The following is a 230,686-nucleotide window of genomic DNA, read 5'->3' on the forward strand; positions in this document are numbered from 1 at the left end:
CTATAAGTCATCCCTGCGCTAGCTTTTGCAATTAAAGCTTCATTGGCTTTTAAAACGATATCATAAATCTCGCGCTCTTGATCCGTTACCTGACCGACATGAATAGTTCTTGTCATATCACTCACATAATGGTTGTAATAGCAACCGAAATCCATGGTTAAACTGTCTCCGTTCTCTATTACTTTATGGCTGGCACGTCCATGAGGCATGGCAGAACGCTCTCCAGAAGCTACGATACTTTCGAAAGAAAGTCCTGATGCTCCATAGTGTCGCATCCTAAAATCTAAGAAATTCGCCACTTCTATTTCGGTGGTTTGTCCAGCTTTAATAAAGTCAAGGACGTCTATAAAAGCTTTATCTGTGATGCGACAAGCTTCAGCAATAGTCTCAATTTCACTATCATCCTTAATAAGACGTAAGGTTTCTACAAAACCTGATTGGGGAAGTAAGTCTATTTTGGGAAGCTGATTTTGGAGAGCTTGATAGAATGAAAAAGTTACTTCTTCTTCGAATCCCAAAGAATTGATGTGGTCAGTTTCTAAGAAATATGCCACAATCTTGAGAGGCTCACGACTTTCAATGATGTCGAAACCTTCCACGCTAGCCTTTGCCATTAAAGCATAGCGAGAATCTGTGATAAAGACACGACGGCTAGCTGTAATCAAAACTGTTGCAGCGGTACCAGAAAAACCTGTCAAATAGTAAATATTGGTTAAATGAGTAATTAAAAGAGCTTCTATCCCCTTTTCTTTCATCAACTGTTGACACTTACGAACACGTTGCTCTAAAAAACCTATCATAATGAGCTCCTTTTGCTTTGAAAAAACTACTTTAAGTTTACCATGATTCAAAGGGATTTGAAAGATAAAAAGGAGCTCCTAAGAGCTCCTGTCTGAACTTATCTTATTAGTGAACGGATTGTCATTAGAATTCTGTAAACAGGTCACTTCATTTGAATAGACAAAACTTCCTCTTTTCAGTCTAGTAAACGCTTGTGGTTACTGTCTCTGATTTGCGGTATTGCTGAGATGATATTATTATAGTTTTGCTTTCAAATATCGTCCAGTATAACTTGAATCTACTTGGGCAATTTCCTCTGGTGTCCCAGTGGCAATGATTTGACCTCCACCAACGCCACCTTCCGGTCCTAAGTCAATAATATGGTCCGCGGATTTAATCACATCGAGATTGTGTTCTATCACTAAAACCGTGTTGCCATCATCCACAAAGCGTTCTAAGACAGTCAAAAGTCTTGCAATATCATCGGTATGAAGTCCTGTTGTTGGCTCATCAAGAATATACAGGCTCTTACCTGTTGAGCGCTTGTGTAATTCACTCGCAAGCTTCATGCGTTGCGCTTCACCACCTGATAAAGTTGTTGCTGGTTGCCCCAAAGTCACATAACCTAGGCCGACATCTTTGATGGTTTGGATTTTTCGTGCTATTTTGGGAATAGCAGCAAAAAATTCTAAGGCATCATCAACTGTCATATCTAGCACTTGAGCAATATTTTTCTCCTTGTAGTGAACCTCTAGTGTTTCAGAATTGTAGCGTCTTCCATGACAAACTTCGCAGGGAACATAGACGTCAGGTAAGAAGTGCATCTCAATTTTGATAATCCCATCGCCAGAACAAGCTTCACAGCGCCCACCTTTTACATTAAAAGAAAAACGACCTTTTTTATAGCCTCGAATTTTGGCTTCATTGGTTTGCGCAAATAAATCGCGGATATCATCAAACACACCAGTGTAAGTTGCGGGATTTGAACGTGGGGTTCGTCCAATCGGGCTTTGGTCAATATCTATCAAGCGATCTACATGTTCAATACCTTCAAAAGATTTGTATTTTCCTGGTTTGTCTGAATTTCGGTTTAATTTTTGAGCAACTACTTTTTTCAAGATACTGTTTACCAGTGTTGATTTTCCAGAACCTGAAACACCTGTTACTGCTATAAATTTTCCTAGTGGAAAACGAACGTCAATGTTTTGAAGGTTATTTTCACTAGCACCTTTTATTTCTAAGAAGCGTCCATTTCCTTGTCGTCTTTTCGTTGGAACTGGAATACTTTTTTTCCCAGATAAATAGAGGCCTGTAATCGATTTTTTATTTTTAGCGACTTGTTTAGGTGTTCCAGAAGCTATAATTCGACCACCAAATTCTCCAGCCCCTGGCCCAACATCAATCAGCCAGTCAGCCTGCATCATGGTATCTTCATCATGTTCTACGACAATCAAAGTATTTCCTAAATCACGCATTTTCTTCAGACTCTCAATTAAACGATCATTATCTCTTTGGTGTAAACCAATGGAAGGTTCGTCCAATATATATAAAACACCAGACAGGTTAGAGCCAATTTGTGTCGCCAAGCGAATCCTCTGACTTTCACCACCTGATAATGTGCCTGCAGAACGTGATAGGGTTAAATAATTTAAACCAACATTATTTAAGAAGGTCAAACGATCATGAATTTCTTTTACGATAGGTTTGGCAATCGTTTCTTCATTTTCAGTCAAGACCAGACTTTCAAGCATGGCTAAATGATCTGAAATGGATAATTCGGAAATCTCCCCAATATGTGGTCCCTTTTCACCACCAACATGAACACACAAGGCTTTATCATTGAGGCGATAGCCATGACAAGTCGTACACGTCAAGGCATTCATATAACCTCTCATGACATTCCTAGTATACTCGCTGTTTGTTTCATGGTAGCGTCTGTTAATATTGGTGACCACTCCTTCAAAGCTTATATCAATATTTCGTTCACCACCAAAATCATTAACATAATGAAAATGAAACTCACGGTCTCCTGAACCATATAAAACCAGCTCTTTGTCTTTATCACTTAAATCTTGATAAGGAGTATCTAAATCCACACCAAAAGCTGTCATGGCCTGTTCCAACATCGTCGGATAATAATTCGAAGAAATGGGATTCCATGGTGCTATGGCTCCTTCCCTTAGAGTTTTACTTGGATCGGGAATAACCAAATCCATATCGACTTCTAGCTTAATCCCTAAACCATCACAGGTTTCGCAAGATCCAAATGGTGCATTGAAGGAGAAAAGACGAGGTTCTAATTCTGGCACTGTAAAACCGCAGATTGGGCAGGAATAATGTTCGGAGAATTGTAGCTCATTGCCGTCCATTGTGTCAATAATCAGATAGCCGTCACCAAGTCTCAGCGCAGCTTCAATCGAATCAAAAAGACGACTTCGAATACCTTCCTTATTCACAAGTCTGTCGATAACCACTTCGATATCATGCATTTTACTTTTAGAAAGTTCTGGAACTTCCGTGATATCATAAATCTCACCATCCACTCTAACGCGTACATAGCCATCTTTTTGAATTTTTTCAAATACGGATTTGTGTTGACCTTTTTTTCGGCGTACAATTGGCGATAAAATTTGCATGCGCGTTCGCTCTGGCAAAGCGATAACCTGCTCAACGATTTGTTCCACTGACGATGCTGTAATGGCTCCATGACCATTAATACAATAAGGTGTTCCAACACGAGCATACAAGAGACGCAAGTAGTCGTTGATTTCTGTTACAGTACCTACTGTCGAGCGAGGATTTTTACTAGTGGTTTTTTGATCAATGGAAATCGCTGGACTTAGGCCATCAATAGAATCCACATCAGGTTTTTCCATATTTCCTAAAAATTGGCGAGCATAAGCCGACAGACTCTCCACATAACGTCTTTGACCTTCTGCATAGATGGTATCAAAGGCTAAGCTAGATTTTCCTGATCCTGACAATCCAGTGACAACCACTAATTTATCACGCGGAATCTCCACATCAATATTTTTTAAATTATGAGCTCTCGCCCCGTGTATAATAATTTTATCTTGCATATAATTTGTGACTAAGCACTCCTTCGTTAAACTTTCCTTTATTATATCAAAATTTTCTAGTATAATTGATTTTTTAACTTGGCACAATTGCCTATATAATAAGGTTTATGAGTGTTCAGAAAAGTCTATTTTTCGTTTTAGCTTCCATTTTGGCTTGCTAAATTGCATTAATTGCCGTTTCGAAGTATGTGACGGCTTTTTTTGCGCTTTCTTTTGACAAGTGAGAATAGGTATCCATAGTCATAGCTAAAGTAGAATGGCCAAGACGGTTTTGTAATTCTTTATATTGGATACCTGAATTTAATAACAAGCTTGCATGGGTATGTCTGAATGCATGGAAACCAGTAACATCAACACCAGCCATTTGATAATGTTTATTCACCCTTTGGCGCAATGCTGAATGATCAGGATATAAATCAATAAAGTTTGAAAAGATTAGTTTTTCACTTCTTCCAAGTTTCCAAGCCTCTTGGGTTTGTCTCTTTTTGTATTCTTTCATCATGGCCACTGTGTTTTTATCAATATCAATAATTCTGTTACCTGATTTTGATTTAGTACTGTTTATCTTTCGGTAACTATTGACTGTTTTTGTTACTGAAATATATGAATTACTAAAATCAATATCTGACCACTCTAAAGCCAACGCCTCACCTATTCGGCAACCAGTGGCTAATAAGAACTTGTATAGGGTAATATCATAAAGATTTTTATAGATCCTAACATCTAAACCGTCAAGATATGTTAGAAACTTTTTCAACTCTTTATTATCAAGATAATTCAACTTTTTATCTTTTGATATTTTTCTAGGCAGAACAACATCACGCGCAGGGTTATTCAAAATTACCTGATTAATCACTCCATATTGAAGTATTCTCCTATTCATGGAATGGAGTATCCCAAAATTTGCGAAAGCATTCTTTTTATTATTATTGTCCCTATCGGCATAATCATTAAAGACTTGCTGAATGATAGGGGTTGTCAGTTTATCAAGCTTGTAATCTCCAAAATGTTTGAGTAGATGATTATCAAGCCTGCTCCTAGTGGCGATAAAATGATTGAGTTTAGATTTCTATTCTATTATTGTTTTAGGATTGATATTTTCTTTTTTTGTTATTTTCTTTTTTGAACGGATTGCTTCACTTTAAACTTCAAGTTATTAAATCGAGTATTTGTATGAATTTTATATATTTGCCAAGTTCTTTTTTCAAAGTGTCTAGAAAAGAAGCTTACTGCTTCTCTTAATGGATGTTGTCGCCACGTAACTACTAAAAGCCTGCTTCTTCCTTTTTTTCTATACCAATGCTATAATTTTTCTTATTTGGATTGAATGGGAATACGATAAATCTATTAGGTGTTTCTACTTCTAAAAAGTAATCATGTCTATACACAAGGAATTCAGAAAGAGCAAAATAATAACTAGTAGTTGAGTACGGTTCTAGAGTGATTGGTAATGTTTTTGTTTCAGCATCCATTTTTGTGAAAAACCTATGGTCTCTATCAATGACATTTCTCTTTTCATTTATAAGTTCGCCCACATTTGAAGAATAACTTTGAGACTCTTCTAGTGTCGCTGTTAAGTTTTCAATTGTTAACGGCAAAGAAGATTCGTTTACAAAAGTTAATTCTACATACATTACCTTTTCTTCAGTGTCAAAAATTGCTTGGGAATTATTTAATCCTAATCTGTACAGTTCTCGATAATGTTTAGAAATGAAAATGTACACGGAAATTGCCAAAGATACTATTGCAATCGCAAGTGATAGGTTATCTTTATCCATTTTTTAACTCAATATTTTTATTTTAATTATAGAACAAGGGAGTAAATTAAAAACAGTACCATTTAAGGTGCTGTTTTATTTATCTTTCACATTCTTAACCCAATAATCAAAGTTAGACTTCAAGCCATTTTTAGTTGTTCCATCTGGAGCAGTTTGACGTATCCAATTTAAAAATTGAAGAGCCTCATCGCCTTTAAGAATCAATGTATTATCTACTTTGTACCCATTAGAGGTCTGAAAAACCATACCAGTTTCTGTTCTTCCCTCACTTGTAATTGCAGAGTCAGGTTGAATATAAAAACCATCTCTTATAATTGATCCGTTGCTATCTGTTATTGGTTTATTAATATAATCTCTCAGGTGGACATAAACAGTTGTGTATTGAGGTTTTTGATTAGTTTGTGCTTGCGATTGTTCAGCTGTTATTTGGCTATCGGATTTATTTTCTGATGTTGGCGATGATGGTTCGTTGGAAATGGATGACATCTGCTTTCTCACATATTGTTCATCGTAACCTTTGTTATTAGTCCATGATAATTTAGATAAATTTTCTTTTTTATCATTAGCAAGTCCTAATTCACGTTGATCAAATTCAGTCATTTGTATATCAACCTTTTGTTTTAAAATTTCTATTGACTTTCCATTTTTCCCAATTTGCATGACTTGTTCTTTACCTTTTTCATCAGGTAGTGTCCATTCATAATACGCTATTTTACCACTGATATAAATAGTAAATGAACTCCTGTAATTAAGTGTGAACGTGTTTGCTTTAACAAGCAGAACAGGTTTTCCTGATTGTAAATAATAGATAGCACCTGCATGCGATCCGTCACCAACAATTAACTCATCGACTCCATCTTTATTTATGTCTTTAAAAACATATTTTTCTATGGTTTTATCTTTTTCTATTTCTTGAATCAAACTATCATATGATTTTCTACTATTCTTACTTGTTTGTGCTACATTATTATCTTTTTTAACGATTTTTCGGGTATTTCTCTTATCTCCATTAGAACATCCAACTAACATTAGTCCGATTGTTAATATAATAAATGGCTTAATTTTCATAATAATACTCCTTTAATGTCATTTTACCATTAAAACATTTATCAGAGTTCAATTATCAAATTTTTTCTATACTAATTACATTTTTGCAATAAAAAAGCCACCGCCTAGCAGTGACAAAATACGACAACAGAATAACAACTATAAAACTCAAAAAAAGTAAATTACAAGAAATGGATATCAACTTTAGTGATAATTTACTCATATTAAAAGTTGAAACGTGCTTAGAATGGCAATGTCAGGATCACAAAAATATTGCGGGTCAGTCCATTTGGGAAATCGGTCGCAGGTTAAATCACGTTAAAGAAAATGATTTGGCGCATGGTCAGTTTGAAAAATGGGTAGAGAACTTGGGAATGGCTACTAGTGAAGCTAGAAAATTCATGACTGTAGCAAAACGACTTCCAAATCGTTCAACGTTGAACGATTTAGGAACATCTGCTTTATACCTCATCGCAACTCTACCAGAAGAAGAAAAGCAAACCCAGCTTGAAAAAGTAGAGCAAGGCGACAATCCAACAGTAAGAGACTTACAAGACCTCAAACGTAAGTTAAAGGATTCAGAGGACGAATTGGTTAGATACATAGTTTAATCAAAAAATAGTATTGGCAAAAATACACTTTAAAAGTTTGATATTTTAAAAAAAGTATTAAAAAGTTGAAAAATATTATATAATGTAAATGTTTACGAATTATTTATGAAAAGGAATTTAGGATGAAAAAGAAATTTTTAACCGTTTTATTATTTATGGCTGTCTTAACTCTTGTTGGATGTTCCAAGTCCTCAAATACGAAAAAAGAGACAAAATACTATGATCAAGATTTTATCACTGCTTTACAAGACGGTATGATCGCAAGATGGGATTATATCGCTAAAAAAGATAAAGATAAAAAACACGTAGATAGCGGTAGTGATTATCAAAAATTTGTAAATTTAGAATTAAAAACTATTTCAAAATATGAGAATTTGAAATTCAAAGATTCTAAGTTGAAAGAATATGCAATTTCATATATCAATGAGATGAATAACGGTTTGAAAGTAGCAAAAACGTTTGGCTCAGAATCTTTTGATCAAAAATGGTATGAACATCAAAATCGAAGAAAAGAGTTAATTGTTGAAATTAATAGAATTCAAAAACTAAAAGTTCCTGAAAAACACCAACACTGGATTGATGAACTTTTAGCTGGTGGTAAAGAAGTTAAACAAAATAATAAAAATGAACAAGTTGTAAAAGATTTTGTTAATAAAATTGAGTTTGCTCGTAATGAGGAAAAATCTGATGAACATACTTCATATTATGAAGTAACAGTAGAAAATACAACTGGATTAACTATTAAAGAGTTAGGTATAGAGGTTAAATTACTTGATGCAAATGGTGTAGTTGTTGGTACTGAATATATAAATGCTCCAAATTGGGCAAAAAATGAGAAACGTCTACTAGGATTCATGGCTTTTAAAGATTTTGAAAAAACTGAATATGTTGTTTTATATCAAGAAACAGAATAAAAAATAGCAGGCATTTAATGCTTGCTTTTTCCGTGGTTAATCATAGGTATTGTATTTTAAAACGTGCTTAGAATGGCAATGTCAGCACTCTTCATAATCTCATTAGTGGTAAAATCGTGATACCAGTAAAATTATAGACATTGTCTTCTAACTTAAAGTTAAATCTGATATTTCTCAAAATATTACAGTTGCTGGCATTTAAAATAAAATAATTCTTACCACTTGATCTCATACAGTGCAAAATATCGTCTTTTAAAAAGACGGGTGGTTCTACCATTGTAGAATACTTTAAAAACATTTCCTCGTATTGTCGATAGTTTTTAGAATAATAATCAAAATCAGCTGCTGACTTTTCTTTATATCCGTATTTCATAAGCACATTATACAAAATTAGGGTATACTAGTAATGTTATAACTTTACACATTGAGCACGGGGTATACCTACCCCACCGACCCATTTTTAAGTACTTCCCGATGTATTATACATTTTTTCTCACGTTAGGATTTAGAACTCTTTTTAGTATTTTACTTTATTATGAAAAGTGGTAAAATACACTTAGGTAAGGTTCTTACCAAAACCTATTTACAATATCGACTTAACAATTTCGATTAGTAGTTTAATTATTTCTAGTAGCGCAATTACTATTGATAATTTTACTAATCTATCTTGTTGAGTCTTTTTTTGGAGATAACAATATGAGTAAATTAATCATTGTAGCTATCCTAGCCATTATAATAGCTATGTACGCTGGCGATAGAAAAAAATAAAAGTTTTATAATTGACAACGTTTTCAAACAGGATTATAATTACTTCAAAATTATAAAAAGAAACGAGATTATACATTATGGTTTTAGGAAAAAATGGTTATAATTACACAATCGAATTTAAGAATACTGATCAAGTAATTGACTTGAAAAGTAATTCAAATATAATGGAACACGTTGAAGTTTTAAAACACCTAAATGATAATATGTATTATGTTCTTTCTCAAAAGAATGATAAAAATTTAAAAGAGCTACTTATGGCAGAATTTAACCTCCAAGCAAACCAAGTAATAGTTGTTGTGCCAAGAGGTGTTATGGGTCTGGGTGGATTTATGTAACTAACTAATTGAGATAAAAAATAAGCGCCCCTAAAGGTGCCTATTTCTTTATAATATAAAAATTAACTGGTATTTATTGATAACGTTTTCAAATAAGAATATAATCATCTCAATTTATTAAGAAGGCTTGGTAAGAACATGGATATATTTATAAGATTATTAGGACTACTACTTATTATTTTTGTAATTTGGCTTATTTTTTATTTATTAAATAGAACAAATAGAAAAGCGATTGAGATAACGGGACAAAATTATTTAATAACTGTAAACTCGGCAAAAAATATTGATTTAGAAAATAATAAAAAAATACGTCAAGTAGTCCGTATCATTTCCCATAATAAAGATAATTCTACATATTCAATTCAATCAAAAAAAGACGCTAAATTCCTAAAAGATCTAATAAAATCAGAATTTGATTTAACAAAACAGGAAATTGAAGTTAAAAGAGTAACTTCAAAAGTATTATTTGGAGCTCCTCTAATTTAAAGGAAGTAATAGATTAAATAGTAAAATATTTAAATTCAATCGATCATTAGTACTTTAAAAGACACCATAATAGGTGCCTTTTTTCTTGCTTGTGGGACTCATTTTTTAAAATATATTAAATTTCAGCTTCCATTTTGGCTTGCTTTGGCTTACTATCTAAACCAATATTTAGAAAAGCTAATATTTTGAAAAGCCTATACTTAAGCATTAATAGCATTTATAGCTATTAAACGTTTTTATCTCGCAATAACAAAATTTTCTAATATTCAGTTGACCCAAATCCAGGCTTTTATAGTATAATAAGATAGTGTTTAGTTAAAATTGGGATAGTACGTGTTACAAGTTGTTTTCACAAATTTTCACGTTTTTCATCTCCGTTTGCACTCATTTAAAACAATCAATATCATGTAAAAGGAGGGCTTGTCATGAAACAAATGTTTCTTTCATCAGCAATAGAATTTAAAGAAATTGAAACATTCGAGCCAGGGGCTTGGATAAAATTGGTAAACCCTTCCCAAGAAGAATCTCTTGAAATTGCTGAACAATTTAACATTGATATTGAAGACTTAAGAGCACCACTCGATATCGAAGAAACATCACGTATTGCTGTTGAAGATGACTATACCTTAATCATTGTCGACGTTCCAACTTATGAAGAGCGTAACAATAAAAGTTATTATATAACGGTTCCACTTGGCATTATCGTTACCGAGCAAGCTGTGATTACAACCTGCTTACACGAACTCACTCTCTTTGATAACTTCCATAACAAAAGGGTGAAAAACTTCTATACCTTCATGAAAACTCGCTTTGTTTTTCAAATTCTTTATAGAAATGCAGAGCTCTTTTTAACAGCCCTCCGTACCATCGATCGTCAGAGTGATCGTTTGGAGGCCAGGCTAGAAGCGGCAACACGTAATGAAGAATTAATTGACATGATGGAGCTTGAAAAATCCATTGTCTATTTAAAAGCTTCGCTTAAATTTAATGAACGAATCGTCAAAAAATTGTCTAGCAGCACTAGCTCCTTGAAAAAGTATATTGAAGATGAAGATCTTTTAGAAGACACTCTCATCGAAACCCAACAGGCTATCGAAATGGCAGGAATCTATGAAAAAATCTTGAACGCCATGACCGAAACAACTGCTTCTATCATTAATAACAACCAGAATACGATTATGAAAACTCTGGCTTTAATGACCATGACTTTGGATATCCCAACAGTTATTTTTTCTGCCTACGGGATGAACTTCCAAAACAACTGGATGCCATTTAATGATTTAGAACATGGCTTTTTCCTAATCGTTCTCATTGCTGCACTAGGTTCTTCTGGTGTCATTATCTACTTCTTAAGGAAGAAGTGGTTTTAATTGTTCAAGCACTATTGCAATTTCATCGCTAATAGTGCTACGGGAGTCGCTATAACAACTCCCTAGAACACTCACTAGCTCAGAAGAAAAGAAATATCGTCTTTTCTTCTGAGCGTCGTTACTTGAAAAACTCTTTTCTAAACTGTCGTGATGGAGTCTAACTGTCTTTTCTTATCTGTCGTAATAAGATTTGGGGGTCGTGATTTGTAGTCGATGTGACTCTCTGACATTTTCAGATATAAAGAAATCATATTGTTCATTACTTATTTATTGGAATAAAAAGTTATAAAATAAAATTAACTAAGGAGATATAATGGATTTTCAAAATCTTACTAAAAAAAATCAAGAATTTATTCATATTGCAACTAATCGTCTGATTCAAGATGGTAAATCAGATCAAGAAATTAAAGACATTTTAGAAGAAACCGTACCAACTATTTTAGAAAAACAAGCTAAGGGCATTCCTGCTCGTTCATTTCTAGGTGCACCAACTGCATGGGCAGCTTCTTTTTCTGAAAAAGCTGTTGCTAAAAACTCTTCTACTAACAAAGTAGAAGAACCCAAGAACACCAACCCTTGGTTAATGTGGTTAGATACCTCATTACTTTTTATTGGGATTGTAGCTTTATTAAATGGCATCATGACTTTCTTTAATACCAACGCTACTGTTACTGGTTTAATGTCCTTATTGGCTCTTGGTTTTGGAGGTGGAGCATCTATGTATGCCACCTACTATTTCATCTATCGCCATATGGGTAAACCAAAAAGTGAAAGACCAGGCTGGTTTAAAATTATTGGAGCACTATCACTTGCTATGCTAGTTTGGGTGACACTTTATTACGCAACAGCCTTTTTACCAAAAGCTTTGAATCCACAATTACCACCAATCGTACTCATTCTTATTGGTGGCGCAGCTATTGCCCTTCGCTATTACTTACAAAAGAAATACAATGTTCAAAATGCAATGTCAGCGCAATAATAACAAATACCCTTGGAAAGATTTCCAAAGGTATTTTATTTTTTGAACACAAACTAAAGATTGTATTAGGCGCCTAGCTCACTCTTTCATTTTCTAGATCACGAAAAAAAGACCCACCGGGTCTTATCCACTCTTCCTTATTTTTAGGAGTAGAGAAAAAACAGCCCGCCGCCCTCTGCTTGTGTTGTCTCAATTTCAAGAACACACGAAAAAGAGGTCCAGTGGAGCTTGGCTCGCTCTTCAGTTTTAAGGCTCATGAAAAAAAGACCCAGTGGGTCTTTGTGTTTCTCTGATTTTTTGAACACAAACTAAAAAGCGCCACTGGCGCTTTTTACTAATCTTCGTTTACGTAAGGCATAAGTGCCATAACGCGAGCACGTTTGATTGCTGTTGTTACTTTACGTTGGTTTTTAGCTGATGTTCCTGTTACACGACGAGGTAAAATTTTACCACGTTCTGAAACGAAACGGCTTAAAAGTTCAGTATCTTTGTAATCAACATATTCAATTTTATTAGCTGCGATGAAGTCAACTTTTTTACGGCGTTTGAATCCGCCACGACGTTGTTGAGCCATGTTTAATCTCCTTTATAGTATTCAATTCCTTTAGTCCAGTTACCAATCTATTCTTAGAAAGGTAAATCGTCATCTGAAATATCCATAGGATTGGCATTGCCAAATGGACTTTCTTCACGACCAAAATGAGGTGTTTGTTGAGAAGGTGCAGAATAACTATTGCTTGAAGCATCATTGCCAAAGCCAGTATTACTATAAGAGTTCGAAGAACCACCTTCACGTGTAGCACGGCTTTCCAACATTTGGAAATTTTCCGCAACCACTTCAGTTACATAAACCCGTTGACCTTGCTGATTTTCGTAATTACGAGTCTGAATGCGACCTGTAATACCGATTAAAGCACCTTTTTTCGCCCAGTTTGCTAAATTTTCAGCAGGTTGGCGCCAGATAACACAGTTAATAAAATCTGCTTCACGCTCACCATTTTGGCTTTTAAAAGTGCGATTAACAGCAAGTGTAAAAGTAGCAACAGCCACTTGACTTGGTGTGTAACGAAGTTCTGCATCTTTGGTCATGCGACCAACTAGTACTACATTATTAATCATAAACTACCTTCTTTTTGATCTTACGCGTCAAGTTTTACAATCATGTGACGAAGAATGTCACCGTTGATTTTTGCAAGACGATCAAACTCATTAAGAGCTACTGCATCTTCAGATTCAACGTTTACGATATGGTAAAGTCCTTCACGGAAATCATTGATTTCGTATGCAAGACGACGTTTTTCCCAATCTTTTGATTCAACGATTGTTGCACCGTTGTCAGTCAAGATAGAGTCAAAGCGTGATACCAAAGCGTTTTTCGCTTCTTCTTCAATGTTTGGACGAATGATATAAAGAATTTCGTATTTAGCCATTGATATTTTCCTCCTTTTGGTCTAATGACCTACATGCCTCCATGTAGGTAAGTGAGGTATGCTCACAGATTACTAGTATACAGGAAAATTATCTAAAAATCAAGAAAAAATTCTTTTACTAACCATTTCTATCCTAAACATTTTTTGGGGTCTTTAAACATCATGACCACTCTCAAGAGATATTTCTCCATATTTTTTGATTGCCTATGCTACAATAATAACATGATAAATTTAGAAGACTATGGCATCAATATGTGGGACCAAACCACTATCGAGGATTTTCGTCGTACCCTCTTAAACTGGTACGATCATGAAAAACGCGACCTTCCTTGGCGTCGAACCAAGAACCCTTATCACATCTGGGTTTCTGAAATTATGCTACAACAAACCCAAGTTCAGACTGTTATCCCTTATTACCAACGTTTTCTGGAATGGTTCCCTACTGTTGCGGAATTGGCTGACGCTGACGAAGAACGTCTGCTCAAAGCATGGGAAGGACTTGGTTACTACTCCCGCGTACGAAATATGCAAAAGGCTGCGCAACAAATCATGACAGATTTTGATGGGAAATTCCCATCAACCTATGAAGGCATATCAGAATTAAAAGGAATTGGCCCTTATACCGCTGGTGCCATCTCAAGTATTGCATTTAACCTTGCCCAACCTGCCGTTGATGGAAATGTTATGAGAGTTATGGCAAGACTGTTTGAAGTGAATTATGATATCGGTGATCCTAAAAACCGTAAGATTTTTCAAGCCATAATGGAAATATTAATCGACCCAGAAAGACCTGGTGACTTCAACCAAGCACTGATGGACTTAGGAACAGATATTGAATCTGCCAAAAATCCACGTCCAGAAGAGTCACCGATTCGCTTTTTCAACGCTGCTTATTTGCACGGAACCTATGACAGATATCCCATCAAAGAGCCTAAGAAAAAACCACGTCCTGTCCAAATACAAGCTTTTGTTATTTTGAATAATGACGGTGCTTTTCTTTTGGAAAAAAATACTAAAGGACGCTTACTTGGTGGCTTTTGGTCATTCCCAATCATAGAAACCAATTTTATCAGCCAGCAACTAGACCTCTTTGAAGAAAACAATCCTCTTATGGAAAGAATCTCTCAGACCAGTCTTTTTGAAGAAAGCTATGGATTAAAGCCAAAATGGACTGAAGGGATCTTTCCAATGGTCAAACATACCTTTAGCCATCAAAAGTGGACACTTAGTTTGACAGAAGGGCATGTAAAGGAAAACAAACTCCCCCAAGACAAAGAATTAGCTTGGGTCAAGCTTGAAGATATGGTTCATTACCCAATGGCTACGCCACAGAAAAAAATGTTAACAAACTATCTTAAAACAAAAAATGAGCTCCGATAAGAGCTCATTTTTTATGCTAATTCTGCAATAATCGCTTTAATTTGATCTTTGGTGTGAACACCTGCTACTTGTTTCACCACTTGTCCATCTTTTTTAAATAAAAGTGTTGGAATTGACATAATACCAAATTGTTGTGCTGTATTTGGGTTTTCATCCACATCTAGCTTGACAATTTTCAACTCGTCTTCATCTAACTCTTGAGACAATTGTTCTAAAATTGGAGCTTGCATCAAACATGGACCACACCAAGTTGCCCAAAAATCAATTAAGACAAGGCCTTCTTTTGTTTCTGCTTCAAATGTTGCATCTGTAACGACTTGTGTCATCTTTTTTCTCCGTTTCTACTCATTTGATATGTCTATTTTAGGAGAATTTTGATGAGAAAGCAAGAATCTGCTACCGAATTCAAAAAACCCTATGCGGTATCCAATTGTCATTTATCCCAAGGTTGCTATCGTACAACCTGAACCACCTGCGTTTTGAGGAGCATAAGCGAAACTCTTAACATGTTTATGACGGCGAAGATACTTGGTAACAGCTTCTCTAATGACACCTGTTCCAATACCATGGATGATATCAACCTGGCTCATATTATTAACCAATGCTTGGTCTATAAAGGCATCTAGTTCTTGCATGGCTTCTTCATAACGTTTCCCACGAAGATCTAAACGTGCCCGAGGACCATTTTGATTGGCTTTTTTAACCATGTTAATACTTTGTTTTTTAGGTTTTTGTGCTTCCGCTTCCACTTTAACGAGTTGGAATTCATCCTCTTTTAAAGTCATCTTAATCAGTCCAACTTGAGCTTCCCACTTATTCCCTTTCACTTGACCAATTAAGGTTCCGCGTTGACCATATGCAGAAACAATAATATCATCACCTATCCTAGGCTCTCTTAATTTCTTAGCTTTTTTCAGAACTTTATTCTTAGATAAATCTCTTTGAGGAACCAGTGACTTCAGTTTTGATTTTGCTTCAATAATTTCATGTGGTTTAAGCTCTGCTTTTTCATGGAGCTTACTCAAAATCTCTTCACTTTCGGTTAAGGCTAACTCAACAATAGCTTGCGCTTCTTGACTAGCTTTCTCAATTTCCTTGTCTTTCGCCAGAGAGAATTCATTATAGAGTTTCTTGACAGCACGATTGAATTTTATATTTTCCTGCTCAACTTCTCTGATATGATCAAGGCGTCGCCGGCTAGAAAGCGTCTGTCGTTCTAACTCTTCTATAATACGATTGACGTCACTATCGGTATCTGTCATCTGCTCTGCTTCTTTCACAATCGTTTCAGCTAAACCAAGTCGACGAGCAATTTCAAAGGCGTTAGATCGACCAGGAACACCTTGCATAAAGCGATAAGTGGGTTTTAGGCTTTGACTATCAAATTCCATGCTAGCATTTTCGACATAGTCACTTTCAATACCATAGGCTTTGAGCTCTGGATAATGAGTTGTTGCCATGGTTTTGATATTGGTTAAGCGTAATTGCTCTAAGATTGCCATAGCAAGACTGGCACCTTCTTGTGGATCTGTTCCTGCACCCAGTTCATCAAAAAGGACTAAACTGTTACGATTTGATTCCTCTAAAATGTCAACGATATGTGTCATATGACTTGAGAAGGTTGATAGACTTTGTTCGATGGATTGCTCATCGCCTATGTCGGCATAAATGGCATCAAAAACAGCTATTTTTGAGCCTTCATCTGCTAATATTGGGAGACCTGACTGACCCATTAATTGTGCTAATCCCAGTGTTTTAAGCATTATGGTCTTACCACCTGTATTAGGGCCCGTAATCACAATCACGGCTAAATCATCTGCAAAATGCAAATCATTGGCCACAGGATTTTTTAACAAGGGGTGTCTAACATTTAATAGCTGGATATTTTTATCCTTGCTAATTTTAGGGATGGTTGCTTTGTTATTAACAAGATAATGATACTTTGCTCTAACAAAATCTAGATGTCCCAAAAGCCATGCATTATTTGCTAACGCACGACTATGAGGACGTAACAGCTGTGACAACTCTTTGAGTATCCTTGCAATTTCATGCCTTTCATCTGCTAGTAATTGCGTCATTTCTTCATTGACTTGCACTAAGGCACGAGGTTCAATGTAAACGGTATTTCCAGATGCTGAGATATCATGGACAACCCCTGAAACTCTGTGACGAAAAGTATTCTTAACAGGTAGGACACTCTTACCATTACGACTAGCAATCAATGATTCAGACAAATAATCTGCATTTTTCTTTAGGATGTCTTGTAGCAATTGGCGACTATAACGTTCATTTTCTGCTATTTGACGTCTAAGGCGATCCAATTCTGGACTGGCAAAATTTTCAATAAAGGCTGCATCATTAACAGCCTGTAAACTTCCTTGTAATTGTGGAAAGACTTCTATTTTTTCAAATATTCGTTTTAAAACCTGAAGGTCCACATTTTCTAAATCTTGGTAAAAGCGACTGATTTCCCCAGAAACTAAGAGCAGTTTTTTGATATCTAACAACTCTTGGATATTCAAGTCTGCTTCTAGTTCCAAGCGACGCATACTCTCGGAGACATCGCGAAGATTCCCTATTGAAAAATGATGATTTTCCACAAAAATGGTTGCCATTTCAGCAATTTCTTTAAAGTAATCTGAAATCTTGTCATAGTGGTTGCTTGGTTCAAGAAGACGTAATTCCTGGATTCCTTGCGCTGTCTGCAGATAGGGTTGGAATTGTTCTTTAACTTTTTGAAATTCTAATTGTTCTAAAATTTTTTGATTCATAAAGACTATTATACCTTAAATTTTCTTATTAATGCTAAAGGAAAAGACCTGATTGTCATAATCTGGTCTTAAATGATTTTATGAATCCAAAGATCACGAATCAATGTGGTCATTGGTGGGCAATGGTCAACTAAAGCTTTCAAGATGAAATGGCTAGATAGTTGATCTTGAATGGTTGGAATTGGCACAGTAGCTAAGATGCTCGTTATCATGCTTAGAAACATCAGAGCTACACTAACTGCTAAAAATCCACTCACGATATGATAGGGAAAATCATCAAAATGATTTAAAGGCATAAAATGTAGAAAAATCCCTATCAGGCGAACAAGCAGATAGAAAATGGCAAATAGACCAAAAAAAGCAATACCCGCATAAAAAACCTTATTGAGATCAAAGATATTGACCTCTTTAAAAAAAGCGGTTTGAACACCCTCTGCAGGATTGGAGTATGGAATCCAAAGTGAGATTTTAGAGGATAAGGTTTGATAATAATTTTTAGCAAGCCAAAAAGACAGGATTGCTCCAAAAACATAAAAAGTCTGCAGAATAATCCCTCTGTGATAACCAATATAGAATTGCCATAGGAGAATCATAAGAATAGCTAAGGAAATCATGCCTATTCTCCGTTATAATCAGCTTGATTCGTTTTTTCTTGAATCCCTACGACAGTTTTCTTTCTTAGGTCACTGATTTCTTTTTCTAACTTTTCAAACTCAATTTCACGGTTTAATTGTGTTGATAAGGCGTTAATGGCCATTAATATAGCAACTGTTTCATTATCCGCTTCAGGCAATCTTGATTTGATGGCATTGTATTTCTCTTTTGCAACATGCTCAACTTCTTCCATAAAAAGATTGTCTTTATCTGTCGTTAACGTTAACGTTTTTTCACCAAAGGTAAATTTATAGCGATTGTTACTTTTCATTGGTTCACCTCTTTCTAGCATTATACCTTAATTTAAAGCTTTCGTAAAATAACAACTTTTTCTCCTATAGAGTCAAGTTGGTTCCCCAAAAAAATCGCTTTTATGTTAAAATGAATTCTATGGAAACCATTGTAGTTAAAATCGAGGAAGGCCAACAAAATGCCTTGCAAAACAAGCTAAAACCTTATCAAATCAGTCAAAACAACCCACATGTAGCCTTTGCTGCAAGGTATAAAGCAGTTACCTGTCTCCTTTACCGTTCTGGAAAATGGGTTTTACAAGGTAATCTAGCAAGTCAAATCGCACAAGAGTTAGGATTTCAAACTGAAGAGAAAACAGATAAAATCAAACTTGGACAAAACTACCCATTAATTGGCAGTGATGAGGTCGGCAATGGTTCCTATTTTGGTGGCCTTGCGGTTGTTGCTAGTTTTGTTAAACCTGAAGATCATAATTACCTCAAACAACTAGGTGTCGATGATTCAAAAAGTTTGACTGATCATAAAATTCGTCAAATTGCTCCCTTGTTAGAGGAAAAAATTCCTCATAAATCCCTACTCCTAACTCCACAAAAGTATAATACCTTAGTGGGAAAAGGCAAAGCCTATAATGCTGTTTCCGTAAAAGTAGCCCTTCATAACCAAGCTATTTTTCTCTTATTACAGCAAAAAGTGATACCTGAAAGAATTATCATCGACGCTTTTACTAGTCACTCCAATTATCTTAAACACTTAAAAACTGAAAAAAATCAGTTTACAGAAGCAATCACTTTAATAGAAAAGGCAGAAAGTCAGTTTCTTGCTGTTGCTGTCAGTTCCATCATCGCAAGAAACCTGTTTCTAGAAAATTTAGATAACTTGAGCAATGAATTAGGTTATCAATTACCAAGTGGTGCTGGGTCAAAATCTGATCAAGTAGCCAGTCAGTTACTTGAAGCCTATGGTATGAAGGCTCTAGAATATAGCGCAAAAATACACTTCGCAAATACTCAAAAAGCAATCGCATTAGCAAAAAGAAAAGATTAGAGGACAAGATATAAATGAAACATTTCTTCAAAGAATGGGGCCTATTCACCCTTGTTATTTTAATTTTTGGTATTTCCAGATTATTTTTCTGGCAACCCGTCAAAGTAGATGGTCATTCCATGGACCCAACCTTGGCTCATGGAGAACGACTCATTGTGTTAAATCACACAAAAATTGACCGTTTTGATATTGTTGTTGCAAAAGAAGAAGAAAATGGTCAAACAAAAGAAATTGTCAAAAGGGTTGTTGGAATGCCAGGCGATGAAATCAGCTATAAAAATGACAAACTCTTTGTTAACGGCAAAGAAGTTAAAGAAAAATACCTCAGTCAATATATTTCTGCCTTTAAAAAAGATAAACTCAAAAAAACCTATGCCTACAATAGCCTATTCCAAGAATTAGCCCAAAATGCTAATGCCTTTACAACAAATACAGATGGACAAACCGATTTTACCGTCAAAATTCCTGAAGGAGAATATTATCTTTTAGGTGACGACCGAATCGTCTCACGAGACAGTCGTGAAGTTGGTAACTTTAAAAAATCAGATTTTATTGGTGAGGTCAAGTTACGTTATTGGCCAATGACAAAATTAAACCAATTTCAATAAGACCTAAACCTGCCACTGGCAGGTTTTAAACTATCATCTAAGAAAGGGCCTCAGGATGGAGCACTATTTCACTGGAACAATCGACCGCATTATCTACGAGAACGCCAGTAATTTTTTTAAAATCCTTCTCTTATCTATTGAAGATACGGACAGTGACATTGATGATTTTGAAATTATTATCACTGGTACAATGGCTGATGTTTTTGAAGGAGAAGATTACACGTTTTGGGGCGAATTAACTCAACACCCTAAATACGGCCAACAAGTAAAATTAACCAGATACCAAAAAGCAAAACCGACGTCGTCTGGCCTAATTAAGTACTTTTCCAGTGACCATTTTAAAGGGATTGGAAAAAAGACAGCAGAAAAAATTGTCACTTTATACGGAGACAACACCATTGATAAAATTCTAGAAGACCCTAGTCAATTAGAGACCATAACAGGATTTTCGAAGGCCAATAGAGAAGCCTTTCTGGCAACATTAAAGCTAAATTACGGAACGGAACAGATTATTTCATCCCTTGTTGAACTTGGCATTTCAAATCGTCTTGCCTTCTTAATCTATGATTGCTACAAGGAAGAAGCCTTAGAAACTGTCAAAACCAACCCCTATCAACTTGTAGAAGACATTCAAGGAATTGGCTTTAAAATGGCTGATACACTTGCCTATGAAATTGGAATCAAAAGTGATGCTCCCGAACGCTTCCGTGCAGCACTCTTACATTCACTTTTAGAAAAATCCATCAGTCAAGGAGATACTTATATAGAAGCGCGTGATCTCCTAGAATATGCCATTAATCTCTTAGAAGATTCGAGACCAATTGAATGTCAACCCGCCCAAGTGGCTGAACAATTAAGTCAATTGATTGCTGATTCAAAAATTTATCATATTGGAACAAAACTCTTTGATGCCACCCTTTACGCATCTGAAGCAGGCATTCATAAGCATATTTCGCGTCTTTTAGAAACCCCATTATCGCAGCCTCATTCAGAGGAATCCATTGATGAAGAAATCCAGTCAATAGAAGCTTCTTTCAATATGACTTATGATAGGATTCAAAAAGAAGCCATAAAACTAGCACTTTCCAGTAAAGTTTTTATCTTAACAGGAGGACCCGGTACTGGAAAAACAACTGTGATTAGAGGTATTCTCGAGGCCTATTCCTCCTTAAACAAGATTGATCTTGAAAAAAAAGATCTTCCAATCCTCTTAGCTGCGCCAACTGGCAGAGCAGCTAGACGAATGAATGAGTTGACTGGTTTACCTAGCGCCACCATTCACCGACATTTGGGCCTAAACGGGGATAACGATTACCAAGCAATGGATGATTATTTAGACTGTGATTTAATCATTATCGATGAATTTTCCATGGTTGATACTTGGCTTGCCAACCAACTCCTAAGCTCTTTACCATCAAGCACACAAGTTATCATTGTGGGCGACAGTGACCAACTTCCCTCTGTCGGACCAGGACAAGTACTAGCCGATTTGCTAAAAGTTCCAAGCATTCCAAAAATTGCCCTTCAAAAGATTTTTAGGCAATCCGAAGATTCTACCATTGTCGATTTAGCCAATCAAATGAGACTGGGACATTTGCCAAGGGACTTTAAAGAAAAAAAAGCCGATCGCTCATTTTTTGAAGCTTACGCCCAACATATTCCAACAATGGTGACAAAAATAGTAACTTCTGCTATAAATAGCGGAATTCCAAAAGAAGAAATTCAAATTTTGGCACCCATGTACAAAGGCCAAGCCGGAATTAACCATTTAAATCAATTAATGCAAGATCTCCTTAACCCACTTGGTGATGGACAAGAGTTTCTCTTTAACGATTTACATTTAAGGAGGGGAGATAAGATTCTCCACTTGGTCAATGATGCCCAATTAAATGTTTTTAATGGCGATATTGGATATATTAGCGACTTGATTCCAGCAAAATACACTGAATCAAAACAAGATGAAATTATCATGGACTTTGATGGAACTGAAGTTACTTACCCAAGAAATGAATGGCTGAAAATCACCCTTGCTTATGCCATGAGTATCCATAAATCACAAGGAAGTGAATTTCAAGTGGTTATTTTACCAATCACGCATCAAGGGGGACGGCTGTTACAACGCAATCTTATCTATACAGCTGTCACGCGCTCCAAGAGCAAACTTATCCTACTTGGAGAATATTCAGCCTTTCATTATGCTATCCAAAAAGAAGGAGATAAGCGTCAAACTTATTTGGTGCAACGCTTTACTGATAGCTCACTAACAGAAACTCTAGATAATGACTCAGGTGACGACCACCTTCAAAATGCTCAGCTTTCGCCTCAAAAAATTACGAATGACGTCCAATACCTACCAATCAAGGACTCAGATCCTCAAGAAGAAGAGTCCTATCGCTTGACCCTCGAAAATATGTTAAGCATTGATCCTATGATTGGTCTCAAAGAAGAGGACATTCTCATCTTTTTTAATAAAAATTAACTTGATACTATAAAGTCATTAAAAGATATGTTATAATAACCTTGTATTAGTCGTTGAATACAAATTTTTTGGAGGTTCTTATGATTTCATACGAGAAAGTGCGTCAATCACTCAAAACATTAAATATTGTCATCATTGTCCTAAACTCACTCTTAGCGGTCTTTTCTATTTTTGGCATCGTCTCAATTTTACTTGTCATGAACAATGAGAAAGCTGTCGCTGCTATGGGATCTGAAGCTGCTGCCATTTTAGAGCAATCAATGACTCCTTTTTCACTTTTTGTGTCAGCAGTTGCAATAGCTTTAACAATTGCGATTATTGTGTTTACTGTGATTAATCAATCTAAATTAAAACAAAATCAAGAATTATCTTATCTGCCTTATTTCCTAGGCTTCGGAATTGTCGCATTAAATGTCATCACTCAATTGTTAACAGCACCATCACTTCTTGCCATTCTCATTCAGGTAGCCTTTTTAGCCCTCTATTTCTTTGCTTTTAAAAAAGCTAAAAGCTTAAATGAAAAAGAACAAAATATAATAGAAGAATAAAAAAAACGTCCAATGGACGTTTTTTTAGATATCAAGTGAAATATGATTCTCTTTTTCCTCTAAACTGGTTACTGTCACCCCTAGAAGACGAATTCCTGTTTGCTTTTCTTCCAGTCGGTCATAAAGGTCACAGGCTGCTTGGGAGATTGTCTCATAATCTCGTGTTAAATAATCCAGACCAACTCTTTTTGTTATGGTAGTAAAATCTGCATATCTCACTTTAATGATGACAATTTTTCCCAGACGATCATTTTTGGCCATCGTTTCTGACACCCTCTTGGCCTGTTTTGACAGTTCTGCTTTGACATCCGACTCCCCGAAAAGGAGCTTTGCGTAAGTGCGCTCACTACCAATTGATTTTCGAATGCGATTAGGCTTTACGGGTGAATTACTGATGCCTCTGGCCTTTCGGTAAAGGTCAAAACCAAATCGTCCAAAATGATCAATTAAGGTTATTTCTGGTATTTCGAGCAAATCCTTACCTGTATAAACACCTAATTCATGTAATTTTTCAACCGATTTTGTCCCAACACCATGAAATTTCTCGATAGGAAGTTCTGCTAAAAAATCTTCTACTTGATCGGGTAAGATTAAGGTCAAACCATGAGGTTTCTGAAAGTCGCTAGCAAGTTTAGCTAAAAATTTATTGTAGGAGACACCTGCTGAACAGGTAAGATGGACTTCTTGCCAAATGTCATGTTGAATCATTTTGGCTATTTTTACTGCAGATTTAATGCCTAATTTATTTTCTGTAACGTCTAGGTAGGCCTCATCAATCGACATAGGTTCAACTAAATCTGTATAACGCTTGAAAATTTCTCTAATTTCCAATCCAACTTCTTTGTACTTCTCATAATTGCCTGAAATAAAAACAGCTTGCGGGCACCTTTCGTATGCCTCTTTAGAACTCATAGCAGAATGGATGCCGAATTTCCTAGCTTCGTAATTACAGGTTGATACGACTCCACGTCCTCCTGTTTCTCTTGGGTCCTTTGCTATGACGACTGCCTTCCCTTTTAAATTAGGATTGTCACGCATTTCCACTGCAGCAAAAAAAGCATCCATATCAATATGAATAATTTTTCGTGATAAATCATTGATCAGTGGAAAAATAAGCATAAAAACCTCCTTAACTATTATACCTTTTTTAAGTGGCAATGGTATTTTTGAATCTTTCTAATACAGTTTGTGACTGTTTTATCAAACTGTATTATAAAAGAAAATCTTTTTTGTCAAGAAATTTGCTTGGGAAACCGTTTACTTTGTGTTACACTTAACTTGTAAATGTAACAGATGCTCTGTTATTAGAATTTTAAGGAGAAGATTATGGCAACTGTAAAAACTAACACAGATGTTTTCGAAAAAGCTTGGGAAGGCTTTAAGGGAACTGATTGGAAAGAAAAAGCAAGCGTTTCTCGTTTCGTTCAAGCTAACTACACACCATATGATGGTGATGAGTCTTTCTTGGCAGGAGCAACAGAACGTTCATTGAAAATCAAAAAAATCATTGAAGAAACAAAAGCTGGTTATGAAGCTACTCGTTTCCCATTTGATACGCGTCCTTCTTCAATTGCAGATATCCCTGCAGGATACATTGACAAAGAAAACGAACTTATTTATGGTATCCAAAACGATGAATTGTTCAAGTTGAATTTCATGCCTAAAGGTGGTATCCGTATGGCAGAAACAACTCTAAAAGAAAATGGTTATGAACCAGATCCTGCTGTACATGAAATCTTTACCAAATATGTAACAACTGTTAACGATGGTATTTTCCGTGCTTACACATCAAACATCCGTCGTGCTCGCCACGCTCATACTGTAACTGGTCTTCCAGATGCTTATTCTCGTGGACGTATCATCGGTGTTTATGCTCGTCTTGCTCTTTACGGTGCAGACTACTTAATGCAAGAAAAAGTTAACGACTGGAATGCTATCACAGAAATTGATGAAGAATCAATTCGTCTTCGCGAAGAAATCAACCTCCAATACCAAGCTCTAGGCGAAGTTGCAAAACTTGGTGATCTTTACGGTCTTGACGTTCGTCGTCCAGCAGAAAACGTTAAAGAAGCTATCCAATGGGTAAACATCGCATTCATGGCTGTATGTCGTGTTATCAACGGGGCAGCTACATCACTTGGACGTGTGCCAATCGTTCTTGACATTTATGCTGAACGTGACCTTGCACGTGGTACTTTCACAGAATCTGAAATTCAAGAATTTGTTGATGACTTCGTACTTAAATTACGTACAGTAAAATTCGGTCGTACAAAAGCTTACGATGCGCTTTACTCTGGTGACCCAACATTTATCACTACTTCAATGGCAGGTATGGGTAACGATGGACGTCACCGTGTTACAAAAATGGATTACCGTTTCTTAAACACCCTTGATACAATTGGTAACTCTCCAGAACCTAACTTGACTGTTCTTTGGACTGACCAATTACCTTACGCTTTCCGTCGCTATTGTATGAAAATGAGTCACAAACACTCTTCAATCCAATATGAAGGTGTGACAACAATGGCTAAAGAAGGTTATGGCGAAATGTCATGTATCTCATGTTGTGTATCTCCACTTGATCCTGAAAATGAAGAACAACGTCACAACATTCAATACTTTGGCGCTCGTGTAAACGTCCTTAAAGCACTTCTTACTGGTCTTAACGGTGGATATGATGATGTTCATAGAGACTATAAAGTCTTCAACGTTGTTGAACCAATTACTTCTGAAATCCTTGATTATGATGAAGTTATGGCAAACTTCGAAAAATCTCTAGACTGGTTGACAGACACATATGTAGATGCTCTAAACATCATTCACTACATGACTGATAAATACAACTATGAAGCCGTTCAAATGGCATTCTTACCTAGCCACCAACGCGCTAACATGGGATTCGGTATCTGTGGTTTTGCTAATACAGTTGATACACTTTCTGCTATCAAATATGCTACTGTTAAAACTATCCGCGATGAAAATGGCTACATCTATGACTATGAAGTAACAGGTGACTTCCCTCGTTACGGTGAAGATGATGACCGTGTAGACGATATTGCTAAATGGTTGATGGAAGCTTATCACACTCGTCTTGCAAGCCATAAACTTTATAAGAATGCTGAAGCTTCTGTTTCACTTCTGACTATCACTTCAAACGTAGCTTACTCAAAACAAACTGGTAACTCACCTGTTCACCGTGGTGTTTACTTAAACGAAGATGGTACTGTTAACACAAGCAAAGTTGAGTTCTTCTCACCAGGTGCTAACCCATCAAACAAAGCTAAAGGTGGTTGGTTACAAAACCTTAATTCACTTGCAAAACTTGAATTCTCACACGCTAACGATGGTATCTCATTAACAACTCAAGTATCTCCTCGTGCACTTGGTAAAACATTTGACGAACAAGTTGATAACTTGGTTACAGTTCTTGATGGGTACTTCGAAAACGGTGGACAACACGTTAACTTGAACGTTATGGACCTTAACGATGTCTACGACAAAATCATGTCTGGTGAAGATGTTATTGTCCGTATTTCTGGTTACTGTGTCAACACTAAATACCTCACTCCTGAACAAAAACAAGAATTAACACAACGTGTCTTCCACGAAGTTCTTTCAATGGATGATGCTGCTGAAGCTATATCAGGAAAATAATCACAAAAAAGAAGGTTGTCTATTGACAATACTTCTTTTTTGTATAAAATAGTTTTATGATTATCAAACAGACTCGTAACACCCTATCCAAAACTTATATAGATGCCGTCAAAATCCGTCATAAAGTATTTGTTAAAGAACAGGGTGTTCCAACAACACTTGAAATTGATAAAAATGAAGCCCTTTGCCTACACTTCACGGTTTATCATGATAAAGGCAAGGCCTGCGCTACTTGTCGCTTGCTTCCAAATAAAAGCTACAAAATCGCGACCTTGCAAAGAATGGCTGTGCTGAAAGATTATCGAGGAGACCAAATCGGTCAAACCTTGATGACCTATATCTTAGACTACGCAAGCATCCAAGGCTTTGAAAAAATTGAATTACATGCTCAACTTTCTGCCGTTGACTTCTATAGTAAATTAGGTTTTCAAACCATTGGTGACCACTTCATGGAAGCTGGTATTGAGCACGTTACCATGGAGAAAGTCTTGATGCAGCCCTAATAAAAGACAGAATCAATAGATAAAAAACCTTTAGTCAAAGACTAAAGGTTTTTTGCCATTTCAACTTGAATACAGTCCATCAATCGATCCCTATCCTTTATCCATTGATCACGCTCATCTTTTTCAAAAGTGCGATTGGTCATAAAAATAACAGCTTCTTTGTTTTCATTGAACATAATGAATGGACCTGTGTAGCCTGTATGATCTAGCCAACCATCCTTTAAACGCCAGGCTAAGGATCTAGAGGCATTGTTGTGACTATAATCCCGAAATAGTTCCTTGGACATTTCCCAATTCAGATAAAAGTCCATAAATAACTGCAAATCTTCCAGTGTCGAAAAAAGCCCCGCTGAGCCTGTATCTTCTTTTAATACCTGGGCTTTAGGATCATGGACAATGCCATCTCGATGATTTTTAAGAGTCGGAACAGCTTCTTTTCTTGGCCCAAAACTGGTCTGGGACATTCCCAGGGGTTTGAAAATCTTTTCTGAAAAGATCTGATTCAGAGTTTTTCCAAACATTTCCTCTAGCATAAAGCCTAAAATGATGAAGTTAACATCAGAATAACGGAAATTCCTATTATCTTCCAGGCTTAACTCTAGCATAGCCGCCTTCAATTGGGAAGCATCTAGTTGATTCCTATTTGGGATATATGGATTTAAACCACTAGTATGGGTTAAAAGCTGACGCACTGTCGTTTCTGAGTTCCCAAAAGCTGGGTAATAGGACTGCACACTGCGATCAAGGTCCAAGGCTCCGCTTTTATACAAATCAATACATAAAGTCCCAACTCCAACCACTTTAGAAACACTGGCTAAATCATAAACCAGGCCTTTTTGGATGGGCTCTTTTCCGTCAATGGTTCCAAAATAATAGTCTTGCCACTGCCCATCTTGATAAAGAGCTAAACTTGCTCCATGATATACTCCTGAGGTGATTTGCTCTTCTATTAATTGAGAAATAACCGTTATCATTTCATAAACCAAATTTCAATCAGACTTGGATCGGAAAGAACTAATACTGTTTCTTTTGTGTCAAGATAGATGGATAACCCTTTGGCCTCCAATTGTGATTTAAGCTTAGCCAAATCAAAATCCTTAGGGACTCCCACTTCTAGAATTTCCAAGTCCCATGCAATGTGTGGTTCGAGAGCTAAATCAGGTCCTTGCATTTGAACAAAGTCAAGCTCGATTGGAAACTCCCCTTCAAAGATTTTTAGGTAAAAATCTCGGGAGTTTTCTTGGTCCAATACGTTTAAAACAATCTTTTCAAATGTGAAGTCTGACAACCCCTTGAAAGCATCATCTTTCGTTAAGGAAGGTAGATCCGTTAGCTCAAGATGACTCACATCCTCTTCAGCATGTAGTAAAAAATGATCTCCTTCTGGAGAAATTGTTTCAAAGGCATAACCGTTTTGCCCAATATAAACTTTATCCGCTTTGGCACCATGGGCTAGCAATTGTTCAATGTCTTTTGGTTGACTTGTTTTGATAATAATTTGATTGACTTTTTTAGGACCTTCCACAGCACGCGTTCTTACTGATGGTGATTCTTCAATAACAAAACGATTTTCTTTCTTTCCATATGATGAAAAAATGGCAATGGCATTTTCTTCCGATACCAGTCTAAATCCTAAATTCTTTTGATAAAAATCAATATTTAACTGACGGTTGTTGACACGCAACACCGGAGTTTTAAAAACTGCATTTTCTAATAAAGTCATCTTTTCCTCCTAATCCTATGTTATTATAGACGAAAAAATGCGTTTTTACAAGGAATTATGCGCTCTCAATAAAGTCATTGACCGAGACTCTTTTTTCTTGTAAACTATTAGCTATGAATGATATTTTAGTATTACGTCTTATTCAAGTATTGTTAATCCTAGCAATACTTTTCCTTTTTTTCACACTCTTTTTTTATCTGCGTAAAGAAAAGATTAATCCTTTTAAACGATTTCTAACAGGATTTTGGATTGGTCTTATTACAGATGCTCTAGATACACTAGGCATTGGTTCTTTTGCTACAACAACAACGCTCTTTAAAGTGACCAAGCTCGTAAATGATGATAGTAAATTACCCGGTACAATGACTGTGGCACATGCCATTCCAGTCCTAATTCAATCGCTTTGTTTTATTTTTGTGGTTAAAGTTGAAGTATTGACACTTGTCTCAATGGCTGCTGCAGCATTTTTGGGAGCATACTTTGGGACTAAAATTACTAAAAACTGGCATACACCAACGGTTCAAGCTATTTTAGGGACACTTCTAATCCTTGCTTCTTTTATCATGGTTTTTCGCATGTGGACCAATCCAGGGGCTGATATCATTCATTCCCAGCATGGTCTCCACGGCATTTGGTTAATCATAGGTATCGCCTTTAATTTTACGATTGGCGTTCTTATGACCATGGGACTTGGAAATTACGCTCCTGAATTAATTTTCTTTTCATTAATGGGATTAAGTCCTGCTGTTGCCATGCCTGTCATGATGTTAGATGCTGCCATGATTATGACTGCTTCAAGCAAGCCCTTTATCCAGAACAAACGGGTTTCTTGGGAAGGATTCGCAGGCCTTGTTACTGGCGGTGTCGTCGGTGTTTTAACAGCTGTTCTCTTTTTAACGCGTCTTAATATTGATAGTCTCAAAAAATTAGTCGTTGTCATCGTCATTTTTATCGGTCTGATGCTAATCAGATCAGCATTAAAACCATCCATTGGATTAACCATAAATAAAAAAGAGGCTTAAGCCTCTTTTTGTTATTATTTAATGTATAAGAATTTGAATGCAGCTACTGCAAGAATAGCAGCTGCGATTGGTGCTACTACAGGAACCCAAGCATACCACCATTTTGAATCAGATTTTGCTTCACCTAAAACTGATTTAGGTAAGAAATGGTGAACGATACGAGGTCCAAGGTCACGTGCTGGGTTCAATCCAGGTCCTGTTGGTCCTCCTAAAGAAGCAACAAGAGTCATAACTAAGAAACCAATACCAACGTGAGCAACTGATAGACTTCCTGAAATGTATGGAGAAACTTGGTCTTGAGCCATTGTTTTATCATAACCAGCTGCAACCAATTTTCCAACTAATTCTGCACCAAAATAATTTTTGGTTAATGCAAGTGCACCAAAGAAAAGAACGAATGACCCAACAAACTCATTAGCAAAACCATTAATGAGTGAAGCTTTTTGGCTTTCTTTAGTTCCATCATCAAGTGCTGAAATAGTTGAAAAAGAACCTAGAATTGGATTTGGATTTTCAGTTTTCTTAAAGTAAGGACTATAAACACCTACAACAACTAATTGACCAAACATTGCTCCAAGAACTTGTGCCACAATGTAAGGAAGTACATGTGCCCAAGGGAATAAACCTGAAACAGCTAGTCCTAGTGTAAAGGCAGGGTTAATATGGTTTCCTGAAACATTACCAAACATAAGCGCTGGCATCATAACCCCAAAACCATAACCTAAAGCAATAATAACCCAACCAGAGTTATTTCCTTTAGTTCCTTTTAAGTCAACGTTTGCTACGGCACCATTACCAAGAATGATTAATAATGCTGTTGCAATAAATTCTGTGATATACTTCACAGTCCATGTAACATCCATGTTTTTTGAGTTCCTCCAATTTTTAATATTTTAGACAAGTACCATTTTATCAAGTATAATAGACAATGTAAAGCAAGTTCAGAGAATAAAAACGTTTACTTATATGAATCAAGGGAGGTCAAATGCGCTATAATCAATTTTCCTACATCAAAACGGATGGACAGGTTGCCAAAAAAGAATTAGAAAATCTTGGTTTCCATTTCCCAATATCCAATAAGCCAAAAGAAATTTTTAGGAGTTTTTTAAACACTTATTTCTTCCAAAGTTCTGATAAAGATTATCAAATAGCATCTTTTATTGCAGATTTTGAAACTGATCTTCTTTCTTTTTTTAATGCTGACAAACCATTAACTAAAGAAATCTTTGATATGGTATCTTTACAACTCTTAGGTTTTATTCCAGGTTTCGATTTTGAAAACCTCAAGGAATTTACTAGCCAAATAGCTTTTCCGGTTCCATTTAATGAAAATGATTTTTTTGCTAGCATTCATCACCTACTAGGAACTCGTCATAAGAATGGAATGCTCTTAATTGATGACTTGATTAGTAAAGGTTTTTTAGGTCCTGATAATACCTATCATTTTTTTAATGGCAAAACGCTAGCAACTTTTGATACCAGTCAACTGATTAAAGAGGTTGTCTATGTTGAAGCACCAATTGATTCCGATAATGACGGTAAGAGTGATCTGATTAAAGTCATGATTTTGCGACCTAGAAGTCAGAAGCAAATACCAACAGTCATGACAGCCAGTCCTTATCATCAAGGGATTAACGAAGTTGCTAATGATAAAAAACTGCATTCCATGCAAACAGACCTACCGTTAAAAGAAGCACACAAAATTCATGTCGCGGATTCTTCCATTTCGACACTAGTCTGTGAAAGTGCTGACCTCCCAATCACAGAAAACACAGAGCAATTCTCTTATATTGATTCTTACACATTGAATGATTACTTCTTGTCTCGTGGTTTTGCAAATATCTATGTTTCTGGTGTTGGAACAGCAGGTTCTGATGGTTTCATGACCTCAGGTGATTATGTACAAATTGAAAGTTTTAAGGCTATTATTGATTGGCTAAATGGTCGAGCTAAGGCCTTTACAAGTCATAAAAGAGAAGCTTATGTTCTTGCAAATTGGTCCAATGGAAAAGTCGCAACGACAGGCAAATCCTATCTTGGTACCATGTCTAATGGTTTAGCTACAACGGGAGTTGAGGGGCTTGAGCTCATTATTGCCGAAGCTGCTATTTCTTCATGGTATGACTATTATCGTGAGAATGGCCTCATCTGTAGTCCTGGTGGTTATCCTGGAGAAGATTTAGATGTCTTAACAGAACTCACTTATTCACGTTCCTTACATGCTGGTGATTTCTTAAGGCAAAAAGAAAAGTATTATCAGTTGTTGAATCAGCAATCTCAAGCTATTGATCGTGATAGTGGGGACTACAATCAGTTTTGGCATGACCGCAATTACCTTCCAAATGCTAAGAATGTTACCTGCGAGGTCGTTTTTACCCATGGTCTTCAAGATTGGAATGTCAAACCAAGACAGGTTTACAGCATGTTCAATACTCTTCCGGATTCTGTAGCGAAACATTTATTCCTTCATCATGGGCAACACGTCTACATGCACAATTGGCAATCCATTGATTTTAAAGAATGCATGAATGCGCTTTTGTGTCAAAAATTGCTTGGCATTGCATCAAACTTTCAATTACCAGCTATCCTATGGCAAAACAATCAAGAAGAACAAAAATGGCAAAGCCTAGAAGAATTTGGAACCTCCAACACATTTCGTATTCCTCTTGGAGAGGGCTTTGCTAAGATTTCTAACCAATATTCAACAGAAACTTTTGAAAGGTATAGTAAAGATTTCAAGAGTTTCAAAAGAGACTTATTCTCTGGGAAAGCTAACCAGCTTTCGCTAGAGTTCCCGCTCGATCAAGACCTTCAGCTTAATGGTGAAGCAATTCTTCACCTCTCCTTAACATCAAGTGTCTCTAAAGGTCTAATTTCTGCTCAGCTTTTGGACAAGGGGCTAAAAAAACGTCTCGGAGATACGCCAACTATTCTTGACCTAAAAGTAATGGATAATGGGCAAAACTTCTCTAGGGAAGATTTAAAAGAATTGCCGATGCGAGAGTCTACGGAGCGCGTCATTTCCAAAGGCGTCCTTAATCTACAGAACCGTGATGATTTACTAGAAGTCCAGTCAGTCGAAGCTGATCAATGGCTATCTTTTGACTTTAAGTTACAACCTAGTCTATACCAGCTCCGTAAAGGAGATTGTTTACAAGTTCTTTTATATACGACAGACTTTGAACATACTGTAAGAGACAATAGTGATTATGAATTAAGGATTAACCTAGAAAAATCTTACCTATCATTACCTATTGCTTAACGTAATAAATCTTAGTTGATAAAGGAGTTCATATGACATTATTAGCACATGAAACATATGGTGAGAGCCAACATTTTTGGTATCAAGAGTCTATTTTACAGGAACATGACTATGGACTAATCTTTAATCATCATCAGGATTGGATTGATAATCTTGTCAAGATTATCTTATCTGATATATCTCCTGACAATGATACCAGTGATTATTTTTGGTATTTTGGACCTAAATTGGAAAATATGGTCTTAATGGTTCGGTATAAGGATAATCACTTTGACATCCAAATTAATGTAAAAGACTTTGATTTTGCTCTCCACCTAGACCTTATTAAGGACTGGAAGGAAGCATTACTGATGAAACTACAAGAAGAACAATCTTAAAAAAGAAAAAACCTTAATAGGTTTTTTCTTTTTTAGTGTTTTAATTTCATAAAAACCGAAGTGTCGTCTAAAAAAATATCATCAACAGATACGGATAAAGCCGCTGCAATGAGTCTAAGTTTTTCATATTTAGCACGTCTAAGCATGGCAACATCCTTTTCATAACGAGCTATGGTTCTAATGGAAATCCCTGTCTGTAGAGCCAATTCTTCTTGAGTTAGTCGACGATGTTTTCTTATTTCTCGTAAACTTCTTTTTCTCACTGAAACACCTCCTATATATCACTTAAATTAAATACAGATGATAATATTATTATAGACTTCGGTTTTTATGAAGTCAAGTTTTTCTTGCAAAAATAGTTGATTTTTTTCAAATATATTTTGAATTTATGCCATTTGTGGTATGATTAGGTATATAACCTGACAAAGGAGTCCGATAATGACCGATAAGATATCTTACTTCTCTAGTAATTTAAAATACCTAAGATTAAAAAATAATATCGATCAATTAGAACTTGCTCATAAATTAGGCCGAAAAAGTGCATCAACCATTAGTGAATGGGAAAGTGGTAAATACACACCAAAGCAAGAAACAACGCAACAAATTGCAGCCTTCTTTAAAGTAAGTCTAGATGATTTGGTGGGTGGCGATTTAACCAAATACCCCTTATCCGATAAAGAAGAATCCCTTCAAGACATTTCCTATATTTCTGAGCATCTAGATTCAGAACTTAAGCAAAAATGGATTGAATTGGGACAAGAATTACTGAATAAACAAGATAAGAAATAAAAAGCATGAGATTGAAGGAAGGCCCTTCAACTACATGCTTTTTTAGTCAATTATGGGTATGGTGCCATTTTTACTTATCTAACACCATACCTTTTACAACTCTTTCCTCAAGTCAACAGGATATTGAGTTTTTATCTTATTCTTTCAGGACTCGCTTGTTTCTTGGGCAATCTATATGGGGGGTATGTTTCAGATAAGATTGGCTATAAAAAATCACTTTTGTTAGGAACCTTTTGCCAAGTCCTATTGACACTACTTCTTTTTATCTTCCAACACCATTTTTGGATCAGTCTTATTCTTTTCTTCTGCTGGCAATTTATGGGGTGGTTTGTTGGTCTTCAATTAAATACAGGAATCAGCATAAGGCCCCAAAACAAATCAAGTTTTATTTTAAGCTTAAACAGTTCCAACATCCAACCAGGACAAGCCATCGGCTTAAGTATTGCCGTTTTAGTGATTAAAGCTTTTGGTATTCAAAGCCTTACTCTTTTAACACTTTCTTCTGCCCTTCTTGTTCTCATGATCGCATCACTCTTAAAAGAAAGAAACTAAAATAGAAGCCTTCCATTTGGAAGGCTTCTATTGATGAAATCTTTTATAAGATTTCCCCGTTACTTGCTGTAACTTGTTTATACCAGTCATAGGAATCTTTTTTACTACGTTCAAGTGTTCCTGAACCATCATTGTTGCGGTCTACATAGATAAAACCATAACGCTTTTTCATTTCCCCTGTTGTGAAGGAAACACAGTCAATACAGCCCCAAGGTGTATATCCCATCAGTTCAACGCCATCTTCATTGATGGCTTTTTCCATTTCTTGAATGTGAGATTTCAAATAATCAATGCGGTATTGGTCATGAACAGATCCATCTTCTTCTTTAACATCAATGGCGCCAAAACCATTTTCAACAATAAATAATGGTAGTTCGTAGCGCTCGTAAAATTGATTCAAGGCATAACGTAGGCCAATTGGATCAATTGCCCAACCCCAATCAGATTCTTTTATAAATGGGTTCTTAACATTATAAGGGTTTGAAGCTTCAATTGTTTTTGACAAATCAGCCATTTCTTTTTGGGAATCGACAACATTAGTCATGTAGTATGAGAAGCCAATATAATCCACTTTACCATTTGCTAAAATAGCTTTGTCTTCTTCAGTGATTTGAATATTAAATCCTTTACGTTCAAACATCTTCAAAGCGTAGGCAGGGTAGTGTCCACGAACTTGTACATCACAGAAGAACCAACGATCATGCATCGCCTGGCTAGCTAACAAGACATCCTCAGGACGACAAGAGAATGGGTAAATTGGAACCATGGCAATCATGTTCCCAATAAGGAAGTCTGGATTGATTTCTTTCCCCACTTTAACCGCCAAAGCTGAGGCTAGTAGAGTGTGGTGACCACAGATGTACATCGCTTCTTCAGGATTCTCATAATCTCCAAAATGAGCTCCAGAATTTGTCCAACCAAAGATATCATTATGGTAATTCATTTGGTTGTTGATTTCATTGAATGTCATCCAGTATTTGACTTTATCTTTGTAGCGTCGGAAAACAACCTCAGCAAATTTCACAAAGAAATCAACCGTCTGACGGTTCATAAAGCCACCATATTCTTTGGCAATATGATAAGGCATTTCAAAGTGAGAAAGGGTAATAACAGGCTCTATTCCATATTTCAAAAGCTCATCAAAGACATTATCGTAGAATTGCAGACCTTCTTCGTTTGGTTCCGTTTCATCTCCATTTGGAAAAATACGTGACCAAGCTATTGAGGTACGGAAACATTTGAATCCTAAGTCAGCAAACATAGCAATATCTTCTTTGTAACGATGATAAAAATCAATACCAACATGGTTTGGATAGTAATTGCCTTCAAGAACACCGTCAGTAATGACACGAGGAACACCATGAGCACCTGCTGTCATAACATCAGCAACACTTAAACCTTTAGATGTTTCAAGAACACCACCTTCAAATTGGTGAGCCGCTAAAGCGCCACCCCATAAAAAATTCTTTGGAAAAGTCATTTTTTCTCCTCTTTTCTATTAATTAAAACAATATATGAATCATAAGACCAGCAAGGCAACCACCTATCAGCATAGCTGCCAAATTATGAAGATGAACCTTTATACCCAACCCACGAAAAAGACCGTAAGCCAAGAGACCAATCGCTGTCGCATATCCCATATCAATAAAGACAGACGACCCTTGATGTATTAAGGGATGGGCCATACCATGGTTTAAAAACCAGATAGGTCCAATAATCATAAATGCTGCCAAGAAACCACCTTTAGCATCGAAACGATCAACCATTTTCCCCCAAAGTTGCAAAATGGTAAAAGGTAACAGAAAGCCACCAAGAAGGGTTGTGAAAAATTGTATCAGGGTCATTTTTCTGCTCCCTCTATTTTCCAATAGAGCCAACCAGCTAGGATTGCTCCTAAAATTAAGGTAAAGAGAGTAGGTAATGCAGCCAGAGTTTCAGAAAAGCCCGCTTTTAAAGCTGTTTTTACTAGAACAGAAGTCGCAATGGCTCCCCCCATATCAATGGCCAAATGTTTCCCTTGACTGATAAATCCTTTATAGTGACAAATATACCAGGTAGGTCCGATGACAATTGCTCCCGCAATGAAACCTGCAAACAGTCCAAAAGGAGTGGCAAATAATGGCCAAAAGATATTAATCATCATAGCAGCAAAACAATAGGCTAATATACTTTTTAAAAAGGACACTTTCTGACTCCACTTCTCTTTCGTTAAGGAAAATGATTCGCTTATGGTTTTATGATATCAAATGATATAATAAATGAAGAGAATTTCAATCATTTTGAACCCTTGTTTACAAATATAGGGCTTATTAAGCAGAAATTTTGGAACTTTGTTCCAAAGGAGACAGTTTTATGTTTATAAATGAAAAAATTGAACTTAGTGCTTTTTCGCCAAGCGAGCAAAAGGTTGTCGATTTTATCCTCAAAGAAAAAGAGCACATTAGTGAATGGTCAACTAGCCAGATTGCTAAAGAAACCTATACCTCGAAATCCACTTTAGTCAGAATATCACAAAAATTAGGATTTTCCGGATGGACTAGCTTTCGACAAGCCTTCCATGAAGAAGTGACATATTTACTCAAGCAAGCTGACGCACATGATGCTAACTTGCCTTTTGATAAAACTGATAATAATTTGGAAATTGCTAGTAAATTAGCCCATTTAAAAAAAGAAGTTATCGATGAAACCCTTCACTTAAGCAGAAACAAGGACTTAAACAAAGCTATTCACTTGATTTCGCATGCAAGAACTGTTCATCTCTTTGCTGCAAGCAATAACTTACACAATGGACGTGAGTTTGCTCATAATATGAAACGCATCCAAAAAGACGTTCAACTCCATGATTTACATGGTGAAATCCATTTTGATGCATTACTGGCTGAAGAGGATTCTTGTGCCATTATCATTTCCTATTCTGGTGGAACCTTAAGTTTAATCAAAGTAGCTCAAATCTTAAGGAAAAAGGAAATTCCTATTATTGCACTAACAAGTCTTGGAGATAATCCCATCTCCCAACTCTCGCAAGTGACGCTTCGCCTTTCTACCAAAGAAAAACTCTATTCCAAAATTGGGACTTATGCTACGGATACTTCCATTACCTTTATTTTGGATTTGCTCTATTCGATTTATTTTCGTCAAAACTATGATTACAATTTAGCATTCCGTCAAAAAACATCTCAAGAAATTGAAACGGAACGTTTTTCCTATTCCCCAATTACGGAGGAAACAAGTGAGTTTTAGAAGTGTTCAAAAGGTGTTTTTACAATTGTGGTAAGCGTTTTCCTTTGCTAAAATAGTATTATAAAAACAAAGGAGAATAAGCCTATGGCAACTATCAGTCGGTATCAAACAGAAAGCCTTGTAAAGGCCAACCCACATCTTTCTGCCACAAAAACTGTGATTGAGACGGCTTTTTATGGTAACAATGTTCGTCACATTTCAAACCTACAAGAAGCCTATCAATTGGCAAGTACTGCACCTAATACCATCTTATTAGATCAAAAAATTACCCATGCCAAAGAATTAGGGCTAGAAGAAGATTGCCGAGTCTTATTGGCAAATGGTGGTGCCGTTGTCGGTCGGACTGCAAAAGCACGTCGTATTTACGGAGAAAATACTCAAGAAGATCAAAAAATTGCGAAACTGTTACGTGAAGCCATTTACCAAGGGAGTTTTAAACCTTTCCTTGCAGGGCATGCTGTTGTTGGTTTAGACCAGCAATTTATGGTTTCTGCCCATATCATGATGCCTGAAACAGAAAGTAACAATCTTTACTCATGGTTGTTAAACTTTCAAATCCTTGATGAACACTATCAAAGATTACTTGAACAATCTATAGCTTTTGATGAAAATGATATTTTCCTCTATTTTGATCCTTCATGGAGTCATCCAGACTATCCTGATGGTTTAGCTTATTTTGACACAAGACAGAATGTGGCTGCCATTTTAGGAATGCAATATTTTGGAGAAATCAAAAAAGGGACTCTAACCCTAGCTTGGGCAACAGCTGCTCGTCATCATTTTGTGGCTTGTCATGGTGGCCTAAAAGAATTTCGTCGTCACCAAGACATTTATGTGGCTTCCTTTTTTGGCCTATCAGGGTCTGGCAAATCAACACTAACACATGCAAAACATGATGGCAAATATGATATTCAGGTCCTTCATGATGATGCCTTTGTTATTTCTACCAAGGATGGCTCGTCTGTTGCTCTTGAGCCTGCTTATTTCGATAAAACCAGTGATTATCCTGCTGGTCACCCAGAACAAGAGTTCTTCTTAACAGTCCAAAATTGTGGTGTCACTTTGAATCATGAGGGAAAAAGAGTTCTTGTTACAGAAGATATCCGTAATGGCAATGGTCGTACTGTAAAGTCACGTTTTTCTACTCCAAATCGTGTCGATTGTATCCACGAAGGTCTCTCGTCTATTTTTTGGATCATGAAAGACGACTCCCTACCACCATTGGTAAAAGTGGACGATCCAGTTTTAGCTTCCGCCCTTGGATGTACTCTGATGACCAAACGATCAACAGCTGAAAATGTTTCTGGTGACTTAGGAAGCTTGGTCATTGAACCATATGCCAATCCATTTCGGATTTATCCTCTAGTTGACGATTTTGAAAAATTCCACGATTTGTTCGTTTCAGGCGTTGAATGCTATATTATTAACACTGGTCATTATTTAAACCAGAAAATTAGCAAAGAAACAACACTTTCTTGTATTGAAAAAGTCGTTGATCATGAAGCTTCTTTTATACCTTTTGAACATGTAACCTCTTTTTCATACTTACCTGTTGACTCTATTTCTGTGAACGAGAGTGATCAAGATTATTTAAAACTTCTTTATGATCGAATGGCCTTCCGTTTAGAATTCTTAAAACAGTTACAAGACAATCAAGTGGACCATCCCTTAATCGCTGAAAGCATCTCTAAAATAGAAGGGATTTTAGAAGAACTATTAGAAAACTAAAAAACAATAAGGAAATATTTCCTTATTGTTTTTTTATGTCATGTCAATGTTAACCGTCACTTTCTGAACAGGAACATCGTAAAAAGGATCTTCACGTCGCCCTAAGAAATCTTGAGCTTGTTTAGGGAAGGAAGCATAGCTTAGGACATCTTCATCAGTTTTAGCATAGGCTGCAATTTCTTTGCGCAATTGTGGTAGCTGTGGTTCGATAAGATCAGCTGGGCGTACCGTAATGACTGCTTCATCACCAATAATTTTTTCTTTGATTCCTTCTGCTAGTGGAGCTGGAGGTCGGCCATAAAAACCTCGAACGTAGTCTTTAATCTCATTTGGAACCACTTTGAAACGTTCACCTGAAATGACATTCATCAAGGCTTGTGTTCCGACCATTTGTGATAATGGCGTTACAAGCGGTGGATAACCCAAATCAGCTCTCACTCGTGGCACTTCTGCTAAGACATCATCATATTTATCTGCAAGACCTTGTTCGGTTAATTGACTCAGTAAATTAGATAACATACCGCCAGGTACTTGATAAATCAATGTTTTGGGTTCAACATCTTTGACTTTTGGATTCAGCAGGCCTTCAGCTCGGAAATGGTCACGGACACTGTTGAGATGCGCAGCCACTTTTTCGACTTCTTTTAAGTCAATTCCGGTTTCAAAGCCAAGATCTTCTAATCCCATAACAACTGATTCTGTTGCGGGTTGACTTGTTCCTCCGGCAAATGAAGAAACTGCTGTATCTATAATATCTGCGCCAGCTTCCACAACTTTAAGATAAGTCATTTCTGAGATGCCACTGGTTGCATGTGTGTGTATTTCTAATGGTAAATCAACAACTGCTTTGATTCCTTTAACGAGATCATAGCCAGTTTGCGGTGTCAGAACCCCAGCCATGTCTTTTATACAAATGGAATCTGCACCTATTTGAGCATAGTCTTTGGCTAATTGAACAAAGTAGTCAACGGTATGAACTGGGCTTGTTGTATAGGAAATCGCTACTTGTGCATGTCCACCAAATTCTTTTGTGGCTGCTACTGCTGTTTGTAAGTTACGAGGGTCATTTAAAGCATCAAAAATACGAATGATATCGATGCCGTTTTCAATAGATTTTTGAACAAATCCTCTCACGACATCATCTGCATAATTTCTGTAACCAAGTAAATTTTGACCTCTTAGTAACATCTGTAATTTTGTATGTTTTACGGCTTTACGTATTGTACGTAATCTTTCCCAAGGATCCTCATTGAGAAATCGAAGACAGGAATCAAAGGTGGCTCCGCCCCATACTTCTAAGGCATGATAACCTGCCTTATCTAAATTTTCTAAAATTGGTAACATTTGTTCGGTGGTCATTCGAGTCGCAATTTGACTTTGTTGACCATCTCTAAGTACTGTTTCCGTGATACGGACTTTTGTCATCTCATTCCTCCTTTGCAGTCTTATATGTGTCGTCAATCAATTGAGAAATGACTGCTTGCATCTCTTCAATACTATGTTTTCTTGAGCGTCCGCAAGCTTTGGCATTATCAGAACAGACAAAACAAGTCCGTGCTGGTAGCCCTATATCTTGACGACTAATGGCCTGTAAGTGCCCGTCCATTAAAGAAAGGACATCTAAATCAAATAAGCGTCCTAATGGATGGTGACTCTCCAAGTCAATCATTTTTTCTTTTAGGTGTTGAGCACCCATATCTGTTACCAAATAATACTCATTACCTGTTTTCAAGGGTAAATAATGCTCAACTTTAGTGTCAACGCCAGACAATTGCCTTTTGATATCTCCTATAAAATCTTCAAAGATATCTTGTAAAATCGGTGATGTTTTAACTTCCCCTGGAATATTCATGGTTACCGATAGGAGATTAAACTCGGGATTAGATGAAAGGAGTGATAGATGCCGAAAACTTCTTTGCTCCCTAGCATCCATCATTTCTTCCAGAGTGATTGCATCACCACTAAAAATCAATTCTTTAGACATTTCTTACCACATCAATAAGTGACCCGTCACGGTACTCAATTAAGGCAACAACTTTGTCACCATATTCAATAGGATCAGGTTGGCCTACAATAGCATAAGCTTTTTCTTTTAATTCTTCCACAGTATATTGTGGAACCTTTAAGTCTTTGAAGTGTTCTACTAAATCTTGGCGATTTGGATTAATGGCAATACCAATTTCAGTAACAATGACATCAACGCTAGTTCCTGGAGTGATAACTGTGTTAACTTGATCCACAAAGGTTGGAATGCGTCCTCTTACTAATGGTGAAATAACGAGACTCATTTTGGCTGCAAATGCTGTATCACAATGTCCTCCTGAAGCACCACGAATGACACCGTCAGAACCTGTCATAACGTTGACATTAAAGTCTGTGTCAACTTCCAATGCAGACAAAACACAAGTATCTAATTGATTAATAACTGAACCTTTACTCAATGGTGAAGCGTACATATTGGCATCAATTTCATAATGTTGGCTGTTTTGATCTAGAGAAATCGCAGACGGGTGGTCAAAATCTTGAACATCCATAATTTTTTCAACGAGACCTTCTTGCAATAGTTCAACCATTGCATTTGTAATACCACCTAAAGCAAAGCTTGCTTTTATGCCATCTTTAATCATTTGCTCTCTCATATAACGAGTAACAGCTAAAGAGGCTCCGCCTGTTCCAGTTTGGAAAGAAAAACCTTCTTTATAGTATGGAGAGTTGGTGATAACTTTTGAAGCATACTCTGCAATGAGCAACTCTTTTGGATTTTTCGTAAAGCGTGTTGCACCTTTTGCAATTCCTTCTGGATCACCAATGGCATCAACTACAACCACATAATCTACATCTGTCTGTGGAATAGAGATTGGGGTATTTGGATATGGCATTAAAGTATCTGTGATGATAACTACTTGGTCAGCATATTTAGCATCAATTATGGCATAACCTAAAGAACCACAAGTCGCTTTTCCTTTTGTTCCATTAGCATTTCCATAGGCATCTGAACTTGGAGCTCCTAAGAAGGCAACGTCAATATGAATATCCCCTGCAGCAATAGCACGGGCACGACCGCCGTGTGAACGGATAACAACTGGATTTTCCATGATTCCTGAAGAAATAGCTGCGCCGACTTTATCGCGGAGTCCGGAAGAGGTAATGTTGGTTACCACACCATTTTTGATATGATCAATCAATGGCTCATGGACATTTGCAATAGAACTTGGGGCAATAGAAATATTTTTGATACCCATATTGGCAATTTCTTCCAAGACCATGTTCATGACATAATCTCCTTCACGGAAGTGATGGTGGAAAGAAATGGTCATGCCGTCTTTTAAGCCTGTTTTTTCAATGGCTTCTCGAATACTTGACAAGAGTTTATCATCTTGTGGTTTAACGGGTTTAATACGACGGCTTGCTTCTTTATATTCTTTAATATGTGCCAATTCCCCTTCAAAAACACCATAGTTATCTGCATAGGTTTGAGGAATGTCACGATTTACTTTATTCATTACCATTATAAGTCCTCCTCTGTTATCAAGCCAGCAGCCTTGGCAAGCATAATAACACGTTCTGCACGTTCAACAATTGGTTTATCCACCATTTTCCCTTTAAGTGAGATAACACCTGATCCCTTACTTTCTGCTTCACGAATTGCCCAAATAACTTCTTTGGCATTCTGAATTTCTTTTTCAGTTGGTGCATAAATCTCGTTAACAAGAGGAATTTGTCGTGGGTTAATCACAGATTTTCCATCAAATCCGAGTTGTTTGATAGCACGAACTTCATTTTGGAAACCTTCCGTATTATTAACATCAGAGTACACCGTATCAATAGCTGCAATTCCTGCTGCGCGTGCTGCATGAAGAATCATACTACGGGCAAAGAAAAGCTCTTGTCCATCTGGGTGACGACGTGTTTTCATATTGGTTACGTAGTCTTCAGCTCCCAAGGCAATACCAATAAGACGGTCTGATGCCTTGGCAATATCACGCGCATTTAGAACCCCTTCAGCAGATTCAATGGCAGCCATCATTTTGGTACGACCAACTTCAATACCATTTTCACGTTCTACACGTTCAATAACTGCCTCAACATCTATAATATCTTGAGCTGTTTCAGTTTTTGGTAAACGGATAACATCAACACCTGCAAGTACGACAGCTTCAATATCCAAAGCCCCTACGGTATCAAGACCATTGACCCGAACAACAGTTTCCACTTGGCTATAATCAAAAGTTTTCAAGGCAAAATGAACCAAGGCGCGGGAAGTATCTTTTTCTTTTAAGGATACGGAATCTTCCAAGTCAAACATAATGGAATCTGCACCATAAAGTGGCGCATCACGTAACATGGCAGCATTTGCACCAGGGACAAACATCATTGTTCTTCTTAAACGTTCCATGAGTCAATCTCCTTCCAGTTATACTGATCAAGACCTGCTGCGCGATGAACCGCAGCAATGGTACGAGCTTGAATGGTACAATCTAAAGCACCTTTGTCCACAGCTTGTACTAAAACCCCATTAACACCTAAGTGTTTTAGCGTTTCTTCAATGACTTGACGAATGCGACGTCCAAATTGTTTTTCAACACTACTTTCTAAATCAATGGTAATACCATCGGTAGCTGGGTTAACAGTTATCATGATATCACTAGATTCTAAGCTTCCTGCAACTGCAGTTTGCATAATATCCATTTCTTCACCTCTTCATTTTATTTCAGAAATTTTGATAATCTGTTGATTTCTTTTTAATCAGCAGGTAATAGTTTAATCAATAGCTCTGCTACAATGTACAGGATGCCTAATACAATGAAGACACCTGCCATTCCTAGTCCCATAAGCTCAAAAGCTTTGGTTAAATCTTCCATATTCATATTCATAATTATATCCTCTTATCTTTTTTCAACTTATTAACTAAAGAATGATAGTAAGAGTCCACCAGCTATAACTGACGCAATCTGACCAGACACGTTTGCACCAACAGCATACATCAATACAAAGTTTTGTGGGTCTTCATCTGTTGCCATTTTTTGAATGACACGACTTGACATTGGAAATGCTGAAATTCCAGCTGCGCCAATCATTGGATTAATTTTATTCTTACGGAAGAGATTTAATATTTTGGCAAAGAGCACTCCTCCGATGGAATCCATGATAAATGCGACTAATCCAAAGAGAATAATGAGTAAAGTTTGCACATTTAAGAAAAGCTCTGCTTGCATTTTAACAGAAATAGTTAAACCTAATAGGATTGAGACAATGTTAACCAATTCGTTTTGAGCAGTCATTGAGAGACGATCCAACACCCCACACTCACGTAATAAATTACCAAACATTAGGAAACCTACTAATGGCAATGAGATTGGAGCGATAAAACCGGCAACAAAGGTAATCACAATCGGGAATAAAATTTTGGTTAATTTTGAAACACTTTCAGCTTTATAAGTCATGCGAATAGCACGTTCTTTTTTAGTAGTCACTAATTTAATAGCAAAAGGTTGAATGATCGGAACTAAAGCCATATAAGAATAAGCAGCTACTGTAATAGGTCCTAAGAGTTTTGGTGCTAACTGATTGGCCACAAAGATTGACGTCGGACCATCTGCTGCACCTATGATACCAATTGATGCTGCTTCTTTAATATCGAAACCAGCCAAAACAGCCACAACGACAACAAAGAAAATACCAAACTGAGCTGCAGCCCCAAAAAGGAGCATAAAAGGATTTTGGAGGAGAGGACCAAAGTCAATCATCGCACCAATCCCAATAAAGATAAGGAGTGGGAATAACTCTGTACCAATCCCAATATTGAAAAGCGTATCAAAAACACCTTCTTGATGAACACCATTGACAACTTGCGTCAAAACTCCTGTCCCTGGGAAGTTTACCAAAATGGTACCCAGACCCATTGGTACTAAAAGAGTTGGTTCATATTCTTTTTTGATACCTAAATACATTAAGACACCACCAATTACCATCATCACAATCTGTGGGATAGTAATGGAAGTCAAACCTTGAATTAAAATTTCCACTAGACACTTCCTTCTTCCATTTTTTAGTAAAAGAGTAGCTCGAACAGTTAGCTAATTGTGATTAAACCATCACCGGCATTCACCGCTTGACCCGGTGATACATGAATGGCTGTAACAGTTCCTGCTTGACTAGCAACGATTTCATTTTCCATTTTCATTGCTTCAAGAATCATCAAAGGCTGATTTTCAGAAACAGAATCTCCTGGGTTAACAAGGATTTTAAGAATAGTACCAGGCATTGGGGATGCCATAGCATCAGCACTGGCTGGACTAACTGATGCAGAAACCGGACTTGGTGTTTCTGCAGCGGTTTCAGCAGCTGGAGCTGACGGTACTGGAGCCGGAGTTGATGCTGGGGCTGCTGCAACTGGAGCTTGTACTGGAGCACCTCCAATTTCTTCCATTTCAACTAAATACTCTTTACCATCGATTGAAATTTTAAATTTGCGTAACATGTATCATGTCTCCTTTAAGGTTTTATTTTTTTTGATAAATAGCTTTTACATTAAACTGACTGTCGGGAGCATCCCCTGAAGCAATGCTAGTCGCAATCAATGACAGGTTCACAACTTCTGGATTCCGTTGAAGAATCCTTTTGACAACAAATTGACTTTCCGGATAATCCCCAGCAGCTATACTACTAGCGATGAGGCTGACAAGTTGAAAATCAGCTGGGTCTGCATCAATATATGCAGGTAGCTGTTCCCAAGAACTTTCTTCCTTTATTTCTTCCTCTTTTATAAGGTGATCTTTGCTATCATCCACGTCACGCCTAAAGAGCTTTTGAAATAGTCCCATGTTATCCTCCTTTCTGATAACTATTACTAACAAACGTCTATTTACTGACGTCATGGCTTAAACCTATTATATTATGAAAACGCATTTATTTTTGGCTTTTTTGTGTTCTTTCATTTTCAGACAATTTATAAAAAACGATTCAAGCCTTTCATAAAATGGAAAAGGCATTGATGTTTTTTAAGTGTTTTTTTACAGAAAACCGCTTTCATTTTCAAGCGCTTTCATATAAACTATGGTTGTCAGTTATTTATGAGACAGGATTTGAATGAAAGCATTTTCATTCACAATGTCTCTTGAAATAACACATAAACACACTAAATATATTATTAAAAAGGAGAGCAGCACATGTTACTCACAGTTTTGGCCTATGCCATGATCGCCGTCTTCATGTATGTGGTAATGACAAAGAAAATGTCACCACTATCATCCCTAGTAATGATCCCTTTAATCTTTACGATTATTGCCTTTTTAACTGGTAGCGCTGATATTACTGCCGATGCTAGTTTTGTTGACTCACTTGGTGGTGAGAAACTTGCCAATAATTTAACAGCCATTGGCCCTATGGTTATGTATGGGATTAGTCAAACCGCTAAAACCGGTATTATGCTTTTATTTGCCATCCTCTACTTCTCAATCATGTTAGATACAGGACTTTTTGATCCTATCACTGAAAAAATGATTCGCTTTGCAAAAGGCGATCCAATGAAAGTGTTAATGGCAACTGCAATTGTGGCTGCAGCCGTTTCTATGAATGGAGACGGAACAACGACAACCTTAATTGTTGTTTCAGCTTTCTTACCTATTTATCAAAAATTAAACATGAAGGTTATGAATTTAGGTGTTCTGATTATCCTTCAAAATACCATTATGAACCTTCTGCCATGGGGTGGACCTACAGCTCGTGCGATGTCAGTACTCAATGTTGGTTCAGAAATATTAGCCTATTTAGCTCCTGGAATGATTCTTTCGTTACTTTATGTCATTTTTTATGTTGCACCAAGCATGGGACGTAAAGAACGTAAGCGTTTAGGAATCACTAATCTTACTGAAGAAGAACTTCTTAAATTAACCACTATTTCTGATCCAGAAAAAGAAGCCATTCGTCGACCACAATTCTTCATCTTTAATGGTTTACTCACCATTCTTTTAATTGCTTGGTTGGTTGCTGGTTCGTTCATTTCAGCTATTGAAGTGCCATCATTACTCTTATTTGCAGTTGGTACCATCCTAGCTCTCATGGTTAACTATCCAAAACTTAAAGATCAATCAAAACGTATTGGTGATAACGCCGGAGATGCTGTGCAAGTTGTTATCTTAGTCTTTGCAGCAGGTATCTTCATGGGACTTTTCCAAGGTTCTGGTATGGCCAATGCTTTAGCTCAAAGCTTTACAACAATCATTCCTAAACAACTAGCTGGATTCTGGGGAATTATCATTGCCCTAATCTCTGCACCAGGGACATTCTTCTTATCAAATGATGGTTTCTACTATGGAATCATGCCAGTCCTTGCTCAAGCAGGTGCTCGTTATGGATTTGATAATATGAGCATGGCTTTAGCTTCTCTAATGGGGCAAGCCTTCCACTTACTAAGCCCACTTGTTGCCTTTATCTATCTCCTACTTCGTTTAACAGGTTTAGATATGGGAGAATGGCAACGTACAGCTGGAAAATATGCCTTAGTCATTTTTATCATCTTTGTTGTAACCATTATATTGATGGGGCACATGCCTGTTTACATCCCACAATAAACAACCATCATACCTCCTTAAAAAGGTTATACTTGTCTCAAGCATAACCTTTTTTTAGTTGATGATGACTCGCATTCAAAGGATGAGCAAAGCCATGACTTCAATTTATGATATAATAAGAAAATATTAAAGGAGTGCTTATGAATTCAATTACACAAATTGTTAAAAATAATTTAGAGTTGTCACAAAATGTTCCCCTCAAAATTGCTTTGTATCATGCCTTTAAAAAGACAATTGTTTTAAGGGAAATTCCCGCAGGAACACGAATTAATGAAAAAGAATTTTCAAGTGAACTCAATATCAGTCGAACCCCAATAAGGTATGCTTTAGGTGTTCTTGAGGAAGAAAAATTAGTGGAACACATTCCAAATAGAGGGATTATCGTCAAAGGTGTAAGCTTACAAGATGCACTGGAAATTTTTGAAATCCGCAAAGCCCTTGAAACCTTAGCGTCAACAACAGCAATGAATTTGATGACTAAAGATGATTTCGAGGAAATGCGTCAGCTTTTGGAAACCTGCGAATGCTACCTCAAAAACCAGGAAATTGATAAAGTACTAGCCAATTTTAATGATTTCAATAATTTAATATATGAAAAAAGTCAGATGCTGCGCTTAAAAGAAATAGTATCTGAATTACAAGCCTATTTGCTCTATTTCAGACGGATTTCCATTTCTTCAGATGATAGACGTCGAAAAGCCTTAGATGAACATTGGCTCATCTATCGTGGCATGAAAAATAAGGATTACCAACAGGTCACGCTCATCACCCATGAACATTTGAACCATTCCTTAGAATTTATCATTCAAGAAATGGAAGAAACCAATGATCAGTAAGGAGACTTTATCTTATTTTAGTCAATTAGCTTGCAAAGCACTCTTAAATGAAGTCAGTTTAACACCAAAGCCTGGTCTTGTCGATTGTTCCAATAATGGTGCACATGATGATATGACCATTATGACATTTTTAGAATCAAGCCTAGCTTTGATGCCCCACTTCAACCGTTATATCGAAATCGGTTATCAGTTTTATCAAGATAATCCAAAAGACTTATTTGAGAAGTTGAGACAAGAAGGCATTTTAGCTGAAAAAACCATGTTTACCGCTACAAATGGGGTTAATACCCATAAAGGAGTCAACTTCTCCTTTGCTCTTATTCTAGGAGCCACTGGTAGTTACTTGGCTCAACATCCTCATATCGACAAACATTATCACTTCACATCAAGGGATAGCCATGCTATATGCCAACTCATTATTCCCATGACAAAGCATTTAATTGCTCAGGATTTAAGTCATCTTGAAGAAAAAAAGCAACTTACCAATGGAGAAAAACTCTACATAAAATATGGCATCAAAGGCCCTAGAGGGGAAGCTAGTCAGGGCTATCCAAGCTTAACACAAAAAGCCTTGCCATATCTCCGGGAATTATCCGAAATTGAGACAGATAAACGAATTCTTCAATTACGCTTACTCCTTTATTTAATGTCCTTTGTTGAAGATGCCAATCTTATTCACCGTGGTGGCATTGAGGCATTGTATCAAGTGCAATCGGAAATAAAAAGCTACCTCCAAAAAGAAAGTAGCACAGATGCCTTAATGACTTTTCTGACTGATTATAACCAAATATTAATCAATAGACACCTTAGCCCAGGAGGGGCTGCTGATTTATTAGCCTTAAGCTTGTATTTCGCCTTTTTAGAAAAACTACTTTAAAAAAAGTTTGGACTAAGCATCCAAACTTTTTTTAGAAGAAAAAGGTGATTAATTTTATCAATAAAGGCATTATGATAACCGTATATAGGGTGCGGCTAATCTGAATACTGGCAATCTTAGGCATATCTCCACCTAATTCTCCTGCTAACAAGGAAATATCTGTAGCTCCCGCTGGAGATGAAGCAAATAAGGCTGATTGGATATCAAAAATACCTCGCTTGTACATGAGGTAACCAAAAAAGGCATTTATGAGTAAATAACTTGTCAAAAGGAGAATAATCGGAACTATTAACTGAGACATCTGCCAAATACTATTAGGCGTAAAGCCTGATCCAATCAATGCCCCCGCACAAATTTGTGCCAAATAACGAATCCAAGGGGACATTTGTTTTGTCTCATGTGTGATTTTTAAAACTGTCGAAAAAATTAAAGATAAGATTAAGGTCCCTACAGGGATGCCAAGTTTTAAACCAATTACGCCACCAATACTAGCAACAAAGAGGACCAAAAGGTCGTTTTTCACCCTTTGAGACCCTGAAAGACTAACTTTTCGACCAGTAAATTGCGATAGGCCATTTGAAGGCTTTTGTCTTAATTCTGGGGCAAATCGTTTTGTGATAAAGGAAACCCAAACTGGCAAAATTAACAAAATCCCAATTAAGCGCACTGACTGCATAGTTGCAACAACATCTGTTTCTGCTCCCATATCAATGGCCATTAAGGAAACATCCACAATACCTCCAGGCAAGCAAGATAAAAAAGCCGTCACTAAATCCATCTTAAAAAAGAGACAAAATAAGCTACCAAGTATAAGCATATTAAGGGTAAAAAGTGACATGAGCCCCAAAATAGAGGGCCCCACCTTCGGCAGCTGGATGATATCTTTTTTTGTCACCTGTTGTCCGATATATGCTCCACTGATAATCTGAGCAAATAACTTCATTGAAGGAAGCGTGTCCAAAGAACCCATGGTCATTGAGACCACTGCTACCAAAAGCATGCTCCCAATCATAAAAGGAGCAGGTATTTTGAGGAACTTAGCAAGTAGCCCTCCCAACAGTCCTACGACTAGGGTAAAAACAAGCATTAACACATCATCTATCTCCTTTCTCAGATCATCACTTACTGGAATCTTTTTCTTAACCACTATCTTACCATGTCCGTACAATCACTGCTATGACAAATACGATAATATGTCTCACTAAGTTGTCTTTTTCTTGTTTTTTCGGAGCATTCAAAACCACTCCTCCTATCTTTTCAAAGTCAAGCAGTGGTATAATAGGCATAAAACGAGATAGGAAAGGAGTTATTATGTCTTTATTTAGAGTAGATAGGATATATTCATCCGACAAGAATAATCAAGAAAAAGTCACCAGACTATTAGAGGCCGCTGGCATCAAAAGAGATCAAAATATTGATTACACCTGTGGTATCTTTGAAGAAGATGGGACCTTAATTGCCACTGGTAGTCTTTTCGCCAACACTCTCAGATGCTTTGCTGTATGCAAACGCTACACTGGTGAAGGTTTGTTAAATGCCATCATCACCCATCTCATCCACAAACAATACGAAAGAGGCATCACCCATCTCTTTGTCTATACCAAACCTGAAACCAGTCCTTTCTTCCAAGATTTAGGCTTTTATCCCATTCTCTCCATTCCTAATCTTGTGACTTTTATGGAGAATCGCAGAGCAGGCTTTGCCAATTACCTTGACAAATTAAAAGCGGAAAGCCCTCAAACAAGTCAAAGTGCTGCACTCGTCATTAATGCTAATCCCTTTACGCTAGGCCATTTACACCTGATAGAAAAAGCAGCGTCAGAGAACGGGCATGTCCATCTTTTTATGGTCAGTGACGACAGTAGTTTGGTCCCTTTTCCTATTCGCAAAAAACTGATTAAAGCTTGTACCGCGCATTTAAAGAATATCACTTATCATGAAACAGGGCCTTATATTATTAGCCAATCAACCTTTCCTAGCTATTTCCAAAAGGATGATCAAGCCGTCATTCGTAGTCAAGCAGAATTGGATGTGACTATCTTTGTTCAAATTGCTAAAACATTAGGCATTAACAAACGTTATGTTGGGCAAGAGCCAACCAGTATGGTCACCAATCTTTACAATCAGATAATGTCTAAGAAACTTCCTGAAATGGGAATAGACTGTGTCCTCATTCCTAGACTAGAAGTTGATGGGCAGCCTATCAGTGCTTCTACTGTTCGACAAGCCATAAAAGAAGGGCGACTTGATGCTGTCAAAGCTTTGATTCCTAAAACAACCTTCGATTTTTTTAACAGTTCAGAGGCAGCTGATATTATTTCTAGGATTCAAAAACAAGACTCAGTCATTCATTATTAGAAGAAAGCCTAAACAAAAAACCACCACTAGCTTAGCTCTGATGCTTGTAATGGCGGTTTAAACACTAAATATATTATTAACATAATATCAGATGAATAAATACGATCTGTTAACCAAGCTTAAGGTATTGTTTTAACAATAGCAGGTTTGACCAACAGCAAAAGGATGTTCTCACATGGAAATAAAAGATATTGAATACGTCAATGCCATTCTTGATCACGGCAGTGTTACTAAAGCGGCACAAGCCCTTTATATCACACAGCCCTAATTAAGTACCTACCTTAACATCCTTTCTGATTGGTTTAGTCTTTTGACCTAACATAGACTTTCCATCTACCACTTGATCCAATATTATCCTTAACCCTATGATACTCCTCCCTTCCTATGCTATAATATTACAGTAATCACTTTTACTAAGGAGAAATATATCTTATGATGAATATGCAAGACTTGTTCCATGATTTTTTATGTCTTGTAATCATTAGAAATGTTGATTTAAAGCCTTTTTAAATTTACTAAGATCAACTAAAATCACTTAAATTTATTACAATAAGACAAAAAATAGACAAAGACAGTATCAAAATGTACTTAAATAGCTTTCATCGAATCGATGAAAGCTATTTTTATATTTTTTTGTAAATTTATTATCAACATAATATGGCAAGTTTGAAATTATGGTAGCCACATATGATATTTAATACTGAAAAAGTGCTACTTCCAGCTAATAAAATATCACTCATAATTAGTTCCTTTGATCTACATTTTATAGAATATCAATTAACTATTTTACTATTATGATTTAATATCATTTTCATAAAATTCCGAGCTTCATGATAAACTTCTGCTTCAATTTCAGCATATTTTATAAAAGTATTTTCGACCCAATTATTTCCATGCCCAGGTACATCTGGTACAAAACGTTCTATCTCACCACAATCCAAAATAAATATATTATTTTCTTTTAGAAATTCATTTATATAATTGAATAGATTTGTACACTCACCTTGAGGGATAATACTTTTCCCACCAGTTTTTAAGAGTTTTAAACTGTTTATCTCTCTTAAAATTGATTTTATTTGCTCAACTGATTGTGGTGACATAAATTTATCAGTATTATATATTTGATTAATCTCATTTCTTATTTCTTCTTGGGTCTTTACTTGACTATTGGTTTCTTTTTGGAATTTTTCTATAAATTTTTTATGATTAGGAGCTATCTTACTATAACAATTAGGGTTAGATGAATTTAACAATTGTTTTAAACTATCAATATTATTTATTAAATCAATATCAGCTATTATTTTATACTTTATACTCAAATCTTTAAGTAAAGGTACAATTTTCTTAAATTGTTCTTTTCCTCCAACTGCACAAAATAATGTATTTTGATAAGTCGTTAAATCTACATATTCTAATATTGCAGAGTAAAACTTGCAATCACTTTCGTTCTCACACAAAATAACCTGATTATAAAATAATCCATTTAGAATATTTGTATACTTCAAATTCTTATCACTAGAAATTTTACTGATACTGGAATTATCAATTAAATTAAATACATTTTGACTACCAAGTCTATCTATTTTTATTATTTTGATTCTTGAAGCATCTTCTTCAAGAGCACCTCTAATGAAATCAATATTGTGAGTTGAGATAAATAATTGTTTATCTCTAGATAACTTAACTACATTTTTACCTAACGTTCTAGCTTGAGGAGGATGTAAAAATGCTTCCGGCTCATCAATTAATATTAATGAATTTTCATTAACAATTAGCGAGGATAATATTGCAACTGTATTTCGAATTCCATCCCCTTGATCTTGTAAATCTTCTAATTGTTTTAGCTGATTTATTTTTTCTCGGCTATCTAATTTAAGAATTTTAGTAATCGTATAACTATCACTAATTTTATATTTCTTTATTATATTCCTATCTACATATTCCTCAAATATTTCAATTGATTTTTGAAAGCCTGAATCTAAAGCTTGGTTTAATTTATTAATCGAATCAAAATCTCTTTCAAGTTTTTTCAAAATATTTAGACTCTGCATATTATACGCATAATTCAATTCTATAGGCCTTGTTAATACTAAACGATTCTCAGTTGATAAGAATGAGAATAATGCTTTATAAAAACTTTTTTTATCATAAATATCACTAAAAGAATTAGAATCAAAATAATAAGAACTGTTATCATCTATCCATACACAGTATTGCCCATAAGTATTTTTTTCAAAATTATTTTCAAAATAATCTCTAAGTTTGTTTTCAGAAAAACCAAAAGTTTCATACTCTAGTTTCTTTACTAATACTTTTGTATTTGATATTCCATTTAAATCGTCTCTCAAATCCTTTAGGGTACGGCTCTTTCCCGCATTATTACCGCCAACAAGTAAAACAATATCATCATTATTAAATACAATCGTTTTACCATCATTAAAAGTAATTTCTCTAATGGTTACAGAGGGAAAATCAATATTTATATTATTCATTTTTAATATCCTTCATAAATTGTTTATTAATTAGCTTTCAAATAACTTAATAGTTAATAAGCAAAATAATATAAACAGTTATAAAACTTTTCCTATATTATAGTACAACAGATGAGAGTCATTTCTCGTTTTCTCATTAGTATACTCCTACTTCACTCAAATTGTTAGCTTTCAAGTACTAAATATCAATACTACCTTTCAGATATAAATTAGCTTGTCCTGATATTTTAACAAGATGCTCTTCCAAATGAATCATCATCAACCCTTGTCTTTCAGATAATTGCTTAGCTATTAATCGTTTTTTTCCAAGTTTTATCGCCCAAATTAGTGCTAGACGCGTTTGTGCTGAGCCAGTAACAGGATCTTCATTGATACCATAATTTGGTGCAAAGTAACGAAGAACATAATCAATATTTTTTTCTGAACTTTGGGCTGTAAGTGTCACTCCATGTGGTGCTAATTGACTAATTTTCTCTAAATCAATTTTGAAATTCTCTATAGATTCTTGATTTTCCAGATATAAAACAAGATGCTCTTCATCTGCTGTTCGATAAGCTTCCAGGATAGTAGATTCAATCGATTCTCTCATCATCGCTGTTATTGGAACTTGCTTAACGTCAACCATTGGAAAAAATAACGTTATATCTTCACCACTAATAGTTACTTCTAGAAGTCCTGACTTTGAAGAGAAAGTGATATGACTTAAATCATCTTCAAGATAACGTGAAATTACATAGGTACTTGCTAAAGTCGCATGCCCACATAAATCCACTTCTTTTTCTGGTGTGAACCATCTAATCTTATATAGATCTTTTTCTTTTAAAATAAATGCAGTCTCAGATAGTTTATTTTCTTTAGCTATTTTCTGCATTAAATCCTCTTTAATCGGTTCATCTAAAACCACAACCCCCGCAGGGTTGCCACTAAATGCCTTATTGGTAAAAGCATTCACAACATAATAAGGTAACATATCACATTCCTATCTTTTCAAGTAAAACATAAAATGAAGAATCCTATTATACCAATGCTATTTTTTCTAAAAGATTTTCTATTTCAAGATAATTTTATCCCTCAACAATTTGTAATGTAATGCACATTCACTTACAATCTCTGAAGTTTCTGTAACAATGGTTCTCTATTCTATGAGTAATAAGGCTATTCTCTTACGGAGTCACTATTAAATATTTTGTAAAGTACTTTTCAAAATTCATTACAAGGGTTTAATTTGATTTCCATTTTCATCAAAATTGGATTTATCCAACCATCTTTCCAATCGTTCTTTATTTTCAGGCCATTCTTTATCCAAAATTGAATACCAATTTGTATCTCTGCTTCGACCTTTATATATTATAGCTTGTCTAAACGTTCCTTCAAATTTAAATCCTAATCGCTCTGCAGAACGTCGAGAAGGAGCATTCAAACTATCACATTTCCACTCATAACGACGATATCGAAGATCTTCAAAGACGTACTTCATTACCAAATATTGTGCTTCAGTTGCCATTATTGTTCGTTTTAATTCTGAAGAATAAAATACTCCACCCATCTCAATAACTCTATTTTTTGAGTCAATACGCATTAATGAAAATGTCCCTACAGCTGTGTTAGTGTCACTATCAATAATAGTCAAATAATAAGGATCTTCTGACTGTAACATTTTTTGAAAAAAAATATTAAATTCATTTTTATCGTTAAATTTACTAAAAGACATGTACGTAAAATTTTCTTCGGGTGAATTTTCCCCATAGATTTTATACAAGTCTTCAAAATGACTCTGATTTATTTTTTCAATTCTAACGGAATCACCTACTAGAACACCAATTTTTGGTAAATAAACTTTTGTATCATTTTCAACAAGTTCTCCTAACGGTTGATTAAAACTATTATATCTCATTTCTATCCCCTATTCTTTAACTATTACTGCCTTAAAGTAGTTTGAGAAAAAATACTTTTTCAATCTACTTTTTATAATGCAGTTTCAAAATGCTTATTTTCTTTAGCTATTTTCTACATTAAATTCTCTTTAATCAGCTCATCTAAAGCACAACACCGTCAGGGTTGACACTAAATACCTTATTAGTAAAAAGATTCACACCATAATCCTGTAACTAATAAAATTCCTATATAATACTGACAACTAACCTATCACTTGTATAATCATCTTCAAGCCAACACAAATAGATACTTGTCACTAAATAAAGCTAACTAAACTTTTATCTCATGCAACGTCATTATTTAATTATTAAGTGAAATAAAATACTACAACCCACCATATCCAAAATACTTTTTATATTTAAAATAACTCTCTCATCTATTTCGAATTCTAATTTCCCTCGTCTAAGTGCTCGTCAAACCTGAAGTTTACACCTAGTTTACCACTTGTGGTAACATATTCTCTAAACTTATAAATAAGTGGTTCCCACTTGCTCACATTTAAATAGTTATCGTTGTATAAAATATTTTCGTCAACCATTATATTCAATACCTTACATTCAACTATTCCAAAGCCATCTCTAATCATAATTTCTGTCACTTTTGCTTCAATTTGGATTGGACACTCTTGAATTCTTTTTGTTTGTACTGTATGTCCGCTAAGTTTGGTAAAATTACCATAAGAAAATTTATCTTCACAGTATTGATAATTTGATAACTTTTTATATTCAGGGATATCTTTGCTTCCAGTTAGCCTACTAATAGATTCAACTTGTTTCCATATTTACTACTAGGAATATTTAGTGTTAGATCTGAGTTTATTTTAAGATTTTTAAACCCTTTATTCTCAACCCCTAAACCCAGAACAAAGTATTTATCAAGTGTCCAAGAAGAACTAATTGGTGTAATATTATCTGCCCCACTTTCTGGATCCACAGTTGTTAATAGTATTACAGAAGCACCATAATAAAAAGAATCTTTTTCTATTTTTTTAAACATCAATATATCCTCATTTCATTTTTGAATTTAAAATCAATAATTAAAACAATATAAATTCATAGATATTCTGATCCACACCTTGGTCTGAACAGTAAAAGATCTATCGTATAACCTCACATTCCATAAATGGCAATCTTCTTGTTTTATCAACAGAGGAAATAGTTTCTCCAACCTGTACTGCTCCCATTTTTTTATAAAAGCCAACTGCATTAGGCTCACTATCAAATGTAAACTTATTTATTTGTCTGTCCTTCAGTTCATCAATTAAATCATTCCACAAAAGTATTCCAAATTTCTTATCAATAAAGGAAGGTGAGACAAACAAAGCATCTAACATCATCATTTTAAAATCAAATGCATAAAAGCCGGCAACTAGCTGATTAGAATAAATAACTTTGACTAAATTATTTTCAATATAAGTCGCTGTTACAGTTAAATCTTCTCGACACTTTTCCATAAACTCATCAGAATATCCCCAATATTTTTTACTTTCAAAAGCGATTTTTGACAACAAATCTGCTTGACTCGAATTTGCTTCTTTAATAATTGGATTCATATTTTTTTGTTTTTCAAAATACTTCATTGCTCTTTTTTCAAGTTTTTGAACATAATCTTTTTTAGCTTTACTATAATCACAAGTATCTTCAAATTGATTTGATAATTTCTCTTTGAACTTACTATAGTTTCTTACTTCATTTCCTTTTATTCTTAAATAATCTCTAAGCATTAAATGCCTTTCGATTTCTTTAACATTACTTACTTGATAAATATGAATATGATGACTTCTATTGTCACCACCTTTTCGTAGCAGTCGTCTCCCGATAATTCCCCACTCCCCAGCATAGTCATAAGCGGCATCCTCAAGTATTTTTTGATAATGATCAATCACTTGAATATCTTTAACAATTACCATTATATCTATAACTGGCTTAGCTTTCATTCCTTCAATCGCCGTACTTCCAAAATGTTATAACCTTAAAATTTCTGTTCCTAATATACTTTTTAAAAGAGTACATTCTTCCTGATATTGCTTTTTCCATTCAGGATTAAACTCTGATAATCTGACTTTCATATACCCTCCATTTGATAGGTGCAGCAATAATACACTATCTAAATTTTACAATTGTTCAAAGAAAGACAAAATGATTGGACTAATCAGACCATGTTCAATTTCCATTGCTGGTTGAAAAAGTGTGATCAAATAAAAATGTTTATTTGGTAGCTCTAAAGCTCTTATTTCATCCCCAAATGTGGCAGAGGTCACCCAATCTCCTTGATTGATTAATTGTGAACTGTATCTATTATTTAATGAATAATTACAATTGTACCAACCTAAGTAACTATCCTTCATAATAATTGATTGAAGAAGGGTTCCTTTGGCTATTCGGAGTTCTTGTGAAATATTTCCTGATAAAGAACAAGTCAACTTATTTACTACCTTATGAAGAGCTCCATTGTATAATTCTTCTGATGTTGCATCTGGTAATCCAACCGAATTTCTAAAATATTCAATGATTGAATATTGAAAGCCACTACAATTTGCAATGAAAGGAATATCGACTTTTAGTCTCATATAATTGATCAACTGTAAAACATTTTCATCGTTTTGATATGGTCCTCCTGGAGTCAGCCAAACACCATCAAAATGCTGTATTACCTCTAAATCTATCTTTTGTGTTGATACCCACTCAAAAGATACTATTTTTCTCCCATTATTATACACGTGGAAACACTTCTCTATTGCTAAATGATTAGTACTATCTTTCCGATCACCTACTAAAAGTATCTTTTTTTCTTTCAAATGACTTTGCCCCCTCAATTAAAATCCAAACTAAGTACATCAATATGCTAGCTTTAAAAAAATAATTTAATCATATTATATAATTTTTACATCAAATCGATAATTAAAAAGTCTCATATCGAGAACTTTAGTTAGTGTCATATATCTTGACCAAATAGAAATAACTAAGTCTTACAAAAAAACTAACCAGCAAATAACAATTTGTCTGATTAGTTTTTTTATTATTATTTAACAAATTTTAATATCCCAATACTTACAAATAAAAGGAAAATTCCTAGATACATAAATGTGATTGAAAAACTTAAAGAATCAATAATGATACCTATTAAAGGAAAAATAAAAATCATTATAAAGCTTCCAATCATAGCGTTAACACTTAACATCGTTGCCCTGATATGAGTTTCAAACTCTTGCTGGATGTCATTATTGTATATAGGTATAAACATAGCCACAAGTCCATCACTAACTATGAAGATGACAACATACATAGCAGGATGAGCATACATAGCTAAAATAAATAAGAACGCTGAAATGGGGATTATCATCTTAAAGACTTGTCTTGCTGACAATCTTTCACCTATCTTACTGGCAATCCAAACACCAAATATATTGATACAACAAGAGATTAACATCGTTAAACTAATTTGCCAAGATTGTAGTTGAGTCATTTCATTTTGATAATAGAAATAAAACATTGAAGTAAAAGTAACTAGTGTTTGGCTGATTACCATCCACTTTATTAATCTCGGATTGGTTTTAAATGTCATTAATACCGATTTATAGATATCTCTAAAAGTTGTACTAACTTCATTTTGTTTTTTAACTTTCGGCTCTTTCATAAACGAAATAACCAATATTGCTAATAGAGATAAACCTATCTGAATCATGTAGGTAATATCCAAAAGTCCGTGAACAAAGAAACCTGCTAAAACCATTCCTAAAGCTCTAGTTGCTTCGGAAATACCTGAAATAAAACTAGTATACTTTAAATACTTTTCCTCAAGTCCAGCTTCTTTCGAAGACTCGAACAGCATTGCACTACTTGTTCCCGAATCAAAATTATATGACCAGGCACCAATAATCATTCCTAAAGCATATATCCAAAAATTGCCATTCCCCATTAGCATTAGAAAAGCTGAGCAGATGGTTGAAAAACGGCTAAGATACAAATTAGTCTTATAGGTAAAACGATCTGCCAACATTCCTGAAGGAACCTCGGAAATTAGACTCGTTCCATGAAATAAACTTTCAAGGAGACCAATTTGAAAGAGACTCATCCCATTTTGACTTAAAAATAAAAGCCAAAAAGAGGTAATACCAAAAAAACTAAATAATTCACATGCTCCAAGCAGAGTAATATTACTTTTATACGATTGTTTAAACATATATTCACATTCCTTTTTTTAAAATTCTAGTTATGAGTCATATCTGACTAAACAATCATTGTGCCTACATCTTTCCTCCAATTGAACAGTTAAACTATTCAAATCTCCTTCTATCAAAATTTTTGTAAATATATGTTTTTATCGTTAATAAACCTATTATAGCATAATCTTCTTTTGAAATAATTAAAGTTCTTACTACCATCTCAGAAACATCCTTTCTGATTGGTTTAGTCTTTTGAACAAACATAGACTATCCATCTACTAACTTAATTCAATATTATCTTAACCTTATGACACCCAACCTTTCCTATGCTATAATATTACAGTAATCACTTTTACTAAGGAGAATGAAATCTTAGGATGAATATGCCAGACTTGTTCCACAATTTTTTAAGTCTCGAAATTGTCAGAAAGGTTAATTTTAAGCCTTTTAAAATTTACTAAGACCAACTAAAATCGCTTAAATTTATTATAATAAGACAAAAAATAGAAAAAGACAGTATCAAAATGTACAAAAATCGCTTTCAGATTTGAAAGACGATTTTTTATTATTAAGTTTTTTCTTTTTTAGACTTTACTAAGACTTAGTATATTATTTTATACTCCTTCGTTATTTTTTAACTATCAATAATTAATTACAAGATGAGATTCATCTAATAAATAAGCATTATCAAATTTTTATAAAGTGAGTTCTATTTTTTCATTACTCAAGACAAGTCTTCTTTCATGTAATCTTACTTTTTTCTGTTCAAAAAATTCAAATATTGTAATACTTCTCTATATAAGAATACTAAAATGAATTTATATATGCTTAATTTCATTTAAAGCTATTTACTTTTTTTAACCACATTTTCAATATCATTAATAAAAAACGAAAGTAAACTTCCCTTTCCAACCGATTTAACACCTAAGTCTTTTCTCATCTCATTCATTACCTCTTCCATCAAAATAAGAAGTTCTGGATCATCCTCAGATTTAACTTCAAGTGAACTTTTCCTAAAAGCATTCCACTTTTTCACTACTTTAGGAGAGCCCCAAAGTGACAACTTACTGTTAAAACTACTTATATCCTTGATCATTTCTTCTTGGGAGTATGAAAATCCATTGCTCCCATTTTGAGTCATTTTATAAACAAGTTCAATAAACTCAGAATATGGAACTTCCCTTTTAGCAGACAGATACTCTCTACGTTTATTTCTATTATCATAATATCTTGAAAAAATTGAAATTAATATTGATATAGAGCCTGTGATTAAAGCAACCAAAACTACAGCATCTAAACTTGAAGTCATATTTTGTAAATATTTGATTGTATGGTTAATAAATATAGGTATATATTTAATCAAATATTTCCCCACATAATATATATCAGTTAACAAAAAAAACAAAAGCAAATAATTCAATAATTTATTATCTTTCTGTGTGTTACCAATCACATATGCAATAATAAAAGTAAAAATCAAACTAATCAAAAAATACATAATTCCCCTATCTAATTTTCCCGAAAATTTATCATATTACATACATCCAAAATTCACTTAAACTATATTCTCTTATGGAGTCACTATTAAATATTTTGTAAAGTACTTTTCAAAATTCATTACAAGGGTTTAATTTGATTTCCATTTTCATCAAAATTGGATTTATCCAACCATCTTTCCAATCGTTCTTTATTTTCAGTCCACTCTTTATCCAAAATTGAATACCAATTTGTATCTCTGTTTCGACCTTTATATATTACAGCTTGTCTAAACGTTCCTTCATATGTAAACCCTAATCGCTCTGCAGAACGTCGAGAAGGTGCATTCAAACTATCACATTTCCACTCATAACGACGATATCGAAGATTTTCGAAGACGTACTTCATTACCAAATATTGTGCTTCAGTTGCCATTACTGTTCGTTTTAATTCTGAAGAATAAAATACTCCATCCACTTTATTAATCTTGGATTGGTTTTAAATGTCATTAAGACCGATTTATAGATATCTCTAAAAGTTGAACTAACTTCATTTTGTTTTTTAACTTTTGGCTCTTTCATAAACGAAATAACCAATATTGCTAAAAGTGATAAGGCTATCTGAATCATGTAGGTAATGTCCAAAAGTCCATGAACAAAGAAACCTGCTATAACCATTCCTAGAGCTCTAGTTGCTTCGGAAATACCTGAAATAAAGCTAGTATACTTTAAATACTTTTCCTCAAGTCCGGCTTCTTTTGAAGACTCAAACAGCATTGCACTACTTGTTCCTGAATCAAAATTATATGACCAGGCACCAATAATCATTCCTAGGGCATATATCCAAAAATTCCAAATCATAGTGTACTAATCTTCAAGAAAAAATTTTTTTAATATTATTTCTCTTTCAGGAATTTCAACTTCTTTCCAATTAGCTTCAAATAAAAAATTATATAACTCAACACAACCAATATATATTGACTTTATATCAATTGACTCAAGGTAATAATATACAATACCGATATTTAATCTTTCTGCTGAAAAAACCATCTCTTTATCTAAATGTGCTAAAAGTTTATCTCGAATTAATTTTATCTCATCGATATTTTTTTGCTCTTTATCAACAGCATCTTGTATAGTTTTCAAAATTGATAAAAGAAACTTATCCTTAGAATTATGTCTCTGCTTAGAAAGTATTTTAAAAATACCATTTTTTTCTCTAATATCAAAAATTTTAGTTATTCCGAATACTACTCTATAATACAGCGATTCATAAATTACATTTCTTGAAATATCATAACTAATAGTCGCTTTCATTGCTCTATCATGCCACTCATCTTTTACAATTTTTATTATTTCTAGTGTTACAAAAGTTGACTCAAGCTCCCTTAACATAGTGTTAAGATGAATCATTGCTTTCGAGTTTTCATCTGGTAATTCATCTGCAAAATTCATTTTTACAAAATCTTTTAAATCATAATTTTTCATGTTGTAACCTGTCCAAAATATTTTAATTTATACTCAAAATAAAATTCAAAGTGAAATAAAAAATGGTATGAAATTAATACTAGAACGCAGTTAGACATAAAAATAAATTTTAAGATTTAAACAGTTTCTCTATATTTTTTTGAGATCATAGCATTTGCAATTCTTTATCTTAATGAAAGCTAAATATCTCTCATCACTTAGACTACCTGTTTGCACTACAATTTTCATCTACCAAAATTTACTCACTAATTAATATTATACATCTATCTACAATAGTATTCCCATGTAACTAAATAAACCACATTTGATTTATTTCATCTATTATTTCCCAAATTTCTCCTGACTTATTAATTCATTTATTTCTTTTTCTTTAATTGCTAAGTCACTTTCAGGATGTTTTTTTATAAAATAATTTATTCTTGAATTTCCACTTATTTTCCATTGTAAATTTTGATAAATCATAGGTCTCAAAGTTTCCCTATCACCTGTTTTTAAATAATGTAAAATTTCATTACCATATTGATATTTTTTTACGTAACCTAAGTAATTACCTTGCCAATGAGAATCTTCCTCTCTAAAACTTTGAAAACTAATTAATGAATAAAGTAATTTTTCCAATAAATCTAATATGTATGTTGCATATATCGCATCAATATCTTCATAATCTAAATATTGATCAGTATACTTACCTAGTACTTTATCCATATTATCTTTGTTTAGAGTATTTAATAATTTATGATCCCATATTTCATTACTATATTTTTCTTTAATTTCCTCTGATTTCAAATCACCTTGATACAAATGCATCTCCTGTTGAATTGAAATAATTGACTCTAAGCTTTGATAAGTACTATTTTCCTGAATATATTTTTCCTTGTATCCATAATAACTACTATTATTAATAAATCCATCTATTTTTTTCTTTAAAATCTCATTATAAAATTCATTTAGATAAACATCAATAAGCGCTATTTTATTGATGTTTTTTGATCCAGTTTTTACACACTCCTCATAATATTCCCAAAATGAACCACTAACATTAAGAGCTTTTTCTGTAGCTCGAAAAATACCTGTCATAAACATTTCAAAATGCTCCTCAAAAAGTATGTTATATACTTTATGAATATCAACTACCTTTAATCTTAACTTTTCAAATTCAATATTAAGTGGCATATAGCCTAAAACTATCCTCCATAGATTTTCTTCATAAGATTCAAAAAGAATATCTAAAATAATAACAGATGATAAAAAAGATTGTAATTCCCATTGTTCAGAGCTATCTCCAAAACAAATCTCATCATATGTTTCAAACATTATATTACGTTGTATATATTTTTTTTCTTCAATAGAATTCAACCCTATCTTGGTTCCATGTTCATCCATTTTACAATTATTTAATACATCTTCTATTGAGTTAGGCGTATAAAGATATGGGTTCTTCGAGGTTATTTTCCCTCTTCTTATGAGGCTAATTAATGGAGCATTATTTGAAGAGATTTCTTTATTCGTAAGCTTTTTATATTTCTTATTAATTTTTTTCTCTTGTCCAGTATACCAGTAATACTCCCTAGAAGCTCTTACTTTTCGTTCATCATTTAAAATTTCAATTTTTGAATCTAGTCTAATCGAAGCACAATCAATAAAATACTGCTTCGTTCTTTCAAATAACATAATATTCCTTTTATAAATGTGGTGTTTTTTTATTCTATTTTTAAAATAATTACCTAAATTATACCACTTTTTTAATTTTATAATGTCATTAACCCTAACTAGGGATAAACACATAGTCCATAGGTGCACCAAAGGACGGATTGAAACAATATGATTACTAACTGATAAGGATTTAGTTATGCATATTACCGTTTAACCGTTTCTTTGTTGTGCTTTTTTGTATCCACTCGGTAATTTTGTTTCTTTTCGTCTGAGGACTGGAAAGGACTACTTATGCTAAAATCTGAACTTAGAACCCTCTATTGTGAATTGCTCGGTCAATCTATCAAACAAGAATTGATTAACCAAGAAATTCCTCAAAACGAAGTGTCTTACTACTTTAATGATGAAATCCGATTGATTTCAGCCCCTGCTATTAGTCAAATTCTAAAAGGTAAACGCAACCTCACCTTAGATACTGCGGAAGCCCTGCAAGAAACGCTGGGTTTACCAAATGTTAAACGTGTCTTCTTTCCTAGCCATGGTTTCTGTGAGTTACTCATTATTCAACTTACCGAGCTAATGCTTACTTGTGGTTTCAACTCTACAAAGGAACTCTTTCAAATAAAAGAGCTAGATATTCAACAAAATCTTTCAATATTGGCATCTGCCCTTTACGAATTCTTCCCCGATTTTCCTGAGGAAGAAGCTTCTTACCAAATCGCTGATAGCTTAGCTGTATGGTTAATTGAATTTGTTGCACTCGTTGCACAAATTTAAGTCCGATACTTTCAAGATTCTTGAAATCGAAGCAAGACTAAATCATCTATCATAGAGTTGTACTTAGCTAAGATACAAATAATTTAAAGAGGTAAACTACTATGAAAACAAGAAATCGTCAAAGTGGCTATTCTGCCAATACTGCCAGTCAATATATTGACACGAAACATGCTATTCAATTGTTATCTGTTGAACTAGAACCACAATTAAAATTTGAAGATAACCAACCTACAGATGAAATCATCGCTTATAAAGCATGGTTCTCACAAAAAGGACTTCCACCTTTTCAAGTTAAATTTGAATCTAAGATAAATTTACCTAACTATTTATCCCCTATCGAATTTGATCAATTAGAAGCCTGTGAAGTAGGATTTAATGTATACTTTCGCGCTAATGGTCTTAAAGAGGTTAAATAGTGACAAAAAAAGAGTTAAAGCAATATCTAATCCAAAGCCTTAATATGGGACTTGGATCTCTTATGCAAGGTGAGACTAGCTATACTAATAGCTTTGACATAACAATATTGTCTCATGGTTTCCTATTTGTTCCACGGTTACCAGCTGGCTATATTATCGACGATGAACTTTATCAGAAAATTTTTCTAATAGCTAATGCTTCTCTCTACCCTAGGTATACACTTCTCAAACAAAATTCAGCCTATTTTATGGCTTTGGACACAGATGATATACACATTCAACGCGGGTTGTTCTTTCCATGGAAAAAAGGAGTCTCAGAACGACTGATAATTTCAGATCTAGATGATTTCTCAAAGATACAAGAAAAAGAAGTTATTCCTATTATGAAGAATCTCACTCTAAACTTTAATAAGGTAACCTCATTAGCTATTGCTGGAAATAGTGGCTCTGGGAAATCATATGCATTAACTTACTTCTTAAGTTTATTAAAAAATTCTTCTGAACTCATTATCGTAGATCCTAAGTTCGATACCCCATCTCGTTGGGCTCGTGAAAATGATATTGCTGTGATTCACCCCCAAAAGAATCGCTCAAAATCGGATTTTGTTTCAGAAATCAATGAGAATCTCAGCACTTGCCTAAACCTCATTCAGCAACGCCAAGAAATTCTTTATGATAATCCTGAACATCAGTTTGACCATTTAACTATTGTCATTGATGAAGTATTAGCTTTGAGCGAGGGTGTTAACAGAACAATAAAAGATTCTTTCTTTTCCCTCTTATCACAAATTGCACTTCTTGGTCGGGCAACTAAAGTCCATCTACTATTAGTTAGCCAGCGTTTCGACCACAATACAATTCCTGTATCAGTTCGTGAGCAGTTAAATGTATTGATTCAAATCGGAAATATCAATAAGAAGACCACACAATTTCTATTCCCTGACTTGGACCCAGAAGGTATTGTTATCCCAATAGGTAAGGGAACTGGTTTGATTCAAATTATTGATAATGAACACCCTTATCAAGTACTTCCATTACTTTGTCCTACTTATTACACAAGGAAAGGAATAATCTAAATATGAAAAAAACTTTCTTTCAAAAAACATATTCTGTCATAGAAACTTCCTTCTTCCTTGGTTTTACTAGTATGTTTTTATATATTGGAGTCTTATTATTAAAAATAAGTATAGGCTCCATTAGTATAGAACCGTTAGGTAGCCTTATCAATATTTTCTTACAATATCTAAGTATTTTTTTACACTACTTAAAATTCCTTACGTATGGAATACTTATGATTCCTATCACATTACTTTTAACTGAGTTTATGATACGTATTAGGCAAGATAATTTCTGGAATTATTTCAAGTCCCTACATCAAACAAGACACCTAAGACAATTTCTAAAGCAGGAAGAAAAGTCAGAGTCTGTCATATCTATTGATGATCAAACAACTGTAACTAAGTTAAATCCAATATTAGAACAATTTAATCAGGCAATAGAGAAGTGTCTTGTGGATGTCCGTAATAAATCAGTTATTATATATATCCAATACCCTAAGACACAACAATCTCAAAAGTTATTGAAAGACATGGAAGAACATATTAAAGAGGAAGTTTCAAATCAAAATCCTAACTACTATTTCTCTGCACCAAACAGGGAAGGTAATAGTCTCTGGTATATTGGAACAAGAAGGTAAGGAAAAGGCTGGCTAGGCTCACGAAGTGAACGCCAATAGCACAGCCTTTTCATAACTAATAATTTGTAATGGGACTACTACGACTTCCCATTACATCATCAATCAACAATCATAAAATTTGTGAATTGATTTACAATCCATACAGAAAGACAAAGGTAATATTTTTGACTAAAGATAAACGATCCAATAAGTGGGCCTTTCTGATTTATAAGGAAAGCGTTCCTAATAATTACATAGAAATTTTAGAATCACTACATATTCCATTTATATTAAGCCCCTGGCATGATCAAGATATTAACACAAAAACAGGAGAATTTAAGAAATCTCACAAACATGGTGCATTATTCTTTGATTCTCTCAAAAGCTATTCTCAGGTGTCTGAATTACTAACCGAAAAATTAAATTCACCGGCTCATGTAGAGGTGGTTATGTCTCCCAAGGGAATGTATGATTACTTTGTTCATGCAGAGAATCCAGAAAAAACTCAATATAACATCGAGGATATTGAATCAGGTTGTGGCTTTAATCTTGAGGAATTTCTTATTAATAACAATAATGATATGTTTTTATCAAATGTCATAGACATAATCGAAGATTATAACTTTATAGAATTTAGTAGATTAGTTCAATATGCTAGACAAGAAGATCGTATTTTACTTAAATTCATCATCGATAAAACATATTTTTTTGCAAAATACCTTGATTCAAGACGTCATGGTAAAGGAGGCCATACTAATGATAAAATTAGTAAATAAAACCGATATAATGAAACTTACTGGACTCACTGAAAGCCAGACAAAAAAACTAATTAGAAACGCTAAACAAAGATTAACCTCTCAAGGATTTGATTGGTATTCAAACAAAAAAATTGGTAAAGTCCCACTGAAAACAATTGAGGAACTTCTTGGAATTGAGTTATCAAGTGAAAATGATATAATAAATATCGTACAGAAAGATACTGTCTTAAAAAGAGAGGAGTCTCAATGACAGTAACTAGACAAAAAAATAAAAAATGGAAGGTGGATATAAGTGATGGTTATGACCCTGTAACTGGGGAACAGAGACGTCATAGAAAATCTGATTTTAAGTCAAGGCGAGATGCTGAGCAATATGAAGCTGACTATCGTCTAAATAAACTTCATCAAGTATCCTATAAAGATAAAATATCAATTCACTATCTTTATAGTTTAGTAAAATATGAAGATGAAATTCGTGGAAACAAACGAGGAACGATAGACACTCAAGAGTCCTATTTTAGACAATATGTTTCAACTTATTTTGCTAAAGCTGATATGAGTAAAGTTACTATATTTGATATAAAAGATTATAGGGATTGGTTACGTTCCCAACCTAGTTTAAAAGGCGGAACACTTTCAAATAGTCATATCAATCAACAAATGATTTTTATACATAAACTATTTGAAGTCGCTATTAGCAATCAATTAAGGCAAGATAATCCCTGCTCTGGTATACGTCGACTACCTGAAAGACATAAGGAAATGAGCTTTTATACACCTGAACAATTTAAACTATTTGATAGTTTGTTCAATGAGGATGAGTATTCATTTCAATTATTATATAGAGTTCTTATGTATACAGGCATAAGGATGGGGGAAGCTCTTGCATTAACTTGGAATAATGTCAATCTTGTTGAAAAGTATATTGATATTAAATATTCGGCTTACTTTAGAAATAATGAGTTACATATTGGTTCAGTAAAAACTACTCAGTCAAATAGAAGGATTTATATCCATGATTCTTTTGTGACAGAATTAGAAGAGTGGAAAAATGTCCAAGCAAATTTACTTGGGAATTTCACAACAGATTTAGAGAGCTTACAAATTTTTCAAAATACACCTCAAGTGTTAACTACACCAAATGTTTCAAACTTCAGAACGATTTTGAAAAAAAGATTACCTCCAAATTTAAAATTAATTCGTAATCACGATTTTAGACATTCTCACGCAGCATTCTTAGTTTCAGAGGGACTTCGAAATGGTGAGGGAAAGGACTATATCTTCTTTACTTTAATGAAAAGACTGGGACACTCATCAATTAACACAACAATAAATGTATACTCACATTTATTTCCTACACAACAAAAAGAGATTGCATCTGCTTTTGATAATTTTTAACAATAAGGCAGTGTAAGGCAATTATAAAAAAACAACAGGGTCTAAACCCTTGATACGAAAGGAATCTTAGATATCTTATGATGAATATGCAAAACATGATGAAGCAGGCACAAAAGCTTCAGAAACAAATGGAACAAAAGCAGGCTGATTTGGCGGCAATGACTTTTGTTGGAAAATCTGCTCAAGATTTAGTGACTGCTACCTTTACTGGTGATAAAAAAATGGTTTCCATTGATTTTAAAGAAGCTGTTGTCGATCCTGATGATATGGAAACTTTATCAGACATGACAACTCAAGCTATTAATGATGCCTTGGCTCAAATTGATGAGGCAACTAAAAAAACAATGGGAGCATTTGCCGGGAAATTACCTTTCTAAGGAAAAGCAAAAGACAATGACACAGGGTCATTGTCTTTTATTTATTAGTCAAACCAACCACTTAAATCAGCAAACGGGTTATCTCCTGAGATGGTTTCTTGTTGATCAAGCAAGGCTTTATTGGCATCAAGCTCCATAAAATGTTGGTAGATGCGTGCTGTCATGCGGGCATCTTCTAAACTATTATGGCCACGTCCTTTGATGCCTAAAAAATCAGCAACACTTGTTAATTTCAAATTGGCAATGCCATTTAAATCGGTACTACGACGCTCAAAAGCTTCATCATATACATCCACGCGGTAGTAATTACTTAAATCCAAGCCATTTTCGGCTAAAATGGGTAAATCCGATTTGTGAGCATTATAGCCGATGAGGGGATAATCAGACACAAATGCCTTGAAAGCACTTAATACTTCTTCTATTTTGGGAGCCTGTGCGATTTTATCTGCAGTAATCCCTGTTAAACCATTGATAAAACTTTGTAATGGAACATCAGTGTAGACATAACTATCAAAATGGTCTATTTCTGTGTCAGCATCAATTTTAACGGCTGATAACTGAATCAAGTGACTCTTATCATTGACCGTATTGAATTCTAAATCAAAAGCTATAAAATGACTTAAGGTTTCCATATTTTCTCCTAGATAAAAAGACCCCTAAGGGTCAATTTGGCATCTCTCTTATTTTCCAAACAAGCGACTGAAAAAGCCTTTTTTAGCAACAGTTCCTTGAACTTCTTCCACTTGGCTTCTGGCTTCCACAACTTCAGCCTTTGCTTCTTCTAGTTCCAATTTCAAGGTTTCTTTATCAGCCATTGCTTTTGCTGTTAATTGTTGTTGTTGATCAAGTTGTTTGTCTTTCTCCGCAATTTGAATGTCTTTGACACGCATCTGCTCATCTTTGGCAGCTAATTGATCATCTTTTGCCTTTAATTGATTATAGAGACGGGTAATTTCAGTATTTTTTTCATCTACTAAAATTTCTAATAACTCTCTTTGTTTTGTTTCTTCGCTGATTGGTTCGTCGTCAAAAATGGTTTTTTTATAAATTTCTTCCAACTTAATAAGGCCACTACGCTTAACCACAGTGACACCTTTTTCATTTTTATCAAGATCTTCTTCAGGGAGCGCTTTGACACGATTGTTAACGGCCTGACGACTCACTCCCAAAATTTCAGCTAGTTCACTAACTGTTTTTTCAATTGCCATATTGTCCTCTTTTTATAACGATACTGAATATTCTTACTAAAAATAGTAACATAATACTAGAATTCTGTCAATTTCAGTAAAGTTAAGCTCCTATTAAGCCAAGCAAACAAAAGAGCCGTTCTAATGTACGGCTCGAGACATAGATATGGGATCACCTTCCTTTCAGTTTTCAGACGGTTTCAAGGAAAAAGCCTCCATTTCTATCTTGTATTCAATTATCATCAGTAAGTGAAATGTATCTCTTACTACTTCTATTATACCTTGAGTCGAATGGCTTGTCTAATGAATACCCCCAGCCATAATTTAAGGACGTTAAAACTACTCTAAACAGTATGAATATGATAAGATTAAAGTATGACTAACTACGATACAATCATCATTGGCGGTGGACCAGCAGGTATGATGGCCACTATTTCAAGTAGCTATTATGGCTTTAATACACTTCTTATTGAAAAAAATAAACGACTAGGTAAAAAGTTAGCCGGTACCGGAGGGGGACGGTGTAACGTCACTAATAATGGGACCCTTGAGGAACTTATAGACGGTATTCCTGGCAATGGACGTTTTTTATACAGTGTTTTTTCACAATTTGATAACCATGATATCATTCATTTTTTCCAGGAAAATGGTGTCAAACTTAAAGAAGAAGATCACGGACGAATGTTTCCAACCACTGACAAATCGCGAACCATTATTGAGGCGTTAGAAAAGAAAATAAAGGAACTTGGTGGTCACATCCTAACCGGAACTGAAATCGTATCCGTCAAAAAAGTGGATAACCTTTTTCAACTCAAATCCAAAGACCAGACCTTTACTTGTGAAAAATTAATTGTCACAACAGGTGGAAAATCTTACCCTTCAACTGGCTCTACAGGCTTTGGCCATGACATTGCTCGCCATTTTCAAATCCAAGTAACTGAGCTTGAAGCAGCGGAGAGCCCCCTGCTCACTGATTTTCCTCATAAAGCCCTTCAAGGTATTTCACTAGATGACGTGACCCTTTCATATGGCAAACACGTCATTACTCACGATTTACTCTTTACCCACTTTGGCTTATCCGGGCCCGCTGCATTACGCCTTTCCTCATTTGTCAATGGTGGGGAAATCGCAGAGCTAGACTTCTTGCCACAGACCTCGGAGGACCTTCTCAAACAATTATTGGAAGACAACCGGGAAAAAACTGTCAAGAATGCATTAAAGCAAGTCCTTCCAGAAAGAGTCGCCGAATTCCTTTCTCAGAATTATCCAGAAAAAATCAAACAGCTTAACAAAATTCAAATTGAGGATTTAGTCGGCAGTGTCAAAGCCCTTAACATTCCCATTACAGGTAAAATGTCATTAGCCAAATCTTTTGTTACCAAAGGAGGGGTTGATTTAAAAGAAATTAATCCAAAAACTTTAGAAAGTAAAAAAGTTCCAGGATTGCATTTTGCCGGTGAGGTTCTTGATATCAATGCACACACAGGTGGTTTTAACATCACCTCAGCCTTATGTTCAGGTTGGGTAGCAGGCTCACCACATTATTAAAGAAAGCACTGAACCAAGAAAACTTGGTTCTTTTCTTTTTGTATTTTAGTCTTGCAATATATTTTAAAAAGAGTATAATATGCTTATAATTGTTTAACCGGTTAATTACCAGTTAAATAATTGAGGGCCTGATAAACCCAAAGATTATTAATACATTAAGGAGAAAGTAATGGCAAAAAAATCAAAAATAGCCAAGTACCATAAGCAGCTCCAGTTGATTGAACAGTATGCGGAACGTCGTCGCGAGCTTAAAGCTGCTGGAGATTACGAAGCTCTTCGTAAGTTGCCACGTGATTCCAATCCAAACCGATTAAAAAATCGCGACAAAATTGATGGGCGTCCTCATGCTTACATGCGTCAGTTTGGAGTTAGCCGTATCAACTTCCGTAACTTAGCACACAAAGGGCAACTGCCTGGAGTTACAAAAGCTAGCTGGTAAACTTTCTACACTTTAAAGCAAATAGTTTGCAGGTATTTGTTTTCGTTATTAGTAATCATAGTAGCCAATTTATCACTAAAAACCTGGTATGCCAAGATACCAGGTTTTTTTGTTATTCTTTATAGTTTGGAAAAGCCAAACTCGGAATGGCATTTAAATCCCAACCAGCAAAATGGTGCTTCTCATATTCAATTGCAGCCGCAAGAGCAATCATACCAGCATTGTCTCCACAAAGGCGTAGAGGAGGTATCACTACTTCTGTATCTGTAATATCACTTGCTAACCGTTCTCTTAAACCTTGATTTGCTGCAACCCCCCCAGCAACAACTAACATGTTAACAGGATATTTGGCCAAGGCTTTTTTGGTCTTTGCTAATAAAATATCTAAAACTGCCGCCTGGAAAGAAGCACATAAATCTTCAAGAACTAAATTTTCTCCTTTTTGTTGAGCATTATGATGCAAATTGATAAAAGCTGATTTGAGACCAGAAAAGGAAAACTCTAAATGGTCCTCTTTAATCATTGCCCTTGGAAAATCATAAGTATCTCGACCTTGATGTGCTAATTGATCGATTTCGCGACCGGCAGGATAGGTTAATCCCATGACTCGACCAACTTTATCATAGGCTTCGCCAACTGCGTCGTCACGTGTCTCACCTATGATGTGGTATTCTCCAGCTTTTGGCACATAAACCAACTCAGTATGGCCACCGGAAACTAACAAAGCCATCAGCGGATAGCTCAGCTCTTTCTGTTCACGCGCAGCCATAAGGTGCCCAGCCATATGATTGACAGGAATCAAAGGGATTTGATTAGCCCAAGCAAATGCTTTAGCGGCAGCTATTCCCACAAGTAAAGCTCCAACAAGTCCGGGACCATAAGTAACCGCCACTGCATCAATATCACTTGCTTCTAAACCAGCCTCATCCAAGGCATCTTGAAAGCAAGTAGTGACGACTTCCACATGATGTCGACTAGCAACCTCAGGCACCACACCACCAAAACGCTTGTGGCTCTCTACCTGACTAGCAATGATGTTGGTCAACAAGACGTCATCGTTTTTTAAAATAGCAACACTGGTTTCATCACACGAACTCTCAACAGCTAATAGGTATCTATCTTTCATTTTCTCCTTCTCGTTTCATTAAAAGTGCCCCTTCAGTAGGGTTTCGGTAGTAATCTCGACGATGTCCTACGACTTTAAAATCATATTTCTGGTAAAGAGCTTGCGCGGCTAAATTGGACTCTCTTACTTCCAGAAAGATTGGCAGGTTATAATCCACAAGGTGTGTCAGCAAGTGAGACCCCACCCCTTTGCCTTGATAGGCCTTTAAAACGGCGATATTTGTTATTTCTAACTCTCCTACCAATTGCTGCAGAGATAAAAAACCGATGATTTTCTCTTGGTCGTAGGCAAAAAAATAATCAACATCTTTGGACATCAAATCGTTTTCAATTTGCTCCTGGGTCCAGGGTGATACCTCATGAGCATCTGTCAAAATCTGATAGACGGCCGCAATTTTTTCTATTAAAGATTTCATATTAGACTTAGACTCGCTTGATATAGTGAGATTCATCTCCTGCTTGGTGATCTTTCAACCAGTTTTCTTCTGCTTCAACTCGTTTAAGGTATTCCGGAGTAAATGCATCAACATTGACTGCTGGCAACTCTTTTCCTAACAAGCCAATAGCATAAGCTGAAGGTAAGCTGGGTTTTAAAAGGGCCTTCGGCTTTTCGTCACGAATGATCTCTTCAAAAGCCAAACATTCCCCTGTAAAAACTAACTTCTCATCATTTGGTAATTGGGCTAATAAGGCACTCAAACTGATGTGTTGATCTGCTTGAAGGGGTTCTCCATTTTTATACATACCGGCATAGACATTTTGTCGTCTGGCATCAATTAATGGTACAACTAAGTAATCACTGTCTTCAAATCCTGTTGCTAAAGCATAAAGACTCGAAATGCCTACTAAGTCAATTTTTAACGTGTAAGCCAACATTTTTGCTGTCGCCACTGCTACACGCAATCCTGTATAAGAGCCTGGTCCTTCGGCAACAACGATTCTTTCTAAATCAGTAGGTTTTAATCCCAAGTTTGACATTAAAAAATCAATAGCCGGCATGAGACTGACACTATGATTTTTTTTGATATTTAGGGTAAGATCTGCTAATAGTGTGTCATCTTCAAGGATGGCTACGGATAAACTTTTATTAGAGGTATCAAATGCAAGTATTTTCATCTTATCTTTTCTTCAGTCACTTTCTATTCCCCAATTATACCATAAAGAACACACTCTTAACAAAAAGTCCGTTTAGCAGACCCTGTCTATGTCATGCTAAATCTTTCTAGCTATGCTTTTACTAACAGCCTAAATTATGGTATAATTTTAGTAATTGCACAGAATCAGGATTAAAACTACTACACAATATTGAATACAAAAAAAGGTCATAATGCCACCATCATTTGACTTCTTTGTTATAGTTTTGGATAGATGATTCACAATGAAAGGAAATGACTTAAATGATTTATAAAATTTTTTATCAAGAAACAAAAGAGCGTAGTCCTCGCCGTGAAAAAACACAAGCTCTTTACATAGAAATTGATGCTGAAACAGAATTAGAGGGTCGTATTAAAGCTCGTAAACTTGTTGAAGAAAAAACAGCTTACAACGTTGAATATATTGAACTTCTTTCTGACAAACACCTCGAGTATGAAAAAGAAACAGGTGTTTTTGCTTTAACGGAGTTATAATATGTCAAATATCGATTTAAAACCTAATGAAGTTGGCGTTTTTGCCATTGGCGGACTAGGGGAAATCGGGAAAAACACTTACGGTATTGAGTATCAAGATGAAATTATCATTGTAGATGCTGGTATTAAATTTCCAGAAGATGATCTTTTGGGGATTGATTATGTTATTCCAGACTACTCTTATATTGTGGACAATATTGACCGCGTTAAGGCATTGGTAATTACCCATGGTCACGAAGACCATATCGGTGGTATTCCTTTTCTTTTAAAACAAGCGAATATCCCAATCTATGCTGGACCTTTAGCCCTTGCCTTGATTCGTGGAAAATTAGAGGAACACGGACTATTACGTGGCTCAAAAATGTATGAGATTAATCACAATACTGAGTTAACCTTCAAAAATATGAGTGTGACTTTCTTCCGAACCACTCACTCAATTCCAGAACCTCTAGGTATCGTGATTCATACACCTCAGGGTAAAATTGTTTGTACTGGAGACTTTAAGTTCGACTTTACCCCAGTCGGTGACCCTGCTGATATCCATCGCATGGCTGCCCTTGGTGAAGAAGGTGTTCTTTGCTTACTATCTGATTCAACCAATGCGGAAGTGCCTACTTTTACCAACTCGGAAAAAGTGGTCGGTCAATCTATCTTAAAAATTATTGAAGGCATTCATGGTCGGATTATTTTCGCCTCTTTTGCCTCAAATATTTACCGTTTACAACAAGCAGCCGAAGCTGCTGTTAAAACCGGTCGGAAAATTGTTGTTTTCGGTCGTTCCATGGAAAAAGCAATTGTGAATGGTATTGAACTTGGATACATCAAAGTTCCAAAAGGTACCTTCATTGAACCAAATGAAATCAAAAACTACCATGCTAATGAGATTTTAATCATGTGTACAGGTAGTCAAGGGGAATCTATGGCTGCACTTGCACGTATTGCAAATGGTACCCACAGACAAGTGACTTTACAGCCAGGAGATACTGTTATCTTCTCATCTAGTCCAATCCCTGGTAACACAACTAGCGTGAATAAGCTCATTAATACCATCCAAGAAGCTGGTGTTGAAGTCATCCATGGTAAAGTGAATAACATTCATACCTCTGGTCACGGAGGTCAACAAGAGCAAAAACTAATGCTTCGTTTGATGAAACCGAAATACTTCATGCCAGTGCATGGGGAATACCGAATGCAAAAGGTACATGCAGGTCTAGCTCAAGATACAGGTATCCCTGAAGAGAATATCTTTATTTTGGAAAACGGCGATGTCCTTGCCTTAACCAGTGATTCTGCTCGTCGTGCGGGACACTTTAATGCACAAGACATCTATGTCGATGGTAATGGTATTGGTGATATTGGGACTGCTGTTTTAAGAGATAGACGTGATTTATCTGAAGACGGTGTTGTTCTTGCAGTTGCAACTGTTGATTTTGATACGCAAATGATTCTTGCTGGTCCAGATATTTTAAGCCGTGGCTTTATTTATATGCGTGAATCCGGCGACTTAATTCGTGAAAGCCAACGCGTACTCTTTAATGCCATCCGTATTGCATTAAAAAATAAGGAAGCAAGTATCCAATCTGTTAATGGATCAATCGTCAATGCTTTAAGACCCTTCCTATATGAAAAAACTGAACGTGAACCTATCATTATTCCAATGATACTAACCCCTGATAAAGACTAAAAACTTCAATCTCATGATTGAAGTTTTTTTTCAAAAAATGCTTCCCACTTCTCTGTGAAAGGTATTAGCTTTTCTAGGAAGTGGAAAACATCTTTTTTATTTTTGGCATTTTGCTTTGTATTCAGCAGCTTCTGCTTCTGTTGATAGAACAAAGTGTCCTGGTGTAATTTCACGCATTTCTCTTTCTTGTCCATCATCCTCAGCACTTGGGTCATAGATTTCTGCGACACGCTGACGCTCAATGTCTGGATCTGGCTCTGGAATTGCTGAAAGCAAACTTCTTGTATAAGGATGGATTGGGTTATTGTAAACATCATCAGATGTTCCAATTTCTAGCATTTTACCCCAATGCATAACCCCAATTCGGTCAGAAATGTATTTAACCATTGACAAATCGTGGGCGATAAAGAGATAGGTCAAACCTCTATCTTCTTGTAATTTTTGCATGAGGTTAACAACCTGTGCCTGAATGGATACATCCAGTGCTGAAATTGGTTCATCAGCGATGATAAACTTAGGTTGAACGGCAAGGGCACGAGCAATGCCAATACGTTGACGTTGTCCTCCAGAGAATTCGTGTGGATAGCGTGTCACGTGGTCTCTATTAAGTCCAACATGCTCTAACAATTCTTGAACCCTATCTTCACGCTCTTGTTTCGTTTTGGTTAGGCCATGGATATCAAGTCCTTCAGCAACAATATCTCTGATTTTCATACGACCATTCAAACTTGCTTGAGGATCTTGGAAAATCATTTGAGCATTCTTTCTGAACTCATGTAATTCCTTACCTTTGAGATGAGAAACTTTTTCGCCATTGAAAATAATTTCACCCTCATTGATATCATAAAGTTTTAATATCGCACGTCCAACAGTTGTTTTACCTGAACCTGATTCACCAACCAGTCCAAATACTTCGCCTTCATAAATGTCAAAGCTAACATTATTAATGGCTTTCACTTCATTTTTTTTGCCTTTGTTAAAGATTAGAGAGACATTTTTGAGCTCAACTAATTTTTTACGATTTTCAGTCATTAAGCTTGTCCCCTTTCTTTTTCAGCCCATTTTGCCCAACGTTTTTGGATTGGAAGAGGAGGTGTTACCTTAGGTGCACGTTCATCCAATAACCATGTTGCAGCATAGTGTGTTTCACTGACTTTAAACATTGGTGGCTCTTCTTCATGATCAATATCAAGAGCGTATTCATTACGAGCTGCAAATGCATCTCCTTTTGGAGGATTCAATAAGTCAGGAGGTGTTCCTGGAATAGATTGCAAGCTTCCTGCTTCTGTATCAGTCGTTGGCATGGAATTCAATAATCCCCATGTATATGGGTGTTGTGGATTATAGAATACTTCATCTACAGTTCCATACTCAACAATTTTCCCAGCATACATTACCGCTACACGATCAGCCATACCAGCTACCACACCAAGATCATGGGTGATGAAAATAATAGAAGATGAAATTTGTGATTGTAATTCTTTCATCAATTTTAAAATTTGATTTTGAATGGTTACATCCAAGGCTGTTGTTGGCTCATCTGCGATGAGAATTTCAGGATTAGCGGCAAGAGCAATGGCAATTACCGCACGTTGTCTCATACCACCAGACCATTGATGTGGATAATCATTAATATGTTCTTCAGCATCTGGAATGCCAACTTGTTTCATCAATTCTAATGCACGTGATAATGCGTCAGCTTTAGATACTTTTTCGTGAATCAAGATAGCTTCTGCAATTTGCATGCCAATTTTCATTGTTGGGTCTAAACTGGTCATTGGGTCTTGGAAAATCATCGCAATTTCTTTACCACGAACTTTAACCCAATCTTGTTCTTTAAGCTCATTGAGCTTTCTCCCTTTGAAATCAATGTCACCTGATATAGTGGCATTTTTTGCATTTAATCCCATTAAGGTTCTCGTTGTTACAGATTTCCCAGAACCTGATTCACCAACGATAGCAAGCGTTTCACCTTTTTTTAACTCAAAGTTAATATCGCGAATAGCTTTAACATCTCCAGCATAAGTTTTAAAATCGACATGGAGGTTGTTAACACTCAAAATTGTTTCTTTTGACATTTTCTTCCCTCCTAGTCGTTACTTGATTTTGGATCAAATGCATCACGTAAACCATCACCTAAAAGAATGAAGGCAAGTGAGATAAAGACAAGTGCTAATGCAGGTAGAATAACCTGATATGGATAATATTGTAGGTTCTCCTGCGCATCTGTAATTAATGAACCAAGTGAAGCAGTTGGTGGTTTAACACCTAGGTTAATAGCTGATAATACTGACTCATACATAATAGCACTTGGTACTGTCATCATAATCTGAACGATGATGATTCCAGAAATATTTGGCAAAATGTGTTTAAAAGCAATTTTTAAGTTGCTTTCACCCAATGCACGGGAAGCCAAAACAAAGTCACGTTCACGATAGGATAAGGTCAAATTCCGAACCTGACGTGCCATAGAGGTCCATCCAACGATGGCGATGGAAATGATAATAGACAAGACTCCATTTCCTAATAAAAGACCTAGCATGGTTACAATAACTAAATTTGGAATTGAAGAAATAACTTCAATAATCCTTTGCATAATGGTATCCACTTTACCACCAGTAAAACCTGAAACCAATCCATAAGTTACACCAATAATTAAGTCAATAAAAGTAGCAACAATTGCAATTAATAGTGAAATTCTGATACCAACTGTAATTCGTTTACCAAGACTACGTCCTAAATTATCAGTTCCTAAAATAAATTTTTCATTTTCTGGAACACCTTGGTCAGCGTAAGCATCATTTGGCTCAGTATTTCCTGCATAAGTGATGCTTCCATTCCATACTGGTAGGTTGGCACTTAATTTTGGAGGTAAATTACGATAAATACTTACTTTTTTACTATTAAAACTATTAGCGTCTTGTTTAGATACAACAAAATTTGAACCAATTGCAAATAATAATAATCCAGCCAAAAAGACCATAGCAACAACAGCTAATTTATTATGTTTTAATCGACGCCAAGCATCTTGTAGGAAAGATAATGCTGGCTTTTCAATTTTCTCTTGTGAGTCAGATGAACCCGCACCCACAAGTTTAAATGTTCTTGTTTCTTCTAGCATGATACTCTCCTATCCTAGACGTACTCGTGGATCCGCAAGACTAATCACAATATCTGTAATCAAAATTGCTACCATAAGCATCAAGGCATACACAATAGTAGTTCCCATAATAACTGGGTAATCTTTAGTTGGGATAGACGACACGAATTGCTGACCAATTCCTGGAATTGAGAAAATTTGTTCAATCAAGGCTGATCCTGTTAGGATATTTGCTGCCATTGGACCAACTAAAGTCAATACTGGAATCATAGAGTTACGGTAAGCATGTTTATTTGTCACTTGTCGTTTAGTCAACCCTTTTGCTCTTGCTAATTGAATATAGTCAGAATTAAGAGTTTCAATCATTTCACTACGGAAGAATCGTGTGACTTGTGCAAATACAGGAATTGCCAAGGCTAATGTTGGTAAGACTGTTTGGCCAAAACTTCCCCACCCTGAAAGTGGTAATAAAGCCCACTTGAAACCAAAGTAGTCCAATAATAACAAACCGATAATAAAAGCTGGAACTGAAATTCCAAGAGTTGAGATAACACTCAAAACGGCATCGATTTTATTATTTTTGTTACGAGCTGACACAGCTCCTACAAATAATCCTGATGTAATACCAACGATTAAAGCTTGGATACCCAAATGCACGGATACACCAAGACGTTGTGCAATTAAACGAGAAACAGGCTGGTTGATAGACTGATAACTTGTTCCAAAATCACCACGTAAAACGTCAAACAAATATTTAATATATTGTTCCCACAATGGTTTGTCCAAACCATATTGCTTGTTCATCATGGCAATCATTTCTTGAGTCAACTTAGGACTGTTATATGGTGTTCCTGGCATAACCTGCATCAGGAAGAATGAAAGGGTTACAACAACCCATAGTGTCACTAATAAGATGGCAACACGTTTTAAAAGATATTTAATCATGTTTTTCCTCTAACAAAAGCAAGAACTGGCTTGCGACCAATTCTTGCATTATTTCGCTGCTGGTGTAATGTTACTTATTTTTTATAAGCATAGGTAAAGTCAACATTAAGACCTGTTGAATTACGAATTAACCCTTTAATACTTGGATTTTGTAATCCTTCTCCGCTACGGAAGTAAAGTGGGTTATAGTTTGCTTCATCATAAAGAGCTTTTTCTGCTTCTTTATAATCATTAGCTGCGGCGTCTGTATCTAATGCATCGGTTGTTAAAGCTTTTTCATAAGCAGCATCAAATTTTGCATTGGTGAATTTACCGTAGTTATATGCAGAACCTGATTTAAACAAACCATAGAAAGTTGATCCTTCTGGATAGTCACCACCCCAAAGTGCTACAGCAACTTCAAAGTTTTGATTTTTTGTATCTTCTAAACGTTGTTTAAATGGAACAAATTTTTCTTCAACTGTTAATCCTGGTAAAGCTTTTTCCCAAGTTTCTTTAATGTAGTCAACTGAAGATTTAGCTGCTGGTGCATCCGCATCAGCGGTAATTGTAATTTTAAGAGAATCTTTTCCGAGTTCAGCAAGTCCTTCTTTGAAAAGTTTTCCTGCTTCTTTTTCATCATATTTATAACCAGGAGCTACAAATTTAGTTAAATCAGATCCATCTTTAAGTTTTGCAAGTCCAGTAGGAGCAATTGCTGTTGCTGGTTTAGAACCAGTATCCACTGCTGCAGACACAATTCCTTTACGGTCTGTTGCTAAGTTCAATGCTTGACGAATTTTAAGGTTGCTCAATGCTGGTACAGAACCTGTTTGATTGTATACCATATAAGCAGTTGTTGCTTCTAATACGGGAACAACATCTTTGTTGTTTTTATTTGCATTGTAAATAGCAGATGTTCCTGAAATGTTTGCATAATCAAGTTTGCCTTGTTTATACATTTGAACGGCTGTATCTGGTTTTTTAACTGTTTGAACGTTAATAGTTTTCATTTTAACGTTCTTAGCATCCCAATATTTGTCATTCTTAACTAATTTGAATGAACCACTTGTACCATTCCAATCTTTTACAATGTATGGACCAGAATAAATTTGTTTATCAGAAGAAGTACCATAGTCTTTTCCTGTTTTAGTAACAAATTCTTCTTTTTGAGGCATGAAGTTAGCAAATGACAATAAGCTCTTGAATTGAGGAGCAGGTGCACTCAATGTAAAGATAACTTTGTTGCCTTCGGCTTTAACACCAAGAGAATTTAAATCAGTGTTTTTACCTGTATTAATATCTTCAGCATTTAATAAATGTGATTCAGTTGCTAAGTAAGCATATTCTGAAGCAGTTGCTGGGTCTACAATACGTTTCCAAGTGTAAACAAAGTCCTCTGCTGTTAATTCACTTCCGTCAGACCATTTCAAACCATCTCTCAAGGTTGCAGTATAAGTTAAACCATCTTCTGAAACTTCTACTTTTTTAGCTAAGTCTGGTTGCAATTTCCCTTTTTCGTCAACACGAAGTAAGTTACTTTCTGAGTTACCGATTGCAAGACCAGAATAAGTGTCAGTATTTTTTGAAATGTCTAAAGTGATGAGTTCTGTTGGTGTGTACCAGTTAATCTCATTTTTGTTATCATTTTTTGCTGCTGTCTTGTTACCACAAGCCATCAATAGGGCTGCTGAAGCAAGTGTTACAGCTCCTAGGCCGAACCGCTTAAATGTAGATTTTTGTGCTGCTGTCATTCATAGACCTCCTAGTCAAACGTATATAAGTTGATAAATTAAATTATACCACAATTTTGGAGAAATGGAATAGATTTATCTGAAAATTTCGATATTAAATTTTTATAAACCCTTATATCTATTGGGAAGAACTAACTTTATTTGTAACCGCTATCTTGTTAATGATTACACAATTTACTGAATATATGCAAAATATCACTAAGTTTCCTTAGTGATATTTTTCTAATAACTGTGTAAATAATTATCAATTTCCCATTGTGAAATAAATGTCGCATAGGAAGCCCATTCAATACGTTTTGCTTCAATAAAGTTTGTATAAATGTGCTCACCAAGAGCGTCACGAACTACATCGTCTGTTTGTAATGCTTTTAAAGCATTGTGTAGAGTAGATGGTAAGTCCACGATACCTGCTTCTTGACGCTCTTCAACTGTCATTGTGTAGATATTAGCTTCAACTGGTTCTGGTGCATCAATTTTATTTTCAATACCGTCTAATCCTGCTTCTAACAAGACCGCTAACGCTAAATATGGATTTGCTGTTGGATCAACTGAACGTAATTCTAAGCGTGTCCCTTGTCCACGAGAAGCTGGAACACGAATAAGTGGTGAACGGTTACGACCAGCCCATGCTACATAAACCGGTGCTTCGTAACCAGGAACTAGACGTTTGTATGAATTAACTGTTGGATTCATGATGGCAGTATAGTTGTAAGCATGTTTCATCAAGCCACCTAGGAAATAGTAGGCATCCTCAGAAAGTTGCATTCCTTTGCTGTCATTTTCATCATAGAAGGCATTTTTACCCTCTTTATCAAATAATGACATATTACAGTGCATACCAGAACCATTGATTCCAAATTTTGGCTTAGCCATGAAAGTTGCATAGAGACCGTGCTTGCGAGCAATTGTTTTAACAACCAATTTAAAGATTTGGATATTATCACAAGCTTTCATCACGTCAGCATATTTAAAGTCAATCTCATGCTGTCCAACTGCTACTTCATGGTGACTTGCTTCAACTTCAAATCCCATTTTAGTTAAAACATTTACGATTTCACGACGCGTATTGTCAGCTAAATCTGTTGGTGCTAAATCAAAATAGCCACCATTGTCATTAACTTCTAAAGTAGGATTTCCTTGTTCATCCATTTTAAATAAGAAGAATTCAGGTTCTGGTCCTAAATTAAAGGATTTATATCCTACTTCTTCCATATGTCTCAATGCTTTTTTAAGATTGCCACGAGGATCACCAGCAAATGGCTCACCTTCTGCAGTATAGATGTCACAGATTAAACCTGCAACTGCACCATTTTCATCACCCCATGGGAACACAATCCATGTATCTAAATCAGGATATAAATACATATCTGATTCATTAATACGTACAAATCCTTCAATTGATGAACCATCAAACATAGCCTTGTTAGATAAAACCTTGTCAATTTGCTCATCTGTTGCAGGGATTTCCACATTTTTCATGATTCCCATAATATCAGTAAACATCAATCGGAGGAAAGTAACATTTTTTTCTTTTACTTCGCGACGAATGTCTTCAGCTGTGATTGTCATAGAAATAGTTCTCCTTAACTTTTCCAAATTCCTAATCGTCAATTAAATACGAAAGTTGCCCATTGATTGAGATGGTGATGAAAAACCACCTTGGTTGAAGAGTTCATCGCGAAGAATCCGTCTCACATCAGCATCAGTTAACGACTTCTCTTTTTTACTATTGCGATCTTTACGATGTTCATATTCACGTTTGATAGCAGCAATATTTAGTCCATCATCAATGAAATCCTTGATTTCCAACAATCTGTCCATATCGTTCAATGAAAACATTCTACGATTGCCTTCGGTACGCTCTGGTTTAATCAGTTCTTGGTCCTCGTAATAGCGAATTTGTCTAGCAGATAAGTCTGTCAATTTCATAACTGTGCCAATTGGAAAAACGGCCATAGAACGTCTTAGTTCTTTTTCTTTCATGACTACCTCCTCTCACCCCACTATTATATGAATTATTAATCCAAATGTCAATAATCGATGTCACATTTTCTGACATCGATTATGTTTTTATTTTCTGAATATTTTATTTCTCAACCATTCCACATCAGTATTGACCAATATTGCAATAAAAACACCACAGAAGGTTTCAAAAATTCTAGAAAGGACATAAAAGACCGTGTCCCCCTGAGGGATAGACAAGGTTATGATAAGCAAGGCTGACACAGCACCTATGATTCCCGACTTATTATTAAATGCGACATTAAACATAATGGTTAACATCGTTAAAATTGGAACAAAAATCAGCGTTACCCAAAAATGATGATGAAAATAAATCTGCAAAAGGTAAAATATAAAAGCAAAGAAACCACCAATACTGTTTCCTAAAATCCTAGACGTCCCAAAAGAAACGGTTTGATCAATACTCTCCCTTAAGCTAAACACAGCTGTCAAGGCACCAATTTGCAACCCTTGTAAACCAAAAAGATGAAAAGTTAATAAGACTAAAAAGACAGACAACCCTGTTTTAAAGGTTCTCATTCCTAACGTCAATTTTTTCGGTTCAAATTTATATCTCATTGTCACCACCTTATAGCAATAATATTAATTAGTGTAACATACTTTAATCTTTTTTGTCATAGAAGATTTGTTTGTTGATAAAAAACATGAGGTCATCATAAAAATTTTTGTGATATAGAAACAATATTTCAAAAAAGGTACCTTAAGGGGTACCTTTTACCTTGTTAATCTTTCCTAACACCGAGTAAACCATATAGCAGTTCATAAAAGTAACTTGACGTTACTACCACTGAGTCTCCGTTACTTTTTAAAAATATCACTATATTTGCATATTTAAAATAACAAAGAGAGAGTTGGTTAAACCAACTCTCTCAATACCCTTTTTTGACGCAGTAACTGAATAACTGTTTACCACTTTGCAAAAGCCAACAACCTATTCTATCTCTAGGGATGTAGCTACGGAATCGTAGATTTCTGAATTACCTCCTATTTTTCTGTTAAAGTTGAAAAGCCTGGTAATTCCTTACCTCTAATAATTCCATTGAGGTTCCACCACCGCGTCATAAGTGCTTCCATTCACACAAAAAGGAAGCATTAGCTTCCTTTTTCTACAAAATCAGGATTTTACTGAGACTAACAGGTGGCGACTTTTACTTTTCTGTTAAAGCTGAAAGTCCTGGCAATTCTTTACCTTCTAGTAATTCCATTGAGGCTCCACCACCTGTAGAGATCCATGAGAATTTATCTGCACGACCTAGGTTGATAGCAGCTGCTGCAGAATCACCACCACCGATGATAGATTTAACACCTGGTTGTTTTACAATGGCATCCATTACACCGATAGTACCAGCTTGGAAGTCTGGATTTTCGAAGACACCCATTGGTCCATTCCAAACAACCGTTTTAGCACCTTCAAGAGCTTCTTCAAATTTAGCAATTGATTTTGGTCCGATATCTAAACCTAAGAATCCTTCAGATACAGCTTCACCTTCAGTATCGCGAACTTCAGTATAATCAGCAAAGGCATTTGCTTCTTTAGAGTCAACTGGTAAGATTAATTTGCCATTTGATTTTTCTAGTAATTCTTTTGCAATATCAAGTTTATCTTCTTCAACTAATGAGTTACCGATTTCGATACCTTGAGCTTTGTAGAATGTATAAGTCATTCCACCACCAATAAGCACTTTATCAGCTTTTTCAAGAAGGTTTTCAATAACACCAATTTTATCTGAAACTTTTGAACCGCCTAAGATAGCAACAAAAGGACGTTCTGGTTTTTCGACTGCTTCTTTAATGTAGGCAATTTCATTTTCAAGAAGGAATCCAGCAACTGCTTTATCAACATTTGCAGAAATTCCAACGTTTGAGGCATGAGCACGGTGCGCTGTACCAAATGCATCATTAACAAAGATACCATCACCAAGTGAAGCCCAATATTTACCTAATTCAGGATCATTCTTAGACTCTTTTTTACCGTCTACATCTTCAAAACGCGTATTTTCAACTAAGAGAACTTGACCATCTTCTAAAGCGTTAATTGCTTCTTCCAATTCAGCACCACGAGTAACACCAGGGAAAACAACTTCTGTTCCAAGTTTTTCTGATAAGTCTTTAGCAACAGGTGCAAGTGATTTACCTTCTTTATCAGCTTCTTCTTTAACACGTCCAAGGTGTGAGAAAAGAATTGCACGTCCACCATTTTCAATGATGTATTTAATAGTAGGTAAGGCAGCAGAGATACGATTGTCATTTGTGATAACGCCGTCTTTTAAAGGTACGTTAAAGTCAACACGGACAAGAACTTTTTTACCTTTTAAATCAAGGTCTTTAACAGTCATTTTAGCCATTTTGATAGACTCCTTAAAATTTTTTATACACTTTATTATATCATAATTTTCAATAGAATCACAAAATATGAAAATAATAAATTATTTTTTTCACAATTTTTTCGTAAAAAAAAGGAAGAGAATCTCTTCCTTTCAAAATAGTCTAAAATTATTTAGCAATTTTTGCGAAGTACTCAAGAGTACGAACAAGTTGTGCAGTGTAAGACATTTCGTTGTCATACCATGAAACAACTTTAACTAATTGATTTCCATCAACAGTTTGAACTTTAGTTTGAGTAGCATCAAACAATGAACCGTAAGCCATACCGATGATATCAGAAGATACGATTGGGTCTTCAGTGTATCCGTATGAATCGTTTGCAGCTGCTTTCATTGCTGCGTTGATTTCTTCAACTGAAGTTTCTTTTTCAAGAACTGCTACCAATTCAGTTACTGATCCAGTTGGAACAGGAACACGTTGTGCAGCACCGTCAAGTTTACCATTTAATTCTGGGATTACAAGACCGATTGCTTTAGCAGCACCAGTTGAGTTAGGAACAATGTTGCTTGCACCAGCACGAGCACGACGAAGGTCACCACCACGGTGTGGTCCGTCAAGGATCATTTGGTCACCAGTGTAAGCGTGGATAGTTGTCATCAAACCTTGTTTAACACCAAAGTTATCTTGTAAAGCTTTAGCCATTGGAGCTAAACAGTTAGTAGTACATGAAGCACCTGAAATTACAGTTTCTGTACCGTCAAGAATGTCATGGTTTGTGTTAAATACAACAGTTTTAACATCATCTCCACCAGGAGCTGTGATAACAACTTTTTTAGCACCGTTAGCATGTAAATGTTTTTCAGCAGCTGCTTTTTTAGCAAAGAAACCAGTTGCTTCAAGAACGATTTCTACACCGTCAGTTGCCCAGTCAATGTTTTCTGGATCTTTTTCAGCAGAAACTTTGATGAAGTTTCCGTTAACTTCGAATCCACCATCTTTAACTTCAACTGTACCGTCGAAACGACCTTGAGTTGTATCATATTTCAACAAGTGTGCAAGCATATTTGGGTCAGTAAGATCGTTAATACGAGTTACTTCAACACCTTCAACGTTTTGAATACGACGGAATGCAAGACGTCCGATACGACCGAAACCGTTAATACCAACTTTAACTACCATTAGTGATTTCCTCCTTATGAAAATCAAAAGAATTATTATTAAGGGCAATAACCCTACCTATTGTGAAAAGATTAACTTACAGAAATCCGAAATAACCTTTCAACAGAACTATTATATAACTATTTCTTAAAAAATGCAAACAAAATAACCATTTTCATAAATCAAGAAGTCAGCAATATCAAGGTATAGGACATACTTATGTAAGTGTTTTCACTGTTATATATTATTGTTTTTAGTCATTTTTGTTGTAACTTTTGTTTATAAAAGATCAAAAAAAGCTGAGATATTTCTCAGCTTTTTTACGAATGATTATTCACCGTGATTTTTTTTGATAATTTCTTCTTGTACAGATTTTGGAACATCTTCATAGTGGTCAAATACCATCATGAATGTACCACGACCTTGAGTCGCTGAACGAAGAATAGTTGCATAACCAAACATTTCTGCAAGTGGAACATAAGCACGAACAACTTGTACGTTTCCACGAGCTTCCATACCATCAACACGACCACGACGAGCAGTAACGTGACCCATAACGTCTCCCAAGTTATCTTCTGGAGCTGTAATAGTTACTAACATCATTGGTTCTAAGATTGATGGTTGTGCTGATTTAGCAGCTTCTTTAAGAGCAAGTGAAGCAGCAATCTTGAAGGCAGTTTCTGATGAATCGACATCATGGTAAGATCCGTCATAAAGTTTTGCTTTAACGTCTACCAATGGGTATCCAGCAAGAACACCATTTGCCATTGACTCAATAAGTCCTTTTTCAACTGCAGGGATGAATTCACGAGGAACCACACCACCGACAATTGCATTCTCGAACTCGAATCCTTTACCTTCTTCGTTTGGAGTAAATTCAATCCAAACATCACCAAATTGACCTTTACCACCTGATTGGCGTTTGAAGAATCCACGAGCTTGTGTAGAAGCACGGAATGTTTCACGGTATGATACTTGAGGAGCACCAACATTTGCTTCAACTTTAAACTCACGTTTCATACGGTCAACTAGGACATCTAAGTGAAGTTCACCCATACCTGCAATAACTGTTTCACCAGTTTCAACGTTTGTTTCAACGCGGAAGGTTGGATCTTCTTCAGCAAGTTTTTGAAGGGCAACACCCATCTTATCTTGGTCAGCTTTAGATTTTGGTTCAACCATTAATTGGATAACTGGTTCTGGAACTTCAATTGATTCAAGAATAACTTGTGCTTTTTCATCAGTTAAAGAATCACCAGTTGTTGTGTTTTTCAAACCAACAGCAGCTGCAATATCTCCAGAGTAAACTGTTTCAATTTCTTGACGAGTATTTGCGTGCATTTGAAGAATACGTCCAATACGTTCACGTTTACCTTTAGAAGTATTCATAACATATGATCCACTTTGTAGAACACCTGAATAAACACGGAAGAAAGTTAAACGACCTACGAATGGGTCCGTCATAATCTTGAAGGCTAAAGCTGCAAATGGTTCTTCATCTGAAGCTGGACGAGTTTCTTCAGCATCAGTATCAGGATTTACACCTTTAATAGCAGGAATATCTAATGGACTTGGTAAGTAGTCAATAACTGCATCAAGCATTAATTGAACACCTTTATTTTTAAAGGCAGAACCACATAATACTGGGAAGAATTCAACGTTAATAGTTGCTTTACGAATACCAGCCATGAGTTCTTCATTAGTGATTTCTTCACCTTCAAGGTATTTCATCATTAACTCTTCATCAGTTTCAGCAACTGCTTCAACTAATTTTTCACGGTATTCGTTTGCTTGATCAACATATTCAGCTGGAATATCTTCTTCACGGATATCTGTACCAAGGTCATTAGTATAGATTTCAGCTTTCATTTTAATCAAGTCAATGATACCTGTGAAATCATCTTCTGAACCAATTGGCAATTGAATTGGGTGTGCATTTGCTTGAAGACGATCATGCAATGTGCTTACAGAATATAGGAAGTCTGCACCGATTTTATCCATTTTATTAGCAAAAACGATACGTGGAACTCTATATTCAGTTGCTTGACGCCAAACAGTTTCTGTTTGAGGTTCAACACCTGATTGTGCATCAAGAACGGTAACAGCACCATCAAGTACACGAAGTGAACGTTGAACTTCAATTGTAAAGTCCACGTGTCCTGGTGTGTCAATGATATTTACACGGTGTCCATCCCATTGTGCAGTTGTTGCAGCAGATGTGATTGTAATTCCACGTTCTTGTTCTTGTTCCATCCAGTCCATTTGTGAAGCACCTTCGTGTGTTTCACCAATTTTATGAATTTTACCAGTATAATAAAGAATACGCTCAGTTGTAGTTGTTTTACCAGCATCGACGTGAGCCATGATACCGATATTACGAGTTTTTGCTAGTGAAAATTCGCGAGCCATTAGGTTGTTTCTCCTATTATTTTTTATTTGATATGTCTATTATAGCACTATTTATAAAAAACGGATAGGCAGGACCTACCCGTAATGCTATTTATTAGTTGGTGTTTAAGCAATTGAGTAAATAAAACTTTCCAAAAAGTTTTATTGTTAAAATTACCAACGGAAGTGTGCAAAGGCACGGTTTGCTTCAGCCATTTTGTGAGTATCTTCACGTTTTTTAACTGATGCACCAGTGTTGTTTGCAGCATCCATAATTTCTTTTGCAAGACGTTCTTTCATAGTATGCTCACCGCGTGCACGTGAAGCATTTACTAACCAACGTAAACCTAAAGTTGTACGACGTTCTGGACGAACTTCAACTGGTACTTGATAGTTTGATCCACCAACACGGCGTGCACGAACTTCAAGTACAGGCATGATGTTTTCCATTGCTGTTTCAAATACTTCAAGAGCATCATTTCCTGTTGCTTCTTTAATAGTTGAAAATGCATCATATACGATTGTTGCAGCAGTTCCACGTTTTCCATCAAGCATAACACGGTTGATAAGACGTGTTACAATTTTTGAGTTATATAATGGATCTGGTAATACTTCGCGCTTAGGCGCTTGATTTTTACGACTCATTGTTTCCTATCCCCCTTCTATTATCCTTTAGGACGTTTAGCACCGTATTTAGAACGGCCTTGTTTACGATCAGCAACACCTGCAGTATCAAGTGCTCCACGTACGATATGGTAACGTACCCCTGGAAGGTCTTTTACACGTCCACCACGGATAAGTACAACACTGTGTTCTTGCAAGTTGTGTCCGATACCTGGGATATAGGCAGTTACTTCGATAAGGTTGCTCAAACGTACACGAGCGAATTTACGAAGGGCTGAGTTAGGTTTTTTAGGAGTCATTGTTCCAACACGTGTTGCAACTCCACGTTTTTGAGGGGCAGCAATTTTTGTGTGAACTTTTTTATGACTGTTGTAACCAATGTTCAAAGCTGGTGAATCTGATTTTTCAATTTTAGATTTACGTGGTTTACGTACCAACTGGTTAATTGTAGGCATCTACATTCTCCTGTATTTTTTTATTTTTGGTTGATATAGCACTTGGTGACAGCCTATATCTGTGTGTACTTTTGCAACAATTGTCAGCACGTCTCTGTACACTTTTGAGAGACCAAAAGTAAAAAGTACCGTCTACTATAGTAACATAGACGGTACTTTCTGTCAATCAATTTTTCCTTTGATTTTCTTATTTTTTGCCATCTCTTCTGAGTTTGTAACCAGTAAGTCCTGCTGCTGCCAGCATAACAATTCCTGCTCTTAAAGCACGTTTTGTGCTTTCATCTCGTGAAGAAGTAGCATTTCCTACAGTTGATGAACTTGCACCATATGATTTACTTGCTGGGGCATTATTTTTCTTAATATTATCTGCAACTTTTGCAACAACTCCTTGATCAGGTGTTACTTCAGGTGCTACTTTCATAATCTCTTGTGCAACATTTTGAGCATTTGCAACAATGGCTTTTGCAGAATTTGTAATGACTTCTTCAGCCATTGTTTCTGCTTGAGCAAGAATTGTCGCTTCTTGAGCAGTATCTACTGCCTTCTCTCTTGTATCAGAAACATCCGGTCTTACTCTATTGTTTTCTGATCTTTGGACAATACTGCTGATTTTTGGAGCATTCGCCACTTGATTTGCTAAATGATTCTTCAACAAAACAATTTGTTGTTCAGTTGTTGTGATTGCTGACGTCAATTTTGCTTTTTCTTGTGTTAAATCATTTAAGATAGCTTTTTTAGTTTTAATTTGAGATAAGGTTTCTGTTAATGCTTTTTGAGCCTCTTCAACTTTTTCTTTTGCAACTTTTTCACGATTTGGATGAGAGTTAAAGGCTAGTTCTTTTTCAAGTTGTGCTTTCTTCAATGTCAAGACGTTAATTTGACTTGCCACTTGACTTTGTTTTTCTTCTAAGCTATGTAAAAGAATTTTAGACTGATTTAGGTGAACAAGCGATTCGTCAAGTTGACCTTTTAAATCCTTACGAGTTGAAAGGGCAAAAGCAAGTTGTTTATGTAAATCTTCTTTTGAATCTTGTAACTGTTGAAGTTGAGCTTTTGCTTTTTCAACGTTAGATTCAGCTTTTTGAAGTTTTGCAGCTAAACCATCTACTTTTCTCTGTGCAGAGATAACTAGTGCTTCTGAAGAAATATTTGCAATACGTTTTTGTAAGGTTTGAATTTTAGACTCAACAGAAGCAATACTTGCTTGAAGAATGCTAATTTTAGCACTGTTATCAACTGTTGTTAATGGACCTGAAACCACTTGTTTGCTGAACTGGCTGGCATTTACAATATTGCTTGCCGGGAAGATAACATAGTGGGTATTTAAACCACCAACAGTTTCTGTTGAAACTCCTAAATAGACCGGAGCACTTGGGTTTGTTTTATCAGAACGCAACAAGTTAACCGTATGTCCAAATGTATTTCCATAGGTGAAGTCTGTAAACAGCATGTACTTAATACTGTTATAAATGCTACGTTTGATTCCATTAACAGTATGAACATCATCAAAGAATCCGATGTTTTCATACATGTTATCATCATTAGCTTTTAAGCCAACACTTGTAGCTGCTTGTTCGATAATTGTTCTATCGTGTGGACCAATGCCTATATGACCATTCTTGCCAGGTTGATTGTAATTAAAGAAAGGAACAGTGTTTCCATGTGTTGCTTTATAGTTTTGAGTCAAAGTACGAGCAAACTCTTGAGCGCCTTGCGTCACTTCGACTGCAGAAAGACCAAATTGCTGACGAACAGAATTAATCAATGTTGCTGCAAATACAGCTAATTCATTTTGAACCTCAACTGATAAGTTATCTGGGTTAACGATACGGTTTAAGTCACTTGCGATATCAACGTAATGATTTAAGTATGCCCCAACTTCTGCTTTAGAAACCAGTTGATCTTTTAAAGCATAGAATGTATTTAGATAAGATTGTGTCCCAATGTAACCACTTGACATTAATTTTTTGATTTCATTAATTGGGTAATTAGTTGGAGCAACCATTTTATTAGCACCCATAACATTCACTGCGACATTACTTGTTTGTGACTGTACTTTAGCTAATTCATTTTGTTTGGCACTTAAGCTAGATTGAGCAGTCGCTAAATCATTTGCTAATTGTGTTTTTGTATTATCTGTTACAGCAACTAAATCAGTTTTGGCTTTTGCTAAATCTTCCGAAATGATTTTGACATTGTTTTGTTCTATTTCAACTTGAGCTGTTATTGCTTCTGGTTGATTGACCATTTTCGTCAAGTCTGAAACTTTTGTCTCTGCTTGTGCAACTTTTTCAGCCATTTTTTTAGCTTCATTAGCTGCAGCTGTTACCTCGTCAGATTGTGTCAATACCTGTGTTGCAACTTCTTCTTTTGTTGCTTCAGCAAGTTTTAGCTCCTCTTGAGTTTTAGCTAAGTCAGCTTTATTTTGTTCTGCTAATTGATTAAATTCTTCTTCTGAGGCATTTGAAACAGACTCCAATGTTTTTTCAGCATCTGCAACTGCTGTTTCTTTATCAGCTAAGCCTCCTTCTAAAGTAGCTAATTCTTCATTTGTGCTTGTGATTGTCTCATTTACAGTATTAAGAGCATCGGTTTGTTCTGCTAATGTAGCTGTTTTAGTATCAATGGCTGCTTTAGTATCTTCAATGTTTGTAGGCGCCAATGTTGCTTCTTCACCTTGTAATTTAGGTGATTGATCAGCAGTTGTCATGTCATCCGCATTAACGGTATGTCCCATACCAACACCAGTCCCAAGAAGTGCGAGTGTTGACGTTAAAGCAAGTGTTGTTTTAATCTGATTAGATTTTGTGTTTTCGAATTCCATAATATTCCCTTTTTCTCTCCATACATTATATATCGTTAAAAATATTCCCAACTTCAACGACGACTTTATTGTTCTTGACATCTATTTCAGAAACTTTAAGCAATGATTTATATGCCATCTGTTCACGTTCTTCTTTAGCATTTTCAGCAAAAACAGCCACTCCTACCAAATGACTATCAAATTCGGATAGAAGACTAATCATCCCCGTAATTGTTCCTCCTCCTTTTAGAAAGTCATCGACAATCAAAACACGACTGTTTGGTTGGAGACTCCTCTTAGAAAGAAACATTTTTTCAATGCGATCACTTGAAGCACTGGCATAATTTACTGAAACAGTCGATCCTTCTGTGATTTTCAAGTCACGTCTTACAATAACAAAAGGCACATTGAGTATATTGGCTACCGCATTAGCTAAAGGAACTCCTTTAGTAGCAACTGTCATGACGGCATCAATTTTTTGCCCTTTAAAAGCATTGGCGATAATTCGACCAATGTTTTGTAAAATTTTGGGTGTACTTAGTAAATCTGAAAGGTATATGTACCCTCCTGGCAAAATACGATTGTTTTCAGATAGCTTTTGACAAAGATCTTCGACAATGGCAATAGCCTCTTCTCGAGAAATACTTGGGGTAAAAATAACCCCACCACTTGCACCAGTTAGGGTTTCAATTTCTCCAATATTTGATTCTTCGAAAGCTTTTTTGATAATAGCAATATCTTCAGAAATAGAAGATTTAGCAGCTTCATATTTTGTTGCAAAGGTATTTAAACTTGTCAATTTATAAGGGTTGTTAATAAGATAATTTGAAATAACAACCATGCGTTCACTACGTCTTAATTTCATATTTTCCCCATCATGTTATACTTTATCATATTATAACACAAAGTTCTCAAAAAAAGACGAACGTTCGCAAGGAAAATTGTTCATCTTTTTATTTATTTATGTTCAATTGTAATATTTAAATATTTTTGTAACATTTAATATTTAGGTTTGTAAAAAGAGCGGTTATCCATTGCAAATATACGGTTTGTCATCTCTCCTTCGTCTACTCGACTGAGAGCAGTTAACATCATCATCATATTGGCATCAATATTGTCAATCATGTGGAGAATCTCAGCTTCCATAATGCGCGGACGTACTGGGCTCCCAAATTCTAACTGTCCATGGTGACTTAAAATTAAATGTCTCAAAACGACAACTTCTTCTTTCGTGTCATCAATTTTTAACTCATTTATAACTTTTGTAATCTCTTCATTGATGAGAGCAATGTGCCCAATGAGATTGCCACGAACAGTATATTCTGTATGGTCTGGACCCGTTAGTTCAAGGACTTTGGCAAGATCGTGCAACATGATACCGGCAAAAAGAAGACTTTTATTTAATTCCGGATAAATATCCCCAATACTATCAGCCAGTCTTACCATGGTAGCCGTATGATAAGCTAGCCCTGATTCAAAGGCATGATGATTGGTTTTAGCAGCAGGATAGGTATAAAATTCCTTATCAAACTTACGGTATAGAGCTCGGACAATCCTTTGCCAAGTTGCATTTTCAATTTTGAAAAGCATTTGTTCCAGATAATCTCTGACATCAGAGACACTAACTGGTGCTTTCTCCTTAAATTCACTTGGGTCATTAGGTTCACCATCACGAGTATTGCGCAGTGTAATTTGATTCACCTGAGGCGTTCCATTATAAACTTCTCGACGCCCTTTCATATGCACAATTTTTCCAGCCACAAATTCTTCAACGTTGTAGGCATGAGCATCCCAAAGATTACCTGAAATCTCTCCAGTATCATCTTGAAAGGTAAAAGCAATAAAGTCTTTCCCAGCCCTTGTCTTACGAACTTCTGCTGACTTAATCAGGTAGAATCCTTCAAAGAGCTGATCTTTCTTCATTTGATTAATTTTCATCTTCATCCTCTTCTAAATAGGTCATATTGAGCAAAGCTTCGGTATCTTTATCTTGATAAGTTTCGACCTTGGTTAAAGCACGGACAATAGCATTTGTACGGGTCGAAATCAACTGATCTAGTGTTGTGTTTGCCGTGTTAATTTGTTTTTGAGCCTTAACCAGAATACCGCCAAATTTTTCAAACTCCACTTTGACATTCCCAAGAATCTTACTAATATCGTCTGCATTTTTTTGGATATTTAAGGTTTTAAAACCAACCGATAGGGAATTAAGCAAAGCGGATAAGGTAGATGGACCGGCCACAACGATATTATCTTCCCTTCTAAGAGCATCGAAGAAGGCTGCGCTTCTGACCACTTCAGAGTAGAGACCTTCTGTCGGTAAAAATAGAATCCCAAAGTTTGTGGTTTCAGGAGGATTGATATATTTCTTATTAACATCTTTGGCAAATCGTTTGATAGCAGATAACAAGGCTTTACGAGATTGTTCAATCCTTTCTTTGTCGGCGGATTCATAGGCATCTTCCAAACGATAATAGTCTTCTAAAGGAAACTTGGAATCAATTGGTAGATAAACATATTCCCCGTCCTGATTTCCAGGCAATTTAACAGCATACTCCACGCGCTCACTTGAACCTTTAACAGTTGGAATTTCTTTTTCATATTGTTGAACGGTAAGGATATCTTCAATAATTTGTCCTAGCTGTAATTCACCTAATATGCCTCGCGTCTTGGTATTGGATAATACCTTATTTAAGGTCCCAACATCTTTAGCAACCGTACGCATTTCACCAAGACCGGCATTCACGTTTTCCAATTGTTTAGAAACCGTTTCAAATGAAACCTGAAGGCGTTTATTAAGCGTTTCTTCAAGTTTTTCTTCAACTGTCCGACGCATTTCTTCAAGGCGTTTCTCATTTGAAGCTTGCATGTCTTGAACAGACCGTGTCAAATTCTGATTCATGACGTCCAATCGCTGATCACTCCGATCACGACTTTCAGATAGATTGTGGTGAAGGACAGATTTCAAGTCATTTAGTTGCTGATATAAATCAGCTTGCTGACGGTTCATTAAGGTACTAACTTCTAGAAATTGTTCCTTACTAGAACTTTCTAATTGATAGGTCATTTGATCCGATAGATTATCCGCTAAAATTTCATGATGCTTATCCATTTGATTTTCAAGCTGATTAATCTTTTGATAGAGCAAGACACTCATGACACAAGAAATCACTAATAAAATAATGATAATAATTTCCAAATTATCTCCTATCTTTACTTTGAATGACGACAAGATACCCTTTATCCAGTGTAACTTCAATAGGCTTACCTACGAATTCATTACTGGAGTAGACTTTTTTTTGAAAATAATGATCTGACGTCAACTGATACTTGGCTTTTTCAATGCTTAAAGGAGCATCACCATCTGTCATAAAAGAGACATAAGTCATTCCCTCTACTTGTTCAACCTTGTGATGGCCACTTGGAAAATAATGGATATGATTGAGGTCGTCTTTTAGTATGATTTGCTTCATATAAGGAGCAATTTCCGGATCACTCGGTAAAAAAATATTCGACATCATATGATCTAAACGCCCACCAAAGGCTGCAAAAAGAGTTACCTGAGCATCCGGAAATCTCTCAAATACTGTTTTCAAGGCTAACTCAGTATCCGTATCATCCTTTTCAACAGGTGCTTGAATCCATTCTTTTGCTCTCTCTTTTATATTCGATAATTCTTCTTCAGAAACAGAATCAAAATCACCAATGGCTAATTCCAAAGGAAGCCCATTTTCAATTAAAAACAGGCTTCCTCTATCAATTCCAACATAATAATCGAATTGGGCAGAAAAATCTGTTATTTGCCCACCCGCAATCATCGCAATCCTAATCATTTAAAGCAGTCCTCAAGGTTTGCACCTGACTCACCAAGTCACTGGCCTTAAAGAGGTAAGATCCCGCAACAAAGATATTGGCCCCAGCTTTTCGGCAGGCTGCAATGGTTTTATTATCAACACCACCATCCACTTCAATATCAAATGTTAAACCTAATGTTTCTCTTAAGCTAGCTACTTCTTCTACTTTTTCTAAACATTCTGGGATAAAAGCTTGCCCCCCAAAACCGGGGTTGACTGTCATGATAAGCACTTGATCAACCAAGTTAAGAACAGGTTTTAAAGCAGAAACAGGAGTTCCAGGATTAATAACAACCCCTGCTTTCATTCCTGCCGCTTTAATTTTTTGTAGGGCACCATGGATATGCTTTGTGCTTTCAGTATGTATGGTCATAATATCCGCTCCTGCTTGCGCGTAAGCTTCAACATAACGTTCAGGATCAACCACCATTAAGTGACAATCAAAGACGAGCTTGCTGTGCTTACGCATACTTGCAACAACATCTGCTCCAAAACTAATATTGGGCACAAATTGACCATCCATAATATCAATATGAACATATTCTGCATCAGTCTCTTCAATTCTTTTAAGTTCGGAAGCAAAATTAGCATAGTCAGCTGCTAAAATGGATGGCGCAATTTTATTAGTAAACATGGGGTGACCTACTTTCTTTTTATTACTTTTTTAAAGGTTTCTCTTCTGTTTTCAATTTCACTCAGAAATTGCAGATAGTTGTCATAACGAACTTTCCAAACGTCGCCCGACTCAACTGCTGCAATAACCGCACATTGTGGTTCATGACGGTGACTACAAGACCTAAATTTGCATTGGTGACTGAAATGACGGATTTCAGGAAAGGCTTCACTTAAGTCTTCTGCCTTATCAATGGCATAATCTAAGTTGGAAAAGCCAGGCGTATCAGCAATTTTTCCGCCGTAAACATTGTAAAAACTGACAGCACGTGTGGTATGTCTTCCACGTCCAAGACTATCAGAAATAGCTGCCGTTTCTAAAGCAAGTTCGGGTGCAATCTTGTTAAGGAGTGTTGATTTCCCAACACCTGTTTGCCCCATAAAAACAGTAACCTGGTCCTTAAGGTGTGGCAGTAGTTCTTCTAAAGACAAGGCAAAATGATAACCAATCTTTTGGTATTCTTGACGAATAGACTCAATAGCCGACAAGTCATCAAGCAAATCTAATTTGCTAATATAGACCAGTGGTTTGATAGTCTTATGTTCTAGTAATACCAGAAATCGGTCCAGTAAGTTACTATTAAAGTCCGGCTCCTTAGCAGACATCACAACCACAGCTTGATCAATATTAACAATAGGCGGTCTAATCAATTCATTTTTTCGGGGGTGAAGGGCTAAGATATAACCTTCCGAATGATCTTCTGCAGAAAAATCCACAAAATCCCCTACATATGGTGTTTGTCCTTTTTTACGAAAATGACCACGCGCACGTGTCTGATAAACTTTCCCTTCCGACTCTACATAATAAAAGCCAGCTAAGGATTTAATAATTCTACCTTGCAAATGAACTCCTTATAATCATAATAAGTTTATTATAGCAAAAATAAGCGCTTAATTCAGTAGATTTAATTTTTTCCTCGGCTTTCATCTTGCTATCAACTTTTCTGAAAAAATTTAGAAAAAACCAGGCCAAAATGATTGCTTGCCTTTTTGGTTTGTGGTATAGTTCTCAGGGTAACTATTTATTTTCTGAAATTATAATTGTTTTTCGAGAGAATAATAGCAAATCAGATACAAAGGAGAAACGCAATGTCATCAAGACAAGAACACATTGATATACATGGCAAAAGCTACAATCGTACCGCAATGGTTATCTTATTATTAGTAGCAACCTTTGCCGGCATTTTGAACCAGACAAGTCTGGGAACTGCCATTCCAACCTTAATGAAAAACTTCGATATTAACTTGGCCACTGCTCAACAGGCAACCACTTGGTTTTTATTGGCTAACGGTATTATGATTCCCGTTTCAGCTTTTCTTGCAACCCGTTTTTCAACAAAATGGCTTTATGTGTCAGCTTATGCCATCTTAGTTATTGGCTTAATCATCACAGCCTTGGCACCTACTGATAATTGGAACCTATTCCTCTTTGGTCGTATTATTCAAGCCATTGCTGTCGGTATTACCATGCCTTTGATGCAAGTTGTAATGGTCAATATCTATCCTGCCGAGCAAAGAGGAGCTGCTATGGGGCTTAGTGGTCTAGTTGTTGGGCTTGGTCCTGCTATTGGTCCTACTTTTGCTGGATGGTTATTAAAGCATGACATTATTTTGTGGGGACACAACTTATCCTGGAGAGCTATTTTTGTTCTCCCACTCATTATTCTAATCCTTGCCTTCTTGTTATCACCAATCTTGGTTAAAGATGTTATTCCTAATAAAAAAATGTCTTTGGATTTACCCTCTCTTATTCTATCTATCATTGGTTTTGGCAGCTTCCTATGGGGCTTCACCAATGTTGCAAATGATGGGTGGACAGAAATGAAAACCGTCATCGCTCCTATTGTGATTGGGTTGATTTTTATCGCTATCTTTATTCATCGTCAACTTATTCTTGAAGAACCGTTCCTTGATATACGGGTTTTCAAGGTGAAACAATTCTCAATCACGACACTTGCCATTGCCCTTTCCATGATGGCTATGATGGGGGTCGAGATGATGCTTCCTCTTTATCTCCAAAATGTTCATGGTCTGTCTGCACTTGATTCAGGGCTTGTCCTTTTACCAGGAGCCCTAATGATGGGGATTGTGAGTCCTATTGCAGGAAGTGTCTATGATAAAGTAGGCGCCCGTCGTTTGGCTCTGATCGGGTTTTCTATTTTAGGAATCGGAACCATTCCTTTTATCTTCCTGACTAGTGCAACTCCTGATCACTATATTACTTTGCTTTATGCCGTTCGTATGTTTGGTATTGCCATGATTATGATGCCATTAACAGCATCTGCCATGAGTGCTTTGCCACCTCATGAAGCTGCACATGGTACCGCATCTAATAATACTGCACGTCAAATCGCTTCTGCCATTGTTGTTGCTTTACTATCAAGTGTGACCCAAAATGTCATCAATCACAACAAACCGTCGCACCTTTTAAAAGATCAAAATCCTCTTGAATACGCTTCTAAGATGTTAGAAGCTAGCCTTAAAGGGTTCCATGTTTCATTCACCATTGGACTATCCTTTGCCATTATCGGATTTATTGTTGCCCTTTTCTTAAGAAAAGGAAAAATTATTGAAGTAGAAAAGGAGCTCTAAGATGATATTAGCCATTATTAGTTTAGCCACAATCTTATCCTTTGCCACTTGGATGTACTTACCTAAAGCAAGTCTTCGCTATATTTTAGGAACCTTATCTCTCCTAACACTTTTAGCAAGCACTCTTTATTTGACCGATCATTTTGTTAACCATACTGGCATGACAGTTGAAACAACGGTTTCAAAGAAAAACATTTATTCTGCAGCTGACAAGAACGCTAGCTTTGGTTTATTGATTTACCAAAAGGTTGGTAGCAAATCAGACCACCATGTTCTTGTTTACAAAGATGCAAAAGACCAAAAACAGCCAAGAGCACACTTCATTCCAAATTCAAAGAAAATTAACGAAGCCATCAAAAAGACAGCCCAATATAAATTGGGGGAAATAGATCATGCATACCTTAAAACGACAACCAAGCGATACGTTTGGAAATCGGATTTTGACAAGCTGATGTTTGGTTTTGGGGGTGAAAATGGTCAGTTGATTTCTCAAAAATCGATTGTAACTGTACCAAAAGATACCTGGTTAGTCCTATCAAAGAAACAAGCTGCCAAACTTAGTCAACTTGCCCCACAAATGAAAGCTCAACAAGAAAAAGCCATGAAAGCTAACCCTCAATTAGCAATGAAATTACAAAGCTTAGCTCAAAATGATCCAAAAGCCTTGACCAAAATGCAGGTTGCTGAAATAAAAAAAGCCCTAGGCATTACAAAATAGCAAAAAAGCCTTTCCTCAATAGGAAGGGCTTTTAAAATCCAACTTCTTTCAAGGCATCAGCCAATTTCCCATATTGAGGGATGGTCAAAGCTTCGCCACGAATCGAAGGTTTAATGTCGGCAAGTTCAAGAGCCTGTGTCAATTTTGTCTTAATCTCTTCTGTTTTTCCAAAATGACTGGTTAAATTGTTCCATAAAGTCTTTCTGCGGTGGACAAAACCAACTTTAGCCACTCGGAAGAAGAAATCTTCATCAGTGACCTCAATTAATGGTTCCGGACGTCTCACCATTTTAAGAATGGCAGAATCCACATTAGGAGCTGGAACAAAAACAGTTTTTGGAACGATAAAGGCAACTTTTGCAGTCATATAGTACTGAACGGCAATGGATAAGCTGCCGTAGGCTTTGGTATTTGGCTCTGCAGATATGCGATCCGCTACCTCTCTTTGCATCATGACCACAAACTCTTGGAAAGGAATTTTACTTTCAATCAAGTGCATCAAAATAGGCGTTGTAATGTAATAAGGAAGATTTGCAACGACTTTTAAAGGTAAATCTGGATTTTTAAACTGCTTGATTTGACTTTGTAAATCAGATTTTAAGATATCTTGATTAATGACTTGCACATTATCAAAGTCTCTTAAAGTGTCGGCTAATATCGGAATCAAGCGATCATCAATTTCAAAAGCCATAACTTCTGCAGCATTCTCTGCTAAAAATTCCGTCAAAGCACCAATACCTGGCCCAATCTCAATAACATTGACATTTCGATCAATTTCAGCTGTATCAACAATTTTTTGCAAAATATTGGTGTCTGTTAAAAAGTTTTGTCCAAAGGATTTTTTAAAAGTGAAACCATGGCGGTCAAGCACAGCCCTAGTAACACTGTAATCTGCTATTCTCATCTAATCTATTTCCTACTCATTTGTTTTCTCTATTGTAGCATAATTTTTTTGACCCATAAAAAAATGAGGAAAATTTGTCAAAAAAAGAATTGACAAATCTTTTTTTATGATTTATTATACTTTTATAAGATTAATCTAATTAAATTAAAAGTGTCGGCTAAAATCATAAACAAATAACCAATAGAAAGGATTAATAATGAAAAAAAAGTTTCTTAAGATAATGACATGTATCATAGCAATATGCAGTATTTTTCCCTACTTATCATCAATGGCATCTACTGTTTATGCTAATGAAGATAATTACGTCAGCCAGACAGAAATTGAATCCGTAGCAAGTGAATTTGAGCAACTATTTACAAAGGGAATCATTATTAGTGGAAATAACTATACGTTTAATCATGATTATTTAACAAATAATTATACCTCTGATGAAATTCAGGCCTTTATTCATCTAATGGACTCAACTGATTTATCTCCAACATTCTCGAAACGTAGAAAAAGAAGCATTGGTTCATTCGCGGTTTGTATGAAAGATAAAGCTGTCTCTGATATTGCCGATATGTTTAAAGTTGGTGCATTTGTTAGCTTTGTACAGAGAAAGGCTTGGAAAGAGGCTGCTAAATTTGCTGTCTCTTGGTTAGCTAAGAATGGGATTAAAAGAAACGTTGCAGCTACAGCTGCTCTCTTGTCCTGGTACGGTATCCAATGCGCAGGTCATTAGTTTACTGGATAAAACACATATTACCATTAGCTTTCCTATTAACAATCACTTACCTTTTTATTACCTATTTAGCTAATCTAGGACATGGTCCATTTCAACCAAAATGGTTGGAAATTATTGGTCTATTTCTACTCATTAATATAGTTGCAATTATTTTTCGGGAATAAGAGAATCAGTCAGCAAAAAACTCACAAGTCTATCTTGTGAGTTTTTTGACGGTTATCATTGGTATTCTGACATGACTTCTTCAACTTGACCTAAGGTGATTCCAAATAATTCTAAGCGTTTGAGTAATTGTTTGCCATTGCAATAGCCAATCCTTAATGCCTCGCCTAAATATTCTCGTCTTTGACGACTATCTTTTCCTAAGGTTAATCCAAGCCGCATCAAATCGGCACTGGTAATATCAAAGTGATTATCGTCATCGTAAACTCGGGTTACCTTTTTCAAGGCCTTTTGTAAATCATCAAAAGAAGCGTGTTCCACGCCTAAGGAGCGACCTTTTGATTTGGAACTAGGTACGGCTTCATCTCGTTTGAGGAAAGCATGTTGAGCCTTAGGAACTGCCGCCATAATCAACTTACGGATGCGTTCCCCGTTATAATCAGGGTCGGTAAAAACGATTACCCCTCTTAAATCTTGTAACCGTTGTATTCTCTCAAGGTCATCTTCCGTAATAGCTGACCCTCTTGTCTCGTAAGTATCAACATCATAAAAACGCCGCAAGTTAGCCGTGTCGTCTTTACCTTCTACGACCACAACCTCATGAATTCTAATTCTATCTGTCAATTCTGAATATCCTTTTTGCATTTTCTGTTGTCGCGGCAGCCACTTCTTCAACTGAAATGCCTCGCAATTCCGCAATCTTATCAACCACGTACCGTGTATAAGCAGTGCGATTCTCCCGACCACGCTTTGGAACAGGAGCCAAGTAAGGTGCGTCTGTTTCTACCAGGATTTTTTCTAGGGGTAATTGCTGCGCTGCTTCCTGAATGTCCAGTGCTTTTTTGAAGGTGACGACTCCTGAGAAGGAAATCATCATTCCTAATTCAACAAATTTTTGGGCCATTGCCAAGCTTCCAGAGTAAGAATGCATGATGCCACCGCGTGGCCCTACACCAACTTCTTTGATAACATCATAAGTATCCTCTAGAGCCTCACGTGTATGAACCACAAAGGGCAAATCATAGGCTTTGGACAGTTGAATCTGTCTTTTAAAAACCTTAATTTGAACCTCTTTGGGATCCTCCATCCAATGATAATCCAAACCAATTTCCCCTAAAGCAATCACTTTAGGGTCTTTTAAATGCGAGACAATCATCTCCTCAACATCTTGGTTATAGGATCCGGCTTCTGTTGGATGCCAACCGATAGTGGCATAGATGTCAGGATAGTTATTAGCTAAGAACAGAGCTCCATCAATGGTTTCTTGATCAAAACCAACAACATTGTGGTAACCAACTCCCATTTCCTTAGAGAGAGCAAGTTCTTCTTCTATTTTTCCTTTGAAATTATCTACATTTAAGTGGGTATGTGTGTCAAAAATAGGGATCATTTGTCTTCCTTTAATCATGCTTTTGATTGACTCATTAGTGTTCCAATTCTCCCTATTATACCATAAAAAGGAATCCTTAATTGGATACCTTTATTCAAAAAATGATAAGAGGTGTAAAATCTCTAGGGCATGATGACTTTGACAAATCTGATCCATCCGTTCTTGGGATTGACTCACATAACGAATGACTGAAAAGAGTTTTTTAAATTCCGCATTTTTCAAATCGTCTTTACTAACAGAAATCATAATGACAATCCTAATTGCCTCATTATGCCAGTTCCCCTCCCTCCTCCTCCATCTGTTACAAGTATAAACTTATCATCTCCTTAACAATATGCTATACTGATTGATAGGGCTTACAGGAGGAAAAAATTATGCGACATAAACATCATTTCATGAGCAAAATTGAGGAAGCCATTGAACAAATGACACCTTTAGAAAAAGAAATTGCGCGTTTTTTTATCGAATCAGATTTGAAAGATGATGATTTAGCATCTGCCAAAATCATCTCACGTCTACATATTTCAAACGCCGCTTTAACACGCTTTGCTAAAAAATGTGGCTTTTCAGGTTACCGTGCCTTTTCCTTTGAGTACAGTAAAAGTGTACAAAAAAATGAGTCAAATGGTCAAAACTTTACCTTAGAACGGACAAAACGGGTTTTATTTGATTACGATTCCCTGATTGATAAAACATACGATCTCGTTGATGAGGCTAAGTTGCAAGCATTAGCTCAAAAAATTGATCAATCGGAACGTATCTATTTCTATGGCAAAGGAAGCTCTGCATTGGTTGCTCAAGAAATGAAACTTCGTTTTATGAGACTTGGTCTCATCTGCGATGCTTATTCTGACACCGACGGATTTACATGGGCCAATAGTTTAGTCAATGAAAAATGTCTGGTTATCGCTTTTTCACTTTCAGGTAAAACGCAATCTGTTATCTCGGCCCTAGAGAAAGCTAGTCAAAAGGGAGCTCCAAGTATTTTACTCACAACACATCCTAAACCTGCTTTCCCCAAAGAAATCGAAGTCATCAAAGTGGCTTCTACCCATAAACTCAATTACGGAAACCGCATTTCGCCACAATTCCCCCTGCTCATCATGATGGATATCATTTACGCCTATGTCTTAGCTATTGACAAAGCGAAAAAAGAAGAAATTTTTAAAGATACGATTATAAATTAAGAAAAGAATCCTAAGGCATTAGGATTCTTTTTCGGATGACATGATTGTAGAACCAATTAAGAAATCATAAATCAAATCATTGACACCAACATTTAAGGCCTCATGACCGTACTCAGGTAAAACATAATGATGTTTTTGGCCTTCTAATCTGTTAAATATTGCGTATTGCGTTGACGGAGGACAAACATCATCATCCATTCCAGTTACCATTAACACGGGATTTTTAATCCGTTGTGCCATATTTTTGACATCAATATAGGATAAGATCTGAAAGATTTTTTCCTCCGTTAGGTGAAACGGATCTGTAAATTTAAAATATCTAAATAATTCATCATAAGCTTCTGAATGATTACCAAGTTCAAGAACCCTTTCAAAGTCAGATAGAAAAGGATAAACGGTTACTGTCTTTTTGATCGAGGGATGAAGGGCTGCCGCTACTAAAGCAAGGGCACCACCTTGTGAAGCTCCTAAACTATAAAGCATATCTTCATCAACCATTGATAAAGAAGAAACAATTGATATCAGACGGTAAATGTCCAAATAAACATGTTTATAGAATAAGTGTTCTCGTCCTTCACTAACTCCCCTAATGACCTGACCTTTGACGGTAATCCCTTTATATTGACCAGAATCGACTGAGTGACCTGCTTGGCCAGGAACATCCATGCATACGACAGCATAACCCGCTGCAATATATTTGAGATTTTCTGTCCAATCTGGACTTTGTCCTTGGTAGCCATGAAAGACAAAAATGACTGGAACAGGTTCATTGACATTAGGAAATAGGCATTTTGCATAAACTCTACCTTTTCCACTAGCTTCAAATGTCAGTTCAAAACATTTGACAAAAGATAAGCCAAAATCTTTTTCTTTCAATTGATAAGGAATAGACTCTTTAATCTTTTGAAGATTGGAATTCCAAAAATCGTTAAAGTCTTCTGGAACTTCCCTTTTCCCCCTGTATGCCTGTAAGTCTTTTTTTGCTAACGTTTCAATCATGCCAAAGTTCTCTCCTTTTGTTTTTGACAAAAATGGTAATAGGCCCCTAGCATACCAGCATCATTCTTATGTTGAGCAAAACGTACGTCTAAAACCTCGAATAGACTTGAAACAAGATACTTTTTAAGAGCTTTTTTTATCAATGGTGCTAGGTAATCCTCTTGAGCCATAATGCCTCCACCTAAAACAATAAGATCTGGATTAGTGACATAAGCCATATTAGCAAGCCCTTGACCAAGAAAATCTACCGTTTGCTGGATTGCCGCAATACAGTGCTGATCTCCTTTTTTAGCCTCTTCAAAAATACGTCGTCCATTCCAACTTTCTTCAGACTCATTTTTTCTTTTGGCCACATCTTTTATTAAGGCCGTTGTAGAAGCCAAATCTTGGAAAGAACCTTTTCCAAGATGCATATAACCGACTTCACAGGCCGAATTGCCAACACCAGAGAAAATGTGATTATCGAGTAGCAAGCATCCTCCTATCCCTGTACCAATTGTCAAACATAAAGCCACTTTACTATCTTTTGCATTTCCAGAAATTGCTTCCGCTAAACCAGCGCAATTAACATCATTTTCAATTTCACAAGGAATGTGAAAACAATCTTCAATCTCACTTTTAAAGGATGTTCCAGCATAATTGGGAATTTGGGGACCTGAATAAAAAATTTCTCCCTTATCCGGGTCAACCATTCCCGCTGAAGAAATGGCTACTCCTGAAAGGGGATTTTTTTCCTGATATTGCTTGATCAAGTCTTTCACTTTTTCAAGAATTGCAGGTCCACCTTTATAAGCTTCTGTAGCCATTTCATGCTTTTCAATAAAGGTACCAGTTTCAGTTAATAAACCATACTTTATAGCTGTTCCACCAATATCAATAGAGAGATAATAAGTCATATCACTTCCTCCTGTCGTTAACAAAATGTTTCCTTTGCTTGCTGAATCAGTTTCGCCGCTTGAAGACAAATAGCTTTGTCCTCATCTCTCAAATTGCTTAAAGGAGAACGAACACCTCCAATATCTAAGGAGTCATTGATACGAAGAACTTCTTTTATGACTGCATACATATGCCCATGAGCGGACACCAAGACTGTAATGATATCGTTAATAGCATATTGCAATTGTTTAGCTTTTTGCAAATCTTTCTCAGAAATGAGTTGATTTAACTTCAAGAAAAGTTCTGGCATGGCTCCGTATGTTCCACCAATTCCAGCCTCAGCTCCCATTAGGCGACCTGCTAAAAACTGTTCATCAGGGCCATTAAAGACAATATGATTTTCTCCTCCAATAGAACAAAATTGTTGAATATCTTGTACTGGCATGGAAGAATTTTTAACACCAATAACTCGTTCGTTTTTGAGCATTTCCTGATACAAACTTGCATTGAGTTCAGTTCCAGCTAATTGAGGAATATTGTAAATAATGAAATCAGTATCTGGCGCAGAAGCTGAAATGGTCTGCCAATAGTCGGCTACTGCGTAATCAGGGAGTCGAAAATAAATTGGCGGAATAGCTGCTATGGCATCTACACCCATTTCCTCTGAGTGTTGGGCTAGAAGAATACTATCTTTAGTATTGTTACAAGCCACATGGTTTATGATGGTTAACTTTCCTTTAGCTACCGACATCACATTTTCTAGGACTAAGATGCGATCCGCCACACTTTGATAAATACATTCTCCTGAAGAGCCGTTTAAGTATAAACCTTGAACGCCTTTATCCATATAATAATGTGTCAAGGCCTGTACTCTTTCAGGGCTAATTTCTCCCTTCTCATCGTAGCAAGCATAAAATGCTGGGATAATGCCTTTATATTTGTCTAAATGTGTCATGATTATCTCTTCCTATTCTCATTTGTTTCTTTATCGTCAGTCATCCGAACTTTGAAGACAACTTTTTTAACCTGTTCATCTTTTAGCACTTGTCCGCCAGGTTGATGTTTTTCTTCAGGGAAAAAGACAATGAAATACCCTGGTCTCAAGAGAAGTTCTGCAATGACTTGGGATTGAGCCAAGGCAAAATCATTGTCACTATCATATGGTTTGATATCATTTCCCTTTTCATCACCATAAAAAATCTTTTCCGAGCCCTCCAAAATGATATGAATATCAGCATATTCTTTATGGTATTCGTAAGTACTCGAACTTTTTTCTTCAAAAACGCTGTTAGTATAATTCAAAAAGAGCTCTTGATCCTTGATAACACTTTGACCAAAAGGTAGACTTTGAAGGTCATTGTTCAAAATATAATCAATAGCCTCAGCAAGTCTTGGATGTAAATAGCGATAGTTTGACAGTTGGCTGATTGCATCAAAAATCATGTTATCTCCTTTTTGAAGTGTTTATTTAAGTGCTTTGGAATGTTTTTGACCTTCTTCAATTGCTTTATTTCCATTTTTAACAAATGCATCTAAGGCATCTTTAGAAGATTTTTCCCCTGTTAAAGCTGCTTGAATTTCTGGGAATAAAGCATTTCTGATTTCAACATAACCCGGAGTATTATTTGAAAAGTTAATCACATGTTTATCATTATTGATATAGGTTTCAAGCAATGGATTGTTTGCTTTTTCTTTGTCAACCAATGATTTACGTACTGGCACGAAGTTCATACTAGCTTTGATTAATTCTTCGTTTTCAGAATAATATTTCACAAAATCCTTAGCCAATTTCATACGTTTGTCACCGTTAGTATTAAATACAGCAGAACCTAAAACATAGGTGAATGATTTTGGATCTTCTACATTTGGAACATTTGCTAAACGGGCATCAAATTTAGTTAAAGTTCCATTATTCATGCTATCTTGCATGCCTTTATAAAGAACGGAATTGGTAAAACTAATAGCTACTTGTTGATTTTGGAACATGGCATTAACATCATTACTTGTCAATGATTCTGCTCCTGAGGTAATCATTTTTTTATCATTAAGCTCTTTAATAAAATCTAGTGCTTCGACACCTTTTTTATCATTAACAGTTAATTTTCCATCTTTACCAAAGAAAGATGAGCCAAACATTCTAAGGTACATCATCGTCCAGGTATCAGCCTGATTATTTTTAGCATAAAATCCAAGCGGAGAAACGTTCTCATTGCTAGCTTTTAAGCCGGTTAAAATCGTTTTAAAATCATCTACTGTCCAATCTGCAATTTTTTCTTTATCAGCAATATACTTTTGAAGACCCGCTTTTTCAAACATTTCAGCATTATAGACTAGCATGCCTGGATTTTGCGCAAATGGGTAAAAATAGGTTTTTTTGTTAATAGAAACATTCTTCCAAACAGATGAAGAAATATCTGATTTGCTTTTTGAGTCAATAATATTATCTAAAGGCGCTAACAGACCTTGATGCGCGTAATTGCTAATAGCAAAAGTAGATTCGAAGAAAACATCTGGAAGAGTTTTCGTTTGTGTGGCAACACTTAACTTGCTATCTCTTTCCTCGCCTGGGATAACCTGAACACTAATTTTTTTCCCTGGATGTTCCTTTTCATACATGCTTGCTGCCGTTTTAAAGAAAGAATCATAATCAGCTCCTTCCTCTGTCCCGCTGTATGTTCCTTTCCATTGTGGTGTTAACCATACTTCAATTTGATTTTGATTTTTATCACTTTTAGCTGATTCTTTTTTGGAAGAACATGCTGTAAGTCCTACAAAGGGCAAGATAGCTAGTGTAGCTAATTTTAAGATTTTTTTTGACATTTTGACATTCCTTTCAACTATATAATTTTAAAGTAGACAAAGTGACTTATTCTTTGATGGCACCATTTGTAGCGCCTTTTACAAAGAATCGTTGGAACATAAAGAAGATAATGATCATTGGCAAGGCAGCAATAGCCGCACCTGCTACTTTTAAACCAATATTGGGATTGATATCTTGCTGTAAGCTAGCCACCCCAATGGTTAGTGTTTTCATTTCTTTACTTCTTGCCATCAATAACTGCCACAAATAATCATTCCAAGCAGTTACAAAGTTTAGAATAAATAGAGCTCCTATACCAGGTTTTACAATTGGTAACATGAGCTTTGAAAAAACCGTCCATTCACTAGCACCATCAATCTTCGCGGATTCACGGATAGATTCTGGAATAACTTTAAAATAAGAATAAAGCATAAATGTTCCAAAACCTGTTGCTAGATTGGGAATGATCATGGATTGGTAGGTATCAATCCAATTCAAATTTTCAATAATATCAAATAATGGCACAATGAAAGTTTCTTTAGGTATCATGATAGAGGCAATAACGGTTAAAAAGAGAACTGTTCTACCTTTAAATGATAATTTTGAAAAGCCATAGGCTGCTAAAGCTGAAATGAAGACACTCAATAAAGCTGTTAAAAAAGAAACGATAAAACTATTCAGGACCCATTTTAGTGTTGGTTGCCCGGCAAATAGTTCCCCCAAATTTCCCATGTACCATTTTTGAGGGAGAATATCGGGTGGCATTTTGTAAATTTCTGCTGAGGTTTTAAAGGTATTAGTCACTAACCAAAATAATGGAAATAGGAAAAATAAGGCCAAAACTAAGACTATAACATTTGTGATGAGATCAAATTTTTCCATCTTTTTTAGTTTTTCAAGCATATCTTCTCCTATCGATCTGTTTTTATAAAGCTTCTTAATTGTGGCACACTCAGTATGAGTGCAATCATGAACATCAGAACACCAATTGCTGAAGCAGCCCCTGTGTTATTGTAAACAAATGCATTTTGATAGAGGTAATACATCATTGTCACAGAAGCATTATTTGGACCACCACCTGTTAACAGCTGAATAACGACAAATATTTTTAATACAGCAATAATATTAATGACAATGAGGTAGGCTGTTGTCGGACGAACTAAAGGAATAATAATATGGCGAATACGTTGCCATCTGGTTGCCCCGTCTAATTGAGCAGCCTCAAAATAATCCGGTGAAATCCCAATCATGGTCGCTAAATAAAGAATAATAGCTTGTCCCACATTTCCTACAAAGGTCACAAAGACAATAATTGGCATAACTGTTTTAGAATTACCTAAGAGATTGACATGACTGGCTCCCATTTGTTGAAAGACATAACTGACCAAACCATTCGATGGATTTAGTAAAAAATTCCAAACAATACTCATAACAACCATTGAAACCATAACAGGAAGATAGTATGAACCCCTGATAAAAGAGACGTATCTTGCATTTTTATCATAAACGGTCGTTGAGACAAAAAGAGCGAATATAATGGTTAATAACACAATGGCGACTACAAAAAAGACCGTATTCAGAATTGATTTGACAAAAACCGCATCTTCAAATAATGCTTTAAAATTATCTAGCCCTACAAAGTAAGAATCCATGCCGTAAACCTTATAGAGGCTCATCTTGAATCCTTTAATGACCGGATAGACAATAAAAATAAGCATTAAGAGCATTTGTGGAGCTATAAATAGATAGCCTGCCGTTTGACTCGTGTTCTTTCGTATCCTATTTTTTTCTAAGCTCAAAGCCATTCACCTCACATATCCTTAGTCTTTCAAAGCCTTTATAAATCTCGCAGCTATTTCCTTTGGTCTTGTTATAGCACCACCAATGACGATACCCGCAACACCCAATTCATTGATTTGGCGCGCTTGTTCTGGAGTATGAATCCTTCCTTCTGCGATAACTGGTATACCTTCTTGGCAAAGCTCCGCTATTAAAGTCATATCTGGCCCCTCTTGTTGACGGCTATAGGAAGTATAGCCAGAGAGGGTGGTTCCTACAAAATCAATTCCTGCTTCAAAAGCTTTAAGCCCCTCTTCAAACGTACTAATGTCTGCCATAAAGAGCTGATTCGGATATTTCCTTTTGATTTCTCTAATAAAATCCTCTATTGGTCGACCATCATAACGTTGACGTTTTGTGCAGTCTAATGCTATAACAGCAATGCCTAGTTCTGCCAGTTGATCAACTTCAGCCATTGTAGCTGTAATAAAAGGCTCCTGAGGTGGATAATCCTTTTTGATGATACCAATAATAGGCAAATCAGTCACCGCTTGAATTTCTTTGATATCACGAACAGAATTTGCTCGAATACCAACTGCTCCTGCCTCTTCAGCAGCTTTTGCCATCAAAGGCATAACGCCACCTTCAGGAGAATATAATGGCTCCCCTGGCAAGGCTTGACAAGAGACAATTATGCCATCTTTAATGTTTGTTAAAAAAGTTTCTTTGCTGATTCTATCAGGCATTTGATTGCTCCTTTGGGTAATGTATTAAAGAGAACGTTCACAATTTTCATTATAACAATAAATAAAGCGTTTTCAATAGTTTATAGGCCTTTAGATAATACTTTCAAAATCAGGTCTTTTTTCTCAAATTCTGAAACTATTTTCAGAGCACAAAAAAACCAAGAGCCTCGAGCACTCTTGGTTTGATTTTATTTTGTATTCGCAATTATGCAGATAATACTTTACGTCCTTTACGACGACGGCTAGCTAGCACGCGACGTCCGTTTTTTGTTGACATACGGTGACGGAATCCGTGTTTACGTTGACGACGGATTTTACTTGGTTGATAAGTACGTTTCACAATGAATACCTCCTCATAGATTTTCGTATTCGTTTAGCCGGCTATTGTGATATCAGTTACTAAACATACCATAATATTCTATTATATATTGACTGCCTTGTCAAGATATATTTTCTTTCAGTATGTGTCTGAAATTTTATATAGGAAGATAATCACAATTTCCATTAATTAACTTACTTGTAAAAGATGGTTCTCCTCATTTAAATTTCCTATATTGTTGAAAAAATAAATTTTATATTATATAATTGTGGTATATGAATTATAAATTCATTAAATAAAACAAGGGTATTGATATGAAGAAAGAAAACCAATTTTTTATTCTTACTAGACTTTATGTTTACATTTTTATTCTTGTCGGATTCATATTTCACGATTTAAACTATAAATATATCTTTTTCTTATTGAGTATTCTCCTGATCTGTTATGAAATTCTCGATACTTATGCTAATATAAAGAGATTAAAGTAAATAACCAGGCTTATCATTACTGAATTGAATTATCCTTTATAACAAGGAACAAAATATAACAAATTAAACAATCTAATGTGTTACTGGTTAATAGGCATGTTACCATAATAAAATATTCCCGAAGGAATCAATTTTAATGGGATTTTTCAGGAATGTTTTTCTTTTATCAGTTTTGCTCCTAGAATCAGATATGAATTAGGATTATTGATTAATCATATTAAAACTCATGTCCAACGAAAAATTAATTATATTTTGTTCAAAAGATTTTAAGTCGATGAAAATTAGAGCGATGTAAACCAAGGAAAAGATTATAAAAATTAGAAACTTTAAAATTAATAAGTAAAACACTTTAAACTGAAGTTTAAAGTGTTTTTCTGTCCTATGACTAAGTAAGTTTTTTAAACATAATTGAATATATCTAAGAAACAGTAGTGGCTCCGCAAGTAGCTAAAAACGCAAATAACGCTGCCACCCCTGCAATTCTTCCTGCTGTTGAGGAAGCTAATTTTGCTGCTGCTGCTTCAAATTTTCCTGCTTTAAATAGATTCACTATTCCCTTTAGTGTCACTAAACTAATTGTTGACCCCCAAGCTTCTTGTATACACCTTTGAATCCACGAAAAATCAGCTCTTTTAAAACGATTATTTTTTGAAATCAATATATTTATGTCATTTCCTTTTAAAACATATTCGATTTCATAAATTTTCTTATTTACCAATTCCGAAATGTTTGTTGAACCATTTGTGACTTCATCATTTAGACTATCCTTCATTAGATAGACACCTTTGACACTCTCATTATCGTAATTATAATATTGTTCAGTTTCAGTCTCATTAACATAAAATTTATTAGTTAATTGATCATATTGGATTAATTCTCTATAAATTGTAGTTACTTCAGAAGATAATCTAGAAATATTTTCATTTGCCAATATATTTTCTTTGTTTTGCTCTATGTTTTTGTGTAACTCATTTGCATAAATAATTGTTGAAAATATATTTGATAATAATAAAATCATTGTGGATAAAGCAATAAAAATCTTTTGTATTTTTTTCATATCAAACTCCTCCTAACTTTAAAATATATTCGCCAATATGTCCGCATAGCATATTTTAGATAATATAATTCCCGTATTTAATCCTTTCTAACCTAAATTGCTATTGCTAAAATAATTTTATCAAAAAAAGGAGATTTTTCAGTTCTATTTTTATGATATTATAATAAATTAGGTTTTTATTGTTTTGTAATTTTTTTTAAAATGGAAATGTTAGGGTTATTAACGGTAAACTAAAAACGTGATTTCTTTTGTTTTCATATATATCACATACATTCGATCAATTGGATTTTTAACAAGATATTTTATTAATTGCTATTTAGCGAACAGTAACCTTCAATTTTTTTAAAGATGACCTTTTTTAGAAAAACACCCCTTTTATCGAATTGCTCTCTAAAAATCTTATTGGTTACGTCTTTTTCCTTGTCGTCTTTCCTGTAATTTTTTGTTGATTTCTTTGCTGGTTTGATAATTCAAGAGATAGATACAGAGCCAAACAATGAGATAGATGATTAGAAATCTGATAAAGAAAGGCACAAAATAGTCTGGGTTTATCCATCCATTATAATAGTTGATGGCATACACCAAGAGCAAGATGCCAAGGAAATGAAGGAGATTTTGTAAGATAAAAGGTATTTTTTCCCAATCATAAATTAAAGAAACCAGTCCCATAAGCCCACTAAAGAAGAGGCAAGAAGCAATATTTGAGAAGGTTTGTGTTTGGACATTGCTAAGAGCCAAACTGATAATGTAGAGAATCCCACCAATGCCCATGCCATAAATATAAGTGTTAATTATTTTCTTCATGATATTCCCCTCATAGTCCTAAGGCTTTTTCCAAATTTTTGACATAACGTCTGCTAATAATGACTTTAATCTTATTGGTTAGGATTGCTAGCATATTCCCAGAAAATGAGGCTTCCATCATTTCTAGGTGGTTGATATTAATAATGCTTTGCTTAGACACTTGTATAAATTGTTCTGTCGCTAGCTTTTCTTTTATTTTGTAGAGCCGTTGACGGGTTTTGAAACGCGATTTACATGTCATAATATCTAAATAATCTCCATCCACTTCAATAGCAATAATGTCATCGAACTTTACGAAATGAATCTGATCAGCCTCTTTAACTGCTAGCATATCTGATTTGGTTAGTTGATAGGATTCCAAATAAGTGATTAAAGAAATCACTTCACTGTCATAGACCTTTTTTTCAATGGTAACCTCTATCTCATCTAATCCTTGTTTTTCTTTAAACTGCCATTTCATAAGACTTTCCTCTACTTTTTTTCTTAGCTCTATCTTATCAAAATTTTGACGACTCTTACCTCAGAAAGAACTAAGTGGTCGAAAAAGAATGACAAGCGGTAACACTTAAGCTTTCTCTCTTCTAATGACAATCAAGAAAACTAAGAAAAAGAGCATTCCAATAATGGTCATGAAAACAATATGATAATCTTGACTGATAGTTGTTAACTTATCCCACTTAAGACCGATTCCCATAAATGTTTTAAAGTCAGCATTGGCCATTCCTAAATCCACAAGCAATTCTTTCATCAAAACTTGCCTATAAAGAGAGGCAATATAGGTCGCAGGAGTCAATTTAACCAAAGTTTGGGCAAAATCTGGTAAAACGCCAATTGGCATATAGACACCGACTAAAAATCCTGAAGCCGTTCCAATAATAGTTGAAAGTCTACTTTCAACCTCACTCGAATGCACGAATTGCAAGATAATGGTCGCAAATAATGAGGCTTGTAAGGAAGCAAGTAAGGCAATAAAAGCGAGTTCGGGTAAAAAATTCACTTGCCATTCTAGCTGATCTTGCCATGAAAAGTAGGTAAACATAATGACAAAAACAAGTCCCTGCATGATCAAAGATATTAAGGTCCCACTCAAAAAATAGCCTATGGTCAATGAGAGTGGCGAAACATCCGTCAAGAGTAAATCATCCCAAACAGACTGCTCTTTATCAGAAACAATCCTCGATAAAGCAGCCCATGATGTCGTGATTGCTGTTACCGCTAGAACGCCCCCCATAATCCAAAAATCCAAATAGGGTTTAGGATCGGTAAAACTTTTTTCCCATGACAAGACTAGATTTTTTTGTAAAAAAATAATGTAAAGGAAAAAGGCGATAAGTGCCCCTAGAAGGGAAAAGAAAATACTAGCCTTTTGTTTAAAATATAAGCTTAAATGTCTTTCTATTGTAGCAATCATGATTCCATTTCCTTTCCAGTAATCGCTAAGAAGGCGTCGTTAAGACTGCCTTTTTGATAGTCAAAATCCTTCAGCTGTAACTCATATTGCTTTAAAATGGCAATGACTTCTTGCGGCGATACATTCTCAAACTCTAAGATTTCTTCTATCGGCTGCGAACCAGGACTAGACTCTTCTGATTTCATAACAGTGACTTCTAAACGATTCTTGGCATAATGATGGATCAGATCCTGACTGGACCCTTTAGCTAAGAGCTTACCCTGATCAATAATGTAAACCATATCAGCATTTTCAGCCTCTTCCAAATAGTGTGTTGTTAGAAAAATGGTCAAGCCTTCTTGTTCTTGCAGCTGTCGAAAAAGATTCCAAATTGATTGACGACTCTGAATATCTAATCCAGTCGTCGGCTCATCTAAGAATAGCAGCTGAGGTTTATGTATCAGTGCTCTTGCAATATCAACTCTTCGTTTTTGTCCTCCGGATAATGACTTGTATCTTTCCTTTAAGATAGATTCAATACCCGTCAAACGCATGATTTTTTGTAGCCATTCACGGTCTGAATGGCGGTACATTTTTAAACGATTGTTTAAGTTTTCACCAACTGTCAAATCAGCATCTAAAATCGACTGTTGAAAAACCATTCCTATTTTTAAATCAGATGCTCTCACAACTGAACCTGAACTAGGCTTTAACAGCCCCGTCAAAATCTTAATAGTGGTTGTTTTTCCTGCACCATTTGTCCCTAAATAGGCAACCAGACTACTTTTTTGAATGTCTATATCCAACTGATCAAGCACGCGCTTTGTACCATAATCTTTACTCAAACCCTCAGATTTAATTAAACTCACCATAGCAGTATCCTCCATGGCTTAATCATAACAAAAGCAAAAGGTAAATAGACATAAAATCAGCTAAGTGGTCATTTCACGCCCCTTAGCGGTTCTATGATATACTTAAGCTATGAAAAAGACACTAAGAAAATATTCTGACCACTACCAACTTCACATCAGCTACACTGTCCCAAAAGATCGACAAGCCGTTTGGGACCTGTTGACCACTCATAAGAGCATAGAGGAGTGGTTCCCTCAACTTAGCCGAACAAGAGATAGTCTCCTTTTTTCCGACGAGTCCTTTCAAGAAAAGCTGCGCATCACAGCTGAAAAACCACTCGAACTCTTTACCTTTGACTGGTTTGGAGCAAGGATTAGCTTCGCTTTACAAGAAACAAAAATGGGTAGCCAATTAGACTTCACTGAAGAATTACCTCTTAACTTCCCACATCCGCAACGTGATTTATCAGGTTGGGTCAATCAAAACTACCGCCTAGCAGACTATCTCAACAACAAAGAATGGCCTGATATGAAGACATATTTCAAAGAGAGCCAAGACTGGATTAACCAACAAATGCGCTAATAAAAAATAGTTCCCAAAAGGAACTATTTTTTATTGTTTTTGAAGACTGACAACCACATAGCGGTTTGGATCATTACCCTCTGAATAACTTTCAACACCTTCTATAGTTGAAATGGTTTTATGAACAATTTTACGCTCACTATTACTCATCGGATCCATAGTGTAATTCTCTTGACTTTCCAAAACACGACTAGCTACTTTTTGCGTGAAATCGATTAAAGTTTCTGTACGATGCTCAACATAATCATGAACATTTAAGGAAACCGAAAAATTCTTAGAATAACGGTCGTGTAAAAAGTTTTGAGCCAATAATTGTAAGGATTTTAAAACTTTTCCATGATAACCAATCACCCGTCCTGCTTCTTGCGTTTCAATTTGCAAGTTGATTTGACGGCGATTGTGACTTCTTTCAATGGTAGCTTCAATATCCATCTCATAAATAATTTTAGTGATGTAATCAGAAACTTCTTGACTTGCTTTTTCAATATCTTTGCTGACAGTATCTTCTGGAAACTCACTCGCTACGAATTCTTCAAAACTTTGCTCTTCAGCGTTTTCAGTTCCTTCGAGACTTTTTTCTTCATCAGCGATTGCTTCTTCTTCCACCACAGCTGTTTCTGTTAGCAGCTGATTTTCAACCTTTGCTTCATCAGCCTGAAATTCTTCAGGTTGGTCAATAGCGTCAGCTTCTTTTTGCTCCTGATTCTTTGCAACCCGTACATCATCCGGTCTAATAACAGGTGCGTTTTGACGATTAATGTCGTCAGGGACACCTCGGACCGCTTTTTTATCTGCTTTATAAACTGTTTTTTCGTTAATGGGCTCAATATCGACTTGCGCCAGCTTTTTCCCAAAACCTAAAAAACCTTTCTTTTCTTTTGAAATAACACGAATATGTGCTTTCATGCGAGGAATTTGTAATTCCCCGAGGCCTGTTTCAATTGCAGCCTCTACTGTTTTGCCTGTAAATACTACCATACAGCGATCTCCCTATTTTCTTTGTTTTAATGCTTTTTTACGAGCTCTTCTTTCTCTTAAACGGCGTTCTTTTTCTTCTTGTTCTTGTCGACGACGTTCTTCAATAATTTTAAATGGGTTATTGAGCAATAACAACTGAAAAACTTGGAAGGCGTTTGAAACAACCCAATAAAGAACGACACCGCTGGCCAACTTAAATCCCATCAGAAAAATCATAATGGGCATCATGTATGTCATAATGGTCATGACAACATTTTTTTCTCTAGCCGCTAGGTTTGTAAGCCAAGTGGATAAAAAAGTTAAGACTGCCGCTAAAACAGGTAAGATAAAATAGGGGTCATGTTGTGCCAAAGATACCCACATAAAAGTACCTGTTTTTAAGAAAGGTACACGGGTCAATGCCTGGAACAAAGCAATCATAACTGGCATTTGAATCAGTAATGGCAACATACTAGCATAAGGATTGACACCATGTGCTTTATAAAGTGCTTGGCTTTCCTCTGCTAATGCCATTCGGCTCTCTGTATCTTTTCCGGGATACTTCATCTGAAGCTTTTTGAGTTCCGGCTGAATATCTTGCATCTTTTGGCTTGATTTCATTTGCATATTAAACAAAGGCATCAATAAGATACGTATCAACAAAGTAAAGAGAATAATACCAATTCCAATTGAACCATTAAAGGACAACCATTGGACAGACTTGGCAAAAAAGTAAACTAATTGATCCCAACCATTTGATGACTGAGCAGAGACGTTTCCTCGGCTACAAGCTGCTAAAAGAGTTAGCATTGGTAACAAGGCTGCTATTTTAATGTTTTTTTTCACTTTCAAAACCTTCCTCGAGTAAATTGGCTAATTTTAGGACATGTTGTAGATTTTGTTTCACTTCCTGATAATCAAGATTCTCCACACCTTTTCGTGCTATAACAACAAAATCATCTCGTTTAAGATGATCTGAAAATTCCATTATCACATGTCTAATTTTTCGTTTGACAGCATTTCGGGTCACGGCATTACCTATCCGTTTCCCAACCGAAATACCCACTCGGTAGTGATCTTGTTCTTTTTCTAAAAAATGAATGACAAATTTTCGATTTGCCGTACTTTTCCCACCATCAAAAATGGCCTGAAAATCTTTCTCACGCTTGACACGATAGGATTTTTTCAAATTTCAACTCCAACTATCTAAATTAGTACCATTATACCATAAATCCTAAAAAAGCCTCAACCTTATTAGATTGTGGCTTATTCTCATTTATGATAAGTCTTTACGAGCAAGAGCTATTTGAGAAGAAACTTGATTAAACCCTGTTCCTCCAATCGATGTTCTTCTTTCAACTGCTGCTCTAGAGGTTAAGGTATCATAGATGTCCTCTTCAATAAGTGGACTGATCGCTTTAAAATCTTTAATAGGAATATCCTGTAAATAGATTCCTTCTTTACTGGCTTGTAAGACCAACTGTCCAACGATTTCATGCGCTTGTCGAAAAGGCATATCCTTATTTGCCAGATAATCCGCAAGCTCAGTCGCATTTGAAAAGTCTTTTTGAGTGGCACGGTACATGGTTTCTTTATGGACAGTCATCGTCGATAACATGCCTGCTAATATGTCAACAGCTACTAGTATTGTCTCTGCTGTGTCAAAGAGGCCTTCTTTATCTTCTTGCAAATCTTTATTATAAGCTAAAGGCAAGGCCTTCATAACTGTTAATAAGGAAAAGAGATTTCCATAGACGCGACCTGTTTTACCACGAATGAGTTCTGCCATATCTGGATTTTTCTTTTGAGGCATAATGGAAGATCCTGTAGAAAAAGAATCTGATAGGCTCACAAATTGGTATTCATAAGAAGTCCAAAGAATGATTTCTTCACAAAAACGACTCATATGCATCATCAACAGACTGGCATTAGCTAAAAATTCAATGATGAAATCGCGATCGGACACTGCATCTAATGAATTGTGATAGAGTTCATTAAAACCTAACAATTGAGCCGTTAGTTCCCTGTCAATAGGAAACGTTGTTCCAGCTAGAGCAGCAGCTCCGAGAGGAGACATATCCGTATGTTTCATATTAAATTTAAATCGTTCACTATCACGTGTAAACATCTGATAATAAGCCATCAAATGATGTCCAAAAGATATTGGTTGTGCATGTTGCAAATGCGTATAACCAGGTAATATGGTTTCAATATGCTCTTCTGCTAAAGTGACGAGAACTTTTCTTAGCTGAAGCAACTTCTCTAAGAGAGCCTCCAAGATATGTTTCAAATACAAATGCATATCGGTGGCCACTTGATCGTTTCGCGACCTTGCAGTATGCAATTTCCCAGCAAGTGGACCAATTTTTGCCAATAATTGTCTTTCAATAGTCATGTGAATATCTTCATCTTGACTGTCGAAAACTATTTCTTCTTCAAGGATATCTCTGTGAATGTCTTCGAGGCCAGTTTTAATAAGCTCAGCCTCATCTTTACTAATAATACCTTGTTGCCCTAGCATACTGACATGGGCAATTGAAGCTTTGATATCAAAAGTAGCCAGTTTATAATCAAAAGAAATGGAAGCTCCAAATTCTTCGACCCACTGTTCAAGACCTTTTTCAAATCGTCCGCCCCATAATTTTTGATTTCCCATCATACAACCCCTTTTTTATTTACTTGTGCATTGACCTGTGTTGGTAACCCCCACAACTTAATAAACCCAATAGCAGCTTCTTGATCAAAACTATCAGCTGACGTGTAGGTTGCCAAATTTTCATCATATAAGGAATTATCGGATTGACGCGCAACAACCTGTACATGCCCTTTATATAGTTTAACTTTTGCAATACCATTAACTACTTTCTGTGTTTCTTTGAGATAGGACAAAATAGCTTGGGTTGCTGGATTATACCACAAGCCATTGTAGATGAGATTTGACAATTCATTTTCAAGAATTGGTTTAAAGTGAGAAACCTCCCTAACAAATGTTAAATCCTCAATTTCTTTATGGGCCGCTAACAAAGTAATGGCTCCTGGACATTCATAAATTTCTCGTGATTTGATACCAACTAAACGATTTTCAACATGATCAATTCTACCAATCCCATGTGCACCTGCAATTTGATTTAACTCTATAATGAGATTTGCCAGTGACAAAACTTTTCCATTAAGAGCTATGGGAACACCTGCTTCAAAAGTAATATCAATATACTCTGGCCGATCTGGAGCCTCTTCAGGTGAAACAGTCATGTCATAGGCTTCTTCAGGAGCTTGATTCCATGGGTTTTCTAAAACACCACATTCATTAGCACGTCCCCATAAATTTTGATCAACCGAATAAGGATTATCTAAATCTGCTGGAATCGGAACACCATTTTCTTTAGCAAAAGCTATTTCTTCTTCACGAGACCAATGCCAGTCCCTAACCGGTGCAATGACTTCAATAGTTGGGTCTAATGCAGCAATTGCTATTTCAAAACGTACTTGATCATTACCTTTTCCGGTACAACCATGAGCAATATAGGTGGCACCACATTCATGAGCAATGTCAACCAACTTTTTGGAAATCAGCGGCCGACTTAAGGCAGATACTAATGGATATTTTTGTTCATAAAAAGCATGAGCTTGTAGTGCTGGTAATACAAATGCTTCTGCAAACTCTTCTTTAACATCAATAACATAAGACTCTATGGCCCCAATTTTAAGCGCCTTTTCATGGATAAACTGTAAATCCTTTCCTTCGCCAACATCCATACAGACCGCAATAACGTCAAAGTCTTTCTTGAGCCATGCAATGGCAACCGAAGTATCTAATCCACCTGAATAAGCCAACACAATTTTATTTTTATTCATATAAAACCCTCTTTTAAATAATTATTAACGACTATAATAACGTATAATTATTTAAAAATCAATAGTTTTGGTATTTTTATTCTAAGTAAACTCTTTTCCCAGACGATAATCTGGAAAAATATTTCTATCCCCTTCAATAGATATGTATATTTATTCTTACAAAAGTAAAAAAAAAACTCGGAATGCTCCGAGTTTTTTCAACTGATACAATCAGTTGTTATCATATCCAAACAAAGACAATTAAGTTTTGTTCTATTCTGCTTGAGAAGTTAGATCAAAAATACTATTTGTTTTATGGAGAGAGAGAGAGAAAACAATATTTTGATTGAATTGGGGATTAACTTCTTAAGATAGAAACAAAATGACGTCTTTATCTATGAATTTATTATAGCTAAAATGCTCAAAAATTTTTCTTTTTTTCCTGAAATGTCGGAATTTCGTCCTAAAATGTTCAAAATCACTCTTGTTTAGTGTAACATTTCCCATTTTTCGATTAATTGCTTCATTTTTAACCTTGAAACCGGACAAGAATCGCCATTTTCAAAATAGAGCATTTGATCAAATTTATCAATACGAACCACATTTTCAAGATTAACCAAAAACGATCTGTGACATAAGAATAGCTTCGGTGCAACTTCCTGAATTTCTGAAAGGTTTCCATAAAATTCTAAACGTTCCGTTAAAGTCCATAGACACACTTTATGAGGTGTCGTTGAAGTAGCGAAATAGAGGATATCTTTCTGAGGTAATTTTAATCGAGCCTGAGCTGTCTCAAAGTGAAACATTTCCTCAGGCTCCTTTGTAGACATCATTTTTTTGGTATATTGAATGCACTCACTAATTTGTTCTTTAAACTGTTGATTATCAACAGCTTTATCAATGAAATCTAGGGCTGACACTTTGTATTTAAATGAAATTGGAGCAAATTCTGAATGTGTTGTGACAAAAACAATGACCGCATTGGGATCCATCTTTCTAATTTCAGAAGCTACTTCAAGCCCTTTCTTTGTGGCATTTTTTATCTCAATATCTAAAAAGAATAATTGATGATCACCACGTTCATGAATACTATCTAGTAGTTTATCTGGATTCGAAAAAACTTCCATATAACTAACGGTGATTTTTTGCTCTTGCAAAACTTCTTCAATCGTTGCTTCTATACGATTTTGTTGAATAAAATCATCTTCAAGAATAAAAATGTTCATCTTACGTTTCCATTTCTAACATTTGTCTCATTCTGAAATAGTCACTTTTAGTCGAAAATATCAGTTGGGGGTTCTCTTCTAGTATATCATTAAATTGTTTTGCCTTAAGGGATAAACACTCTCCCTTTTCGATATAATATTTATCAAAAAGTGACATAAGGTTAATACGTTTGACCTTGGTACTATTTTCAATGATAAAATACTGCTTTTGGTTTTCACAAAAATAAGCGATCGATAAAAAAGGGTTTTGACTGCCTTTAGCAGTTTCAATAGCATTATCTAAAAGATAAGTGATAACCGAAATTAAATCCATTAATTTCAAGCTATTTTCTTCAATATCATCTGGTATTTCAATATAGACACGAATACCTTGTTGCTGTGCTTCAATTAATTTTGAATTAATTAAGCTTCGAATAACTGATTCTTTAATATTGTCTAGCGAACCAAAGTTTTCCCCAACATTAACAATAGCATTCCCAGAGGCCCTGACGACATTGTTATAAACATAGGTAATGGTATCCAAATCCCCATTATCAACACTATCCTTTAAAGAAATCATGATATTTTCCGAATCATGTTTAACATTCCGAATTTGTTGATAGAGCATCTCTATATAATTATTATATCGTTTAAGATTCTCAATACGTTCTGAATGAGCCAAATGCAATTTTTCTTGAAGTTTATCTTTAGCAAATCGATTTAAGGTCAAGAAAATCCAAGTCATAAAGAGCATATAAATCATAATCAGTAACATCCTATATTTCTGTAAATAGTCAATGACTGAAATATCCATCAGCATGAGAACATGAAATAAAAGATAATAGCCTACCATGACTAAATTGGTAAAATAGAGACGACGTTTTAAGGGAACAGAGGTCATTAATTTGAATAGGGATAAATCAATTGAAAACATGTAAAGTAGCAAATAGATTGCTGGTAACAGTATGATATATACGACACTCAAGAATCCAAAACTCGTTCTAATAATATCATAGGAATAGCCAAAAAGAGATGGTAACAAGAGACCTGCTATCAACCGATACATCATTTCAATCAATAAGGTTGTAAAAAAACTGTTAAAAAGATGTTCTGACCATTTCCTATCCCTGTCAAATAAAAAACTTACACCCAAAAATAAAAGCGGATCAAATAAATTACTTCTATGAACAAATCCATGACAAATGGTAAAAATAGAAAAAATAGACAGCATTCGCCAAAGAGTCAATTTAATACCTGAAACTTTCGAAAAAATCACATAGTAGTCCAAAAAAACAATTACCGAAAGTATTAGTGCATTGACGATAGTTGTCATTTTTGAGACACCTCCTGATTGGTAATGATGAGTGTTTGGTTAAAACGATGAGATTGACTCCTTGTTTTAAGTGTTATATTTGTGTATTTTCGAAGAATCCTTGAAACGTGTGCTAAACCAAAACCTCTTCCAGTACCCTTAGTCGTTATACCATCTTTATAGATTTCTTTTATATCAACCTTTTCACATAAGGTACTATTTGAGACAATAAACAAAGTGTTTTTATCTGATAAAAAACAAGCTATTTCAATGATTTTTTCACTTGAATGAATGGCTGCTTCAATCGCATTATCACAAAAAATAGAAAGTATCAAAATCAAATCATAACGAAGGATTAAAGCATCCTCTATCACATCCGGCACCTCAAGAGAAACCTTTATACCAAGTTTTTCAGCCTCAATAATTTTAGCTGATAGAAGGCTTTTCACAGAAGACATTTTAATCTTTCCCAATTTGGATATACTATAGTGATTTTTATCCCAAAACTCACTAGAATGGTTAACACTTTTTTGATAGACAGTCTGAATTTCTCGAACATTACCTCTTTCAATACTATGTCCGATTTGATCGAGCCGTTCCAAATAGTCTAATTGAAAATGTTTCACATTACGGTATAACTTTTCTAAATTTTGACCATAATTTTCAAGATTATTGATATAAGCCGCTTGTTCATTTGAAATTTTTTCTTCCAAGTAGTGCGTTGACTTATGATTGAAGTAGGAGAGTAAAAAGACAAGAAAAATCGTAAAAACAGAAAAGAGTATTTTATAAGCACTAGGAATAATGATTTCTTTTTGATAGCTCAAAAAAGGATCTGAAAAGCCCATCACGACAAAAATATCAAGATAATAAGCGAATATAAAGGCTAAAAAAATACTGTAAAATTGATTTGAAAATTCTGAACTCTCATCTTTTAAAAAGAGTTTGTATTCTTTACCAACCAAGAAATTTAGCATATCTAATCCAAAAAAGACCAGAATATATGACAAGAGATTCATCCAAACATTACTGAAAGAAACCTCATGAACTGCGAAAAGATAAGGAAGTATGATAGATACAATAAAACGCGACACCAGATCAACAAATACTGTCGGTGCAAAAATAAGAAATATATTTCTTAAGTTTAGTTTTCTCTCACCGTGCAACCAGAGCACTGCCAAGAAGACAAAAGGATCAATCAGCATCGGTGAAAGAATTCTAACTTGATTAACAAATAAAAATACCGAGATAATAAAAGCTTTTTTCCAAAGTTGTAATTTAATATCTGACAGAAAGGTAAAAATGCTTATCTCAGCAAAATAGTAAACGACGATACAAAAAATCAGACCAAGTAATTCTTTTCCTAACATCCTTCTCCTTTCTAGCAAAAATAGTATTAAGTTCACCAATCAATAAATCAAAACGCCAAACGCGAGATAATTCCTAGTGAATGGTCAAATGTTGAGTCACAGTGTAGTTACTGCTCTTAGTTGACAGACTACAATTGGGATATCGATTCATAATTTTCATGACATTGGAAAGACCAATGCCTCGATTATGACCTTTTGTGGAATAGCCAGAGGCAAAAATCTGATTTAAGTTGATTTTTTCGACTAAACTCGAATTTTCAATAATAACATTCACAGCTTCATCATGCATAAACATAGCTAATCTTATTCTTTTCCCATGAGAATCCATTGCAGCTTCAATAGCATTATCTAGAAAAACCGATAAAACAATGATAAAATCAATTTCTTTCATTGCAAGAGTGCTAATGACATCTGGGATTTCGATGGTAACTGAAATTCCTTTTTCTTGTGCCTCAAGTAACTTGGCAGATATCAAACTCTTTATAGGAGAAATTTTCAAATGAACCAATTTGTCCAAATAATATTTTTGCTCCGGAAAAGGATTTTTATGATTTTGGATGTATGCATTAAAATCTTTTTGAATTCTTTTTTTATCCCCACTTTCAATGCTCTCTTCAAGCAATAACAAATTCTTTCGCGTTTTATTTCGAAAGTCTGTAATTTCTTGATAAAGGGCCTCAAGATAGTGATTATAGTTGGCTAGATTATGATAATGTTTTTGACGCTCCTCATTAATTATTAAAGCCACTGTTCTAGTTGATATCTTGTTTAAATTTAGAATTCCCCACAACAATACCAAAGCATAAAAATAAATAATAAGATGTCGATAATAAGCATTAATTAAAGCAAAGCTTGGAAGATAATGCTCAATGAAAATAGAAGACTGAACTAAAATATAAAAAAGAACCATAGTAATATTCATAGTTTGATAGGTTTTTGAGACCATCTCTGAATTAGCCAATTGAATAGCATCATAGTCTATATGTAAAACACAGTGGATAAAAGCATACAATGGCAAAATCAAAGCATATACAAGTATGACATACCAAGTCTGAGTACTTAGATATTCATAACTTTGATGAAAAAGAGTTGGTAAGATGATATAACCAACCATTCTTGACATAAAATCAGAAATAGTTGCAGTTAAAAAACTATAAAAAACATGATTTGATAAGGATTTGTTTGGACGAATTAAGAGGCTAAAAACGAAAAAGTAAATTGGGTCTAAAATAATATAATAAGGATCTACGAAAAAAATAGTAGCAATGGTTACTATGAAAAATAATAAAATCTTCCATAGTTTTGCTTGCGCCTTCGAAATGGTTAAAAACAGAATAAGATTATTAAGCATAACAATCATATAAAGAATTAATTTGTAAAGGATTAGCAAAGTGGCTCCTTTCTCTTAATGTTGGCGAAGTCGTAACAATTGATAAGAAGTTGGCCCTTTTGTATAAGACTCGTAAGTCATTTTGGGATATTTCTCCAAATATGCATCCACAATCAAATTCGTACGATCAATTAAATCCAGCACATCATTTCCATGCCCTTTTAATGATGTATCAACACTTGATATAATACGCAATGTTTGACCAGCCTTATCTCTAAAAAACTCTAATCTTAAGAAACTTTTATCTCCATTTACAGCTCGTTCAATAGCCAAGCTAATAATTGTTGAAGTGATTACTAAAATATCCGATGAATGCACATAGCGACTTTTCCAATGCGAACTAATGTCAATTGAGGTTTTGATCCCCTTTTGATTCGCTTCATAAAATCTTAAGGCTAACAAGGTCCTTAAATCAAAAGATTCAACAGAAGCAAAATCTTCTAAATTAATGGAAAGTGGTCGGTCTATGCTAGTTTCCATTTGTTCAACAATACTGTAATAGACTTTCTTGATAGTATCAAGCCCTTCCGTCTGTATACTACCTTCCAAGCTAATCAGCATATTATTATAATCATGTTTAAAGGACTTTACAGATTGATACATTTCCTCAATATAACTATTGTATTCTTCTAATAGCTCTATATGTTGATTTTTCTCTTCCTCAATTTGGGCAATTGCTAACTTTCTCGCATACGTTGACAAATGAGACATTAAATAGAGACAAATAACAAAATAAAGCAGAATTATGATTCTTCGTAACCAATTCATTTCGCTATTATTTGCATTTACAAAAGGAATAAAAGCTAAATAGGATACTATTCCAATATCACTAATCAGTAAAAAAAGATTAATGTGTTTTGAAAAATGTCTGATAAATGAAAACGTTTCAATGCTAAAAACTTTCATTAAAAATAGAAAAGTTGGCAACGCAATACAAACAGACAAGATGACATGAGGAAGACTCTCAGAAATACTTGTATCTGGAACATTTAAAATAAAAGGTAGAATATATAAAAGAATAAGCCTATAAAGGAGGTTCAAAATAGAAAATGGAAAAAAAGAATAGAAAATATGATGTCTTAACTTATAATTTTGATGGTAATAGTAGTGATAAGCAAACATTAATGAAATAGCTACTATTTGAAAAGGAATTCGTAAAATCAGAACCCCAGTCATACCAAAAGAAATCATCAAAAGCATACGTATCCAATTGACTTTTTCATTACATGTCATAAAGAAAATAATCCATCCCACAAAAAAACGAGCCAGATGAAAGATTATTTCTTGTTGAAAATGTCCCATAGTCCCCTCCATTTATCATTACTTATCATACTATAAGAAAATGAATATGGCAATTTAGGTGATATTGAAATCTTTCTTACAATGAACAGGGTCTACCACTTTCTCGTAAAAGACCGTTCTAAAACATAATTCCTGTCTAGTTCGTTGAGTAAATAAATAAACTTTGAATAGAATATACCAATCACAAATAGGCAATTAGGATGCCCCATTCTCCTTAAAAAGTCACAAAAAAACTCTTGAAACAATCAAGAGTTTCTTTCTTATAACATATTAGCAATGTGTTGAATTGATTTTTCACGGCCTAATAAGTAGATTGTATTTGGCAATTCTGGTCCATGCATTTCACCTGATACAGCGATACGAATTGGCATAAAGAGATTTTTCCCTTTGATTCCTGTTTCTTTTTGAACAGCTTTAATTTGAGGGAAGATATTCTCTGGTTTGAATTCGTCATCAGACATGGCTTCCAGTTTTTCTTTAAAAGCTTTAAGCACAACTGGAACAGTTTCCCCTGCCATCACTTCTTTTTCAGCTTCGGTTAATTCTGGGAAATCACTGAAGAAGAGATCTGTTAGTGGGACAATTTCATCAGCTGATTTTAATTGCGGTTGGTAAAGTTCCACTAATTTTTCAGCTTTTTCTGTTAAACGGCCAGCTTCTTCTAAGAAAGGTTTACACATGTCAAAGACTTTATCAAAATCAGCATGTTTGAGATAGTCATTACTCATCCAATCCATTTTTTTCTGATCAAAAGCAGCTGGTGACTTACTGAGGCGATTTTCATCAAAGAGCTCAATTAATTGTTCTCTAGTGAAGATTTCATCTTCTCCACCCGGATTCCAACCCAAGAGGGCAATAAAGTTAAATACCGCTTCTGGAAGATAGCCTTTTTTACGGTAGTCTTCAATAAATTGAAGCGTATTGGTATCACGTTTTGATAACTTTTTACCAGTTTCAGAATTAATGATCAAGGTCATGTGTCCAAATTCAGGTGCTTCCCAACCAAGAGCTTCATAGACCATTAATTGTTTTGGTGTATTGGCGATATGATCATCTCCACGAATAACATGTGAAATTTGCATATCGTGGTCATCAATAACAACAGCAAAGTTATAAGTTGGGTAACCATCTTTTTTCTGAATAACCCAGTCACCACCGATGTTGCCACCTTCAAATTCAATGTCGCCTTTTACCATATCCGTCCATTTGTAGATGCCTGATTCATTAACTTTTAAACGAACAGTTGGAATAATCCCTTTAGCTTCACGCTCAGCAATATAAGCTGATTTTTCCTCTTCAGACATGCCAATAAACTCATTGATGTATCGAGGCGTTTCGCCAGCTGCTTCTTGTCTTTCACGTTCTGCTGCTAGTTCTTCTTCGGTAACATAAGATTTGTAGGCTAAGCCTTTTTCCAAAAGCTCATCAATGTATTTTTGATAAAGTTCTAGGCGTTCAGATTGACGGTAGTTTTCATGGGTTTGAGGGCTTTCGTCCCAATCCATTCCCAACCACTTGAGATTTTCAAGCTGTGAGCGCTCACCATCTTCGACATGTCGTTTACGGTCTGTATCTTCAATACGAATAATGAAAGTTCCACCGTGATGACGGGCATAAAGATAGTTAAAGAGTGCTGTACGGGCATTACCGATGTGCAATAAGCCTGTTGGACTTGGTGCGTAACGCACACGAATTGGTTTAGACATTCTAATTCTCCTATTCCTATTAAAAAGCATTTTAGTCAGCTAAAAACAAGCAACAATGGGGCTTGAGCTTGTTCTCTTTTGTTTTTCTACTAACTCTTAATGTTTTAAATCTTTACTATTATAGCACATTTTATAGCTTGGAGCGAAAAAAATCAGCCTTAAATAGACTGATTTATCTGATTTTTAGTTGCCACTTGTTACGATATATTTTTGGAGTGATGAGGCGAATTGTTGAAGGTTTAAGGTTTGTATATAGATGTCACCGACACCTCGGAAGGTATTGACAACACCTTCGCCTGTTCCAATTGACTGCATAAAGCCATTTTCTAAATGAATATCATAATCTAACTCTTTACTCCATGCCACTACGTGAGCGTTGTCGATGGTCATTTCACCGCCAGTTAGCTCAATTTTCTTGATAGAGCCAAAGGAGTTTGCTAAGAGTGTGCCTTGGCCATTAGTCGTCATGACAAAAAGCCCACCTTGACCGCCAAATAAAGCCTTGCCAATGCTTTGACGTTCCATTGTGTATTGTGCAGAACCATCTAAAGCCAAGAAAGCACCATCATTAAGACGGTATTGTTTCGCTCCCAATTCTAGTGCAATAACTTGTCCAGGAGTATTTGGAGCTAGCGCAATTTTGCCGTTATCACCACTAGAGTGCGCTTGGGTGATAAAAACTGATTCTCCCGATACCATTGAACGACCTATGGCTCCAACTAGTTTACCCAAGCCAGACCCTTTGCTATTTAGCTTTGTCGTCAATTCGACTTCGGGATTGTGATAAACCATGCTACCATGTTGTAAGTAGATTGACTCACCCTTTTCCAAATCAATCTCAACCAATGGGAATTGCATGTTTGAATCAATTCTATACTTCATCCGATTGTCTGCCATTGTGATTCTCCTTTAAATCTCCAATAATAGTGATGTCTCATCACCTTCAGTATAGTCATTATCACAACTTTTGTCCAATATTTGCACAATAAAGATGAAGTGAAAAAATATGATGATAGCAGATTAATTGTCCCAGGCAAAAATGACATCAAAAAAGCCTAGGATTTAATATCCCAGACTCTATAAACGTATGTTTTAAAGAATGACTTGTGTCATTTTGCCAGTATCAACATCATAAACAGCACCGTTTATGACAACGTCACTCGGAATTAATGGTGAATCTAACAAAATTCGCATATCTTCACGGACAGATTCTTCCACATCTTGGAAAGGTAAGAAATCTTGACCAGAAACATCCACACCTAATTCATGATGAATATGTTGAGCGAAGCCTTCATTTGTAAACGTCTGAGCCCCACAATCGGTATGATGGAGGACCACAATCTCACGTGTTCCCATTTGTTGCTGTGAAATAACTAAAGAACGAATCATATCTTCAGTCGCTCTTCCACCAGCATTTCTTAAGATATGGGCATCTCCTAATGCTAAACCTAAAGCTTGCGCAACGTGCAAACGTGAATCCATACAGGTCAGAATAGCTACTCGAGTTTTAGGTTTTAGAGGTAAATGGGCAGTGCCATGTAAATCCACATAAGCACCATTAGCTGATAAAAAATGTTCAAAATATGACATAATGTCCTCCTAAGACGAATTGACAATCTTTCCTTATCTATGTCATATCTTATCACTTTTTCGTGAAAAAGTCTGAAAATTGAACTGTTTTTCATTTATGTTCGTTTTTTACACATCCATTTGCTTTTATATATCAAAACATTCGTTAACTATGATTGTTTAAGCTTTGGAAAATACTGCCTTTAAAACCTCACCGACGGTTGTGACCCCTACAACTTGAATCCCTTTGGGAATATCAATACCATGTAATGCATTTTTGGGGGCATAAATTTTTGTAAAGCCTAATTTAGCCGCTTCGTTGATTCTTTGTTCCATTCGAGTTACCCTTCTGATTTCACCTGTCAGCCCAATTTCACCTAAAAAGGCTTCTTGGGGGTTTGTCGGCATTTCTTTGTAGCTAGAGGCAATGGCTACTGCGACAGCCAAATCGATAGCAGGTTCATCTAACTTAACTCCACCAGCTGACTTCAGATAGGCATCTTGATTTTGTAATAAAAGACCACATCGTTTTTCTAAAACAGCCATAATCAAGCTAATTCTGTTAAAATCAAGACCTGTGGTCGTTCTTCTGGCATTTCCAAAAACGGTAGGCGTAACTAAAGATTGGACCTCAGCCAAAATCGGACGACTGCCTTCCATGGTAACGACAATGGCAGAACCTGTGGCACCATCCAAGCGTTCTTCTAAAAACACTTGACTCGGATTGAGAACTTCAACCAGACCACCTGACTGCATTTCAAAAATACCAATTTCATTTGTAGAGCCGAATCGATTTTTAACTGCCCTCAAAATTCGGAAGGTATGATGCCTTTCACCTTCAAAATAAAGAACAGTGTCAACCATATGTTCAAGCATCCGTGGGCCAGCAATTGTTCCTTCCTTTGTGACATGACCCACAATGAAAGTCGCTATATTATTCGTTTTAGCCAATTGCATTAATTCAGCTGTCACTTCACGGACCTGACTAACAGATCCCTGAACACCTTGAATCTCTGGACTCATGATGGTTTGAATAGAGTCTATAATCAAAAAATCAGGTGCTATTTTTTCGATTTCCGAACGAATGCTCTGCATATTGGTTTCAGCATAAAGGTAAAATTCATTATCAATATCACCTAAACGCTCACTTCTTAGCTTAATTTGTTCGGCTGATTCTTCGCCAGATACATACAAGACAGTTCCCTTATTTGCTAATTGTGTGGACACTTGTAATAGCAAAGTAGATTTTCCAATGCCCGGATCGCCACCGATTAAGATTAAACTGCCTGGTACGACACCTCCGCCAAGAACTCTGTTAAACTCCTCCATATCCGTCTTAGTTCGGGCGTAATTGATATTATCAACATCTTTAAGCTTTACAGGTCTACTTTTCTCCCCAGTCAAACTCACACGCGCATTTTTTACCTCTTTCACCTCAACCTCTTCTATAAAAGAAGACCAAGCTGAGCAATTAGGACATCTGCCAAGGTATTTAGGGGATTGATAGCCACACTCCTGACAAACATATGTCGCTTTCTTTTTAGCCATTTCGATTTAATACTTCCTTATTTATTTCTCAAGAGTTGGTAACCTTTTTAGCGATCTGTTGAGCCAAAGCCACCTATACGAATACCATCTGCCTGATCTCCATCAGCTAAAAGGTATGGGGCAAAAACCGCTTGAACAATGCGCTCTCCCGCTTCAAGCTTAACCGTCTGATCTGAAATATTTTTCATTTGGGCAAAAATATGACCTTCATTAGCTTGGTTACCATAATAGTCTCCATCAATCACGCCAACGGAATTAATCAAGACCAAGCCTTTTTTACGTGGGTTTGACGAACGGTCATACAAGTAGAGAACTTCACCATCTTGCATATAGGCCTTCAAACCTGTCGGTACCAATTTAATGTCGCCAGGAGCAATTTCCATACTTTCTGCAACCTTCAAGTCATAACCGGCAGCGTGTTTGGTTTCTCTTTTGGGCAAAAGCTCCGCTCGATCAGCATAAGTTGTAATTAATTCAAAGCCACGTACTTTCATCAGATTAAATCCTCTTCTTTAGATAATTAATGTCTCTATTATAAAGTATTCGTAAAAGAATAGCAAAATCGTACAAAAAAAAGACTTTTATGAAAAGTCTTTTTGAAAGTATTAATTATTTTTCTGGCACAAATTTAAACAAAACAAAGGACATTATTGTTGTCATCGTAAAGAAAAGGATTTTCATCCAGACAAAAGGTGCAAAAATAATAGAAATACCCATTAAAATCCAAACCTGAATCAAGATTTGTTTTTTGCGTTCACGTTTGATAATTCTAGTTTCCAAATAATCTCCGACATAATATTTATAGACTTTTGTTCCACGTAACCAATTATTAAAACGATCAGAGCTGCGAGAAAAACAAAATCCTGCTAATAAGAGCAAAGGAGTCGTCGGTAAAATTGGTAAGGGAATGCCAATAATGGCTAAAACAAAACTGACACAGCCAGCAATAATATATAGTGTTTTTTTCATAGGAATCCTTTAGTTCATTACTTCAATAAATCATTATAACAGAATGTGTACTTGACTGCTCATCTATTTGCTTATTATAACATTTTATAAAAATGAATAATTCGGAAAATAATTGATATTCTTTCATTAAAGCGTTATCATATTGGAAAGAGCCCTACTCTTGAAATTTTAGAAATCGAGGACACACTATGAAACTCATTGGTCTTGTCGGTACAAATTCCAGTCGTTCCACTAACCGTCAGCTTCTTCAATATATGTCACATCATTTTGTAGATAAAGCAGATATTGAACTCATGGAAATCAAAGATTTACCACTTTTCAATAAGCCTGCAAATAAGGAATTACCTGAGAGGGTGAAAGAAATGGCTACAAAAATCCAAGAGGCTGATGGTGTTATCATCGGTACTCCTGAATATGACCATTCCATTCCTGCTTCTTTAATGAATGCTTTAGCTTGGTTATCATATGGTATCTACCCTTTACTTGGTAAACCCGTTATGATTACTGGTGCTTCATATGGTACATTAGGTTCATCACGTGCTCAATTGCAGTTGCGTCAAATTTTAAATGCACCTGAGTTGAAAGCAACCGTTCTCCCTGACGAGTTCTTACTATCCCATTCTTTACAAGCCTTTGATGCAAACGGTAATCTCTTCGACTTAGAAACCATTCAAAAACTGGATGCTATCTTTGATGATTTCCGTATTTTTGTCAAAATCGCTGGAAAATTATCTAATGCTCAAGAACTTTTGCGGAAAGAAGCTGAAGATTTTGACTGGGAAAACTTGTAACAAGAAAGGATCTTACTTATGAAATTTGTTGGAATCGTTGGCTCAAACGCAGATCAATCATACAACCGTATGCTTTTAGAATTCATGAGACGCCATTTTAAATTAAAATGTGAATTGGAAGTCTTAGAAATCAAAGATATTCCTATGTTTAACCAAGATGAAGACCAATCGGACTCTTTTGCAGTTAAATATCTCTACAATAAAATTACTCGCGCTGACGGTGTTATCATCGCAACACCTGAACACAACCACACTATTACTCCTGCTCTTAAGAGTACACTTGAATGGTTATCCTTTAACTTGCACCCACTTGAAAACAAGCCAGTCATGATTGTTGGTGCATCTTATTACGATCAAGGCACTTCCCGTGCCCAAGTACACTTACGTAAAATCTTAGAGGCACCTGGGGTTAACGCCTTTACCCTTCCAGGAAATGAATTCTTACTAGGAAAGGCTAAAGAAGCTTTTGATAACAATGGCGATATTATAAATGAGGGTACTGTGACATTCTTAGAAACCTGTTTAGATAACTTTATAAAGTATGTTGGTGTTGTATCTGCCTTGAGAAAACCTAAACCAATCGCCAAAGAAGATTTGGATTGTAACAATCCCATTGCAACAACCATTCCTGGCGTCGATCCTGATGATCCTGAATGGGTTGAAAAAGCCGCTAAAATCGTAAATGCTGTTGAAGGGGACACCTATGTCAAGCTCGATCATGGTATCTTAACCGTTGACCAGATCAATATGTTCTTAAAAGCTATGCCATTTGAACTAACCTACTCAGATGACAACAACCAATTCCTTTATTACAACAATGCCCATCAAGATCCAGAAACCATGTTTGCCAAACGTTTACCAGAACAAGTCGGTAATCGACTCTCCACCGTTCACGGATCACTTCCTCCTGGACGCATGAAAAATGTTGAGTGGGTGGTAGGTTCGCTACGTAATGGTAACGAAGAATACGTTCGAACGATTGTACCTGGTGGTCCATCAGAAGTTATTAATACTCATAACTACCAAGCGATGTACTATCCCGATGGTTCTTTTGCAGGAATCAATGAGATTGTCTTTAATTTTAAACCTTGGCTAGATTGGTACTTAAAAGAATCCGGTCAGTATCTTGCTGGCGGAAAAGCTAGCGCAATGCCTGTTAGTCAAGCCAGTGTAGATGCTACTTCTGGAGCCTCTGATGCAGGTGGAGCTACCGCTACTCCAGTAGTCACTGCTGCTGATGCCACATCTGGTGCCTCTGAGCATTAACAAATAAAAGCCAACTCTCCTCTGATAGTTGGCTTTTTTGTCTTAAATTTCTTTGCCTTGGTAAAGAAAAGGCACCGTCTTCTTGTCTTCTATTTTTGGGTTTTTAAGAAAAGATTTTGCCTCCCTATTTACTTTTTTCAAATCTATCCCTTGAATACGAGCGGCATAAACACAACCACAGTAGCATTGACGATAAATGTCGTACTCCTGACACATTTGTACTGAACGTCGGTAGCCATTATTTTTCTTAAAATCACTTGGAAGATACCTAGTTTGATAACAGTTTTGAATATCGATACCAATCTTATTAATGAGCTGTGCATTTTTATGGGGACTGATGGTTAAAGCACTCGCAAAATAGTCAAAACCAAGTTCTAGAGCCTTTTGAGCAGTCAAATCTAGACGATAGTCGAAACAAAGACGACAGCGTTCACCACCTTCAGCCTCCTTTTCATATCCTTTCACTTTTTGTTGATATTCATTGGGTTGATAAACTTCTTCTAGATAAGTCACTTTATGACCTGTCTTTTGATTAAAAGCTCTAATAAATTCTTGAGTTACAAGTGCCCTACGCTGGTATTCGGATTTAGGATGAATATTTGCATTAGCAAAATAAACGGTAATATCGGCAAATTCTGCTAAATATTCTAAACTATAAGTTGAGCAAGGGGCACAACACACATGTAGCAAAATCCTAGGTCGTATCTTTTGAAGAATCCAATGGTCACGCATTTCTTGCATTAGTTTATCATAATTAACTTTTTGATTTGGCTTAACCTTAGCAAGAATATCTTCTACATTAATCATTTCGTCCCCTTTCAAATCTTTACTTATTTCTTATCATACTTGATGTCTCAAAGACTGTCAAAGTAGCTTTAGACACAAAAAGAGCCTTAATGATAACCTCTATCCTAAAAGTTAGATACAAATTCTAACGATTAGGCGGTAGTTCACTATCGGCTCTTTTCATTATTCAAAGACAAATTGGTTGTGGTATAGTTCGGAATAGAAACCTTTTTGGCGTAACAATTCATGGTGATCGCCTTGTTCAATCACTTTACCATCTTTTAGAACAATAATTTCATCTGCATTTAGAATCGTTTTCAAACGATGGGCAATGACGAAGCTGGTTCTCCCTGCTACGATTGCTTCCATGGCTTTTTGAATCTTACTTTCTGTTACAGTGTCAACATTAGACGTTGCTTCATCTAAAATCAAAACTTGCGGATCAGTCAATAAAGTTCTGGCAATTGAAATCAATTGCTTTTGCCCAGTTGAGAAGATATTTTCATCATCTGAAACCTTGGTGTTATATCCCTCTGGTAAGGTCATGATAAAGTCATGAATGTGTGTGGCACGCGCAGCAACTTCCACCATTTCTTGACTAATGGAGGCATCACCAAAACGGATATTATCTGCAATCGTACCTGAGAAGAGCACTGACTCTTGTAACACAATACCAACGTTTTTACGAAGACTATCCAGATCGTAATCACGAATATCAATGCCATCAAAGGTAATGGAACCACTATCGACATCATAGAAGCGGTTAAGCAAGTTCATGATAGTTGTCTTACCTGACCCTGTCGGCCCTACGACAGCTACCATTTTCCCTTTTGGCGCCTTAATGGTTACATCAGATAGGACTTTCTTACCTGGAAGATAGCTAAAGTCAACATGATTAATTTCCACAGCTTCTTTTAATTCAGTGAATTGCGGTGCGTTTTGAGGACGTACCTCTTCTTTCTCATCAAACATTTCTTGGATGCGGCTAGCGCCTGTGAAGGCTAACTGAAGCTCGCCCCATGAAGCTGCAATCTGCATAATGGGTTGGTAATATTGTTGTGAAAACTGAACAAAGGTGACAACTAAGCCTAAACCTACTGCCATAGAAATGGATTTATCATTTAAGACAATACTTGACCCAACAAAAATAACAATGGCAGTGTTTAATAAACTCATTCCATTCATGACTGGAAAAAGTAGACCTGAGAAGAGGCGTCCTTTAAATGTCGCAACTCGTACTCTTTCATTGTGTTCTAAGAATCCTTCAACAGTTTCTTCTTGGACACCTTGTACAATGATTGCTTTTTGACCGGAAATCTTCTCGTCCATATAAGCGTTTAGTGCCGATACTTCTTTCTGCTGAATATCAGTGTATTTACGAGCCAAGCGAATAATAATGATTAAAAAGATGAGAGCTACAGGAGTTGAAGCCATTGTTAATAAAGCCAGTCTTGTGTCTTGTCGAAACATCATCCAAATCAATCCAATATATAAGGCAATATTGGTCACAACTTGTACTAATGACTGGTTAAGTGAATTTTGAATGTTATCTAGGTCACTGGTGAATCGTGATAAAATAGCGCCATCTTTTCGACTGTCAAAAAAGGCAACCGTCAAGCGTTCTAATTTGCCAAAGAGACCCTTACGCATGCGGTTTGTCGATTGAGCGACAATACGTGTAAAGAGCAAGCTATAAACAAAATTGGCTAAGGCTGTAAATAAATAAGCGAGTAATAGCTTCCACATAACCGCCATAAAGGCTGATGTGTCAGCTTTAAACCCAGTTTGTCCGGTCATTTTAGCAGCATAATACTGTTGGCCAATTTTACCAAGTTCTGTTAAGGATTCTCCTAAAAATACGGGTGCTTTAACTTGCAAATAGGTCGCAAGGACAATTGCCACAAAAATCAAGGCAAATGATAATTGATAACGTTTAAAATAAAACCAGAAAAAACGTGCTGTTTTCATTATTCTTCCTCCTTGCCTTTTTGTGTTTCGTATATTTCACGGTAAACGGCATTCGTTTCAATTAATTCCGCATGTTTTCCTTGTCCAATTAATCGACCATTGTCTAATACCAAAATGGTATCTGCCTTAACCACAGATGAAATTTTTTGAGCAATGATGATTGTTGTTGTTCCGTGTAAATCTTTATTTAAAGCTTCCTGAACTAATTTTTCAGATTTGGCGTCAAGGGCCGAAGTGGAATCATCTAAAATAAGAATTTTTGGATTGCTGATAACCCCTCTCGCAATTGACATCCGTTGTTTCTGACCACCAGAGAAGTTATTGCCTCGTTCTTCTACCTTGCTGTTATAGCCGTCTTCCATGCGATCAATAAATTCTCTTGCCTGAGCAATCCCTGCCGCCTTTTGCATAGCATCAAAATCTGCTCTGCTATTCCCTTGACGAAGATTCTCGGCAATGGTACCTGAAAAAAGAATAGCTTTTTGCAAGACGATTGAGATATTATTCTTCAAGGTTTTCTTACTAAGTGATTTTAAGTCTTTCCCACCAATGGTAATGGTTCCTTCTTGCGGATCAAACAAACGTGGGATTAATTGAGCTAAAGTTGATTTTCCAGATCCAGTAGCACCAACCACACCGACCATTTGACCTGAAGCAATTGAGAAAGAAATGTCTTTTAGAGTGGCTTCTTCTTCATTGGGATAAGCAAAGCTGACATGGTCAAAAACGATATCTCCTGTGATCTCTTCGTCGACATCCGAAATATAAGTCATAGCAGGTTCTGTTTCCAAAATCTCTTTTAAGCGTCCAATTGAGATAAAGGCACGACTAGCTTGCATCCCCATAAATCCAACCATGATAATCGCAAACATGATTTGCATCATATAGGTCATAAATGAGGCAATGCTACCAATGACCGTTGGTTCTGTTTTAACCATTCCAGAAACCACCATGATTGAAACATAAACAGCCAGATAGGAAACTAACATAAGCGCTGGTTGCATCAATGAGAAGCCATATCCAATAAAGAGATTAAGACCTAACAGTTCATTGGAAGTTTCTTTAAATTTTGCATACTGTTCTCTTTCTTGAACGAAAGATTTAACCACACGAACCCCACGCAAATTTTCTTTAGCAATGCGGTTGATTTGGTCCATTAAGGCTTGGAATTTTCCAAATTTTGGACCCATTTGACTCATCACTAAAGCCATTATGATAGCAATCATAACAACCATCAAGATGAGTACCCACCATAATTTAGGTAATGTTTGAACAGCCATATAAAAGGAACCAATAAATAGAATTGGCAATCTAAATAAGACTTGGAAAAGCATCATAACCAAGTTTTGAATTTGACTCACATCATTGGTCATGCGAACAACTAAATTACCAGCATTAAATTTTTCAACATTTGCATATGAAAAACTTTGAATTTTACGGAAAGTTGCTTCCCTAATATCAGCTGAAACTCCTTGAGCAATTTTGGCTGATAAAATGGTATTGATAGTACCTGCAACTAACCCCACTCCTGCAATAATCAGTAGCAGAGACCCTACCTCTGAAATCTTTGATTTGTCGTTTTTAATAACTGCTTCTAGGACATCCTTCAAATAATGAGGTTGCAGTAAGGTACTTGCGACAACTGCAATTGTCATTATGATAGATGCTATTGCAAACCATTTATAACGTAAGATGGCTTTTTTAAGCATGATCTTCTCCTTTTTTATAATCTAGCATATTTTGTTTCAATTGATCGATAACTTTACGAACAGTAAAAAATTCTTCTCTAGTGATTTCCTTAAAGAAATAATTCTCTATGTCTCTTCGACACTCTTGTACCAATGGCAATTTTTCAAGTCCTTTGTCCGTAATCACAACTCGTTTATAGCGTTTATCTGTTTGAGAAGGAATGATATCAATGAAGCCATTTTTTTCCATTCGCTTAACGAGATTACTAGCTACGGATTTTGAAATACAAAGGGCATTTTCAATATCCTTAACATATATTTCTTGATTTTGATGCTTATCCAAATAAATAAGGACATGCCCTTGAGGTCCAGCTAAATGATCGATATGATACTTTCGAGCAACCTCTTCACTAATTTGTTCTATCTGATGGGTTAACTCTCTTAAATCAGCAATAATCCTTGACATGGCATCCTCCTTAGTTCTCGTGAAAACCATTTTAGTTCTTAAGAGAACTATTGTCAAGGAAATTGATTATTTCTGAAAAATTTATTATTTTTCAATAGTTTTCACATGAGCCTCAAACACTATTTCTAATAGAGTATTAGGGGCTCTTATGTTATAATGAAGTGATGACTCTTAAAGGAGAAAAGAAATGTCAAATGAAAAAATTGCCATATTAGGTCCCGGTTCTTGGGGTACTGCTCTGGCTCAAGTCTTAAATGATAACGGCCACCAAGTATGTCTCTGGGGAGATTCTCAAGAACAAATTGATGAAATCAATCAAAAACATACAAACACGCGCTATTTCAAAGATATTGTTATTGATGAAAAGATAAAAGCCACTACAGATTTAAAAGAAGCACTAAAAGATGCTAATGCTATTTTATTTGTAGTTCCAACAAAAGTGACACGTCTAGTCGCTAAACAAGTAGCTGAAACGTTAGATCATAAAGTTATCATGATGCATGCTTCTAAAGGGTTAGAACCAGGAACGCATGAACGCCTTTCAACTGTTATTTCAGAAGAAGTCCCTGCAGAACTTCGTAGTGAAATTGTGGTCGTCTCTGGACCAAGTCATGCGGAAGAAACCATTGTTCGAGACATTACCCTAATTACTGCTGCATCTCGAGACCTTGAAGCAGCCAAGTATGTACAAGCTCTTTTTAGCAACCATTATTTCAGACTTTATACTAACAGCGATGTCATCGGAGTCGAAACAGCTGGTGCTTTAAAAAATATTATAGCTGTAGGCGCAGGTGCTCTCCACGGCTTAGGCTATGGGGACAATGCAAAAGCAGCTGTCATTACACGTGGGCTCGCAGAAATAACACGTTTAGGGGTTAAATTGGGAGCAGATCCACTAACCTACAGTGGTTTATCTGGCGTCGGTGACTTAATCGTTACAGGTACTTCTGTTCATTCTCGCAACTGGCGTGCTGGCGATGCTTTAGGACGTGGCGAAAAATTAGAAGATATCGAACGCAACATGGGCATGGTCATTGAAGGTATTTCAACCACAAAAGTAGCCTATGAAATTGCCCAAGAATTAGGGGTATATATGCCGATTACAACTGCTATTTATAAATCCATTTATGAAGGTGCAGGAATCAAAGAAAGCATTCTGGGAATGATGTCAAATGAATTCCGTTCCGAAAATGAGTGGCACTAATATCAAATAAAATGAAGAAGGGAAATGTGATGACTAAAGTAAGAAAAGCCATTATTCCAGCTGCCGGACTTGGCACACGTTTTTTACCAGCAACAAAAGCTCTCGCTAAGGAAATGTTACCCATCGTTGACAAACCAACCATTCAATTCATCGTAGAAGAAGCTTTGCGTTCTGGCATTGAAGAAATCTTGGTCGTAACAGGAAAATCAAAACGCTCCATTGAAGACCATTTTGATTCCAACTTTGAACTCGAATATAATTTGCAAGAAAAAGGGAAAACTGAACTCTTAAAATTAGTGGATGAAACCACTTCTATAAACTTGCATTTCATTCGTCAAAGTCATCCCAAAGGCTTAGGGGATGCTGTTTTACAAGCAAAAGCTTTTGTAGGAAATGAACCCTTCATTGTTATGCTTGGTGACGATTTGATGGACATTACAAATACCAAAGCTGTCCCATTAACCAAACAATTAATGGACGATTATGAAACAACACATGCTTCTACAATAGCCGTAATGAAAGTTCCTCACGATGAAGTATCCTCTTATGGTGTCATTGCTCCAAACGGCAAAGCCTTGAATGGCTTATATAGCGTGGATACCTTTGTTGAAAAGCCAAAACCTGAGGACGCACCAAGCGACCTTGCTATCATTGGACGTTATCTCTTAACACCTGAAATTTTTGACATTCTTGAAAATCAAGCACCAGGCGCCGGAAACGAAGTCCAATTAACTGATGCTATCGATACCCTCAACAAAACACAACGTGTTTTTGCTCGTGAGTTTACTGGCAATCGCTACGATGTTGGAGACAAGTTTGGCTTCATGAAAACATCTATCGATTATGCCCTAAAACACCATCAAGTCAAAGATGACCTAAAAGCTTATATTATCAAATTGGGTAAAGAATTAGAAAAAGCACAAGATACTAAAGAAAGCAAATAAAGCAGTCCAAAAAGGACTGCTTTTTCCATTAAATCATTAAAGACAAGGTGATGAGTACCAGTGCTATCGTAAGGTAGGAAAGTAAAGCTGAAGTTTTTTGTTTTTTCGTGAAAAGCTCTGCATCAACCAAAGTCGGTAGAAAAACAGCTGCCAAAGCTCCTCCTAGAGCCCCACCTAGGTGCCCCACTATACCTACATTGGGCATAAAAAGATTCATCACCAAGTTCAAAATTATCAAAGTCTGATAGGACTTCCCTATGCTTTTCAGATGCTGATTGTGACCAAAATATCCCACCACAACAATAGCTGCAAATAGGCCAAACAATGAGGTTGAGGCCCCCGCAGCAACGACATGAGGAGTGAAAAAGAGAGTCATCACATTGCCCATGATTCCAGATAAAACATAAAGCAACAAGAAAAACCGAGACCCCCAGATGCTTTCTGCTAACTGCCCTACAAAATACAGAGTTAAACTATTTATCAAAAAATGTTCCCATCCAATATGAATAAAAATAGGAGTCACCAATCGCCACAACTGAGAAGGCATACTTTTGACAACCAGACCAAACATGCCGCCAAATTGAAAAACAATTTGAGGACTTTTAGCCAAACTACCATAAAAAACTTGCATGACTATAAATAGCAAGATGGTTACTGATAAGAAAAAGAAAGTAACTGGTTTTTCTTTCAAATGATAAGTCATTGACAAAAGACCTCCTGAACCGCAACATCATGTTCTTCAGGTTGAAATGCCATCTGTTGACAAGCATAAATCGTACTAAACGTTTTTCCACTATAATCCGCTAAATAGCGATCATAATAACCAGCACCATATCCTATCCTAAAACCATCTGGATTAAAAGCTACACCGGGAACATGAATCACATCAATCATTTCCTTTGGAACGGCTACATCACTCCGAGGTTCTAACAAACCAAAGCTTGTTCGGACCAAATCTTTGGGATCATAGTCCACAAAAATCATTTTACCTTTTGGATAGGTTTTAGGCACAAGAATTCTCTTACCATCTTTTTGTGCTTCTTGAATAAGCAAAGCTGTCTTGTATTCATTAGGCATGGCTAAATAAGTCGTAATAACATGCGACTCTTGATAAGCTTTTGACGATAAGACACTTTCTAATAAGAGGAGATCTTTTTGGGACTTCTCTCTTTTATCTAGGCCTCGCATTCTAGCAAGTACCGTCTGACGTAATTCTTTTTTTAACATAACCCCATTTTATCACAATTTCTCATTTTCAAGGAATCCTGAACCTGAAACCGTGTTGCCATTTTCTAAGACAAAAGGTAGAATAGAAAGGAATGACTAGCAAATTCGGAGACAATCATGCAAAATCTTACAAAAGGTAATCCTATTACCGTCATCTTAGCCTTCACTCTTCCACTTTTAATTGGAAGTTTTTTTCAACTCACTTATAATTTCGCAGATAGTATCATTGTTGGTCACACCCTGGGTCAAAATGCTTTTGCCAGTGTGGGGGCCACAGGAAGCTTAATGTTTTTGGTCCTCGGATTCGCCCAGGGACTTACCTCTGGCTTAACCATTGTGACCGCACAACGATTTGGAGCAGATGATCAGAAAGGCGTAAAAGAAAGCTTCGTTCATGGACTCTTTTACTCAGTTCTTGTTAGTTTGGTCTTAACGGTCATTTCACTTATCTTTTTGAAACCCCTTTTGCTGATCATGCAGACCCCAATCAATTTAGTAGCGGATGCCTATGACTTCTTACTGGCTATCTTTGGGGGTATGATTTTCACCATTTTATTCAATTACCTCTCCAGTGCGATTAGAAGTTTAGGGAATTCAAGAACCCCTCTCATCTCACTCATTATCGCCAGTATTTTAAATATTCTACTCGAGTTTCTCTTTATTCTTTATTTTAAAATGGGTGTACTAGGTGCTGGAATTGCTACTATTATTGCGCAAGCTTTCTCCGTACTCTATTTGATCCTTTACATCAACAAAAAGATCCCCCATTTCCGACTAAAGAAAGACGATTTGACTCTAGATAGGGAAAATCTCAGAAATCATGCTCGCCTTGGTTTTCCCATGGCATTTCAGGCTAGTATTATAGCCATTGGAGCCATTACACTGCAGGTAACCATTAATAAGTTGGGGACTGAAGCTATCGCAGCTATTGCTATTGCCAGTAAAACAGACCAACTGGCCATGCTACCGATGTTAAATCTGGGCTTAGCCTTGTCAACCTTTACAGCTCAGAACTATGGCGCTAAAGCTTATAAAAGAATCCTTGAGGGTCTTAAAGATTCACTCATTATCTGTATTATTTGGTCTGTTCTTTTTGCTATTCTGTTAATTTTCCAACACCGCTTTTTCTCTGGCATTTTCATTAGTAAGGCTGATCCAGCTGTTTTCCATTTAGCCTATCTCTATTATCTGATTAATGGCTCTCTTTATTGGATTTTAGCCATCCTATTTATACTAAGAAGTTTCATTCAAGGTCTCGGATACGGTTTTGTTCCTACTTTAGCAGGCATTATGGAATTAGTCATGAGAGCAGGAGTCGCCATTATTGGCCTGTTATACTTTGGTTTTGTTGGTGTGGCTTCAGCTAATCCAGCAGCCTGGATAGGCAGTCTCCTGATTCTCATTCCGTCAAGTTTAATTCTCATCAAAAAATTAAAAAGACAAGACCTAAACGAAAACGAGTTAAGAAATCTTTAAGGTTGATAGCTTATGATAAGACTATCCTAAATAACGGTCTCCCAAACCGTTGGGGAGATAAGTTCCCTCTTATCTCCCTTTTCATAAATCTCCTGAGCATCCTAGCAATAGGATGCTCTTTTGATCGTTAAAAGGAAGAAGCAGTTGCTTCTTCCTTTTTGCTGTTATTATGAATTTACTTTTTCTCCTAAAAATGCCTTTATCTCTGGTAAGGCCTGCTTGATAGCTCCTTCATCTGGGCTCATTTTAGCGTGGTGTAGGGGGTAAGGTGTGTCAACACCCAACCAGAACATAACGCCTTTCACCTTGCTTAATAAGAAGCCAAAATCTTCACCTGTCATGGCTGGCAAGCATTCAATCATATTGATTGTATCACTTTCCTTAAAGAAAGAAATCAATTCATCAGCAAGCTCGGGGTTATTTTCAACAGGAAGGTAACCACCTTGCTTTAAGTGAACATCCACTTCTAATCCAAAGCTTTTTGCAATACCTTCAGCCATCTCAGTCAGACGTTTCTGTGTTAACTGGCTCATGTCATGTGTCAAGGTACGGATAGTCCCATGTAAAAGGGCTTCTTGAGAAATCACATTGTTGGTAGTTCCAGCATGAAGCGATCCGAAAGTGACAACTGCACCTTCAATCGGATCAACATTACGTGAAACAATTGTTTGCACTTGGGTCACAAAATAAGACGCAGCAACTAGGGCATCGTTGGCATGATGAGGGAAAGCAGCATGTCCCCCTTTTCCCTTAAAGCTTACCTTAACCTCACAAGTCCCTGCAAAAAGCGTTGCTCGATTACTAGCTAGCGTCCCAACAGGTAAATCTGGACGAACATGCAAAGCATAGACTTCATCTGGCATCCACTCATCCAAAGCACCAGATTGATACATCAACATCCCACCAGCCTCATTTTCCTCAGCTGGCTGGAAGATAAAGAGCATGTTATGTTTGCTCTGCTTTTCCACCAAAGCCTCTAAAAGACCCAAAGCCATGGTCATATGAATATCGTGTCCACAAGCATGCATCCTCCCTTGGTTCTTACTGGCAAAGGCTAAGCCAGTCTCCTCAGTTATTGGTAAACCATCCATATCTGAGCGCCAAGCAACCGTTTTTTCAGGGGCGTAGCCTTTCAAAAAAACTAAAATACCAGTCTTCCATGTCTTGATCTGGATGAATGGTTTGTCTTGGCAAAGCTGCTCAATAACAGAAAGTAAAAAAGCTTGTGTTTGATATTCTTCCAAGCCGATTTCAGGGATTTGATGCAGTTGACGGCGGATAGCAATTAAATCTAGCATAAGTTAACTCCTTTAAAAGAAAATCCCGTGGAAACCACAGGATTTTTCACCGATTCCTAAACTTTTAAATAAGACGTAGAGCGTCTTCAAGTGCTGTTTTTTGTTGTGTTTGAGAATCAATTTCCTTAATGATTCGAGCAGGGACCCCCGCAACAACAACATTTTCAGGAACATCCTCAGTAACAATAGCTCCAGCCGCAACAACAGAGCCATTGCCAACCTGAACACCTTCAATGACAACAGCATTAGCCCCTACAAGGACATTATCACCAATACGTACAGGCTCTGCTGAAGCTGGTTCAATAACGCCGGCTAAAACTGCTCCAGCTCCGATATGGCTATTTTTACCAACTGTTGCACGTCCACCAAGAATAGCTCCCATATCAATCATCGTACCAGGACCAATTTCAGCTCCAATATTAATAATAGCCCCCATCATAATCACAGCATTATCACCAATAACAACTTGATCACGAATGATAGCTCCAGGTTCAATACGAGCATTAATCCGACGTTTGTCTAATAAGGGAACAGCCGAATTCCGACCATCTTGTTCCACAATAAAGTCAACATTTTCTTTTAAATCAACGAGTAGAGGCTCAATAGCTTTCCAGTCTCCAAAAAGAACATTCCCTAGTTTTAGAACTGATTCAGGTACTGGTGCTGATAACTCCCCTTCAAAAGTCACCTTAACACTGGTTTTTTTCTCTGCATTACCAATAAAGGCAATAATCTCTTGGGCAGTCATTTTCTGTACAGTCATAAGCATCTCCTCAAAATCATTTTTTTTATTATAACAAATTTTCAGAAAATGAGTATTCTTTTAGGCTATATTGACAAAAAAAAGCCCTAACAGGCTTTTTAGTATATGGGGGAGTCTTTTCCTGGTAAATCAAAGGTAGTCTTAACTATATAATGCAATCATACTCCCTTCAGTAATTCGAGGAAGTTCCTGACCTTCAACGTGCAATGTTCCGGGTAAAGATCCCTCAGTTGAGCCATCAAAAGCGATGGTAATGTGACCCAAATTTTTCAAATTTGTTTCTACAACACTACCAATAGAAGTCACTTTATAATCTATTTGATTAATTGACAAGATACTACCTTCATGAATTGCTCCACTTAAACTTTTGTTGTCAATAGTATAACAGAATTCTGCAAGATCAGCTGGAGCACCTTCTCCAAAGAGAATGAGCATATTAGCGTTGTCTATCATACTATCTGCCTCCATACCGACAGCCGTCACTTTCGTTTCAAATATTTTTACCATATTAACTTCCCCTTTTTTTACAAAATTTTCTATTACTATTTTACTGATAAAGTCCAATACTTGCAATCCATGCCACAATAACACGAGGAACACCATTTAAGAAACGTGAGTAAAGAACAGATGGCACCCCAACTTCAACCGTTTCTGAATCTGCCTCAGTCAATCCTAAAGCAACTGGAATGAAATCACAACCATTTTGTGTATTAATGGCAAATAAAGCCGGTAATGCCATTTGAGGTGGAATATTACCTTTACCGATTTCAACTCCTATTAACGTCCCAATAATTTGTGAAATAACAGCACCTGGTCCTAAAAGTGGTGATAAAAATGGTAATGAACAAATAAATCCAATAATAACAAGTCCCCATACATTTCCAGCAAGTGGTACCATCAATTTAGCTAACCAATTTCCGACACCTGAACCTTGAATGATACCAATTAAAAGTGATACAAAGGCCATGAAAGGCAAGATGGTATTAAGCATTGTTTGAATAGCATCACGTGCTGCTTGGTTAAAGGTTGCCACAATTTTACCAGCACCCATACCAATTCGAGCTACAAAACTAGATTCCGCACGTTGCTCTGTTATTTTCTTACTTGTATCATAAGTAGCAGCCTTAGGGCTTTCTTGGTCACTTGCTGCAACACTTGCTGCTTCATCAGTTAATGATATTTGATTGACACCAACAGCTGAGACGTAGATATCCTCGGTAATATACTGTGCCAAAGGTCCACTCTTACCTGTTGCAACAACATTAATGGTAGGGATTCCTTTTTTAGGATAAATCCCACAACGTAGAGTTCCTCCGCAATCAACAATAGCAAGTGCAATTTCATCATCCGGAATAGATGTTTTAAAACCATTAACAGCTTCCATTCCCGTTAGTTCCACAATTTTATCTACTATTTCTGGTTTCTCACCACCACCCGTAATGTAAATAAATTTATGTTTTTCTGGTGTTGGCGTAATGACTAAAGGTCCTCCAAAACCACCACTTCCTTTGACAACTTTAATACTTTGATAAGCCATTTTATAGTCTCCTCATTCCTAATCAAGATTAACTGTTTTACTCAATGTGATGCCTTGTTGTTTAGAAACATATGCAGTCGTAAAATCGGTTACCCATCCACTAACAAAGTTCATAATTAAACCAACAAGTAGATAACGAATAGCCAACTCCATTTGACTCAATCCTAACGTTTTAATACCACTTGCTATCCCTAACCAGACAAACAATTCACCTGGATTAATATGGGGAAAAACACCATTAGATGTGTGGCAAAACTGCATCTGTGAAGCAACATAACTAGGTTTATAATATTCAGGCATAAATCTACCCATACTAATAGCCATTGGGTTACCTAACATAAATGCTGAAATAAATGGTAAAATCATGTAACGACTTACTGGATTTTTAGCAGAAACAGCTGCTAATTTATTCACTCGCTCTTCACCAAGTAAAGCAATAAATGCATTCATGGCAACTAAAAGCATTAGGACAACTGGTACGATTCCTGTCATCCAACTAATAAATGTGTCGCCACCTAATTGAAATAACTTCATAAAACCTTCTGCGAATTTTGTAATGTAATCCATCGTAAACTCCTTTTATTTTTTAAATTGATATTTAAGTCGATTTTTTAAACTTTTTAAGTAAAAGTCTAAATCAAAGGCTGAGCCATATTTTGAAACATCCTGGTAAGAGCCTGCTTCCATTCTTAGAAACAATTCCCGTGCATCCTCAATAGCAATCTGAACCAATTTGTTTTCATTTCTGACCAAGGGATTATAGGTATCAAAATAATGAATATCTTGACCGATAAAATTTGGCATCTGTTTGAAATGAGCTGCAACTGTAACACCTTGCATTTTACGCGCATCTAAAACAAGACCTTCCTTGTCAATAGCAAACATAACAATGGTACCTGATTTAATTTTCCCAGACCGTCTGCCAATAGCAACACGTCCTTTTTTACGGAGCTCAGCATATACCTTATTAAAATGCTTCAATTGTTTCATTCCTAAAATAATCTGTACTACATAGGCAAGGATGACTATAATGCCAAATATAACGATTTTATCCATTAAAATACTCCTTTTTCCGCAATAAATTGATTAAACTCTTCCTGAGACTTAAGCAGTTGCAGTTCATTCCACAAACATTTATCACTAGCTATCCTAAAGATATCATCATAGACTTCTAACAACTCTGTCTCGGTATCTTCTTCAACTGATTTTGGAATAGCTACCATAAAAATGAGGGCAACTTCCTGACTCCCCGCCACAAAGAGTTTCTCCAAAATACCGACCATTAATACCGGATTCTGATCAAGTAGATTGAGGGTGTGGGGAAAGGCAATTTGATTGCCAAATAGGGTGGATTGTTTCTCTTCTCTTTGAAGAATTCTTTCTGGAAAAGCCAGGTCAACTAAACCTTCATCAACTAAAGCAGTTGCCATTTTAATTAAATAGGTTTCATAAGTGGATTCTTCCTCCAAACGAATGAAACGTACTGTATTGCTTTTTTGTCTTCGCTGATGAATATGTTGAACTTTTTGCCATTCATTTTGCAGCCACTGATCGTTAAAAAGATTAGTGATTTGAACCAGTGGAGATTTTAGCTGGCCAAATTTCAAGGGGACTGTTGTAAAAATAGCAAAGTAATTATCATCTTTTTCAGGATTGAACTGCTCCTCAGAAAATTGCGAAATGACAATATCTGGTCCCAGAACCTTAGCTAGGCGCCTACAGATCATATTCGCTGTTCCTCTTCCTGTGGTGCAAACGACTGCTATTTTCTTCATCTTTGTCTGAACAATTTGGTCTTCTTTTTCTCTCATAATGAGTTCAAAGTATAGCGCCAAATAACTGCATTCTGACAGTTCGATTCGAGTAGCAAAGTTTTTTTCTAAGACTTTTCCTGCTACTGTTGCCATTTCAAATGCTAAAGGGTATTTCTGCTTAATTTCCCCATGAAAAAGATCATTAGCTTGAATATGAAAAATGAGACGATTAACTAAAAATTTTAAATGCGTGTGCATTTCAACAAAGAGTTTTTCTTGATCAAAGTTAATCAAAAGGCTATCTTTAACTTCTTCAACCATTTCTTGATATAGGTTCAAGAGTTCTTGACTTACCCCTCCCTCTTGATAAGATAAACTGTCAATGTATTGAGTGTTTAAAGCAAAGGAAATAAAGTCTCTTTCAAATTGACTCAAGGAAATTCGGTAGGCTATTTCCAAATGATAAACCAACTCTTCCATAAATGCGTCTGAATTGACTTCATTACTGTAAAAGGGAATACTTTCTAATAAATGATGATTCGTTTGTATACGCTTGATGCTAATGGCAATACTCTTGGTTAAGAGTTCCTGGATTTTGAGTGGTAGTCGATAGGTTTGATAGAGTTGTTCTAAAAACAGATAACTCTCTTCTTTCAAAGTATCGATTTCAAAATAATTATTGACTTCATGGATAAATAAAAGTCTCAATTGCAATTCATGCCCCAAAAGTTGAACACCTCTATTGGGAATTCCTTTTATAGAGACGTGATAGTTTTCAGCAACTAACTTTGCCGTTCGGAGATCCTTATTAATGGTACTTCGACTAACACCAATTTCCTCTGCAAGGTCGTCAATAAAAGTTGACGAAGATGATTCAAGAAGGCGTTTCAACAAATAGGCAACTCGTTTACTTGCCGAATTAAAATCACTTGTTTTGCGTAAACTACCTGCTAAAATCGTTTCAAGCCTAGCATAGTCATATACTGCTAGCTCTAGTTGATTATTTTTTTGAATGATTTCAACATCGCCATCTAAAACAGCATTTAACTGTTCAATACTTTTGTTCAAAGTTTGTGAACTTATTTTTAAATTCTGTTTTAAGGTGTCAAAAGACATCTGATTTTGAATCACTAAGTTTTCTAAAATATCATACCAACGATTAACTAATGCCACGACTCACCTTTCTAGCTAGTATCTATCCCCTTGTTTTACCACCTGCTACATTGGTTGTAATACCTGTAATATAACTTGAACGGTCTGATATGTAGTAAGCAACAAGATCAGCAACTTCACTCAATTTACCACTACGGCCAAGCGGTGTTGTACTTGTAGAAGAATAACCTGCTCGAATTTCTTCAACTGTTTTTCCTCTAGTATAACCTAATGCCTCTTCATATGCCAATGTTCGTAAACCAGTTGCCTCCATTATTCCAGGAGCGATACCTACCACACGAACGCCATGTTTTCCTAACTCTTTTGACCATGATCTCGTGTAAGAATAAACAGCAGCTTTTGTTGCTGCGTAGGCACTTTGACCTTCAGAGCCTTCTAATCCTGCTTCTGAAGCCATATTAATAATGACACCAGATTTTTTTTCAACTAAGATACGGGCAACAGCTTGACTAACCAAATAAAGACCTTTTTGATTAATACTTGTGATTTTATCAAAAGTTGCATCATCCAACTCGTATTTCCCATGTGGATCTTTAGGATCAACAAGTAATCTTGGAATATTGATTCCAGCATTATTAACGAGGGCATCAACCGTACCAAAATGTTCTATCACTTTTGCCACACCTTCCTCAACTTCTTTACGAGAAGTAACATCAACCTTTACATAAAAAAGATTAGGATGGTCTATTTCATTATCTGTAATGTCAAAGTTAGCAACTTTAACATCAAGCTTTAAAAATTCTTCAACAATTGACTTCCCAATTCCTGAAGAAGCTCCTGTAACAATGACTGTTTTTCCAGCGATATTTAACCAGTCTGTCATAATAGTCTCCTTTTTTTAGATTACGGACTTATTATAAAACGCTTACAACAAAAAATTAAGACAGACTTTTTTAGCAGTTCGATAAATTTCTAACACTAATTTTAAAACTATTTCATTCGCATTTTTGTATAAAACTCCTAAAAAAAGCAATCCTCTAAATCGAGGATTGCTTTTTACCTTATGAAATATGTTACTTTTTTATAAACGTGCGTCTAATTCTGCACCTAATTCTTCAAATCCTGGTTTTCCAAGAAGTGCGAACATGTTTTTCTTATATGCTTCTACACCTGGTTGGTCAAATGGGTTAACACCATTCAAGTAACCAGAGATAGCGATAGCAATTTCAAAGAAGTAGATGGTGTATCCAAGTGTGAACTCATCTTGGCTAGGAATGGTCAAGTAAGTATTTGGTACGCCACCATCTGTGTGGGCAAGAAGAACACCATCTGTAGCTTTTTTGTTAACAAAATCAACATCTTTTCCTTGCAAGTAACCTAAACCATCAAGGTCAGCTTCTTCAGTTGGAATAGTAATGTTTTTACGAGGTTTGTCAACACGGATAACTGTCTCAAAGAGGTTACGGTAACCTTCTTGGATAAATTGTCCTAATGAGTGTAAATCAGTTGAGAAGTTAGCTGAAGTTGGGTAAATGCCTTTTTGATCTTTACCTTCTGATTCGCCAGCTAATTGTTTCCACCATTCGCTGAAGTATTGTAAAGAAGGCTCATAGTTAGCAAATACTTCTGTAATATAACCTTTACGGTAAAGAATATTACGGATGACAGCATATTGGTAAGCTTGGTTTTCAGCAATTTTATCAGAAGAATAGTCTTTACGAGCTGCGTTAGCACCTTCCATCAATTTCGTGATGTCTGCTCCTGAAGCAGCAATTGGAAGAAGTCCAACTGGTGTTAACACTGTAAAACGTCCGCCAACGCTATCTGGAACAACAAAAGTTTCCCAACCGTTTGCATCAGCTTCAACTTTAACAGCTCCTTTTGCTTTATCAGTTGTTGCATAAATACGTTTGTTAGCTTCTTCTTTACCGTATTTTTTAACAAGAAGTTCTTTGAAAACACGGAAAGCAATAGCTGGCTCAGTTGTTGTACCTGATTTCGAAATAACGTTTACAGAGAAATCTTTATCTGCGACATAATCTACTAAATCAGCAAGGTAGTTTGATGAAATAGAGTTTCCAGCGTAAAGAATTTGTGGTGCCTTACGTTCTTCAGCTGTTTGTAGGTTTACAAATGAGTTGTTAAGGAAATCAATAGCAGCACGAGCTCCAAGATAAGAACCACCGATACCAATAACCACTAATACTTCACTGTCAGCTTTGATTTTTTCAGCAGCTTTTAAAATTCGATCAAACTCAGCTTTATCGTAATCTTCTGGTAAGTTTAACCAACCAGTCATTTCAGATCCTGGTCCAGTTCCTTGACGAAGTGCTGCATCTGCTGCAGAGACATGCATTTGCATATAGTCAAGTTCATGTGGTGCTACAAATTGTCCTAACACTTTTGAATAATCAAATGTAATATGTGACATAATATACCCCTTTAAATTTTGCGTTCACTACTATATTAACTCTTTACTATCAAATTTTCAATCTTTTTGAATGTTTTTTCACAATTTTTTCAAATTTTTGTAACGACATATTTTTGAAGAAATAAGTTCCAATTATATTTCAATTAAAGATTATACATTTTAAAAAAAGACTCTATACTCTCTATTTTGGATAAACCGTAATAGAAGATATATAGAGTCTAAGAACTTACTAAGAAGATTTTTTCAAATTATTTGAGAAATTTTTACTTAGTTTTCTTTCTTTTTCAAACCTACGAATCCTAAACCTGCAAGTAACGCACCAAAACCAATTAATAATGAATTTGTATTATCACCATTTCTTGGTAAAATTGGTCGACTTGGTCGTGTCGGCGGTGTTCTTCTTGGTGGTGTTTCACCAGGAGGAGGAGTTACTGGTTTATCAGGAGTTGTTGGTTTTGGTGGGAATACATGAACAGGTTTTGTATCTTTTGTCCATGTTGAGTTTGGACCATGGTTAAAGCTTACTGTTGCAATATTTTCAAATCCATCTTTCAAGTATGGTTTTAAGTCCGTACCTGGTTTGATTGAAGAGTAAATGATTGTCTTAACAGTGTAACCTTTAAGAGCTTCTAGAGTGTCCTTATCAGTAATTTCAACATTTACAAGCTGTCCTTGACTCTTAGCGGTAGATATACCAAGCTCTGCCATCTCACTTGCAGTTAGTTCACCTTGGTTAATCAATTTAGCTAACAAGTTAGCTTTTTCTGCTACTTCCTTAGCTTTTGCATCTGCTTTATCGAATGCCTCTTGTGCTTTATCAACAAGTTTTTGTTGATTGTCAAGTTCCACTTTAATTTCAGCAGGTGTTTTAGCTTCTGAAAGTACCTTTTGAGCTACTGTTAAATCACTTTTAGCTGTTGCTAGTTGACCTTTAAGATCTGTAATAATTGCTTCCTGAGCAGTAATTGCAGCAGTATTATCAACCGTAGAATCCGGACGGGTTCCATCTGTAGGAACGGGTTCTGTAGTTTTAAGTTCTGCTAACTTAGCTTCAGCCTCAGCTAATTTATTCTCGAGGTCTGTTACTTTTGCTTGTGCATCTTCAACAGATTTTTGAGTATCGGTGCTTGTTGCTGCTTTACTAATTTCGTCTAATTTGGCCTGTGCATCTTTAAGTTCTTGCGTAGCTTTTTCAAGATCTTCGTCAATATAATTAAAGTTAGCTTCAGGAATAGTTGACGTAGTAGATGTGATTTCAACTGCAACTCGTGCAACCATCAAATTAGGGTCAAGTGTATCACTCATGTTAAAGTGTGTCAAATCGATACGATTCTTCTCATCTTTATCAGTCGGTACAACTGCTTGAACATCAAAGCGGAATGTCTCATCTGCTGTTTTCAAGATAAGTTTATTACTTTGATCTGTATCATCATGTCCAACAGATTTCACTGGTGTTTCCGGTGTTGGTTCTTCTGGAACTTCCGGTGTTTCTGGTGTTGGAGGTGTTACAGTTACTGGTTTAGTTTCTTTACTTCCTTCTTTACCATCACTGTTGATGAAATCAACTGTTGCAGTATTCGGGATTTTATTATCAGGATATATTGCTTTATCCAATTCGAAATCTTCCTTAATTGCTGAAGGAATATAGAGTTGAATTTGTTTATAGCCTGCTAATGTTGCAAAATCTTTAACAGTTACTGTTACATGATTACCATCTGTAACAACCTTAAATGTTGAATCAGCAAGTTTGTAACCATCTACGTGTACTTCTACTGGGCCATTAATAGCAAGTGCATCATCTAATGTATCACTGATAATGTACTCTTTATAAGAAGATATATCATTTGGAAGATCACTATTGATAGTGTACATATAAGATTTACCACGATCAATTTCTAAGTGAGTTTCAGTACGATTAATTTTCTTATCAATGTTTGGTTCAGTTGGTGTAGGTGGTGTAATGGTTACAGGATTAGACTCTTTAACCAGTTTCGGATCATTATTGATTTGATAATTTGCAATATTAGGAACGCTTATATCACCTTTATCATTTCGATAAGGACTTAAATCTGCACCATCTTTTACTTTGGCATTAAATTCAATATGAACAGCTTGTCCAGCATAAGCTTTTAGTTGTTCTTTAGTGAATTTCACTGAAAGTTTTTGACCATCTGTTACAACTTGCTCAATAGGTATATTTTTACCATCTACAGTTGCTTTGATATCTCCATCAAATGAAAGAACATTTTCTAGAGTATCAGTAACTTCAAATGCAAAAGCATTCTTAGGTAAAGTTGTATCAATTGTATAAGTAAATGGTTCTTGACGGTTTGCTAGATCCGCATGTTCTAACTTATTAACTTTCTTAGTTAAATCAGGCGTATCAGGAGTTGGAGGGGTTACCGTTACTGGTGGTGTCTCAATTTCCTTATCTGGTTCACCGGCAACATGTGATTTATCTTGGTAAGTCACTTTTGCAGTGTTTGGAATGTTTTGACGTGTCACACCTGCTTTGATTTGTGATGTAATCACAAGTTCTACTGTTTTACCTGCAAAGTCTTTAGCGTTTGCGAAGTCCTTCATAGTCGCTGTGACAGTTTGTCCATCTACTTTAACATCGAAGAATTTAGCCGCATTGCCTGTGATTGTTGGTGTGCCTTGGATGGCTAAATCTTTATCCAAGGTATCAACGATTACATAGGATTTGTACTTAGTAATGTCTACTGGAAGAGTTGACTTAATGTTGTAAGTGTAGTCTTTTTCGTTGGCAATATCTAAGTCATCCAAGTCTCCGTTGATTTTCTTCTCTACAGTTGGTGTTTCTCCTGGAGGAGTTACTGTTACTGGTGGTGTCTCAACTTCCTTATCTGGTTCACCGGCAACATGTGATCTATCTTGGTAAGTCACTTTTGCAGTGTTTGGAATGTTTTGACGTGTCACACCTGCTTTGATTTGTGATGTAATCACAAGTTCAACTGATTTACCTGCGAAATCTTTAGCGTTTGCGAAGTCCTTCATAGTCGCTGTGACAGTTTGTCCGTCTACTTTAACATCGAAGAATTTAGCCGCATCGCCTGTGATGCTTGGTGTGCCTTGGATGGCTAAATCTTTATCCAAGGTATCAACGATTACATAGGATTTGTACTTAGTAATGTCTACTGGAAGAGTTGACTTAATGTTATAAGTGTAGTCTTTTTCGTTGGCAATATCTAAGTCATCAAGTGTGCCATTAATTTTCTTCTCTACAGTTGGTGTTTCTCCTGGAGGAGTTACTGTTACTGGTGGAGTTGGTGGTGTTTCCTTGTCTGGTTGACCATCTACATGTGATTTATCTTGGTAAGTCACTTTAGTTGTATTTGGAATGTTTTGACGTGTCACACCTGCTTTGATTTGTGATGTAATCACAAGTTCTACTGTTTTACCTGCGAAATCTTTAGCGTTTGCGAAGTCCTTCATAGTCGCTGTGACAGTTTGTCCGTCTACTTTAACATCGAAGAATTTAGCCGCATCGCCTGTGATGCTTGGTGTGCCTTGGATGGCTAAATCTTTATCCAAGGTATCAACGATTACATAGGATTTGTACTTAGTAATGTCTACTGGAAGAGTTGACTTAATGTTATAAGTGTAGTCTTTTTCGTTGGCAATATCTAAGTCATCAAGTGTGCCATTAATTTTCTTCTCTACAGTTGGTGTTTCTCCTGGAGGAGTTACTGTTACTGGTGGAGTTGGTGGTGTTTCCTTGTCTGGTTGACCATCTACATGTGATTTATCTTGGTAAGTCACTTTAGTTGTATTTGGAATGTTTTGACGTGTCACACCTGCTTTGATTTGTGATGTAATCACAAGTTCTACTGTTTTACCTGCGAAATCTTTAGCGTTTGCGAAGTCCTTCATAGTCGCTGTGACAGTTTGTCCGTCTACTTTAACATCGAAGAATTTAGCCGCATCACCTGTGATTGTTGGTGTGCCTTGGATGGCTAAATCTTTATCCAAGGTATCAACGATTACATAGGATTTGTACTTAGTAATGTCTACCGGAAGAGTTGACTTAATGTTATAAGTGTAGTCTTTTTCGTTGGCAATATCTAAGTCATCAAGTGTGCCATTGATTTTCTTCTCTACAGTTGGTGTTTCTCCTGGAGGAGTTACTGTTACTGGTGGTGTCTCAACTTCCTTATCTGGTTCACCGGCAACATGTGATCTATCTTGGTAAGTCACTTTTGCAGTGTTTGGAATGTTTTGACGTGTCACACCTGCTTTGATTTGTGATGTAATCACAAGTTCAACTGATTTACCTGCGAAATCTTTAGCGTTTGCGAAGTCCTTCATAGTCGCTGTGACAGTTTGTCCGTCTACTTTAACATCGAAGAATTTAGCCGCATCACCTGTGATTGTTGGTGTGCCTTGGATGGCTAAATCTTTATCCAAGGTATCAACGATTACATAGGATTTGTACTTAGTAATGTCTACTGGAAGAGTTGACTTAATGTTGTAAGTGTAGTCTTTTTCGTTGGCAATATCTAAGTCATCCAAGTCGCCGTTGATTTTCTTCTCTACAGTTGGTGTTTCCCCTGGAGGGGTTACTGTTACTGGTGGTGTCTCAACTTCCTTATCTGGTTCACCTGCAACATGTGATTTATCTTGGTAAGTCACTTTTGCAGTGTTTGGAATGTTTTGACGAGTAACTCCAGCACGAATTTGTGAGCTGATCACAAGTTCTACTGTTTTACCTGCAAAGTCTTTAGCGTTTGTGAAGTCCTTCATAGTCGCTGTGACAGTTTGTCCATCTACTTTAACATCGAAGAATTTAGCCGCATCACCTGTGATTGTTGGTGTGCCTTGGATGGCTAAATCTTTATCCAAGGTATCAACGATTACATAGGATTTGTACTTAGTAATGTCTACCGGAAGAGTTGACTTAATGTTATAAGTGTAGTCTTTTTCGTTGGCAATATCTAAGTCATCAAGTGTGCCATTAATTTTCTTCTCTACAGTTGGTGTTTCTCCTGGAGGAGTTACTGTTACTGGTGGAGTTGGTGGTGTTTCCTTGTCTGGTTGACCATCTACATGTGATCTATCTTGGTAAGTCACTTTTGCAGTGTTTGGAATGTTTTGACGTGTCACACCTGCTTTGATTTGTGATGTAATCACAAGTTCAACTGATTTACCTGCGAAATCTTTAGCGTTTGCGAAGTCCTTCATAGTCGCCGTGACAGTTTGTCCGTCTACTTTAACATCGAAGAATTTAGCCGCATCACCTGTGATTGTTGGTGTGCCTTGGATGGCTAAATCTTTATCCAAGGTATCAACGATTACATAGGATTTGTACTTAGTAATGTCTACCGGAAGAGTTGACTTAATGTTATAAGTGTAGTCTTTTTCGTTGGCAATATCTAAGTCATCAAGTGTGCCATTGATTTTCTTCTCTACAGTTGGTGTTTCTCCTGGAGGAGTTACTGTTACTGGTGGTGTCTCAACTTCCTTATCTGGTTCACCGGCAACATGTGATCTATCTTGGTAAGTCACTTTTGCAGTGTTTGGAATGTTTTGACGTGTCACACCTGCTTTGATTTGTGATGTAATCACAAGTTCAACTGATTTACCTGCGAAATCTTTAGCGTTTGCGAAGTCCTTCATAGTCGCTGTGACAGTTTGTCCGTCTACTTTAACATCGAAGAATTTAGCCGCATCGCCTGTGATGCTTGGTGTGCCTTGGATGGCTAAATCTTTATCCAAGGTATCAACGATTACATAGGATTTGTACTTAGTAATGTCTACTGGAAGAGTTGACTTAATGTTATAAGTGTAGTCTTTTTCGTTGGCAATATCTAAGTCATCAAGTGTGCCATTAATTTTCTTCTCTACAGTTGGTGTTTCTCCTGGAGGAGTTACTGTTACTGGTGGAGTTGGTGGTGTTTCCTTGTCTGGTTGACCATCTACATGTGATTTATCTTGGTAAGTCACTTTAGTTGTATTTGGAATGTTTTGACGTGTCACACCTGCTTTGATTTGTGATGTAATCACAAGTTCTACTGTTTTACCTGCGAAATCTTTAGCGTTTGCGAAGTCCTTCATAGTCGCTGTGACAGTTTGTCCGTCTACTTTAACATCGAAGAATTTAGCCGCATCACCTGTGATTGTTGGTGTGCCTTGGATGGCTAAATCTTTATCCAAGGTATCAACGATTACATAGGATTTGTACTTAGTAATGTCTACCGGAAGAGTTGACTTAATGTTATAAGTGTAGTCTTTTTCGTTGGCAATATCTAAGTCATCAAGTGTGCCATTGATTTTCTTCTCTACAGTTGGTGTTTCTCCTGGAGGAGTTACTGTTACTGGTGGTGTCTCAACTTCCTTATCTGGTTCACCGGCAACATGTGATCTATCTTGGTAAGTCACTTTTGCAGTGTTTGGAATGTTTTGACGTGTCACACCTGCTTTGATTTGTGATGTAATCACAAGTTCAACTGATTTACCTGCGAAATCTTTAGCGTTTGCGAAGTCCTTCATAGTTGCAGTGACAGTTTGACCATCTACTTTAACATCGAAGAATTTAGCCGCATCACCTGTGATTGTTGGTGTGCCTTGGATGGCTAAATCTTTATCCAAGGTATCAACGATTACATAGGATTTGTACTTAGTAATGTCTACCGGAAGAGTTGACTTAATGTTATAAGTGTAGTCTTTTTCGTTGGCAATATCTAAGTCATCAAGTGTGCCATTGATTTTCTTCTCTACAGTTGGTGTTTCTCCTGGAGGAGTTACTGTTACTGGTGGTGTCTCAACTTCCTTATCTGGTTCACCGGCAACATGTGATCTATCTTGGTAAGTCACTTTTGCAGTGTTTGGAATGTTTTGACGTGTCACACCTGCTTTGATTTGTGATGTAATCACAAGTTCAACTGATTTACCTGCGAAATCTTTAGCGTTTGCGAAGTCCTTCATAGTTGCAGTGACAGTTTGACCATCTACTTTAACATCGAAGAATTTAGCCGCATCACCTGTGATTGTTGGTGTGCCTTGGATGGCTAAATCTTTATCCAAGGTATCAACGATTACATAGGATTTGTACTTAGTAATGTCTACTGGAAGAGTTGACTTAATGTTATAAGTGTAGTCTTTTTCGTTGGCAATATCTAAGTCATCAAGTGTGCCATTGATTTTCTTCTCTACAGTTGGTGTTTCCCCTGGAGGGGTTACTGGAACATTGTTTGTTTCCTTAGACTGTCCACTATTATCACCAACAGTTAGTTTAGCCTTATTTGGGATAGAACCTTCTGGAGTAGAAACATATTTAGATAGTTCATCATTTGTGATACCAGCCTTGATTCTAGCCTTAATTGTCAATATGACTTCTTTGCCAGCATAATTTGCTAATGAATCTTTTGGTAAGGCCGCAGTTACTTTACCACCGTCCTCAGTTGTAAGTGAAACTTTATCATCTGATTGACCCGCAACCGTAACGCTTGTACCAGTAACTGTTAAGATATCTTCAAGATCATCATACAATGTAAATTCTGTAATAGCTGATACATCATCAGGTACAGTGGCTTTGACATGATATTCAAATTCTTGATCTCTTGTGGAAAGATCTAAACTTGGTTTTCCATCAACATCCTTCACAGGTTCAGGTGCTGGAGTTGGAGGGGTAACATATACTGGAGGGGTAGTAATAATGTGGTCTTTACCATCTGGTTGAACTCCATGTTTAGTAGCTTCATTTGGAATTTTCTTATCAAGGACATCTTTCTTGATTTGAGCAGGAATTACAAGACGAATATGATATTTATCATGTAATTTGTTCATGTCCTCTGGATTTACCTTAACAAGTATCTTGGTAGTATCTTTTCCGTCGACTGTAACATTTTCTGTAGTTACATGGTAGTATTGAAGGTCACTTGCATCTGCGCTTTGACCATCAAGTGGCTCTCCACCGCCAACAAATTGAAGATACGGAGTTTTACCTGGTTGAAGCTCAATTCGAGGATCTAAGACATCTTCTAGTTGCCATGCTTGATATTCATAGATATTAGATGGCATAGTAATGTCAACAAAATAATTATATGCTTTTTCATTTTCAATCACTAAGTCATCAACAAGCTTACCAGTAGATGGGTCTTCAATTTTCTTAACGATTGTTGAAGGTACTGGTGGTGGTGGTGCTACTTCTGCAGTATCTTTCTTCTCACTTGGTTGGTTGTTAATGAGATATGTTACCTCATTTGGAATATGGGCTTGATTTTTAGCATCTGTAAAATCACGATATTTCGATAAATCAGCGTTTTTCTTAACACGACTAGAGAAACGAATTGATAATGTTTTCCCTTCATTCCCTTCAATTTGAGCGGTTTTCAACATAACAGAAATATTTCCGCTTGTTGCATCGAAGGTAACGATGGATCTTTCTTTGCCATCAACAACAACTTTATCCGTAGCAGAATATACCTTATCCCCAATTAGCACTTCAAAGTTCTCAGGTGATGTTATCAATTCAAGAACAGGTTCCAATTTATCAACAACTTCAAATTGAGTAGCATTATAAGGAATACTTGTATCAATTTTATATGTGAAGATTTGATATGGACCACTCAAATCTTTATTTTTAACACCATCGACAGTCTTACTAATGTCAGGTTCATTTATTGGAGGTGTAACTTGGACTTCGTTTGATGGGATCGATTTGTCATTTATGACTAAATTAGCAACGTTTGGTACCCAAGGTTTACCGTCAGTGTTTAGGTTAACATAATCTGTCAAACTTGCATAACGTTTAAATTGTGAATCGAAAGTCAGACGAACTCTATTACCAGCAATCTTATTCATCAAATCAAGTGATTGACTATGAGTAATTCCTAGAGTTGATTCTGCATCTGCGAAATCAACTACCATGGTGTACATATTCTTATCAACACCGGCTTGTTGAATACCTGATTCAGCATCAGTTGCAATTCTCGATGTTACTTTAATTAATTTAGATAAATCATAACCTGTATCTACGACATTTCCACTTTGATCTACTATTTCAACTTTACGTGTAGCGTCATAACCGCTAATCATATCGCTTGCAACTTGACCATAAGGTTGAAATGCGAATTCAAGTGGGTCTTCAATCTTAAAGGTTGAACTACCAAATGGTACTTCTGCCTCAACAGTAAATCGGAACGGATCATTCCAGATTCCCACCTCAAGCTTTTCACCATCTTTCACAATTATTGGACTAAATGGCCCACTATTTTCAGGTAGTAAATCAAATGAACCACCTGTACGTTTCTCGACTACAGGGTTAACTGATTTTGTAATTGTCGGAGGTGGTGTAACAACAACAGGAGGCGTTTCTGGAGTATCAACCGGTGGTTCTCCATCCTTTGTATAGTGAATTGTTGCAACGTTTTCAATCGCACCTTTTGCACCATCTTTAATTTTGGCAGTGACAATTAAACGAATCATATCACCACCATTAACTACTGCAAATTTATCTGCATTTAAAGTAGCAGTTATGATTTGTTTGTTTGCTTCACTTCCATCCGCTTTTCGTTTTGAGGTATCGTTCTGATTAATTGTAAAGTAGTCTTGTGGTAAGTAGGTAGTTGATCCACCTAACGGATCAAATGGAGCACCTAAGATTCCCGAATCTGATGTGCGTGGTATCGATGATATCTTAACATCAGTAATTTCGAGTCGAGGGTCTACCGCATCACGGATATAGTACTCATTAAAGTTTCTAATATCACTAGGTAAGGTAGCAATTAATTCATAAGTAAACGTCTGATCATAACTATTAACATTTCTTAAAGTGTCAACTCCATCAATCAGTTTACTTACAGCAGGGGTATCTGGTGTTACATAGACTTTCTCTGAAGTTTTTGAATTTCCATCTAAAGTAACTTTGGCATCATTTGGTACTTTGATTTTTCCATCAACAGCATACTTACTTAAGTCAGCATCTTCACGAATCAGAGCATTTATATTAAGTTCGATCACTGCTGGTCCATTACTAGTATTGGCAGCTGTGATTTCTCTTGTAATATTTCTAAGATCGGTTCTTCCAACCTTAGTACTGTCAATATCAAGAACTACTTTTTGAGATGTTCCATCCATAACAACTTTAATAAACTTTTGCAAGCTTGGAATTTCAATTCCGTCTACAGTAATCCACACTTGATCTTTTGTCGGTGCAAAGTCCATTCCAACTGTGCTGTTATTTACTTTTAGCTCTGGAACTAATGTATCCTCAAGTATGTATTGACCTACAACACCTGGCCAAGTTGAAGTAATTTGGTAATAATAAGGTTGTAGACGGGTATTTAGCGTTTTTTCACTTGCCCTATCTGATCCATCTTTTGAAATTGATACTGTTTTCTTAATATCTGTTTCGAGTGGAGGTTGTACGTATACAGAGTTTGAGCGACGAACTTGCGGTGTATCAAGACCAACTTGGTCCCACGACATTGTCGCCTGGTTAACTGCTCCTAAACCACCATTATCTTGCATTAACTTTTTATATTCAGAAGCATTAACACTGTAACGATATTGATCTTTCAATTGCGCAACAATTTTAACAGTATACTCTTTAAATACATGTCCACCATATTCGGTTGCCTTGACAATTGTTCCATCTACGACCGTTTCTGGAGTTGGGGATTTTGGAACAGTCACTGCAACTTCGGTTTGTCCTGTAGCTAGTGTCGTTTGTGTGACATTCCAATCTAATTTTTGAGTGCCTTCGTATACTTCAACAGATTTTACATCAAAACGAGGATCAATTTTATCCAAAAGTTTTACATTGTCTTTAAACTCAAGTGGTGAGTTGAACATTTTGTAATTCATGGTATATGTAAATTGTTCACTCTCAGATGTAAGTGAGGCAGCATAGGATGATCGACTTGGGAGTAATTCATCTTGTGCAATAACACCAGATTTGCCATCATCACCATTTTTATCATTGGAAATATCTTGGTCTTTAACATCCTTCTCAACACGAGGGTAACAATAAGCCATATCTGTATAGGTAACGTCTGTCGGCGCGGTATCCCCGATTTTCGGACTAGTATACTCACCCACAGAGAAGGTACCTACAAGTCGTCCAACTTCTTCAGTTACTGTTCCTGCTTTATAGTCATCAGCCGGTGGTTTTTCCTGTTCTTCAATTGGAACGTTAGGATCAATAGCTGTATCAGTCGGTGCCTCAGTTTTGACTAGATTATATGTAAATTTATTATCTCCAGGATTAAAGACACTTTCTGGAACACTAATAGTAACTTTGTTCCCATCTTGGGTAATTGTTCCCCTAATTTGAGTAGTAGGATCAGTTAATTTATCTTCAGGAACGATTGTTTTACCATTAATTTGGACGGATCCAACTTCATAACCAGGAGTGATGTCAAAAGTACCTTTAACATCTTCTTTAACAATCGCTGAAGCGATAGATTCTAGAATTTTCTTAGCAAAAAGATCGACATCACCTTGCTCATTTACAAAATATGTTCCTGCTTTACCGTTAGGTAAAACATCATCCGGACTTGCCATTGTTTGTAAGGAATCATGAAATACTTCTTGTACTGATCTAGAGTCACCTGTTGTTATAGTTGTATTTGAGCCTGGATTTCCAAATCCGTTTTGATAAGCATAACCATATCCAGAAAGTGGAGCAGGTGCTCCTTGACTTTTGAATGTCTCTAACCATTTCAAATCCTCGAAGAAGCCAATAACTACTTTGCCGTCAGCTCCCACTGCTGCTTTTAGTTTATCACCAGCAGCTTCTAGTTCTTTAGCACGAGCTAAATAGTTTTGAGAGGCTTCCGGAAGATAACCATTTGTTGCCCAGTCATTCGCCAAATTATAGGCTCTGTAAAGACTCCTATCCATATAGACAGTTGAGTCACCAGCATTGCGATAACCATTGGCAACACCATCTGTTATTAGTAAAAACACGGTTTTACGGTTGTTCGCCATGCCACCGCCGGTGTTTTTAACTGCTTCATATGAAGCTATAGCGTCTTCAACAGCTGGCACAGTCGGTGTTCCACCACCGGTAACAATGCTGTCAATTTTTGAATCAATTTCGGCATTACTTGTCAGCAATCCAGATGCGTCGTAGCGGTATCCAGTTGATGAAGTGTAACTATTAAAGTTAGTAAAATTCGAGTCAGTTCCAGTAACTGTTGACTTATAGTTGGTATAGTTACCAATAGCCCGAGTTCCATTTAGTTGTACAAGTGGTGCATTACTTGAAACATAATAACCAGTGAAAATATTAAATGCTCCAGCTGGAATAAAATATTTATTCCCATAATAATCCGTTTCAATAACACCAGCTTTTTGTACACTGACACCATCTACTAGGATAAAGTCATAATAATAAGCATATTGAATGTAACCATAAGAATCAGTATACGAATAATAACTGTAATTGCTTGCCGGAGCGTTAAATCCCGTTGCAGTTGTAGTACGGCTGACATTGTCATAGTTTTTAATGTAATCAAGACCACCATAATTAGCAAGCATTACACGGTCAGTCGTGGTTGGATCATTTGTGAATACAAGTTTGGGATTGTTTTCATCATAGTTTTCTTCAGTTGTTGAAGATGTCAGTGTTTTAAGTGCAGTCTGGATCTTAGGCATGTTATCTTCAAAAGATCCACTGGCATCTTGTAAAATAACCAAGTCAATTGGTTGCCGTGGCAAATTCCAACTGACTGATTCTGTTGATTCAACACGAATCGAACACCCTTCTTGATATGTTTTAGTTTCAACAGTACTAGTTTCAGCCGCGAATGCTGAAATAGCAGTTGTTGCTAAAACATAAACCATAGGAACTAGTACCCCTATAATTCCTAAGGTACTTAGGATTTTTACCCAAATCCTTTTATCCGTTTTTACTTCCATTTCTCTCTCCTAGTAATTAATCGTAGTTCTCGCGAACCTTTTATTTACGTTCTCTTTTCCCCAAAAATGTAACTAGTGCAAACAACCCTGTCATTATGACTGAAAACATTCCAAAAACTGATTCTTTTATTTCTCCTGTTTTTGGAAGTTCGCCTTTATTTTCAACTTTCTTAACATCAGTTGAATTCATTTTACTTTCATTTGCTTTAATCACTTTTTGATTTTGATTTTCGACTGGCTCCTTAGTACCAATTTCAACTATCTCGTCGACTGGTTTCTCAATTTCCTTTTCTGAAATGATTTCCCTTGATATTTCTAAGCCGTTAACTTTTACAATTTTATAAGTTACTTCAATAATCCCATTTTTTCCTAACCTAACTTGGCGAGAAATTCCTTTTAAAAGGTCGGGATTATTTATAACCACTTTTCCAAAAGATTTCGTCTTTTCGACAATTTCTTCAACTATTTCAATGACATCTTCTTTCGTTCCAACTCTATAGACATCCGGACTTGCCGCTACTGTCTCAACCGTTGGTGTATTGGCTGTCACAACACCTGTTGTTGCATCCATACTATAAGTTGTCGTTGTTGTAGTACTGCCTGTGCTTCCAGCCGTTTTTAGAACGCGTGTCCCTTTTGCTAATGTTGCATCTGCTTCCTCAACATCTGCTGGCTTGGCTATCGTTACAGTTTCAACTGTTGGTTTCGTTCCAACCCGGATTTCTTCTGCAACCATTGCTTTAGTTACGACACCGGCATCTTCTACTCCATCTGTCGTAGTGTATGTTTTCTCACCATCAACCCCAGCAACAACCGTCTGGCGTTGTCCATAAGCTAAGGTGTCATCTGCAATATATTTTGTTGTATGTGCGATAACTTCTGTACGAGTAGTAACAACTGGTACAGGCACATCTTCTTTCGTTCCAACTCTGTAGACATCCGGACTTGCCGCTACTGTCTCAACCGTTGGTGTATTGGCTGTCACAACACCTGTTGTTGCATCCATACTATAGGTTGTCGTTGTTGTAGTACTTCCTGTGCTTCCAGCCGTTTTTAGAACGCGTGTCCCTTTTGCTAATGTTGCATCTGCTTCCTCAACATCTGCTGGCTTGGCTATCGTTACAGTTTCAACTGTTGGTTTCGTTCCAACCCGGATTTCTTCTGCAACCATTGCTTTAGTTACGACACCGGCATCTTCTACTCCATCTGTCGTAGTGTATGTTTTCTCACCATCAACCCCAGCAACAACCGTCTGGCGTTGTCCATAAGCTAAGGTGTCATCTGCAATATATTTTGTTGTATGTGCGATAACTTCTGTACGAGTAGTAACAACTGGTACAGGCACATCTTCTTTCGTTCCAACTCTGTAGACATCCGGACTTGCCGCTACTGTCTCAACCGTTGGTGTATTGGCTGTCACAACACCTGTTGTTGCATCCATACTATAAGTTGTCGTTGTTGTAATACTTCCTGTGCTTCCAGCCGTTTTTAGAACGCGTGTCCCTTTTGCTAATGTTGCATCTGCTTCCTCAACATCTGCTGGCTTGGCTATCGTTACAGTTTCAACTGTTGGTTTCGTTCCAACCCGGATTTCTTCTGCAACCATTGCTTTAGTTACGACACCGGAATCTTCTACTCCATCTGTCGTAGTGTATGTTTTCTCACCATCAACCCCAGCAACAACCGTCTGGCGTTGTCCATAAGCTAAGGTGTCATCTGCAATATATTTTGTTGTATGTGCGATAACTTCTGTACGAGTAGTAACAACTGGTACAGGCACATCTTCTTTCGTTCCAACTCTGTAGACATCCGGACTTGCCGCTACTGTCTCAACCGTTGGTGTATTGGCTGTCACAACACCTGTTGTTGCATCCATACTATAAGTTGTCGTTGTTGTAATACTTCCTGTGCTTCCAGCCGTTTTTAGAACGCGTGTCCCTTTTGCTAATGTTGCATCTGCTTCCTCAACATCTGCTGGCTTGGCTATCGTTACAGTTTCAACTGTTGGTTTCGTTCCAACCCGGATTTCTTCTGCAACCATTGCTTTAGTTACGACACCGGCATCTTCTACTCCATCTGTCGTAGTGTATGTTTTCTCACCATCAACCCCAACAACAACCGTCTGGCGTTGTCCATAAGCTAAGGTGTCATCTGCAATATATTTTGTTGTATGTGCGATAACTTCTGTACGAGTAGTGACAACTGGGCCTGTTGGTAATGGGGTGCCGTAAATCGCTTGATAAATAGCAGCATTTCTAGCCTCATACTCTAACCTTACAGATGCAATTTTTACATTTGGAATCTGATCAATTTCGTCTTTATAACCATAAAATTCCAAACTAGCTCCTTGAAAAGTATCTGCCAATTCGTAACTTTCTTTAGCGGCAGCAATATCTCCGCTAGCAATCATAGCCTCTAAATCATCTAAAACTTTACCGATATCTACTCTTAATTTTGCATCGGCTACATCTTCTGTTTGATCATCTGGAGCAATTGGATCTGTCGCAGCTAAGGCAACCGAATTAGATAAAGCTTCGCTTGTTTTAGCTTCTAAAACTTCAACTGACCCCACTTCCGAAACAACAGAAGCAGTGTTTTGATTTGTTAAATCAAAGCTTGCACTCGGAGTCTCAACAACTGTAGTCGAAACTATTTTATCTACTGTAGACTCTGAAGTTAAAGTAGCATTCTCTACCACTTCTGTATCGGTTAGGACACCTTGATCTGTCGCATCAACTTCAACCACTTCATCAGCATTAACGCTTTTAACGTTGAAAAATGAAAGATGATTGTTTTCGACAGAAATCTGCGATAACGCTGCTACCGATAACAAAGAAATAAATGATGTTTTTGCTAAACGACTCTTTTTCATAACTCTACCCCTTGGATTTCCTTAATAATTAATTAGTTAGTTGATTAGTTGATTGATTTTATTTTCCATGTCTTTAGCCGACATTTCAGAGACTGTTACATCTTCAACAATATTCTTGTTATTTATATAGAAGAAAGTTGGGACTGAATCGACTTTTAAGGTTCTCGTTACTGCCATAGCATCATCATAATAGTAAGGAAATTCAAACTTTTCTTTTTCAATATATGTTTTTGCAGTAACACGAGTTTCAGTTCCTTTATTTGAGCCGGTTGCATTAATAAACACAAAATTAATTTCTTTTTTATGCTTTTTATACATATTATTCATAATTGGTAACATTTTATGACAATGTGGGCACCAACTTGCCCATTCAATTATGATAGTGGGTTTATTTTTTAGTTGACTTGACTCAAATGATTCACCATTTGAATCAATTAATTTAAAATCGGGTAATTTTTTCCCAATAAATTCTTTAGCTGCAATCTTTTCTGTTTTATCTGTTTTAACTCTATTTGTCCTATTTTTAACAATTAAAAATGACAAACTCCCAACAAAAACTAATAATAAGACTATTAAAATGATAAAATTTCTATACTGCTTCACCAACAAATCCCAATCCCTCCATTTTCTCATTATTAATTATATCATATTTACATTTTAAAAACTGATTTTTTTAAAATAATTTAAAATTTAATTTTTCAATTTATTGATTATTTTTTACTGATGTTAATATGAATAGTTTTTTCATATCAAGGGTGCGCATATCTGATGAGTGTATGTTAACCTCAATCAAGAAGGAAAATCATTTTTAAGGTGAGTCACAATGATAGGAAATATTCCGATATCGCTTTTTAGATTTCTATTACAAGGCATTAAAGAAGTTGTGTGTTTTAGTTATGAAGGATTATGATTAGAATTGGTAAATGAAATAAAATATTAAAACTAACAGAGAAAATCGGGTTACTAGGTCCATTTGAACTCATCAACGTACTATAAAGGAACAAAAAAACGTAACAGATGGCACTGAACCTATTTCAGATTTACACAAAAAAGAACCCTGTAAACGTTGATTTTACAGGGGTTTATTTATAAACGAAAAAGAGCACACACTCGAAATCGCTTAGGGCTGCTGGATTCCTCCCCTGACCCACTTCACGCACAAGTGTTGCTCCATCACTTATTATACCACAAATGCTTTCAATTGCAAACCAGCTTATTCTTCCAGCTTTGCTTGTTTTTTGGCTTCCTTCTTTTTCATGCGTCCTGCTCTAAAGAAAGTTTGCATGATAGCTGCGCATTCCTCCGCCAAAAGGCCGGTCTCAAGTTCAACGCGATGATTGAGACGTTGGTCTGTCAATATAGCATATAAACTGCCTGCGCCACCGAATTTTTGGTTATGAGCCCCAAAAATAACTTGAGGTATTCGAGCTAAACCAATAGCTCCACTACACATGACACATGGCTCAATGGTCACAAATAAAGTAGTGTCCAAAAGTCGCCAGTTACCGACAGTCGCGTTAGCTTCATTAATGGCCATTATTTCTGCATGCATAATAGCTTGATTGCGCTCTTCTCTGGCATTATGACCGCGACCAATAATACGTCCCTCTTTGACGATGACACAGCCAATAGGAATTTCTCCCTTATCTAATGACTTTTTGGCCTCTTTGAGGGCCTCACGCATAAAGAATTCTTTTTCTTCTTGACTATATGACATTAGTTCACATCACCCAAATCCCACGATTTATGCGGAAAGGCAAGCTCTACTGGAATGGAGCCCGCATGATCTTGAGTTTCTTCTCGTAAAATGTCCAAATGCCTTTCTGGGTCAATCCCTTGCGGTGGAAGAGGTGGCATATGGGTGAGAACCAGTTTCTTAACACCAGCTTTCTGAGCGATTTGCCCAGCTTCTTTAGTGGTTAAATGCGCTGGATGGTTTTCATTTCCTTCATAAAGGTACACATCTGCCAAGAATAAATCCGCATCTTTAGCAAAAGCAGCCAAGTCTTCAAAATAACCCGTATCAGCAGTAAACACTAAAACTTGACCCGTTTGTCGTTCCCTAATGCGAAAAGCGTAACAAATGACAGGATGTACCGTTTTGATAAAGGTGATATCAAAAGGTCCAATGGTTTGACCAGCTTCAACATTGTAAGCCACTCCTTGGGAAACATCTGCCAGACTCAATTTGGCAAATTCTCCCTGATCTTCATTATGAGCATAAATGGGTAAAACTTTTGCATCCCATAACTGTTTTGGGTAAAGTTGACGGTAATGTCTTAAGACGCCTAAATCAGCGACATGATCAGGATGGTAATGACTAATAATCACAGCATCTAGCTCAAGAGGACTCAATTCCTTTTCTAACTCATTCAGAGCCCTACTTCCTGCGTCCATCAGTAAATGAAAACCATTTTCAGAAGTAATTAAATATGAGGTTGTTCCTTGATCTTTAAAGGGATAGCCTCCCCAAGAACCTAAGGTGGTTAGTTTCATATGACAAACCTTCTTTCTTCATTTCTATTATTATACCAAAAATACTGTCTTCTAACCCTAACAAAAAACAAGTTCAGAAGTGAACTTGTTAAGCTTTAATTGGTTTATAAATATAGGCATCTTTAAATTTTAAAACAATCACAGTCGCCAAGAGGGCTTTAATGGTATCACCTGGGATAAAGACAAGATTTGAGGTCAATGCAGGAAGCAAACCCATACCAGTATAGACAGATAACCAAATAGCTCCAATAAGGTCAACCACTAGAACACCTGCTAGCCAAATAAGAACAAAGACCATCATTTTATTTTGGGAAGCCACTACCTTTGTTAGTAGCGCAAAAATGAGTGGCACCAATAACCAAGCAAAAACATAACCTGCAGTTGGTCCCATAAAGACGGCTAGAGTTGTTGCTTTCCCTGAAAATACTGGAATGAAGAGACCTAATAAGAGAAACATAAGAACGGAGAGGCCACCTTTTTTACCGCCAAGTGCTAAAGCTGCTAGCATAATACCCATATTTTGAAGAACAATAGGAACTGGTATAAAGCCCAGAGGAATTGCTGGTATAAAGCCCAAAACAATAATTAAGGTTGTCATCATAGCCATATAAGCTAAATCTTTTGTTGAAAACATCTTTACTCCTTTTTAAAATAAATATCATAGTGAAGGGAACACTTTGGATTAAAGGGATGCTGGCAAAAAATACAATAGCCCTTTTGGTAATCTTTAAGCGACAAGAGATGCTGGCAGGCCCCGCACATGACAGGGTAGCTTTCTTGACTGTTTGTTGCCACAAAAGGATGATCCTCTAAACTGTCGTGGCAATGATAACAAGCATAATATTTTTGACAGCTTTGACATTTCAATACCACAATGTCATTTTCTGAATGATAATGGTAGCAACGTGACTGCTCATCCAAAGCCATTCCCCAAAATGGTAAGTTTTTCGCCTTCATAGATACATTTTAAAAAATGAAAGTTTTTGTGTCAACCTTTATTTTTAAATAGGGTAACAAAGAACACTAAAAAAACAGGGCAAGCCCTGTCTCCTTAAAAATTACGATTTGAGGTATTGTAACCATAGCGCTCTAAAAAATCTTCACGGAATTCTAACAAGTTATCATCCATAATAGCCTGTCTCACTTTTTTCATCAGATTAACAAGGAAATATAAGTTATGATAGCTGGTTAAACGTATGCCAAAGGTTTCATCAGCTTTTAAGAGGTGACGAATATAAGCACGTGTATAATTTTGGCAAGTATAGCAATCACAATCATGGTCTAATGGTGTGAAATCTTCAGCAAATTTTGCATTCTTAACCACTAGACGACCTTCACTTGTCATACACGTTCCATTCCGAGCGATACGCGTTGGTAAAACACAGTCAAACATATCGATACCACGTATAACACCGTCAATTAAACTATCTGGTGCCCCAACTCCCATCAAGTAACGGGGTTTGTTTTCTGGTAATAAAGGTGTGGTAAAATCAAGGACAGCATTCATTTCTTCGTGAGTTTCGCCTACGGCCAGACCACCAACGGAATAACCTGCAAAGTCCATACCTACGAGATCTGCTGCTGATTGGCGACGTAAGTCTTCAAAACCAGCACCTTGAACAATTCCAAACAAACCTTGATCATGTGGACGGCGATGCGCTTTAAGACCACGTTCTGCCCAACGACTTGTCCGTTCAATAGAATTTTTGACATAGTCATAGGGTTGATAGAATTGTGGACATTCATCAAAACTCATCATGATATCTGAACCAAGATTATTTTGAATAGAGATAGCCTTCTCAGGTGATAAGAACATTTTTGAACCGTTCAGATGATTTTTAAAGGTCACCCCTTCTTCAGTGATGTTCCGTGAGTCTGCTAGAGAATAAACTTGGAAACCACCTGAATCGGTTAAAATCGGTTGATCCCAATTCATAAACTTATGAAGGCCACCCGCTCTAGCAATTAATTCATCACCAGGACGTAACCAAAGATGATAAGTATTAGATAGAATAATTCCAGAACCCATTGATTTGAGTTCTTCTGGAGATTGCGTTTTTACCGTCGCTTGTGTTCCGACTGGCATAAACATAGGTGTTGGAAAGGTCCCGTGGGGAGTGATAATCTCACCCAAACGAGCACCCGTGTGCTTTTCTTTTTTGATTAAACGGTATTTAATAGGATAATCTGTCATATTGTCCTCGCTATCAAGATAAACAGTCTTGAGCTTTCTTTTTTTTAAAAGGCTAAGCCTTTTTGTCTTGCTTCATTCAGCCTATCCATTTTACCAAAAAAAGAGACTCTTGTCATGAAAGCTCGCGCTGAAAAACAGGTTGTTTCAAGTTCCACTATCAATCCACCCTATGTTATAATAAACCAAAGGAGTTTTTAATGAAACAATCACAACTGAAAAAGCAGGCGAAACATCTTTTGAAACACTTGCCTGGCAAATATCAACTTTTTGCTATTCCGATAGCTCTCCATATCATCTTATTATTCATACAGCTTCATCAAAATTATCTGGTCGAACAAGGCATTAGCATTTCTACCTTTGCCTCTATTTTCCCAATTTTACTGAACATATTAGCCTCATTCTTCCTTTTTTCTGCAGCCTTCACTATTTTGAAGGTTATCAGACAGCAAAAAAAACAGGTGACCTTTTCAGATAGTAGCCTTGTATTTAACAATCCCCTCTTTAGAAAACTCATTATCCTCTTATCCCTTAAGTTTCTCTTAATCTTTCTATGGTCATTGATTTTTATGTTAGGACTTGGCTTACTTGGTATTGGTTACCTGTTTTATAGCATTAATCTTAAAACGGGATCACCAATAATGGCACCAATCAGTGTCATGATACTGGGAGGACTTGTTGCCTTAATTGGCCTAATAATTGCTATTAATCGTCAACTTGCTTATTCCATGTCAGAAAACCTTTTGTTTGATCAGATTGAAAAGGGAGAGGATCCAGCTGCTATTGATATTATTGATCATAGTATCAGCCTTATGAAAGGCTATAAATGGAAATTTTTCCTATTTCAATTCAGTTTTATTGGTTGGTTCCTGTTAGCCATCCTCTCATTTGGCATCTTATATATCTATCTCTTGCCTTATGTGACAACCAGTATCCTTTACTTCTACGACTTTATCAAGGATTCAAAAGATAAGAGTCTTTTGGATGACAAAAAGCATAACCTAAAAAACTGACTATCTCTCATAGTCAGTTTTTTGATATTAATAAAAGCGTTTATTTTTCTTTTGACAGTCAGGGCAAATACCATAAGCAATAATAGGAATCCGCGTAATGCGATAGCCAGTTTGATCATGGGCTTCTTTCGCTACGTCCATGACATCAACATCCATGAAATCAGCTATCTTGCCGCAATCTTCACAAACCACATTAACGTGTTGGTGCCCCATAAAATCATAATATGTGGTTAAATCATTTGAAATTTTAATTTCAGAGACAAAACCCTCATCTACTAAAACCCTTAAATTGTTATAAACCGTTGCCAAACTCATGTTAGGAAAATCATCTTTCAGATCACGATAAATCCTATCAGCACTTGGATGCTCAGTGGATAAAACCATATAAGAAATAATGGCTTTACGCGTCTCCGTAATCCTAATGTGCTTTTCACGTAGATGCTCTAGAACATTTTCATAGGCATCCAATGCTTGTTGATTATGTGAATGAACATCCATAAGCATCTCCTAACTTTTGCTTTTATGTGCGAGTAATTCCTTATTACTTTTCTAATAAGTTCTGATAATCAATTTTGATACAATGATCCATCACGATATGGTGACGTCCAGCTGATGTTAATAAGAAGGTTGCCTCTTCACTTTCAAGACCTAATTGTGCCCAAAAAACCTTAGCATCTGTTTCTAAAAAGTCTTTGGCAACTTGCGGCAAGGCCTCACTTCTTCTGAAAACATCCACAATATCAATGGGATAAGGAATGTCTTGCAAATGAGCATAGACTTTCTGTCCCAAAAGCAATTGCCCTTCACATTTGGGATTAACTGGAACAATATGATAGCCTTTTTCTTGTAAAAACTGGGCAACCCTAAAAGCAGCTGTGTCTTGTCTATCTGATAGTCCAACTACCGCAATAGTTTTAGCCTCTTCTAAATAGTTCTTAATAACCTGATCTGAAGGATTTTGAAACACTTCTGCCATTTGACTTCCTCTTTTTTATTTATACAGATAATAGCAACTCAAAAATAGTAAGATAAAAGCCAATGCAAGCAAAAGCATTATTACCGCTAACTTCAATATCAGTCTAAGCAACCACTCAAAACCATTCATTGACAAACTCATCTTCCTATTTTCATTTCATTATAACACAAGTAAGGAAAATGAGAAAGATTTGATAATAGCCCTACTTAGCCTCGTACCAACTCTTACCTGAATTTTCATCTGCCCTTAAAGGAACTGATAAATCAACAGCATGCTCCATAGTTTCTTTGACCAGTTGTTTGACCTTCTCGAGTTCATCTTTTGGCACTTCTAAAACAATTTCATCATGTACCTGCAAGAGCATTTTTGTTTTGAAGCGCCCCTCTTCTAAGGCCTTATCTAAATTAATCATGGCAATTTTGAGAATATCGGCAGCACTACCCTGAATAGGCGAATTAATAGCTGTCCGTTCTGCAAAAGATCTCACATTAAAATTGCGTGAATTAATATCTGGTAGTTCACGACGACGTTTAAAGAGTGTTTCCACATAGCCTTTATCTTTAGCTTCCCGAACAATAGAATCCATATAATCTTTGATTCCTGGATATCGGTCAAAATAAGTATTAATGTATTCTTTTGCTTTTTGACGACTGATGCCTAAATTGTTAGATAAGCCAAAATCAGAAATACCATAGACAATTCCAAAGTTTACTGCCTTTGCATTACGACGGTCGTTAGCAGTCACATCTTCTTCCTTGTCAATACCAAAGACACGCATAGCTGTGGATGTGTGAATATCCGCATCTTCATTAAAGGCAGTAATCAAATGTTGATCTCCTGAAATATGAGCTAAGACACGTAATTCGATTTGAGAATAATCCGAACTCAACAAAAGAGCATCTTCTGACGATGCCGTAAAAGCCTTACGGATCAAGCGCCCCTGTTCCATTCGGATAGGGATATTTTGAAGGTTGGGATCAATACTTGAGAGTCGACCTGTTTGGGTTAAATCCTGAACATATCTGGTATGGATTTTCCCATCTTCCATAATATAATCTTGAAGACCAATCAAATAGGTAGACTGCAATTTTGTAATTTGACGGTAGTCTAATATTTTGGCAACGACTGGTGCAATTGGGGCTAGACGTTCTAAGACATCAACAGCAGTGGAATAACCTGTCTTAGTTTTCTTTGTCATTTCTATAGGCAATTGCATCTTTTCAAATAAAATCGATCCTAATTGCTTTGGAGAATTAATGTTGAATTCTTCACCAGCCAAGTCATAAATTTCTTGCGTCAGCCTATCAATAATCACCTTATTTTGCTCAGCCATTTCAACTAAGGTTTCTTTATTGACCTTAATACCAGTGATCTCCATCTTTGCGAGAACATTTGCTAAGGGCATCTCAATGTCTTCAAAAAGTGCCAGTTGATCATGGTCAGACAACTTGTCTAGCATAGTCGCTTTGCTTTCAACCAAAACTTTGATTTTTTTGGCTAAATGAGCAAAAAGGAGGCCTTTGTCTGGAAAAGCACGTTTCACCCCTTTTCCGTATACCACATCATCTGATTCCAAATGGATATTGGTATGCACCCTTGCTATGGTTGACAACTGATTATCATCAACATTTGACAAAAGGTAATTGGCCAAACGGGCATCGAAAGCTCCTCTTGGCACATCAATGTTTAAATGACTCAATAAGATCTTAGCTCTTTTAAAATCATAGGTTGCCATCGGCTTTCTCAAAAAGGCCTGAAAGACATCTGTTTTCAAGACTTCAGGATTTTGAGAGACATAAATGTTTTCAGTATTTCCCCAAGCAAAAGTTGTAATGTCTTCACGGTGGTAATTGTCATTTAAGAGTTCAAAATAAATGAAAGTATCATCGGTGAACATGTCTGGACTGATGTCATCGACCACTTCATGGTAGACAATCTCTTCTTCTGGCTCTTTCGGCAATTGATTCGATAAAGCTGCACGCAATTGCACAAAGCCCATCTCATCATAAAAGGAGGCAAGTGCCTCATGATTTGGACCGTGATAGACCAAGTCTTCTAAACCAATTGTGATAGGAGCATTGGTATCAATAGTTGCCAAGGTTTTTGATAAAAAGGCTTGCGCTTTATCATTGATTAAATTCTCTTTCATCTTAGAAGGCTTGAAAGAATCAACGTTTGCATAAATGCCTTCTAAACTGCCATATTCCTGTAAGAGTTTTAAGCCAGTCTTCTCACCAATTTTAGTAACACCTGGAATATTATCTGATTTGTCACCCATTAGGGCTTTCAAATCAATGAATTGTTCTGGGGTAATGCCCATCTTTTCCATCAGATAGTCCGGAGTGAATTCTTCAAATTCGGCAACTCCTTTTTTGGAGATTTCAACAACTGTGTTAGCGTCAGTTAATTGAATTAAATCCTTATCACCACTGACTATTGTCACATCAAATGGCACTTCTGTCCGCTCTGCTATTTTATCCAAAGTACCAATAATATCGTCGGCTTCGTAGTTCACCAAATCGTAATATGGCACACCTAGAGCTTTTAGCATTTCTCTGATGTATGGAAACTGTTCACGGAATTCATCAGGAGTTTTGGCACGTCCCCCTTTATAATCCGCGTACATTTCTGTACGGAAGGTTGTTTTTCCCGCATCAAAAGCCACCAGGATATGTGTTGGCTGCACGCGCTTCATCATATGATCGAGCATTAAATGGAAACCATAAATAGCATTGGTATGTAAGCCAGCTTGGTTTCTAAAACGATCAATCTGTTGGTATAAAGCAAAAAAGGCACGAAAGGCTACAGATGAGCCATCAATTAATAATAATTTATTCTTGTTTTCCATAGCTTTATTATAACACAAGCCTAAAACTTTGCCCTTATTTACCTCTTTTCAAGGCAAAGAAAATAACTCTGAACACATTGTATTCAGAGTTATTAGAAGGCATTTTTAGTTGACCCATTTAGATACTTTGTCTTTATTGGCTTTCACCCATTTTTTAGCAGCATCTTCTGGTTTCATACCATTGTTCATATCTAACATGACCGATTCCATATCAGCTGTTGTCCAATGGAATTTATCAATAATCTTATAAAGTTTTGGCATGTCCTTTTTCAAGCCTAAACGAGCGATGGTTTGAATATTTTCTTCACCGCCAAGAGTTTTCTTAGGGTCTTCCAAATATTTCAAATCATATTTTGAGAACATCCAGTGGGGTGACCAACCCGTTACAATAATTTCTTCTTTATTTTTAATAGCTTGGTCTAGAGACGTTGTCATCGCCCCTGTAGACGAAAGTACTAATTCCCAATCAGATAGGTTGGAATAAGCCTTAAGTGTCTTTTGGGTAGCTGTTGTGATCCCAGCACCAGGCTCAATTCCTGTGATTTTCTTCTTGGCCTGATCTGATAAGTCTTCAATACTGTTGACGTCTTTCATATAAGTTGGAACGACAAGCCCAAGTTTTGTACCTTTAAGATTTGGTCCTAAATCATCAATCTTATCCTTATATTTTTTCATGTGCTCAGCTTGTGTCACCGGTAACCATGGGCTAACTGTGAAGTCGGCATTGCCATTGGCTACTGTTTGCCACATGACCGCATTATCCAGTGGCGTGATGTCAACTTGATAGCCTTCTTCTTTAAGAACTTCCGCAATAACGTTGGTAGAAGCAATCTCAGAGTCCCATTGCATATAGGCAATTTTGACTTTCTGACCTTTTTCTCCTGAACCCGAAGCCAAGGTGGTCACAGTATGACCAAGAGCACCAACGAGAAAGACTGCTAAGGCCGCTAATCCCACCCACTTATTGGTTTTAGATGCAGCAGCTTTATTTTCTTGTGGACTATTAATGCTTTGGGTCGTACGATCCAAGACAATGGCTAAAATAACGAGCGCAAGACCTGATACAAATCCTGTACCAATATCAGCATGTTGAAGAGCTGAGAGAACTTCACGACCTAGACCTGGTGCTCCAATCATGGATCCTGTTACTACCATAGAAAGTGCAAGCATCATGGTCTGATTAATACCAGCCATTATTGTGTTTTTAGCCAGTGGCAATTCAACTTTTAGTAATTTTTGTTTTGCCGTTGATCCAAAGGCGTCAGAAGCTTCAATTAATTCTTTAGAAATCTCACGAATTCCTAAGTTTGTAAAACGAACTGTTGGTGGTAGGGCAAAGATTACCGATGCGAAGACACCCGGAACCATACCAATACCAAAGAAGGCTACTGCTGGAATTAAATAAACGAAAGCCGGCATGGTTTGCATAAAGTCTAAAATAGGATTAATAATATGTCTAACTGTAGAACTTTTGGCCATCCAGATTCCTAACGGAATACCGATAATAATAGAAATGAAACTAGCTACCAAAACCAGGGTAAAGGTATTGATCAAATGAACCCATAAACCTTGATTATAGATAAAGAGCAATCCTAAAAAGGTAAAGACGGGTAAAGGCCATTTTTTTCTTGCTAAAAAGTATACCGCTACTGTTACTAAAAGGATAAAAAGTAGGGGGTTGATGAAGAGAAGGGCATTTGTGACCCAGTCCATCATGTAACTTCCTACTAGCTGAATGACATTAAACAATCCAGAAAATGTTCCTGTCAACCACTCCGTAATGTTTTCTACCAGCTTAGCCACTGGTAATTTTGTTTGTAAAAAATTATCCAAAATGTTCCCCCTTTTTCTAAGCCTGATAATCCGCTACAGAATCACTAGCATCTTTCATTGATAATTCTGTAACAGTTTCCTTTTCAGTAACAACGACTTCACTTGTTTCATCATCAGGTATATTTGCCAAAGCCTCTATCACACGGCCTCGAATAATAACCCCTAGTAATCTATTATCATCATCGGTAACAGCAATTGGAGCTGAAGAATCGTAAATCAAAGGTAAAATGTCTGTAATAACAGTATCTTTAGTAACTGTTCGCACTTCACGATCTATCACTTCTGCTAATGGCAAACCTCTTTTGCGGGCTTCTATTGCCGCATCTGCTGTCAGACTTCCCACCAATTGACGACGACGATTGGTCGCCATTAACATCGAAACTTCTTCTGTATGCATACGATTGAGGGCAACTTGAGGTCCATCAATCTCAACTGTTGTCGTGATAGGTTTAATCATGATATTTTGAGCCGTTAAAACTTTAGAACGATCCACATCTTCAACGAATTCCCGTACAAAATCATTAGCTGGATTGGTTAGAATTTCTTCTCCGGTACCAATTTGCATAATTTGACCGTCTTTCATGAGAGCAATACGGTCACCTATACGTAAAGCTTCGTTAAGGTCATGACTGATAAAAATGATTGTTTGCCCTGTCGAGTCTTGGAGATCCACTAACTCATCTTGCATATCCCGTCTAATTAAAGGATCAAGTGCTGAAAAAGCCTCATCCATCAATAAAATCTTTGGCCCATTCGCCAAAGCCCTTGCCAAACCAACGCGCTGTTGCATCCCTCCGGACAATTGATTTGGATACTGGTCTTTAAAACTTAGCAATCCTGCATTGGACAAGGCTTTTTCTGCACGCTCTTGTCTTTCAGCTTTGGGGACACCACGTAATTCTAAGCCAAATTCGGTATTCTCCAAGATGGTTTTATGGGGAAATAAGGCAAAACTTTGAAATACCATGTTAATATCATGTCTTCGGACATCTCGCAATGCTTCAGCATTCATAGCTGAAATATCATTACCTTCAAGCAATATGGTTCCCGTTGAAGGTTCAATCAGGCGGTTAATCATACGTACTAATGTCGACTTCCCACTTCCGGATAGTCCCATAATGACAAAGATTTCTCCTTCTTTGACATCAAAACTAGCATCGTATACACCTACTGTTGCTCCTGTCTTTTTCAATATCTCATCTTTACTTTTTCCTTCTTTTACCATTTCCATGGCAGCTTTTTGCTTTTTCCCGAAAATTTTTGTCAAATGTTTAACTTCAAGTATATTTCCCATTTCATGCCTTTCTTAGTGTAAAAAATAATTGCTTTCACATGACAAACCGTCGAAAGCAATCCTTGATTAAAGAATAATTTCTCATTCAATTAACAGAACACAATAATAATATCATGTATGGTCACTTTAGTCAAGAATGAAACATTTGTAGAAATACCTTAAATATAAGGTTTTTAATTTTATTTTTCTGATTTTTTAATGTAATCACTGGACGTTATCTATCATTTTCAGAAAGTGACCATATAAAAAGCATTGAATAATTTCTCTTTATTCAATGCTTTAGGTCTGATTTTTAGATGCTATACAGTTGTAAATGGTGGGGTAGTATGCCGATTTTGACTGGCAGCTTATCTCCCTCATCACCATCAACGTTCGTTTGTAACTGCTCTTCCTTAAGGGAGATGGTGATTTCTTTGATCTGCTGGTATTTGATTTTGTCATTACTGTGATTCTCTTTTGAGAATAAGTCTGGTAAAGTGGCAAGCGTTTCTAGAAAGTTTTTATCTTTGGTAATAAGGAGATGCAAATAACCATCATCGACTTTAGCCTCAGGTGTAAAACGATCAAGACCTCCAATGGAATTGGTCAAACCAATTAAAATCAAGGAGCTTTCAATAGCCTCTGATTTTCCATCATAATCTAGATGGAAGGAATAGGTTTTATGATTTAGAATTTCCTTCAATCCTGAAAGAACATAAGCCATTGGGCCAAAATTGGTTTTTAGCTTGTCATCAACATTATTGATAGACTCGGGAATATCACCAATAGCAACAACATTAGTAAAGTAGGATTGGTTGATTTTTCCAATATCTAAAGGGATTGTTCTATCAAATCGCATTGAGGCGATAGCTTCTTTTGGATCTAGTGGAATCCCTACTGCCCGTGCCAAATCATTGACAGTTCCTAGAGGGAAAAAACCAAAATGAGGGCGATAGCTTTCCTCAGCAATCCCACTAACGCCTTCATTGACAGTACCATCACCTCCCATAACAAAAAGACTATGGAAGTGTGACCTTGCAGCTTCTCTAGCAAAAGCTTTAGCATCTCCCTCAGCCTGGGTATGCTTAACCATCACTTGCTCGAAATAAGTAGCCAATTTTTCTTTGGCTAAGCGTTCAAACTCTTGAGCTTGCTCACCACCGGAAGCGGGATTGACAATTAACATCGCATTTTTCATGGCAAAGTCCTCCTTCTTTTTTATCATTTTAGCATAAAGGTGCCCTTTTAGGAAAAATGAAAGAGGAAACAAGCCCCAAAAAAACACTCAGTGGTGTGCTGAGTGTCTTTCTATTAAAGCAGTGCCTTAAACTGGATGTTTGAATCTTCTAAGAAACAATCATCAAATCCTCTTGGGTGGTGATATTCAATACGATCTTTGTCTTGAGGATAAGTGTATTGACCCCCAACTTCCCAAATAAAGGGATGGAAATCATATTGAAGGCGCTCTTTACGCATCTTCCATAATTGTAAAATTTCATCTGTAGAAGCCATAAAGTTTGACCAAATATCATAGTGAACCGGAATAATAACTTTGGCACGGAGATTTTCTGCCATTCTAAGCAAATCAATAGAAGTCATTTTATCCTGAATGCCTAGAGGATTTTCACCATAATTGTTTAAAGCAACATCTATCTTATAATCACGACCATGCTTTGCAAAATAATTTGAGAAATGAGAGTCTGCTCCATGATAAACAGTTCCACCTGGCGTTTCAAAGATATAGTTGACTGCTTTTCTAGCCATTTCGTCGTCAGTTACTGCTAACCCAGCCAATTCTCCATCTTGCTGATCTGCGCCTTCGACGGGTAAGGTCACTAAACAGGTTCTATCAAAGGATTCTACTGCAGTGATTTTCATATCCTTGATCGTGAAGGAATCACCTGGTTTTACAATCATAATGCGTTCTTCTGGAACTCCCCATTTTTTCCAAATTTGACCACATTCATATGGGCCAACAAATTTAACATGGTTTAATTTAGGATTGTTGACAATTGCTGCAGCTGTATTGATATCAATATGGTCACTATGGAAGTGGGAAACTAAATAGTAATCTAATTCATTAATGGCAAATGGATCAATCACCATTGGTTGCACACGCAAATTGGGTTGTAATTTTCGCACACCTGCCATATTGGCCATTTGATGACCTCTAACCATATCTTTGACTTTTTTTGTGGATTTGCCTCGGTTTGACCAAAGGTCCATAACAATGTTGGCACCTCCTGGTGTCTTCAACCAAATACCACAATTTCCTAACCACCACATTGAAAAATTATTGTCAGGCACTTTTGTTTCTTCTATTTCTTCATTTAGCCAAGTTCCCCACTCTGGAAAGGTACTGAGTATCCATGATTCACGTGTTATGTCTTGTACTTTTGCCATTAAAAGATTCCTCCAAATAAATTATTTCTACACTATCAGTATATGCTTTGCCTGTACGTAAAAAAAGACCAAGTCTCACACATGTAAGTGTTCAAAAATGGACGGATATGCTGTGGAAACTAAAAAAGCCCTCAACACTGATTCTTCTAATAGAATCGTTGAGGTACATACGTTAATATCTTATTTTCTGGTCATGTCTTGAATGAATTCTTGCCGGATTAATGCCTCTATCTGAGTTTTTAGACTGTATTGGTTTTTTTCATCCTCAATGTAAGAAGCTATGCACTTTTCCAAAGAATCCGTAAAGGAACTGTAATCAGATAAATCTTGTCTCTTGGAAAAGCGAACCAGACTTAAAATATTATCATCATTTAAAATAGGTTCTACCAAGAGTTTGGTAAAGGAAGTTTGTAGGTGATCATTTGTGCTTATGACAAAATCGACTGTTAGTAAATCATGAATACTTTGAAACTGCTCTGTCGTTAGGACAGCCTCTATCTCACTGTTAACTAAGTAATGACTGCACTGGCGATGTAATAATTTTTGTAAGGCAATGCCTTCATCCGACACAATAACTGTTTTGGTTTTAGCAACTTCTGAGACACTGTTTAGCAAATCTCCACCTAAATGGATTGTCAAATAAGCGATATCATCATCAGATAAAGTCATCGACCATGCTTCTTCCAGGATTGGAGAACAAGCTCTAGTCTTTTCAAACAAATCCTCATATTTGGTTTTAATTTGATTGGTTAAAGGATTGTGTGACGACATCCCATAGGTTTTCCGGTAAACTAAGGCCTTACAATGTCGCGTTAACTGTTTAATCAAATCACTCTTATGAGTAAAATGCAATTGAAAGCGATCTTCAAGAGCTTTGATAAAATGTTTAAGGGTCATGCGCATGTCATCATAATCAGGACTCTCAATATGATTATCCTTATCTTTTCGAAATGATAGCATCAACATAGCAACCAAACCAACTTCAATATCATCTAAATGCAATTTAAAGTGTTGGTAGATCTGCTTGGCCAGGTCTTTTGCAATATAGTATTCTTTTCGCTTCCAAATCAAATTAAAATCTTCTTTTAGGGAATCTTTAACCTCCTTTGTAAAGCGCATATTTCGATAACTGAGCAGAATAAAAGGAAGGATTTGAATCATAAATTGACTGTCCTGCCGATTAATTCTTTTCCCCAAATTGATTTGAGCTATGGGTAGATAGGTATTTAAAAATTGCATAAATGCTTTTGAAAAATAAGTGGTTTCCCCTAATGTCTGACTAATTTTATGGTCAAAAAATTCTATAAAACTGGCATTGCCACCATGATAGATGGTATCTAACAATTTGTATAAAAATTGAATAAATGCCAAAGGGTAACAATCAAAATAGTAGCCATCTGTTTTAGTGGCCTGTAATCGAATAGGGAAATCTTGCTTTTCCAATTGTAGGCGTAAATCGCTCAAATCATTTAAAACAGTATTACGTGAAACATCATTAATAGCCATTAATCTATCGATGGTCACTCGGTGAGTGGATACAGCAATATAAATTGCTGACAGTTTTATCCTTTCGTCACATTTCATGACATAATTATAGTCATTAACATCTTGCAAAAGATATTGACAGGCTTGCTTTTGTCTATCATTCAAACAGATTCCCACTCGAGGAAGAGACACGATTTGTTCTACCGTCTCTGGGAGAGCTTGATTAATTTTCTCAAGATGGTAATAGACCTTTCGCCTAGATTGCCCTAGATGCGCAGCAATTGCCATTACGCTCTCAGGTTTATCCAGTTTTATAAGATAGGATAAGAGATCATAGCTTTTTTTATCCAGTAGCATCATTGTGATATGCCTCCAAACATCGCAACATTTGTGAATTGTTTCCTTTATTTAATGATAGTATTTTAAGGATTGCATTAAAAAATATTATACCAAAAAAAGATTGAGACAACTAGGTTGTCTCAAACAATGGTTAAACAAAGTCATTAATCATAACACTTGTCTTTTAGAATACTTAAGTTTACTTTTGGCTTTTTTGGCCATAATAGGCATTTGGTCCATGTTTTCTCAAATAATGTTTGTCCATTATATAAGTTGGTGCTACTTCTACTTTGGGATTAATTTCTTCTGTAAGACGGTCCATTTTTGCCACCTCTTCCAAAACAACTGAATGATAAACCGCTTGTTCTGGAGTTTTCCCCCAAGTAAAAGGACCATGATTTCGTACAACAATTCCTGGAACTGCCATTGGATCTAGCTGACGATTTTCAAATTCTTCAATAATGACACTTCCAGTCTCTTTTTCATAAGCTGAATTCACTTCAGTTTCTGTTAAGGAACGTGCACATGGAATTGGTCCATAAAAATAGTCTGCATGGGTTGTTCCATAAAATGGGATATCCCTTCCTGCTTGTGCCCAACCAACTGCCTCAGTTGAATGCGTGTGAACAATGCCACCAATTTCAGGCCATGCTTTATATAATTGCACATGTGTCGCTAAGTCTGACGAAGGATTCAAGTCTCCCTCTAACACATTCCCTTCTAAATCTGTAACCACCATATTTTCTGGTGTTAGTTGATCATAGTCTACCCCTGAAGGTTTAATAACAATCATTCTCAACTCTCTACAAATTTCGGACACATTTCCCCAAGTGAATTTTACCAAACCATGTTTTGGTAAAGACTTGTTAGCATCACAAACACGTTGACGCATTTCTTCTAATTTTTTGACCATTAGCTTAACCCCGCTTCTTCTATCAATGGGTAAAGGAAATCTTGCGCTTCCTGAATGGCTTTTCGGGTTTCCTCAATACTTTGACAATTCTCTGTCCACATTTCAATTAAAAATGGTCCATTGTAATTGCTTTTTTTCAATACACTAAACATCTCTTGCCAATTGACACATCCTTGACCAAAAGGAACATCTCGAAACTGTCCCTTACTATTTTCTGTAACTGGATAAGTGTCTTTAAGATGAATGGCCGCTATTGAACGATGCCCAATATAACACTCACTCCACAAATCATTGCCCCATGCTGATAGGTTACCAGTATCTGGGTAAACAAATAGATAAGGAGAATCAATCTCTTTTTCCACTGCTAAGTATTTTTCGATAGAGTTAATAAAAGGATCATCCATAATTTCTATGGCTAAATTGACTTGTGCTTCTTCAGCCCAATCACAGGCCTTTCTTAGATTTTTGAGGAAGCGTTGACGTGTTTCTTGTGATTTTTCTTCATAATAGACATCATAACCAGCTAATTGAATGGTTCTAACACCCAAATCCTGTGCCAGTGTGATGCATTTTTTCATCATCTTTAGAGCTATTTTTTCCTTCTCTGGATTAGAAGATCCTAAAGGAAAACGACGATGTCCAGAAAAACAAATACTTGGAATTCTCACGCCAGTTTCATAAATAGCTTGAACAAGTTTTAAGCGCTCTTCTTTACTCCAATCTAAGCGAGCAAGTCGCTCGTCAGATTCATCAATAGACATTTCTACAAAGTCAAAGCCTAAAGATTTTGCAAATGAAAGCCTTTCTAACCAGGTAAACTGTTTGGGCGTTGCTTTTTCATAAATTCCGATTGGCCTTGCCATAGACTCACCCCCAAATACGTTTTATTTCGTCTTTGAAAGCACGCGCTGCTTGAGCAGGTTCTTTTGCCTCTGTAATGCCACGTCCTGCAATAAAGGTGAAAACATCCACACCTTCAAAAAGTTTTAATGTGTCAACATCTAGGCCACCAGTTACAGAAACACGGAATCCCATGTCAATCAACTGTTTTACCTTAGATAAATCCTTCTCACCCCATGTTTCACCAGCTAGCAAAGCATCACGTGATTGATGGTAGATAGCTTGTGAAATACCAGCATCTAGCCATTTTTGGGCTTGTTCAAAGGTCCAATCACCATAGAGTTCAATTTGAATTTCTCCTCTTTCACCACGCTCTTCTTTAATGGCTTTTAAGGCAGCTTCCATTGTTGGAATGGTGGCACAACAAATGCAAGTCATCCAATCTGCTCCGCGTTTGGCATTATTTCTTGCGACAGTACCTCCAGCATCGGCACACTTTGTATCTGCAACAATGGTTTTTTCTGGGAATAATTGTCTTAGCACCTCAACGAGTTCGCTACCGACTTGTAATAAACAGACCGTTCCCGCTTCAATAACGTCAACCTCTTGACCAACTGCTACGGCAGCTTTTATTGCTCCTTGAAGATCAGAATGATCTAAGGCAACTTGTAAATTTGGAATACGTTTCACCACTATTCTTTCCTCTTTCTATTTCATTCGATATTTTTAAAGCTTACATTTTTATGTGCTTATGACTCCAAGTCCATACCTTCTAAATAAGGACTATTTTTAGATTCTTCAACCATTGCTAGAACCTCTTCGGGACTTTGACATGCGACTAAGCGATCAACCGAATGCTCTAAATCAAAGAGGGCAATAATTTGAGGAATAGCCACTGATGTGTGAATATCTGAACTGGTTGCAGCCAAGGTCAGCAAAACCTGAACCTCTTTGCCATCTGAAAATCTTACCGGTTTTGTCAAGGTAATTAAAGAGAAGGCATCTCTGATCACTCCTGCTTCAGGACGGGCATGGGGCATTGCCATTCCTGGCATTAAAATGTAATAGGGTCCAAATTCTTCTGTTGATTCAATGATGGCATGATAATACTCTTCTTTAACAGCTCCACTTTCAATTAAGGGAGCCACCGATAATTTAACAGCTTCTTGCCAAGAATCTGCTTCAAGACCTAACCGAATCGATTTGTTTTCTACAAATGCTTTTTTTAAATTCATGACGTTACCTTTCATCTTCATTCTAATCATTATGGATAAAGAGAAGGAGTTGGAAACCATTTCGCAACTCCCTCCAGAAGAATTCTAAAGCTTACAATACTTTTTGCAACTTTTCCTTGATTTCTTGATCATCCATTAAGTTATCTAACCCAACTAAGTGTCCTTTAGTACGACCATCTAACTCATGAATCAAATGATTGGAAGCAATCACGATATCATAACCAGAAGCCAAGCCTTTAGCTTCTCCAACTGAACAAGAAGCCGATTGAATATCTGTAACACCTAATTGACGGAGGGCATTTTCAACTTTCATTTTGATAACCATTGATGAACCCATGCCATTTCCACATGCTGTGAGAACTTTAACCATTGTTTTCTCCTTTTTATTTCCTTTTTTTGTTTTTGAAAATTGCTGCGCGACATGTCACAATGCCTTAAAAACAGCGACTACTGTGCTTCACCACGATAGTAAGCTTCCTTATCTTTTGCCTTAGCAAACTGGAATTGAGGAATCGCTAGGAAGAATAAGCATACGAGGACATAACCAATAATACCTAGGTATTTGAAGATATAACCAAAGGCAAGCCATGGGAATTCAAAGTCGATATTTCCATGATAACCACCTGTAAGTCCCAATAAACCGACTGCAATAGCACCTAAGGCTACCTGAATTATCCCTGAAATAAAGGATAAGGCAACTGCAGCTTTCCAGCCACCTCGTTTATCAGCAAATACTGCAATAGCGGCATTATCAAAGAAGACAGGTACGAATCCAGTAATAATCAAAATTGGATTTTTAAAAATAACTAAGAGAGTAATCGTTATTAATTGACCAATTAATCCAAATGCAAATCCTGAGAGGACAGCATTAGATGAACCAAAGCCGTATGATGCTGCAACGTCAACCGCTGGGAAAGATCCTGGCAGTAATTTATTTGAGATACCTTGGAAGGCATTGGTTAACTCAGTAACAAACATCCGAACCCCTTGCATTAGGATAAATAGGTAAACAGAGAAGGTTAGTGAGGTTTGTAAAATATACATAAAGAAGGCTTGTTTAGCTGGCACATATGCCCCTGGACCAATCAATTTCACATTTGACATAATATCTGGTCCTAAAACTGCTAGAATTCCACCAAAGAAGACAAGCATCAATGTTGCAGAGGCAACAACCGTATCATGGAAAATGTTAAGAAAAGTTGGTAATTTCAAATTATCTAAATTTTCTTCTTTTTTACCAAAGAAAGGAGCTACTTTGTCAACAAACCAAATGGCGAACTGTTGTTGGTGACCAATTGCAAAGCCACCTCCGCCTGTTAGACGCTGTGTTGCTTCCACAGTCATATTGGAACTTACAGCCCAATAAAGACCACAAATAATACCGACTGCCCAAGCACCAAAAGCATTTTGAAATTGTGGAATTAATAAGAGAACAAAAACAGAAATTGTCGCTGCTTGTTGCACCATGATATGACCTGTAATAAACAAGGTTCTAACTTTTGTTAGTTTACGCAAACCCACCAAAAGCAAATTCACACCAAACCCAATCAATAGAGCTGTTGTAGCAACGCTTATAAAGCCCATTCCTTCTAATTTGGCATTTGCTGCTGCTAAACCAAAATAAGGATCGATAACTGCCGCCTCTAATTTGAATTTTTCAGCCAAAGCCACTAAGATAGGGCGAAAGGTGTTAACAAGACCACCAGCACCAACATTTAGAATCAAATAACCAACTGTAGCTTTAATAAAGCCTGCAAAAACCTCATGAATAGGTTTGTTTAGTAAAAGATATCCAACTAATACCAAAAGACCTACAAAGAATGCTGGATTCTGCAAAATGTTTTGGGAGAACCAGTTTAGGGGAGCTAGGAAGAGTTCCATGATGACTACCTCATTTCAAAGTTTTAAAAAATGCATTTCTTTATAGTTTTATTATAGATAGTGAAAGCGTTTTAAAAAAGACCAAGTATCACACAGTTCTGTGTTCAAAAATGGACCAAACAAAAAAGATGTTCGATTGAACATCCTTTCATTTATTGGAATCTACTTTTAATGATACTTCGGACAGTATGTCTTAAATTCGTTAGGGTAACCTCTTTGTCGAGTGCTTCTTCAAGACTTAGAAAAGATCTCTGAATCGAAAATGTAGCTAGAAAATGATCCTCCAAAGATTGGTTATCTTCCACCGAACCACACAGTGCTATCGTTGGGACAGAAAACCTTTTGCCCATCTGACTGATGGCTACGGGAACTTTTCCTCCTTGACTTTGAGCATCAAGCTTTCCTTCTCCTGTAAAGATCAAGTCCGCATTTTCTAGAGCCTTTTCAAGTCCAATCCATTCTGCGATGGTTTCAAAGCCAGGTTTTAGTTGACCACCCATGATAAGGATGGCTGCACCGAGCCCTCCCGCTGCACCAGAACCTGTGAATTCTTGCAAATCGATTCCTCGTTCTTCTTTCATACGTCTGGCAAAAGCGCAAGCCTCTTCATCTTTTGCTTCTATCTGTTTGGCAGTGCCCCCTTTTTGCGGACCGAAGACTTTCGCGAAGCCTTTTTCGCCATAATAAGGATTAGTGACATCAGCCAGACCTGTAATGGTTATCTGACCCCAGTCGATTTCCGATTTAAACTTAAGGCTATCAAAGTCAAACCCCAAACTCTCGAGTAAGCCAAAACCGCCATCAGAGCTTCCTGTACCACCTAAACTCAAGTAAATATCACGACATCCTTTTTGGACAGCGTCTCGAATAAGTTCTCCCAAGCCAAATGAACTTGCCTTGTTGAATGTCTCTGAACTAGGCTCAATGAAATCAAGTCCTACAACCGAAGCTGACTCTATAAAGGCACTTCTTTCAACTATGATATAACTAGCCTGGATGGGCCTTCCTAATAAGTCACGCGTAGGCAAGGAAATCATTTCTACAGACAAAGCTTGAGAAAGGGCCTCTAAACTACCTTCACCACCGTCCGCAATCGGAAAAAGTGACACCTCTGCTTCAGGTAAAACCTCCAAAATAGCCTCTCGACAAGCCTCATTCAATTCTTTTGAACTTGCTGAACCTTTAAACGAATCAATCGCAACAATTATTTTCATAGTTCTAAGTGCTTTCTTCTAAAATGAGCAAAAAAACACCGAAGTGTTTTTTGCCTTGTTATTCTTAATCTTATTTCACCACAATATTAACCAACTTGTTAGGAACTGCGATGACTTTTACGATTTCTTTGCCTGCAATTTCTGCTTGTATTTTTTCATGAGCAAGGGCTGCAGCTTCTAATTCTTCTTTACTTAAATCTTTGGCAAGAACAAGTTTTGCTTTAACTTTCCCTTTAATTTGAACAACAATTTCAACATCATTTTCAACAAGTTTGTTTTCATCCCAAGTTGGCCAAGCAACATGAGAAATTGATTGATTTGAGTCTGTTAATACTTGCCATAATTCTTCTCCTAAGTGTGGTGCAAAAGGAGCGATTAATTGAACAAAGCCTTTGGCTTGCTCTTTATAAAGTTTATCCTCTTTATTAGCAGCATTTACAAAAATCATCAATTGGGCAATGGCGGTATTGAATTTCATGCTTTCAATTTGTTCAGTCACTGCTTTTACAGTCTCATGATAAACTTTATCCAAAGCACCGCTATTGTCGCCAGTCATCTCCTTAGTCGTGATCAAACGATAGACACGGTCCAAGAACTTACGGCTACCTTCAAGACCTTCTTCAGACCAAGCAATTGAAGCATCTAATGGTCCCATGAACATTTCATAAACACGAAGCGTATCGGCACCATATTGCTCAACGACATCATCCGGATTGACCACATTTTTAAGGGATTTAGACATCTTAGCAGGTGCTTGTTCAAGTTCTTCCCCGGTTTCGATATGGAAATAAGAACCCTCGCGTTTTTCCACTTTATCAGTTGCAACCAATGCCCCACGATGATCACGATAACTTGTTCCCAAAATCATCCCTTGATTAAAGAGTTTTTGGAAAGGTTCTTTGGTTGGTACAACACCCAAATCATAAAGTACTTTATGCCAGAAACGCGCATATAGCAAGTGAAGGACCGCATGTTCAGCACCCCCCACATAAATATCGACCGGTAGCCATTGTTTTAGTAAGTCTGAATCAGCAATCGCTTTGTCATTTTTAGGATCAATGTAGCGAAGGTAGTACCAGCTAGAGCCAGCCCATTGTGGCATTGTATTGGTCTCGCGACGACCTTTAACACCGTCTTCGCGCGTCACTTCTAACCAATCAGTGATATTAGCCAATGGCGACTCACCAGTCCCTGAAGGATGAATATCTTTTGTTACAGGTAGAATCAGTGGTAGCTGATCTTCTGGAACTGCTGTTGACGTCCCATCTTCCCAATGAATGATTGGAATTGGTTCCCCCCAATAACGTTGGCGAGAAAAGAGCCAATCACGGAGACGGTAGCTAACTTTTTCATTTCCAACTTCTTTTTCTTCCAACCAAGCAACCGTTTTAGCAATGGCTTCTTCTTTGTTTAAGCCATCTAAAAAGTCTGAATTGATATGAAGTCCATCTTCTGTATAGGCTGCTTCTTGAACATTACCACCTTCTAAAACTGGAATAATATCCAAATGAAATTGTTTAGCAAACTCCCAGTCGCGTTCATCGTGGGCTGGTACTGCCATGATGGCACCTGTTCCATAGCTTGATAGGACATAATCGGCAATCCAGATTGGCATTTCTTTTCCATTGACAGGGTTAATGGCATAGGCTCCTGTCCAAACACCTGTTTTTTCTTTCGCTAGATCTGTCCGTGCTAAATCTGATTTTAGGCTAGCTTGTCGTTTGTATTCTGCTATGGCTTCAGCTTGTTCTTCTGTTGTAATGGCATCTACAAGCGCATGCTCTGGCGCTAAGACTGCATAGGTTGCCCCAAACAAGGTGTCAGGTCGTGTTGTGAAGACCGTGAAACTTTCCTCAGAATCTTTCACATTAAAAGTAATATTTGCTCCAACTGATTTACCAATCCAATTGCGTTGCATATCTTTGATCGACTCTGGCCAATCAACTTCTTCGAGATCTTCAAGGAGTCGTTCTGCATAGGCTGTGATTTTTAGCATCCATTGACGCATTGGCTTACGAACAACTGGATAACCACCACGTTCTGAGGTGCCGTCAGGTAGAACTTCTTCATTAGCAATAGCTGTGCCCAATTCCTCAACCCAGTTTACGGGAACCTCGGCTTCATAGGCTAAGCCTTTTTCATAAAGTTTGGTAAAAATCCACTGAGTCCATTTGTAATAATTAGGATCCGTTGTGTTCACTTCTCGGTCCCAATCATAGGAGAAACCTAATGAGTTGATTTGGCGTTTAAAGTTGGCAATGTTTTCAGCTGTAAAATCTGCTGGGTCATTACCGGTATCCATAGCATATTGTTCTGCAGGTAAACCAAAGGCATCCCAACCCATTGGGTGAAGGACATTATAACCTTGTGCGCGTTTAAAACGGCTTAAGATATCAGTTGCTGTGTAGCCTTCTGGGTGACCAACGTGTAAGCCTGCTCCAGAGGGATAAGGGAACATGTCTAAAGCATAAAATTTTGGTTTAGAGCTGTCAGTTCCTGTTTTAAAGGTGTGGTTTTTTGCCCAAAAGTCTTGCCATTTGGGTTCTATTTCTTTGTGATTATAAAATGTCATTTAGCTTCTCCCATGTAAAAAAGTCTAGTTCTTTTTATTATATCACGAAAAATCCCATTTAGAAATGACCTTTCTCGTGTCTTTCATAAGAAAAAATACCAATCTTTCGATTGGTATTTTGAGGAAAAGGGGAAACTATTTTTGCTTTTTCTTGCGATAGCTGCCATAGGCCACCATGCCTGATGAGGCAATAAGGGCCATTGCTGCGGCCACAAGATAAGCTTGGTAATCTTCTCCTGTACTTGGCAATTGGGCTTGAGTTCTTTTTGCCTCTTGTACTGGAATTTGAGTATTTTGAAGATTTGTGCTTGTCTTAGCATTTTCAGCTTTCTGTTCCAAGCTTTCACTTGTTTTAACTGCTTGGACTGGATTGTGGACTGCTTTTTTCTCACTTGGTAAGTGATCAGGGGATTGATTTACTTCCGGAGCTTTAGCTTGTTCAGATGCTCTAGCAGCTTCCAGTTGAGGTAAGCTTTCCTTCATGAAGGAAAGGATGCCTTCTACCGTTTTGCCAGATTCAACAATTTTCTTCATCAAACGACTAGCATTAAGTGCTTCTAATTTAGCCAGTGCTTCTGCTTTCACACGGCTTAATTCAGCTGCTTTTTTGGCTTTTTCTTCAACCTCATCTTTTTTATCAGCATCTTCATCACCTTCTTTGGCACTCTCCTCTATTTTGACTTCTGCATGCCGATCAGTCTCTTGATGGTCTTCTTCAGCAGTTACCTCTTCTGAAGTTTCAGGTTTTGATGAGTCATTTCCCTCAGCTTCAGAAAGATTAATCGCTTCAACATTCTCAACTTCTGTTTCTGATTCGGATGGGTCATTCTCTTTTTCTTCCTCAGATTCTTCTTTAACTTCTTCGGGTTCGGATTCTGTTTCTTCAGTTTCTTCAGCTTCTTCACTTTCTAATCCATCTGATTCCTCTTCATCAGTTTTATTCTCTTCTTCAGAGGATGTTTCCTCATTTATTGAAGCGTCCTTTAAAACTTTATCAGATGATTCTTCAACTTTTTCTGTAATCACTAATGATTCTTCATCTGTCAATGCTGCAGGTTTAATTAATTTTTCTTTAGCTTTTTTAGCTGTCTCCTCTTTTAGTTTAGCCTCTTCTAATAATTTTTTTAGAAGTTCTCTATCTGGCTTTTTAGGTACTTTTGGCACTTCTCGATGACTCTTCTCTAAATTTTCGGATTTTTCTTCGGCAGATACCGGACTTCCGACTGCGAGGACTGCTACTGATACGGCTGCTAAGCCATAGGCAGATTTCCTGAGGTAGTACTTCATTTCTTGTTTCTTCTTCATTGATGCTCCTTTTCTGGGATTGAGATTAACGAAATCTCATAGTTTGTAGTCGTTAACGTTAATCTTATTATAATAATATATTTTTATTAAGTCAACATGAGTTTTGTTTAGTTTCTTTTTAATTTGATTACAAAAGATATCAATTTGAAGTCAAAAAAACACTAGAGATGGCGACATCTCTAGTGTTTAAGGTTATAAAAGACTTTAGAAACTATTGTAATTCAGCAATTTGGTACAATTCAACTTCAGCAATTGTTTCTGAACCGAACATGTTGAGCATTAATTTGACTTTATTGTTTTCAATTTCAACAACGCGTCCTTCTTGTCCCATAAAGGCACCATCAATAATTTGAACCACATCACCTTCTTTAATATTGGTGTCAAAGACATCAACGGTTTGACCCATAGAAAGAAGGATAGCACGAATTTCTTCTTCAAGTAATGGTGTTGGTTTTGAACGGTTACCATGTGAGCCGACAAATCCTGTAACGTTTGGTGTATTACGGACGACAAACCAAGCTTCATCCGTCATGACCATTTCTACCAAGACATAACCTGGGAAACGATTTTCTTCAATTTCCTTTGTTTGTCCATTTTTTTCAACATTAACGGTTTGGGTTGGGATTTCTACTCGTAAAATGTTATCCAACATGTTATAGGTTTGTGCGCGTTGCAAAAGATTTTCTTTTACTTTGTTTTCATAGCCAGAATAAGTCTGAAGCACAAACCAGCCTTTATCAAAAGAATCTAACATATATTTTCCTTTCATTAGAAAAAAGCCTAAGGCGGCTTTTGGAATGTTTTCGTTACTTTCATTATAAAGGAAGGAGGCATCTCTGTCAATGATTTCCCTTCTCAGAAAGCTTAAAACCAAGACCTATGGCCTTGGTTTTTATTGTCTAATTAAAAAAGTCAATGATGCTCAAGACACCTTTTGAAAGTAACTGGTCAAAGATAAAGATAATGATGGTAAAGAAAGCAGTGTACTCTAAGACTGCGATGAAATCTTTCCAACGTTGTTTTCTATTTGGCCAAGTTGTATCTTTCAATAACTTAAAAATACCACTAATGAATCCCATCAAACTCTCCTCTAACGTGTTTCCTTGTGCAAGGTATATTTTTGACAATGTTTACAAAATTTGTTTACTTCTAGTCGTGTCGGTTTAGGCGTACTACTCACTGCTATTGAATAGTTTCGGCTTCCACAATCTACACACGCTAGGCTAGCTTTTTTCTGTGCCATAACGCCCTCCGTAGGAAATATTCTAACACGATTTTTCTATTTGCGCAAGCTATCTGAAATAGTCTACAATACCATTCCAAATGCTTTGTGCTTTTTCTCGAAGACCTGACTGATCGACAGCATCCGTAATGGATTTTGACGCTTCCTCTGCTGATTTTCTGATACTATCTATGATATCTTGGGAACCTTGGGCATTTTCTGTTGTGGTTTCATTAACACCATAAACTGCTGAAATACCATTCATTGCGTAGGCATTGTCCACCGTAAAAGCTGTACCTTTCGTGTATGGCAAAATATAAGAAGCTTGGGTACTAAAAATAGTGGATGCTGTTCCGGCACTTGAATCTGTAAGGTAATGATTTTCGTCGGTCTTGTTAAAACCGATCCACTGACTGATAACAACATCAGGAGTATAACCAATTACCCATTGGTCACCTGACAAGTCAGGATTAAAATCTGTTTCAGTTGTTCCCGTTTTGCCCGCTAAAGTGTAGCCGTAAACATTAGCATTGACCGCTGAACCATTTGAAAATGTTCCAAGCATCATACTGGTCATTTTATCAGCGACAGTTTGGCTAATAACACGTTTGGTCTGATCGGTATGTTCTTTCAGTAATTTTCCACTTGCTGTCTCTATTTTGGTGATTAAATGCGCTTTATGCATGACACCTTTATTGGCAAAAACAGCATAGGCCTGTGCCATTTCAAGTGGGTTTGTCGTAACACTTCCGCCCAAAGCCATACCCAATTCTTTGTTAGCAGAATCCATGTCTAAACCAAATTTTTTCCCGTAAGTCACAGCTTTGTCAATCCCTAACTCTTTTACAGTTGCCACAGCTGGGATATTGTAAGAATTGGCCAAAGCTTGATACATGGGAACATCTTCAGACTCATAGTTTCCGTAGTTATGTGGCTGATAGCCATCAAAATCTTGAATTGTGTTTGGCAAGGTTTTATTCATAGACCAGCCTGAAGCAATAGCTGGTGTATAGACCACTAATGGCTTAATTGTTGAGGCCGGACTACGTTTTGATTGCGTAGCGTAGTTAAAGCTTCGGAAACCTTGATTTTGATCACTATTAACACGACCAACAAGCCCTCTAACTCCACCCGTTTTAGGGTCTAAGGCTACACTGGCGCCTTGAGCAGAGCTTCCATCATAATCAGAAGTTGGAAAGAGACTTGTTGTATCAAAAGTGGTCTGCATACCAACTTGATAATTCTGATCTAACTCCGTATAGATTTTGTAACCATTATTAACTAAATCTTTTTCAGAAATGCCATAGCTTGAAATGGCTTCGTTGACCACCGCATCAAAATAAGAAGGGTATTTATAGTCGTCAGATTTCCCAACATAAGTATCCGCTAACCGATTACCCATTCCAACCGCCTTAGCTTGATCTGCCTCAGCTTGGGAAATTTTACCCGCATCCACCATGGCTGATAGAACCGTATCTCGACGATTGGTTGCATTTTGAATAGAATACAGCGGGTTATATATTTCTGGACCCTTAAGCATTCCTGCTAAAGTGGCCGCCTCATCAAGCGTTAAATTAGCTGCGCTGGTGCCAAAATATTTTTGACTAGCGTCTTCGACGCCCCAAACCCCATTTCCAAAGTAAGAATTATTGAGGTACATGGTCAAAATGTCTTTTTTGGGGTATTTTTTTGTTAATTCCAAAGCTAAGAAGAACTCACGCGCCTTGCGTTTGATCGTTTGGTCTTGCGAAAGATAGGCATTTTTAGCTAATTGTTGTGTTATGGTCGAACCACCACCAAAATGACCAGCTGAGACAATAGCCAATAAGAAGCGTTTCAGATTGATACCATTGTTTTCGTAAAAAGTACGATCCTCGGTCGCAATCACAGCATTTTCTAAGTTGTCAGAAATAGCATCTAATTCAACATAAGTCCCTTTTTGTCCGGATAAACTGCCAGCATATTCCGCCTTGTGATCATAGATAACCGTCGTTGCCTTAAGGGCATTTTGTAAGTCCGATACCTTAGCTGTTTTTGAAAGGTAAAAAAGGTAGGAGCCCACAATGAGGACAAAACTACTGATTGCAATTAACAAAATTTTTCCAATATGGTAACGACGCCAAAAACGCCTAACTGGATGCTGAGGTGACGGAAGAATAGCTTCCATCTTTCGCAACCAAGTAGGCTGTTTTTTCTGTGATTCTTCTGAAGAGTGCTTACTGCGTTGGTAAGCTGAGTGTTGTTTTTTTGTCCTATCATCCATTTCTTCTGATGATAAGGTTTCTTGTGTCATCTGTCTCTTCTCTTCAGAAAACGTATCATTCTCATCAGATACTTGTTTTTCCGCATATTTTTTAGGGAAAAATTTTTTTTGAAGAAGTTCTAAAAATGTCATGGTGATATTATACCACTATGGTTAAGTAAGTTCTACTTTAAAGTTGTGTTTATCGGTTTAGAGTAGGCAATGCCATCTACTTGGAAAAGCAAGCCTTCCGCTCCTCCTTGATGAGCAAATTCAGTCTGAATGGTCTTTCGAGCAGGATATTTCCCATTAAAGCGTTCTTTGATAATTTTTTCCATAACAGGTAAATTCCAAACATCACGGAACAAGCAATCCATTTTAACAACCGCTTCTAAGGTTAAACCAACTAAGCCTAATCGTCTTTCCATTTCATCAAAGGCACCATTTATTTGATCCTCAATAGGTTGTCCAACATTTCCAGTACAATAATTGAGAAAATAAAAGTCCCCAGCTTCAACTAGCCCCGTATGGGCCCATTCTTCATTCACATCATAACGTCTAATACTTTTCATTCGTTATCCTTTTTTATGATTATTCTTATTTCATCATATTATACCAATTAATGAGAAAATCCTGAAATAAAAACCAAACTTTTTAAGCATTTTTCTAAACTATTTTTATCCCTTAATACAACCATTCCGGAATTACTAACAAGAGATTTCCTATGTTTTCAGAGCATAAAAATGCTATAATAGCTAAAAGAAAAAAAGAAAGTAGTAGGTAATTTGGATGAAAAAGTTTGAGGCTTTTAAAGAAACCCTATCTTCAGAAAGTTTAAAAGCGATTTATGAAGAGACAAAATTAGAAGTGGCTAATGATGAACGCGAAGGAACTGAAGCTTTTTCAGCAGCTTTGGCAACTCAAATGGCAATTAATTTAGTTGAAAAATACCATGAATGGCTTAATGAAAACAAATAATCCTAATGGTTTTACTGTTTCATTCAACAATCCTTATCCCGAATCAACAGTTAAAGATTTACTGGAAAAGCACTTATTGATACCTCGCAAAATTCGTCATTTCTTGCGCATCAAAAAACATATTTTGATTAATCACCAAATGGTTAATTGGCAAAACCAAGTTCAAACAGGAGACCATATTACCTTAATCTTTGACGAAGAAGATTACCCAAGTAAGGCAATTGCCTTTGGAAATCCAAAGCTTGTCGACTGTCTCTACCAAGATGAGCATCTCATTGTTGTCAATAAACCTGAAGGAATGAAGAGTCATGCCAACCAACCTGATGAATTAGCCTTACTAAATCATGTATCCGCCTATGTAGGAAAAACATGCTATATTATTCATCGACTGGATAAAGAAACCAGTGGGACAATTTTATTTGCTAAGAACCCTTTTATTCTCCCTATCATGAACCGTATGCTTGAAAATCGTGATATTAGTCGCACCTATTGGGCTTTCGTTTCAGGCACCATCAAAGAGAAAAAATTGACAATTCAAAAACCCATTGGTCGTCATCGTCATGATCGTCGTAAGCGAGTCGTTGACATGAAGCAAGGACAAAAAGCAACCACAATTGTCAAAAAACTCAAAAATGATTCCTCTTCTTTCACACTAGTCGAATGCCATTTAAAAACTGGAAGGACTCATCAAATTCGTGTTCACATGGATGCCATAGGTCATCCTCTCAAAGGAGATCCCCTCTACGCTCCGCATCTACCATTCGAGAGATTGATGCTACATGCCCATCAACTAGAATTCACTCATCCACTCAGCCTTGAAACCATACGGGTGAAAGCAAAATCTGACAGTTTTGAAAAAGGACTTCCTTAGGAAGCCCTTTTTGCTATTGTTTCGTTAAAGGTAAACCTGGTGCCGGTTTCGAAAAATCAAAGTCCTTATCCATACCTGTTTGCCAAATAATCGGTGTTAATTGATTGCCATCTAAATGAAGGCCATAGGCATACTTGATGTTAGCACCACCAATACCACCACCAATGATGAGGATTGAGCTATCAGTTTCTGGGGTGATAATAACCTGGAAATCTCCTGGATTCTTTTCTTCCGTCTTCGTGATTTTTGCTGTTCTACTTTCATCAGCTTTTTTCGGATCTTTGAAATCGATATGACGTGTTACTGTTCCATCCTCAGAAATGGTCAACGTATAGGTAATGTCGTCTTTAGTTCCCTTCCAAGTTCCAACTATGCCATCTGGCAGTAATGACGGTTTTTTAATATTATTTTTTTCACTGGTCACAGAGATATTTTTTGTACCAGCTTGACTAATCACATAACGATCTCCTGATTTTTTGAGCGTTAGTTGTCCACTTAACTCTTGAATGATGTTACCTGAACTGCCTTTTTCAGGGTCTGTTTCTTTTGGATAGGTAAAATCATATGTAGCCGCAAAATCTAAGAGGTAAGACTCCTTGCCGACTTGCGTCATGTCATTTAGGGCAACATTTGGAATGGCAAAACTAGAAGCCTTGCGACTATCTGTTTCCAATTTTGCTTTCACACTTTCTTTTAAACCTTTATAAAAATCGTTATTTATGCCATTTTCGAAGACATCTGCAACTGTCGTTGGATCTTGTCGGCTACTTGTATATGCCATCAGTTGATTAAAAGCAGCTAAAAGATATTCTCCAGCTTTAGTGCGATCTAAGAGATTATCGACCGTTAACTTCAGTTCAGAACCTTCAGCAACCGCTGCAAGATCAACCTTTTCACTTTTAAGCTCACCATCTGGGAAATGTCGTTTTACAAAAGCTTTGCTACCATTAGTAATGGGATAGTCTGTGACTTGATACTGACCATTTTTTAGAGTACCGACGCGATCCTCGTCAAAATAAAGCTCACCTTCTGTAAGATTACTGCTTACTGTAAAATTCTTAAATGTAACAGATAAATCTAGTACTGGTTTTTGCCCATCATATTTTTTAGTAACTTTGATTTTTTTATCTTTGTAAGTTCCATTGATACTTGCACTGTAGTCAGCAATTGGTAACCTTTTTAATTCTGTCGTAAAATTTTCCGAATTAGATGTTGCTACTTTTTTCTGATTTAAGAGCAGATCCATATTAGGGACATTCGTTTTTAAGGTTAGTGACATTGGTTTCATGGCTACCCGATAATCCGGAAAAATCCAAAAATGATGTCCAATGGACTTAATGTATACTGGATCAGAGGCCGTTGCACTTTTGAGCTCTTTTTTTAATGAGGAAATCTCTGATTTTGGAAGAGGCGTGAATGAAGCAAAAGCTGCTTGATCATTCGTAATGATTTCATCGGTATCATCCCAGACTAAAAAAGCTTTAATATTTTCAAAGGACCCGCCATTCTTTTTACTTTTAGCAACAACATAACGATCAATCACGGCTGACTTTGAATAATAAAAAGAACCTAAGGCAATCAGAGCTACAAGCAAAATACCTAAAACAATGGATGTTCGTTTGAACCATTTTCTTTGAAATATCTTTTTCATCTTTTGACCTTCCATTTCTTATCTTTTTATTATACCAAAATATGAATCAATAGTTATTTAAAAAGATAACAAGACCTATTATCAGTTTATCATGATATATTACGGAAAATGTCACAATTTTGACTTTTGTCTTGAAATTCTTGATTGACTGGCTTATAATATTTTTGGAAGCGCCTACATTTTATGGAGGTTTGTTATGAACACGAAGAAATTTACGCTAGCAACTGTTACTGTTATGACAGCGCTAGCTTGCTACTCATCTGCGGAAGCTTGTACAGGTTTTATCATCGGCAAAAACCTGACAACTGACGGATCGACATTATTTGGTCGAACAGAAGACTTAGAACCAAACCACAATAAGACTTTCATCGTTCGTCCTGCTAAAGATAACAAAGCTGGTGACAAATGGAAAGATCAAGCCAATGGCTTTGAATACCCATTACCTGAACATTCTTTTAAATACACTGCTGTTCCTGATGTAACGCCCAAATATGGGGTTTACGATGAAGCTGGTTTCAACGAACATGGGGTTTCCATGTCTGCGACTGTATCGGCTTCAGCTAACGATAAAATTTTAGAAAAAGACCCTTATGTGAAAGATGGCTTGGCAGAATCTTCTATCACTTCAGTTGTGTTACCTAGTATCAAAACCGCCAGAGAAGGTATTGAACTGATTGCTAAAATCGTCTCAGAAAAAGGTTCCGCTGAAGGCAATATCCTTACTATTGCCGATAAAGATGGTATCTGGTACATGGAAATTCTGTCCGGGCACCAATATGTCGCTATTAAATTCCCTGACGACAAATTTGCTGTTTTCCCGAATACTTTCTATCTAGGGCATGTCGATTTCAACGATAAAGAAAACACTATTGCATCAGATGGTGTGGAAAAACTAGCCAAAGATGCTGGCACCTATCAAGAAGTTGATGGTCAATTCCATATCGCTAAATCCTACAATCCAAAAATGGCTGATGCCAACCGCTCTCGTGTGTTCTCAGGTATTAAATCACTAGACCCAGATTCAACAGTAACCTATGAAGACGACAACTACGAATTATTGCAAAGCACTGATAAAAAATTCTCTTTAGAAGATGCTATGAAATTGCAACGTAATCGTTTTGAAGGATTGGATTTGAAGCCTTTGGATCAAATGGAATTAGATGGTAAAGGTAAACCTAAATCTAAAGATGCTGTTAAAGGTTATGCTTACCCTATCTCTAATCCAAACGTTATGGAAGCTCACGTCTTCCAATTAAAAGATGATATTCCTGCTGAAATGGGCGGCGGTGTCATGTGGTTATCAATCGGTAGCCCAAGAAATGCTCCTTATCTACCATACTTAGGAAATATTAGTCAAACTTATAAAGCATACCAAGAAGATAGTACCAAATACAATAAAGATTCTTGGTACTGGACAGTTTCCCATATCAACGATATGGTTGCAGCTAATCCTAAAAAATTTGGCACTAAGGTAATTGATGAAGTTAAAGGTCTTGAAAAAACTTGGATGACTGAACAAGAAGCAACTACTAAAGAAGTTGCTGAGTTAGTGACAAGCGACCCTAAAGCTGCTCAAGAAAAAGCTGATAAAGTATCAATGGACAGAGCTGAAAAAACCTTCAAACGCTTGAAAGAAATTGAAGCTAAGTTAGAAAAACAAAGTCCAAAAAAAGATAAAAAAGCTAAAAAATAAGGCTATTTAATCATATGGAAAGGTTTAAGAAATCAAAACATTCTTAAACCTTTCTTTTTGTATATCAAAAATGCTCCTAATCGGAATTAGGAGCATTTGATTATTTGTTATTCGTCTTCTTTTTTCTTAAGTCCTAAACCTAGACTCATTAATAAGAGACTTGACATGAGTGTCACGAGTAGATTTTGGTCATCACCAGTTGTTGGCAAACTTTCTTTTGGAGCTGAAACAGCTTCAACTTTAGCCCTTGTCTGAACCGGAGCTTTAACAACTTCAACTGTAACAGTAGTAGCTGATTGGCCTTTTTCAGGACTTATCACTTCTGATGTTTCTGGTTTCGGTGTTACAATTTCTGGTACTGGAACTACAACTTCAACTACTTTCGTTCCACGCGCTATGACTTGATCAACAGCAGCAACAACAATAGTTGGGGAACTGTAGGCAATGTTTTCAAAATGAGAATTTGCACCATCTTGAATAAAATTAAAGGATTGAACTGTCTCGATTTGAGTCCCTCCAACACCTTCTTGAATGACTTTTTCTAAGCCAGCAGCTAAGCTATCATCATTAACATACTGCGTTAAGAAAGGAATAGCACTTAGTTTAGATTTACCAACTTGATATTGAACAATCATTGGTCTCATGGCTGTGATAGTAGCTTCTGTTGTACTTGGTGTCACAATACCTGTCACAGGATCAACACTATAGGTTGTTGTGCTACGTATTAAGCCATCTTGACCTGCATCCAAAACTTTAACTTGCCAGTCACCCAATGAACCATCTGTGACTTCTTGATAAACAATAGTCATTGGAACACTAGTGTCAACAACGGTAGGTTGAGTACCTTTTGTAATAATTTGATTTTGAACAGGGGTAGATGAAATAACCGTCTGAGTTGCTACCAACTGGTTATTACTATCTAGTGAGTAGGTCGTGCGAATGGTTTCTGTCCCATCGACACCTGCTTGTACACGGTCAGTCTGTCCAGTAGGGTCATAGGCGAAACTGGTATCTCCCACATAAACTGTTGTGTAAGGTGTTGTTGTAGTTGTTTCCTCTGGCATTGCTCCGTAAATGACTTGACCATTTACTGGAGCTGTTGTCGTAGTAGTGACAAGATATGGGACAACTTGAGCTGTTCTAGGGTATTCAAATAAACGGTTGTATAAGCTGGCAAAATAAAATTCCGTTTCCGCAAATGGGCTATAACCTGAACCATCACCTGGATTGTAGGCATCTCCAGTATAAGGATTGGCAATATATGTCGAGTATGGTGTTCCAAAGAGACGGTGCATGATATACTGGCTGAGCCCTTCAGCAAAAGCTTCTTCGCTGTTATCTCTGTAGTAAGACCAAACATCCGGTCGGTCAAAATAGGTATGGTAGACATCTAAGAACTCTTGGGTATCTGAAAAGGCCATGACCGTGCTAAGACTACCATCTGTATTACGGTCAGTCGTTTCTGAATAGAGGCCACTCTTAAAGTCGATAATATGCGTCATTTCATGAAGCACTGTTGAAACCAATTTCAGATTATTGGCTTCATATTTTAAGGCAATCGTCTGATCAGCTGAATTGGAGAGACCTAGAGTTGTTGTTCCCATGCCGGGAATTTGCCCATCGTAAATAGTAAGTTCTGAGATAGCACGCTGAACCTCAACAGGTAGAGCTGCCAGCTTTGCTTCAAAATCAGCTTGTTGAGTGGCTGACATGGTTGTATTGCTATAATCAACGACGATAGCGACACTGTCTTTATAATTATTGTAACGTAGTGTCAATGACTCAAATTGACTGGTCATCATGTCCATTGCAGACTGCTGATCTGTGGTAAGAGTGCCTAATGAAAGTAATTGATTGTAAGCTAATTGAGCACGCAAATAGTCCGCTTTAATATCAGCATATAAAGCATCATTGATAATATTACTACTATGGTATCTTAAAAAATCATCACTTGAGGTGCTTAAATCTTCTGGAACAATTTCTAAGCCATAATCCTGGGCAGATGTATTCCATAAATCTTGTTTACTAGTATCTAACAGACGAGAGTAAAAAGCATTATCATCAGTTAAACCGGTAAGAGTACGTAACCTTGTATTTGTTGGATCTAGCATTTCACTCGTTACTGGACGAATCACTTGCTGTCGAGTTGTCGCCCCATCAGGATTGGTCACTGTGATATAATCATACATATAGTTTTCTGCAAATTGAGCATACTCACGTACTGTTGATTCTGACCTGTTAAAGTCCGGTGTTAACGTTGGGATTGGAACAAAAAGTTGATCAATGCTAACGCGGTCACTTGGCAATGTTTGCGTTGTATCAACATGATAGAAGGGTTGATCAATCCACTTATAATCTTCTGAAAGCACCGACGGACTGACTGGTGCCGTTGTGGCTGTTTCAATTTTATAGGTGGTAGTCGTCGTTGTTTGACCATCAACTGCAGGGATAACAATATCTGTTCCGACAGGTTTTGTCACGTCAATACTATAAGTCGTTGTGGCTACCTGTGTACTGATTACCTGACTTGTCGATTTTGTACCCAAAACAATAACTGTTTCCGTAGATTCAATATGTTCATCTGTCACAATTGGATTGCCATTAGCATCTAAAGCAGCTGTTTGAGTCGTAATAATAGAACCATCTATTCCTTGAACTTGGGTAGCACGATAGCCAACTGGTTGATTAGGATCTGAGACATAACGAATTGGGCTAGCAATTGGTATTCTAGTAACACTTGGTGCTGTAGTCGCAGCTGCTAATACCGGACTTGTTGCCGTGACATTTGACCTTGTGTCGGTCGTGATTGGAGCTATTGTAGCCGCCAATTGACTAGACGTACTCTCTAAAACTGGACTTGTTGTCGTTAGGCTTTTGTCAACCGAAGGTGTCATAAGACTAACTTCATCAGCACTTGCAACCTGTGTTGTCAGCACGACTCCTAGTAAAACGCTTCCAACACCAAGGGCCGTTTTGCGGATACTAAAAATCTCTTTTTTGGTTTTGAACATTTTCTCAACTCTCTCCTTGTTACCCCAAAATATTATCGGTTAACCTGATTGTAGCACATAAATGTCTACACAACAAAAGCTTTTGCTATAATTTTAAAAAAATTAAAAAAGCCCAGATAGACTTCTATCTAGGCTTTTTTTCTATTCAATATTTTAAAGAATTACATCATTCCACCCATCATGCTTGGGTCCATTCCTCCTGGCATTGCTGGGGCAGCTGGTTCTGGTTTATTAGCCACAACAGCTTCAGTTGTTAAGATGAGACTTGCAACTGAAGCAGCATTTTGAAGAGCTGAGCGAGTAACTTTGACAGGGTCAATGATACCTGTTTCAATCATATCTACCCAGTCACCTGTTGCAGCATTGAATCCTGTTCCAACTGGACTATTTTTCAATTTATCAATGACAACTGATCCTTCATAACCAGCATTATAAGCAATTTGACGAACTGGTTCTTCGAGAGCACGAAGGACAATGTTACGTCCGGTTGCTTCATCGCCAGTAAGTTCTAAGGCTGCCACTTTGTCAATAACCGTAACAAGTGCTGTTCCACCACCTGATACAATACCTTCTTCAACTGCTGCACGAGTTGCATTAAGGGCATCTTCAATGCGTAATTTCATTTCTTTAAGTTCTGTTTCTGTTGCAGCACCTACTTTAATAACTGCCACACCACCAGCTAACTTAGCCAAACGTTCTTGTAATTTTTCACGATCAAACTCAGAAGTTGTTGTTTCTAACTGTGATTTGATCAATCCAACACGGTTAGCAATTGCTTCCGCAGAGCCAGCACCTTCAACAATAACTGTGGAATCCTTGTCTACAGTCACTTTAGCTGCTTGACCGAGCGTAGCAATTGTTGCATCCTTAAGGTCTAAACCTAAATCTTCAGTAATAACTGTTCCACCTGTCAAGATAGCGATATCTTCTAGCATGGCTTTACGGCGATCGCCAAAGCCAGGGGCTTTAACAGCAACAACGTTGAATGTTCCACGAATTTTATTTAAAACAAGTGTTGGCAAAGCTTCACCATCAACATCATCTGCAATAATGAGAAGGGGACGACTGGTTTTAAGCACTTCTTCCAATAACGGTAAAATTTCTTGAATATTTGATACTTTTTTATCTGTGATTAAGATAAATGGGTTTTCAAGATCAGCAACCATTTTTTCATTATCTGTTACCATATATTGTGATAAGTATCCGCGGTCAAATTGCATCCCTTCAACCACTTCAAGTTCTGTTTCCATACCACGTGATTCTTCAATTGTGATAACACCATCATTGCCTACACGTTCCATGGCTTCTGAGATATACTCCCCAACTTTTTCTGAACGTGATGACACGGCAGCTACTTGGGCAATAGCCTCTTTTCCGGAAACTGGTTGGGCAATAGCTTTTAATTCTTCAACTGCGGCTGATGTTGCTTTTTCAATACCGCGACGAATGCCAATTGGATTAGCCCCTGCAGTGACATTTTTTAACCCTTCTCGGACAATTGCTTGAGTTAATACTGTTGCTGTAGTTGTTCCATCTCCTGCGATATCATTGGTTTTTGAAGCAACTTCTGAAACCAATTTAGCTCCCATATTTTCGAAATGGTCTTCTAATTCAATTTCTTTTGCAATGGTTACCCCGTCATTTGTGATTAGTGGTGAACCAAATGCTTTTTCAAGAACAACGTTACGACCTTTTGGGCCCAAAGTTACTTTTACAGTATCTGCTAAAATATCTACCCCACGCACCATTGCTGCACGCGCATCTGCTGAAAATTTAATGTCTTTTGCCATCTTTTATCCTTCTTTCTTTTCTTAACTTCTATCTTAAAGGATTGTTTATCCTAAAATCGCAATAATATCAGCTTCCCGAATAATTGCTAATTTCTCATCTTCATGAGTTACTTCTAAAACCTGACCATCTTCTACTAAGACCATTTGACCAACTGTAACAGATGGAGGGACAACTTCACCTGTAATCGTACGCATGCCAGTTTCACTCACAGCAACAACTGTTGCTTTTCTGGTTGACTCTTTATGATTGCCTGCGAGTACAAAACCACCAACTGTTTGTTCTTTTTCTTCTTCAAATCTAACGACCACGCGGTCTCCTAATGGTTTTAACATCTGTATTTCCTCCAATAAAAAGAATCTGATTAAATATTAGCACTCTTTAAAGAAGAGTGCCAATTCCAATTTCTATTTTATCACTTGGTCAAAATTAGTCAAGAAAAAAAGTCCCTCTTTTTTGAGGAGACTCCTTTTCATTTAGACCATATCAAATTTTAATTTACCTTGGCTCATACCAATTTTTAAAGTCTTACCAGTTTTAAGTTGACCAGATAAAATGAATTCTGACAACTTGTCTTCGATTTCTGTTTGGATGGTTCGTCTTAGTGGCCTTGCCCCCATCTCAACATCATAACCGACTTCAGACAAATATTTTAATGCAGATGGTTGCATTTTGAGGGTAATCCCTTTTTCTTCCAAGTTCTTAATCAAGGGTTGAACCATAATCGTGACAACTTGTCGCATGTCTTCTTGACTTAAGCTATGGAAGACAACTTTTTCATCAATTCGGTTGATAAATTCTGGTCGGTAGGTTTTTTTCAATTCTTCTAAGATGCGTTTTTCCATGGCCGAATGATCATGGTTGATATCTTTAGCACCAAATCCAACCGTTTTATCATCTCGAAGCGCTGTAGCACCTAAATTACTTGTCATGATAATGATTGTATTTGAAAAATCGACTTTTCGCCCACGAGAATCCGTTAATTGTCCATCATCCAAGACTTGTAACAAAACATTAAAGATATCTGGATGGGCTTTTTCAACTTCATCGAAGAGAAGAACAGAATAGGGCTTGTTACGTACTTTTTCGGTCAACTCACCGCCCTCGTCATAGCCAACATATCCTGGAGGTGCTCCATTTAAACGGCTAGCAGCGAATTTTTCCATGTATTCTGACATATCAAAACGAATGAGAGCTGATTCATCATCGAATAAGAGTTCTGCTAAAGCTTTTGCTAATTCTGTTTTCCCAACACCTGTCGGTCCAAGGAACATAAAGGAGCCAATCGGACGTTTACCTGTTCGAATACCAGACTGATTGCGTCTGATAGCTCTTGAAATTGCTGAGACTGCATCCTCTTGACCGATAACACGCTTATGCAATTCTTTTTCCAGGTTAAGGTATTTCTGACTATCTGCCTTGCTAATTTTTTCCAGTGGAATTCCTGACAATTTACTTAATGTAGACATGATATCTTCTTCAGTAACAGGAGTTGGTTTCTGGGGCTTAGCCTTGGAAGCTTTCAAAAGTTGGCTAACTGTTTTAAAATCACCTTTTATGATGGCTTGGTCAATGGGTGTGATGAAGGCAGGCGCCTCTTTTTTGACGAAACTTTGAACCGTTGCGCTAGCTTCATCTAATAAATCAATCGCAGAATCAGGTAAGTGCTTGCTCGTCAAATAGCGATGAGCAACTTTGACTGCTGTTTTGATGGCTTGATCCGAGATGGTGACATTATGATAGCTTTCGTAAGATTTTTTCAACCCTGATAGTATCTTGTAGGCATCCTCTACACTTGGTTCTTCAATCAAAACTTTTGAGAAACGACGAGATAAAGCGGCATCTTTTTCAATATGTTTTTGATACTCTTCTTGAGTAGTTGCCCCAACCATATGTAGGGTTCCTCTTGAGAGAGCTGGTTTGAGGATATTTGCAGCATCTAAAGTGCTATCAATACCACTGCCAGATCCCATAATAGTGTGTAATTCATCGACAAAGAGAATGATATGACCATCACTTTCAATATCATCAATAATTTGATTCATGCGTTCTTCAAAATCACCACGAAAACGCGTACCTGCCACCACACTCATCATGTCTAATTCTAAGACACGCATATCACGAAGTTCATATGGAATCTCACCAGTCACAATCCGTTGGGCTAAGCCATAGGCCAATGCTGTCTTACCAACACCAGCCTCACCGACTAAAACTGGATTATTTTTCGTTTTACGACTTAAGACTTGAACCATTCGAGTGATTTCTTTTTCTCTGCCAATAACAGGCTCAAGTAAGCCTTGACTTGCCATTTCTGTCAAATCTCTCGTATAATCTGATAATTCTCCCGCAGTGCCAGCTGGTTTCATCATATCTGAGAAAGTACCGCCTGTTTTGGCTTTTTTGGGTTTTCTGAGTTCGTAGATAGCTTTAATGGTTTCTTTACTATAAGCAGCTTGAATTTCAATGGCTTTTCTTAAATCAGCCAATTTCAAATCGCCTTTGCCATCATCTTTGATTTTAAATCCAGCTAATTCTAGCAAACGAGTTGCCATAATATCAGGATTTAATAAGATAGCAAAAAGAACATGCTCTGATCCTACTTCATTGGCATGTGTAACATTTCGAATAGCATCAGCAATGGACAAAATATGAGAAAGTGTTTTTGACTGACCTTTATATTCAAACTCCTTAATATCATCATTTGGAGCTTTGCCAATGGCTAAGATAGCTGCCGCTTCATATTCTTCCAAGGCAACCTTATTTTCAAATTCATTAAAAACAAGGCCAGCTAGTGAATTATTAACAACAACCATTGCCAATAAGAGGTGCCAAGTTTCTAAATAGGGGCTATCAAAACGCGCCGCTTGGTATTGTGCTTGTTTAAAAATAGCTTGCATTTTGAGTGAATAATCTGTCATTAATTACTTCCCTTTCTGTCAATTCGTTGCAACAAACGGTAAAGCATTCGCGCACGAATCACTGAGGCATCTTTTCCTAAAACATCATCAGAAGCCATTGCTAAGATGACGTTTCCCTCACGTTCTGTTATTAAATGTTCATCAAATAGCAGTTGGATGGAATCTGTGAAAACCACCTCACTAACCTGCGACCCGATGTTAGCCATTAAATTGCCAATCAGATGGTGCTTATCTGAAAAGCGTACTTTGGCTATCCGGATGTAGCCACCACCGCCTCGTTTACTTTCGACTTCATAGCCACGGCTCTCTGTAAAACGCGTTTTAATGACATAATTGATTTGACTAGGTACCACTTGAAAGGAATCAGCCAATAGGGAACGTTTAATTTCTGCAATCCCAGACTGCGCCAATAGTTCTTTGATGTATTCTTCAATGCTATCAGATGTGTTTTTTGTTGGCATTACCTACTCCTTCTTTCAAACGATATAACCTTAAAAATTTGTCAAATAAGTCTATGAGGTTTTTTGACTAAAACTGACTTTTATTATAACAAATTGCTCTCTAGAAAAGCAAATCTTTATGTTTAAAAGAAAAAGAGCTCATAAAAAATATGGATGTGTAGCTTTTAAGACAACAAAAAAGCAGATTATTGTCTGCTTTTCGATAAAGTGATTCTATGGAAGTTTTGTAATATTGACTGCTTGAAGACCGCGGTGGCCGTCTACAATATCAAATGTCACTTGCTGACCTTCATCTAATGTTTTGTAACCTTTAGTTTGTATAGCTGAAAAATGTGCGAAATATTCCTGACCATCTTCAGTTGAAATAAATCCAAATCCCTTTTCAGCATTAAACCATTTAACTGTTCCTTGTGCCATAAACATCCCTTTCCTTTCTATTTAAATACTGTTGAAAAACGAGAGAAATGAAGATGCCGAAACACAAATATTTACTCATAAACGCTTTTACACCAACAGATTACAAGAACAGCTTATTACTGTCAATTAATTTATTAAAAGCATATAAAAAAATATGAACAAAATGTAAAAGCCTTTTCAAAAAAAGAACCTAGAGTTTTTAGTTGAGTTCGTTAACTATCTAGGTTAAAATGACAACTAGACTACTTCTTATGATGAATAGCATCATTTTCCCGAAAGGACCAACTATGACAGACAACCAACTTCGCTCACGCATTGAGGAAATGAAATGTAAATATCTTGAAGCTCAAGAAAATATATCAAAGTCCTCAAGTATGACCTGTAATGACATGCGCAAAGCTAAAAAAATCAAGAAAAAACTATTGACCTTAGAAAAAGAACGTTGTCAATGCATTTTAGAACATCGTGACATCTCTGCCATTGATGAAAAAATCGCTCTTTTAAAGAGTGCCTATCTTATCGATGAGGGAGCTCACATAAAAAAAGAGGACATTTAATATGCCTATTTCCCTGCTCGTCTTTGGCTTTTTGGTTGCTTTAATCCTCTCAAATGTCTTGAATCGTATCTTTCCTCAAATACCGACACCAGCTATTCAATTGACTTTGGGACTATTATTTGGTGTTTTGTCCCGAGATAACCAAATAGTCATCAATCCTGAATTATTTTTGGCCTTCGTCATTGCACCATTGAACTTTCGAGAAGGGCAAGAAAGTGATGTCAAAAGCTTTCTAAGATTTCGAAGCTTTATTCTTTATCTCATTTTACCCACCGTTCTCTTCACGACACTTTTTTTAGGATTAGGGGTAAGCACACTGCTTCCCATTAAAATCCCCCTAGCCATCTGCTTTGCCTTGGGGGCAGCCCTAGCCCCAACGGATGCCGTCGCATTTCTTTCCCTTGCTAACCGTCTTAAGTTTCCAAATCGGGTAAAAAACATTCTGACTTCTGAGGGGCTGCTAAACGATGCCAGTTCACTAGTGGCCTTTCAGTTTGCTTTGACAGCATTTTTAACCGGGACCTTTTCCTTGGCTGGAGCTAGCTTTAAATTGGCCCTCACCATTTTCGGCGGAATTGCCGTAGGCCTCCTATTTGCTTTACTAAACCGTATTTTTTTATCAGTTTTAGAGAAATTTGATGCCGCAGATGTCACCGGGGCTTTGCTATTAGAATTAGCTTTACCTGTTATCTCCTACTTTATAGCTGAACTATTAGGTTTTTCAGCTATTATTGCAGTTGTTATAGCAGGTGTCATGCAAGCCAATCGACTCAAAAAAGTCACCCTGTTTGATGCTCAAGTGGACCGTGTCACAAAAATCATTTGGGAAACCATCCATTTCATGCTAAACGGTTTTGTCTTCATAGTCTTTGGTATGGAGGCCGCTCATTTCATCGGTCCTGTTTTGACCAGTCCCCATTATAGTAATCTTTATTTATTCATATTGGTCATCGCTATTACAGCTTTGATGTTTTTGATCCGTTTTGTCATGATTACCCTATACTATTGTTATCTTAGTTTCCGCAATCACCGTTCTTTTCCAAAATATTGGAAGGAAATCATCCTCTTAACATTTTCTGGTGTCAAAGGTAGTGTCTCTATTGCAACAATCTTACTGCTCCCAAAAGAAATCACACCTGACTTCAGTTTATTACTCTTTATTGTAGGAGCAGTGACACTCTTAAGCTTTCTAGCTGGATTATTGGTTTTACCAAAACTAGCCCCTGCTGCAGTTATTGAGAAAGATAATCTGATCAATATAGCTATCCTGACAACTGTTAGTAAGGAATTGGAAGAAGAAACCCACCTTAATCAAGAAAACCAAACAGCTCTATATCATGTTGTCGATACTTACAATAAAAGAATTGAAAAATTAATCCTAGAACAAGAATCAAACGAAGTCAAATCCGATTTGGCAGAGTTACAACTATTGATACTTTCAATCGAAAGTAAAGGTTTAGAATACGCCTTTAAAAATAAAGAGGTTTCATTATATGAGTACCGTATTTATCAATCCTATTTAAAATCTCTGGAACGTGATGTCAACCGCAGTTTTACTTCCAGCTTTACATATGCACTCATTATTTTTTTAAGGGTTATTCGAGGGCTCCTTCATGAATTATCTTTTTTTCACGGTATCATTCCTAATATAAGACGGATTGCGAAACCAAGAATCAATCTAAGCCAAGAAAATCGTCAACATTTAACAGATCTTTATTTAAACAACACGGCATTAATTTTAGATGCCCTCGAAGATTTAGAAGGATTTTATAACAGTTATTTAGTTAACTTTATCCAAAATCAACGCATCCAAAATGCGGAATTAATTAGTTCCGGACTCTTCGTTGAACGAGTTTTAACCAATTATTTCCCAGATGCAAATAATGAACAATTACGTGGGTATTACCTAGAAAGACGGACTATCCATGAATTTGAACAAATGGGGGATATCACTGCTAAAGAAGCTCAACAACTAAGAGACCAAGTCAACGAATTGGAAAGTTACTCCTTGCGAGAAAGCTCCCCCAATTTTGCATACGATCTCATCAAATACCGACAAAAAACGAAGTGAGGATAATAGCTCAAAACCTATTTTAATAAGTTTTTATCTTTTCACAAAAACAAAAACCTTGATTTGACAACGTTTTATACGCTGTTAATCAAGGTTATTTTTGTATTATGAAGGCGGTAGACGGATTTGAACCGACGATCAAGCTTTTGCAGAGCCGTGCCTTACCACTTGGCTATACCGCCACAACAGTAATTATTTTACATGAAATGTAAGTAAAGGTCAAGATAAATTTTCTCCCTTTGACTCAAAAATTTTTTTACCCAATTTTCTCATGATAACCAAATTTTTCTGAAAAAAGAAACTTTTAAAACCTTTAAACGTCTAATGTTTAGAATTATTCTAAATAAAATAGGTTGTTTCATAGATGAATTTTCAGACGATTCACCAAAAAATCAAGCGCTTTCTTTTAGACTTTTATTTTTTCTTTTCCTATAATACAAGTATAACAAATAAAAAAGGAGGACCATTTGATGTCTTTAGTTGGAAAAGAAATTGCTGAATTTACAGCAGATGCTTATCGTAACGGTGAATTTGTAACAGTTAGCCACGAGGATATTAAAGGAAAATGGGCTATTTTCTGTTTCTATCCTGCTGATTTCTCTTTTGTCTGCCCTACAGAGCTTGGTGACTTACAAGAACAATACGACAGCTTAAAATCACTGGACGTTGAAGTCTATTCTGTTTCTACAGATACTCACTTTGTTCACAAAGCTTGGCATGATGACTCCGATGTCGTTGGATCCATTACCTACACCATGATAGGTGACCCATCACATCATATTTCACGCGCATTTGATGTTCTTGATGAAGAAAATGGTCTTGCCCAACGTGGTACCTTTATTATCGATCCTGATGGCATCATTCAAATGATGGAAATTAACGCTGATGGCATCGGCCGAGATGCAAGTACCCTCATTGATAAAATTAAAGCTGCTCAATACGTTCGTCAGCATCCTGGCGAAGTTTGCCCTGCCAAATGGAAAGAAGGCGAAGACACATTAACACCTAGCCTAGATCTTGTAGGTAAAATTTAAGCCTTTACCTAACGATACTGTTCAAAAAGGAGGTAAAGATGGCCTTAACTTCTGAAATCAAAGCCCAACTCAAACAATATTTAGACTTACTTGAATCTGATATTGTCTTACAAACGGATTTCGGTAACAATGACAACTCCTCAAAAATGAAAGCATTTATCGATGAGATTGTTGCCATGTCAGATCGAATCAGTACCGAAGCTGTTTCATTATCAAGACAACCTAGTTTTACTATTGCCCAAAAAGGAACAGCTGGACGTGTGTCATTTGCAGGTATCCCTCTTGGACACGAGTTCACATCCTTTATCTTGGCTTTATTACAAGTCTCTGGACGACCACCAAAAATTGACCAAGATCTCATTAAACGCATTAAGGGTATCGAAAAACCCATGCATTTTGAAACCTATGCCAGCTTGACTTGCCATAACTGTCCTGACGTTGTCCAAGCCTTCAATATCATGGCCGTCCTAAATCCAAAGATCAGTCACACCATGATTGAAGGAGGCATGTTCCAAGATGAAGTGACCGAAAAAGGAATTATGTCTGTACCGACAGTTTACTTTGAAAATGAAGTCTTTCATTCTGGCCGTGCAACTATCGAACAGCTAGTTGATAAGGTAGCTGGACCTTTGTCAGAATCAGCCTTTACAGACAAAGGGACCTACGATGTTCTTGTCATTGGTGGCGGGCCCGCAGGTAACAGCGCAGCCATTTATGCTGCAAGAAAAGGCTTGAAAACTGGCCTTATTGCAGAAACTTTTGGTGGCCAAGTCATGGAAACCGTCGGAATTGAAAATATGATTGGTACCCTTTATACAGAAGGACCTCAACTGATGGCCCAAATTGAGGCGCATACCAAGTCTTATCCTGTTGATATCATCAAGTCACAAGTGGTAACAAAGATTGACAAGAAAGATTTGGTCTCCGTTTCTTTAGCAAATGGTGCCGTATTAAATGCAAAAACAGCCATTCTAGCTTTAGGAGCCAAATGGCGAAACGTTAATGTTCCTGGGGAAGAAGAATTCCGAACTAAGGGTGTCACCAACTGTCCACATTGTGACGGACCGCTCTTTGAAGGAAAAGATGTTGCTGTTATTGGCGGTGGAAATTCTGGTATGGAGGCCGCATTGGATCTTGCAGGAATCTGTAAGCATGTTACGGTTCTTGAATTCTTACCAGAAGTCAAAGCTGACCAGGTCTTACAAGATCGCGCTGCTAAAACAGATAATGTCACTATTATCACCAATGCCGCAACCAAAGAAATTATTGGCGATGAGCATGTGACAGGTATTCGTTACACAGACCGTGAAACCAATGAGGAAAAACAAATTGATCTTGAAGGAGTTTTTGTTCAAATTGGTCTGGTACCTAGCACACAATGGCTAAAAGATAGTGGTATCACTTTAACTGAACGTGGGGAAATTGTGGTTGATGCTCACGGGATGACATCAATCCCTGGCATTTTCGCAGCAGGAGATTGCACCAACTCAGCCTATAAACAAATCATTATTTCAATGGGTTCAGGAGCCACAGCTGCTATTGGAGCTTTTGACTATTTGATTAGACAATAGTTTCAACAAAGTCAGGTATCTGAAGACTCTTCAGATACCTGACTTTTCTCTTTTTAGCCTTGATAGATTTAACTTGCTTTTTCCCCTTTTTTCTGCTAAAATTGTTTTGTCGTGTGTGCGACAAATACTCATCTCTTACCAATTGTGGTCTTGTTGCCTTCGGGTTAGACTGCAAGTCGAAGTCAGAGAGAGGAAAAAAACATTATAAAAAGGAGAAACTACTCATGGCAGTAATTTCAATGAAACAACTTCTTGAGGCTGGTGTTCACTTTGGTCACCAAACTCGTCGCTGGAATCCTAAGATGGCTAAGTACATCTTCACAGAACGTAACGGTATCCACGTTATCGACTTACAACAAACTGTTAAATTAGCTGATCAAGCTTACGAATTCGTTCGTGACGCTGCTGCTAACGATGCTGTTATCTTGTTCGTTGGTACTAAAAAACAAGTTGCTGAAGCAGTTGCTGACGAAGCAACTCGTGCAGGTCAATACTTCATCAACCACCGTTGGTTGGGTGGAACACTTACAAACTGGGGAACAATCCAAAAACGTATCGCTCGTTTGAAAGAAATCAAACGTATGGAAGAAGAAGGAACTTTCGAAGTTCTTCCTAAAAAAGAAGTTGCACTTCTTAACAAACAACGCGCTCGTCTTGAAAAATTCTTAGGCGGTATCGAAGATATGCCTCGTATTCCAGACGTTATGTACGTTGTTGACCCACATAAAGAACAAATCGCAGTTAAAGAAGCTAAAAAACTTGGTATCCCTGTAGTTGCTATGGTGGATACAAATGCTGATCCAGATGATATCGATGTTATCATCCCAGCTAACGATGACGCTATCCGCGCTGTTAAATTGATCACTTCTAAATTAGCTGATGCTATTATTGAAGGTCGTCAAGGTGAAGATGCAAGCGTTGAATTTGAAGCTGATACTAAAGCAGATTCAATCGAAGAAATCGTTGAAGTTGTAGAAGGCGACAATAACTAAGTTTGACCATTCCTTTAACTCATACCGTTGAAATAAAGGAACTATCTCAATCGCAATACCAAAACGGGGCAGAAAGCAAACCGCTCTGTCTCGTTTTTTTAAATTAACTATTATTTAACTTTTTGGAGGATTCTACTAATGGCAGAAATTACAGCTAAGCTTGTAAAAGAATTACGTGAAAAATCTGGTGCCGGCGTTATGGACGCTAAAAAAGCACTTGTTGAAACTGATGGGGACATGGACAAAGCCATTGAACTTCTTCGTGAAAAAGGAATGGCTAAAGCAGCTAAAAAAGCTGACCGTGTTGCTGCCGAAGGACTTACTGGTGTTTATGTCAGTGGTAATTATGCTGCCGTTGTTGAAGTTAATGCTGAAACTGACTTTGTAGCAAAAAATGCTCAATTCGTAGAATTAGTAAATGACACTGCTAAAACAATTGCTGAAGGCAAACCAGCTAACAATGAAGAAGCACTTAACTTGATCATGCCTTCAGGTGAAACACTCGCTGCTGCTTACGTTAATGCAACTGCAACTATCGGTGAAAAAATTTCATTCCGTCGTTTCTCTCTTTTAGAAAAAACTGATGAGCAACACTTTGGCGCATACCAACACAATGGCGGACGTATCGGTGTTATCTCCGTTATCGAAGGTGGCGACGATGCACTTGCTAAACAAGTTTCAATGCACATCGCAGCAATGAAACCAACTGTTCTATCATACACTGAACTTGACCCACAATTTGTTAAAGATGAACTTGCTAAACTTAACCACGATATCGAACTTGACAACGAGTCACGCGCGATGGTTGATAAAGCACCACTTCCATTCTTACAATATGGTTCAAAAGCACAATTATCAGAAGATGTTATTACTAAAGCTGAAGAAGACATTAAAGCTGAATTAGCAGCTGAAGGCAAACCAGAAAAAATCTGGGATAAAATCATCCCTGGTAAAATGGATCGCTTCATGCTTGATAATACAAAAGTTGACCAAGCTTACACATTACTTGCTCAAGTATATATCATGGATGACAGCAAAACAGTTGAAGCTTACCTTGACTCAGTAAATGCTAAAGCAATTGCATTTGCTCGTTTTGAAGTTGGTGAAGGTATTGAGAAAAAAGCTAATGATTTCGAATCAGAAGTTGCTGCAACTATGGCTGCTGCTCTTAACAACTAATACATTGAAAACCTTGATTTAAATCAAGGTTTTTTGATACTCAAAAAAGGTTGAGCAAACGCTCAACCTTTTAACATTACCAAATAATAACGCGATCTTCAGGCGCTCTCCACATAAAGTCACCTTCTGAAATTCCAAATGTTTGATGAAATTCTTCAAAATTTGTTAATGTCACATTAGTTCGCCATTCTCCAGGTGCATGAACATCAACACTAGCCATCATTTGCATAAATTCTTCACGCGCTTTCATACGCCAGATGCGTGCGAAGTTAATAAAGAAATCGCGAGCAGAAAAGTCATTTTCTTTTTTAGCAGCCTCTAGAGCACAAGCGACACCGCCCAAATCAGCTACATTTTCAGAAACAGTTAACTTACCATTAACTTTCGCACCATAGGAATCAAGGCCATCAAATTGTTCAACGACTTTATCTGTTCTTTGCTTGAAGGCTGCATAATCTGATTCTGTCCACCAATCATGTAAACTACCATTCTCATCAAAAGAAGCACCATTAGTATCAAAGGCATGGGAAATTTCGTGCGCAATGACAGCACCAATACCACCATAATTTGCCGACGAACTTTGATTTAAAGAATAGAAAGGTGCTTGTAAAATAGCTGCCGGGAATACAATTTGATTCTGTTGAGGGTCATAATAAGCATTTACCATATGCGCAGGCATATGCCATTCAGTGCGGTCTACAGGCTTATTCCATTTACTCCAACTATGGGCGATGGAAATTTGAGCCAACCTTTGTGCATTTTCAACTAGAGACAGATTATCATCGATGATTTTTTTAGAGTAGGTTTCAGGCAATTTCTCTGGATAGCCAATATGAGGTGTAATGACATTTAATTTCACAATAGCTTTCTCACGTGTTGATTCTTCCAGCCAATCGGCCTTTTCTAAACGTGATTTGTAAACCTCAATCATCGTTGCCACTTTACTCTCGACATCTGCTTTTGCTTCAGCAGAAAAATGTCTATTCGCATACCACAAGCCTAAAGCTTGGTTGTATGGCCCTTGTGCCAGATAAAAAGCTGCTTTTTTCTTATCCATGGCCTGAGGAGTACCAGAAAGGGCACGACCATAAGTTCCAGATTCGACTCGAATATCATCCGTCAGATAAGCATTGTAGGCATTAGCAGCTTCAATGACAAGATCCGCTTTAATCAGGTCCCAATTTTTTTCAGAGTAAAACTCTGCAGCATAGTCTGTCCAAAAACGTTCCTCCGGCACAATCACTTTATCAGGTATTTGACCTAGGATTTTTTGGAAAATAGCATCCAAAGGTAGCTCAGGAGCTAATTGCGTGAATTCTTGCCAGTCATATGGGTGGTATAGTTTCACATACTCTGAAGATTCCTCACGAGATAAAACAAATGCCGCCAATTTAGAATCCAATTGCAAAGCCTTGTCCAATAAATCAGAAATTTCTTCAGCAGAAAAACCAACTTTAGCCAACAGTTTTTCCTGAGACTGACGCCAAACGCCACGAAGTTCCTCCGCTTTTTCATGACCTTCCTCATAATAGGTCGTATCAGGTAGGAGAATAGAAGGTGCTTCAGCCCAAAGAACATTTAATTTAGCATTCATAAAGTCTGGAGCAACACCAAATGGGAATAGATTGGGTTTACCAAGCAATTCAAAATCAGCTATTTTAGAAGCAAATTCTTTAAATGAACTTAAAGATTGATATTCTTTAATCAAAGGAAGTACTGGGGCAACGCCTACCTCTTCTCTTTTAGCGTAATCTGAAGTTAACTGATGTAACTTGATGAAATTCTTTAATACAGGATCATCCGGTAAGTTTTCCCCATCTAACCACTGATCTGTCGTCTTTAGCATTAATGATTCAATCTCATCAGCTAAATCTGAAAAACCTCCCGTTCTAGGCTTATCATCAGGAATAACAGCTGAAGCAGCCCACTCGCCATTCACAGCATCATAAAAATTTTCTTTGTAATCGACCATACAATCTCCTTTCACTTTCATACATGTCGCAATCGTAATCTCTTACATTGTATCAAAAAAGCCCCTAATATGCACTTTCTGTATAAACCAAAAAACAAACACTTCTTTTAGTGTTTGTTTTGGCATTTTTAGTTTTGACTTAAGTCTTTTAGTTTTTGGTAAAGGTGCTTTTGCGATAGGCCGTAATGATCTAAGAGGTAGTCTTTTTGTCCAACTTGTCCAAAAGACTCCTGAACACCCATTTTGAAGATTGGGGTCTGTGTTTCCTGACTTAACAAGTCAGAAATAGCGCTCCCAATACCTCCAATGACATTGTGATTTTCAAAAGTAAGGATTGTTTTGCCAATCAGTTGCTCTTTTAAATCTTCTGGAAGAGGTTTAATACGAAAGAGATCAATGAGACCTACTTTAATACCTTCCTCAGCAAGTTTATCAATAACTTCCATTGCTTCTGCAACCATGATGCCAGAAGCAACCACTACAATATCTTCACCTGGTCTTAAGGTGATGTAGCCTTTTTTGAAATCTTCTTGTCCATCATAAATTGGTTTAGGAGCTTTCCGCGTTGTCCGAATGTAGGATAACCCTTCTAAATCCAGAGTTTCTTTCAGCACTGCTTCAAATTGAATATCATCACTCACTTCAAATACAGTAGCCTTAGGGATTAATCTGATTAATCCTAATTCTTCGAATGGCATGTGCGTTCCACCATTCATTTCAGCTGTTACTCCAGCATCTGAACCCACAATGGTAGCTTTTAACTGGGCATAGCCTAAAGAAACAAATAGTTGATCAAAAACACGACGACTTGCAAATGGACCAAAGGTGTGCACATAGGGATGGAAACCTTTAACAGAAAGACCAGCAGCTAAACCTACCATTTGCGCTTCCATAATACCAAGATTAACATAACGTTTCCCAAAATCTGCTGCTAGGCTATTGGTTGACATCGAACTTGATAAATCTGCTTCTAAGACAAGTAAGTCTTTATGGGTGTTATTGGCTTCTTTTAAAAAGTCACGATATACATGGCGCATTTCTTTACTGTTTCTCGTCATTCTATCACCCCCATTTGCTGTTGCATACCTTTAACAATTTCTTCCAGCATCGCTTTTTCACTCTGACTTGGACGTAAATGATGGTTTGATGCCATGCTTTCAATTTCTTTGACGCCTTGGCCTTTGACCGTATCGAGAACAATACATTTTGGTTTTTCTGAAGCGCTATTTTTGAAATCCATTAGAGCTTGATGGATAGCTGTGATATTTTGACCATCAACTCGTATAGCCTCAAAACCAAAGGCTTCAAATTTAGCTACAAAATCCCCACTTTGACAAATGTCTGATGTTAATCCATCTAACTGTTTTTTGTTATCATCAACGAAAACAATGAGATTTGATAATTTTTGATGGGCAGCAAATTGGATAGCCTCCCAACATTGACCCTCATTTAACTCTCCATCACCAACAATGGTATAGGTTACAAAGGGCTCCTGGTTTATTTTTTGACCATATGCAATTCCTGTAGCTGCACTAATCCCCTGTCCTAATGAACCGGTTGTCATATCCACACCAGGCGTCAAATTACGATCTGGATGGGAAGGAAGACGCGTTCCATTCGTATTTAAAGAGAATAAAAACGATTTGTCAAAAAAGCCTTTTAGATATAGGGTACTGTATAAAGCTGGCCCAGCATGACCCTTCGATAAGACAAAATAATCCCGTTCTTTTTCCGCAAATAGTTCTGGCGTCATTGGCATGACGTCTCCATAGAGAACTGCTAAAGTTTCTACAATCGAAAGACTTCCTCCATAATGACCAAAGCCAAGATGATTAAGACTTTCGAGAATCGTCAAGCGAATTTGATTCGCAAAAACTTGTAATTCTTGTAATTTATCTTCGCTTAAAGGCATTCTTATACCTCCTTAGTTTTCTCTTTACCAATAAATGATACAAGTACTAATCCCACTAAAATGGCAACTAGACCGATAGCAATGGTCATTGAACCTCCCATTTTGTTGAGAGCTCCTAAAATAATACCAGTCAAACCGAAATCAGCATCTGAGAAGGTAGAGCCTTCAAATCCAAGACCACCGAGAACAGGCATTAAGAAAATTGGAAGGTAACTAATAAGG

Annotated in this window: 213 protein-coding genes, 1 tRNA gene, 1 other RNA gene and 4 pseudogenes (2 of these 219 cut by a window edge); 57 read left to right on the forward strand and 162 right to left on the reverse strand. The window is 36.6% G+C overall.

Annotation, left to right across the window (positions count from 1 at the left end; translation table 11 throughout):
• From DQM95_RS08475 to DQM95_RS08495, 6 genes and pseudogenes are all read right to left on the reverse strand, one after another.
• Positions 1-800, reverse strand: the 5' portion of a protein-coding gene (locus DQM95_RS08475; RefSeq protein ID WP_037592723.1) for a M24 family metallopeptidase. The gene continues 274 nt to the left of window position 1, outside the view; the window shows 800 of its 1,074 coding nt (coding positions 1-800); the start codon lies at positions 798-800; its stop codon lies beyond the left edge, outside the window.
• A gap of 237 nt (positions 801-1,037) precedes the next feature.
• Positions 1,038-3,860, reverse strand: a complete 2,823-nt coding sequence (gene uvrA / locus DQM95_RS08480) for an excinuclease ABC subunit UvrA (protein WP_037592722.1) — start codon at positions 3,858-3,860, stop codon at positions 1,038-1,040.
• A 157-nt stretch (positions 3,861-4,017) separates the two neighbouring features.
• Positions 4,018-4,743, reverse strand: a complete 726-nt coding sequence (locus tag DQM95_RS08485) for a tyrosine-type recombinase/integrase (protein ID WP_230081944.1) — start codon at positions 4,741-4,743, stop codon at positions 4,018-4,020.
• Positions 4,744-4,818: 75 nt separating this feature from the next.
• A pseudogene (locus DQM95_RS10230) lies at positions 4,819-4,908 on the reverse strand (tyrosine-type recombinase/integrase); the annotation flags it as partial.
• 217 nt (positions 4,909-5,125) lie between these two features.
• Positions 5,126-5,638 carry a hypothetical protein gene (locus DQM95_RS08490; protein WP_037592721.1) on the reverse strand — a complete coding sequence of 171 codons (513 nt, stop codon included), beginning with the start codon at positions 5,636-5,638 and terminating at the stop codon, positions 5,126-5,128.
• Positions 5,639-5,713: 75 nt separating this feature from the next.
• Complete coding sequence (locus tag DQM95_RS08495; RefSeq protein ID WP_037592720.1) at positions 5,714-6,706, reverse strand: hypothetical protein; 993 nt, start codon at positions 6,704-6,706, stop codon at positions 5,714-5,716.
• Positions 6,707-6,876: 170 nt separating this feature from the next.
• Between DQM95_RS08495 and DQM95_RS08500 the strand changes: the two genes are divergently transcribed.
• Together DQM95_RS08500 and DQM95_RS08505 are read left to right on the forward strand one after the other, a co-directional pair.
• Positions 6,877-7,296, forward strand: coding sequence for a DUF3102 domain-containing protein (locus tag DQM95_RS08500; RefSeq protein ID WP_111686000.1), 420 nt, complete (start codon positions 6,877-6,879; stop codon positions 7,294-7,296).
• A 122-nt stretch (positions 7,297-7,418) separates the two neighbouring features.
• A complete protein-coding gene (locus DQM95_RS08505) occupies positions 7,419-8,210 on the forward strand; it encodes an FxLYD domain-containing protein (RefSeq protein ID WP_046391580.1) in 792 nt (263 codons plus the stop codon).
• Between the two features lie 91 nt (positions 8,211-8,301).
• Here DQM95_RS08505 and DQM95_RS10010 read toward each other — a convergent pair whose 3' ends face one another.
• On the reverse strand, positions 8,302-8,583 hold the full coding sequence (locus DQM95_RS10010) for a DUF5960 family protein (RefSeq protein ID WP_128861521.1): 282 nt from the start codon (positions 8,581-8,583) through the stop codon (positions 8,302-8,304).
• 472 nt (positions 8,584-9,055) lie between these two features.
• Here DQM95_RS10010 and DQM95_RS08510 point away from each other — a divergent pair, with 472 nt between their 5' ends.
• The 4 genes from DQM95_RS08510 (at position 9,056) to DQM95_RS08525 (ending at position 12,148) form a co-directional block, all read left to right on the forward strand.
• Positions 9,056-9,313 (forward strand): hypothetical protein, encoded by a 258-nt coding sequence (locus DQM95_RS08510; RefSeq protein WP_046391581.1) that lies wholly within the window; start codon positions 9,056-9,058, stop codon positions 9,311-9,313.
• 138 nt (positions 9,314-9,451) lie between these two features.
• Complete coding sequence (locus tag DQM95_RS08515) at positions 9,452-9,799, forward strand: hypothetical protein (protein ID WP_037592718.1); 348 nt, start codon at positions 9,452-9,454, stop codon at positions 9,797-9,799.
• Between the two features lie 425 nt (positions 9,800-10,224).
• The gene (locus DQM95_RS08520; RefSeq protein ID WP_037592716.1) at positions 10,225-11,169 is read left to right on the forward strand and encodes a magnesium transporter CorA family protein; all 945 of its coding nucleotides are present in this window, start codon (positions 10,225-10,227) and stop codon (positions 11,167-11,169) included.
• Positions 11,170-11,482: 313 nt separating this feature from the next.
• Positions 11,483-12,148 carry a DUF1129 domain-containing protein gene (locus tag DQM95_RS08525; RefSeq protein WP_037592713.1) on the forward strand — a complete coding sequence of 222 codons (666 nt, stop codon included), beginning with the start codon at positions 11,483-11,485 and terminating at the stop codon, positions 12,146-12,148.
• Positions 12,149-12,482: 334 nt separating this feature from the next.
• Here DQM95_RS08525 and rpsR read toward each other — a convergent pair whose 3' ends face one another.
• Genes rpsR through rpsF form a run of 3 tightly spaced genes read right to left on the reverse strand, consistent with a single transcriptional unit; the run spans position 12,483 to position 13,578 of the window.
• Positions 12,483-12,722, reverse strand: coding sequence for a 30S ribosomal protein S18 (rpsR, locus tag DQM95_RS08530; protein ID WP_002983142.1), 240 nt, complete (start codon positions 12,720-12,722; stop codon positions 12,483-12,485).
• 53 nt (positions 12,723-12,775) lie between these two features.
• Positions 12,776-13,267 carry a single-stranded DNA-binding protein gene (locus tag DQM95_RS08535; protein ID WP_037592710.1) on the reverse strand — a complete coding sequence of 164 codons (492 nt, stop codon included), beginning with the start codon at positions 13,265-13,267 and terminating at the stop codon, positions 12,776-12,778.
• Between the two features lie 20 nt (positions 13,268-13,287).
• Positions 13,288-13,578, reverse strand: coding sequence for a 30S ribosomal protein S6 (rpsF, locus tag DQM95_RS08540; protein ID WP_015911863.1), 291 nt, complete (start codon positions 13,576-13,578; stop codon positions 13,288-13,290).
• A gap of 222 nt (positions 13,579-13,800) precedes the next feature.
• On the opposite strand from rpsF, the gene mutY reads away from it, so the two are divergent.
• Positions 13,801-14,958, forward strand: a complete 1,158-nt coding sequence (gene mutY, locus DQM95_RS08545; RefSeq protein WP_037592709.1) for an A/G-specific adenine glycosylase — start codon at positions 13,801-13,803, stop codon at positions 14,956-14,958.
• An 11-nt stretch (positions 14,959-14,969) separates the two neighbouring features.
• Here the strand turns inward: mutY and trxA are convergent, their stop codons facing one another.
• The 4 genes from trxA to zapA all read right to left on the reverse strand — a co-directional run bounded on the left by trxA (position 14,970) and on the right by zapA (position 18,654).
• The gene (gene trxA, locus DQM95_RS08550) at positions 14,970-15,284 is read right to left on the reverse strand and encodes a thioredoxin (RefSeq protein ID WP_015911865.1); all 315 of its coding nucleotides are present in this window, start codon (positions 15,282-15,284) and stop codon (positions 14,970-14,972) included.
• A 111-nt stretch (positions 15,285-15,395) separates the two neighbouring features.
• Complete coding sequence (locus tag DQM95_RS08555; protein WP_111686001.1) at positions 15,396-17,729, reverse strand: endonuclease MutS2; 2,334 nt, start codon at positions 17,727-17,729, stop codon at positions 15,396-15,398.
• Positions 17,730-17,797: 68 nt separating this feature from the next.
• Positions 17,798-18,343 carry a CvpA family protein gene (locus tag DQM95_RS08560; protein ID WP_015911867.1) on the reverse strand — a complete coding sequence of 182 codons (546 nt, stop codon included), beginning with the start codon at positions 18,341-18,343 and terminating at the stop codon, positions 17,798-17,800.
• 2 nt (positions 18,344-18,345) lie between these two features.
• Positions 18,346-18,654 (reverse strand): cell division protein ZapA, encoded by a 309-nt coding sequence (gene zapA, locus DQM95_RS08565; RefSeq protein WP_015911868.1) that lies wholly within the window; start codon positions 18,652-18,654, stop codon positions 18,346-18,348.
• A gap of 119 nt (positions 18,655-18,773) precedes the next feature.
• Here zapA and rnhC point away from each other — a divergent pair, with 119 nt between their 5' ends.
• The 4 genes from rnhC (at position 18,774) to DQM95_RS08585 (ending at position 23,314) form a co-directional block, all read left to right on the forward strand.
• Positions 18,774-19,679, forward strand: coding sequence for a ribonuclease HIII (rnhC, locus tag DQM95_RS08570; protein WP_111686040.1), 906 nt, complete (start codon positions 18,774-18,776; stop codon positions 19,677-19,679).
• Positions 19,680-19,693: 14 nt separating this feature from the next.
• On the forward strand, positions 19,694-20,287 hold the full coding sequence (lepB, locus tag DQM95_RS08575; RefSeq protein ID WP_015911870.1) for a signal peptidase I: 594 nt from the start codon (positions 19,694-19,696) through the stop codon (positions 20,285-20,287).
• Between the two features lie 55 nt (positions 20,288-20,342).
• Positions 20,343-22,766: an SF1B family DNA helicase RecD2 gene (gene recD2 / locus DQM95_RS08580; protein WP_037592706.1), complete on the forward strand. Its 2,424-nt coding sequence runs from the start codon at positions 20,343-20,345 to the stop codon at positions 22,764-22,766.
• Positions 22,767-22,846: 80 nt separating this feature from the next.
• Positions 22,847-23,314, forward strand: a complete 468-nt coding sequence (locus DQM95_RS08585; protein WP_037592703.1) for a hypothetical protein — start codon at positions 22,847-22,849, stop codon at positions 23,312-23,314.
• Between the two features lie 24 nt (positions 23,315-23,338).
• Here DQM95_RS08585 and dinB read toward each other — a convergent pair whose 3' ends face one another.
• A complete protein-coding gene (gene dinB, locus DQM95_RS08590) occupies positions 23,339-24,433 on the reverse strand; it encodes a DNA polymerase IV (RefSeq protein WP_037592701.1) in 1,095 nt (364 codons plus the stop codon).
• Between the two features lie 207 nt (positions 24,434-24,640).
• Here dinB and pflB point away from each other — a divergent pair, with 207 nt between their 5' ends.
• On the forward strand, positions 24,641-26,968 hold the full coding sequence (pflB, locus tag DQM95_RS08595) for a formate C-acetyltransferase (RefSeq protein WP_037592699.1): 2,328 nt from the start codon (positions 24,641-24,643) through the stop codon (positions 26,966-26,968).
• 56 nt (positions 26,969-27,024) lie between these two features.
• On the forward strand, positions 27,025-27,471 hold the full coding sequence (locus tag DQM95_RS08600; RefSeq protein WP_037592697.1) for a GNAT family N-acetyltransferase: 447 nt from the start codon (positions 27,025-27,027) through the stop codon (positions 27,469-27,471).
• Positions 27,472-27,512: 41 nt separating this feature from the next.
• Here the strand turns inward: DQM95_RS08600 and DQM95_RS08605 are convergent, their stop codons facing one another.
• Both DQM95_RS08605 and DQM95_RS08610 read right to left on the reverse strand, forming a co-directional pair.
• Positions 27,513-28,445, reverse strand: coding sequence for a serine hydrolase domain-containing protein (locus tag DQM95_RS08605; RefSeq protein ID WP_037592694.1), 933 nt, complete (start codon positions 28,443-28,445; stop codon positions 27,513-27,515).
• Positions 28,442-29,194 (reverse strand): CppA N-terminal domain-containing protein, encoded by a 753-nt coding sequence (locus tag DQM95_RS08610; protein ID WP_037592692.1) that lies wholly within the window; start codon positions 29,192-29,194, stop codon positions 28,442-28,444. Before DQM95_RS08610 ends, DQM95_RS08605 begins: the two co-directional genes overlap by 4 nt.
• A 113-nt stretch (positions 29,195-29,307) precedes the next feature.
• On the opposite strand from DQM95_RS08610, the gene DQM95_RS08615 reads away from it, so the two are divergent.
• On the forward strand, positions 29,308-30,216 hold the full coding sequence (locus tag DQM95_RS08615) for a sulfite exporter TauE/SafE family protein (protein ID WP_037592799.1): 909 nt from the start codon (positions 29,308-29,310) through the stop codon (positions 30,214-30,216).
• A 14-nt stretch (positions 30,217-30,230) separates the two neighbouring features.
• Here DQM95_RS08615 and gla read toward each other — a convergent pair whose 3' ends face one another.
• Positions 30,231-31,079, reverse strand: a complete 849-nt coding sequence (gla, locus tag DQM95_RS08620) for an aquaglyceroporin Gla (RefSeq protein ID WP_015911879.1) — start codon at positions 31,077-31,079, stop codon at positions 30,231-30,233.
• A gap of 122 nt (positions 31,080-31,201) precedes the next feature.
• Between gla and DQM95_RS08625 the strand changes: the two genes are divergently transcribed.
• The gene (locus DQM95_RS08625) at positions 31,202-33,478 is read left to right on the forward strand and encodes a Xaa-Pro dipeptidyl-peptidase (RefSeq protein ID WP_037592690.1); all 2,277 of its coding nucleotides are present in this window, start codon (positions 31,202-31,204) and stop codon (positions 33,476-33,478) included.
• A 32-nt stretch (positions 33,479-33,510) separates the two neighbouring features.
• Complete coding sequence (locus DQM95_RS08630) at positions 33,511-33,855, forward strand: hypothetical protein (RefSeq protein WP_015911881.1); 345 nt, start codon at positions 33,511-33,513, stop codon at positions 33,853-33,855.
• Between the two features lie 32 nt (positions 33,856-33,887).
• Here DQM95_RS08630 and DQM95_RS08635 read toward each other — a convergent pair whose 3' ends face one another.
• Positions 33,888-34,118 carry a helix-turn-helix domain-containing protein gene (locus DQM95_RS08635; RefSeq protein WP_015911882.1) on the reverse strand — a complete coding sequence of 77 codons (231 nt, stop codon included), beginning with the start codon at positions 34,116-34,118 and terminating at the stop codon, positions 33,888-33,890.
• 175 nt (positions 34,119-34,293) lie between these two features.
• Between DQM95_RS08635 and DQM95_RS08640 the strand changes: the two genes are divergently transcribed.
• Together DQM95_RS08640 and DQM95_RS08645 are read left to right on the forward strand one after the other, a co-directional pair.
• The gene (locus DQM95_RS08640; RefSeq protein WP_037592688.1) at positions 34,294-34,644 is read left to right on the forward strand and encodes a helix-turn-helix domain-containing protein; all 351 of its coding nucleotides are present in this window, start codon (positions 34,294-34,296) and stop codon (positions 34,642-34,644) included.
• A 48-nt stretch (positions 34,645-34,692) separates the two neighbouring features.
• A pseudogene (locus DQM95_RS08645) lies at positions 34,693-35,196 on the forward strand (MFS transporter); the annotation flags it as partial.
• Positions 35,197-35,239: 43 nt separating this feature from the next.
• On the opposite strand, the gene DQM95_RS08650 reads toward DQM95_RS08645, so the two are convergent.
• Genes DQM95_RS08650 through DQM95_RS08660 form a run of 3 tightly spaced genes read right to left on the reverse strand, consistent with a single transcriptional unit; the run spans position 35,240 to position 37,381 of the window.
• Positions 35,240-36,676 (reverse strand): 6-phospho-beta-glucosidase, encoded by a 1,437-nt coding sequence (locus DQM95_RS08650; protein ID WP_015911885.1) that lies wholly within the window; start codon positions 36,674-36,676, stop codon positions 35,240-35,242.
• A 22-nt stretch (positions 36,677-36,698) separates the two neighbouring features.
• Complete coding sequence (locus DQM95_RS08655; protein ID WP_111686003.1) at positions 36,699-37,040, reverse strand: Lin0368 family putative glycerol transporter subunit; 342 nt, start codon at positions 37,038-37,040, stop codon at positions 36,699-36,701.
• Positions 37,037-37,381 carry a Lin0368 family putative glycerol transporter subunit gene (locus DQM95_RS08660; protein ID WP_037592686.1) on the reverse strand — a complete coding sequence of 115 codons (345 nt, stop codon included), beginning with the start codon at positions 37,379-37,381 and terminating at the stop codon, positions 37,037-37,039. Before DQM95_RS08660 ends, DQM95_RS08655 begins: the two co-directional genes overlap by 4 nt.
• 167 nt (positions 37,382-37,548) lie before the next feature.
• Here DQM95_RS08660 and DQM95_RS08665 point away from each other — a divergent pair, with 167 nt between their 5' ends.
• Positions 37,549-38,436: a MurR/RpiR family transcriptional regulator gene (locus DQM95_RS08665; RefSeq protein ID WP_037592685.1), complete on the forward strand. Its 888-nt coding sequence runs from the start codon at positions 37,549-37,551 to the stop codon at positions 38,434-38,436.
• A gap of 84 nt (positions 38,437-38,520) precedes the next feature.
• Entirely contained in the window at positions 38,521-40,164 is a 1,644-nt protein-coding gene (locus DQM95_RS08670; RefSeq protein ID WP_046393698.1) for a phosphoenolpyruvate carboxykinase (ATP), read from the forward strand.
• Between the two features lie 33 nt (positions 40,165-40,197).
• Here the strand turns inward: DQM95_RS08670 and DQM95_RS08675 are convergent, their stop codons facing one another.
• From DQM95_RS08675 to DQM95_RS08715, 9 genes are read right to left on the reverse strand one after another with little or no spacing between them, the layout of a single operon-like run.
• Complete coding sequence (locus DQM95_RS08675; RefSeq protein WP_111686004.1) at positions 40,198-41,589, reverse strand: oxaloacetate decarboxylase subunit alpha; 1,392 nt, start codon at positions 41,587-41,589, stop codon at positions 40,198-40,200.
• A 1-nt stretch (position 41,590) separates the two neighbouring features.
• Positions 41,591-42,148 carry a citrate lyase holo-[acyl-carrier protein] synthase gene (gene citX / locus DQM95_RS08680; RefSeq protein WP_046391591.1) on the reverse strand — a complete coding sequence of 186 codons (558 nt, stop codon included), beginning with the start codon at positions 42,146-42,148 and terminating at the stop codon, positions 41,591-41,593.
• Positions 42,141-43,673, reverse strand: coding sequence for a citrate lyase subunit alpha (citF, locus tag DQM95_RS08685; RefSeq protein WP_037592683.1), 1,533 nt, complete (start codon positions 43,671-43,673; stop codon positions 42,141-42,143). The genes citX and citF overlap by 8 nt, the downstream gene beginning before the upstream one ends.
• Positions 43,673-44,560: a citrate (pro-3S)-lyase subunit beta gene (gene citE / locus DQM95_RS08690; protein ID WP_037592681.1), complete on the reverse strand. Its 888-nt coding sequence runs from the start codon at positions 44,558-44,560 to the stop codon at positions 43,673-43,675. Before citE ends, citF begins: the two co-directional genes overlap by 1 nt.
• Complete coding sequence (citD, locus tag DQM95_RS08695) at positions 44,548-44,853, reverse strand: citrate lyase acyl carrier protein (RefSeq protein WP_015911893.1); 306 nt, start codon at positions 44,851-44,853, stop codon at positions 44,548-44,550. Before citD ends, citE begins: the two co-directional genes overlap by 13 nt.
• A gap of 53 nt (positions 44,854-44,906) precedes the next feature.
• A complete protein-coding gene (locus tag DQM95_RS10155) occupies positions 44,907-45,032 on the reverse strand; it encodes an OadG-related small transporter subunit (RefSeq protein ID WP_037592795.1) in 126 nt (41 codons plus the stop codon).
• A gap of 36 nt (positions 45,033-45,068) precedes the next feature.
• Complete coding sequence (locus tag DQM95_RS08705) at positions 45,069-46,190, reverse strand: sodium ion-translocating decarboxylase subunit beta (protein ID WP_015911895.1); 1,122 nt, start codon at positions 46,188-46,190, stop codon at positions 45,069-45,071.
• A 47-nt stretch (positions 46,191-46,237) separates the two neighbouring features.
• Complete coding sequence (locus DQM95_RS08710; protein WP_015911896.1) at positions 46,238-46,645, reverse strand: acetyl-CoA carboxylase biotin carboxyl carrier protein subunit; 408 nt, start codon at positions 46,643-46,645, stop codon at positions 46,238-46,240.
• 22 nt (positions 46,646-46,667) lie between these two features.
• Positions 46,668-46,988 (reverse strand): hypothetical protein, encoded by a 321-nt coding sequence (locus DQM95_RS08715; RefSeq protein ID WP_015911897.1) that lies wholly within the window; start codon positions 46,986-46,988, stop codon positions 46,668-46,670.
• A gap of 345 nt (positions 46,989-47,333) precedes the next feature.
• Here DQM95_RS08715 and DQM95_RS08720 point away from each other — a divergent pair, with 345 nt between their 5' ends.
• The 3 genes from DQM95_RS08720 to citG all read left to right on the forward strand — a co-directional run bounded on the left by DQM95_RS08720 (position 47,334) and on the right by citG (position 50,450).
• Positions 47,334-48,737 carry a CitMHS family transporter gene (locus DQM95_RS08720; protein WP_046391594.1) on the forward strand — a complete coding sequence of 468 codons (1,404 nt, stop codon included), beginning with the start codon at positions 47,334-47,336 and terminating at the stop codon, positions 48,735-48,737.
• A gap of 140 nt (positions 48,738-48,877) precedes the next feature.
• Positions 48,878-49,573, forward strand: a complete 696-nt coding sequence (locus DQM95_RS08725; RefSeq protein ID WP_037592678.1) for a GntR family transcriptional regulator — start codon at positions 48,878-48,880, stop codon at positions 49,571-49,573.
• Positions 49,563-50,450: a triphosphoribosyl-dephospho-CoA synthase CitG gene (citG, locus tag DQM95_RS08730; RefSeq protein ID WP_037592676.1), complete on the forward strand. Its 888-nt coding sequence runs from the start codon at positions 49,563-49,565 to the stop codon at positions 50,448-50,450. Before DQM95_RS08725 ends, citG begins: the two co-directional genes overlap by 11 nt.
• 31 nt (positions 50,451-50,481) lie before the next feature.
• Here the strand turns inward: citG and DQM95_RS08735 are convergent, their stop codons facing one another.
• Positions 50,482-51,543 carry an AbrB family transcriptional regulator gene (locus DQM95_RS08735; protein ID WP_037592675.1) on the reverse strand — a complete coding sequence of 354 codons (1,062 nt, stop codon included), beginning with the start codon at positions 51,541-51,543 and terminating at the stop codon, positions 50,482-50,484.
• A gap of 218 nt (positions 51,544-51,761) precedes the next feature.
• On the opposite strand from DQM95_RS08735, the gene citC reads away from it, so the two are divergent.
• Both citC and DQM95_RS08745 read left to right on the forward strand, forming a co-directional pair.
• A complete protein-coding gene (gene citC, locus DQM95_RS08740) occupies positions 51,762-52,808 on the forward strand; it encodes a [citrate (pro-3S)-lyase] ligase (RefSeq protein ID WP_037592673.1) in 1,047 nt (348 codons plus the stop codon).
• A 175-nt stretch (positions 52,809-52,983) separates the two neighbouring features.
• Positions 52,984-53,076, forward strand: coding sequence for a LysR family transcriptional regulator (locus tag DQM95_RS08745; protein ID WP_408646200.1), 93 nt, complete (start codon positions 52,984-52,986; stop codon positions 53,074-53,076).
• Between the two features lie 505 nt (positions 53,077-53,581).
• Here DQM95_RS08745 and DQM95_RS08750 read toward each other — a convergent pair.
• The 13 genes and pseudogenes from DQM95_RS08750 to DQM95_RS08805 all read right to left on the reverse strand — a co-directional run bounded on the left by DQM95_RS08750 (position 53,582) and on the right by DQM95_RS08805 (position 66,034).
• On the reverse strand, positions 53,582-55,300 hold the full coding sequence (locus DQM95_RS08750; RefSeq protein WP_111686005.1) for an ATP-dependent nuclease: 1,719 nt from the start codon (positions 55,298-55,300) through the stop codon (positions 53,582-53,584).
• Positions 55,301-55,478: 178 nt separating this feature from the next.
• Complete coding sequence (locus DQM95_RS08755) at positions 55,479-56,270, reverse strand: PhzF family phenazine biosynthesis protein (protein WP_111686006.1); 792 nt, start codon at positions 56,268-56,270, stop codon at positions 55,479-55,481.
• Between the two features lie 240 nt (positions 56,271-56,510).
• Positions 56,511-57,194, reverse strand: a complete 684-nt coding sequence (locus DQM95_RS08760; protein WP_037592670.1) for a GNAT family N-acetyltransferase — start codon at positions 57,192-57,194, stop codon at positions 56,511-56,513.
• A gap of 788 nt (positions 57,195-57,982) precedes the next feature.
• Complete coding sequence (locus DQM95_RS08770; RefSeq protein ID WP_037592666.1) at positions 57,983-58,231, reverse strand: hypothetical protein; 249 nt, start codon at positions 58,229-58,231, stop codon at positions 57,983-57,985.
• A 100-nt stretch (positions 58,232-58,331) separates the two neighbouring features.
• Positions 58,332-58,814 (reverse strand): GNAT family N-acetyltransferase, encoded by a 483-nt coding sequence (locus tag DQM95_RS10160; RefSeq protein ID WP_196295977.1) that lies wholly within the window; start codon positions 58,812-58,814, stop codon positions 58,332-58,334.
• A 15-nt stretch (positions 58,815-58,829) separates the two neighbouring features.
• Positions 58,830-59,186: pseudogene (locus DQM95_RS10165) on the reverse strand (GrpB family protein); the annotation flags it as partial.
• Between the two features lie 162 nt (positions 59,187-59,348).
• Positions 59,349-60,032: a CTP synthase gene (locus DQM95_RS08780; protein ID WP_037592664.1), complete on the reverse strand. Its 684-nt coding sequence runs from the start codon at positions 60,030-60,032 to the stop codon at positions 59,349-59,351.
• 224 nt (positions 60,033-60,256) lie between these two features.
• Positions 60,257-61,417 (reverse strand): MFS transporter, encoded by a 1,161-nt coding sequence (locus DQM95_RS08785; protein WP_037592661.1) that lies wholly within the window; start codon positions 61,415-61,417, stop codon positions 60,257-60,259.
• An 827-nt stretch (positions 61,418-62,244) separates the two neighbouring features.
• Positions 62,245-62,898, reverse strand: a complete 654-nt coding sequence (locus DQM95_RS08790) for a hypothetical protein (protein ID WP_037592660.1) — start codon at positions 62,896-62,898, stop codon at positions 62,245-62,247.
• 119 nt (positions 62,899-63,017) lie between these two features.
• Positions 63,018-63,344 (reverse strand): annotated as a pseudogene (locus DQM95_RS10085) (GNAT family N-acetyltransferase); the annotation flags it as partial.
• A complete protein-coding gene (locus DQM95_RS10090; protein WP_037592659.1) occupies positions 63,323-63,736 on the reverse strand; it encodes a hypothetical protein in 414 nt (137 codons plus the stop codon). The gene DQM95_RS10090 and the pseudogene DQM95_RS10085, both read right to left, overlap by 22 nt.
• A gap of 6 nt (positions 63,737-63,742) precedes the next feature.
• A complete protein-coding gene (locus DQM95_RS08800) occupies positions 63,743-64,363 on the reverse strand; it encodes a hypothetical protein (protein ID WP_037592656.1) in 621 nt (206 codons plus the stop codon).
• A 321-nt stretch (positions 64,364-64,684) separates the two neighbouring features.
• The gene (locus DQM95_RS08805) at positions 64,685-66,034 is read right to left on the reverse strand and encodes a hypothetical protein (RefSeq protein WP_046389689.1); all 1,350 of its coding nucleotides are present in this window, start codon (positions 66,032-66,034) and stop codon (positions 64,685-64,687) included.
• 273 nt (positions 66,035-66,307) lie between these two features.
• Here DQM95_RS08805 and DQM95_RS08810 point away from each other — a divergent pair, with 273 nt between their 5' ends.
• The 8 genes from DQM95_RS08810 (at position 66,308) to DQM95_RS08845 (ending at position 71,417) form a co-directional block, all read left to right on the forward strand.
• A complete protein-coding gene (locus DQM95_RS08810) occupies positions 66,308-66,793 on the forward strand; it encodes a helix-turn-helix domain-containing protein (protein ID WP_037592655.1) in 486 nt (161 codons plus the stop codon).
• Positions 66,794-66,894: 101 nt separating this feature from the next.
• Positions 66,895-67,209, forward strand: coding sequence for a hypothetical protein (locus DQM95_RS08815; protein WP_037592654.1), 315 nt, complete (start codon positions 66,895-66,897; stop codon positions 67,207-67,209).
• Positions 67,209-68,285, forward strand: a complete 1,077-nt coding sequence (locus tag DQM95_RS08820) for an AAA family ATPase (protein ID WP_037592653.1) — start codon at positions 67,209-67,211, stop codon at positions 68,283-68,285. Before DQM95_RS08815 ends, DQM95_RS08820 begins: the two co-directional genes overlap by 1 nt.
• 215 nt (positions 68,286-68,500) lie before the next feature.
• The gene (locus DQM95_RS08825) at positions 68,501-68,905 is read left to right on the forward strand and encodes a hypothetical protein (protein WP_230082274.1); all 405 of its coding nucleotides are present in this window, start codon (positions 68,501-68,503) and stop codon (positions 68,903-68,905) included.
• A gap of 164 nt (positions 68,906-69,069) precedes the next feature.
• Positions 69,070-69,660 (forward strand): replication protein, encoded by a 591-nt coding sequence (locus DQM95_RS08830; protein WP_037592651.1) that lies wholly within the window; start codon positions 69,070-69,072, stop codon positions 69,658-69,660.
• The gene (locus tag DQM95_RS08835) at positions 69,641-69,892 is read left to right on the forward strand and encodes a DUF3173 family protein (protein WP_037592649.1); all 252 of its coding nucleotides are present in this window, start codon (positions 69,641-69,643) and stop codon (positions 69,890-69,892) included. The genes DQM95_RS08830 and DQM95_RS08835 overlap by 20 nt, the downstream gene beginning before the upstream one ends.
• Complete coding sequence (locus tag DQM95_RS08840; protein WP_037592648.1) at positions 69,889-71,040, forward strand: site-specific integrase; 1,152 nt, start codon at positions 69,889-69,891, stop codon at positions 71,038-71,040. The genes DQM95_RS08835 and DQM95_RS08840 overlap by 4 nt, the downstream gene beginning before the upstream one ends.
• 77 nt (positions 71,041-71,117) lie before the next feature.
• Positions 71,118-71,417, forward strand: coding sequence for a YbaB/EbfC family nucleoid-associated protein (locus DQM95_RS08845; RefSeq protein ID WP_015911910.1), 300 nt, complete (start codon positions 71,118-71,120; stop codon positions 71,415-71,417).
• 44 nt (positions 71,418-71,461) lie between these two features.
• On the opposite strand, the gene DQM95_RS08850 is transcribed toward DQM95_RS08845, so the two are convergent.
• Both DQM95_RS08850 and DQM95_RS08855 read right to left on the reverse strand, forming a co-directional pair.
• Positions 71,462-72,049, reverse strand: a complete 588-nt coding sequence (locus tag DQM95_RS08850; protein ID WP_037592646.1) for a 3'-5' exonuclease — start codon at positions 72,047-72,049, stop codon at positions 71,462-71,464.
• A gap of 48 nt (positions 72,050-72,097) precedes the next feature.
• On the reverse strand, positions 72,098-72,625 hold the full coding sequence (locus DQM95_RS08855) for a DUF536 domain-containing protein (protein ID WP_015911912.1): 528 nt from the start codon (positions 72,623-72,625) through the stop codon (positions 72,098-72,100).
• Positions 72,626-72,979: 354 nt separating this feature from the next.
• Here DQM95_RS08855 and DQM95_RS08860 point away from each other — a divergent pair, with 354 nt between their 5' ends.
• Both DQM95_RS08860 and rpsN read left to right on the forward strand, forming a co-directional pair.
• Positions 72,980-74,152, forward strand: a complete 1,173-nt coding sequence (locus DQM95_RS08860; RefSeq protein WP_015911913.1) for a BaiN/RdsA family NAD(P)/FAD-dependent oxidoreductase — start codon at positions 72,980-72,982, stop codon at positions 74,150-74,152.
• A gap of 169 nt (positions 74,153-74,321) precedes the next feature.
• Positions 74,322-74,591 (forward strand): 30S ribosomal protein S14, encoded by a 270-nt coding sequence (gene rpsN / locus DQM95_RS08865; protein WP_015911914.1) that lies wholly within the window; start codon positions 74,322-74,324, stop codon positions 74,589-74,591.
• Positions 74,592-74,703: 112 nt separating this feature from the next.
• On the opposite strand, the gene tsaD is transcribed toward rpsN, so the two are convergent.
• The 3 genes from tsaD to tsaB are packed head-to-tail and all read right to left on the reverse strand — an operon-like array spanning position 74,704 to position 76,832.
• Entirely contained in the window at positions 74,704-75,717 is a 1,014-nt protein-coding gene (tsaD, locus tag DQM95_RS08870; protein WP_046389692.1) for a tRNA (adenosine(37)-N6)-threonylcarbamoyltransferase complex transferase subunit TsaD, read from the reverse strand.
• Entirely contained in the window at positions 75,707-76,132 is a 426-nt protein-coding gene (rimI, locus tag DQM95_RS08875; protein WP_046393730.1) for a ribosomal protein S18-alanine N-acetyltransferase, read from the reverse strand. The genes tsaD and rimI overlap by 11 nt, the downstream gene beginning before the upstream one ends.
• Positions 76,133-76,139: 7 nt before the next feature.
• Positions 76,140-76,832 (reverse strand): tRNA (adenosine(37)-N6)-threonylcarbamoyltransferase complex dimerization subunit type 1 TsaB, encoded by a 693-nt coding sequence (gene tsaB, locus DQM95_RS08880; RefSeq protein WP_037592644.1) that lies wholly within the window; start codon positions 76,830-76,832, stop codon positions 76,140-76,142.
• Positions 76,833-77,113: 281 nt separating this feature from the next.
• Between tsaB and DQM95_RS08885 the strand changes: the two genes are divergently transcribed.
• Both DQM95_RS08885 and rnjA read left to right on the forward strand, forming a co-directional pair.
• On the forward strand, positions 77,114-77,344 hold the full coding sequence (locus DQM95_RS08885) for a DNA-dependent RNA polymerase subunit epsilon (protein WP_037592642.1): 231 nt from the start codon (positions 77,114-77,116) through the stop codon (positions 77,342-77,344).
• 1 nt (position 77,345) lies between these two features.
• Positions 77,346-79,028 (forward strand): ribonuclease J1, encoded by a 1,683-nt coding sequence (gene rnjA / locus DQM95_RS08890; protein ID WP_037592640.1) that lies wholly within the window; start codon positions 77,346-77,348, stop codon positions 79,026-79,028.
• 96 nt (positions 79,029-79,124) lie between these two features.
• Here the strand turns inward: rnjA and DQM95_RS08895 are convergent, their stop codons facing one another.
• The 20 genes from DQM95_RS08895 to rsgA all read right to left on the reverse strand — a co-directional run bounded on the left by DQM95_RS08895 (position 79,125) and on the right by rsgA (position 101,950).
• On the reverse strand, positions 79,125-80,060 hold the full coding sequence (locus DQM95_RS08895; RefSeq protein WP_015911920.1) for an ABC transporter ATP-binding protein: 936 nt from the start codon (positions 80,058-80,060) through the stop codon (positions 79,125-79,127).
• Complete coding sequence (locus DQM95_RS08900) at positions 80,060-81,106, reverse strand: ABC transporter ATP-binding protein (protein WP_015911921.1); 1,047 nt, start codon at positions 81,104-81,106, stop codon at positions 80,060-80,062. The genes DQM95_RS08895 and DQM95_RS08900 overlap by 1 nt, the downstream gene beginning before the upstream one ends.
• An 11-nt stretch (positions 81,107-81,117) precedes the next feature.
• Positions 81,118-82,149 carry an ABC transporter permease gene (locus DQM95_RS08905; RefSeq protein ID WP_015911922.1) on the reverse strand — a complete coding sequence of 344 codons (1,032 nt, stop codon included), beginning with the start codon at positions 82,147-82,149 and terminating at the stop codon, positions 81,118-81,120.
• Positions 82,150-82,158: 9 nt separating this feature from the next.
• The gene (locus DQM95_RS08910; RefSeq protein WP_015911923.1) at positions 82,159-83,073 is read right to left on the reverse strand and encodes an ABC transporter permease; all 915 of its coding nucleotides are present in this window, start codon (positions 83,071-83,073) and stop codon (positions 82,159-82,161) included.
• A gap of 74 nt (positions 83,074-83,147) precedes the next feature.
• The gene (locus DQM95_RS08915; protein ID WP_037592637.1) at positions 83,148-84,806 is read right to left on the reverse strand and encodes a peptide ABC transporter substrate-binding protein; all 1,659 of its coding nucleotides are present in this window, start codon (positions 84,804-84,806) and stop codon (positions 83,148-83,150) included.
• 222 nt (positions 84,807-85,028) lie between these two features.
• Positions 85,029-86,375 carry a type I glutamate--ammonia ligase gene (gene glnA, locus DQM95_RS08920; protein WP_015911925.1) on the reverse strand — a complete coding sequence of 449 codons (1,347 nt, stop codon included), beginning with the start codon at positions 86,373-86,375 and terminating at the stop codon, positions 85,029-85,031.
• A gap of 42 nt (positions 86,376-86,417) precedes the next feature.
• The gene (locus DQM95_RS08925; protein WP_015911926.1) at positions 86,418-86,789 is read right to left on the reverse strand and encodes a MerR family transcriptional regulator; all 372 of its coding nucleotides are present in this window, start codon (positions 86,787-86,789) and stop codon (positions 86,418-86,420) included.
• Between the two features lie 87 nt (positions 86,790-86,876).
• On the reverse strand, positions 86,877-87,386 hold the full coding sequence (locus DQM95_RS08930; RefSeq protein WP_015911927.1) for an FUSC family protein: 510 nt from the start codon (positions 87,384-87,386) through the stop codon (positions 86,877-86,879).
• A 590-nt stretch (positions 87,387-87,976) separates the two neighbouring features.
• On the reverse strand, positions 87,977-89,173 hold the full coding sequence (locus DQM95_RS08935; RefSeq protein ID WP_037592633.1) for a phosphoglycerate kinase: 1,197 nt from the start codon (positions 89,171-89,173) through the stop codon (positions 87,977-87,979).
• Positions 89,174-89,321: 148 nt separating this feature from the next.
• On the reverse strand, positions 89,322-90,332 hold the full coding sequence (gene gap / locus DQM95_RS08940) for a type I glyceraldehyde-3-phosphate dehydrogenase (RefSeq protein WP_037592632.1): 1,011 nt from the start codon (positions 90,330-90,332) through the stop codon (positions 89,322-89,324).
• Positions 90,333-90,641: 309 nt separating this feature from the next.
• On the reverse strand, positions 90,642-92,720 hold the full coding sequence (fusA, locus tag DQM95_RS08945; protein ID WP_037592623.1) for an elongation factor G: 2,079 nt from the start codon (positions 92,718-92,720) through the stop codon (positions 90,642-90,644).
• Positions 92,721-92,873: 153 nt separating this feature from the next.
• The gene (gene rpsG / locus DQM95_RS08950; protein WP_015911931.1) at positions 92,874-93,344 is read right to left on the reverse strand and encodes a 30S ribosomal protein S7; all 471 of its coding nucleotides are present in this window, start codon (positions 93,342-93,344) and stop codon (positions 92,874-92,876) included.
• Between the two features lie 20 nt (positions 93,345-93,364).
• Positions 93,365-93,778: a 30S ribosomal protein S12 gene (gene rpsL / locus DQM95_RS08955; protein ID WP_015911932.1), complete on the reverse strand. Its 414-nt coding sequence runs from the start codon at positions 93,776-93,778 to the stop codon at positions 93,365-93,367.
• 187 nt (positions 93,779-93,965) lie between these two features.
• Entirely contained in the window at positions 93,966-96,602 is a 2,637-nt protein-coding gene (locus tag DQM95_RS08960; RefSeq protein WP_037592622.1) for an SEC10/PgrA surface exclusion domain-containing protein, read from the reverse strand.
• A gap of 25 nt (positions 96,603-96,627) precedes the next feature.
• Positions 96,628-97,446 carry a pur operon repressor gene (gene purR, locus DQM95_RS08965; protein ID WP_015911934.1) on the reverse strand — a complete coding sequence of 273 codons (819 nt, stop codon included), beginning with the start codon at positions 97,444-97,446 and terminating at the stop codon, positions 96,628-96,630.
• 134 nt (positions 97,447-97,580) lie between these two features.
• Complete coding sequence (locus tag DQM95_RS08970; protein ID WP_015911935.1) at positions 97,581-98,519, reverse strand: 3'-5' exoribonuclease YhaM family protein; 939 nt, start codon at positions 98,517-98,519, stop codon at positions 97,581-97,583.
• Positions 98,509-99,738, reverse strand: a complete 1,230-nt coding sequence (gene rmuC, locus DQM95_RS08975) for a DNA recombination protein RmuC (RefSeq protein ID WP_372987700.1) — start codon at positions 99,736-99,738, stop codon at positions 98,509-98,511. Before rmuC ends, DQM95_RS08970 begins: the two co-directional genes overlap by 11 nt.
• A 43-nt stretch (positions 99,739-99,781) precedes the next feature.
• Positions 99,782-100,414, reverse strand: a complete 633-nt coding sequence (locus DQM95_RS08980; protein WP_111686007.1) for a thiamine diphosphokinase — start codon at positions 100,412-100,414, stop codon at positions 99,782-99,784.
• Complete coding sequence (gene rpe, locus DQM95_RS08985) at positions 100,407-101,069, reverse strand: ribulose-phosphate 3-epimerase (protein ID WP_037592619.1); 663 nt, start codon at positions 101,067-101,069, stop codon at positions 100,407-100,409. The genes DQM95_RS08980 and rpe overlap by 8 nt, the downstream gene beginning before the upstream one ends.
• Positions 101,070-101,077: 8 nt before the next feature.
• Complete coding sequence (gene rsgA, locus DQM95_RS08990; RefSeq protein WP_037592617.1) at positions 101,078-101,950, reverse strand: ribosome small subunit-dependent GTPase A; 873 nt, start codon at positions 101,948-101,950, stop codon at positions 101,078-101,080.
• Between the two features lie 246 nt (positions 101,951-102,196).
• Here rsgA and DQM95_RS08995 point away from each other — a divergent pair, with 246 nt between their 5' ends.
• Entirely contained in the window at positions 102,197-103,699 is a 1,503-nt protein-coding gene (locus DQM95_RS08995) for an MDR family MFS transporter (protein WP_046391627.1), read from the forward strand.
• Between the two features lies 1 nt (position 103,700).
• The gene (locus DQM95_RS09000; protein ID WP_037592615.1) at positions 103,701-104,417 is read left to right on the forward strand and encodes a DUF4811 domain-containing protein; all 717 of its coding nucleotides are present in this window, start codon (positions 103,701-103,703) and stop codon (positions 104,415-104,417) included.
• A gap of 31 nt (positions 104,418-104,448) precedes the next feature.
• On the opposite strand, the gene rsmA is transcribed toward DQM95_RS09000, so the two are convergent.
• Positions 104,449-105,321: a 16S rRNA (adenine(1518)-N(6)/adenine(1519)-N(6))-dimethyltransferase RsmA gene (gene rsmA / locus DQM95_RS09005; protein WP_037592613.1), complete on the reverse strand. Its 873-nt coding sequence runs from the start codon at positions 105,319-105,321 to the stop codon at positions 104,449-104,451.
• A gap of 220 nt (positions 105,322-105,541) precedes the next feature.
• Here rsmA and DQM95_RS09010 point away from each other — a divergent pair, with 220 nt between their 5' ends.
• Positions 105,542-106,042: a hypothetical protein gene (locus tag DQM95_RS09010; protein ID WP_145959612.1), complete on the forward strand. Its 501-nt coding sequence runs from the start codon at positions 105,542-105,544 to the stop codon at positions 106,040-106,042.
• A 222-nt stretch (positions 106,043-106,264) separates the two neighbouring features.
• Here DQM95_RS09010 and rnmV read toward each other — a convergent pair whose 3' ends face one another.
• The 3 genes from rnmV to DQM95_RS10065 all read right to left on the reverse strand — a co-directional run bounded on the left by rnmV (position 106,265) and on the right by DQM95_RS10065 (position 107,843).
• Positions 106,265-106,852 (reverse strand): ribonuclease M5, encoded by a 588-nt coding sequence (gene rnmV, locus DQM95_RS09015; protein WP_015911945.1) that lies wholly within the window; start codon positions 106,850-106,852, stop codon positions 106,265-106,267.
• Positions 106,821-107,597, reverse strand: a complete 777-nt coding sequence (locus DQM95_RS09020) for a TatD family hydrolase (RefSeq protein ID WP_037592611.1) — start codon at positions 107,595-107,597, stop codon at positions 106,821-106,823. Before DQM95_RS09020 ends, rnmV begins: the two co-directional genes overlap by 32 nt.
• Positions 107,598-107,687: 90 nt before the next feature.
• Positions 107,688-107,843, reverse strand: coding sequence for a hypothetical protein (locus tag DQM95_RS10065; protein WP_015911947.1), 156 nt, complete (start codon positions 107,841-107,843; stop codon positions 107,688-107,690).
• A 128-nt stretch (positions 107,844-107,971) separates the two neighbouring features.
• Between DQM95_RS10065 and DQM95_RS09025 the strand changes: the two genes are divergently transcribed.
• Positions 107,972-108,784: a MurR/RpiR family transcriptional regulator gene (locus DQM95_RS09025; protein WP_037592609.1), complete on the forward strand. Its 813-nt coding sequence runs from the start codon at positions 107,972-107,974 to the stop codon at positions 108,782-108,784.
• A gap of 18 nt (positions 108,785-108,802) precedes the next feature.
• On the opposite strand, the gene DQM95_RS09030 is transcribed toward DQM95_RS09025, so the two are convergent.
• The 14 genes from DQM95_RS09030 to DQM95_RS09095 form a co-directional block, all read right to left on the reverse strand.
• A complete protein-coding gene (locus DQM95_RS09030) occupies positions 108,803-109,783 on the reverse strand; it encodes an alpha/beta fold hydrolase (protein ID WP_037592607.1) in 981 nt (326 codons plus the stop codon).
• Positions 109,780-110,679 (reverse strand): ROK family protein, encoded by a 900-nt coding sequence (locus DQM95_RS09035; RefSeq protein WP_015911950.1) that lies wholly within the window; start codon positions 110,677-110,679, stop codon positions 109,780-109,782. The genes DQM95_RS09030 and DQM95_RS09035 overlap by 4 nt, the downstream gene beginning before the upstream one ends.
• Before the next feature lie 17 nt (positions 110,680-110,696).
• Positions 110,697-111,614: a dihydrodipicolinate synthase family protein gene (locus DQM95_RS09040; RefSeq protein ID WP_015911951.1), complete on the reverse strand. Its 918-nt coding sequence runs from the start codon at positions 111,612-111,614 to the stop codon at positions 110,697-110,699.
• Positions 111,615-111,616: 2 nt separating this feature from the next.
• Positions 111,617-112,102, reverse strand: coding sequence for a YhcH/YjgK/YiaL family protein (locus tag DQM95_RS09045; protein WP_015911952.1), 486 nt, complete (start codon positions 112,100-112,102; stop codon positions 111,617-111,619).
• Between the two features lie 21 nt (positions 112,103-112,123).
• Positions 112,124-113,479 (reverse strand): ABC transporter substrate-binding protein, encoded by a 1,356-nt coding sequence (locus DQM95_RS09050; RefSeq protein ID WP_037592605.1) that lies wholly within the window; start codon positions 113,477-113,479, stop codon positions 112,124-112,126.
• A 46-nt stretch (positions 113,480-113,525) separates the two neighbouring features.
• On the reverse strand, positions 113,526-114,362 hold the full coding sequence (locus DQM95_RS09055; protein ID WP_015911954.1) for a carbohydrate ABC transporter permease: 837 nt from the start codon (positions 114,360-114,362) through the stop codon (positions 113,526-113,528).
• Positions 114,363-114,370: 8 nt separating this feature from the next.
• On the reverse strand, positions 114,371-115,264 hold the full coding sequence (locus DQM95_RS09060) for a carbohydrate ABC transporter permease (protein WP_037592602.1): 894 nt from the start codon (positions 115,262-115,264) through the stop codon (positions 114,371-114,373).
• Between the two features lie 15 nt (positions 115,265-115,279).
• Positions 115,280-115,984, reverse strand: coding sequence for an N-acetylmannosamine-6-phosphate 2-epimerase (locus tag DQM95_RS09065; RefSeq protein WP_015911956.1), 705 nt, complete (start codon positions 115,982-115,984; stop codon positions 115,280-115,282).
• 205 nt (positions 115,985-116,189) lie between these two features.
• Entirely contained in the window at positions 116,190-116,324 is a 135-nt protein-coding gene (rpmH, locus tag DQM95_RS09070) for a 50S ribosomal protein L34 (RefSeq protein ID WP_000831903.1), read from the reverse strand.
• Positions 116,325-117,209: 885 nt separating this feature from the next.
• A complete protein-coding gene (locus tag DQM95_RS09075; RefSeq protein ID WP_037592600.1) occupies positions 117,210-117,848 on the reverse strand; it encodes a hypothetical protein in 639 nt (212 codons plus the stop codon).
• Positions 117,849-118,247: 399 nt separating this feature from the next.
• On the reverse strand, positions 118,248-118,652 hold the full coding sequence (locus DQM95_RS09080; RefSeq protein ID WP_015911958.1) for a DUF3021 domain-containing protein: 405 nt from the start codon (positions 118,650-118,652) through the stop codon (positions 118,248-118,250).
• A gap of 10 nt (positions 118,653-118,662) precedes the next feature.
• The gene (locus tag DQM95_RS09085; RefSeq protein ID WP_037592599.1) at positions 118,663-119,112 is read right to left on the reverse strand and encodes a LytTR family DNA-binding domain-containing protein; all 450 of its coding nucleotides are present in this window, start codon (positions 119,110-119,112) and stop codon (positions 118,663-118,665) included.
• Positions 119,113-119,217: 105 nt separating this feature from the next.
• Positions 119,218-120,063, reverse strand: coding sequence for an ABC transporter permease (locus DQM95_RS09090; protein WP_037592598.1), 846 nt, complete (start codon positions 120,061-120,063; stop codon positions 119,218-119,220).
• Complete coding sequence (locus tag DQM95_RS09095) at positions 120,060-120,914, reverse strand: ABC transporter ATP-binding protein (RefSeq protein WP_037592597.1); 855 nt, start codon at positions 120,912-120,914, stop codon at positions 120,060-120,062. Before DQM95_RS09095 ends, DQM95_RS09090 begins: the two co-directional genes overlap by 4 nt.
• 109 nt (positions 120,915-121,023) lie before the next feature.
• Here DQM95_RS09095 and DQM95_RS09100 point away from each other — a divergent pair, with 109 nt between their 5' ends.
• The gene (locus tag DQM95_RS09100) at positions 121,024-121,476 is read left to right on the forward strand and encodes an SRPBCC family protein (RefSeq protein ID WP_111686008.1); all 453 of its coding nucleotides are present in this window, start codon (positions 121,024-121,026) and stop codon (positions 121,474-121,476) included.
• A gap of 30 nt (positions 121,477-121,506) precedes the next feature.
• Here DQM95_RS09100 and jag read toward each other — a convergent pair whose 3' ends face one another.
• The 16 genes from jag to DQM95_RS09180 all read right to left on the reverse strand — a co-directional run bounded on the left by jag (position 121,507) and on the right by DQM95_RS09180 (position 138,638).
• Entirely contained in the window at positions 121,507-122,454 is a 948-nt protein-coding gene (jag, locus tag DQM95_RS09105) for an RNA-binding cell elongation regulator Jag/EloR (RefSeq protein ID WP_037592594.1), read from the reverse strand.
• A gap of 12 nt (positions 122,455-122,466) precedes the next feature.
• The gene (locus tag DQM95_RS09110) at positions 122,467-123,243 is read right to left on the reverse strand and encodes a YidC/Oxa1 family membrane protein insertase (protein WP_100912337.1); all 777 of its coding nucleotides are present in this window, start codon (positions 123,241-123,243) and stop codon (positions 122,467-122,469) included.
• Positions 123,244-123,262: 19 nt separating this feature from the next.
• Positions 123,263-123,622, reverse strand: coding sequence for a ribonuclease P protein component (gene rnpA, locus DQM95_RS09115; RefSeq protein WP_015911964.1), 360 nt, complete (start codon positions 123,620-123,622; stop codon positions 123,263-123,265).
• Positions 123,623-123,709: 87 nt separating this feature from the next.
• The gene (gene argH / locus DQM95_RS09120; protein WP_015911965.1) at positions 123,710-125,092 is read right to left on the reverse strand and encodes an argininosuccinate lyase; all 1,383 of its coding nucleotides are present in this window, start codon (positions 125,090-125,092) and stop codon (positions 123,710-123,712) included.
• Positions 125,089-126,288 (reverse strand): argininosuccinate synthase, encoded by a 1,200-nt coding sequence (locus tag DQM95_RS09125; protein WP_015911966.1) that lies wholly within the window; start codon positions 126,286-126,288, stop codon positions 125,089-125,091. The genes argH and DQM95_RS09125 overlap by 4 nt, the downstream gene beginning before the upstream one ends.
• Positions 126,289-126,755: 467 nt before the next feature.
• Positions 126,756-127,493 (reverse strand): response regulator transcription factor, encoded by a 738-nt coding sequence (locus tag DQM95_RS09130; protein WP_037592591.1) that lies wholly within the window; start codon positions 127,491-127,493, stop codon positions 126,756-126,758.
• 1 nt (position 127,494) lies between these two features.
• On the reverse strand, positions 127,495-128,805 hold the full coding sequence (locus DQM95_RS09135) for a GHKL domain-containing protein (RefSeq protein WP_037592589.1): 1,311 nt from the start codon (positions 128,803-128,805) through the stop codon (positions 127,495-127,497).
• Positions 128,802-130,154: a GHKL domain-containing protein gene (locus DQM95_RS09140; protein WP_037592587.1), complete on the reverse strand. Its 1,353-nt coding sequence runs from the start codon at positions 130,152-130,154 to the stop codon at positions 128,802-128,804. The genes DQM95_RS09135 and DQM95_RS09140 overlap by 4 nt, the downstream gene beginning before the upstream one ends.
• Before the next feature lie 73 nt (positions 130,155-130,227).
• On the reverse strand, positions 130,228-131,505 hold the full coding sequence (locus DQM95_RS09145; RefSeq protein WP_170123124.1) for a sensor histidine kinase: 1,278 nt from the start codon (positions 131,503-131,505) through the stop codon (positions 130,228-130,230).
• Positions 131,506-131,559: 54 nt separating this feature from the next.
• A complete protein-coding gene (locus DQM95_RS09150; protein WP_037592586.1) occupies positions 131,560-132,846 on the reverse strand; it encodes a hypothetical protein in 1,287 nt (428 codons plus the stop codon).
• Between the two features lie 260 nt (positions 132,847-133,106).
• Complete coding sequence (gene gltX / locus DQM95_RS09155) at positions 133,107-134,552, reverse strand: glutamate--tRNA ligase (RefSeq protein WP_046388361.1); 1,446 nt, start codon at positions 134,550-134,552, stop codon at positions 133,107-133,109.
• A 183-nt stretch (positions 134,553-134,735) separates the two neighbouring features.
• The gene (locus DQM95_RS09160; protein WP_015911973.1) at positions 134,736-135,449 is read right to left on the reverse strand and encodes a TIGR00266 family protein; all 714 of its coding nucleotides are present in this window, start codon (positions 135,447-135,449) and stop codon (positions 134,736-134,738) included.
• Positions 135,450-135,644: 195 nt separating this feature from the next.
• Positions 135,645-136,142 (reverse strand): beta-class carbonic anhydrase, encoded by a 498-nt coding sequence (locus DQM95_RS09165; protein ID WP_015911974.1) that lies wholly within the window; start codon positions 136,140-136,142, stop codon positions 135,645-135,647.
• Between the two features lie 159 nt (positions 136,143-136,301).
• A complete protein-coding gene (gene radA, locus DQM95_RS09170; protein ID WP_015911975.1) occupies positions 136,302-137,669 on the reverse strand; it encodes a DNA repair protein RadA in 1,368 nt (455 codons plus the stop codon).
• Between the two features lie 47 nt (positions 137,670-137,716).
• Positions 137,717-138,163 (reverse strand): dUTP diphosphatase, encoded by a 447-nt coding sequence (locus DQM95_RS09175; protein ID WP_037592584.1) that lies wholly within the window; start codon positions 138,161-138,163, stop codon positions 137,717-137,719.
• Between the two features lie 115 nt (positions 138,164-138,278).
• A complete protein-coding gene (locus DQM95_RS09180; protein WP_015911977.1) occupies positions 138,279-138,638 on the reverse strand; it encodes a YbaN family protein in 360 nt (119 codons plus the stop codon).
• Between the two features lie 188 nt (positions 138,639-138,826).
• Here DQM95_RS09180 and DQM95_RS09185 point away from each other — a divergent pair, with 188 nt between their 5' ends.
• A complete protein-coding gene (locus DQM95_RS09185; RefSeq protein WP_015911978.1) occupies positions 138,827-139,429 on the forward strand; it encodes an NADPH-dependent FMN reductase in 603 nt (200 codons plus the stop codon).
• An 18-nt stretch (positions 139,430-139,447) separates the two neighbouring features.
• On the forward strand, positions 139,448-140,695 hold the full coding sequence (locus DQM95_RS09190; protein WP_037592582.1) for an NAD(P)H-dependent oxidoreductase: 1,248 nt from the start codon (positions 139,448-139,450) through the stop codon (positions 140,693-140,695).
• A gap of 42 nt (positions 140,696-140,737) precedes the next feature.
• Here DQM95_RS09190 and DQM95_RS09195 read toward each other — a convergent pair whose 3' ends face one another.
• The 4 genes from DQM95_RS09195 to DQM95_RS09210 form a co-directional block, all read right to left on the reverse strand.
• The gene (locus DQM95_RS09195; RefSeq protein WP_037592581.1) at positions 140,738-141,502 is read right to left on the reverse strand and encodes an epoxyqueuosine reductase QueH; all 765 of its coding nucleotides are present in this window, start codon (positions 141,500-141,502) and stop codon (positions 140,738-140,740) included.
• A gap of 162 nt (positions 141,503-141,664) precedes the next feature.
• Positions 141,665-143,449 (reverse strand): ABC transporter ATP-binding protein, encoded by a 1,785-nt coding sequence (locus DQM95_RS09200; RefSeq protein WP_046391646.1) that lies wholly within the window; start codon positions 143,447-143,449, stop codon positions 141,665-141,667.
• Positions 143,449-145,158, reverse strand: coding sequence for an ABC transporter ATP-binding protein (locus DQM95_RS09205; protein ID WP_046391647.1), 1,710 nt, complete (start codon positions 145,156-145,158; stop codon positions 143,449-143,451). The genes DQM95_RS09200 and DQM95_RS09205 overlap by 1 nt, the downstream gene beginning before the upstream one ends.
• Entirely contained in the window at positions 145,151-145,603 is a 453-nt protein-coding gene (locus DQM95_RS09210) for a MarR family winged helix-turn-helix transcriptional regulator (protein WP_037592580.1), read from the reverse strand. The genes DQM95_RS09205 and DQM95_RS09210 overlap by 8 nt, the downstream gene beginning before the upstream one ends.
• Positions 145,604-145,790: 187 nt before the next feature.
• Between DQM95_RS09210 and DQM95_RS09215 the strand changes: the two genes are divergently transcribed.
• Positions 145,791-146,807, forward strand: coding sequence for an NAD(P)H-dependent glycerol-3-phosphate dehydrogenase (locus DQM95_RS09215; RefSeq protein WP_015911984.1), 1,017 nt, complete (start codon positions 145,791-145,793; stop codon positions 146,805-146,807).
• 29 nt (positions 146,808-146,836) lie between these two features.
• On the forward strand, positions 146,837-147,751 hold the full coding sequence (gene galU / locus DQM95_RS09220; protein ID WP_046388849.1) for a UTP--glucose-1-phosphate uridylyltransferase GalU: 915 nt from the start codon (positions 146,837-146,839) through the stop codon (positions 147,749-147,751).
• 28 nt (positions 147,752-147,779) lie between these two features.
• Here the strand turns inward: galU and DQM95_RS09225 are convergent, their stop codons facing one another.
• Positions 147,780-148,454, reverse strand: coding sequence for a rhomboid family intramembrane serine protease (locus DQM95_RS09225; protein ID WP_037592579.1), 675 nt, complete (start codon positions 148,452-148,454; stop codon positions 147,780-147,782).
• Positions 148,451-148,978 (reverse strand): 5-formyltetrahydrofolate cyclo-ligase, encoded by a 528-nt coding sequence (locus tag DQM95_RS09230; protein WP_037592578.1) that lies wholly within the window; start codon positions 148,976-148,978, stop codon positions 148,451-148,453. Before DQM95_RS09230 ends, DQM95_RS09225 begins: the two co-directional genes overlap by 4 nt.
• A gap of 117 nt (positions 148,979-149,095) precedes the next feature.
• Here DQM95_RS09230 and DQM95_RS09235 point away from each other — a divergent pair, with 117 nt between their 5' ends.
• A complete protein-coding gene (locus tag DQM95_RS09235; RefSeq protein ID WP_037592577.1) occupies positions 149,096-150,454 on the forward strand; it encodes an MATE family efflux transporter in 1,359 nt (452 codons plus the stop codon).
• A 167-nt stretch (positions 150,455-150,621) separates the two neighbouring features.
• On the opposite strand, the gene DQM95_RS09240 is transcribed toward DQM95_RS09235, so the two are convergent.
• The 18 genes from DQM95_RS09240 to tgt form a co-directional block, all read right to left on the reverse strand.
• Positions 150,622-151,752: an N-acetyldiaminopimelate deacetylase gene (locus DQM95_RS09240; protein ID WP_111686010.1), complete on the reverse strand. Its 1,131-nt coding sequence runs from the start codon at positions 151,750-151,752 to the stop codon at positions 150,622-150,624.
• Positions 151,753-151,816: 64 nt separating this feature from the next.
• Positions 151,817-152,515: a 2,3,4,5-tetrahydropyridine-2,6-dicarboxylate N-acetyltransferase gene (gene dapD, locus DQM95_RS09245; RefSeq protein WP_015911992.1), complete on the reverse strand. Its 699-nt coding sequence runs from the start codon at positions 152,513-152,515 to the stop codon at positions 151,817-151,819.
• A 141-nt stretch (positions 152,516-152,656) separates the two neighbouring features.
• The gene (locus DQM95_RS09250; protein WP_015911993.1) at positions 152,657-153,022 is read right to left on the reverse strand and encodes a PTS glucitol/sorbitol transporter subunit IIA; all 366 of its coding nucleotides are present in this window, start codon (positions 153,020-153,022) and stop codon (positions 152,657-152,659) included.
• Positions 153,023-153,062: 40 nt separating this feature from the next.
• The gene (gene srlE, locus DQM95_RS09255) at positions 153,063-154,052 is read right to left on the reverse strand and encodes a PTS glucitol/sorbitol transporter subunit IIB (RefSeq protein ID WP_015911994.1); all 990 of its coding nucleotides are present in this window, start codon (positions 154,050-154,052) and stop codon (positions 153,063-153,065) included.
• Between the two features lie 18 nt (positions 154,053-154,070).
• On the reverse strand, positions 154,071-154,619 hold the full coding sequence (gene srlA, locus DQM95_RS09260; RefSeq protein WP_037592574.1) for a PTS glucitol/sorbitol transporter subunit IIC: 549 nt from the start codon (positions 154,617-154,619) through the stop codon (positions 154,071-154,073).
• Positions 154,620-154,631: 12 nt separating this feature from the next.
• Positions 154,632-155,108, reverse strand: a complete 477-nt coding sequence (locus tag DQM95_RS09265) for a transcriptional regulator GutM (protein WP_015911996.1) — start codon at positions 155,106-155,108, stop codon at positions 154,632-154,634.
• The gene (locus DQM95_RS09270; protein ID WP_037592572.1) at positions 155,108-156,979 is read right to left on the reverse strand and encodes a BglG family transcription antiterminator; all 1,872 of its coding nucleotides are present in this window, start codon (positions 156,977-156,979) and stop codon (positions 155,108-155,110) included. The genes DQM95_RS09265 and DQM95_RS09270 overlap by 1 nt, the downstream gene beginning before the upstream one ends.
• A gap of 22 nt (positions 156,980-157,001) precedes the next feature.
• Entirely contained in the window at positions 157,002-157,802 is an 801-nt protein-coding gene (locus DQM95_RS09275) for an SDR family oxidoreductase (protein ID WP_037592570.1), read from the reverse strand.
• Between the two features lie 198 nt (positions 157,803-158,000).
• Positions 158,001-159,350: a glucose-6-phosphate isomerase gene (locus DQM95_RS09280; protein ID WP_037592569.1), complete on the reverse strand. Its 1,350-nt coding sequence runs from the start codon at positions 159,348-159,350 to the stop codon at positions 158,001-158,003.
• 267 nt (positions 159,351-159,617) lie between these two features.
• Positions 159,618-172,235: an isopeptide-forming domain-containing fimbrial protein gene (locus DQM95_RS09285; RefSeq protein WP_111686011.1), complete on the reverse strand. Its 12,618-nt coding sequence runs from the start codon at positions 172,233-172,235 to the stop codon at positions 159,618-159,620.
• A gap of 40 nt (positions 172,236-172,275) precedes the next feature.
• Complete coding sequence (locus DQM95_RS09290; RefSeq protein ID WP_111686012.1) at positions 172,276-175,107, reverse strand: G5 domain-containing protein; 2,832 nt, start codon at positions 175,105-175,107, stop codon at positions 172,276-172,278.
• A 36-nt stretch (positions 175,108-175,143) separates the two neighbouring features.
• Positions 175,144-175,740 (reverse strand): TlpA family protein disulfide reductase, encoded by a 597-nt coding sequence (locus DQM95_RS09295; protein ID WP_154615863.1) that lies wholly within the window; start codon positions 175,738-175,740, stop codon positions 175,144-175,146.
• Between the two features lie 451 nt (positions 175,741-176,191).
• Positions 176,192-176,289: signal recognition particle sRNA small type (gene ffs, locus DQM95_RS09300), an RNA gene on the reverse strand.
• A 31-nt stretch (positions 176,290-176,320) separates the two neighbouring features.
• The gene (gene tadA, locus DQM95_RS09305; RefSeq protein WP_015912000.1) at positions 176,321-176,824 is read right to left on the reverse strand and encodes a tRNA adenosine(34) deaminase TadA; all 504 of its coding nucleotides are present in this window, start codon (positions 176,822-176,824) and stop codon (positions 176,321-176,323) included.
• Positions 176,824-177,603: an MBL fold metallo-hydrolase gene (locus DQM95_RS09310; RefSeq protein WP_037593156.1), complete on the reverse strand. Its 780-nt coding sequence runs from the start codon at positions 177,601-177,603 to the stop codon at positions 176,824-176,826. The genes tadA and DQM95_RS09310 overlap by 1 nt, the downstream gene beginning before the upstream one ends.
• Positions 177,604-177,691: 88 nt before the next feature.
• On the reverse strand, positions 177,692-178,237 hold the full coding sequence (locus DQM95_RS09315) for a biotin transporter BioY (RefSeq protein WP_037593155.1): 546 nt from the start codon (positions 178,235-178,237) through the stop codon (positions 177,692-177,694).
• A 2-nt stretch (positions 178,238-178,239) separates the two neighbouring features.
• On the reverse strand, positions 178,240-178,560 hold the full coding sequence (locus tag DQM95_RS09320; RefSeq protein WP_080939202.1) for a CHY zinc finger protein: 321 nt from the start codon (positions 178,558-178,560) through the stop codon (positions 178,240-178,242).
• Positions 178,561-178,654: 94 nt separating this feature from the next.
• Positions 178,655-179,797 carry a tRNA guanosine(34) transglycosylase Tgt gene (gene tgt / locus DQM95_RS09325; RefSeq protein ID WP_037593154.1) on the reverse strand — a complete coding sequence of 381 codons (1,143 nt, stop codon included), beginning with the start codon at positions 179,795-179,797 and terminating at the stop codon, positions 178,655-178,657.
• Positions 179,798-179,994: 197 nt separating this feature from the next.
• Between tgt and DQM95_RS09330 the strand changes: the two genes are divergently transcribed.
• On the forward strand, positions 179,995-180,807 hold the full coding sequence (locus DQM95_RS09330; RefSeq protein WP_037593152.1) for a DUF975 family protein: 813 nt from the start codon (positions 179,995-179,997) through the stop codon (positions 180,805-180,807).
• Between the two features lie 27 nt (positions 180,808-180,834).
• On the opposite strand, the gene perR is transcribed toward DQM95_RS09330, so the two are convergent.
• The 22 genes from perR to DQM95_RS09440 form a co-directional block, all read right to left on the reverse strand.
• On the reverse strand, positions 180,835-181,305 hold the full coding sequence (gene perR, locus DQM95_RS09335; protein ID WP_015912006.1) for a peroxide-responsive transcriptional repressor PerR: 471 nt from the start codon (positions 181,303-181,305) through the stop codon (positions 180,835-180,837).
• A gap of 43 nt (positions 181,306-181,348) precedes the next feature.
• On the reverse strand, positions 181,349-181,783 hold the full coding sequence (locus DQM95_RS09340) for a CoA-binding protein (RefSeq protein ID WP_037593150.1): 435 nt from the start codon (positions 181,781-181,783) through the stop codon (positions 181,349-181,351).
• Positions 181,784-181,985: 202 nt separating this feature from the next.
• The gene (gene polA / locus DQM95_RS09345) at positions 181,986-184,631 is read right to left on the reverse strand and encodes a DNA polymerase I (protein WP_046389790.1); all 2,646 of its coding nucleotides are present in this window, start codon (positions 184,629-184,631) and stop codon (positions 181,986-181,988) included.
• Positions 184,632-184,736: 105 nt separating this feature from the next.
• Positions 184,737-186,464, reverse strand: a complete 1,728-nt coding sequence (locus tag DQM95_RS09350) for an ABC transporter permease/substrate binding protein (protein WP_037593149.1) — start codon at positions 186,462-186,464, stop codon at positions 184,737-184,739.
• A gap of 16 nt (positions 186,465-186,480) precedes the next feature.
• Entirely contained in the window at positions 186,481-187,758 is a 1,278-nt protein-coding gene (locus DQM95_RS09355; RefSeq protein ID WP_015912010.1) for a quaternary amine ABC transporter ATP-binding protein, read from the reverse strand.
• Between the two features lie 292 nt (positions 187,759-188,050).
• Positions 188,051-188,935: a diacylglycerol/lipid kinase family protein gene (locus tag DQM95_RS09360; RefSeq protein ID WP_037593147.1), complete on the reverse strand. Its 885-nt coding sequence runs from the start codon at positions 188,933-188,935 to the stop codon at positions 188,051-188,053.
• 113 nt (positions 188,936-189,048) lie between these two features.
• Positions 189,049-190,140 carry an L-ascorbate 6-phosphate lactonase gene (ulaG, locus tag DQM95_RS09365; RefSeq protein ID WP_015912012.1) on the reverse strand — a complete coding sequence of 364 codons (1,092 nt, stop codon included), beginning with the start codon at positions 190,138-190,140 and terminating at the stop codon, positions 189,049-189,051.
• A gap of 180 nt (positions 190,141-190,320) precedes the next feature.
• A complete protein-coding gene (locus DQM95_RS09370; RefSeq protein ID WP_037593145.1) occupies positions 190,321-191,985 on the reverse strand; it encodes a BglG family transcription antiterminator in 1,665 nt (554 codons plus the stop codon).
• A gap of 178 nt (positions 191,986-192,163) precedes the next feature.
• On the reverse strand, positions 192,164-192,877 hold the full coding sequence (locus DQM95_RS09375) for an L-ribulose-5-phosphate 4-epimerase (protein ID WP_015912014.1): 714 nt from the start codon (positions 192,875-192,877) through the stop codon (positions 192,164-192,166).
• Positions 192,877-193,740, reverse strand: coding sequence for an L-ribulose-5-phosphate 3-epimerase (locus DQM95_RS09380; protein ID WP_037593144.1), 864 nt, complete (start codon positions 193,738-193,740; stop codon positions 192,877-192,879). The genes DQM95_RS09375 and DQM95_RS09380 overlap by 1 nt, the downstream gene beginning before the upstream one ends.
• Before the next feature lie 4 nt (positions 193,741-193,744).
• On the reverse strand, positions 193,745-194,410 hold the full coding sequence (locus tag DQM95_RS09385) for a 3-keto-L-gulonate-6-phosphate decarboxylase UlaD (protein WP_037593143.1): 666 nt from the start codon (positions 194,408-194,410) through the stop codon (positions 193,745-193,747).
• 56 nt (positions 194,411-194,466) lie between these two features.
• Complete coding sequence (locus DQM95_RS09390; RefSeq protein ID WP_037593171.1) at positions 194,467-194,952, reverse strand: PTS sugar transporter subunit IIA; 486 nt, start codon at positions 194,950-194,952, stop codon at positions 194,467-194,469.
• Between the two features lie 91 nt (positions 194,953-195,043).
• A complete protein-coding gene (locus DQM95_RS09395) occupies positions 195,044-195,322 on the reverse strand; it encodes a PTS sugar transporter subunit IIB (RefSeq protein ID WP_015912018.1) in 279 nt (92 codons plus the stop codon).
• Between the two features lie 77 nt (positions 195,323-195,399).
• Complete coding sequence (locus DQM95_RS09400) at positions 195,400-196,833, reverse strand: PTS sugar transporter subunit IIC (RefSeq protein ID WP_037593141.1); 1,434 nt, start codon at positions 196,831-196,833, stop codon at positions 195,400-195,402.
• Between the two features lie 152 nt (positions 196,834-196,985).
• On the reverse strand, positions 196,986-198,047 hold the full coding sequence (locus DQM95_RS09405; protein WP_037593139.1) for a glycerate kinase family protein: 1,062 nt from the start codon (positions 198,045-198,047) through the stop codon (positions 196,986-196,988).
• Positions 198,048-198,117: 70 nt separating this feature from the next.
• Positions 198,118-200,619, reverse strand: a complete 2,502-nt coding sequence (gene leuS / locus DQM95_RS09410) for a leucine--tRNA ligase (RefSeq protein WP_111686013.1) — start codon at positions 200,617-200,619, stop codon at positions 198,118-198,120.
• 135 nt (positions 200,620-200,754) lie between these two features.
• The gene (locus tag DQM95_RS09415) at positions 200,755-201,924 is read right to left on the reverse strand and encodes a YSIRK signal domain/LPXTG anchor domain surface protein (protein ID WP_037593138.1); all 1,170 of its coding nucleotides are present in this window, start codon (positions 201,922-201,924) and stop codon (positions 200,755-200,757) included.
• Positions 201,925-202,135: 211 nt separating this feature from the next.
• Positions 202,136-202,678 carry a transcription termination/antitermination protein NusG gene (gene nusG, locus DQM95_RS09420; RefSeq protein ID WP_037593137.1) on the reverse strand — a complete coding sequence of 181 codons (543 nt, stop codon included), beginning with the start codon at positions 202,676-202,678 and terminating at the stop codon, positions 202,136-202,138.
• A 145-nt stretch (positions 202,679-202,823) separates the two neighbouring features.
• On the reverse strand, positions 202,824-203,003 hold the full coding sequence (secE, locus tag DQM95_RS09425) for a preprotein translocase subunit SecE (protein WP_015912024.1): 180 nt from the start codon (positions 203,001-203,003) through the stop codon (positions 202,824-202,826).
• An 11-nt stretch (positions 203,004-203,014) separates the two neighbouring features.
• On the reverse strand, positions 203,015-203,167 hold the full coding sequence (gene rpmG / locus DQM95_RS09430; protein ID WP_015912025.1) for a 50S ribosomal protein L33: 153 nt from the start codon (positions 203,165-203,167) through the stop codon (positions 203,015-203,017).
• A gap of 49 nt (positions 203,168-203,216) precedes the next feature.
• Entirely contained in the window at positions 203,217-205,541 is a 2,325-nt protein-coding gene (pbp2a, locus tag DQM95_RS09435) for a penicillin-binding protein PBP2A (protein ID WP_037593136.1), read from the reverse strand.
• Positions 205,542-205,573: 32 nt separating this feature from the next.
• Positions 205,574-205,960 (reverse strand): RidA family protein, encoded by a 387-nt coding sequence (locus DQM95_RS09440; protein WP_037593135.1) that lies wholly within the window; start codon positions 205,958-205,960, stop codon positions 205,574-205,576.
• Between the two features lie 217 nt (positions 205,961-206,177).
• Here DQM95_RS09440 and DQM95_RS09445 point away from each other — a divergent pair, with 217 nt between their 5' ends.
• Together DQM95_RS09445 and DQM95_RS09450 are read left to right on the forward strand one after the other, a co-directional pair.
• Positions 206,178-206,366 (forward strand): hypothetical protein, encoded by a 189-nt coding sequence (locus tag DQM95_RS09445; protein ID WP_015912028.1) that lies wholly within the window; start codon positions 206,178-206,180, stop codon positions 206,364-206,366.
• Entirely contained in the window at positions 206,353-207,237 is an 885-nt protein-coding gene (locus tag DQM95_RS09450) for an RluA family pseudouridine synthase (protein WP_037593134.1), read from the forward strand. Before DQM95_RS09445 ends, DQM95_RS09450 begins: the two co-directional genes overlap by 14 nt.
• A gap of 13 nt (positions 207,238-207,250) precedes the next feature.
• Here DQM95_RS09450 and DQM95_RS09455 read toward each other — a convergent pair whose 3' ends face one another.
• A complete protein-coding gene (locus DQM95_RS09455) occupies positions 207,251-208,888 on the reverse strand; it encodes a zinc ribbon domain-containing protein (protein ID WP_037593169.1) in 1,638 nt (545 codons plus the stop codon).
• Between the two features lie 196 nt (positions 208,889-209,084).
• Here DQM95_RS09455 and DQM95_RS09460 point away from each other — a divergent pair, with 196 nt between their 5' ends.
• The gene (locus DQM95_RS09460) at positions 209,085-210,581 is read left to right on the forward strand and encodes a C69 family dipeptidase (RefSeq protein ID WP_037593133.1); all 1,497 of its coding nucleotides are present in this window, start codon (positions 209,085-209,087) and stop codon (positions 210,579-210,581) included.
• Between the two features lie 107 nt (positions 210,582-210,688).
• Here DQM95_RS09460 and DQM95_RS09465 read toward each other — a convergent pair whose 3' ends face one another.
• The 6 genes from DQM95_RS09465 to DQM95_RS09490 form a co-directional block, all read right to left on the reverse strand.
• Positions 210,689-213,592, reverse strand: coding sequence for a YSIRK signal domain/LPXTG anchor domain surface protein (locus tag DQM95_RS09465; RefSeq protein ID WP_037593132.1), 2,904 nt, complete (start codon positions 213,590-213,592; stop codon positions 210,689-210,691).
• A 161-nt stretch (positions 213,593-213,753) separates the two neighbouring features.
• A complete protein-coding gene (gene groL, locus DQM95_RS09470; RefSeq protein ID WP_111686014.1) occupies positions 213,754-215,382 on the reverse strand; it encodes a chaperonin GroEL in 1,629 nt (542 codons plus the stop codon).
• A gap of 45 nt (positions 215,383-215,427) precedes the next feature.
• On the reverse strand, positions 215,428-215,715 hold the full coding sequence (gene groES, locus DQM95_RS09475; RefSeq protein ID WP_015912033.1) for a co-chaperone GroES: 288 nt from the start codon (positions 215,713-215,715) through the stop codon (positions 215,428-215,430).
• 141 nt (positions 215,716-215,856) lie between these two features.
• The gene (locus DQM95_RS09480; protein ID WP_046393739.1) at positions 215,857-218,298 is read right to left on the reverse strand and encodes an ATP-dependent Clp protease ATP-binding subunit; all 2,442 of its coding nucleotides are present in this window, start codon (positions 218,296-218,298) and stop codon (positions 215,857-215,859) included.
• A complete protein-coding gene (locus DQM95_RS09485; protein WP_015912035.1) occupies positions 218,298-218,759 on the reverse strand; it encodes a CtsR family transcriptional regulator in 462 nt (153 codons plus the stop codon). Before DQM95_RS09485 ends, DQM95_RS09480 begins: the two co-directional genes overlap by 1 nt.
• A 213-nt stretch (positions 218,760-218,972) precedes the next feature.
• Positions 218,973-219,176 carry a cold-shock protein gene (locus DQM95_RS09490; RefSeq protein WP_037593131.1) on the reverse strand — a complete coding sequence of 68 codons (204 nt, stop codon included), beginning with the start codon at positions 219,174-219,176 and terminating at the stop codon, positions 218,973-218,975.
• A gap of 230 nt (positions 219,177-219,406) precedes the next feature.
• On the opposite strand from DQM95_RS09490, the gene DQM95_RS09495 reads away from it, so the two are divergent.
• Positions 219,407-219,733 carry a hypothetical protein gene (locus DQM95_RS09495; protein ID WP_231909964.1) on the forward strand — a complete coding sequence of 109 codons (327 nt, stop codon included), beginning with the start codon at positions 219,407-219,409 and terminating at the stop codon, positions 219,731-219,733.
• A 1-nt stretch (position 219,734) separates the two neighbouring features.
• Positions 219,735-221,804: a cation:proton antiporter gene (locus DQM95_RS09500; RefSeq protein ID WP_046389728.1), complete on the forward strand. Its 2,070-nt coding sequence runs from the start codon at positions 219,735-219,737 to the stop codon at positions 221,802-221,804.
• A 111-nt stretch (positions 221,805-221,915) separates the two neighbouring features.
• On the opposite strand, the gene DQM95_RS09505 is transcribed toward DQM95_RS09500, so the two are convergent.
• Positions 221,916-221,986 (reverse strand) — tRNA-Cys (locus tag DQM95_RS09505).
• 288 nt (positions 221,987-222,274) lie between these two features.
• Between DQM95_RS09505 and ahpC the strand changes: the two genes are divergently transcribed.
• The 4 genes from ahpC to tsf all read left to right on the forward strand — a co-directional run bounded on the left by ahpC (position 222,275) and on the right by tsf (position 226,580).
• Positions 222,275-222,838, forward strand: a complete 564-nt coding sequence (ahpC, locus tag DQM95_RS09510; protein ID WP_015912043.1) for an alkyl hydroperoxide reductase subunit C — start codon at positions 222,275-222,277, stop codon at positions 222,836-222,838.
• Between the two features lie 38 nt (positions 222,839-222,876).
• Positions 222,877-224,409: an alkyl hydroperoxide reductase subunit F gene (gene ahpF, locus DQM95_RS09515; protein ID WP_037593130.1), complete on the forward strand. Its 1,533-nt coding sequence runs from the start codon at positions 222,877-222,879 to the stop codon at positions 224,407-224,409.
• A 224-nt stretch (positions 224,410-224,633) separates the two neighbouring features.
• Positions 224,634-225,401 carry a 30S ribosomal protein S2 gene (gene rpsB, locus DQM95_RS09520; protein ID WP_037593129.1) on the forward strand — a complete coding sequence of 256 codons (768 nt, stop codon included), beginning with the start codon at positions 224,634-224,636 and terminating at the stop codon, positions 225,399-225,401.
• Between the two features lie 138 nt (positions 225,402-225,539).
• Complete coding sequence (gene tsf, locus DQM95_RS09525; protein ID WP_037593128.1) at positions 225,540-226,580, forward strand: translation elongation factor Ts; 1,041 nt, start codon at positions 225,540-225,542, stop codon at positions 226,578-226,580.
• 76 nt (positions 226,581-226,656) lie between these two features.
• Here tsf and DQM95_RS09530 read toward each other — a convergent pair whose 3' ends face one another.
• The 4 genes from DQM95_RS09530 to DQM95_RS09545 all read right to left on the reverse strand — a co-directional run.
• Positions 226,657-228,552: a M13 family metallopeptidase gene (locus DQM95_RS09530; protein WP_111686015.1), complete on the reverse strand. Its 1,896-nt coding sequence runs from the start codon at positions 228,550-228,552 to the stop codon at positions 226,657-226,659.
• Between the two features lie 128 nt (positions 228,553-228,680).
• On the reverse strand, positions 228,681-229,610 hold the full coding sequence (locus tag DQM95_RS09535) for a transketolase family protein (protein WP_015912048.1): 930 nt from the start codon (positions 229,608-229,610) through the stop codon (positions 228,681-228,683).
• Positions 229,607-230,464, reverse strand: a complete 858-nt coding sequence (locus DQM95_RS09540; protein ID WP_111686016.1) for a transketolase — start codon at positions 230,462-230,464, stop codon at positions 229,607-229,609. Before DQM95_RS09540 ends, DQM95_RS09535 begins: the two co-directional genes overlap by 4 nt.
• 2 nt (positions 230,465-230,466) lie before the next feature.
• A protein-coding gene (locus tag DQM95_RS09545) for a PTS ascorbate transporter subunit IIC (protein ID WP_015912050.1) crosses the window boundary here: on the reverse strand, positions 230,467-230,686 show its final stretch. 1,124 nt of this gene lie beyond the right edge of the window; the window shows 220 of its 1,344 coding nt (coding positions 1,125-1,344); its start codon lies beyond the right edge, outside the window; its stop codon occupies positions 230,467-230,469.

The sequence above is a fragment of the Streptococcus uberis genome (genome assembly GCF_900475595.1).
Lineage (GTDB): Bacteria > Bacillota > Bacilli > Lactobacillales > Streptococcaceae > Streptococcus > Streptococcus uberis.

Excerpts from the sequence above, each read along its gene's own strand:
- uvrA (WP_037592722.1), bottom strand. The coding sequence starts at position 3,860 with ATGCAAGATAAAATTATTATACACGGGGCGAGAGCTCATAATTTAAAA.
- DQM95_RS08485 (WP_230081944.1), bottom strand. The coding sequence starts at position 4,743 with ATGAATAGGAGAATACTTCAATATGGAGTGATTAATCAGGTAATTTTG.
- DQM95_RS08490 (WP_037592721.1), bottom strand. The coding sequence starts at position 5,638 with ATGGATAAAGATAACCTATCACTTGCGATTGCAATAGTATCTTTGGCA.
- DQM95_RS08495 (WP_037592720.1), bottom strand. The coding sequence starts at position 6,706 with ATGAAAATTAAGCCATTTATTATATTAACAATCGGACTAATGTTAGTT.
- DQM95_RS08500 (WP_111686000.1), top strand. The coding sequence starts at position 6,877 with ATGGATATCAACTTTAGTGATAATTTACTCATATTAAAAGTTGAAACG.
- DQM95_RS08505 (WP_046391580.1), top strand. The coding sequence starts at position 7,419 with ATGAAAAAGAAATTTTTAACCGTTTTATTATTTATGGCTGTCTTAACT.
- DQM95_RS10010 (WP_128861521.1), bottom strand. The coding sequence starts at position 8,583 with ATGAAATACGGATATAAAGAAAAGTCAGCAGCTGATTTTGATTATTAT.
- DQM95_RS08510 (WP_046391581.1), top strand. The coding sequence starts at position 9,056 with ATGGTTTTAGGAAAAAATGGTTATAATTACACAATCGAATTTAAGAAT.
- DQM95_RS08515 (WP_037592718.1), top strand. The coding sequence starts at position 9,452 with ATGGATATATTTATAAGATTATTAGGACTACTACTTATTATTTTTGTA.
- DQM95_RS08520 (WP_037592716.1), top strand. The coding sequence starts at position 10,225 with ATGAAACAAATGTTTCTTTCATCAGCAATAGAATTTAAAGAAATTGAA.
- DQM95_RS08525 (WP_037592713.1), top strand. The coding sequence starts at position 11,483 with ATGGATTTTCAAAATCTTACTAAAAAAAATCAAGAATTTATTCATATT.
- rpsR (WP_002983142.1), bottom strand. The coding sequence starts at position 12,722 with ATGGCTCAACAACGTCGTGGCGGATTCAAACGCCGTAAAAAAGTTGAC.
- DQM95_RS08535 (WP_037592710.1), bottom strand. The coding sequence starts at position 13,267 with ATGATTAATAATGTAGTACTAGTTGGTCGCATGACCAAAGATGCAGAA.
- rpsF (WP_015911863.1), bottom strand. The coding sequence starts at position 13,578 with ATGGCTAAATACGAAATTCTTTATATCATTCGTCCAAACATTGAAGAA.
- mutY (WP_037592709.1), top strand. The coding sequence starts at position 13,801 with ATGATAAATTTAGAAGACTATGGCATCAATATGTGGGACCAAACCACT.
- trxA (WP_015911865.1), bottom strand. The coding sequence starts at position 15,284 with ATGACACAAGTCGTTACAGATGCAACATTTGAAGCAGAAACAAAAGAA.
- DQM95_RS08555 (WP_111686001.1), bottom strand. The coding sequence starts at position 17,729 with ATGAATCAAAAAATTTTAGAACAATTAGAATTTCAAAAAGTTAAAGAA.
- DQM95_RS08560 (WP_015911867.1), bottom strand. The coding sequence starts at position 18,343 with ATGATTTCCTTAGCTATTCTTATGATTCTCCTATGGCAATTCTATATT.
- zapA (WP_015911868.1), bottom strand. The coding sequence starts at position 18,654 with ATGAAAAGTAACAATCGCTATAAATTTACCTTTGGTGAAAAAACGTTA.
- rnhC (WP_111686040.1), top strand. The coding sequence starts at position 18,774 with ATGGAAACCATTGTAGTTAAAATCGAGGAAGGCCAACAAAATGCCTTG.
- lepB (WP_015911870.1), top strand. The coding sequence starts at position 19,694 with ATGAAACATTTCTTCAAAGAATGGGGCCTATTCACCCTTGTTATTTTA.
- recD2 (WP_037592706.1), top strand. The coding sequence starts at position 20,343 with ATGGAGCACTATTTCACTGGAACAATCGACCGCATTATCTACGAGAAC.
- DQM95_RS08585 (WP_037592703.1), top strand. The coding sequence starts at position 22,847 with ATGATTTCATACGAGAAAGTGCGTCAATCACTCAAAACATTAAATATT.
- dinB (WP_037592701.1), bottom strand. The coding sequence starts at position 24,433 with ATGCTTATTTTTCCACTGATCAATGATTTATCACGAAAAATTATTCAT.
- pflB (WP_037592699.1), top strand. The coding sequence starts at position 24,641 with ATGGCAACTGTAAAAACTAACACAGATGTTTTCGAAAAAGCTTGGGAA.
- DQM95_RS08600 (WP_037592697.1), top strand. The coding sequence starts at position 27,025 with ATGATTATCAAACAGACTCGTAACACCCTATCCAAAACTTATATAGAT.
- DQM95_RS08605 (WP_037592694.1), bottom strand. The coding sequence starts at position 28,445 with ATGATAACGGTTATTTCTCAATTAATAGAAGAGCAAATCACCTCAGGA.
- DQM95_RS08610 (WP_037592692.1), bottom strand. The coding sequence starts at position 29,194 with ATGACTTTATTAGAAAATGCAGTTTTTAAAACTCCGGTGTTGCGTGTC.
- DQM95_RS08615 (WP_037592799.1), top strand. The coding sequence starts at position 29,308 with ATGAATGATATTTTAGTATTACGTCTTATTCAAGTATTGTTAATCCTA.
- gla (WP_015911879.1), bottom strand. The coding sequence starts at position 31,079 with ATGGATGTTACATGGACTGTGAAGTATATCACAGAATTTATTGCAACA.
- DQM95_RS08625 (WP_037592690.1), top strand. The coding sequence starts at position 31,202 with ATGCGCTATAATCAATTTTCCTACATCAAAACGGATGGACAGGTTGCC.
- DQM95_RS08630 (WP_015911881.1), top strand. The coding sequence starts at position 33,511 with ATGACATTATTAGCACATGAAACATATGGTGAGAGCCAACATTTTTGG.
- DQM95_RS08640 (WP_037592688.1), top strand. The coding sequence starts at position 34,294 with ATGACCGATAAGATATCTTACTTCTCTAGTAATTTAAAATACCTAAGA.
- DQM95_RS08650 (WP_015911885.1), bottom strand. The coding sequence starts at position 36,676 with ATGACTTTTCCAAAGAATTTTTTATGGGGTGGCGCTTTAGCGGCTCAC.
- DQM95_RS08655 (WP_111686003.1), bottom strand. The coding sequence starts at position 37,040 with ATGACCCTGATACAATTTTTCACAACCCTTCTTGGTGGCTTTCTGTTA.
- DQM95_RS08665 (WP_037592685.1), top strand. The coding sequence starts at position 37,549 with ATGTTTATAAATGAAAAAATTGAACTTAGTGCTTTTTCGCCAAGCGAG.
- DQM95_RS08670 (WP_046393698.1), top strand. The coding sequence starts at position 38,521 with ATGGCAACTATCAGTCGGTATCAAACAGAAAGCCTTGTAAAGGCCAAC.
- DQM95_RS08675 (WP_111686004.1), bottom strand. The coding sequence starts at position 41,589 with ATGACAAAAGTCCGTATCACGGAAACAGTACTTAGAGATGGTCAACAA.
- citX (WP_046391591.1), bottom strand. The coding sequence starts at position 42,148 with ATGTCTAAAGAATTGATTTTTAGTGGTGATGCAATCACTCTGGAAGAA.
- citF (WP_037592683.1), bottom strand. The coding sequence starts at position 43,673 with ATGGTAATGAATAAAGTAAATCGTGACATTCCTCAAACCTATGCAGAT.
- citE (WP_037592681.1), bottom strand. The coding sequence starts at position 44,560 with ATGGAACGTTTAAGAAGAACAATGATGTTTGTCCCTGGTGCAAATGCT.
- citD (WP_015911893.1), bottom strand. The coding sequence starts at position 44,853 with ATGGATATTATGCAAACTGCAGTTGCAGGAAGCTTAGAATCTAGTGAT.
- DQM95_RS10155 (WP_037592795.1), bottom strand. The coding sequence starts at position 45,032 with ATGAATATGGAAGATTTAACCAAAGCTTTTGAGCTTATGGGACTAGGA.
- DQM95_RS08710 (WP_015911896.1), bottom strand. The coding sequence starts at position 46,645 with ATGTTACGCAAATTTAAAATTTCAATCGATGGTAAAGAGTATTTAGTT.
- DQM95_RS08715 (WP_015911897.1), bottom strand. The coding sequence starts at position 46,988 with ATGGGACTATTTCAAAAGCTCTTTAGGCGTGACGTGGATGATAGCAAA.
- DQM95_RS08720 (WP_046391594.1), top strand. The coding sequence starts at position 47,334 with ATGTTACTCACAGTTTTGGCCTATGCCATGATCGCCGTCTTCATGTAT.
- DQM95_RS08725 (WP_037592678.1), top strand. The coding sequence starts at position 48,878 with ATGAATTCAATTACACAAATTGTTAAAAATAATTTAGAGTTGTCACAA.
- citG (WP_037592676.1), top strand. The coding sequence starts at position 49,563 with ATGATCAGTAAGGAGACTTTATCTTATTTTAGTCAATTAGCTTGCAAA.
- citC (WP_037592673.1), top strand. The coding sequence starts at position 51,762 with ATGTCTTTATTTAGAGTAGATAGGATATATTCATCCGACAAGAATAAT.
- DQM95_RS08745 (WP_408646200.1), top strand. The coding sequence starts at position 52,984 with ATGGAAATAAAAGATATTGAATACGTCAATGCCATTCTTGATCACGGC.
- DQM95_RS08750 (WP_111686005.1), bottom strand. The coding sequence starts at position 55,300 with ATGAATAATATAAATATTGATTTTCCCTCTGTAACCATTAGAGAAATT.
- DQM95_RS08755 (WP_111686006.1), bottom strand. The coding sequence starts at position 56,270 with ATGTTACCTTATTATGTTGTGAATGCTTTTACCAATAAGGCATTTAGT.
- DQM95_RS08760 (WP_037592670.1), bottom strand. The coding sequence starts at position 57,194 with ATGAGATATAATAGTTTTAATCAACCGTTAGGAGAACTTGTTGAAAAT.
- DQM95_RS08770 (WP_037592666.1), bottom strand. The coding sequence starts at position 58,231 with ATGTTTAAAAAAATAGAAAAAGATTCTTTTTATTATGGTGCTTCTGTA.
- DQM95_RS10160 (WP_196295977.1), bottom strand. The coding sequence starts at position 58,814 with ATGAAGTATTTTGAAAAACAAAAAAATATGAATCCAATTATTAAAGAA.
- DQM95_RS08785 (WP_037592661.1), bottom strand. The coding sequence starts at position 61,417 with ATGTTTAAACAATCGTATAAAAGTAATATTACTCTGCTTGGAGCATGT.
- DQM95_RS08790 (WP_037592660.1), bottom strand. The coding sequence starts at position 62,898 with ATGTATTTTTTGATTAGTTTGATTTTTACTTTTATTATTGCATATGTG.
- DQM95_RS10090 (WP_037592659.1), bottom strand. The coding sequence starts at position 63,736 with ATGATTTGGAATTTTTGGATATATGCCCTAGGAATGATTATTGGTGCC.
- DQM95_RS08800 (WP_037592656.1), bottom strand. The coding sequence starts at position 64,363 with ATGAAAAATTATGATTTAAAAGATTTTGTAAAAATGAATTTTGCAGAT.
- DQM95_RS08805 (WP_046389689.1), bottom strand. The coding sequence starts at position 66,034 with ATGTTATTTGAAAGAACGAAGCAGTATTTTATTGATTGTGCTTCGATT.
- DQM95_RS08810 (WP_037592655.1), top strand. The coding sequence starts at position 66,308 with ATGCTAAAATCTGAACTTAGAACCCTCTATTGTGAATTGCTCGGTCAA.
- DQM95_RS08815 (WP_037592654.1), top strand. The coding sequence starts at position 66,895 with ATGAAAACAAGAAATCGTCAAAGTGGCTATTCTGCCAATACTGCCAGT.
- DQM95_RS08825 (WP_230082274.1), top strand. The coding sequence starts at position 68,501 with ATGATTCCTATCACATTACTTTTAACTGAGTTTATGATACGTATTAGG.
- DQM95_RS08835 (WP_037592649.1), top strand. The coding sequence starts at position 69,641 with ATGATAAAATTAGTAAATAAAACCGATATAATGAAACTTACTGGACTC.
- DQM95_RS08840 (WP_037592648.1), top strand. The coding sequence starts at position 69,889 with ATGACAGTAACTAGACAAAAAAATAAAAAATGGAAGGTGGATATAAGT.
- DQM95_RS08845 (WP_015911910.1), top strand. The coding sequence starts at position 71,118 with ATGATGAATATGCAAAACATGATGAAGCAGGCACAAAAGCTTCAGAAA.
- DQM95_RS08850 (WP_037592646.1), bottom strand. The coding sequence starts at position 72,049 with ATGGAAACCTTAAGTCATTTTATAGCTTTTGATTTAGAATTCAATACG.
- DQM95_RS08855 (WP_015911912.1), bottom strand. The coding sequence starts at position 72,625 with ATGGCAATTGAAAAAACAGTTAGTGAACTAGCTGAAATTTTGGGAGTG.
- DQM95_RS08860 (WP_015911913.1), top strand. The coding sequence starts at position 72,980 with ATGACTAACTACGATACAATCATCATTGGCGGTGGACCAGCAGGTATG.
- rpsN (WP_015911914.1), top strand. The coding sequence starts at position 74,322 with ATGGCAAAAAAATCAAAAATAGCCAAGTACCATAAGCAGCTCCAGTTG.
- tsaD (WP_046389692.1), bottom strand. The coding sequence starts at position 75,717 with ATGAAAGATAGATACCTATTAGCTGTTGAGAGTTCGTGTGATGAAACC.
- rimI (WP_046393730.1), bottom strand. The coding sequence starts at position 76,132 with ATGAAATCTTTAATAGAAAAAATTGCGGCCGTCTATCAGATTTTGACA.
- tsaB (WP_037592644.1), bottom strand. The coding sequence starts at position 76,832 with ATGAAAATACTTGCATTTGATACCTCTAATAAAAGTTTATCCGTAGCC.
- DQM95_RS08885 (WP_037592642.1), top strand. The coding sequence starts at position 77,114 with ATGATTTATAAAATTTTTTATCAAGAAACAAAAGAGCGTAGTCCTCGC.
- rnjA (WP_037592640.1), top strand. The coding sequence starts at position 77,346 with ATGTCAAATATCGATTTAAAACCTAATGAAGTTGGCGTTTTTGCCATT.
- DQM95_RS08895 (WP_015911920.1), bottom strand. The coding sequence starts at position 80,060 with ATGACTGAAAATCGTAAAAAATTAGTTGAGCTCAAAAATGTCTCTCTA.
- DQM95_RS08900 (WP_015911921.1), bottom strand. The coding sequence starts at position 81,106 with ATGTCAAAAGAAACAATTTTGAGTGTTAACAACCTCCATGTCGATTTT.
- DQM95_RS08905 (WP_015911922.1), bottom strand. The coding sequence starts at position 82,149 with ATGCTAGAAGAAACAAGAACATTTAAACTTGTGGGTGCGGGTTCATCT.
- DQM95_RS08910 (WP_015911923.1), bottom strand. The coding sequence starts at position 83,073 with ATGATTAAATATCTTTTAAAACGTGTTGCCATCTTATTAGTGACACTA.
- DQM95_RS08915 (WP_037592637.1), bottom strand. The coding sequence starts at position 84,806 with ATGACAGCAGCACAAAAATCTACATTTAAGCGGTTCGGCCTAGGAGCT.
- glnA (WP_015911925.1), bottom strand. The coding sequence starts at position 86,375 with ATGACAATCACAGCTGAAGACATTCGTCGCGAAGTAAAAGAAAAAAAT.
- DQM95_RS08925 (WP_015911926.1), bottom strand. The coding sequence starts at position 86,789 with ATGAAAGAAAAAGAACTAAGACGTTCTATGGCCGTTTTTCCAATTGGC.
- DQM95_RS08930 (WP_015911927.1), bottom strand. The coding sequence starts at position 87,386 with ATGAGATATAAATTTGAACCGAAAAAATTGACGTTAGGAATGAGAACC.
- DQM95_RS08935 (WP_037592633.1), bottom strand. The coding sequence starts at position 89,173 with ATGGCTAAAATGACTGTTAAAGACCTTGATTTAAAAGGTAAAAAAGTT.
- gap (WP_037592632.1), bottom strand. The coding sequence starts at position 90,332 with ATGGTAGTTAAAGTTGGTATTAACGGTTTCGGTCGTATCGGACGTCTT.
- fusA (WP_037592623.1), bottom strand. The coding sequence starts at position 92,720 with ATGGCTCGCGAATTTTCACTAGCAAAAACTCGTAATATCGGTATCATG.
- rpsG (WP_015911931.1), bottom strand. The coding sequence starts at position 93,344 with ATGAGTCGTAAAAATCAAGCGCCTAAGCGCGAAGTATTACCAGATCCA.
- rpsL (WP_015911932.1), bottom strand. The coding sequence starts at position 93,778 with ATGCCTACAATTAACCAGTTGGTACGTAAACCACGTAAATCTAAAATT.
- DQM95_RS08960 (WP_037592622.1), bottom strand. The coding sequence starts at position 96,602 with ATGGAATTCGAAAACACAAAATCTAATCAGATTAAAACAACACTTGCT.
- purR (WP_015911934.1), bottom strand. The coding sequence starts at position 97,446 with ATGAAATTAAGACGTAGTGAACGCATGGTTGTTATTTCAAATTATCTT.
- DQM95_RS08970 (WP_015911935.1), bottom strand. The coding sequence starts at position 98,519 with ATGAAAATTAATCAAATGAAGAAAGATCAGCTCTTTGAAGGATTCTAC.
- rmuC (WP_372987700.1), bottom strand. The coding sequence starts at position 99,738 with ATGAGTGTCTTGCTCTATCAAAAGATTAATCAGCTTGAAAATCAAATG.
- DQM95_RS08980 (WP_111686007.1), bottom strand. The coding sequence starts at position 100,414 with ATGATTAGGATTGCGATGATTGCGGGTGGGCAAATAACAGATTTTTCT.
- rpe (WP_037592619.1), bottom strand. The coding sequence starts at position 101,069 with ATGTTTACTAATAAAATTGCGCCATCCATTTTAGCAGCTGACTATGCT.
- DQM95_RS08995 (WP_046391627.1), top strand. The coding sequence starts at position 102,197 with ATGTCATCAAGACAAGAACACATTGATATACATGGCAAAAGCTACAAT.
- DQM95_RS09000 (WP_037592615.1), top strand. The coding sequence starts at position 103,701 with ATGATATTAGCCATTATTAGTTTAGCCACAATCTTATCCTTTGCCACT.
- rsmA (WP_037592613.1), bottom strand. The coding sequence starts at position 105,321 with ATGAGAATAGCAGATTACAGTGTTACTAGGGCTGTGCTTGACCGCCAT.
- DQM95_RS09010 (WP_145959612.1), top strand. The coding sequence starts at position 105,542 with ATGACATGTATCATAGCAATATGCAGTATTTTTCCCTACTTATCATCA.
- rnmV (WP_015911945.1), bottom strand. The coding sequence starts at position 106,852 with ATGCAAAAAGGATATTCAGAATTGACAGATAGAATTAGAATTCATGAG.
- DQM95_RS09020 (WP_037592611.1), bottom strand. The coding sequence starts at position 107,597 with ATGATCCCTATTTTTGACACACATACCCACTTAAATGTAGATAATTTC.
- DQM95_RS10065 (WP_015911947.1), bottom strand. The coding sequence starts at position 107,843 with ATGATTTCTGTTAGTAAAGACGATTTGAAAAATGCGGAATTTAAAAAA.
- DQM95_RS09025 (WP_037592609.1), top strand. The coding sequence starts at position 107,972 with ATGCGACATAAACATCATTTCATGAGCAAAATTGAGGAAGCCATTGAA.
- DQM95_RS09030 (WP_037592607.1), bottom strand. The coding sequence starts at position 109,783 with ATGATTGAAACGTTAGCAAAAAAAGACTTACAGGCATACAGGGGGAAA.
- DQM95_RS09035 (WP_015911950.1), bottom strand. The coding sequence starts at position 110,679 with ATGACTTATTATCTCTCTATTGATATTGGTGGAACAGCTATAAAGTAT.
- DQM95_RS09040 (WP_015911951.1), bottom strand. The coding sequence starts at position 111,614 with ATGACACATTTAGACAAATATAAAGGCATTATCCCAGCATTTTATGCT.
- DQM95_RS09045 (WP_015911952.1), bottom strand. The coding sequence starts at position 112,102 with ATGATTTTTGATGCAATCAGCCAACTGTCAAACTATCGCTATTTACAT.
- DQM95_RS09050 (WP_037592605.1), bottom strand. The coding sequence starts at position 113,479 with ATGTCAAAAAAAATCTTAAAATTAGCTACACTAGCTATCTTGCCCTTT.
- DQM95_RS09055 (WP_015911954.1), bottom strand. The coding sequence starts at position 114,362 with ATGCTTGAAAAACTAAAAAAGATGGAAAAATTTGATCTCATCACAAAT.
- DQM95_RS09060 (WP_037592602.1), bottom strand. The coding sequence starts at position 115,264 with ATGGCTTTGAGCTTAGAAAAAAATAGGATACGAAAGAACACGAGTCAA.
- DQM95_RS09065 (WP_015911956.1), bottom strand. The coding sequence starts at position 115,984 with ATGCCTGATAGAATCAGCAAAGAAACTTTTTTAACAAACATTAAAGAT.
- DQM95_RS09075 (WP_037592600.1), bottom strand. The coding sequence starts at position 117,848 with ATGAAAAAAATACAAAAGATTTTTATTGCTTTATCCACAATGATTTTA.
- DQM95_RS09080 (WP_015911958.1), bottom strand. The coding sequence starts at position 118,652 with ATGAAGAAAATAATTAACACTTATATTTATGGCATGGGCATTGGTGGG.
- DQM95_RS09085 (WP_037592599.1), bottom strand. The coding sequence starts at position 119,112 with ATGAAATGGCAGTTTAAAGAAAAACAAGGATTAGATGAGATAGAGGTT.
- DQM95_RS09090 (WP_037592598.1), bottom strand. The coding sequence starts at position 120,063 with ATGATTGCTACAATAGAAAGACATTTAAGCTTATATTTTAAACAAAAG.
- DQM95_RS09095 (WP_037592597.1), bottom strand. The coding sequence starts at position 120,914 with ATGGTGAGTTTAATTAAATCTGAGGGTTTGAGTAAAGATTATGGTACA.
- DQM95_RS09100 (WP_111686008.1), top strand. The coding sequence starts at position 121,024 with ATGAAAAAGACACTAAGAAAATATTCTGACCACTACCAACTTCACATC.
- jag (WP_037592594.1), bottom strand. The coding sequence starts at position 122,454 with ATGGTAGTATTTACAGGCAAAACAGTAGAGGCTGCAATTGAAACAGGC.
- DQM95_RS09110 (WP_100912337.1), bottom strand. The coding sequence starts at position 123,243 with ATGCTAACTCTTTTAGCAGCTTGTAGCCGAGGAAACGTCTCTGCTCAG.
- argH (WP_015911965.1), bottom strand. The coding sequence starts at position 125,092 with ATGATGGGAAATCAAAAATTATGGGGCGGACGATTTGAAAAAGGTCTT.
- DQM95_RS09125 (WP_015911966.1), bottom strand. The coding sequence starts at position 126,288 with ATGAATAAAAATAAAATTGTGTTGGCTTATTCAGGTGGATTAGATACT.
- DQM95_RS09130 (WP_037592591.1), bottom strand. The coding sequence starts at position 127,493 with ATGAACATTTTTATTCTTGAAGATGATTTTATTCAACAAAATCGTATA.
- DQM95_RS09135 (WP_037592589.1), bottom strand. The coding sequence starts at position 128,805 with ATGACAACTATCGTCAATGCACTAATACTTTCGGTAATTGTTTTTTTG.
- DQM95_RS09140 (WP_037592587.1), bottom strand. The coding sequence starts at position 130,154 with ATGTTAGGAAAAGAATTACTTGGTCTGATTTTTTGTATCGTCGTTTAC.
- DQM95_RS09145 (WP_170123124.1), bottom strand. The coding sequence starts at position 131,505 with ATGCTTAATAATCTTATTCTGTTTTTAACCATTTCGAAGGCGCAAGCA.
- DQM95_RS09150 (WP_037592586.1), bottom strand. The coding sequence starts at position 132,846 with ATGGGACATTTTCAACAAGAAATAATCTTTCATCTGGCTCGTTTTTTT.
- gltX (WP_046388361.1), bottom strand. The coding sequence starts at position 134,552 with ATGTCTAAACCAATTCGTGTGCGTTACGCACCAAGTCCAACAGGCTTA.
- DQM95_RS09160 (WP_015911973.1), bottom strand. The coding sequence starts at position 135,449 with ATGGCAGACAATCGGATGAAGTATAGAATTGATTCAAACATGCAATTC.
- DQM95_RS09165 (WP_015911974.1), bottom strand. The coding sequence starts at position 136,142 with ATGTCATATTTTGAACATTTTTTATCAGCTAATGGTGCTTATGTGGAT.
- radA (WP_015911975.1), bottom strand. The coding sequence starts at position 137,669 with ATGGCTAAAAAGAAAGCGACATATGTTTGTCAGGAGTGTGGCTATCAA.
- DQM95_RS09175 (WP_037592584.1), bottom strand. The coding sequence starts at position 138,163 with ATGAAAGTACGTGGCTTTGAATTAATTACAACTTATGCTGATCGAGCG.
- DQM95_RS09180 (WP_015911977.1), bottom strand. The coding sequence starts at position 138,638 with ATGAAAAAAACACTATATATTATTGCTGGCTGTGTCAGTTTTGTTTTA.
- DQM95_RS09185 (WP_015911978.1), top strand. The coding sequence starts at position 138,827 with ATGAAACTCATTGGTCTTGTCGGTACAAATTCCAGTCGTTCCACTAAC.
- DQM95_RS09190 (WP_037592582.1), top strand. The coding sequence starts at position 139,448 with ATGAAATTTGTTGGAATCGTTGGCTCAAACGCAGATCAATCATACAAC.
- DQM95_RS09195 (WP_037592581.1), bottom strand. The coding sequence starts at position 141,502 with ATGATTAATGTAGAAGATATTCTTGCTAAGGTTAAGCCAAATCAAAAA.
- DQM95_RS09200 (WP_046391646.1), bottom strand. The coding sequence starts at position 143,449 with ATGAAAACAGCACGTTTTTTCTGGTTTTATTTTAAACGTTATCAATTA.
- DQM95_RS09205 (WP_046391647.1), bottom strand. The coding sequence starts at position 145,158 with ATGCTTAAAAAAGCCATCTTACGTTATAAATGGTTTGCAATAGCATCT.
- DQM95_RS09210 (WP_037592580.1), bottom strand. The coding sequence starts at position 145,603 with ATGTCAAGGATTATTGCTGATTTAAGAGAGTTAACCCATCAGATAGAA.
- DQM95_RS09215 (WP_015911984.1), top strand. The coding sequence starts at position 145,791 with ATGTCAAATGAAAAAATTGCCATATTAGGTCCCGGTTCTTGGGGTACT.
- galU (WP_046388849.1), top strand. The coding sequence starts at position 146,837 with ATGACTAAAGTAAGAAAAGCCATTATTCCAGCTGCCGGACTTGGCACA.
- DQM95_RS09225 (WP_037592579.1), bottom strand. The coding sequence starts at position 148,454 with ATGACTTATCATTTGAAAGAAAAACCAGTTACTTTCTTTTTCTTATCA.
- DQM95_RS09230 (WP_037592578.1), bottom strand. The coding sequence starts at position 148,978 with ATGTTAAAAAAAGAATTACGTCAGACGGTACTTGCTAGAATGCGAGGC.
- DQM95_RS09235 (WP_037592577.1), top strand. The coding sequence starts at position 149,096 with ATGCAAAATCTTACAAAAGGTAATCCTATTACCGTCATCTTAGCCTTC.
- DQM95_RS09240 (WP_111686010.1), bottom strand. The coding sequence starts at position 151,752 with ATGCTAGATTTAATTGCTATCCGCCGTCAACTGCATCAAATCCCTGAA.
- dapD (WP_015911992.1), bottom strand. The coding sequence starts at position 152,515 with ATGACTGTACAGAAAATGACTGCCCAAGAGATTATTGCCTTTATTGGT.
- DQM95_RS09250 (WP_015911993.1), bottom strand. The coding sequence starts at position 153,022 with ATGGTAAAAATATTTGAAACGAAAGTGACGGCTGTCGGTATGGAGGCA.
- srlE (WP_015911994.1), bottom strand. The coding sequence starts at position 154,052 with ATGGCTTATCAAAGTATTAAAGTTGTCAAAGGAAGTGGTGGTTTTGGA.
- srlA (WP_037592574.1), bottom strand. The coding sequence starts at position 154,619 with ATGGATTACATTACAAAATTCGCAGAAGGTTTTATGAAGTTATTTCAA.
- DQM95_RS09265 (WP_015911996.1), bottom strand. The coding sequence starts at position 155,108 with ATGGATAAAATCGTTATATTTGGCATTATAGTCATCCTTGCCTATGTA.
- DQM95_RS09275 (WP_037592570.1), bottom strand. The coding sequence starts at position 157,802 with ATGACAGACTGGTTAAATATCGCTGGAAAAACAGTCATTGTTACAGGA.
- DQM95_RS09280 (WP_037592569.1), bottom strand. The coding sequence starts at position 159,350 with ATGTCACATATTACATTTGATTATTCAAAAGTGTTAGGACAATTTGTA.
- DQM95_RS09285 (WP_111686011.1), bottom strand. The coding sequence starts at position 172,235 with ATGGAAGTAAAAACGGATAAAAGGATTTGGGTAAAAATCCTAAGTACC.
- DQM95_RS09290 (WP_111686012.1), bottom strand. The coding sequence starts at position 175,107 with ATGAAAAAGAGTCGTTTAGCAAAAACATCATTTATTTCTTTGTTATCG.
- DQM95_RS09295 (WP_154615863.1), bottom strand. The coding sequence starts at position 175,740 with ATGAGAAAATGGAGGGATTGGGATTTGTTGGTGAAGCAGTATAGAAAT.
- tadA (WP_015912000.1), bottom strand. The coding sequence starts at position 176,824 with ATGTCATATAGTCAAGAAGAAAAAGAATTCTTTATGCGTGAGGCCCTC.
- DQM95_RS09310 (WP_037593156.1), bottom strand. The coding sequence starts at position 177,603 with ATGAAACTAACCACCTTAGGTTCTTGGGGAGGCTATCCCTTTAAAGAT.
- DQM95_RS09315 (WP_037593155.1), bottom strand. The coding sequence starts at position 178,237 with ATGTTTTCAACAAAAGATTTAGCTTATATGGCTATGATGACAACCTTA.
- DQM95_RS09320 (WP_080939202.1), bottom strand. The coding sequence starts at position 178,560 with ATGAAGGCGAAAAACTTACCATTTTGGGGAATGGCTTTGGATGAGCAG.
- tgt (WP_037593154.1), bottom strand. The coding sequence starts at position 179,797 with ATGACAGATTATCCTATTAAATACCGTTTAATCAAAAAAGAAAAGCAC.
- DQM95_RS09330 (WP_037593152.1), top strand. The coding sequence starts at position 179,995 with ATGAAACAATCACAACTGAAAAAGCAGGCGAAACATCTTTTGAAACAC.
- perR (WP_015912006.1), bottom strand. The coding sequence starts at position 181,305 with ATGGATGTTCATTCACATAATCAACAAGCATTGGATGCCTATGAAAAT.
- DQM95_RS09340 (WP_037593150.1), bottom strand. The coding sequence starts at position 181,783 with ATGGCAGAAGTGTTTCAAAATCCTTCAGATCAGGTTATTAAGAACTAT.
- polA (WP_046389790.1), bottom strand. The coding sequence starts at position 184,631 with ATGGAAAACAAGAATAAATTATTATTAATTGATGGCTCATCTGTAGCC.
- DQM95_RS09355 (WP_015912010.1), bottom strand. The coding sequence starts at position 187,758 with ATGGGAAATATACTTGAAGTTAAACATTTGACAAAAATTTTCGGGAAA.
- DQM95_RS09360 (WP_037593147.1), bottom strand. The coding sequence starts at position 188,935 with ATGAAAAATGCGATGTTAATTGTCAATCCCGCTTCCGGTGGTGAGCAA.
- ulaG (WP_015912012.1), bottom strand. The coding sequence starts at position 190,140 with ATGGCAAAAGTACAAGACATAACACGTGAATCATGGATACTCAGTACC.
- DQM95_RS09370 (WP_037593145.1), bottom strand. The coding sequence starts at position 191,985 with ATGATGCTACTGGATAAAAAAAGCTATGATCTCTTATCCTATCTTATA.
- DQM95_RS09375 (WP_015912014.1), bottom strand. The coding sequence starts at position 192,877 with ATGGTCAAAAAATTAGAAGAAATGCGTCAACGTGTTTGTGATGCTAAC.
- DQM95_RS09380 (WP_037593144.1), bottom strand. The coding sequence starts at position 193,740 with ATGGCAAGGCCAATCGGAATTTATGAAAAAGCAACGCCCAAACAGTTT.
- DQM95_RS09390 (WP_037593171.1), bottom strand. The coding sequence starts at position 194,952 with ATGAATTTAAAAAAAGCATTTGTAGAAAACAAATCGATTCGGTTAGGT.
- DQM95_RS09395 (WP_015912018.1), bottom strand. The coding sequence starts at position 195,322 with ATGGTTAAAGTTCTCACAGCATGTGGAAATGGCATGGGTTCATCAATG.
- DQM95_RS09400 (WP_037593141.1), bottom strand. The coding sequence starts at position 196,833 with ATGGAACTCTTCCTAGCTCCCCTAAACTGGTTCTCCCAAAACATTTTG.
- DQM95_RS09405 (WP_037593139.1), bottom strand. The coding sequence starts at position 198,047 with ATGAAAATAATTGTTGCGATTGATTCGTTTAAAGGTTCAGCAAGTTCA.
- leuS (WP_111686013.1), bottom strand. The coding sequence starts at position 200,619 with ATGACATTTTATAATCACAAAGAAATAGAACCCAAATGGCAAGACTTT.
- DQM95_RS09415 (WP_037593138.1), bottom strand. The coding sequence starts at position 201,924 with ATGAAGAAGAAACAAGAAATGAAGTACTACCTCAGGAAATCTGCCTAT.
- nusG (WP_037593137.1), bottom strand. The coding sequence starts at position 202,678 with ATGTTAGATTCTTTTGATAAAGGCTGGTTTGTGCTTCAGACTTATTCT.
- secE (WP_015912024.1), bottom strand. The coding sequence starts at position 203,003 with ATGGGATTCATTAGTGGTATTTTTAAGTTATTGAAAGATACAACTTGG.
- rpmG (WP_015912025.1), bottom strand. The coding sequence starts at position 203,167 with ATGGCACAGAAAAAAGCTAGCCTAGCGTGTGTAGATTGTGGAAGCCGA.
- pbp2a (WP_037593136.1), bottom strand. The coding sequence starts at position 205,541 with ATGACATTTTTAGAACTTCTTCAAAAAAAATTTTTCCCTAAAAAATAT.
- DQM95_RS09440 (WP_037593135.1), bottom strand. The coding sequence starts at position 205,960 with ATGAAAAGTATTAGACGTTATGATGTGAATGAAGAATGGGCCCATACG.
- DQM95_RS09445 (WP_015912028.1), top strand. The coding sequence starts at position 206,178 with ATGAAAAAGTTTGAGGCTTTTAAAGAAACCCTATCTTCAGAAAGTTTA.
- DQM95_RS09450 (WP_037593134.1), top strand. The coding sequence starts at position 206,353 with ATGAAAACAAATAATCCTAATGGTTTTACTGTTTCATTCAACAATCCT.
- DQM95_RS09455 (WP_037593169.1), bottom strand. The coding sequence starts at position 208,888 with ATGAAAAAGATATTTCAAAGAAAATGGTTCAAACGAACATCCATTGTT.
- DQM95_RS09460 (WP_037593133.1), top strand. The coding sequence starts at position 209,085 with ATGAACACGAAGAAATTTACGCTAGCAACTGTTACTGTTATGACAGCG.
- DQM95_RS09465 (WP_037593132.1), bottom strand. The coding sequence starts at position 213,592 with ATGTTCAAAACCAAAAAAGAGATTTTTAGTATCCGCAAAACGGCCCTT.
- groL (WP_111686014.1), bottom strand. The coding sequence starts at position 215,382 with ATGGCAAAAGACATTAAATTTTCAGCAGATGCGCGTGCAGCAATGGTG.
- groES (WP_015912033.1), bottom strand. The coding sequence starts at position 215,715 with ATGTTAAAACCATTAGGAGACCGCGTGGTCGTTAGATTTGAAGAAGAA.
- DQM95_RS09480 (WP_046393739.1), bottom strand. The coding sequence starts at position 218,298 with ATGACAGATTATTCACTCAAAATGCAAGCTATTTTTAAACAAGCACAA.
- DQM95_RS09485 (WP_015912035.1), bottom strand. The coding sequence starts at position 218,759 with ATGCCAACAAAAAACACATCTGATAGCATTGAAGAATACATCAAAGAA.
- DQM95_RS09490 (WP_037593131.1), bottom strand. The coding sequence starts at position 219,176 with ATGGCACAAGGAACAGTTAAATGGTTTAATGCTGAAAAGGGATTTGGA.
- DQM95_RS09495 (WP_231909964.1), top strand. The coding sequence starts at position 219,407 with ATGACAACTAGACTACTTCTTATGATGAATAGCATCATTTTCCCGAAA.
- DQM95_RS09500 (WP_046389728.1), top strand. The coding sequence starts at position 219,735 with ATGCCTATTTCCCTGCTCGTCTTTGGCTTTTTGGTTGCTTTAATCCTC.
- ahpC (WP_015912043.1), top strand. The coding sequence starts at position 222,275 with ATGTCTTTAGTTGGAAAAGAAATTGCTGAATTTACAGCAGATGCTTAT.
- ahpF (WP_037593130.1), top strand. The coding sequence starts at position 222,877 with ATGGCCTTAACTTCTGAAATCAAAGCCCAACTCAAACAATATTTAGAC.
- rpsB (WP_037593129.1), top strand. The coding sequence starts at position 224,634 with ATGGCAGTAATTTCAATGAAACAACTTCTTGAGGCTGGTGTTCACTTT.
- tsf (WP_037593128.1), top strand. The coding sequence starts at position 225,540 with ATGGCAGAAATTACAGCTAAGCTTGTAAAAGAATTACGTGAAAAATCT.
- DQM95_RS09530 (WP_111686015.1), bottom strand. The coding sequence starts at position 228,552 with ATGGTCGATTACAAAGAAAATTTTTATGATGCTGTGAATGGCGAGTGG.
- DQM95_RS09535 (WP_015912048.1), bottom strand. The coding sequence starts at position 229,610 with ATGACGAGAAACAGTAAAGAAATGCGCCATGTATATCGTGACTTTTTA.
- DQM95_RS09540 (WP_111686016.1), bottom strand. The coding sequence starts at position 230,464 with ATGCCTTTAAGCGAAGATAAATTACAAGAATTACAAGTTTTTGCGAAT.